Source organism: Aeromonas sp. R4-2, from assembly GCF_040908295.1.
Lineage (GTDB): Bacteria > Pseudomonadota > Gammaproteobacteria > Enterobacterales > Aeromonadaceae > Aeromonas > Aeromonas veronii.
The window spans coordinates 229227-459912 of the sequence record NZ_JBFODL010000014.1 but is presented as its reverse complement, the minus strand read 5'-3'; the positions used below and the strand labels follow the sequence as shown (position 1 = coordinate 459912).

The following is a 230686-nucleotide window of genomic DNA, read 5'->3' as shown; positions in this document are numbered from 1 at the left end:
AACATCATGCAGGAGCGGATCACCCGGGCGCGGATGGCAGGGGATCCCCCGGAAATCCAGCTCTGTCCGCGCCTTGGCAGCTTCTCCATCATGGACTTTCATCGCGCCAGCGATGCCATCGAGGAGGGTGAGGCCTGCGTCGAGCGCAACCTCGACCAGCTCAAGGATGAACTGGGCCGGCTCGGGGTGCTGGGCAATTAGTTCTCGACATGCTGCGGTTTACAAATGAAAAAAGCGCCATTCGGCGCTTTTTTCAACTTCCTTACCCGGTCACTCCTTACGGTAGAAGAGCAACCCGAGCAGAATCACCCCCACAGAGACCAGCAGATAGAGCCCCAGACTGGGATTGGTGATACCGCCATACAGAATGATGAGCGCGCCTAGGGTCGCGCAGGTCGGGATCACAAACCGCTTTATCCAGCCCAACTCGGTAAAGGTGCGCATGTACCAGACATAGAGGAACAGATAGAGGCCATAAATCAGCACGATCGGCATCTCGTCCAGGGCGATGTAACGACCGAATGTCTCGTTGATGCTACAGTACCACAGCACTGAGTAGATCACCGACAACAGCGCTGCCGCGAGGGCCGAGTTGATTGGCATGTGGTGATGCGGTTCGATACGGCTCATCCACTTGGGGGCTGGCCCCTGATTGCGGATCGCCAGCGAGTAGGGAATACGCATGGTCGCCAACACCAGACCATTGAGGGTTCCGAGGCAGGAGATAATCACGAACACGGTCAAAATAGTCGAGGCAGTCCCGCCAAACAGGCTGGTTGTCGCGAGATTTACCGCGTTATCCCCTTGCGCCACTATCTCGTCCGTCGGCAAGACGCTGGCGATCCCCAGGAAATAGGTGACGTAGACCACAAAGACTATCAGGGTGCCAATCACCAGCGCTCTGGGCAGATTCTTCTTGGAATCGCGAATTTCGCTGTTGATGGTCACGGCGGCAATCCACCCCTCATAAGCGAAGGCGGTGGCAACCACGGCCGTAGCCAGAGTACCTCCGGTGCTTCCTATCCCATCCATTGCCTGCACAAAGTTGGTCACGGTGACACCATTGAGCAAGCCTGAAATGGTGCCCACAATGGCAACCAGGATCAGCGGGATCAACTTGATCAGGGTAGAACCCACTTGCAGCTTGCCCGCCAGGACCGGGGTATAGAAGTTGATCAGATAGGTGACCGTCATATAGACAGCCGCCAGTATCCAGGTCGCACCAGAGTTGGTCGGATTATCACTGCCGAGCAAGATCATTGTGTACAGAGCGGCGACCCAGGCAAGGATGGCGGAAAGAGGGGCGTAATAGAGTACGCCTTTAAACCACCCCACCAGATAACCAAACATTTTGCCGTATGCCGCTTCGGCATAATCGACGATACCGTTGGACTTTTCGATCCGCTGGGCAAACTCGGCAAACACCAGCGCGCCGAAAATCATCGAAAATGCCCCCAGCGCCCATGCCAGCAGCGCAATGGCCAGATTACCGCCAGTCAGACGCAGTACATCATCGGCCTTGAAGAAGACACCGGAGCCAATCACCACGCCGACCACCATCGCAATGGCAGTCATCAGGCCATAGCGTTTATCCAACTCGTTACTGCTCATACCCATACTCCATACCGATTGCTCATATCATCCTGAATGTAATAGTGTTCGGGTGGCCAGATACCACCAAGGGGCCCACTTTTCGGGGCCGCTTATTCTCGTTGGCCTGCATGGATAATTCAAAGCGTGTTAGATCAAAATATCGATCAGCGACCCAAAAAAATGCCGCCCAGGGGCGGCATTTCTCTATCTGTCACAGTGACGATTACGCCTTGGCGAGATCGTCCGGACCAATCTGGCCGATTTCGGCGACTTTTTTGTCAGCCAGCAGCCAGAGAGTGAACTTGTGCAAATCCGGGTGGTGCGCCAGGGCAACCAGGAAGGCGCCCCCAACTTCACGGTAACCCAGCTCGTAGTTTTTCAGCGTGGTGGGAGGAACACCCAGCAAATCTGCAAACTTCGGACGGCTCAAACCGACCGCTTCACGGATCTGACGGATCTTCTTGCCAACAGTGACGATATTTGAATTCATAATGTTCCATACTCCGTTTGGCGGATTTACTCCGCCTTTTATTTTTCGCGACGACTCGTAGTCAAGTGTATCAGTTTTGTTCGGACTCGTTATGGTCGAGCCTCTATCTTATGAGCGCCTTTCGGCGACAACCCTTGCCTTCAAGGGGGGATGGTAATCGCTCAGCCGCCTCAGGTAAACAGTCTCGAAAAGAAACCTTTATTGTGGCCCACCAATAACTCGTATAATCCGCCGGATACCCATTAAGAGGAATAAGTATGGCGTTTCCCGGCATTATCTCTCGCCTGCACCCCGTATCCAGCACAGAAGAACTGGCACAACAGCGCCTGCAAGGTGAACAATATCGCGCCGAAGCCTTCTGGCTTCCGGCCTTGATGTCCAGCCACGCCAGCGAACTGCTGGCCGCCCTGCCGGAGAGCTGCAGCCTGTTTCTTGAACAGGCATGCCCGGACCTGGCCTTGCGCAGCCACGACGGCACCCTGCATAACAATGAGCAGCTCATCACGGTAAACGGTCAGGCAATTGCTCTGGCAACCACTCAAGGTGATGGTGGTCTGGTGCCCGAATCGGGCATGTGCGAGATGGCCGACTGGCTGGAGGCAGGACACCGCCACTTCATCTGTTCAGCTGCGGTTCAGCCTGTGGCTCGCGCCATCCTCAACATCTGGCCCCTTGACCCCTATCTGGCCCGACATTTCTTGATGACATTTACCCCCCTGCTGCAGAGCGCTACCCAGGTAGATTACCTCTCGGTCTTTGCCGCCAGAGCGAATCCGGCCAACCCGCATAGCGACTGGGTTCAGGCTTATATGAAGCTGGAGAAGAAACTGCACAGGGCCTATCTGGATCACTAATTAATCTGGATAAACAGCCATTTAAGGTCACGACACAATTTGCCACAAGGCTCATTTGTGAGCTTGATCATGTTTTAAAATCGGCATAGAGTGCGCCTCGTCATCGGAATGACATCAGTTGCCTGGCAGTGGTTTCTCACGCATTGCGTGCCATGCCAGCGCACTCGACACACCAGGAGAGTGTGCAACCCGGTTATACCGGGTCATCTGCCAGACTCGACGCCAGCCGTACGGCGGAGCCTGCAGCTTACATAAATTACAAAGTGTGAAGCACGTGAATAACGTGCGATCTCAACGAGGATTTTTTTATGATGAAAATGGCTCCTTCCATGATCGCCATCGCCATGGCTGCTCTGGGTGCTACCGCTGCTCACGCCGCTGACGACATCTACTTCGGTGCCGGTGTCGGTGCTACTCACTTCAACGGCCTGAACAAGCTGGAAAGCACCAATGTAGGCCAGGAAGACGCGGCTGCTGCCAACGCCTTCATGGGTTACAACTTCACCGAAAACTTCGGTACCGAACTGGGCTACCAGTACACCGGTCGTGGCAACACCGACGGCAACCGTTACGAGAGCCAGGGTGCCACCCTGTCCGGTATCGCCCGTATGCCGGTTGGCAACGACTTCTCCCTGTTCGCTGAAGGCGGCGCCTACTGGGGTCACACCGATGGTCTGGGTACCAGCGACACTAAAGTTTCCCCGCTGGCCGGTGCTGGTGTGACTTACAAGGTAAATGACGCGCTGGATCTGCAAGCTCGCTACCGCTACATGTGGGACGTGGCTGACCTGCACGCCAACGGTGAGCGTTACAAAGCCAACCAGAGCATCGCTACTCTGGAAGCGGTATACCACCCGTTCCGTACTTCATACGTAGCGCCGGTAGCTGCTCCGGTTGTTGAAGAAGCGCCTGCTCCTGCTCCGCAAGTGGTAGAGAAGAACTTCGCCCTGAACTCAGACGTGCTGTTTGCCTTCGGCAAAGACACCCTGAAGCCGGAAGGCGTTGCAGCCCTGAACGGTCTGTATCAGCAAATCGTTGAGTTCCAGCCGAAAGATGGCAACGCTGTTGTTGTTGGTTACACCGACCGTATCGGTTCCGACGCTTACAACCAGAAGCTGTCTGAAGCCCGTGCCCGTACCGTTGCCAACTTCCTGGTGAGCAAAGGTATGGCTGCCAGCAAAGTTGCCATCGAAGGTCGTGGCGAAGCTAACCCGGTTACCGGCACCAAGTGCAACGGCGTAACTGCTAAAGCTCAACTGATCTCCTGCCTGGCTCCGGATCGTCGCGTAGAAGTTCGCGTATCTGGCGTACAAGAAGTTCAGCAATAATCTGACCTCGTTCAGATAGTGCGAAAAAAAGGGATGCTGCTGCATCCCTTTTTGTTTGCCTAGTTCTCGCTTGCATCCCTCACTCCCGCCTCCCTACCCTTGCCTGCCCCGTCTCGAAAGCATAAAGTAGTTGCGCCTGTAAGGTATTGGATAAGCACTAAAAAGCGCTTCTTGTCCGGTCTGTTGTCCATGACGCCAATGCATCATGAGAGTCCAAAGCCTTCGCTATCCACTTTGCTGGCGATTTTTCGCAGCAATAAAAACAAGTGCATTGCCCGACATGGGCTAACACAACGAGGATAAACCGATGAAACTCAAAATGGCTCCTACCCTGATTGCACTGGCGCTCGTCGCCGCAGGCACCACAGCTCAGGCTGCCGATGACTGGTACACCGGTGTTGGTGCAGGTTGGGCTTATGCCCACGGTCTGGATGATTTTGGCAAAGACACTGACAAAGATGCCACTGCGCTGAGCCTGTTCGGCGGTTACAACTTCAACGACTACTACGCAGCTGAACTGGGCTACCTCTACGCCGGTAAAGCGGGCGTTGACGGTGCCGATTTCAAAACCCAGGGTGCCACCCTCTCCGGTATCGCCCGCCTGCCGCTCGGCGATATCTTCTCGGTGTTTGCTGAAGGCGGTGCCTACTTCAATCACGTCAACGGCAATGGCAACAGCGACAACGGCACTGCGCCGCTGGCGGGTCTGGGCCTGACTGCCAAGCTCTCCGACCTTATCGATGTGCAAGCACGCTACCGCTATCTGTGGAATCTGGGTGACGAGCAGAAAACCTGGGAGAGCGACATGAGCGTCGCGACCCTGGAGCTGGTGATGCACCCGAACCGCACCTCTTATGTTGCCCCGGTTGCCGCCCCTGCGCCTGAGCCGGTTCCCGAGCCGGTACTGGTCGACAAGAACTTCGCCCTGAGCTCTGACGTGCTGTTTGCCTTTGGCAAATCCACCCTCAAGCCAGAAGGTGTCGCAGCGCTGAACACCCTGTATCAGCAGATCGTTGATGTTCAGCCGAAAGATGGCAGCGCCGTGGTCGTCGGTTACACCGACCGTATCGGCTCTGACGCCTACAACCTGAAACTATCCGAAGCGCGTGCCCGTACCGTAGCCGACTTCCTGGTTGGCAAAGGTCTGCCGGCTGGCAAAGTTGCCATCGAAGGTCGCGGTGAAGCCAATCCGGTCACCGGTACCCAGTGCAACAGCGTCAAGGGCAAGGCTCAGCTGATCTCCTGCCTGGCACCGGATCGCCGCGTAGAAGTACGCGTCACCGGCGTGCAGCAAGTACAACAGTAATCCTGCAGTCCGACATAACAAGGAGGCCACCTGGCCTCCTTTTTCTTGCCGCTTATTTCACCCACTTTGTAACCCTCTATTGCCCCCTTCCTCTTCCCGTCTCGCGCCCTAGTTCACGGCGTGTCGCCCCCCATACCTCTTTGGTGGTTAAAAACAGCCCGTCACCTATACATAAGTGTGGGGTTTGGCCAGCAGGCAACCCCACTACACCAAACATCGACGAGGATACGCGATGAACATAAGAGTAAAACCTGTGTGGATTGCACTGGCATTGGCGAGCACAGGCGCACAAGCGGAACCGGTGCACGACTGGTATGCCGGGGTTGGCGGTGGCTGGGCCGTTGCCCATAATCTGAATGATTTCAGTCAGGATGTTGGCAAGGATGCGACTGCGCTCTCCCTGTTTGGCGGCTACAACTTCACGGAAAATCTGGGGGCCGAGATTGGCTATCTCTCCACCGGTGACTGGGATATCAGCGGCCATGACTTCAACAGCAAGGGAGCCACGCTGTCAGTCATTGGCCGCCTGCCGCTCAGCGAGATGTTTTCGATCTTTGCCGAAGGCGGTGGCTATATCTATCACGTCGAGTCGGTCAATGGCGGGGACGACAACCTGGCGCCGCTAGCGGGTCTGGGAGTGACGGCCCGGCTCCATGACTGGGTCGATCTGCAGGCACGCTACCGTTACATAGTGCGCGTTGGCGATGATCCGGATAACGGCAAAGCCAACAGCGGTACCCAGCGCTGGGTCAGCGACATCAGCACCGCCACGCTGGAGCTGGTGATCCACCCGAACCGCAGCCAACCCAAAGAAGCAGCCCCCACGCCCGCCCCGGTCGTGGTTCCCCCGCCACCGGCCGAACCGGAGGTGGTGGATCAGACCTTTAACCTCAGTTCCGATGTGTTGTTCGCCTTTGGCAAAGCGGACCTCAAACAGGAGGGGATGAGTGCGCTGGACGATCTCTACCAGCAGATCGTCGACGTGCAGCCCAAGGATGGCAGTGCGGTGGTGATGGGGTATACCGACCGCATCGGCTCGGATGCCAACAATCAGAGGTTGTCAGAAGCTCGGGCCCAAACCGTTGCCGACTTTCTGATCAGCAAAGGGCTGCCTGCCGACAAGGTGAGCATCCAGGGAAATGGTGCGAGCAATCCGGTCACCGGCAACCAGTGTGATGCCATCAAGGCGAAGGCGGCGCTCATCGACTGCCTTGGGCCGGATCGCCGGGTCGAGGTGCGCGTCACCGGCGTACAGGGCGGCAGCGAGTAGTTGATCTTGAGGCGATAACCATGTCAGACGTGCAGTAAAAAGGGATGCCGAGGCATCCCTTTTGCTTTGCGTCTTTGCGCAGAAATCAGAACGAAGTGCGGCGGTAGCGGCGATATTCCGGATGCCAGAAGTTGGCGTCGATGGCCTGATCGATCACCTCGTCCGGAGTCTGCACCGCCTTGCCCTGCAGCATGGCGGTCTTGGCCACCATCTTGGCGATGTAGCGGGAGACCTGATGGATATCCGCCAGATCCGGCAGCAGGGAGCCCTCCTCCCCTTTCACCAGCGGTGAACACTCCGCCAGCGCGCGACTGGCCGACATCAGCATGGCGTCGGTTACCCGGGTGGCGCCGGAGGCGATGACGCCAAGGCCGATCCCCGGGAAGATGAAGGAGTTGTTGCACTGGGCGATGACGTAGCGCTTGCCCTTGTGCTCCACCGGTGCGAACGGGCTGCCGGTGGCCACCAGCGCCTGACCGTCGGTCCAGCGGATAAGGTCTGCCGGCGTCGCCTCGACCCGGGAGGTGGGGTTGGAGAGCGGGAAGATGATGGGACGGGCACAGTGCTTGTGCATGGTCTTGACCACCTCTTCGGTAAACAGCCCCGGCTGGCCGGAGACCCCGATCAGGATGTCCGGGCGACCATGCTCCATCACCTCCAGCAGGGAGATGTTGTCACCCACCGGCCAGTCGGCGATGCGCTCCACCGGTTGGGAGAGACGGCGCTGGAAGTCGAGCTGGTTGGGGATCTTGTCGGTGATAAGACCAAAGCGGTCCACCATAAAGACACGGCTGCGGGCCTGGGCATCGGTCAGCCCCTCGGCCTTCATCTGTGCCACGATCTGCTCGGCGATACCGCAACCGGCGCTGCCCGCCCCGAGGAAGGCAACCCGCTTCTCGGAGAGCTTGGCTCCGGAGGCCTTGCAGGCGGCGATCAGGCTGCCCAGGGTCACAGCAGCAGTACCCTGAATGTCGTCGTTGAAGCAGCAGAGCTCGTTCTTGTAGCGGTTGAGCAGCGGCATGGCGTTGTTCTGGGCGAAGTCCTCGAACTGCAGCAGGATATCGGGCCAGCGGCGTTTGACCGCCTGAATGAAGGCATCGACAAACTCGGCGTACTCATCCCCCGAGATACGCGGATTGCGCCACCCCATATAGAAGGGGTCATTCAGCAGTTGCTGGTTGTTGGTGCCGACATCCAGCACCACCGGCAGACAGTAGGCGGGCGAGATGCCACCACAGGCGGTGTAGAGGGAGAGCTTGCCGATGGGAATGCCCATGCCGCCGATCCCCTGGTCACCCAGACCCAGGATCCGCTCGCCATCGGTCACCACGATCACCTTGACGTTCTGCTTGGTGGCGTTTTGCAGCATGTCATCGATCCTGTCCTTGTCCGGATAGGAGATAAACAGGCCACGGGCGCGGCGATAGATGTTGGAGAACTCCTCACACGCCTTACCGACAGTCGGGGTATAGATGATGGGCAGCATCTCGGTCAGGTGGTTGTGCAGCAGACGGTAGAACAGTGTCTCGTTGGTATCCTGGATGTTGCGCAGATAGATGTGCTTGTCCATGTCGTTGCCAAACGCCATGAACTGGCGATAGGCGCGCTCGGCCTGCTCTTCGATGGTCTCGATATTTTGGGGCAACAGACCTTCGAGGTTGAAGTTGCTGCGCTCTTCGCTGGTGAAGGCGCTGCCCTTGTTGAGCAAAGGGGTCTCCAGCAGGGCGGGACCGGCGTAGGGAATGTAGAGAGGACGTTTCTGGTTATTATCTTCAAACATGGATCTTGGTACCTAAACGGTTAGCTAGACGCAGGGACCCGCCGATCCTAGGGGCTTGTCTCATTAATTTCAAAGAGTTTGCACATCCGTTGCAAAAGGTTTGCGACCCAGTCGACGAAAGGCGCCGGGGGTCTGACCAGTCAGACGGCGAAAGCGGTTGGCAAAGTTGGCCCCATCGCTGTAACCGACCCGGGCCGCCAGCTCGCCAAGTGGCCAGTTGGTATAGAGCAGCAGCTGGCGCGCCTTGTTCATTCTGAGCTCGGTCACCCTCGCCATCGGCCCCATACCGAACGCTTGCTGACAGAGCCGGTGCAGATGGGGAACGGAGCAGGCCATCTGTCGGGCCAGCAGGGCGACACTCCAGGGTTCGTCCAGGCGCGCCTCCACCCGGCGAAACAGTGCCTGCAACCTGAGTTCAGGGGTGCCGCGCACCTCCCCTTGCAGGGTACGCTCCAGCAGCGCCAGCAACAGGCTGAGCAGTTGAGGTTGCAGCGAAGAGCGAACCCCCTCCCCCTGCATCAGGCTGAGCAGATGGTAGAGTTGATCGCCGCCATCCCCTTGCCAGATACGGTGACCAAGGCGATGCAGGTGCTGCCAGCGCGGCACGTCATCGAGCAAAATCCAGCTGATCTGCCAGCTTTCGCCAATCAGTTTGAGACCACCGGGGACGGCGGCCGGCAGGAAAATCAGCGATCCGGCCGGAATGGGTTGATCCCCCTCGTCGGTGAGCAGCGCGCCCCCCTCATCGTGACTCACCATCAGGATGTGAAACTCGGGGCGATTGCGGCGGATCAGGTAGTGATCCCGCACCCGGGAGAGGCCGGTCAGGAAGATCCCTGCCTCGCCGAGCAGGGGCAGCCCTTCACGTCCCAGCATCTGCTCTTCACAGGCTGGCGCTATCTCCAGACACTCGCTGGCAAATGGCATAACACCTCAACAGGATAGTTTTACACAAGAAAATCGAGAGCTACTCACAGTGAGAAGAGCCTCGCCAGCCCCTATCATACCCCTGACAAACCTTGCTTTTCTCATACCCGGTTAACAACTATGAATTATTGGCAAGCGATTTTAAAACAAACCACCGATCGCGAGTTCATGACCCGATTGTGGCGGCTGGCCCTGCCTGTCTCGCTGCAATCCATGATGTTCTCCCTGCTCGGCCTCATCGATATCATGATGGTGAGCCAGCTTGGCACCACGGCTGTGGCGGCGGTCGGCTTGGGTAACCGGGTCTTCTTCTTCAATTTGCTGGTGATAGCGGGCCTCGCGGGCGGGGTCTCGGTATTGGCAGCACAATACTTCGGGCGCGGGGAGATGGCCGGGGTACGCCGCTCCCTGGCGCTGGCCATAGTGGGCGCCCTGCTGGTCACCCTGCCCTTTGCCTTCATCTATGTGTTATCACCGGGCAGCGTACTCGGCTTTGCCAGTCAGGATCCGGCACTGCGAGCTCTGGCGGATCAATTCTTGATGATCACCGGCGCCACCATCCTCTGTACCGCTATCGTAGTGCCGCTGGAATCAGCCCTGCGCTCGGTCGGCAATGCCGCCGCGCCAACCCGCATCGGCATTATCGCCATCATCGCCAACGTCATCCTCAACTACGCCCTCATCTTCGGTCACTTCGGCTTCGAGGCGATGGGGGTCGCCGGTTCGGCCTGGGGCACCACCATTTCCCGGCTGCTGCAGACAGCCCTGCTGCTGCTCTACGTAAAGCGTTATGAGGCGCGCCTGATCCCGCGTGCACCAGACTGGCTGGCCGCCTTCAAGCGCAAGGAGGTGGTGCGCTTTACCCTGATCGCCCTGCCGCTGCTGTTCCATGACGGTCTCTGGGCCTTCGGCATGCTGATTTACGGCTTTCTCTATGCCCATCTTGGCACTGACTCGCTGGCCATCATGACCACACTCGGCACCCTGGAGAGCATCCTTATCTCCCTCTTCTTCGGACTGGCGGTGGCCTGCTCCACCCTGCTCGGCCACCGGCTCGGGGCCGAGGAGTACGAGGTCGCCTGGCAGCACTCCCAGCTGTTCCTGCTGCTCGCCCCCATCGGCGCGCTACTGGTGGGGATCATCGTCTGGCTGCTGCAAGCCAACCTGCTGCAGTGGGTCGGCAACCTGCCCCCCGAGCTGATGACGGAAGCAGGACAGGTGCTCGGCATCATGTGTCTCGGGATGCTGCTCAAGGTGTTCAACATGGTGGGGATCATCGGGGTGCTGCGCTCTGGCGGTGATGTGAACTACAGCATCTTTATCGACATCGTCGGCATGTGGTGCATCGGCATCCCGCTCGCCTGGGTGGCTGTCACGCTGCTCGGCTGGCCCCTCTCCTGGGTGGTGGCGGTGGTCTTGCTGGAGGAGCTCAGCAAGGTGTTGCTGGTGCAGCGCCGTATTCGCCAGCGCTGCTGGTTGAAGAATCTGGTGATCGGATAAACAGCCACAAATCGGGGTCATATCAATGACAGAAAAACCCTGTTTACAGTATGCTGGGCGCCTCTTCAATCAGAGGCAGGGATCCACGGTTTCCCTGTCCAGTAGTCGTTTAAGGAGACGAGCATGCAACCACAGAAAGAGCTGATCACCGAGACGGCCCTGCTTGAGATGGCCAACAAGATCATCAAAGAGCATGAAGACTTCATCCACGGTATGCGCGCCGATTCGGTGGAGCAGAAGGGGGATATTCTGGTGTTCAAGGGGGAGTATTTCCTGGCCGAAGATGGCACCCCGACCGGCAAGACCATGGCGGTCTTCAACATGTTCAAGCTGCTGGCCCAGCAGCTCTCCGGCAAGTACAAGCTGGCCTGATCTCGCCAGCACATTGCCAACAGGATGCCGCCCTCAGGCGGCATCTGTTTTTGCGCGGTTCTGCCCCTCGACCACCACGCAGTTGCGTCCCGCCATCTTGGCCTGATAGAGACACTCGTCGGCACGGTTGATCAGAATATCGATGGTGTCATCGGCACGAGCCATGGCAATCCCGATACTCACCGTCACCTCCAGCAATTCGTCCGAGGTGGGACTCTTCACCAGCCGCGCCTCGACAGCAATGCGCAGCCGCTCGGCCATTTTGCTCGCCAGCGCCGGATCGGCGCAGTTGTGCATCAGGATGGCAAACTCTTCGCCGCCATAGCGCCCCAGCACCATATCAGGCTCCAGCTGCTCCCCCAGGGTGGTAGCCACCTCCTTGAGCACCGCATCCCCCGCCAGATGGCCGTAGATATCGTTGATCCGCTTGAAGCGATCGAGATCCAGCAGCATCACCGCAAAGGGCTTCTTCTTGAGTTGCAGCCGGATTCTGGCCTGCTCCAGCTGCTTCATCAGCAAGCGGCGGTTCATCATGCCGGTCAGCTCATCGGTGGTCGATTCCCGATATAGCCGCAGCAGCATGTTGAGTTGGCCGCACTGCACCCAGCAACTGGCCATGGTAAACATGCCGAGCACCCACACCTGATTCAGGGTGGCCTGACTCCAGATGCTCTGGCCCACCAGCAGCCAGTGGCCCAGCAGCATGGTCACCAGTACCACGCCTGCCAGTTGCAAGCCGAGGGAGAGGGGGATGGGAAAGATGGCAAACAGGGTGATCAGCAGATAGGGAAAGGCCGCATAGCCCGCCTGCAACTCCTGTCCGGCGCCAAAGCTGTTCAGGCAGAAGAGGGAGAAGAGCATCATCACGGCCATCAGGTAGCCAAGGGCCAGCTTCATCCGCTCCCGCTTGAAGTGGATGAGGTACGAGAGCGGAATAAGTGGCGAGAGCGCCAAGGTGCAGAAGATCCTGGCCTGGAACAGCTGCTCGAAATGAACGGCGGGCAAGGTCAACCAATCCACCACGGCCCAGGCGGGCAATCCGAGCATCAGCAAGCAGGTCAGCAGGCGCAAACGCACCGTCATAAACCCCATGCGAGTACGAGTAAAGTCTTCGGAGTGAACCCTCGCACTCCAGAACTCTGACAACTTGAGCATCCAGAGTCTCCACGATGAATACCGAGGGCTCATTCTACACCTACAAAGTGGTAAAATTGTCATTAGCGGGGAGAATAAAAAGGAGAGGTCGGTCACACAAACCGACAGATGATAATCGCAGCGCGCAAACGTTTCAACCCATCAAAAAATAAACCTTTTTTTGCATAATTAGCGCTGGTCAGCCTCATTTCAATCACTACAATAGCGCCCAATTTTCTCCCCCTCCCCACACAATTCGAGGTACTTATGGAACAGGCTGCTGTCACACGCGCCAATCGAGAGGCACATCCACCCAGGCGAGCCCATAGCGAACTGGTCTATGGCATAGAGGATGTCCCGCCTCTGCCCCAGACGCTGTTCGCCGCCCTGCAGCATATGCTCGCCATGTTTGTCGCCATCATTACCCCGCCCCTGATTATCGCCAATGCCCTCGGCCTCCCTGCCGCCGACACCCGTTATATCGTCTCCATGTCGCTGGTCATGTCCGGCATCGCCTCCTTCATTCAAACCCGCCGCTTCGGCCCCATCGGTTCCGGCCTGCTCTCGGTGCAAGGTACCAGCTTCAACTTCCTCGGCCCCATCATCGCCTCCGGTCTCGCCCTCAAACAGGCGGCCATGCCCACCGAGGATCTGTTGGGCACATTGTTTGGCACCATGATGGTTGCCGCACTCACTATCGTGGTGATGAGCCGCTTCCTCCATCTGGTGAAACGGATCATCACCCCGCTGGTCACCGGCATCGTGGTGTTGCTGATCGGCCTGACCCTGATCAAAGTGGGCCTGATCAGCATGGGCGGCGGCTATGCAGCCCTCTCTGATGGCAGCTTCGCCAGTCACACCAACCTCTTCCTCTCCCTGCTGGTACTCGGCCTTATCGTGTTGCTGCAACGCAGTCGCAACCCCTGGTTGCGCCTCTCCGCCATCATGATCGCCATGCTGGCGGGCTATGCCGTGGCCCTGCTGTTGGGCAAAGTGAGCGCCCCCACCTTCGACGGCCCGCTGGTGATGGTGCCCATTCCGCTCCACTACGGTCTCGGCTTTGACTGGCAGTTGTTCGTGCCGCTCGCCATCATCTTCGTGGTGACGGCGCTCGAAGCGATCGGCGACATGACCGCCACCTCGGATATCTCCGGCGAGCCACTGGAAGGGCCTGTCTATATGGAGCGGATCAAAGGCGGCGTGCTGGCTGATGGTGCCAACTCCATGCTGGCGGCGGTTTTCTCCACCTTCCCCATGTCCACCTTCGCCCAGAATAACGGCGTCATTCAGCTGACCGGCGTCGCCAGCCGTCACGTCGGTCTCTTTATCGCCGCCATGCTGGCCCTGCTCGGCCTGTTCCCGGCTGTCGCCAGTCTGGTGCAGCAGATCCCCGAGCCCGTGCTGGGGGGCGCCACTATCGTGATGTTCGGCACCATCGCCGCCGCTGGCGTGCGCATCATTGCTCGCGAGGAGCTGGATCGCCGCGCCCTGATGATCCTGGCAGTGTCGCTGGCCATGGGGCTGGGAGTCGCGCAGGTGCCGGAAGTGCTGCAACACCTGCCGGAGCTGGCCAAGAGCGTGCTCTCCTACGGCGTCGCCACCGGTGGCATCACCGCCATCGTACTCAACCTGTTGCTGCCCAAGCGCGAAGCGCGCCACTCCTGAGACACAGCCTACTGATAGCAAACAGCCCCGCACTGCGGGGCTTTACCTTGCCTGTCGCCACGGGTAGTGTGCTGGGCAGCCTTTTTTGAGGATGCCGCCATGCCCTATCGCCTGCACTCCCCCCTCCCCGATACCGCTTCACCCGCACAAATACTGGCGCAAGAGCAGTGCTGGTTGCGCGACTGTGCCCATGACGGCCAGCCCCGCGCTCACCTGTGGCAGGCGCCCCAATGCCTGATTGTCACTCGCAAAGATACCCGCCTCCCCCGTTACGAAACCGCCTGCAAACAGCTGGCAGACGAAGGCTGGCCGGTGCATGTGCGCGACAGTGGCGGTACCGCCGTGCCCCACGGGGCGGGGATCCTTAACCTATCCCTGCTGCTGCCTCGCACCACCACAGACCTCGCCCACTACTACCGGCTGCTGGGGGCGCCGCTGCTGACCCTGCTGGCGGAATACGGCCTTGAGGGAAGCTATGACTTCGTGCCCGGCTCCTTTTGCGATGGTCAGTACAATCTGGTGATCGGGGGACGCAAGATCACCGGTACCGCCCAGCGCTGGCTGGCGCCGGGACAGGATCACCAGGGTGCCGTGCTGGCGCAAGCCATGCTGCTGGTGGCGGGTGATGTGGATGAGGGAACCAGAATGGCGAGCCGCTTCTACGAGCTGGCGGGCGGCGAACTGCGTTTTATGGCGAGAACCTCCACCACGCTGGCAAGCTGCATCGATTGGCGCGGTAGCGATCAGGCACTGGTGGAGAAAGTGCGAGCACGTCTGGATAGCCTGCTGAGCGAGGGGCTATCCTCCTCATCCTGACCTTATCCCTAAGGGAGAGGGAAAGTCCCCATCCAGAGATAGCGCACAAAAAGCCACGACCGGAGTCGTGGCTTGTTCTTTTCAAGGGGAGCGAGAAACGGGCCGAGGCGTTCAGGCCGTCTGCGGCTCCGGTTCAGCTTCGCTATCCAGATCGCGGCTAAAATAGGCGCGGGTCTCGGCGATCACCACATGGCGCAGGCCAATCAGGCCGATGAGGTTGGGCACCGCCATCAGGCCGTTAACGATATCGGCCAGCAGCCAAATCATGTCCAGATGGAGGAAAGCACCGCTCGCCACCAGCGCCAGATAGACCAGACGATAGGGCTTGATTGCCTTAACCCCGAACAGATACTCGGTGCAGCGCTCGCCGTAGTAGTTCCAGCCAAGGATGGTGGTAAAGGCGAAGAACAGCAGGCCAATGCTCACCAGATACTGGCCGACATGAGCATCGAGCCCCTGGGCAAAGGCCAGACTGGTCATGGCCGCGCCGCTTGCATCGCCGCTCCACACGCCGGTCACCACCAGGGTCAGGCCGGTCATGGTGCAGATGATGATGGTGTCGATGAAGGTACCTGTCATGGAGACCAGCCCCTGCTCCACGCACGAATCGGTTTTGGCCGCCGCCGCCGCGATGGGGGCCGACCCCAGCCCCGATTCGTTGGAGAAGACCCCGCGCGCCACCCCGGACTGAATGGCCAGCATGATGCTGGCGCCGACGAAGCCGCCGGTCGCCGCATGGCCGGTGAAGGCACTCTCGATAACCAGCATGACGGCATCGGGCAGGGCGCTGGCGTTGTTCACCAGCACGCCCAGACAGGCGACGATGTAGAAGATGGCCATGAAGGGCACCACCTTGCTCGACACACTGGAGATGGATTTGATCCCCCCCAGGGTCACCAGCGCCACGATCAGGGTCAGCACTACGGCGGTCGCTTCACGGGGCACCGAGAAGGAGAGGCTCATGGCGTCGGAGATGGCATTGACCTGCGGGAAGGTACCGATCCCGAAGAAAGCCACGCCGATGCCGAACAGGGCAAACAGCTTGGCCAGCGGCTTGGAACCGAGCCCCTTCTCCAGATAGTACATGGGGCCGCCAGCCATCTGGCCGTTGGCATCCTGCTCGCGATATTTGACCGCCAGCAGACACTCGGCGTACTTGGTGGCCATGCCGAACAGCGCCGCCATCCACATCCAGAACAGGGCACCGGGGCCGCCGAGCTTGATGGCGGTAGCCACTCCGACGATGTTGCCGGTACCGATGGTGGCAGAGAGTGCGGTACAAAGGGCGCCGAAGCTGGAGACATCCCCCTGCTTGCCATGCCCCTGATCGCGGCCAAAGACCAGCCGCAGAGCGAGCGGCAAGCGCACGACCTGAAGCAGACCCAGACGCAGGGTGAGATAGATACCGGTCCCGACCAGCAGGATCAGCAGGGGTGGACCCCAGATAAAACTATCGATGGCGGTTAACGCCGATTGAATTGATGACATGCATCCTCCTTAAGAAACAGAAATTAAGGAGGAGAAGGATGATCTTCCCATAGGTGTCGCGATCGGCCAGAGGCGATCGGATGCGGGCCAAGCCCAGGTACAACCATCCCATCCCCTCTGTCCTTTTGCCTGAGAGTTTCCGGCGCCAGCCTGCCCTTGCGGGTAGTCATGGTGCCTTGCTCCTTCGGCGCCCGATTTAACGGGTCTCTCCAGAGTATCGTCCAGTAGCAGTCCACACCGGTTGCCCGGTACCTGAAAGATTCACTTCTTCGGTGGATGGTTGCCCATCGCTCTCCTGCTACCTTCATCCGAACTAGTTTGGATTAGGAAGTCGGCATGTTAATCCAAAAAATGTGAGCTGTCTCGCACTTGGCCGCCCCCATTTATATTTTTTTAGTGACCGCCAGAACCGCGGCAAGAATGTTAAATATTAGTTAACTATCAACAAGTTAGGCGCTCACGGATCAAATGTGGCCCAAACGGGAAAAATGGCGGATAGAGAACAGTGATCCCTCTCGTTTCGCCAAGAAAATCTTGCCGACATATCCAATCAAAATGCTTGCACACAGAATCAATAAGCCGATAATCCGCTGCATAACCAAGCACTTTGTTATCAATTTATGCACTGTGTTCGGTTGGTCCCACCGGACCGCTCGCCTGACCCGGCCGTCGCCGGTTCAATCGCATATGGCTTGGGCATATCACGCCCCCTAAGGATGACCAAAAGAGAATGAACGAGACCCTGGTTGCAAAAGATGTGGTCGCACAAGATTACCGTCAGCTGGTTGAACAATTCGGCTCCCCCCTGCTGCTGCTCGACAAGGCAGCCGTCCGCAAACAGTATCGGGCCCTGGCCGCCGCCCTGCCCGATGTACGATTGCACTATGCACTCAAACCCCTGCCCCATGAGGCGGTGGTCTCTGTCTTGAAGGAAGAGGGGGCCTGTTTCGATCTGGCCACCAATGGCGAAGTGGATCTGGTGCGCAGTCAGGGGGTTCGCCCGGGACGTTGCATTCATACCCATCCCATCAAGCGCGACAGTGACATCCGTTATGCGCTGGAGTTCGGCTGCACCGTGTTTGTCTACGACAACCCGCTGGAGCTGGAGAAGTTCATTCCCTACAAGGACGAAGTGAAACTGCTGCTGCGGGTCAGCTTCCCGAACCCCGAGACCAAGGTCGATCTCTCCAAGAAGTTCGGCTGCACTCCGGAGCAGGCGCTGCCGCTGCTGCAACTGGCCCACGCCAAGGGGATCAAGGTGATGGGGCTGTCGTTCCACGTCGGCTCGCAAGTGCCTCATGCCCGTCGCCATGTGCAGGCCATCGACGCCTGCCGCGAGATCATGGAGCAGGCTTGGGCGCTCGGGCTCAAGCCCTGGGTGCTGGATATCGGCGGCGGTTTCCCGGTGGATTATGAGGGGGGCGAGTTCGATATCGACGGCTTCTGCGCGCCGATCCGCGAAGCGCTGGCCAAGCTGCCCGCTACCGTGCAGAAGATTGCCGAACCGGGCCGCTTTATCAGCGCGCCGGCCATGACTTCGGTATCCAGCGTGATGGGCAAGGCCCACCGTGGCGACAAGATCTGGTACTACCTGGATGACGGTCTCTACGGCAGCTACAACGGCCAGCTCTATGACCACGTTACCTATCCGGTGAGCACGCCTTATGCCTGTGGCGAGCAGCACAACTCGGTGCTCTCCGGCCCGACCTGCGACAGCGTGGATGTGATCCGCGATGGCATCATGCTGCCGGATCTGGCTATCGGCGAACTGGTGATTGGCAAGGTGATGGGCGCCTACACCTGGGCCTCCGCCTCCACCTTCAACTTCTTCCCCAAAGCCAGCATCCTCATTCTGGACAGCAGTCAGAAGGGGCAGAAGCTGGTGGCAGTAGCCTGAGCACACCGCTCGCCAACAGGTTCACTGGGCAAAAACAAGAGGGGGAAGCTTGCGCTTCCCCCTCTCTCATTTCACCAACCCCTATCAGATAAACTGACTGGTCAGCAGCCAGCCGGTGTAGGCGACGAAGCAGGTGAGCAGCACGCCCCCCTCCAGCCGGTTGATGCGGCCTTGGCCCTTGCGGCCCAGACACATCACCAGCAGCAACAGGGTCAGCCCCATCATGATGCTCCAGTCACGGGTGAGCACCTCCGGCGCCACATCGAGCGGGTGGATGCCCGCCGCAATCCCCACCACCGCCAGGGTGTTGAACAGGTTGGAGCCGAGCACGTTGCCAAGGGCCAGATCATGCTCGTTCTTGCGAATGGCGATGAGGGACGAGGCCAGCTCCGGCAGGGAGGTTCCCACCGCGACTATGGTGAGACCAATCACCAGATCGCTGATACCAAGCGCCTGAGCGATGGTTACCGCCCCCCAGACCAACAGGCGGGAAGCGCCAATCAGCAGCACCAGCCCGACTACCAGCCAGAAGATGGCGCTCTTGAGGGACATCCCCTCGCTCTCGATATCCTCGGCGGTCTCGGTATCCAGCGCATCTCCCTTGCCATTCATGCCAGCCCAGATGGACCAGCCCATCAGGGCAATGAAGACGGCCCCCAGAATGACCGCATCCATCCGGCCCAGATGACCATCGATCAGCAGGGCGCCGGAGAGCAGGGTAATACCGAGCAGGATCGGGATCTCCTTGCGCACTACCTGAGAGGCCACCGCGATAGGGCTGATCAGTGCCGTCAGACCCAGGATCAGCGCGATATTGGTGATGTTGGAGCCATAGGCATTACCAAGCGCCAACCCGGGATTGCCCTGGGACGCCGCCAGCGCCGAGACCACCATCTCCGGGGCCGAGGTACCAAAACCGATGATCACCATGCCGATCAGCAGCGGCGGCATCCCCGCATAACGGGCAGTGGCGGCGGCACCGTCGACAAACTTGTCTGCACTCCAGACCAGCAGCGCCAGTCCGGCAATCAGGGCAACAAAAGCCAGGGTCATAGGATCTTCATCTCTTGTTATCTGCAACGAAGCGCCAGCCCAAACGGGCAGGCACCATGGGAAAGTGGCGCCAGTGTAGCTGTGCCACCTCCCATTTCAAGGGGAAATCAAACCGTGATTAACATTTCACAGTGCAGCCAGCAGGCTCGCGGCATCGGAGACCTCGAACTTGCCGGACGCCTCCAAAAACAGCTGCTCTACAACACCATCGTTGGCGATCAACGCAAAGCGCTGGGCGCGGATGCCGCCAAAGGTGCCGGTATCCTTGGCCAGGCCCAGCGCCCGGGTCCAGCTGCCATCGCCATCCGCCAGCATGGTGATCGCCTCGGCATTCTGGGCCGTCTGCCAGGCTCGCATCACGAAGGCGTCGTTGACCGACAGACAGCAGATGGCATCCACCCCTTTGGCCATAAACTGATCGGCCAGCACCACATAGCCGGGCAGATGAGCATTGGAGCAGGTGGGAGTAAAGGCGCCGGGTACCGCAAACAGCACCACTTTTTTACCGGCGAACAGCGTCTGGCTATCCCGCAGCTGCTTGCCCTCGGCGGTGATAAAGGTAAATTCGCCCGCAGGCAGGGGGTGTCCTACAGCAATCATGATTTCTCGTCCTGAGTCGTGATGGGAAGTCGCCAGTTTATCCCAGAGTGACGATGCCGCCTAACAGCGGCTCTGAGCCTGACCATGGATAGCGGCAGGCATTTTCCCCTTGGGCAGACTACTCTTGAGCTGGTTTCACGGCGCCAGGAGGCCCCATGCAACACTATTACGATGGTCTGGAAATTCGTCCCCCCGCCATGCGCGAACAGCAGCAACTGGACCAGCTCAATCATCAGCTTACCCATGTCAGTCAATATTGCGCCGGTTACTCCAGCGCCTATCGCCAGTGCCGCCTCGAGGATCTGGCAGAGCTGGCCACCCTGCCACTGCTCGATAGCAAAGAGCTCTTTGCCGCCCAGCAGGCTCATCCCCCCTTTGCCGGTCTCACCGGCCGTCCGGCCAGTCAGGCGCTGCGGGTCTTCTCCTGTCCGGGTCAGCTGGCCATCCCCGAATATGCCGGGGCAGACTGGTGGGGCGCCGCCCGAGCACTGTTTGCCGCCGGCTTCAAGGCGGGGGAAGTGATGCTCAACGGCCACGACTATCATGCTGGCCCCACCGCCTTTATCTTCGATAACGGCGCCCGCCAACTGGGGGCTCCCGTGGTACCCTGCGGCCCCCACGATACCCAGCGCCAGCTGGAGGCACTGCTGCGCTATCAACCCACCGGCTACGTCGGTCCGCTGGTGACCCTGCTCGACCTGCTGGAAGCGGCCGAGGCAGCGGAGATCCCGAGCGACTCGCTGCGCCGCGCCCTATTGTGCGAAGCCACCCATCCTGAAACCGCGCCACTGCGCGCCATTCACGGTATTGCGGCCCTCAACTGTCTGGTGTGGCAGGATGTGGGAGTGGTGGCCTACGAGAGTCAGCCCGGTCAGGGCTTTATCGTCAACGAGAGCTGCATCGTCGAGATCATCGATCCCGCCAGCGGCAATCCCGTGAGTGGAGATGAAACGGGCCAGCTGGTGGTGACCCGGCTCGATCTGGAATATCCATTGCTGCGTCTGGCCACCGACTGGCAAGGGCACTGGCTCGCCAAACCGAGCGCTTGCGGGCGCACCAACCGGCGCCTCAAGCTGGTGTAGCAGACCAAGTAAATGCACAAAGGCAGACGGGCAGCCATCAGGCTGCCCGTCTTGTCTCTGGAAAAGAGAATATATGAAGTTGGTCAGCGCCTTGCCTGCCAGGTGGCGATGGCGAGCAGGGAGTCGGGGGTAAACTCGCTGGCACGCTCGGCGATCTCGGCCAGGCTCATCCAGTGCACCGCGCTCACCTCTTCGGCCTGCAACTGCAACGGCCCCTGATAACGGCAACTGAAGAGGCCGCCCCAGACCCGGTAGCCCTCCCCTTCTGCATAAAAGCTGCCAAAGCCCTGCAGTGGAACATCCATAATCCCCAGCTCTTCGGCCAGCTCGCGGCGGGCGGAGCGCTCCATCTCCTCACCGGTGGTGACCACACCACCGGCGCAAGCATCCAGCATACCGGGGCAGAAATCCTTGCTGAGGGTGCGTCGCTGCACCAGGATCCGATCCGCGTCGTCGAGCACCAGAATATAGCTGGCGCGATGGCAGAGATTCTCCCGCCGCACCTTGGCTCGCTCGGCCACGCCAATCACCCGGTTATCCTCGTCCACCACATCAACCCATTCCACGCACAGGCCCTTTTATTTGTTCCATTCAAGCCCGCAGTATATCGGTGCTGTGGTTTGCCATGGCACAACTTTTTCGATGATGCCGTCAATTTGCCGAGCTCACTGGCAAAATAAGGATTCATGCAAATCTTTATAAACCGTCATATCAGTGTCATCGACCGACACCATAGTGTGCCCTGTCCAGGCAATCAGGGAACCGTGTGATGAAGGTATTCAAGCAGTTATCCCCACGGCAGATCGCTCGCTACATCAAGAGCTTTCATCGAGGCTATTTTGCCATCGAGTCGCTGGGGACATTTGAATTCAACGCGGGCAGGATCAGCCTCCATGGCCTGACCTGCCGCCAGCGGCTAAGACTGGCTCGCCAGATCAATCTGGCTGTCAGACAACTTGGTCACCGCGACCCCTTGCCGGACATGTGAGCCAAAGGGTCTTGCCCTACTGTCTGTTGTGCATCCATGCTTTGCCCGCCGGCTACTGGCCGCGCGGGCCGTTTTCGATATCGGTAATGATGCCGTTGCGCACCGTCACAAAGCGCATGAACTCGTTCTTGCCGAAGTTGTAGGTCCAGCGTTCACCATATTTGACCTGCACCATGTTGCCAAACTGGTTCTCCTCGTTGCGGTTGAGCTCTTCACGCAACATCGGCTCACCGCACTTGAGCAGCATCTCGGCGGTGGTGTCTCCCTCGGTGATCAGGGCGTTCTTGCAGCGCATGGCATCAGCACTGGCCGGAATGCTCAGCAGCAACAGAGCAAGCCCCGCTACTTTCTTCATCTTCTTGCTCATCGGGTTCTCCTTATCCTCTCTAATGAGTCGCAGTATGCCTGTTCCCGTTTCTGAAAAAACCAGTAAAAAGCGCAAAAGTGCCGCCCTTTTCTGCTCTCCAGCCTGCTGGTCGCGACAAATGCTGTCTATCACATAGCCCAAAAACAAACGGCGACCCGAGGGTCGCCGTTTGCATCAAGCCAGCAGGATCACAGGATGTCCAGCAGCTCGACTTCAAATACCAGTGCAGAGTAAGGCGGGATGGAGCCCGCGCCACGGGCACCGTAGGCCAGATCGTGGGGGATGTAGAGCTTCCACTTGGAACCAACCGGCATCAGCTGCAGCGCTTCAACCCAGCCAGCGATCACGCCGGTCACCGGGAATTCAGCCGGCTGGCCGCGAGCAACGGAGCTGTCGAATACACCACCGTGGGTGAAGGTACCGTGGTAGTGCACACGCACGGACTGACCGGCTACCGGAACGGCACCGTTGCCTTCTACCAGCACTTCGTACTGCAGACCGGAGTCGGTCACCTTCACTTCAGCGCGCTTGGCGTTATCAGCCAGGAAGGCTTCGCCGTCAGCAGCGGCGGCCTTGGCGGCGGCTTCCTGCTCTTCTTGCATACGCGCAGTGATCACCTGGAAGGCATCATTGATATCGTCACGGCTGACCGCGAACTCCAGACCATTCAGGGCATCTGCCAGACCTTGTTGCAGGGCCGGGATATCCAGACCGGCGAAGGCTTGCTGCGCCAGCTGATCACCCATGTTGCGGCCGATGCCATAGCTGGCCTTCTGTTCGATAGAGTCGTATTGGGACATTGAGATGTTGCTCCAGATCCATGTAGTAAAGAGGCGGGATAATATCAGACTTTTGGCCGGGGTGCTGCCGGGGGCGCCCCTGATTTCCCCGTCAGTGGGAGGAACTTCACACAAGATGCGGATGAACGCCGCCCAACGGCGGCGATCTGCTTAACCGCGATCCAGCAAGGCTCTGACCGCAGCCACCTTGGCGCCATCGGTGATATTGACCCGACCATCATCCGAAGTGCCCATATTCACTCCGTGCGGCACCATGCCACCGCGCCAGCCCATGCCGGACATATGCACTTCGCTCACCCCGGTGAACTCGATGATGGTACGCACGTTGTCGGCATTGACCCCGGCCCCCGGCATCAGGCTGGCACGTCCCGCCAGCGCTTGTTGCATCTCCTGCAGGGTTTCCAGCCCCGCCAACGCGGTCGGCGCATGGCCCGAGCTCAGAATGCGCTCGCAACCGGCCGCGACTATGGTCTCCAGATCGAGACGCCAGTCGGAGGAGAGGTCGATGGCGCGATGGAAGGTGACTCCCAACGGCCCTGCTGCATCCACCAGCTGTTTGAGCCTGGCGGCAGGCACCCGTCCCTCCTCATCCAGCAAACCGACCACCACCCCTTGCAGACCGGCAGAGCGTGCCGCCGCGATATCTTGCAGCATCATCTCGAACTCGCCGTCGTTGAAGCAAAAATCCCCGGCGCGCGGGCGGATCATGGCATAAACCGGCACGGTGGCATGGCGGGCCGCCTGCTGCATAAAACCGTAGGAGGGGGTCAGGCCGCCCAGACCCAGCGCAGAGCAGAGCTCGATGCGATCCGCCCCGGATTGCTGGGCGGTGAACAGGGATTCCAGGTTGTCGATACAGATTTCAAGACGGGTCATGAGGACTCCTTTTTCGGGGAGATCAGACCCCACATCTGATCTCATAGATTGAGCAAGGCTGCGCCGCGCACACCACCGGCACCGCCGAAGCGGGCCTGGCGGATCTCGGGCAGGGCGACCCCGGGCAGCAAGTGACCGGGCAGACGCAACGGCAGCTGTTCATAGAGGGCGGGCAGGCCGCTCAGGCCGCCCCCCAACACCACCACTTCGGGATCAATCACCGAAATGGCGGTGGCAAGCCCGGCGGCCATGATCTCCAACCAGCAGTCGACCGTCTCGACCGCATGGGGTTCATGGGCCTCGAAGCGTCCCACAATCTGGTGACCCGTGGCGCGCTGACCATGGAAATGATGATAGAGACGCTCCAGACCAGTGCCGGAGGCATAGGTTTCAAAACAGACCAGACGGCCGCAGCCACAACGGGGACGGGGCAACTCGGGGTACTTCATCAGCATGGTCGCGGGCAAGGGGTAGTGACCAATCTCGCCAGCCAGCCAGTTGCGCCCCTGAATAAGCTTGCCCGCCAGATAAACAGCGCCGCCGATGCCGGTACCGATGGTGACACCGAGCGCACTGCCTGCGCCGTCGGCTGCCCCTTGATGCACTTCGGACCAGAGGAAGCAGTTGGCGTCGTTATCCACCTTGACTGGCCGCTCCAGCAGTTCGGCCAGATCTGCGCCCAGATGGCGACCATTGATGGAGGGCAGATTGGCCGCCACTATGCTGTGATCGTGGCTATTGATGACGCCGGGAAAACCGATACCGACCGAGCCCCGTGCGCCGAAGCGGGCATCCGCCTGTTCGACCCGGGAGCGGATCAACTGCTGCAGCCCCTCGTAATCGTTGCCCGGGGTGCTCATGCGCTCCTCGTGGCAGAGGTTCAATGCACCGTCATAGACCGCAAAAGCGATCTTGGTGCCACCGATATCAAAGCCGTAATACATGCCAGCACTCCCTTGTCAGCCCGTGTTTATCCAACTCTGTTCCAAGGGGACATTGTATTAATTCGCAAAAAAAATAAAGTGACCGAAGGCGAAAAATGGGAGAGTGATCAGAGCAAACGGCTCATTTGTCGCTGCAGGCAGGGCTGCCCGAGGCTTATCAGGGTGCGCTCCTCGCCATCAAAAACGAAGCCACGGCGCAGGTAGAACCCCTCGCCGATGTGGTTGCCATCAAGCAGCCACAATTTGACGCTATGGCAACCGGCGCGGCGCATCTGCATCGCCACCGCCTGCCACAGCCGTTTGCCATAACCTTGTCGCCAGTGGTCGGGATGGAGGTAAAAAGCGCGGATCAGGGCATGGCTCTGTCCCGCTTCCTGCAGTGGTTGCCAGTAGAGCAGGCCAATCACCACCTCATCGAGACAAAGCAGCATGGGCCTTGGGCCCGGCTCGGCCAGACGGCTCTGCCAAATCTGCAGATGGGCGGTGACATCGAGCTGCTCCAGCAAGTCGGCACCGAGCACCTGGCCATAGGCAGCGAGCCAGCTGGCTCGCTGCATCACCGTCATGGCGGCGGCATCGTCGCTGCGCGCCATGCGCAGGCTTATGCCTTGCATTGGGGCACCAGACCGTTGGCGCGGGCCTGCTCATAGAGCGGCAACACTTGCGCCTGTTGCGCCTGCAACTCGGCGATCCGGTTCTCGTTGCTCGGGTGAGTGGAGAGCAGTTGTGGCGGGGTGTTGCCACCGGCGGCGGCACTCATGTTTTGCCACAGGGGGATCGCCTCGGCCGGATTGAACCCGGCGCGCGCCATCAGCTCAAGCCCCAGCCGATCCGCTTCGCTCTCCTGAGTACGGCCATAGGGCAACATCACCCCCACCTCGACACCGAGGCCAAGGGCGGCCATGGTGGCGCCGCGATACTCGCTGGTGCCCATGGCAATGTCCGCAGCCGCCAGACCGATCCCCGCCAGCTGGCTGCGCGAGAGTCGTTCGTTGGAGTGCTGGGCCAGCACGTGAGTCAGCTCGTGGCCGATGACGGTCGCCAGCTGATCCTGATTCTTGGCCACCTTGAGCAGGCCGCTGTAGACCCCGATCTTGCCGCCGGGCAGGGCGAAGGCGTTGACCTGTTTGGAGTCAAACACCACCACTTCCCAGTTGGTGATGCCATAGCTTGCCGGCACCTGAGCGGTCACCGCCTTGGCAACACAGGAGACATAGGCGTTGAGTTTGGCATCCTTGCTCACCTTCTCCTGCTTCTTCATTTGCTCGAAGGAGTCGGCGCCCAGCTGGTTCATCTGCTGGGGAGAGTAGAGCAGCATCTGGCTGCGGCCGGTCGGCGACTGGGCGCAGGCGACCAGCAGGGAACTACAGAGGGCTACCAGGCCAAACTTGGTGAGGGACGCAATCATGAAGGGATCCTTTGCCATAACGTTGCCCTATTCTCGGAAATGCCGCCCTGCTGCGCAAGGGAGCCAGCCCCCGGCTGGCGGAAAAATATCCATCCTGCGCTATTAACAAAACTGACAGCCGCCAAAAACAAAACGAGCCCGCTTGGGGCTCGTTTTATCAGGGCATGCTGACTGCGGGCAGTTACATGATACCCAGCTTTTTCAGGTCAGCCTGTACCACCTTGGCCGGCACCGGCACGTAGCCATCTTTGGCAACGATGTTCTGGCCTGCTTTGGAGAGCATCATCTTGACGAACTCTTGCTCCATCGGGGAGAGCGGCTTGTTCGGATGCTTGTTCACGTAAACGTACAGGAAGCGTGACAGCGGATACTTGCCAGTGATGGCGTTATCGGAGGTCGCTTCGATGAAGGTCTTGCCATCTTTGGAGAGCGGTACTGCACGCACGCCGGAGGTGACATAACCGATACCGGAATAGCCGATGCCGTTCAGGGAGGCAGAGACAGACTGCACCACGGAGGCAGAACCCGGCTGCTCGTTCACGCCGCTCTTGAAGTCGCCGTTACACAGGGCGTGCTCCTTGAAGTAACCGTAGGTACCGGATACGGAGTTGCGACCGAACAGTTGCAGATCCTTGCTGGACCAGTTGCCGTCCAGACCCAGATCAGACCACTTGGTGGCAGCCTTGGCTTCGCCGCACTTGAGGGTGCTGGAGAAGATGGCGTCGATCTGCGGCATGGTCAGCCCCTTGATGGGGTTGTCCTTGTTGACGAACACTGCCAAGGCATCGACTGCAACGCGGATGGCAGTCGGCTTGTAGCCGTAACGCTTCTCGAATGCTTCCTCTTCACCGGCCTTCATGGCACGGCTCATCGGACCGAACTGGGCAACACCTTCGGTCAGGGCAGTCGGGGCGGTAGAAGAACCGGCGGCCTGGATCTGCACGTTGACGTTGGGGTACAAACGCTTAAATTCTTCGGCCCACAGGGTCATCATGTTGGCCAGGGTGTCCGAGCCGACAGAGGACAGGTTGCCCGAAATGCCGCTGGTCGGTGTGTAATCCGGCAGGTCTTTATCCACACCGGCAGCCAGAGCGCTGACAGAAAACAGGGTTGCTGCGGTGAATCCGATTACACCAGCCAGTTTGTTGAGTTTCATCCAATCTCTCCAAAGTTACAGAAGGTCCGTTCTTAAGACGGCGCCAGTATCTGACCTGGCAGTGACAAATTTATGGATTTAATGTGACACTTTAATGACATGGCGACAGATTTGAACAAATGAAAAGAGGGCCCGTTCAAAGGCCCTCTTTTTGCAGCTAACTCATTGCCATAAAAGACTATTTAATCACCACCATGCGGCTCGGGATAAGAAAGCTGAAGCGGCTGCCAAGGCCGACCCGGCTCTCGATATCGAGCTGGCAGTCGTGATGACTGAGGGCATGCTTGACGATGGCAAGGCCCAAGCCTGAGCCGCCGGTGTGGCGCGAGCGTGCCTTGTCGACCCGATAGAACCGCTCGGTCAGCCGCGCCAGATGCTCGGGAGCAATCCCCTCCCCTTCATCGCTCACGGCAAACAGCGCCATCGCCCCCTGCTTGCGCCACTCCACCGTAATTTTTCGCCCCGCCGGGGTGTAGTGGATGGCGTTATAGACCAGATTGGAGACGGCACTGCGCAGTTGCTCCTGATCCCCGCGCACCAGCAGATTAGGCTGCACCACAAATTCGAGCTGGTGGGCCCGTTCGCCCGAGAGCGCTCGCGCCTCCTGCTCCAGCAGCCCCAGCATGGCAGGCATGTCCACCAGATGGGAGAGATCCACGGTCGGAGCCGCCTCGATACGGGAGAGAGTGAGCAGCTGATTGACCAGATTATCCATCCGGATGGTCTGCTCCATCATCACCCGATGCGCCTTGGCCCACGTGGCGGGCGGGGGCGGCTCCTCGGTCATCTCCAGATAGCCCTTGAGCACGGTCAGCGGGGTGCGCAGTTCGTGAGAGACGTTGGAGACGAAGTGCTTGCGGGTCTTCTCGAGACTGCGCAAGCGGGTGACATCCCGTACCACCAGCATCGCCTGATCCGAGGCGTAGGGCATGATGCGAAACTCGAGAAACTTCTCCTCGTTGACCGGGGAGTGCATCTCGAGGGGCTCGTCATATGCCCCCTTGCCCAGATAGGCGTTAAAGGCCGGATTGCGAATGAGGTTGCCGATATGCTGGCCGGCATCCTCCGGCCAGCGAAAACCGAGCAGTTGCTCCGCCAGCCGGTTGCACCAGAGGATGCTGCCATCGGTGCGAAACACCACGGCGGCATCGGGCAGCGCCTCGGCCCCCTCCCGGAAGCGGCGGATCAGCCCCGCCAGCTCGCGGCGCCGGGCGCGGTGACGCTGCTGCAGCTTGTAGATACCGTTGAAGATGTACTCCCAGCTGCCATTGCCGCTGGGGGGCACCAGGCTGCGGTCGTGCCACAGCCAGTCAGAGAGCCGCTTCTGGAAGCGATAGTGCCAGCCCAGATGCAACACGGCCGCCACCAACAGGCAGAGGGCAAGATGATCAATCAACCAGCCAACCAATGCGAAGGGGGCGTAAAAAAACGCCATTCGCCACAACTGTCGCCGCCAGGCGTAAGGTTGCAACATAACTGCCTCTAGAGACGGGTTGAGAAGCGGTATCCGGCTCCACGCACCGTCTGGATCAATCTGTCGTGCCCTGTCTCTTCAATCGCCTTGCGCAGGCGACGAATATGCACATCCACGGTTCTGTCCTCGACGTACACATTGGTACCCCAGACATTATTGAGCAGCTGTTCACGGCTGTAGACCCGCTCGGGGTGAGTCATGAAGAAGTGAAGCAGCTTGAACTCGGTCGGCCCCATGTCGAGCGCCTTCTCTTCGGCACTGACCCGGTGGGAGACAGGATCGAGTTTCAGCCCCTGCACCTCGATCACCTCATCCACCGAGGTGGGCGACACGCGGCGCATCACCGCATGGAGGCGAGCGGTCAGCTCCTTGGGCGAGAACGGCTTGGTGATGTAGTCGTCGGCTCCGGCCTCCAGACCACGCACCTTGTCCTCCTCTTCACCGCGAGCGGTGAGCATCACCACCGGGATCTGGCGCGTCACCTCATCCTGCTTGAGCTGCTTGATAAACTGGATGCCACTGCCGCCCGGCATCATCCAGTCGAGCACGATGAGTTCGGGGTAGGGTTCGCGCACCTTCGCCAGTCCATCGGCGTAATCTTCCGCTTCAATCGTCTCATATCCCTTCTGCTCCAACACGAAGCAGAGCATTTCGCGGATCGGTGCTTCGTCCTCGACCACCAGAATTCGCTTAGCCATTCCCTTCTCTCTCCTCTGTGAAGATGGGTGCGCCAATTATTAGAATTTTCTGTGACACTTTTATGACTTTATGACAGGCGGGATGATAAACGTTTTCAGATTCAGTTGGCAGCAGTACGTTGCAACAAGTCCCACCGGTTGCCGCTGATATCCTCAAATACCACCACGGTGCCATATGGTTCATCGCGGGGCTGTTCACAAAAATGCACACCGTACGCCTGCATGCGCTGGTAATCCCCCCAGAAATCAGTGGTCTCGAGAAACAGAAATACCCGGCCACCGCCCTGCTGGCCGATGGCGGCCTGCTGCTGCGCATTGGCCGCTTGTGCCAGCAGCAGTGCAGAACCGGAGGCGCCTTTGGGGGCAACCCGCACCCAGCGCTTGCCCGGTTTGCCCGGTTCATCGAGCCGAGTGTCCTCCAGGAGCACAAAGCCAAGTCCCTCGGTAAAAAAGCGAATAGCCTGATCGTAATCAGCCACCAGCAGAGTCAGCGCCCCTATGTGTTGTGACATGGCAGAAAATCCTCAACGGATGAGTCAACGGGCGCAATGCCCCGGCCAGGGCGCATCATAGCGGCTGGACGGGCAGGGCTCCAGCCGTCATGTGCGTCTTGAAAACGACCGGTGAGGAGGAGTGAGCACTCAAGGCGCTTCGCGCAGCGTCCGGTAGAGGGTGGTGCGGCTGATCCCCAGCTGGCGCGCGGCCTCGCTGACGTTGCCGCCGCATGCCGCCAGCGTTTGCTGCACCTGCCGCCGGGTTTGTTCACGCAAGCTGGTCGCCTCCCCCATCGGCAAGGCGCCGGGCTCTGGGGCCACACTGGGCAGATGCAGGTGGGCGGGTTCTATCCAACCCAACCCCTCTGCCAGCACACAGGCCACTTCCAGTGCCTGCTTGAGCTGGCGCACGTTGCCGGGCAGCGGATGGGCCAGCAGCTGTTGCTCCGCATCGCGGGTCAGACGCAGGGTCGGGTCCATCTCCGCCAACAGTCGCTGGATCAGCCCCAGACGCTCAGCGGCAGGCCAACGGCGCAGCGGCATCAGCTGCTGGCGCCAGCCGCAGATCCGGTAATAGAGGTCTTCGCGAAATGCGCCACTCTGCACCATGGCCGCCAGATCCCGGTGGCTGGCACTGACCAGCCAGAAATCCACCGCCTCCGGCTTGTGACTGCCAACCGGCGTCACGCTGCGCTCCTGCAATACCCGCAGCAGTCGGGTTTGAGCCTGCAGCGGCAGTTCGCCAATTTCATCGAGCATCAGGATGCCGCCGTGGGCTGCACGCAGATAACCCTGACTGCCCTGGCTGCGGGCACCGCTGAAGGCCCCGCCCACATACCCAAACAGCTCGGCTTCCACCAGTTCTGCTGGTAACGCGCCACAGTTGACGCACACCAGTGGCTGCTCCCGCCGACTGGACGCTCGGTGCAGGGCCCGCACCAGATGCTCCTTGCCGCTGCCTGTCTCCCCCTCGATAAGCAGCGAAATGCCGCGCTCCAGCATCTTGAGCGGCACCTGCTGCGGAGGTAGCACCGAGCTTGAGTGACCCGGCAGGACGGCGCGGGAAGGTGTCGCGTCCGCTTCTGGCAACAGCCGCAAGCCACGCCCCTCGCGCAGCAGTTGCCTGCCATCGAAAGGGGGCTGGCCGAGCCAAAGTCGGCCTGCCCGGTTGGCGCCGAGCAGTTCCCCCTCCTCTCCCAGCAACAGGCGAGCGGACCAGAGGCTCTGGGGATCGAGATCCACCAGCCAGCCCGGCTGACGCGCCAGCAGTGCGTTTTCGAGGGTCATGGCCAGCAGCCGCACCGTGCCCAGCATATCGCCATCGTGATGGGCCGCATCGGTGGAGATATCGAGCACCCCGAGCAATTGCCCATTCGGCCCCAGCAACGGACAGGCGCTGCAACTGAGGAAGCTGTGCTGGGCGAAGAAGTGCTGATTGCCGAGCACCTGCACTTCGCTCTGCTCGGCCAGCGCGGTACCGATGGCGTTGGTACCCTTGCTCGCCTCCCCCCAGCGGGCGCCACTGCGCAAAAAGATACGCTCGGCATGGCGGGCGAACCCCTCATCACCACTGGCGGCCAGAATGGCCCCCTCACCGTCACACAACAACAGGCGACAGGGGCGACCCGCCAGCAACTGGGCAAACAGCGGCAGCACGAAGCGTTGGAAGCAAGCAATCAGCGCCCTGTGCTGCTCCTGACGGGCCGACAGCTCCCCTTGGGGCAGCAAGTCCAGATCGGCACTCTGCTGGCGGCTCAGCCCCTGATGCAGGCAGCGCTGCCAGGAACGCTGGATCGGACCGAGACCGGGTTGAAGTGATTCACTCATCACGCCTCCTGTTCACAAACAGCACGACTGTCTCGGCCACTGTCCAGAAACGGTACAGTTTTATCGCAATAGCCGTGGACATTGGTTAACCAAGATACGCTGCCACACCCCATTTGATAACGTTTTTGTAACCTTCTATCTGCTGGTCAGACCCTTTGGCACGCCCCTTGCGATATCAGCTGGCAACCGGTCTGTCAGCCAGTCCGGTCAGGATCACACACATAAAGGATGATGAGATGATTTATACCGCTCCCGGTCAGGCAGGTGCCCTGGTCAGCTTCAAGTCCCGTTACGACAACTTCATCGGTGGTGAGTGGGTGGCTCCTCGCGCCGGCCGCTACTTTGAAAACATCTCGCCGGTGGATGGCAAAGTATTCTGCGAGGTCGCTCGCTCCGACGCCGCCGATATCGAGCTGGCGCTTGATGCCGCCCACAAGGCGTTCACCAGCTGGAGCAAAACCAGCGTCACCGAGCGCAGCAACCTGCTGCTGCGCATCGCCGATCGCATCGAGCAGAACATCGAGCGGCTCGCCATCGCCGAAACCTGGGAGAACGGCAAGGCGGTGCGTGAAACCCTGGCGGCAGACCTGCCGCTGGTGGTGGATCACTTCCGCTACTTCGCTGGCTGCATTCGCGCTCAGGAGGGCTCGGCCGCCGAGCTGGATCAGAACACCGTCAGCTACCACTTCAAGGAGCCCATCGGCGTGGTCGGCCAGATCATCCCGTGGAACTTCCCGCTGCTGATGGCCGCCTGGAAGCTGGCTCCGGTGCTGGCGGCCGGTTGCTGCAGCGTGCTCAAACCCGCCGAGCAGACCCCGGTCACCATCATGCTGATGATGGATCTCATAAAGGACATCCTGCCTGCCGGCGTAGTCAACGTGGTCAACGGCTTCGGCGCCGAGGCAGGTCAGGCGCTGGCCACCAGCAACCGGATCCAGAAACTCGCCTTCACCGGTTCGACCGAAGTGGGCGCCCATATCCTGCGCTGCGCCGCCGACAAGCTGATCCCCTCCACCGTGGAGCTGGGGGGCAAGTCCCCCAATATCTACTTCGCCGACGTGATGCAGCACGAGAGCAGCTACATCGACAAGGCGGTAGAAGGGATGTTGATGACCTTCTTCAACCAGGGGGAAGTATGTACCTGCCCCTCCCGTGCTCTGGTGCAAGAAAGCATCTATGAAGACTTCATGGACAGGGTGCTGGCCCGTGCCCGCACCATAGTGCAGGGCAATCCCCTCGATACCGCCACTCAGGTGGGGTCGCAGGCGTCCCGCGAGCAGTTCGACAAGATCCTGGGCTACATGGAGATCGGCCGCGGCGAAGGGGCCAAGATGCTGATCGGCGGCGGCCCGGCCCAGGTGAGCGGACTGGAGGGGGGGTTCTACATCCAGCCCACCATCTTCTCCGGTCAGAACAAGATGCGGGTATTCCAGGAGGAGATCTTCGGGCCGGCACTCGGGGTCACCACCTTCAAGGACGAGGCGGATGCTCTGGCCATTGCCAACGACACCCAGTACGGGTTGGGGGCAGGCCTGTGGACCCGCGACAGCAATCTGGCCTGGCGCATGGGGCGTGGCATTCAGGCTGGCCGGGTCTGGGTCAACTGCTACCACGCCTACCCGGCACACGCCGCCTTTGGCGGTTACAAAAAGTCGGGGATCGGCCGCGAGACCCACAAGATGATGCTGGACCACTATCAGAACACCAAGAACCTGCTGGTGAGCCACGACATCAACCCGCTCGGCTTCTTCTAGCGCAAGCAGACGTCATCAGAAAGGGCGCCTGCGGGCGCCCTTCTTGTTTTGCTTCATCAGATGACATGTCCGGCGATTTGTTATCGGGCTGACTGTAGGCGATAACGCTGGGGGGAGCAGCCCAGCTCCCGGTTGAACATGGCGATAAAGGCCGAGGTGGAGCCGTAACCAAGCCGCCAGCTGATCTCCTGAATGGGCATGTCCCCCTTGAGCCAGGCCAGCGCCTTGAGCAACCGCAGCCGCGCCCGCCACTGACCGAAGCTCATCCCCAGCTCCCGCAGGCAGCGCCGCGCCAGGGTGCGCTCTGTGGTGTGCAGTTGTCCGGCCCACTGGGCCAGAGTACGGGGATCGGCAGGATCGCTGTGCAACGCCGCCAGCATGGGAGCCAGCAGCTTGTCCTGACTCATCGGCAGGTAGCTCTCCTGACAACGGGTCCGCGCCAGTCGCTCCACCAGCAACTCGGCCTGACGCTGATCCCACTCATCCGCCATATGGCTTACCCGCCGTTCGCAAAAGTCGCTCAGCAGGGCGCGGATCAGCGGGGTGAGCAGTAGCAATCTGGGCTCTGGCGGCAGCTTGGCCGCCAGCTCGTGGCTGACGTAGATGGAGGTGTAGTCGAGGGTCTGCTCGTTGTAGGAGGTGTGCTCGAGATCCGCCGGTACCCAGATAAGGTAGTCGGCAGGGGCCACCAGTCGCTGATCCCCCAGCTCTATCTCCATGATCCCCAGGCTGATCATGTTGAGCTGGCCCCAGGGGTGGGAGTGCAGCACGGTCGCGCTGTCGGCCAGCATCTGCTGGTAACTGAAATAAAGCGGATTGGGAGCGGGCAGAACGGCATCTACCGGCTGAAAGTGGTGAGTGGCCATCAGCGTCCCTTGTCAGCGAGAGGGAGTAACAGGCGTGATGCAACGCCCTGTTGGCTCGGTCTCCGGCACAGGTCAAAAGCAGCCATCAGTTGCGGGCAGACGCAGCCCGTGTGGGCCGGAATAAGGTGCATCAGAAAGAGTTGTCTTTTCTGCTGGGTCATCAGTCTGTTTTACGCTACTTGATAACATAAAGACAAGGGTAGACTTGGCCCCCTGTTAATAAGGAGCCTCTGATGCGAATCTTTTCCCCTCTTCTCTTTCCGCTGATGGCGGTGCTGATCTGGGCTACCAATACCGTGGTGTCCAAGGCGGCTGCCAGCGTGCTCGACCCCGCGGCTATCTCCTTCTATCGCTGGGTGATTGCCGCCCTGGCGCTGACCCCCTTCTGTCTACCCACCCTCTGGCGGCGACGCAGCGAGGTTCGCCCCTGGCTCGGCAAGCTGCTGGTGCTGGCGGCGCTCGGTATGGTGCTCTACCAGTGTCTGGCCTATTACGCCGCCCACAGCACCTCGGCTACCAATATGGGGGTGATCGGCTCCCTCATTCCGCTGCTTACTCTGCTGCAAGGGGCGCTCTTCTTCGGCCAGCGTCCCGGCAAACAGGCACTGCTCGGCATGAGTATCTCCCTGTTCGGAGTGCTCTGGCTGCTTGGCAAGGGCGAACCGCTTGCCCTGCTCCACAACGGCATCAACCCGGGGGATGGCATGATGCTGCTGGGCTCCGCCAGCTACGCCCTTTACGGCCTCTTGATCCGCCGCTGGCACCTGCCGTTTGGCCCCTGGCTCAACCTCTACATGCAGATCCTGCTGGCGGTACTGCTGCTGGTGCCGCTCGCTCTCAGCGCCGACTCGATGGCGGTGCCGGCCGAAGGGTGGGGACTGGTGCTCTTCGCCGGGCTTGCCTCCTCCCTGCTGGCGGCTTACTGCTGGATGCGCGGCCTCGCCTGCATGGGCGCCGAGCGCACCTCGGTCTTTATGAACCTGATGCCGCTCTGTACGGCGCTGATAGCCGTCGTCGGCCTGGGCGAGCCGATCCATGGCTACCACCTGCTGGGTGGCGGGCTTATTCTGGGAGGCGTGATGACCTCCCAGCTGAAGGGGCGTGCGCCGGTAGCCGAACGGGAAGCCGCCTGAGAACCAACATCGTCCAGAAACAACAAGGGAGCCCATGGCTCCCTTGTTGTTTCTGCAATACACGCCAGTGAGCATCTCAACCAGCCCGGCGCCAGCGGTAGCGCCGCTCCGGCCGCCCTCGCTGACCATAGTTGAGATCCACATCGACCCTGTCTTCCGACTCCAGATACTCCAGATAGCGGCGCGCCGTGGTGCGGCTGAGGGAGAGTCGCAGCGCCACCGTGTCGGTGGAGAAGACGCTCTCCGGCTCGCCCGCCAGCAGATCCAGCACCTGACGCAGGGTGATGCTGTCGATCCCCTTGGGGGTGACGCGCATCTCCTTGATCTGGGAGCGCCCTCCCTTGCCCAGCAGCTTGTCGAGATCTTCCTGCTCCAGCCGACCCCGCTCGCAGAGGCGGCTGTGCAGTTGCAGGATCTCATCCAGACTCTGCTGGATGCGAAACAGCCGCAATGGTTTGATGACGTAGTCATGAACCCCCAGATTGAGGGCCTGCTGGATGGTCTCCACATCCCGCGAGGCGGTCACCATGATGACATAGGCTTCGCGGTTGTGGCTGCGCAGGCGGCTCACCCACTCAAGGCCGGAGCCATCGGGCAGGGAGACATCCACCAGCAGCAGTTGGGGCACCACACCGGCCATCATGGCATCGGCCTGGGCCAGGGTGCCAGCCCGCCCCAGCAGGGAGAAACCGGGTGTCGCCGCCACCAGTTCTGACAAGATGGCACCGATCCGATCGTCATCTTCAATAACAAGCGTGATTATTGGGTCCATGGCTCACATTAATTGGTTTTTATTCAAGTAGATACCAAACAGGGTGGTCTGCTCGGCGGTTCGCCGCCATTCTATCACACCCTCGTGCCGACCCACGGTCTCCTTGACCAGGAACAGACCCACCCCGTGATCGCCGCTCTGGCGACTCACTCCGTAATCGAACAGGTGATCGGCCAGCTCCTCATCGACCCCCTCGCCGCTATCCTCCACCTCGATCACCAGTCGCCGCCCCACATCGCACAGAGAGAGCAGCACCCGGGGCGGCCGCTGCTGGCGATTGCGCCAGGCCGCCTGCAGGCCGTTGTCCAGCAGGTTGCCAATGAGGGTAATGAGATCGGCCGAGACCGAGGCCGGATACTCCGCCAGCGCCGAATCGGGATCTAGCTCCAGGGTCACCCCCAACTCGCGAGCCCGGCTGAACTTGCCGAGAATAAGCCCCGCCACCGGCTTGTTGTCGATCAGCCGCAGCAGCTCCTGCAGCATGGTCTGGCACGCCTCATTCTCCTGCTGGATCAGCTCCACCGCCTGATCCACATGGCCCAGCTGCAACAGGCCGGAGAGGCTGCTCAGCTTGTTGGCAAACTCGTGGCTCTGCATCCGCAGCATCTCGGCATACTGGCGCAGGTGGGTCACCTGTACTCCCAGACTGGCAGCCACCTCCGGACGGCTGAAGATCAGCAGCCGCCCCGGCGCCTTGCCCTGCACCGCCTGCCAGCGGCCGACGAAGGACTCCCCCTGAATGGTGAAGCTCACTTCCCCACCCTCCTGCTCCAGACAGGGGGCAAGGGGTGGCACCAGCTCCGCCAGCGACTGCCCCTGCAGGGCGTGGCGCCCGGTGACCGGCAGCCGCAGCTGATAGCTGGCGGTGCTGTTGATCATGTTGATATTGCCGCGGCCATCAAGGGCGATGACCCCTTCGGTGATGTGCTCAAGCACCAGATCCTGCAGGGTAAAGCGGCGCACGATCGCCTCCGGCTCCAGATCGAGCAGGGTCTTGCGCAGCAGATATTGCACCCAGAGTGCCAGCAGCAGGCCACACCCCAGCACCGCAACGATGGCGCAGATGAGCAGGGCCACCCGCTCCATATAGATGCCCTCCACCTGCTGCATCAGGTAGCCCACCACCACGGCACCCATGACGCGCCCATCCCCGCCAACCACCGGGGAGAAGCAGCGGATCGCCGGCCCCATGGTGCCCCGATCCTTGGAGCAGTAGCTGCGCCGCTCCTGCAGTGCGGGCCAGATATCCTCACCGCGGAACTTCTGCCCCACCAGCTCGGGGTTGGGGTGGCTGAGGCGGCGACCATGCTCGTCGGTCACCACCATATAGGTGGCGTCGGTGCGGTTGCAGACGGCCTCCACGTAGTCGCGCAGGGTGGGATCACTCCCATGACGCAGAGCTTCGACCACCCGGGTATCCGCCGCCATGACCCGTGCCAGATCGCTCCCCTTATCCTGCAGATTGCTCTCCAGCAGATGGCGGATAAAGAGGGCCAGCAGGCTGCCCAGAATGAGGATCAGCAGCAGGGAGAGCCCAAGAGAGAGGGTGACCAACTGGTGGCGAAGTTTCATGCACATACCTTAAAACGTCAGGACGCTGCCCAATAGTGCGGATGCCACCAGGTCTGGTCAATCAAAGGTGCCGGATCGCCGACAAAATCGGCCAATCCTTCCTCGCGGGCGCAGAGCGCCACCGCTCTGGCGACGGCGCGGGCCACCTCTCCCACCTGTTCGATGGGGGGTAGCAGCCGACCCGCCACCAGCGGATAGGCGCCGACTGCCCGCACCGCAGCCAGCAACATGCCATCGCTGATGCGGCGCGCCTTGACGGCGCAGGCCCCCAGGCCAATGCCCGGGAAGACATAGACGTTGTTGCACTGGGAGACTACCCGCCGCTCCCCGGCCACCGTCACCGGCGCAAAGGGGCTGCCGGTGGCCAGCAGAGCGCGGCCATCTGTGGCGGCCCACACCTGCTCGGGGGTGGCCTCGGCGCTGCGGGTCGGGTTGGAGAGTGGCAGGATCACCGGCTGCTCGCACACCTCCCCCATCGCCTGCAACACCTCGTCAGTAAAGAGGCAGCCCTGACCGCTCACGCCAATCAAGACCGCCGGGCGCATCTGGCGGATGGTCTCCAGCAGCGAACTGCTCCCCTCCTCCACGGCACGGGCAAATGGCTGTTGGGCACGAGTCAAATTGGGACGATCGCTGCAGACCACCCCATCCTGATCAAACAGCCAGACGCCGTCGTGACTCCCCGCCAGCTGGGCCAGCATGGCGGCGATGCCGCAACCGGCAGAGCCCGCTCCGACGATCAGCACCGGGGCATCACTGAGGGTGGTCCCCGCCTGTTGCAACCCGGCCAGCACGCAAGCGGAGGCGACCGCCGCCGTGCCCTGAATATCGTCGTTGAACATGCAGAGCTCGTCCCGATAACGGGTCAGCAGGTTGGCGGCATGCTTGCCGGCAAAGTCTTCAAACTGCAGCACCACCTGGGGCCAGCGCTTGCGAATGGCGGCCACCACCTTGTCCATGAAGTGGTAATAGCTCTCGCCGTCAATGCGCGGGGATTGCCAGCCGAGGTAGGAGTCATCCTCCAGCAGCTCGGGGTTGTTGGTGCCTACATCGACACAGAGCGGCAGGGTGCACGCCGGATTGATGCCGCCAGCAGCGGAGTAGAGCGCTAGCTTGCCGATGCAGATCCCCATGCCGCCGATACCGAGATCGCCGAGCCCCAGCACCCGCTCACCGTCGGAGATGACTATCACGTCGACCTCCTGCTCCACCGACTCGAGGATGTCGTCGAGATCGTCCCTGTCATGCCAGGAGAGATAGAGGCCGTGGCTGCGCAGATAGAGGTCGCTGTGGCGCTGGCACGCCTCCCCCACCACCGGGGTGTAGATGATCGGCAGCAGCTCCGGCAGATGGTGGCGCACCAGATCGTAGAAGAGCACCGGGTTGTCCTCCTGCAGCTGGCGCAGCAGCAGATGCTGGTCAAACGGACTCTGCATGGCGCTGACCAATCGGTAGATCCGGCGCCGCTGCTGGGAGAGGGACTCCTCCTTATGCGGCATGCGGCCGCGTACACCCTGACGCTTGCGTTCTGCATAGGGCAGGCTGGTACCCATCATGATGTCGTTCATCTTGTTTGTTCCTCAATCCGGTATCAGGCAAGCAGGGAGATAAGAGCGGTCGCCAAAATCAGCATCACAGCGCCACCGAGACGGGAGGAGATCTGGGCAAAAGGCATCAGCTTCATGCGCTGGGCCGCCGAGAGCACGGCCACATCGCCGGTCCCGCCCATGTTGGCCATGCAGAGCCCGCCGGTGATGGCCGCCTCAATGGGATAGAAGCCGATCAGCTTGCCGACCAGCGCCGCACCGAGAGCCCCGCCAATTACGGTGACCATGACCAGCACGAAGTAGCTGATGGAGAAGGCACTGATCAGCTCGGGAATACTGGTATAGGCGACGCCGATCCCCACCAGCAGGGAGGGGGTCAGGTTGCTCACCACAAACTGATACCAGTCGGCTGCCGCCTGCTCATAACGGCGCGGCAGCAGGCCACTCACCTTGATAAAGGCGACAGCCAAAATCATCAGGGCGAAGGGGTGCATGGGGATAAAGTTGCCGAGCAGGGAGCCCAGCACAAACATGCTGGAGCTGATAAAGAGCCCCATGCCCAGACTCTGCAGGGTCGGTGCCTCGGCCTGCTCCTCGGCGATATTCTGGCTATTCTCTTTGACCATCAACTTGCCGTTGCCGGTCAGGGAGGGGTAGTGGCGGCCGAGCCGTGCCAGCAGGGAGCCCACCAGAATCGCCAGGGTGTTGGCGATCACCACCGCCGGTACCATGCGCGACAATAGATCCGCACTGGACATCTGCATCGGGCCGGAGAGGATCTCCACCAACGGCACCGCACCGGCGCCCATGCCACCGCCCATGATGGGCAGGCCGATCAGCAGCACCGCATTCTTGAAGCCATACCCCATCAGGGAGCCGACCAGACCAACGCTCAGCAGCGCTAGTGCGACGCCACCAAGAATGACCGGCAGGTAGCGCATGGCGGCATTTTTCAGCAAAGCGCCGCTCATACCGAACACGGAGCCAGTCACCAGACTGGCGATAAAGAAGTTGAGAAAGCCCCCCTCCTTCATGAAGTTGGTGATGACCTGCCCCGCCTGCACCGGCAGCAGCTGATATTCGAACAGGGCGGCGCCGCCGAAAATGGCGAGGATGGTGCCGCCCCCCAGATATTCACGGATCGGCATGATCCGCTCACCCAGCTCGGTCAGCAGGGTGCCCAGCACGAACATCAGTGCCAGCGCACCGACCATGCCGAGCGGCAACGAGCCATTCCAGCCGGAAAAGAGAACGCAGGTCGCCAACCCCAGAAATATAAAGAGCGGCATACCGGCAATTTGTTGGCCGCCCATAAAGGCGGCCTTTTCTTGTGTGGTTTGTAGGGGTGAGAGGTTTTTCATTGTTATGTACTCTGCGTGTGATTGTGACCGCTACTTTATTGATCCCCCTCACTCCTGTCGGTTAGCCAGACTGCAAAGCCATATAAAAACATTAAAAACTTAAACATCATGGTGCCGCCAACGAGCGCAGCACAATAGAACACCAGACATCCGATACCCGACCAAGTCAGGAAATAGGGTGATAAAACGAGCGAGCCCAATGGCGGATATTTGGGTGATCAGCAGTAATAACGATGCGATGATCTCCCCCCTTCGGGGAAATAACAGAGCCAGATGACAAGCTCTGCGACCATTTATCGCCACAGCTCCTGTGAGTGATAATCAGCGGGCAATGTCATCGCCATAACGCAAGTGCCACGGCGTGCCACACCAGGGTTTGAGTCGGCGTGCAGGAAGCAGGCACGATGAAAAATGGTGAGGAGAAAGATGTAAAAAGGGGAGATTGAAATAGTGATGAGTCAAGCCAGCGAATACCAGAGCACTGGCTTGAACTCACAAGGTTCACACACGGTCAGGTCTATTCTGCCAACAGCAATGGAATATTGGCGGGGTCAAAATCATGACTGATATCGGTACTTCTGATAGTGCCTTCCCGATTCACGCCATGGTGTGACTCTGCACCATATTCCCCATCACTCAACAGCGTTTCAATTGCCAGATACACACATCCACTGTCATATCCATCCACAACCCGTTTCCCCCTTGCTTTATAACCCCATCAATATTAGCGGATAAAAAAAGAGCTGCTCGCCGAAGCTGAAAATTTCATGAAAATAACCACCGGATATCCTCCATTCACGGCGCAATATCCGAATCGGCAAGAGAGCCTCGAGTGGATCAGCCCCGAGAATAATATCAGGGGCTCGAATGCTGCTCGCCCTCACCAACGAAAGATCCGACCAGAAACATGATCCGCATCACACTATTTACTTAGCCTGCTAAACAAGTATGATAGTTAGCAGGCTAAGTACATTGAGGATGAGAAGATGACGGATCTGGAAAGGTTGCGCGAGCTGTCGCTCGCCGAGCAGATAGCGCGGATGCACCGGCTATGGCGTACTGCCGCCGATCTGGAGCTGGCTCCCCTTGGCCTCACCCATCCCCGCTGGACCGCGCTGTGGAAACTCTCCCGCATGGAGAACCATGTCAGCCAGAAGACCCTGGCCGAAGCCCTCGAAATAGAACTGCCATCCCTGATGCGCACCCTGGGCCAGCTGGAAGAGCAGGGGCTGATTGAGCGCCACTGCTGCAGTCAGGACAAGCGGGCCCGCATCGTCTGTGTGACCCCGGCTGGCCAGACCCTGCTCGATCAGATCGCCGACCGCATCATGAATATCCGCCGGGAGCTGCTGGGGGGCATCGACGAGCAGACCCTGCAACTGTTTGAAGCCACGGTGCAGCGGATCTCGGCCAACGCCCTCAGCAAAATTGAACAACACCACGACCGACAAGCCGGAGGCGATACAAGCCCTCCCGAGACCGACACAGAGAGAGAATAAGATGACCCCGGATCAACAATTTACCCGCTGGATCAAATGGTCCATGGCGGGCTTTGCCACCTTGTTTGCCTATTTTCTGATAGCCGACCTGCTGATGCCCCTCACCCCTCAGGCGATGGCGACCCGGGTGGTCACCAAGCTGGCCCCCCAGGTGAGCGGCAAGGTGATCGAGGTCGCCGTTCACAACAACCAGCAGGTCAAGAAGGGGGATCTGCTGTTCAGGCTGGATCCGGCCCCTTTTGAACTGGCAGTGGAGCAGGCCCGCCTTGCGCTGGCGCAGGCAGAGCAGCAGAACAGTGAACTGGATGCCGCCCTGACAGCTGCCGTTGCCGAGATCAACGCCAAAGAGACCCTGGCCAGCCAGAAGTGGCGCGAGGCTGAGCGCATCGATGCGCTCTACCAACGTCACATGGTTTCGCTGCAACAAAAAGATGAGGCTGACAGCGCCCTGCGCAGCGCCCAGGCCAACCTGCGCGCCAGTCAAGCCAAACTGGCCCAGATCAAAGCCAGTCGTGGCGTGACCGGTGAGGACAATCTGTTGCTGCGCCAGGCCCGCAACAAGCTGGCGCAAGCACAGCTGGCCCTCTCTTACAGCCAGGTTCACGCGGATCAGGATGGCACCATCACCAACCTGCAACTCAAGCCGGGCAGTATCGCCAGCGCGGGCAGCCCACTGCTGGCGCTGGTGTCGGAACAGGTAGATGTCATTGCCGATTTTCGGGAGAAGAGCCTGCGCCATGTTGGCGCGCAAACCCGCGCACTGGTGGCCTTCGATGGCGAACCGGGTCAGCTCTATCCTGCCCGGGTAAGCAGTCTGGATGCCGGAGTGAGTGCCGGTCAGTTTGATGCCAATGGTCGACTGGCGGCGCCGGTGGAGTCGGATCGCTGGGTACGGGATGCCCAACGGATGCGGCTGCACCTCGAGCTGGACCAGCTCCCCGCTCATCTGCCAGCCGGGGCGCGGGCCACGGTACAACTGCTGCCGGACAATGCCCTGACCGCCATGCTGGCACGGGGCCAGATCCACTTGCTCAGCCTGCTCCATTATGTCTACTAACCACGCCACTCACCCGTCGGTCAATACTGCCCCAGCCCACCCCGCCGGTGGTGCTGCCACTCACCTCTGGTATCGGCCCCTCACCGGCAACGAGCTGCGCCAGTGCCTGCGCATCGCCTTTGGCTGCACCACGGGCTTTCTGCTCTGCAAGCTGTTTGGCTGGAATTACGGGGTCTTCTATACGGTCACGCCGGTGCTGCTGCTGGGGATGGTGCCGGTGATGAATGGCCATGCCGCGCGCCAGCTGATCGCGGCGGCGGTGGTCTGTGGGGTGGAGGTCGGGCTGCTGGGAGGGCTGTTTGGCAGCCATCCGGCGCTGATGACTCCCATCGCCTTTCTGCTGTTTCTCTACCGTTTCGCCGCCATGTCGCGGGGCAGCCTGTTTCTGTTCGGGGCCAACGGGGTGCTGAGCCTCAGCATCATGCTGCACTTTGCCAGCTATCCGCAGACCGACCTCAACGACCTGATCCTCAACAATATCTGGGCGAGCGTGCTGTCGGTGCTAATCGCCTACCTGATGACCATGCTGATCCCGGATGTGGAGGCCAGACCCAAGCCCGCCTCGGCCCCCAAGGCGCCGCACCGGATGCGCCATGAAGCCCTGCTGGGTGCCACTGTGGCCACCCTGTCGTTTCTGGTATTTCAGGTGTTTGACCTGCGCGACTCCATGTCTGCCCAGGCCACAACCCTGCTGGTGCTGTTCCCCATGCACTGGAACGGCGCCCTCAGTTATGCCCGCAAACGGGCGATGGGTACCTTGCTGGGTGTCACCTTCGGCTTGCTCGGCCAGCTGCTGCTCTATGACTGGTCAGGGCAACTGCTGCTTGTCGCCCCGTTACTGTGGCTCGGCGCCATGCTGTTCAGCCATGCCCACGTCAAGGAGGCTGGTGGCTCCGGGGTCGGCTTTGGCGCCCTCACCACCCTCGGCATCCTGTTTGGCCAGTACCTCACCCCGGGCAACGATCTGGTGTTCAGCGCCCTCTACCGTGTGAGCAGCATACTGTTTGCCATCGTGGTCACCCTGCTGGCCTGCTACCTCGTCCACCGGTTGCTCAACCGCTTCGAGGCGACCCGCTTCGGTTATTGATTTCCTGTTGTAAGCACTGTTGTCAGCCCATGGATGAGCTCTTTTTCGCCCCGTCGCCTGCCGGGGCGTTTTTTCTCTCCCTCGTGTGCCTCCCTTGTCATCCCCCCACCACCACAGCTCAGCGCAGAAGTACGGCTATGCTTGTAAGGCTGCTGTCGATGAGGTGTACCTATGGTCGCGTTGTTAAAAAAATGGCTGGTTTGTCTGATGCTGTTGGCTACCAGCCCGCTCGGGGCCACCCCGCTTGTGATTGGTGCCGAAGATGACTGGGCCCCCTACTGCGAGCGCGACAAGGACAATAAGGATGACCAGCCCCACGGACTGGCGCCTGAGCTGGTCAAGGCGGTGTTCGCCGCCGAAGGGATCGAGATTGTCTTTCGCACCCTCCCCTTCGCCCGCTGCATGCACGATGCGAAAAGCGGCAAACTTGCGGGGTGCTTCAACGCCACCATCACCGAAGAGAACCGCTACCAGTACCATTGGCACGATACCCCCATGTTCGAGGAGGATCTTGCCATCTTCGCACTTGCCAGCGACCCGCAACGGGATCTCAAGCTCACCTCGCTGGAGGGCAAGCGGGTGGGCATCACCCTCGGCTACACCTACCCCACCGATTTTATGGAGAACCCCAGAATCACCCGCTTTCAGGCCAAATCCGATGCCCAGATCCTCGAGATGCTGGTACGTGGCCGGGTCGACTACATCCTGATGAACGGCATGCCGGGCTACCTCAAGATCCAGCAAAAACAGCTGACCGGCAAGGTGGTCAAGGTTGGCAAACTCTCCACCGATGGCTTCTGGCTTGCTTTCTCCCGCGCCCATCCACGAGGAGAGGAGATGGCCAAACTCTTCGAGGAGGGGCTGCAAAAGATCAGGAACAATGGCACCTACGAAGCGCTGGTACGAGATTTCGAGGCCAAACTCGGACTCCATTGAACAGTTTTCATCCTGTAACGGCGATATATGACCCCGCCCGTCCCAACCATGTTACTGTAGACTCTCACTTATCGGCCACTTGTGCTCTGCACCTGATGACAGGTTTGTCATGCAAAAGAGCCAACCGACTGGGCACCCCTTGCCCCCCCTCATCCTCAACCTGACGTCGCCAGACCGGCTGTATTGACCCGATGCTATAAGGCGCATCTCCCCCTGTCGCAGCCAGTCCTCACTATTGTCATATGCGTTTCACTCTCTTTTATTGCGGCAGCGGTCAGCCCGACAGGAACCAGCTTCACGCCATCCGCCTGAGGCGACCTGCCGTTTGGCGAGGCCCTGCCGCCAACACAGGACACACAGCCATGATTGCCTACCTCATTCTGGTTCATCGCTATCCCGCCCAGTTCAAGCGCCTGTTCAAGGCGATCTACCACGACAGTAATCACTACCTGATCCACGTCGACAAAAGCTCGGGTCCGGAGCTCCAGCAGGAGATCGCACGCTTCCTCAGCGACTATCCCAATGCCTCGCTGCTCGCGAGCAAGAATGCACTGTGGGGAGGATACAGTCTGGTGGATGCCGAATTGCGCGGCATAGCGGCACTGCTGAAACAGGGGGTGGAATGGGAATTCTTTATCAATCTGAGTGCCCAGGACTTTCCGCTGCGCACCCAGGGGCAGATCCACCGCTTCTTGCGCGGCCATCGCGGCAAGGATTTCCTCAAAGTCCTCGATCAGCGCAAGCTGCGCCCAGATACGCTGCACCGCATCGACCACTATGTGACCGAGACGGATCAGGAGCTGATCTGTGAACCGGTCGCCACCCGCCCCTATCTGGAGGGAGTCACCCCCTACATTGGCAATCAGTGGATGATCCTGAGCCGCGCTTTCTGTGAATTTGTCAGCCACAGCCCCGAGGTGGATCGCTTCAAAGCATTCTACCAGCACACCCTGATCGCCGATGAGGGGTTCTTCCAGACGGTGATCATGAATACCAGCTATCAGGGACGGATCGTCAACGACGACAAGCGGGCCATCGACTGGATCCCCATGGGAGACATCAAGCTGAGGCCACGGGACTATCTGGCAGAAGATGCCACGGCACTGCTGCAAAGCGAGCACCTGTTTGCCCGCAAGTTCGACGAAACCATCGACAGCCAGATCCTCGACATTCTGGAAGGGGTGCTGGCACAACCGGTGGCAAATAGCGCCCGAGCAGTGCCTGCGCTGGCATGAGGATCCGGACAACTACCGACGCAGACGCCAGACCAGCCATTGCAGATCAGCTTCAAGCTGTTAGTCTCATGCTCGGATGACATAAATGGGACTGCAATCATGAAAAAAGCTCATATGATGACCATCGGCATGCTGGCGATGGGGGGACTCGCCGGTTGCAATCAGGGCAATACCCTCTCCGTCACCGGTGGTGAACCGATCAGTTACCAGTGCGAGCAGGGCAAGAAGGTGCAGGTTCGCTATTTCGCACTCTCCGACGAGAGCCTCAGCTTTATCAAGCTGTCGCTGCCGGACGGCAAGGATTACACCCTGCCCCAGGCCGTCTCGGCCTCCGGCGCCCGCTATACGGACGAGCACGAAGCCGTCTGGTGGAACAAGGGGGATGAGGGCTTTGTCGAGCTGCGGGATCTGGATGGCGAGTGGCAGACCGCCTACAACGACTGCAAACAGCAATAAACGTGACCCCGGCCTGGCCGGGGTCTCTCTTTCTCTGGCATCAGAGTGATGGGGGATCAGTTGATCTCGATCTCGAAGCGGTTGGTCACCTCGACCGGAATGGCATCCGGGTTGCCCTCTGCCGGGCTGTAGCGGATCCGCGAGAGGGTCGCCAGCGCGCTCTGCTCCAGCTCGCCGGGGGGCTCGGCCGCCACCACTTCCGGCTTGACCGGCGTGCCGCTGGCGTCGATTTGATAGCGAACTTCCACATACCCCTTGACCGGTTTGGCCGGCAGGGCGGGCTCGTCATTACCAAGCCATGACCACTGCTTCTCCTGAACCCAGTAGCTGGACAACTGCTCGAGAGGGATAGCGATCGGAGCGCGCTCGTGCGCTACCTCCTGACGGGATGAGCACCCCAGCAACAGTGTCACTGCCAGACCTGACCATACTGCGACTTTCCACTTCATGTAACGCTCCTTGTTCTCTGCCGGTGCTTGTTGCCGGACTGCGGGCCGCTCAACGCGCGCCCTTTTGGTCAGTCACCCATCCTAACGAAAAAGTATTCGTATGAACATGAACAAAAGGGCCATCCCCGAGAGGTTGGCCCTTTTATCGTCAATGAGCTCACTAACCAGCCGAAGGTATCAGCCGCGCTTGTCGCTCACCACCAGCCAGAGCGCATGCACCATGCCCGGCAGACCGCCCATCAGGGTCAGCACTATGTTGATTAAAAAGTGCAGGCTAAAGCCCACCTGGATAAAAGCGCACACAGGAGGCAGGAAAATGGCCAGCAGGATCTTGAGCAGATTGTTCATCTCGGCTCTCCTCTTCATGAATGTCATCAGGATTGGAATGGGCTAACCATAAACATCCCTGGCTTCAACTGCAAACCAGACAGGGAATTCGCTCACCCGCATCACGCCCAGCGTTGAGGTCGTGGATCTGCTGATTGCTGCTGCCACGCCAGAGCAGGCCGGGGTCTGCCAACGCCTTTTCAAACTTGCCATCCACCAGCACATCCAGCAAGGCCACCAGCTCGCGCTGGGCCTCTGACAGCTCGCCGAGCAGATAGCCGGTCCAGCACCAGATATCCTTGCCCGGACACTCGGCGCGCACCCGTTTCACCAGCGCCAGCACGTTGGGCACGTTGGCCGGGTGGAGCGGATCGCCACCGGAGAGCGACAGACCTCGCCGTTTGATGCGGCTGTCGTTGAGGTCGCTAATGATGCGATCGCTCATCGCCTGATCGAACGGCTTGCCGCCATCGAGCCGCCAGGTGCTCTGGTTGTAGCAACCTGGGCACTGGTGCTCACAACCGGAGACAAACAGGGTGGCACGGGTGCCGGGGCCGTTGATCACATCGACCGGGTAGTATTGGTGGTAGTGCATCGCTTGTTTCCTGCCTCGTTCACGGGACAGCGGCATAACTGCCGCCCTCCAATGAAAATGGCCCCTTGAGTCAGGGGCCAGCTCTTCATCGCCTGTGCTCTTACATATGTTTGACGCGGCGCTTTACTTCTTCCTGCTTGCCCGCATTGAAGGGGCGTGCATCCGGGCTGCCGAGGTAGCCGCAGACTCGGCGGGTCACCGACACCTTGGCGGGGTCGTGGTTGCCGCAGCGCGGGCAGGTAAAGCCCTTGGAGGTGCACTCGAACTCGCCGGTAAAGCCGCAGTCGTAGCACTCGTCGATGGGAGTGTTGGTACCGTAGTAGGGCACCTTGTCATAGCTGTAATCCCAGACGTTTTCGAGCGCTTCCAGGTTGTGCTGGATGTTGGGGTACTCGCCGTAGCAGATGAAACCGCCACTGGCGATGGGCGGATAGGGCGCCTCGAAGTCCAGCTTGTCGTACGGGTTGACCTGCTTCTCCACATCAAGGTGGAAGCTGTTGGTGTAGTAACCCTTGTCGGTCACGCCGGATACCACGCCAAACTCCTTGGCGTCGATGCGGCAGAAACGGGTGCAGAGGTTCTCGCTCGGGGTGGAGTAGAGGCTGAAGCCGTAGCCAGTCTCCTCTTTCCACTCGTCAATGGCTGCCCTGAGACGGGCGATAATGGCGATGGCCTTCTGTTGCAGCTCGGCGCTGTCAAACAGGTGCACCTTGTCACCAAACAGGGCGTTGATGGTCTCGTGAACCCCGATATAACCGAGGGAAATGGAGGCACGACCGTTCTTGAAGATCTCGCTGACGTTGTCGTCCGCCTTGAGGCGCACGCCGCAAGCCCCTTCCATATAGAGGATCGGAGCAACCCGTGCTTTCACCCCGTCCAGACGGGTGATGCGGTACATCAGCGCCTTCTTGGCAACCCGCAGGGAGGCATCGAGACGATCCCAGAAGTCCGCTTCGTCACGGGATTTCAGGGCTATGCGCGGCAGGTTGAGGCTCACGACACCCAGGTTGTTGCGACCTTCGTGGATCAGCTCGCCATTCTCCTCGTAGGCACCGAGGAAGGAGCGGCAACCCATGGGGGTCTTGAAGGAGCCGGTCACTTTCACGACCTGGTCGTAGTTGAGGATGTCCGGATACATCCGCTTGGAGGCACACTCCAGCGCCAGCTGCTTGATGTCGTAGTTGGGATCGCCCTGCTTGTGGTTGAGGCCATCCTTGATGGCAAACACCAGTTTCGGGAACACAGCGGTCTTCTTGTTCTTGCCAAGACCTGCGATACGATTGCTGAGGATGGCGCGCTGGATCATCCGCGACTCCCAGCTGTCCCCCAAGCCAAAGCCAAAGGTGACAAACGGGGTCTGACCGTTGGCGGTGTGCAGGGTGTTGACCTCGTACTCCAGCGACTGGAAGGCGTCGTAGCACTCTTTCTCGGTGCGGGCCATGGCGTAGGCTTCTACGTCGGAAATGCCCCACTCTTCGGCCACTTCACGGTGCTTCTGCCAGCTGATGGTCACATAGGGAGCCAGCACTTCATCGATGCGGTTGATGGTGGTACCACCATAGATGTGGCTCGCCACCTGGGCGATGATCTGGGCGGTCACGGCCGTGGCGGTGCTGATGGATTTCGGGGTATCGATCTCAGCATTGCCCATCTTGAAGCCGTGGGTCAGCATCCCTTTCAGATCGATCAACATGCAGTTGAACATCGGGAAGAAAGGTGAGTAATCGAGATCGTGGAAGTGCAGATCACCACTCTCGTGGGCCTGAACCACATCACGGGGCAGCATGTGGCTGGTGGCATAGTGCTTGGCGACAATACCGGCCAGCAGGTCGCGCTGGGTCGGGATCACCTTGGAGTCTTTGTTGGCGTTTTCGTTGAGCAGGGCAGCGTTGGTCTGCTCGACCAGACCGCGGATCTCCTGCGCCAGACGGCCGCGCGCCTCGCGGGCCTGATCCCTGTCGTGGCGATATTCGATATAGGCACGGGCGATGGCCTTGTCGTCGGAAGCCATCAGGTGGTTTTCGACCCGGTTCTGGATCTCGTGGATATCAACTTCACCACGCCCTTCCAGCTCCTGACTCACCGCATTGGCAATGCGGGAGGCGAGTGCCGGATTGGCCTGATTGACCGCTTCCGCCGCACGGCTGACCGCCTCTGCAATCAGCTGGGCATTGAATGGTGCGCGACATCCGTCACGTTTGATCACAACCGGTTTCATGAATTTTCCCCGTTAAAAGGCCAGGCATTTGCCTCTGGCTCACCCTTGTTGGGCCCCCCTCCCGGCATCTCGTCCTGGACGCAAATAAATTCAGCCGAGGCTTGACAAGCCTGGGCTGAAGATAGGAGAGGAACAGCTTATACACAGCTTAATAACACAACATATAGGGATTAAAAACGAATGCGTCCCTATATGTGGTGTCTATTAGGCACCAAAGCGAAGCCTCATTTCTTGATCCAGAACAGGTTTTCCAGCGAGCGGGACAGTTCACGACCAACCCAAAAGAGCCCCATTCAAATCCAATCTCAAGCAGGGTGCGGGCTGGCGTCCGATCCGCCCACACGAAAAAAATCGCCCCTCGCCACACCGGTTTCGAGATGACAGCGCCAACCAAAACCACCCATACTGAACAAGAACTCTCTCCCCCTCGACAAGGGACAACCCATGCGCACCTCTCTGCTGTTGCTACTGCTATCCACCCTCTCTCTGCCGCTCTGGGCTGCCAACATTCTAGTGATCAGCAGCTACCATCCCGAATACCTGTGGGACCAAAGCTACAACAAAGGGCTGCTCGATGGCTTGCAGGGGGAGCACAAGATCACTCACTTCTATATGGATACCAAACGCCATCCACGGGAGAAGTTCGACGAAATCGCCCAGCAAGCCATCGCCTTTTATCTCAAGAGCAAGCCGGATTTAGTGGTACTGGGGGATGACAACGCCATCAACTATCTGGCCAACGAGATCGCCTCGCTGGGTACCCCAGTGGTGTTTCTTGGCATGAACGAGAATCCGCGCCTCAAGGGCTTTGTCGGCCACCCCAAGATCACCGGCGTGCTGGAACGCCCCCTGCTCAAGCGCAACATCAGCGAAATAAGCCAGATGATGGGGGGGCTCGACAAGGCACTGGTGCTGTTTGATTCCAGTAATGTGGCCCTCACCGCCATCGAGGATGAATTCAAGACCCAGACCGAGCTGCGAGTCGGCCAGACCAGGATCAACAGCCAGCTGATGGGGGATTACAGCCTCTGGCAAGAGGCGGTGCTCAACGCCAAGAAGAACGGCTATCAGGCGATCTTCCTCGGCCTCTACCACACGCTGGTCGATGACAATGGCAAGCATGTGAGCGAAAAGACGGTGCTGGAGTGGACCAGCGCCAACACGCCGGTGCCGCTCTTCTGTTTCTGGGAATTTACCGTCGGCAAGGGGATGGCCATCGGTGGGCTGGTGCTGGACGGCCACGATCAGGGGATACAGGCAGCCAGCCTCATCAACACCATACTGGCGGGCACCCTGCCCCGTACCATCTCCCCGCGCGCGGCCCTGCGCGGCGAATATGTCTTCAGCAAGAGCGAGCTGGCCCGCTGGCAGCTCACAGTGCCCGACAAATGGCGCCACAAGATCCTCTGGCGTGAGTAACCGCCGAAACAAAAAAAGAGAACCCGGCCATGCCGGGTTCTCTTTTATCGGGTGCTGCGGTTAGCAGGCTTGGTGAGGGCTATCAGCCCTGCAACGCCTGTTGCAGCTCCTCTTCGGTCCAGATGGTAATGCCGAGCTCCTGCGCCTTGGTCAGCTTGGAACCGGCCGCTTCCCCCGCGACCAGCACATCGGTCTTGGCAGATACCGAACCCGCCACCTTGGCCCCCAGCGCCTGCAGCGCCGCCTTGGCGTCGTTGCGCGACAAGGTGGTCAGCGTGCCGGTCAGCACGAAGGTCTTGCCGGCAAAGGGTTGCTCCGCGGCCTCTTTCTTCTCGATGGCCGGCCAGTGGATGCCGGCAGCCAGCAAGGCTTCCAACACCTCCACGTTGTGCGGCTGACGCAGGAAGTAGTAGACATGCTTGGCCACCACATCGCCCACGTCAGCCACTTCGAGCAGTTGCTCCACCGATGCAGCGCGCAGGGCATCCAGGGTGAGGAAGTGGTTGGCAAGGTTGAGCGCAGTCGCCTCCCCCACTTCGCGGATCCCCAGGGCAAACAGGAAGCGCGGCAGGGTGGTGCTGCGCGCCGCATCGATGGCGGCTACCAGATTGAGGGCGGATTTTTGCCCCATCCGCTCAAGACCGGCCAGCTGGATGGCATTGAGGCTGAACAGATCGGCGGGAGTCTTCACCAGCCCCTTGTCTACCAGCTGCTCGACAATCTTGTCGCCAAGGCCATCCACATCCATGGCACGACGGGCAGCGAAGTGCTTGATCGCCTCCTTGCGCTGCGCCTCGCAGAACAGGCCACCGGAGCAGCGGGCAACCGCTTCCCCTTCCAACCGCTCCACTGCTGAGCCACAGACCGGACACTCGGTCGGGAAGAGAATTTCGCGCGCATCAACAGGGCGCTCTGCCTCTACCACGGCCACGATCTGCGGGATCACATCCCCTGCCCGGCGCACGATCACGGTATCGCCGATCATCACGCCAAGCCGCTCGATCTCATCGGCATTATGCAAGGTGGCGTTGGAGACAGTCACGCCGCCGACAAACACAGGTTTAAGCTTGGCCACCGGCGTCACGGCGCCGGTGCGACCAACCTGAAACTCGACGTTCTCAAGCAGAGTCATCTCCTCCTGCGCCGGGAACTTGTGGGCAGTCGCCCAGCGCGGGGCGCGAGCCACAAAGCCCAGCTCCTCCTGCAGGGCGATGGCATCGACCTTGTAGACCACGCCGTCGATCTCATAAGGGAGCTCGCCACGGCGGGCCAGAATGTCGTCGTGGAACGCCTGACAACCGGCGGCCCCCTCTTTGAGCTTCACCTCTGGACTGAGCGGCAGCCCCCACTCCTTGAGCTGGGTGAGACGGCCAAAGTGGGAGTCGCCCAGTTGCTCGCCGCCAACACCGACACCGTAAGCGTAAAAGCTCAGGGGACGGCTGGCGGTGATGCGTGAATCGAGCTGACGCAGGCTGCCAGCAGCGGCATTGCGCGGGTTGACGAATACCTTCTCGCCCGCTGCCAGCGCCTTGGCGTTCATCGCTTCGAAACCGGCCTTGGGCATAAAGACTTCGCCACGCACTTCCAACCGCTCGGGCCAACCAGAGCCTCGCAATGCGAGCGGAATGGCCTTGATGGTACGCACGTTCTCGGTGATCTCCTCACCGGTAGCGCCATCGCCCCGGGTCGCGGCCTGCACCAGCTGACCATTTACATAGAGCAGGCTCACCGCCAGGCCATCAAGCTTGGGCTCGCAGCAGAACTCGAAACGCACTTCACGCTTGAGGCGATCGCTCATGCGTTGTTCGAACGCCTGCAGCTCTTCGCTGCTAAAGACGTTATCCAGACTGAGCATGGGGATCTCGTGGCGCACCTGACTGAACGCCGTCAGCGGCTGGCCTCCGACCCGCACGCTCGGGGAAGCCGGGGTTTTCAGCTCGGGGTGGTCAGCCTCCAGCGCAATCAGCTCGCGCATCAGACGGTCATATTCGGCGTCCGGTACGGTCGGGTTATCCAGCACATAGTACTGATGACCATATTCGGTAAGCAGTTCACACAATTGACGGTGGCGGGAGAGGGTGTCGCTCATGAAAAAGTCTCGAAGTGTGATTGAACATACGGCCGGGGTAGAAACAAAAATGCGGTACCAGGGTACCGCACTTTTTCTTCACTCGACCCGCATGGCGTATTAGTCGCGACTGGCCTCGTAGGCAGCCAGCTCGTGACGGTAACGGGCAATGGTCTCGTCGCTCAGCGGGCTGCGATCCATATCGGTCAGCATGGCATCGAGATCGCTGGCCAGCTGATCGGCAGCCTGCAGCATATCCTCGAAGGCAAACGCGGCATTGCTGCGCAGCGGCAGCTGCATGAACAAGGAGACACCCGGCGTGGTGAACTGTTCCATCCGGTACGGGTTGAAAGTACCCGGCTTGACCATGTTGATCATGGAGAAGACCACTTCACCCTTGCCGTTGGGATCTTCGTGACGGTGGAAAATATCCATCTCGCCAAACTTGAAACCCAGCGCCATCAGGGACGAGAGCAGGGTTGCACCTTGCAAGTCGTGACCCGGACGGCCCATCAGGTTGATGACATAGACATCCTGCCAGATCTTCTCGACCGGCTGGGGTGCCATGCGCGGCTCTTCAACCACAGGTGCAGGTGCCACATAGGCTGGCTCGGGAGCCACATGACGGGGCTGCGGCTGATATTCCGGCTCGGGAGCACGCACCGGTTCGGCACGAACGGTGTCAGCGGTACGGACTGTCTCTGCACGGGCACCAAAAGTCGGGGCTGTCGCATAGGCGGGCTCGACCAGCGGCTCGTCGTCCAGCGACTGCATCATGGGCTCGCGCTGAGGACGGGAACGGTAGACCGGGGTACGGCGATTGACCTGAGCAGGTTTGCGCACCGGCGCGGCGGGCGCCTCGTCGGTCTCCTCGGGAAGCGGTTCGTCGAACGCTTCCTCCTCTTCATAGACAGGAGGCGGCGGAACCGGGCGGGCAGCAGGCTTGCGCACTACGGGCGGCGGCAGATCGTCCTCGTCATCTTCATCATCAAAGGTGGGGACGGAAGGGCGACGACCGAGTTCCGGCTGGCGGCTCTCTTCACTGCGCAGCTTGGGCTCGGCACGACGGCCACCACTGACCACGCGTACCTGGCCGATGCCATCGCTGTCGAAGGCGTCGTTATCACGATCCCGCGACTTGGAGTCCATCCGTCCAATCGGTTTCTCTTTGATCGGTGCCTGACGATTCTTTTTGTTGCTCCACAACCCGTGAATGAGCAATGCCGCAATAGCAATACCGCCCAGGGCAACCAAGATGTAACGCAATTCCTGCATTAGCTGCTTCTCTTTCTAGTTTTGCTCAGCCAAAGCGACGGCTTCACCGATATCGACCGACACAATGCGAGAAACCCCGGGCTCTTGCATCGTGACGCCAACCAGCTGCTCAGCCATCTCCATGGAGACCTTATTATGACTGATGTAAACGAACTGTACTGTGCTCGACATCTCTTTGACAAGAGAACAGAAGCGACCGACGTTCACTTCATCGAGCGGTGCATCCACCTCATCCAGCAGACAAAAAGGTGCTGGGTTGAGTCTGAAGATGGCAAAAACCAGCGCAAGCGCGGTTAACGCCTTCTCCCCCCCGGAAAGCAGGGCAATGGTAGCATTCTTCTTACCCGGAGGTCTCGCCATGATGCTCACTCCGGCCTCCAAAAGATCATCGGAGGTGAGCTCAAGCCAGGCACTGCCCCCACCGAACACTTTCGGAAACAGGGATTTTAAATCTTCGTTGACCTTATCGAAAGTGTCCCGGAACCGTATTTGTGTCTCTTTATCAATTCTTTTAATGGCTTGGCTCAAGGTTTCAAGCGCTTGCTCGAGATCCTGACACTGATTTTCAAGATAGGTTGCCCGGGTTTTCGCCTCTTCATACTCCTCCAGCGCCGCCAGGTTGATGGCGCCGAGCGCCTCCACTTGCCCCTCCAGAGTCTGGATCTCCTGCCGCAGCTTGCCGCGATCAGCGGCGATCAACACCGCCTGATCGAGATCTACCAGTCGAACCCCCAGCTCTTCGAACTGCTCGTGCAGCCCTTGCCGACGGGTAAGGTTGCGTTCGCGCTCAAGGCGCAGGGTTGCCAGCTTCTCCTGCAACGTCACCAGCTGCTTGTGATCGGCACTTCTGGCCTGTTCCAGCTCACCGAGCTGGCGCTCCAGCTCCGCAAGCCGCTGATGACAGGCGAGCTGCTGCGCCTCCAGATTGCGCTGCTCGGCCAGCAGGGGCGCCAGATCCGGCACGGCCTCGCTATCCGGCCCTTTCAGCCCGGCCAGCTCCAGTCCGAGCCTCGCCAACTCCTCTTCGCCCAGGGTAATGAGTTGGCGCAGATTGCCCAACTCCAGTTGCAAACGCTGGCAGGTCGCTTGTTGCTGCTCGCGGCGCGCACGGGCCTCGTCGACCGCCCGCTCGCAGCGGGTCAGCAGCTCCTGAGCGAGCTGCAACCCTTGTGTCAGCGGCTCCCCCTGCTCCTGCAACTCGGCAAGGCGCGCCTCATCGAGTTCCAGTTGTTCACGGGCGCTGGCCAGCCGCTCTGCCTCTTCGGCCTGCTCCTGATCTAGCCGGATCAGCTCTTCGCCGAGCTGACCGAGCCGCTGCAACCGCTCCTGCCGCTGACCCTGTTGCAGGCTCCAGGCTTCGCGCAGTTGTTGCCATTTCTGCTCTTGCTCGCGCAAGGTTCGCTGCGACAACTCCTGCGCACTGGCAAGCTGGGCGCGCCGGGCATCGGCTGAGACAAGTTGCTCGCTCAGCTGTGCCAGCCCCGCGGCAACCCTCTCCTGCTCGGTATGCAACCGCTCACGCTCACCGAGCAGTGCCATGGTGCCGAGCGCCGCGCCCTGCCCCAGATCTGCCCAGTTTGGCCCCAGCCAGTCGCCAGCAGGAGTCAGTACCGACTCACCGGCCGCAAGGCTTGGCTGGCGGGCCAATGCGGCCTCCCGGCTCTCCACCAGCCAGATGGCATTGAGGAAGGCGGGAATGTGCTCGCCGCCCAGTTGCGCCGCCAGCGTACCGGCAACCGCCGGTTGCGCCGGGCCAATCCAGAGTCCCTCTTGCGCCAGATTGCACTCGTCCGCCGGCGTTGCGGTGAGCCAGCGACCCAGCACCTTGTCGAGCGCCTGTGCCCATTCGGGAGCAACCTGCAGTCGATCCGCCAGGGTCGCCCCCTCCATCTGCTCGCCGAGGATTTGATCCAGCGTCGCCAGCCGCGCCTCCAGTTCCCGCTGCAGGCTCAACTGCTGGCCATACTGCTGCTTGAGTTGTTCATGGGCGTCGACCGCCTGCGCCAGCTGCTCGGTCAGCTCGCCATTAGCCGCCCGCGTCAGCTCCAGCTCACCACTCAGGGCATCGAGGGCCGGTTGCAGGTCATCGGCCTCAGCGCCGAGGGGTCCCGCGCGTTCATCTTCCAGCTTGAGGCGGGCCAGCCGGGTCTTGGCTTGCAACTCCTGCAAACCACCCAACCGGGTACGAGTCTGGTTGAGCTGCCCCTGCAACCCGGCCAACTGTTGTTGCCACTGCTGCTGACGCAGGCGGGCCTGCTCCAGCTGCTCGCTGGCGTGCTGGCGGGCCTCCTGCTGCTCAGTGAGCAACTGCTCACACTGCTCCAGCCGGGCGCTCTCCTGCTCTGCGCGCAATACCCCTTCGGTCAGTTGATCCTGCTGGCTGGCAAGCTGCGCCTTGCGGGTAGCAATCCGCTCGCCGAGCGCCTCTGCACGGGCCTGCCAGTCGCGCCCCAGTTCACTCTGGTGCAGTTGCTGTTGCTCGAGACGGGCGATGGCCTGCCCGCCGAGAAAAATCTGTTGCTGACGGCTCGCCTGCTCGGCTTGCGCCTCTTGTCTGGCGACCGACAGGGTGACGTGGCGCCCCTCATCGGCGGTGCGCTTGGCATCGAGCGCCGCCAGCGCCTGCTCGGCCTGTGCCAGCTCTGTTTTGGCCTCGCCAAGGCGCGTCTCCAGCGCCCACAACTCGGAGCCAATCAGCTCGGCGCGAGCTGCGCGCGAACGACTCTTGAGCTGTTTGTAGCGCTCGGCGGTCTCGGCCTGGGCTTTGAGGTGCTCAAGGCGAGAGCCCAGCTCGCCGCGAATATCGCCGAGGCGCTCCAGGTTCTCCTGGGTGTGGCGAATGCGCTGCTCGGTCTCGCGGCGCCGCTCCTTGTAGCGGGAAACCCCGGCGGCCTCTTCCATAAAGAGCTTGAGATCGGCCGGACGCGACTCCACCAGTCGGCTGACGGTGCCCTGCTCGATGATGGCGTAGCTGCGGGGGCCAAGACCGGTGCCGAGGAAGAGATCGGTGACATCCTTGCGGCGGCACTTCTGGCCGTTGATCTGATAGTGGTTGGAACCGTCGCGCAGCACTTCGCGGCGCACCGAGATCTCGGTAAAGCGGCCGAACTCGCCGGGCACCCGGTTGTGGGGATTGTCGAACACCAGCTCCACCGAGGCGCGCCCGTGCGCACTGCGATTGATAGAGCCGTTGAAGATGACATCGGTCATGTTCTCGCCGCGCAGATGGCGGGCGGAGCTCTCCCCCAGCACCCAGCGCACCGCGTCGATGACGTTGGATTTGCCACAGCCATTGGGGCCCACCACGGCTGTCATGTCTGCCGACAGTTCGATGCGGGTCGGCTCGACGAACGACTTGAAGCCGGCGAGTTTGATCAGTTTCAGACGCATGGCGACCTGTATCAGTGGCTAAATAAAGAGGATGCGGGCAGGTGACTTTACCAAATCCAGACCCGGCTTTGTTTGTAATATGCTGGCATCATCCCCATTCATGCCCGATTTTTGGTCGCCACGGCACGAAATAAGGAATAGTCGGCGACTTTACCAAATCAAAGGCTTGTTTGTAATATGCTGGCAGTTCTCCCATGCATAGATGGAGCTCACATGAGCCAATCACCCCATATGGTCAAAGATTCAATCAGCGGTGCAGACTACTTTCTGCGCGGTTTTTCCCTTATTCGCCAACCGGGCATCCGCACCTTTGTGCTGATCCCCCTGCTGGTCAACTTCGTGCTGTTTGCCGGGGCCTTCTATGCCCTGCTGCTGCAACTGGACGGCCTGTTCGCCTGGCTCCATCAGCAGATCCCCGCCTGGCTCGACTGGCTGGACTATCTGCTGTGGCCCATCGCCCTCATCACCATACTGGTGGTCTTCTCCTTTATCTTCAGCTCGGTTGCCAACTGGGTAGCCGCCCCCTTCAACGGCCTGCTGGCGGAGAAGGTGGAGCAGATCCTCACCGGTCAGCCCGCCAATGACAGCGGCATGCTGGATATCGTCAAGGATGTGCCACGCACCTTCGGCCGCGAATGGACCAAGCTGAAGTATTACCTGCCCAAGGCCATTGGCTGCCTAATCCTGTTCCTGATCCCGGTGGTAGGCCAGACCCTGGCGCCTGTGCTCTGGTTCCTGTTCAGCGCCTGGATGATGGCGATCCAGTATGTGGATTATCCGTTCGACAACCACAAGATCGACTTCATCACCATGCGCGATGCCTTGAAGCAGCGCCGCGGCAAGTGCCTCAGCTTCGGCGCTCTGGTGACCCTCTTCTCCGCCATTCCGGTGGTGAACCTCTTTGTGATGCCGGTTGCCATCTGTGGCGCCACCGCCATGTGGGTCGATCACTACCGGCAGGAGCAGCTGGGGCGCTAACTCTTGAACATTGATTAGAAAAAGGCACCCGAAACGGTGCCTTTTTCGTATTTAGCATGAATTAAATTAATGCATGCATTCGATAGCTTGTCCCATATGACACGAGTTGGTAGGATTCTGGCCTTTCTCGTTCCCTGGGATATCTCATGTTACATGCACTCTTCTTGGTTGGCCTGGTGGCCGAAGGGATGACCGGCGCGCTGGCCGCGGGTCGGCGACGGATGGATCTGTTTGGTGTGGTGATCATCGCCTCGGCGACGGCCATCGGTGGTGGCACCATTCGCGATGTGCTGCTCGGCCACTATCCGCTGCTCTGGATTGAGCATCCGGAATATGTGCTGCTGGTTGCCGCAGCCGCGATGGCGGGTGTGGTCTCCGCCCCCCTGATGCGCTATCTCGGCAAGCTGTTCATGGCCCTTGATGCCCTGGGACTGGTGGTCTTCTCCATCTTCGGTGCAGCCCGAGCGCTGGATATGGGCCACGGCGCCGGTATTGCCTGCATCATGGCGGTAGTGACCGGGGTCTTTGGCGGTGTGCTGCGGGATCTGCTCTGCCAGCGCATTCCGCTGGTGTTTCGTCGCGAGCTCTATGCAGCCATTTCGCTGATCACCGCAGCCCTCTACTGTCTGGCGCTGGATCAGGGCTTGCCGACCAACTGGGCCTCGTTCGGTTCCATCGGGATCGGCTTTGTACTGCGGCTGCTGGCGGTACGCTTCAAGTGGGGTCTGCCCACCTTCAACTACCAGTACGCGACTCACTAAGTACGCCAGCTTCTGGCGAGGCGGGTTGGATTGCGAGCAACAAAAAAGCGCCCGAGTGGCGCTTTTTTCATGGACGTTCTGCGACTCAGTTAATCCCTTCCGAGCTGAAGAAGGTCGCCTTGTCGGCAATAAAACGGATCTTGATGTTCTTCCCTTCCCCGCCCCAGAGGCAGCTGGTAGTGCCCAAGGCATCATCACAACGCTCCGCCTTGCCCAGAATGGTGCTGGCCTCGGCGTAACTCATCCCCATCTTCAACTGGTCGTAATTTTCACGGTTGAGCTTGCTGCAACCGGTCAACAACAGGGCGATCAGGCCGCCAATCACTATCTTTTTCATCGCAATCTCCTCTCTGGTGGGAAGAGCTTGGCAGTTTGCCAACCCCTTTACCAGCTGCGCACCGGGCCGGTATCGAGGTGAACGAAGTTATCACGGGGATAGTAACCAACCCCACCCACCTTGAGCTGGAGCGCCGCCTTGCGCAGATGGGCCAGCTGTACGCCGGGGATCCGCACATCCACCGCCTGCCCCAGGGTGTGGTAGCTGTGCTTGGCCACGCCGCGGCTCTTGTGGCGCTTCTGACGATTGGTTGCCGGGGCGCGATAGCCGGAGATCAGCTGGATTTCACTGCGCCGACCCAGCTTGTGCTGCAACAGAAACAGCTGATCAAACAACTTCTTGTCGATGTTGAACACTTCGTTGCGCCGGTAATCGCGGAAGATGTGGTTGAGCTCGGCCAACCCGTCGCTCAGATAGTGGCCGTTCTCCCAATAGCTGGCGCGCACCCGCTCGCCGGTATTGAGATTGAAGAAACTGAGTTCACGCCCGGTGGTACTGCGGCTGGCCAGTGCAGGGAAGGAGATCAGCGAGCTGCCCAACAGGCAACCGGCTCCCAGCAACAGGCGACGTCGACTTATCTCTTGTTCCAGCATAAGGGGTTCGTCCATCGCAGATTCAAGCGAAAATAGTTGAATAAGATCACTGATTGAATGTGATACAGGCGCTTGAAACTACCCTCCGGCGGGGCGCCCTGTCAAACCTCAATCGCCCATAGAAAAGCCCGGCACAGGCCGGGCTTTTCACTCTGTGGCAGGGATCACAGCAGGCGGCTCTGGAAGCTGACCCGATCAAATCCGTAGATGTCGTTACGCAGTTGCTGGCGACCATTTTCGTCGATCCAGCTGCTCCAGTAGACGGTAAAGACCGGGATCGGCGTGGTGAGCGGCAACCATTTGGTCTGGCTCTCCTTGAGGATATTGGCCACCTTGTCCGGCTGATAGCGGGAATCTGCCAACAACAGCTCGGCCAGATCGTCGGCATGCTCCACCCGGATGCAGCCCGAACTGAAGGCGCGCGCCCCCTGTTCGAACAGCGCCTTGCGCGGGGTGGAGTGCAGATAGATGGCGTCATTGTTGGGCAGGTAGAACTTGTAGCGCCCCAGGGCATTGTGATCCCCCGGCTTTTGCCGCAGGCGATAGGGGAAACCGGCAGCCAGCGCCTGATGCCACCCCTCTTCGGTGAACTGGACCGGATTGCCCTCGCTGTCGATCACCTCGAACTGCTCGCGACTCAGATAGGCGGGATCCCGACCCAGCTTGGGCAGGATGTCTTTGCTCAGGATGGAGCGCGGCACATGCCAGGAGGGGTTGAGCACGATGGAGCGAATTTCGCTGGCCAGAATGGGGGTGGCCCGCTGCTCCTTGCCGACGATGACCCTGCTGGTAAACACCTCGTTGCCGGACTCCACCACGCTCAGACGGTAGTCGGGAATATTGACCAGCACGTAGCGGCCACCGGCGAGTTGATCCACCAGATCGCGACGCCACAGGTTACGCAGCAGCAAGCTGGCGCGCACTTGCGGGCCGGTATTGAGCCAGGAGCGGGTCTGACGACCGATAATGCCGTCCGCGGTGAGACCGTGACGACGTTGGAACTGCTTGATGGCCTGCTCGGTATCACCATCGTAAATCTGATCACCATGGCTCGGGGCGCTGTCGCCCAGCTCGTTGAGCATGGCGCGGATTTGGCCGAGCTCGGCGGAGCTCTCTCCGGCACGCAGGGTCGGCATATCGAGGGTTGGCCACTTGCTGGCCATCGGCATTGCCAGAAGTTTGTGCACTTTGGCCCGCACCGCCTCGTATTCCGCCACCTGAGGGCGCAGGGATTTCACCTGGGTGAGCAGGTCATCATCGCTGGGTTGGGTCACTACAGGGCGGTTCAAATCGAGCTTGAGGGTCTTCATCTGCTCGCGCGAGACCAGATCCATCCCCCGCCAGGCGTGCTGGAAACGACTCAGCTTGGCAAAAATGTCGTCATAGATGGCACCACGCTTGTCTGCAGGGGTGGCCTGCAGGCGCTTCCACAGCGTGAAAAAATCGGGATGCAGCTGGGCAAGCACAGCCTCTTGCAACTGCTGCTCCAGCTCGACACGGGCCTGTTCGGCCTGACTGCCCTGATACCAGTCGTGTCCGGTTTCACTGGCCGCCACCACGACTTGTGCTTCGGTCGCATGTACCGCGCCAGCGGGCAAACATCCCAGCCACACCAGATTGGCAAGGGCCAGCCAATACTTCATCCCCATGGGTACCTCAAAACGGTTTGTTCACTCTGTCAGGCCTGACAAGCAGACCCGATGCTCAGGCCGCTCATGATGCGTGAACGGCCAATACTTTGCTAGCGCCCGGGGGCATAACGCTGCCAGATAATGTCATACGCATCTGTCTCCTTGAACCGCGCCAACGCCTGATTGAATTGTTGCAAGAATTGCGGCGAAAAGCTGCGCTTGCCCAACATAAAGAAGCTCGGCGATTCAGATACCACCATGGGGTGACTGGTGAACAGACCGCTCATCCCCTCCTTGTTAAGGGCGCTGGGGGTAGCCAGCATGTCACCGAGAAAACCGTCGATCCGGCCGCGGGCCAGCTTCTCAAAATTTTGCTGGTCGCTCACCGCACTCACCTGTTTGGCATAGCGAGCGAGCAGCGACATCACTTCCTCACCATAGAAGTACTCTTTGGTAACGCCGAGGGAGTAACCACTGGCCAGCCAGTTCGCCAGATCCTGCTCGGGATAGTGGCTGCCCTTGCGGATCCACAGCAAGGTGCGCCCCGGGTTGTAGGAGTCGGAAAACCAGGCATAACGGGCGCGCTCATCGTTGATATTCGCCTCCATCGCCATGTCTATCTCACCATATTCCATTTCGTGCAGTACCCGCTTCCAGGGCAGCTCCACATAGTTGACCTTGCAGTGCATGGAAGTGAGCACAGCCGTCAGCACCTCGGCGGCATAACCGCGCACCTCTTGCGGTGAGTCGGCTTCGTAATAATGGTAGGGGGGCCAGTTATCGTAACCGACCTGAATGGGCTCGGGACACAGGGCCCTGGCCAATGCCATTGGCGCCCATAATCCAAGCAACAGACAGCAAGAGAGCCACTTCATATGTCATCCTTGACGAATAAGTGAGTCATCATAAATCGCCCCCTGCAAAATGGCGATAGAAGCCAGATGACTATCGCATCCGCTAGAAAATGACGCAGCGAAGCGCTTCTATTTGCCAATTGCCCTGCCGGAGCACTACTGGCAACCTGCGCCCCGCCAGACCTGTTTAACCGGGAAACAGCAACGTTTGGAACAGGGGTAAAAAGGGGTTAATATGTGACCAAATATTTTTTTGTGATCCACTATGCTTTTTTTGCAATTGGATTAGCATATGCGCGACATCGGCCTACCCATTCTGTCAGGCATAGAGAGTGATATGACGTACAAAAAGTTCGGTTTTTTGACTGCCATTCTGGCGTTAAGCGGTTTTTATCTTTACACCCTCTATCTGGCTGCTCACCCCAACGTGAGCCTGGCCTACAAACTCTATTATCTGGAAGGCAAAACCCGCTTCTGGGAACACAACTCCAGCATGACCTATCAGCCGGGTAACGAGCTCAATCTGACCAAGCCGAGCCGCTTCCTCTCCAGCGAAGGCTGGGCCAAGAAGCCGAGCGACGAAGGTACCCTGCTCAGCGGTCAGGGCGGTCTCTACTTTGTGCTGCCCAAGCAGGCGGCCAATCCGGATCAGCTTACCGTACAGGCTCGCATCAACAGCCCAGAAGCCGGCGCCCTGTTGAAAGTGGCGCTGGGTCACGACTTCACCACCACGGTGAAACTGGCCAAAGCGGGCATCAACGAAATCCGCCTCAGTCTGCCCGGCGACTCGCTCACGGCAGATCCCAAGCGCCCCAATTTTCTGGCGCTCTCGGCACCTACTCCCATCAATGTGCAGTCGGTACGTTTGACCGTAGCCCAGTGATCCTTGCCCCGAATACCATTTTATAAAAACAACTATCCCAAATAAGGACGTTCTTATGTCGCATCCAGATTTTCGACTCTCTCTGGTCGTTCCCGTTTACAACGAGGAAGAGAGCATCGATGCCTTCATCAACGCGATAGACAACGAACTGGCCCCGCTGAAAGACCAGCTTGAAATTGTATTCGTCAACGATGGCAGCCGTGACCGCACCCGTGAAGTGGTCGAGCAGGCCATCGCCCGCGATCCGCGCGTGACCCTGGTCAACCTGGCACGCAACTTCGGTAAAGAAGCGGCCTTGACCGCCGGTCTGCATCAGGCCAAAGGGGATGCCATCGTGCCGATGGACGTGGATCTGCAAGACCCGCCCGCCCTGATCCTGGAGTTCGTCAAACTGTGGCAGACCGGTGACTATGACACCGTCTACGGCATCCGCGTCGATCGCAGTGCCGATACCCCGATGAAGCGCCTGACTGCCGGTGGCTTCTACCGCTTCTTCAACGCCCTCTCCACCAGCACCAAGCTGCCGGAGAACGCCGGTGACTTCCGCCTGATCGACCGTCGCGTGGTCGAGGCGATCAAGCTGCTGCCGGAGCGCAACCGCTTTATGAAGGGGCTGTTTGCCTGGGCCGGTTTCCGTGCCGTTGGCGTCCCCTACGAGCGCCCGGCCCGTCACGCCGGTGAAACCAAGTTCAACTACTGGAAACTGTGGAACTTCGCCCTCGACGGTCTGCTCAGCTTCTCCAGCTGGCCGCTGCGGGTCTGGAGCTATGTGGGTGTCAGCGTCTCGCTGGTGGCCTTCCTCTATATCCTGAAAATCATCACCCAAGTGATCTTCTTCGGCATCGACGTGCCCGGTTATGCCTCCCTTATGTCCGTAGTGCTGTTCCTCGGTGGTATCCAGCTGTTGTCGCTCGGCATCATCGGCGAGTACATCGGCCGCATGTTCGTGGAAGTGAAACAGCGCCCGGTCTACCTCATTGAAGGGGTCTATGGCCAGTATGCCAGGCAGGATGCGGCCAAACCGCAGAGCGCTGACAGCAACCCGCAAGAGCAGCAGGAGCAAGCGCCTCAATGATCTCCCGCGAGGAATTCTGGCGGCTGGTACGTTTCGGTTTTGTCGGCGGGGGGGCTACCCTCGTCGACCTTGGCACCTCCATCGCCCTGTTTCATACCTGGCCCACCATCTCGGAGCACCTGGTTACCACGCTGGCTTTTGCCATCGCGTTCTGGTTCTCCTTCTTTGGTCACCGCTACATCACCTTCCAGAAGCAGGGAGCTGCCAGCAAGTTTCTGCTGGTCGCCCTCTTCTCGCTGGCGGTGCGTAACCTGATCCTGAGCGGCCTGCTGTTTGCGGGGCTCTCCGGTCTGCTGCCGGTGGTCATCGCCACCCTGACCGTTACCGTCCTCACTTACGTTCTCTCTCGCGTCTGGGTTTTTGCCTGATGAATGATATGACCAATACTGCCCCGCTAACCGGGGCTGCACTCCCCTATCGCCCGTCACTGCGCATCAGCGGCCGTGACTGGCTGATGATCATCGCCGCCTTCATGCTGAGCCGGGTGGCGCTGTATGGCATGGGTTACTTCGGTGTCCAGCTCTATGGCTCCCCCGACATCGGCCCGCTGCAGGCCTATTGTCAGTTCGACTGCGTCTGGTTCCAGCGCATTATCGAGAACGGCTACGATCTCTACCCGCGCTGGCTGAGCAAGGGCAATGCGGCAAACTGGGCCTTTATGCCGCTCTATCCGATGGTCTCCGGTGCCATCTCCAACCTGTTCAATGTCGAGAGCCTGATCGGCCTCATCATTGTTACCAATATCTCCTTCTTCGCCAGCCTGCCGCTGATGCTGCTGGTGTTGCGTCAGCTCAAGCTGGGGGACGATACCGCCCGCTTCGGCGTCTGGCTGCTCGCCTTCTCCCCCTTCTCCGCCTACTTCGTCTCCGGTTATACCGAGTCGACCTTTATGGCGCTGATGCTGGGGATGTTCCTGTTCGCCTATCGGGAGCAGTGGCTGATGGTGGCCGTGCTGGGGGTCTGTATCTCCGCCACCCGCAACCTGGGGGTGATGATGGTCTTCCCGGTGCTGATCCTGGCGCTGCAAGCCTACGGCTGGCGGGAATTTTTCCGCTTTACCGAGCGCGCCTTCAAGGTGGTGTTCACCCTCTGGATGATCCCGTTTGGCCTGTTTGCCTACATGGTCTACCTCTATCACCTGACCGGCGATGCCTTTGCCTTCAAGCACATTCAGGTGGCGTGGGGTCGCTACATGGACAGCCCGCTGGACTGGTGGCTGAGCGGTTTCGAGCTGGGCGGCCGCAAGGCTTACCTCTCCATAATGGTGATCTTCGGCTGGTGCCTGAACGGTTACCTGTTCAGCCAGAAGCGCTGGGCGGAAGCGACCCTGATGTTCATCTGCTGCACCATCCCGCTGATGACCGGCCTCAACGCCATGCCACGCTACATGTTCGGGCTCTACCCGACCCTGCTGGCCATCATTCTGCTGACCCATCGCTGGCCAGCCATCCGCCCGGCGGTGCTCTGCATCAGCGGCATGGTGGCTTCCTTCATCGCGGTGGCCTTCGTCAACTTCAAGTTCTTCACCGTCTGATGTGACGACGATGCCTGACACACCAAATGCCGGTCACCTGACCGGCATTTTTTATGGCCGCTATTTTTATCGACAGAGCGTCCCATCTCCTCTCCGTCACACTTTCCTCGGCTTGAAAACGTAACCATTTGAACTGAAGTCACAAATCGGCATTTTGCCGATCCAAGGCGCGCTTTGCTGCTCCTAGAATGGGCCCTTGTCCGAACTGCCCTGCTCAAGGAATGGCTTATGCGTCGTGCTCATCACTTATCCCCCCTCTGGCTTGCCCTGCTGGCCGCCCCTCTGTTCACCCCACAGGCGATGGCCGCCCCCGAGGTTCACCTCTATGTGGATGGTCAGCCGGTGGCGACTCCGATCGCACTGGACAAGGGCACGGTGGAGCTGACCCATCCCCTTGCCAAGGGGAGCCACCAGATCCGCATCAGCGACGCAGGCAACAGTTGCGGCACCAGCTTTGGCCCGAGCGAGAGCAAGCAGCTCCCCTTCGGCACCGCCCAGCCCATGGACAAATGCAGCAAGGATCAGAGCTTTACCCTGCGGGTGATGCTGGCCGGGGAGTATCAGTTCACCTTCAACCCGGATACCCCCAGCCTCAAGGTGCTACGGGCGACCAAGAAGAGCGAGTTCAAGCGCCAGCCACCACAAGAGCCCTGCATCAGCTGGGATGGCGGCCCGGTCACTGTGTCGCTCAAAGGGGTCTGGCCCGACGGCACCCGACTGCGGGATGCCTACTCGAAACAGGAGGCGGTGGTCAAACAGGGCAAGCTGACCCTGACCCCGAGCAAAGAGAGCGGAGGCCTGCTGCTGCTCGAGCCGGTCAAGGCAGCCAAGCCAGCACCGTTCAGCTGGGATCAGGCGAGCGTCTATTTTCTGCTGACCGATCGCTTCAACAACGGCGACCCCGCCAACGACCACAGCTTCGGCCGCCAGAAGGATGGTCAGGATGAGGTAGCCACCTGGCATGGCGGTGACTTCAAGGGGCTGACCGAGAAGCTCGACTACATCAAGAGCCTCGGCATGAACGCCATCTGGATCACCCCCATGGTGGAGCAGGTTCACGGCTTCATTGGTGGCGGCGAGCAGGGCAATTTCCCCTTCTATGCCTACCACGGCTACTGGGCGCTCGACTTCACCAAGATTGACCCCAACTACGGCGACGAGGAGAGTCTGAAAACCCTGGTGGATGAGGCCCACAAGCGCGGCATGCGGATCATCCTCGACGTGGTGATGAACCATGCTGGTTACGCCACCCTCGCCGACTTGCAGGATTTGGGGCTCACCGAGCTAACTCAGAACAGCAGCAAACTGCCGACCGTCTGGAACCAGTGGCGTCCGAGCGGTGGCCTCAACTGGCATGGTTACAACCAGTTCATCGACTATCAATCACCCGCGTGGAACAAGTGGTGGAGTGGTGACTGGGTGCGCGCCGGTCTGCCCGGCTACCCGCAGCCCGGCACCGACGATGTCACCGGCTCGGTGGCGGGGCTACCGGACTTTCTGACCGAATCGGCCAAACCGGTAGGGCTGCCGCCATTGCTGGCCGCGAAAAAGGATACCCTCGCCAAGGCGCTGCCCGACGCTACTGTGAGCGACTACCTGATCGCCTGGCACACCGACTGGGTGCGCCGCTTTGGCATCGACGGCTTCCGCGCCGACACCGTCAAGCATCTGGAGCCCGAAGTGTGGGCCAAGCTCAAGCAGGCGGGCAGTGCTGCACTCAAGGAGTGGAAGACTGCCAACCCGGGCAAGGCCCTCGACGATCTGCCCTTCTACATGGTGGGCGAGGTGTGGGATCACGGGGTAGCCAAGGATTTCTGGTATCAGAACGGCTTCGATTCCCTGATCAACTTCGACTATCAGCGTGAGTTCGCCCTGTCACAGGCCCAGTGCATGGCCAGCGCCGAGCCCACCTATGCCAGCTACGCCAGCCGTATCAATCAGGATCCCGAGTTCAACGTGCTGAGCTACATCAGCTCCCACGACACCAAGCTGTTCTTTGGAGACTATCAGGATGTGCCGCTACAGCGCCGGGTCGCCAACAGCTTTATGCTGTTGCCGGGCGGCATCCAGCTCTACTACGGCGACGAGTCCGGCCGGGGGCTTGCCAAGGATGGCGGAGTGTTCGATCAGGCGTTGCGCTCGGATATGAACTGGCAGGAGCTGGCCAGCGGAGACAAGGCCGAGCTGGTCAAGCACTGGCAGCAACTGGGCCAGTTCCGCGCCGCCCATCCGGCCATTGCGGCAGGCAGTCACCAGAAACTCTCGGATGCCCCCTACGCCTTCGTGCGGGAGAAGAGGGATGACAAGGTAGTGGTGGTCTTTGCCGGTCGGCAGCAGTAACCCCGAAGCCACCTTCACCAGCAACAGAGAGGGGAGCCACTGGCTCCCCTCTCTCGTTTATCTATCTGCCAAGGCTCACTGTGACTGGCACGCCGCCACCGGCCACTGCAACCGCGCCTTGAGCAGGGTCTCCTGCCACAGAGGCCAAGAGAGCAGCGCCTGCTGATAGGCTCCGGCCTGACCGGGCAACAGGATGCCGTAGCTGGCCAGCCGATAGGCCATCACGGCATAGAAGGCATCGACAATACCCGCCTCGCCAAAGTAGAAGGGGCCCCGCGCCTGCGACCAGACCTCCTGCAAACGGGCCAGCTCGCCCACCGCCTCAACCGGCGGCTCGCTGCGGGTGGGAGCACCGAGAAAGAAGGGGAGCAGAGAACGGATCTGCCGAAATCCCGCGTGCAACTCGGCGCAGAGGCTGCGAGCCAGTGCCCGCTCGGCCAGCAAAACCGGATAGAGCTGGCGGTCGGGACAGAGCTCGTGAACATATTCGGCGATGGCCAGCGAGTCGTGAACCCGCACGCCGTCGTGTTCGAGCCAGGGCACCAGACCGGCCGGTGCCAGCCGCTTGAGCCGCGCCAGCGACTTGGCATCCTCCAGATCGAACACCTGCTCCTGCCACGTCAGCCCGCTCATGGCGAGCACCAGTGCCGCCCGCATCGCCCAGGTGGAGCCGGTGCCCACCGCCAATACCAAGGAACCCATCTGTTGCCTCCTGCATGAGTCGCCTGCGACCGGCCGGTCTGCCCTTGATGGCAAAACATCCGATGGTCGCTTCACATTTGCACACCGGCGGGTTTGACCCTCTTGGTGAGCGATGCTAGTTTGATTTTTCAAAACAATCAGTTAGCAACAATGTGAGCCATTAACCGAAATATGGACAACCAATTTACCATCGTCATCGCAGATGACCACCCCCTGTTTCGGGGCGCCCTTTACCAAGCGGTGCACATGGCCATCAACGACGCTCAATTGCTGGAAGCGGACTCCATCGACAGCCTGACCAACCTGCTCGGCGAGCACCCCGAAGTTGACCTGTTGCTGCTCGATCTCAAGATGCCGGGGGCCAATGGCTTCGAGGGGCTGGCCCACCTGCGCGGCCAGTATCCCGACCTGCCCATCGTGGTGGTCTCCGCCTCGGAAGATGCGGCCATCATCCAGCAGGTATTGCGGCTCGGGGCGCTCGGCTTCATTCCCAAATCGGTACCGATGAAGGAGTTGGTCAATGCCCTCAATACGGTGATCGGGGGGGATAACTGGGTGCCGGAAGGCATCTCGCTACATCCTGAATCGGAAGACGGCCCCGATTTCGCCAGCAAGCTGGCCAGCCTCACCCCCCAGCAATACAAGGTGCTGATCATGCTGCGTGATGGCAGCCTCAACAAGCAGATCGCCTGGGAGCTCAACGTCTCCGAGGCCACCATCAAGGCCCATATCACCGCCATCTTCAGAAAACTGGGCGTCAAGAACCGCACTCAGGCGGTTATCGCCCTGCAACAGCTCGATATCAAGGAGAGCTGAGCCCCGAACGCGGCGACACAGGCCAGATGAGATAGCCAGCCATGCTGACTATTTGTTGCTCGACAATTAGCACGATCGTACTTTATGCTGCCACCAGCCATGAGGAGATCGTGATGAGCAAGGGGCGCCTGACCCGGGAAAACATTTTACAGACAGCCTTTGAGCAAGCGAGCCAGCAAGGGCTGGAGAGCCTGACCATCGGCTCGCTGGCCAGCGCCTGCGAGATGTCCAAAAGCGGCCTGTTTGCCCACTTTCAATCCCGAGACAATCTGCAGATAGCCGTGCTGGAGTACGCCGCCGAGGTGTTCCGGCTGCGGGTGATCCAGCCGGTACGCCAGCAGGAGCACCAGAGCCAGCACGACAAGCTGATCGCCCTGCTGCGTGCCTGGCAGGCTTGGAACCACTGCTTCGCCGGACGCTGCATGTTCCTCGACGCCTGGACCTCGGTGCAGGATGGCCATGAGCAAAAGAGCCAGGTGCAGCAAGCCGCCCGGCAACTGGTGCGCTTCTGGCTCGACTATCTGGCCCGTCAGGTGGTGCAGGGTCAGGCCGCAGGCGAGTGGCGACGCGAGATGGATCCCTGGCGCGCCGTTTATCGCCTCTATGGCCTCTATCTGGCGGATCAGGTGTTCAACGATCTCGAACTGTGTCAGGATCCGGCTCGCCACTTCTGGCCCGAAGTGGATGCTCTGCTCGCCAGCTGGCGCTGATGTTTTAGCATCCGTTCAACACGACTTTTTAAAAACCGACAAAAAAGCACGACCGTTCGCACATAAAAACCACAGGATGACCATGAGCAGCAAGATCTACTTCAACACCCGCCGCTTCAGCCCGAGCAAATGGCTGCTGGGGATCGGCACCCGGTTGCACCACAGACTCGCCCCCACCCATGCCAAGCGCACCGCCAGCAAGTTGCTGCTCACCCCCCAGCGCAACCAGCGCGGTGGCCACGAACCAGCCGGTCTGGTGAAGCAGGCCGTCCATACCAGCGAAGGGGTATTGATGAGCTATCGGCTCGGTCAGGGGCCGCTGTGGCTGCTGATGCACGGCTGGTCCGGCAGCGCCAGCCAGTTCTATCCGCTGATGAGCCATATCGCCGCGCAGGGTTTCACCGCCATTGCCTACGATCATCCGGCCCACGGCCAGAGCGCAGGCAACACTGGCCACCTGCCCCGCTTCGTACGCGCCTTCGACGAGCTGGCGACCAAGCTGGCCAGCGAAGCAGGCCCGCTGCACGGGGTCATCGCCCACAGCATGGGAGGCGCCGTCACTCTCTCCAGCCGTCAGCCGGGTATCGATACCCTGCCGCTGCTGTTGATTTCACCGGTGCTCGACTATGTGCCCCAGCTCTACGGCATGGTGGCACGCTCCGGCTACTCCATCCGGTTGTTCGATGCGGTGGTCAAGGAGATTGAGCAAGAGTACCAGCACCCCTTGAGCACGGTCGATCCGCTGGGGCGGCTCGCCAGTCGCAGCGGCGCGGCGATGATCGTGCACGACGAGGAGGACAGATTTGCACCGCACGGCGATTCCTTGCGGGCCAGTCAGGATGGTCATACCCGGCTGGTGAGCACCCGGGGACTGGGCCACGGTCGCATCCTCGCCAGCGCCCCGGTATTCGCCGCCTTCGATCAGCTGGCGCGACCGGAAAATCCTCACCGCGCCCTTTGACATGGGGCCATGAAAAAAACGGGCAAGCGCCCGTTTTTATATTTGATACAGCGCCTTATAGTTAATTTGTCAGTGGGAACATTCTTGTCAGAACACGATAAGGCGCCAGCATATGGCCAGACCCAATACAGCATTGTTGCTCACCGGTGGCGGTGCTCGCGCCGCCTATCAGGTCGGAGCCCTCAAAGCGATTGCGGAGCTCTACCCGCGCAATCTCGGCATCCCTTTTCCCATCCTGTGTGGCACCTCGGCGGGGGCCATCAATGTCACCGCGCTGGCCTGCTACGCCTCCTGCTTCCATCTGGGGGTGCGCAAGCTGGAGTGGGTATGGCGCCGCTTCGAGACTCACCACATCTTCGATTTTCATCCCGGTCGCCTGCTGTGGCGGCTGATGTACGAGGGGTCGGCGGGGCTGATCAACCCCCACACCAACCACGCCTTTCACCTCTTTGACAACGCGCCGCTGCACCGCCTGCTGGATCAGCTCATCGACTATCACCGCATCGATGACAACATCCTCTACGGCAGTCTGGAGGCGCTGGCCATCACGGCATCGGATTACGACGACGGTCTCTCCACCACCTTCTTTCAGGGGCGGGCCGACCACCATCCGTGGGAGCGGGCCAGACGGCGCGGGGTACGCACCGTGCTTACATCGGAGCACCTGCTCGCCTCCTCGGCGTTGCCCTTTGTCTTTCCGGCCACCCGGATCGGCGAGAAATTCTACGGCGACGGCTCCATCCACCAGCTGAGCCCGCTCAGCCCCGCCATCCATCTGGGGGCGGAGCGGATCCTGCTGATCACCCTGGATCCGCCAGCCCACTCGGCGCCGACCCATCATCACGGTCATCTCACCAGCTCCAATATCGCCAGCCATCTGCTCGATACGGTCTTTACCGACACCCTCAACTCCGATCTGGAGCGGCTGTGGCGCATCAACCAGACTCTGGATCTTATCCCTGAGCGGGAGCGCAACCGCCTAAAGCTGAAGCGGGTGGAGACCTGCGTGCTGAAACCGAGTCAGGATCTCGACACCATCGCACTGGCCTACCTGCGCAAACTGCCGCTAAAGTTGCGCCGGCTGTTGCGGGTGTTGGGCGTGAAGGGGGATGAGACCAGCAGTCTGGCGAGCTTTCTGATGTTCTATCCAGGTTACTGCCAACAGCTGATCAAGCTGGGCTATCAGGACACCCTGAGGGAGTGGGAGCGGGTCGTCGCCTTCCTCGATATCGAAGGGCTACCAAAAGAGCGGGAGTAAAGGACGCGGCCGATGAGTGCAAGGGGACTCAGCGCCCCTCCAGCAAACGCTGCTCCGCCTGCTCCATCGCCACCACGGTACCAAACAGGATCAGCCGATCGCCAGCCGCCAGCACCAGCTCGGGTCTGGGTTCCAGACTCTGATCCCCGCGCTGCACCTCCTTGATCCGCACCTCATCGAGCGGCAACTCGCGCACTTCACGGCCTACCGCCCACGCCTGATCGTGCAGCAACAGCGGATGGAGGCGTTCGAGCAGCTGATCCGCTTCCAGATTGCTGGCGCTCTGATCCCCCCAGTAAAAGCCGTGCAGAAAGCGATACTGGCTGCTGCGCTCGAGCTCCATCCGGCGGATCACCCGGCCAATGGGAATATCGCAGTTGAGCAGCAGGTGGGAGACCAGCATCAGGGCCCCCTCCTGGGATTCAGGGATCACCTCAAATGCCCCCGCCTGCTTGTACTGCTCCAGAAAACTGTCATCCCGGGTACGCACCAGCACCTTGAGATCCCCCGCCAGTTCGCGGATCAGTGCCAGCATCGCCTCCACCCGCTTGCGGTCATCGAAGGTGATGATCACCAGCCGTGCCCGCAGCAGACCGGCGGCCAGCAGAATATCGCGGCGGCTGGCATCGCCGAAGGCCACCTGCTCCCCCGCCAGCTTGGCCTCGCTCACCCGCTCGGGGTCGAGATCGAGGGCCAGAAAGGGGATCTCTTCGATTTTGAGGAAACGGGCACAGGTCTGCCCGGCCCGGCCAAACCCGGCGATGATGACATGCTGGTTTTTGCTCAGGCCCGACTGGGCGACTTCGGAGCGGGTCAGCAACGCCGGATCGGTCAGGCTGCGGGCCAGCGAATGGGCCTGGGTCACCAGCCAGGGGGTCATGGCGATGGAGATGATGCCGATGCCGATGAGCAGGGAGACCTGTTGCTGATCCAGCAGGCCGTGGTGCAGTGCCAGCGCCAGCAGCACGAAGCCAAACTCCCCCACCTGACTGAGCATGATGCCGGCGGCCATGCTGTCGCGCTTGCGCTCCCCCATCAGCCGCCCGGCCAGCAGTACCAGCAGGGATTTGCACAGCACCAGCAGCACCACGCAGATCAGTACCTGCCACCATGCCCGCGCCACCAGCTCCCACTCCATGGCCATGCCGATGGTGATAAAGAAGAGCCCCATCAGCACATCGCGAAAGGGCTTGATGTCTACCTCCAGCTGATGACGGTAGTGGGACTCCCCCAGCATCATCCCCGCCAGAAACGCCCCCAGCGCCATCGACAGCCCCAGCGAATGGGTCATGTAGGCAGCCAGCAGCGCCACAAGCAGGGCACTCAGTACAAACAGCTCGTCGGAGCGGGCCCGCGCCACCTCGTGAAACAGCAGCGGCAGCAACCACTTACCGACCGCCAGCAGAGTGAAGAGGGCAAACAGCCCCTTGAGGGTGGCCCAGGCGATCTCGGCGGCCAAAGCGCTCCCCTGCACTTCCGGCTGGGCGAGGATGGGGATCATCACCAGCAGGGGCACCACCGCCAGATCCTGAAACAGCAGCACGCTCACCCCCAGCTGGGCGCGGCGGGTATGGAGCTGCTTCTGCTCGCCGAGCTGCTTGATCACCACCGCCGTCGAGGAGAGTGCCAACGTTCCCGCCACCACCAGCGACTGGGCCAGACCCAGCCCCCACCACCAGCAGATGGCGAAGAAGAGCAACGAGGTGAGCAGCACCTGCAACATCCCGACCCCCAGCACCAATCGGCGCATCGCCAGCAATTTCGGCAGGGAGAACTCCAGCCCCAGCGAGAACATCAGAAAGACAATCCCGAGCTCGGCAATGGTCTGCATGATCGACTGGCCGGTGATCACCGCCAGCCCGTGGGGGCCGAGCAAGACGCCGGCAATCAGGTAGGCGAGGATGACCGGCAAGCCGAGGCGCCGGAAAGTTGCCACCAGCAGAACGGCGGCGAACAGCAGGATCAACAGGTCGGTGTACAAATTTCCCTCTCCTTTTATCGACTTAAGCTTAGTCAGCCGATCTGGCGGGCAGGAAAGATATATTGGGCATGCCAATTGCAGGGAGGAGACAGTAGTCAGGTGTTACAGGTGGAAGACCATGGAAAATACGTCGTCACTTAATGGCTTTAGCCATGGCATCGAGCAGTGGGTTCGCCAGATGGAGCGGCTCACGCCGTTGCCCAGCGTTGAGCGCAACCAGTTGCTCGAGCAGTTGTTGGGGCAGAGCGATCTCGGCGGTCTGCTGACAACTTTTGCCGATCGTGCGGCAAGAATTGTCAGGATCCACGGTCTCTACCTCGATTGTGGCCAGCCCCATGTGCTGATCCAGCACCCGCCGCTGGCCACCCTCAACCTGCACAACTATCCGTTCGAGCTGCGCGGTCAACATGGCCAGCTGCTCGGCCAGCTCCACTACGAGCTGGAACATCCGCTGAGCGGCAGCCAGCAACGGGTACTGATGCAATACCATCAGCTGCTCTGCCTGCTGCTGCCCCTCTATCTGCGGCTGGAAAAACTGGATCTGCTGGTCCGGCTCGATCACCTGACCGGCCTTGGCAACCGCTCCTACTTTGACGAGGCTATCGGTCGCGCCATCGAGCAGCACAGCCGCGAGCCCCACGGTCTGGTGCTGGTGCTGCTGGATCTCGATCGCTTCAAGCAGATCAATGATACCTGGGGCCATCCGGTGGGGGATCTGGTGCTGAGCCGCTTCGCCCAGCTGCTCAAGGGGTGTATCCGCAGCACGGATCAAGCCTTCCGGCTCGGGGGAGATGAATTTGCCCTGCTGCTGCAACCGGCCGAACCCGAGGCGTGGCGCCCGGTCTGGCTGCGACTGCAGCATATGTTGATGACCAACAAGGAGCTCAGCACCTTCTCGGTCGGATGCAGCCTTGGTGCCGCCAGCTGGCAATCCGGGGTCGATGTGCCGAGCCTCTACGAGGCGGCCGACAGTCACCTCTACGCCCGCAAGAAAGCAGGCAAGGCCAGCCCTAACGAATAATCCCGAACTCTTCTTTGCTCCGGCACATGCGCGCCATGTGACCGGAGCTTCTTTTTTTGGGGCTAATCCTCCCTCACACCGAGATCACCTCAGGCAAGATCCTGCTCGGGTAGAACCGGAACTGCACCGCCCCCCTGCCAGTGACAGACCAGCCCGGCCCCCTGTGCCATAAAACCGTCGCAGACAAAGAGCCCCACCACCGCCGCCACCTGTTCGCCATAGTAGAGGATGGGGATGCGCCCCCGCTGCCACGAAGGCACGCCATACTCCTGCAGCAGCTTCTTCATCCGCCGACTACCGCTTCGCCCCACCGGTTTGAGGGGGATCCCGGGCGCCACCTGAAAACGCACCGAGAGGGGCTCGTCCGCTCGGGGGGGACGCAGCAGATCCTCGCCGTGCTCCGCCATGCGCACCACCAGCTCGCCCAACCCGTCCGGCAGGGTCAGCGGCTCACCCACGGTCAGCGGCAATACCTGATGACAGGGTTGCAGGTCAGGGCTCACCAGATAGAGTCGCTCCTGATAACGGCGACAGCTCTGGCGCCCCCAGTTGAGCTGGGGATTGGCATCGCCGCGCGCCAACGCTACCTCCTGCCACAGCCGGGCAAGCTGCTCACGGGATGGCATCTCGCCTCCCTGACGGCGGATCCAGTAGCGCAGCAGATTGTTGCGCCGGGTAGGTGAAAGGGCGTGCAGCGGGCCGATATGGAGCGCCTCCCCCTCGCCCGCCAGCTGCCAGTCGCTCTCGGCAAGCTCCTCCAACAGCGCCTCCTCCTCGGCGCACAGGGCCATGCTGCGCGCCGCGGTCTGGGCCATGGCGGGCCAACGCGCCTTGAGCTGGGGGATAAGCGTCTGGCGCAAAAAGTTGCGGTCATAGCTCACATCCTGATTGCTCTCATCCTCCACCCAGCCAAAGGGGAGGCTCGCCGCCGCCTCGGCCAGCTCGGCGCGACTCATATCGAGCAGCGGACGCAGCAACAGGCCGCCAGCAAAGGGCTGGCTTGGCAGGATCCCCGCCAGCCCGCGCAGACCGGCGCCGCGCTTGAGGGCTAGCAGCAGAGTCTCCAGCTGATCATCCTGATGGTGGGCGGTGAGCAGCCACTCCCCCTCCCGCATCCGTGCGGTCAGCCGCTGGTAACGGGCTGTGCGGGCCTGCGCCTCCAGACTCTCGCCATTGCCACGGGCCAGTGTTACCCGCTCGACCAGCAGTTCCACCGCCAATTGCTGACACACGGCTTCACAATGAGCGACCCACTCATCGGCATGGGGACTGAGGCCGTGGTGCACGTGCAGGGCGCGAAGCGGCAGGCTGTGCTCACGGGCATACTGCGCCGCCAGCACCAGCAGCAGGGTGGAGTCGAGGCCGCCACTGAAGGCCACCAGCAGACCGGTGGAACCTTCCGGCGCTGGCATAGTCAGACAAAAGCGAGAATAAAGATGAGAAATCATAGGCTTCCCCAAAACGGACCGGCCGATCTTAGCAGAGTCGGGCTTATCAAGCTGCAACCCTGCTGCTAGAGTGAGGCTCGCCCGCCCTCTCCACCAGGCTGGCCGCAAGGCGGTCGCACAACCGGTTGGAGCAAGGAAGATGGGCAGGGAAGCAAACAATCCGAATTGGAATCAAACAAGATGAACAATAAGAAAAGCTTACTGGCCGGCCTGATTGGACTGGCACTGCTGGCTGGCTGCAGTCAGGCACCGCAAGACTCCCCCAAACACTCCGGGCTGGCGCTGGCCAATATGGACACCCAGGTCAAACCCGGCGATGACTTCTTCCGCTACGTCAATGGCAAGTGGCTCGCCACCGCCAAGATCCCCGACGATCGACCCGCCGATGGCGCCTTCTACATGCTGCGGGACAAATCCCTCGCCGATGTGCGGGTGCTGGTCGAGGGGCTGGCCAAGCAGGAGGCCGCCACCGGCACGCCGACCCAGCAGATCCGCGATCTCTACGCCAGCTATCTGGATCAGGCAGGCCGTGACGCCAAGGGGCTCACCCCGCTGGCACCGGCGCTGGCCGATATCGACCGGATCGGTGATCAGGCCGCGCTGGCCCGCGCCTTTGCCCAAAGTGGCCGCATGGGCGGCGGCGCGCCGTTCGGCATCTGGATCGACGCCGATGCCAAGTCCCCCGACCGCTATGCGGTCTACCTCTATCAGGGGGGACTGGGGCTGCCGGATCGGGACTACTACCTTAAGCAGGATCCCGAGAGTCAGGCCCTGCGCCAGAAGTACCAGCAGCATATCGCCGCCATGCTGAGCCGCCTCGGTGAGTCTGACCCGAGCGGCAAGGCCAAGCGGATTCTGGCACTCGAAACCCGGCTCGCCACCATCCAGTGGGACAACGTCGCCCTGCGGGATCGGGAGAAGAACTACAACAAGCGCCCCGCCAGCGAACTGGCACGGCTCGCCCCCCACCTCGACTGGCAGGCCTATCTGAACGCCGCGGGCATTGCTGGTCAGCCGGATCTCATCATCGGCCAGCCGACCTATCTGAGCGCGTTGGATCAGGTGATGGCCCAGACCCCCATCGCCGATTGGCAGGCCTACCTCAAGTGGCAACTGCTGACCGACTACGCCCCCTATCTCGACAGCGAGACCGACCGCGCCAACTTTGCCTTCTACGGCACCACATTGAGCGGCACGCCCAAGCAGCGCGCCAGCTGGGAGCGGGCGCTCGGGGTGCTGAACGATCATCTGGGTGAAGCGGTCGGCCAGCTCTATGTGGCCAGCTACTTCCCGCCAGCGGCCAAAGAGCGGATGGAGCAGCTGGTGGAGAACCTGCGCACCGCCTACGGCCAGAGCATCAAGGAGCTCGACTGGATGTCGCCCGAGACCAAGGCGCAGGCACTCGAGAAGCTGGCCAAGTTCCGCCCCAAGATCGGCTACCCCGACAAGTGGAAGGATTACAGCGCCATCACCATCAAACCGGATGATCTGGTCGGCAACCTGCAACGCTCGCAAGCCTTTGAATACGCAGACAGTCTGGCGCGCCTCGGCAAGCCGGTCGACCGGGACGAGTGGCACATGTCGCCGCAAACGGTGAACGCCTACTACAACCCGAGCAACAACGAGATCGTCTTCCCTGCGGCCATTTTGCAGCCCCCCTTCTTCGACATGACGGCGGATGACGCTGTCAACTACGGCGCCATCGGCGGGGTCATTGGTCACGAGATGGGCCACGGTTTTGATGATCAGGGGGCCAAATCCGACGGCGACGGCATGATGCGCGACTGGTGGACACCGCAGGATCTCAAGGAGTTTCGCTTTCGCACCAGCCGTCTGGTGGCCCAGTACAACCGCTTCGAGCCCATCAACGGCCAGTTCGTCAACGGCCAGTTTACCCTGGGGGAGAACATCGGTGATCTGGGTGGTCTCACCATCGCCCACAAGGCCTATGAGCTGTCACTGGATGGCAAGGAGGCGCCGGTGCTGGATGGCTTTACCGGCGAACAGCGCTTCTTCCTCGGCTGGGCGCAGGTGTGGAAAGGGATGTATCGTCCCGAGCTGATGCAGATGTTGTTGCGCTCCGACCCCCACTCGCCGCCCGAGTACCGGGTCAACGGGGTGGTGCCGAACATTCCCGCCTTCTACGAGGCATTCAACATCCAGCCGAGTGACAAGCTCTATCTGCCGCCCCAGAAACGGGTAAAGATCTGGTAACAGCATCACGGCGGGCTCCCCGGGTGCCCGCACTCAACAGACAGCAAGAGGTTGCAAGATGAACAGAGCATTGATGATGGCAGGGCTGCTGACCCTGCCGCTGGCGGCACAAGCACAAGCCGAAGAGGGATTTAGCAAGCAACTGACCCTCCCCTCCGGGCAGGTGATCCGGGTGGCGCAGGGGGCAGGTGAGCCCGCCTCAATCGGCAGCTATGACGTGCGGCTCTATTCGGGTCAAAACGCCCAATTTCCACTGGATGAGTTTCAGGATGGCAAGGTGATGGCCCGCAACGGCTTTATCCGGGAGCTGAAGCTGGTCGATTTGAATGGCGACAAACAGCCCGAGCTGGTGGTCATCATCGAGAGCGCCGGTAGCGGCAGCTATCAGGATGCCGATGCCTACACCGTCAGCCCGCAAGGGGAGCTGGAGATCTTCAATCAGGTCAAGGAGCTGGAGCCCAAAGAGGATGTGGTCAAGGCGCTCAAAAGCCCGCAAGACTAAGCCCGCTCCCGGATTCTGAAATATAAAAAGCCCTGATGATCAGGGCTTTGTTGTTTTTGCTGTTGGCGCAAACAGCTCAGAGGCGGGTCGCCCGAATGGAGACCTGCGGCAGCGCCATCTCGTGCTGGGCCGCCACCAGTTGCAGCTCGTAAGCCCCCGCCAGCCAGGTCTGGGCCAGTACCGCATCCACGCTGGCATTGGTAAGCTCGAACGCCGCTACCGGGGTACAACCGGCCAGCAGATTGGCCAGCATGGTGGCGCTCAGCAGATCCCCCACCCCGATGGGGTGGCGAGCAAAAGGGTAGAGCGGGCGGGAAAGGTGAAAAGTCCCCTCCTCGCACACCAGCAGCATCTCGAAGCGGTCCATGGCAAAGCCGGCCTTGCCCAGATGCTTGACCATCACCAGCTTGACCCCTTGCGCGCGCAGCTGCTGGCACGCCTCGATGGCCTCCGGCACATTGCGGATATCGCGGCCGGTGAGCTGTTCCAGCTCCAGCAGATTGGGGGCCAGCATATCGGCGCAGGCCAGTGCCCGGTTTTTCAGAAAATCGGCGACGCCGGGTGCCACTATGCACCCCTTGTCGGGGTGACCCATCACGGGGTCACAAAAATAGAGGGCGGCCGGATTGAGCGCCTTGAGCCGGGCCACCGCCGCCAGGATCTCCTCCCCCTGTTCGGCCGAGCCGAGGTAGCCGCTCAGCAGCGCGTCGCACTCGGCCAGCACGCCGATCTCCGCCAGGCCGTTTACCAGCTGACGGATATGGCCGCCGGGCATCACCATCCCCTGCCAGCCTTCGCGGTATTGGGTGTGGTTGGAGAACTGCACCGTGTTCATCGGCCACACCTCGATCCCGAGGCGACGCATGGGAAAAACGGCGGCGCTGTTGCCGGCACAGCCAAAGACTACGTGGGATTGAATGGAGAGCACTCGCTTCATGATTGGCGACTCACGCAATAAGAACAGGAATTCCGGAGGGAAAAACGGGCCTTGCGGCCCGTTGTTGTCACTTTCGACTGTTGTCACTGTCGATTAACGCAGCACCTTGACGGTGTAGCTGCCATCGGCCTGACGATAGAGGCCGTGGATGTCGGTCTCGAAGCCCGGGTAGTGGGCACCGATCTCGCACAGCATCTCGAGGAACTCGAGCACCGGCAGAGAATCCTGGGTCACCATCTCGCCCGGCAGTACCAACGGAACTCCCGGCGGGTACGGCAGGATCATGTTGGCGCTGATGCGGTCAACCATGTCACGCAACGGCACCTCTTCCAGATTGCCCGCAAGCTCTTGCTGCCATGCAGCATGCGGGGTCATCTTCATCTCCGGCAGCACATCGAACGCCTTGAACATCAGCTCCGGCAGACGGTATTTGCAGGTCAGATCGTGGATGCTCTGGGCCAGCTCCTGAATGCGCATCCCTTCGTAGAAGCTCGGATCTTCACGATAGAGGCTCGGCAGTATGTTCTTGATGGTCAGGTTCAGATCGTAACCACGTTTGAACTCGGTCAGGGCGCGCAGCAGCTGCATCGCCTTGGACTGATCGATACCGATAGAGAAGAGGAACAGCATGTTGTAAGGACCGGTCTTCTCGACCACGATGCCGCGCTCGTCCAGGAACTTGGAGACCAGAGAGGCAGGGATGCCCTTCTCCAGCAGCTGACCGTCACGACCCATACCTGGGGTCAGCAGGGTGACCTTGATCGGATCCAGGTACATGTGGTTGTCATCGATGTCCTTGAAGCCGTGCCAGTCATCTTTCGGATCCAGCTTCCAGCACTCGACGGTGTCGATGCTGTCCGGCTGCCATACGTCGAAGAACCAGCCTTCGCTCTGATCACGCAGACGCTTGATCTCTTTGCGGAAGGAGATGGCGCGATCGATGGAGTCCTTGATCAGACGCTTGCCGGTGTTGCCACGCATCATGGCAGCGGAGATCTCGGTCGATGCCACGATGCCGTACTGCGGCGAGGTAGAGGTGTGCATCATGAAGGCTTCGTTGAAGGTCTCTTCCTCCACGTCACCCTTGATGTGGATCATCGAGGCCTGGGAGAAGGCCGCCAGCAGCTTGTGGGTGGACTGGGTTTCATAGAACACCTTGCCCGGCATGGCTTCGCCGCTCATGCCGCACTTGCCTTCATAGATCGGGCTGAAGTTGGTGTAAGGCACCCAGGCACTGTCAAAGTGGATGTAAGGGGTATCCAGACTCTCCTTGATGAAGCCGGTGTTGTAGAGCAGGCCATCATAGGTGGAGTTGGTGACGACGGCGTAACGGGGAGCCTGGGCACCCGGTGTCGCGGCGACCTTGGCAGCGATGGTGTCGCGGCTGAATTCGCTCTGCGGGATACCGCCCAGAATGCCGTAGGCGTTGCGGGTCGGACGGAAGTAGATCGGCGTCACGTCGTTCATCATCATCAGGTGAGTGAGCGACTTGTGGCAGTTGCGGTCAACCAGCACAGTGCTGCCAGCCGGTGCGGAGAACATGCCGACGATCTTGTTGGCAGTGGAGGTGCCGTTAGTAACGATATAGGAGCGATCGGCGTTGAAAGTACGGGCGATGTACTCTTCGGCTTCCTTGTGCGGACCAGAGTGATCCAGCAGGGAGCCCAGCTCCGGCATGGAGATGGATACATCAGCCTTGAAGGCGTTCGGACCGTAGAAGTCATAGAAGATGCTGCCGGCCGGGCTCATCTGGAAGGCGGTACCGCCCATGTGACCCGGAGTACAGAAGGTGTATTTACCCTCTTCCACGTACTTGAACAGCGCCTTGGTGAAGGGCGGCAGGATGGCGTCCTGATACTCCTGAGTGGCCTGACCCATCTTGAGGGCGATGTCGTCGGCCATGCCGAGACGGTACTCGAAGAAGTGCACGTTCAGACGCAGGTCGGTCAGGTGAATGTCCAGGGTGGACTGGTCGTTGGCGAAGGCGAAGATCGGCAGCTTCTCGTTGCGATCGTGGATCTCCTTGCACAGGCCCAGAGAGTATTTGTCCCAGTCGAAGATGGCGCCGCAAACGCGGGGGTTCTTCTCAATCAGTTTCAGCAGGTCGGCCACATCGACCGGATAAACAACCTCGAAACCCTTGCGCTCGAGGGAGGCTTGCAGCTGGCGAATGGGTTCTTCTTTAAAGAAAACGCCCAGGTGGTTGAGGATGGCAATGATATTCATCGTAATGCTCCACACGTAAAGGGGCGCTCTCCATCAGGGATGGTGAGTGAAGAGCGCTCGGAAGATAAAAGGGGGAATTAGTTGCTGGGCTGTTCGCTCAGCAGGGCATCGTGCTGACGCAGACCCTGTTTTTTGGCGTAGAACATCAGGATGATGAGCGACACCACGAAGGTAGCGGTAAGGTTGGAACCCTTGGCACCCATCAGGGCCACCAGACAGAAGACACAGGCCACACCGGAGAAGATCATGGCGCCGATGCTGCGGGAGGTCATGCCCTCGAAGCGGATCAGGTTAATGCTGGAGTAGAAGTAGGGCAGCATGGTCAGCAGCACCGCATCGGTAGTCAGCACGTTGAAGAGATCGGCAGCGTGAGCGGACTGGGATGTGAAGGCGGTCAGGCCAACCATCAGGGCAGTCATCTTGAGGGAGCCCAGGATCAGACCCTTCTTGGCCACGCCGTTCTTGTCCACTTCACCGTAGATTTTCGGGAAGTTGCCGTCGTTGGCGGCACGCTTGCCCGCCTCGCCCACCAGCATCATCCAGGAACCGAGCGAGGTGAAGCAGGCCAGAGCGGTGAAGGCAGAAACAAACGGTGCAGACCAGCTACCGAAGATGGCGGAAGAAGCCATGGCAAACGGGGCGCCGGAAGCAGCCACTTCACCGGCCGGGAACATGCCGCTGATCACCTGGGTAGAGAGGATGTAGATAACACCCGCGATACCGGTACCCAGCATGGTAGCGAGCGGTACGGTACGCTTGGGGTTCTTCACCATGCCGGAAGAGACGGCGGCAGATTCAACACCGACGAAGGACCAGAGGCAGATCAGCACGGCGCTGATGACCGCATGCAGGTCGCTGCCGCTGGTGGTGTTCCAGTTCTGGCTGTAGACGGTAGCATCAAAATGACCCCAGCCCATCACCGCAGTACCGACCACCGGCAGCAGGATCAGCACCAGACCCAGAGTACAGAGTCGGCTCACCCAGCTACCGCCAAGCAGGTTGACGAAGGTGAAGATCCAGACGGCAGCGATGGTGGCTGCGGCGGCCGGAATTGGGCTATTGAGAATGGGGAAGAAGACCGAGAGGTAGGAGACACCGGTAATGGCGATGGCCAGGTTACCGATCCAGTTGGCGTGGTAATAAAGCACACCGGTCTGGAAACCGAACACCGGAGAGATCTCGCCAGCGTAAGCAATGGGGCCACCCTCTTGCGGGTTCTTGGTAGCCAGGCGGGCGAAGACAAAGGCGAGGCCCATGGCGCCTACCAGACAGATTGCCCAGCTAAAGACAGAGATGGAGCCGATGGTGGCCAGTGCCGAAGGCAGCAGCGCGATGCCACTCCCCATCATGTTGCCGGCCACCACACCTGTGCAGGCGATAAGGCCAATCTTCTTGCTCGTATCTAGGGACATAAGATCTCCGGTTCTATAAAAGGTCGGGTCGTCACATACACATTTGGCGGAACGCCCCGCCAAAGAATGGGCACAGACTAGGCCTCTCATCCCCGGAAAACATAAAGACCAGCTAACGGATAAAAATATGAGCCAACTTTTTTCGCCGCCTCGTCATTTTTGATAAAAACCATTTAAAAACAGTCAATTGACATCACATAACACAGCCGCCTTGATAAAACCTTGATATCCCTCCTTCCCGTTTTTCCCCTTGATAACCCCCTTATCTCGCCGTCTTGATATTTTTGGTCAGATAAACCCGGGATAAAGCAGCTCCCATTACGCCCCCCTGCCCTTGCGGCCATTTGGAAGCCCTGCGGATCATCACCCTGAGGGCCGCTCACCTCCTGCTTTCCCCTTCGCTCGGCTCATCACAATCCAGGCTCAGAGGTAAAGCGCAACGGCGATAACCGGTCAGCAATGAGAAATGGGTCGAGACAGACAGCTTATCCCGCCGCCAACCATGAGCAGATGTCACAAGCTGCACACGGCGAAAAGCCGGGCAGCATGCCGCGGGCAAGACAAAGGAAAATGGGGATAGTGGGGAGCTGCGGGGGATAAATCATGACTCACCAGAGCGACTATCCCCAATAGCAGGCAGCAGGATTGAAACAAGCAGAAACCGCACAGGCCGCCCGAAGGCAGCCTGTGGATGGGGTCGGCAACCGCGCCGACCGGGGGAAAACCAACACTGCGGTGTTAGAAGAGCTTCACCTTGCTCTGACCCAACGCATTGAACAGAGCCGGGGTGAGGCTCTCCATATTGCTGTAGAAACCGAGCTGCTGGCAGAGCAGATAGGTCTGCTCGGTCGCCTCCATCAGAAAGGCCTGACTGTAGGCATCCCCCGCCGCCTCGGGGCGACCGTCCAGCTCCGCCAGCTTGCCCAGCAGTATGTAATAGAGCACCGAGCGGCCGCGACTCGCCGCCTTCTCCAGCAGATAGTTGGCCTGCTGTTGCTGGCCGTTGAGGATCGCCTGCAGGGTCAACGCCTCCCACACCCGGGCTGGCAGGGCGCCACTGTTTTGCACCACGCTGGCGAGATGGGTGCCAATCCCCTGCAGCCGCTCGCTCTCGGATTTGCCCGCTAGGGTGGCCAGCGCCTCGCCCGCCAGATAGCGCTCCGCCAACAGCAGCGGCTGATCCGGATGGGCAATCAGTGCCTGCTCCAGCAGATCGATACCCCGTTTCAGAGCGACCGGATCCCGGCTGTTGATGTAGTACTGCGCCTCCATCATCGCCATCAGGGAGGCATCATCGGTCGGCCAGCCCATCCCCGGCTCGGCATCGGGTTGGTCGAGGGCGCGCAGCAGATCCTGGCTGCTCGCCTGCAACACGCCGTGCACACTGTGGCGACTGAGCTGGTACTGATGGCTGAACAGCACCCGGTTGGTGTTGATATTGCGATACTCCAGATCGAGATAGGTGCCGCGCGGCTGGCGGGTGACCCGCACACTCAGCTCCTTGCCGGGCATGATGCCCCCCATCAGAGTGGTGGCGCCGTACTGCACCCGCAGCGGCGTAGCCACGGCCACCTCCCCCATCAGGGCGCGGGTAATGCCATCGGCGAGGCGCACGTTCTCGTTGTTGTCATCCATGCCGGAGTGAAAGCGGAACACCAGCAGATTGGGATCCAGCATGGCGTGTACCTGGGGGCTGGTGTGCTGGTAGCTGAGCATGCTGACAATGGCAATCAGCACGATGGCAACGAAGATATCAAAACTCACCATCTTCCAGCGGCTGCGAGCATCCTTGGCATGGGTAGAGATGGCGCGGGTCAGGGGCCCGGCGGGAAAAGGGGCGACATTGGGCTGTGCATCATCATCCTGCTCAGCCGCGGGCGGGCTCAGATCGGAGAGCGTCGGGTTGTCTGAGAGAGTGGTATTGACCGCGGGCTGCTCGTCCGCCATCACCACGGAAACCACCTGCAGCGGCCTTACCGGTGCCACCAGCTTGTAGCCGCGCTTGGGCACGGTGACGATATAGTCGGTCGCATCGGTGCGACCATCTTTGAGGATCTTGCGCAGTTCGAAGATGGACTGGGTCACCACCTGATCGGTCACCTCGGCGCCATCCCACACCTCGTTGATCAGGGCATCGCGGCCAAACACGGTGCCGGCATTGTGGGCCAGAAACCGCAACAGGTTGACCAGTCTGGGTTCGAGGTAGACCTCGCGGTCGGGGCGACACAACATGTTGTCGTCAACGCTCAGGGTCCAGTCGTGGATCTCAAAAACCGATTCGCTCATGATTCACTCGCTGCAGATGGTGACAATGCACGATGAGAGAGACGCAAAACCCGGGCTGACTGAACGGAACAAGGCGCTATCACCACAGGTGACAGATAAAAAGAGAACCGAAGCAATCACATCTCTGAGAGTCAGTCTGGCCAGGCCATCCTGTTTACGTCTGAAGGGCATCCTTGCGGGCATTCCGACCACCGGGATCGGAAGGGAGCACTTTAAGCAAAACGGGAGCTGGATCCCACTTTTTTTGGCTAAAAATCGCCGTTGAGTTGATCCGACACCGCACTTTTCGGCAAATAGCGTGCCAACTAGTATTCATATGAACATCCCATATGCCGTAATCAAAAAGCCCTGAACATCAGGGCTTTCTCATTTCTTCGACCATCGGGGAGACGTTACTTCGCTACCGGAAGCACATCCTGCTGACGACTACGGCGCAGATGACGCCGCCACAACGAGAAGCCGCCGTAGCCAAGACTCAGCACCACCGCATAGAGCACCTGAGTGGCGAGCGCCACCAGCACCAGAGCGCAGAGCAGCACGCTCATCCCCGCCAGCCCCTTGCCCACCCCGCCAAGCAGACGCCAGCCCGCCGCCATGCAGAGCAGGTAGACCAGCACGAAGTTGCCGTTGGCGTAGCGGATCAGCTCATCGAGCGGCAGTCGCAACCAGATGATGAGGGTGATGCAGAGCAGGCAGATGGCAAGCACCAGACCGAGCGCCCGCAGCGGCGCGCCGCGCGCGGTGAGCACGGCCAGCGAGGGGGGCAACTTGCCTTCCCGCGCCATGCTCCAGATCAGCCGGGCAAAGCCCTGAATGTAGATATTGATGCTGGCAAAGCAGGAGAGGTAGCCGAGCACCGCCACCAGCCACTTGGCGGTGGGGCCAAACAGCAGCGCCAGCAGGGAGGGGATGGCGGTGGCGTTTTTCGCCTCATCGCCGTAGAGGCCATATTTGAGCACCACCAGCGAGTGGATCCAGTAGATAAGCCCCGCCAGCAGCACACCGCCAAGCAGGGCGATGGGGTAGTCCCGCTCCGGCCGCTTGAACTCCTCCCCCATGTGGGCAAAGGCTTCCAGCCCGACGAAACACCAGAACATCACCGCCAGCGCGGTGGCCATAGGGGGCCACTCGTCCGCGCTCGGCAGCGGTCGCGCTGCATCGCGCCAGCTCACCTCCCCCTTGAACCAGATAAGCAGGGTGAGCCCCAAAATGGCGAGCGCAATCAGCAGTTGCAGGTTGCCGGAAGATCGCGCCCCACGCAGCCCCAGCAGAAAGACCCCGAGCAGGGTGAGCAGCTGGATGGCCCAGAGGGTCCACTCCCCCATCTCGAACAGGGCATGCCAGAAGCCGGCGGCAATCATCAGGGCGGCAGGCAGCCCCACCGGCAGCACAGCCAGAAACAGGAAGGCGGAGAAGCGCTCGGCGCCGTTGCCAAAAGCGAGGCCGATCAGGTGCGGCGCGCCGCCCGCATGGGGATAGCGACGGCCGAGGCGAGCGAAGGTAAAGGCGATGGGCAGCACCAGCGCAATCAGCAGCAACCAGGCCCAGAGCGAGGCCCCCCCCGCTAGCGAGGCGGCAGTCGCCGGTACCACGAAGATCCCGGTGCCGAGCAGCGAGGTGGCGAGCAGCCCCATCCCCTGCCAGAGCCCGAGATCCTTTTTCAACCCAGACATATCCTTTTGTCCTGACTAAAAAAACATCCCGCCATGTTAGGCCTCCCCCGCCCCTTTGTTAAGCACGATGGTTAAGCGCGGTGGCGAAAATATGCAGCCTTTTATTCAGGCTCGGGCCAAGCTTGCAGGGATTCGGCCAGAAAATCCCCCAGCAGGGTGATCTTGAGCACCTGCCGCCGCGCCGCCGGATAGATGAAGTAGAGGGTCTTGGCCGGGCTCTGATAGCGACCAAGCAGCGGCAGCAGACGCCCCGCTGCGATATGGTCACGCACCTGTTCGGCTGGCTGCAAGGTGATGCCAGACCCCGACAGCGCCGCCGTCAGCAGCGCTGGCCAGTGATTGATGCGCAGGCGCGAGGCGACCCTCACCTCCTCGCTCTGACCATCCTCCCCGACAAACTGCCAGCGCTCGTGCTCGCCCCAGTTGCCGTGCAGGCACTGGTGGTGAGCGAGATCGGCCGGATGACGGGGCACGCCGTGGCGATTGAGGTAGTCGGGCGCCGCGCAGAGCCGGTAGTGCTGGTTCAGCAGCGGACGGGCGATCAGCGCCTCATCCTGCGGGCGCAGGGTGCGGATGGCGGCGTCGAACCCCTCCTCCACCAGATCGACCCAGCGCGGGGTGAGCTGCAGATCCAGATCCAGCTTGGGGTAGCGGTAAAGAAAAGCGGGCAGCAGCGGCACCAGCCGGTGGTGGCCAAAGCTGAGGGGAGCGGCGATGCGCAGCCGTCCGGCCGGCTCGGCCAGCAGGTTCTGGATGAGCGACTCGGTCAGTGCCAGCTCCTCCAGTACCCGCTGGCAGCGGGACAGAAAAAGCTGGCCCAGCTCGGTGAGGGTCTGCTGGCGGGTGGTTTTGTGAAACAGCTTGCCCCCCAGCCACTGCTCCAGCCCCAGCACATGCTTGCCCACCATCTGGGCGCTGATCCCCTCTTCGCTCGCCACCGCGCTGTAGGAGCCGAGATCCACTACCCGGGTGAAGATTCGCATGCTGGTCAATCGGTCCACAACCCCTCCTTTTTGCCCGTTTCAAGGCCGTTTGGCCCGCGACCAGGGCCCTAATTCACAACCAAAAGTTTAGTAAGAAATGGATTTTAGCCAATTTATTCAACTCTTAGTTACCAATACAGTGATGCCGTCCCTTCCCCACAGGATAAATTCCCATGAAAAGTACCTATCTGGCCGCATTACTGGTCGGTCTGCTGGCCAGCGGCGCCAGTCAGGCCGCCGAGAGCAGCTTTATCAGCAACCACGACCATGCCCCTGCCTCAGCAACTCAAGCCCGGCCCGATATCTTTCGGGTCAGCCTGCTCGGCACCGGCACCCCGGTGCCCCAGATCAGCCGGGGCGGCTACAGCACTCTGGTCGAGGCGGGCAACCAGAAGCTGGTGTTCGATTTTGGCCGCAACTCCGCTACTCGCCTGTGGCAGCTGCATATCCCCATCGGCCGGGTCAACGCCTTCTTCCTCACCCACTTTCACTCCGACCACACCAACGGGCTGGCGGATCTCTGGCTGACCGGCTGGCTGCAACCGGCCTATGGCCAGCGCCACGCGCCGATGGAACTCTACGGCCCCAAAGGCACCACAGCTCTCGCCCGTGGCTTGCAGCAGGCCTACGCCACCGACATCGCCACCCGGGTCAAGGATGAGGGAACGCCGCTGGACGGGGTGGAGATCAACAGCCACGAGGTCACTGCCGGGGTGGTCTACAACCATGACGGGGTCAAGGTGACTGCCTTTGACAACGACCACGGGGTCAACATCAAGCCGTCATTCGGCTATCGCATCGACTATCACGGCCACAGCGTGGTGCTCTCCGGCGATACCCGCTACAGCCCCGAAGTAGTGAAGCAGGCCAAAGGGGCCGATCTGCTGGTGCACTGCGTCTCCATGACCTCTGCCGAGCAGATGAAGGCCAACCCCGGCTACAAGGCGATCGCCGGTCACCTCGCCTCCCCTGAGCAAGCGGCCCGGGTAATGAACGAAGCCAAACCGGCGCTGACCGTGTTCAGCCATATCGGCCTCAACGGCAAGATCAGGGTCAAAGATCTGGCGCAGGATCTGCGCGCCCGCTACACGGGCCCCTTCGTCATCGGCAACGACCTGATGCAGATTGATCTGCCCACCACGGCCTCCGGCAAGGGCTATGCCCTCTGGCAGTCGGAGAATATCGACAATAAATAGCTGGCACGGATGCCGGTCAGCCATGGCCGGCATCCGCAATCGACACCGGGGGCTATCTTTAAGGGGTGTTTGACCACAAGGAGTTATCTCTATGAGCCTGAAATGGAAGCACCTCGCCCTGGCCACTCTTCCCTTGTTCGGCATGTCGGCCGCGCAGGCGGCGGTGTTGACCAGCCTTGAATGGCCCCCTTACACCAGCGCCAGCCTCCCTGAGCAGGGCAAGAGCAGTCAGGTGGTGACCGCAGCCTTTGCCCTGGCTGGCGACCCGCTGACCATCAAGTTCTATCCCTGGCAACGGGCCGTGGACGAGGCGACCAACAACCCCGAGGTACTGGGTTATTTCCCCGAGTATCTCGACCCCAAAAGTAGCTGCCTCTTCTCCGACCCCATAGGTAACGGCCCTCTCGGCTTTGCCCAGCGAGCCGATCAGCCGGTCACCTGGCAGAGCCTTGATGACCTCAAGGGCAAGAAAATTGGTGTCGTCACTGGCTATGTGAATACCACCGAGTTCGACGAAAAAGTGGCCAGCAAGGCACTCTCGGCCGATGCCACCAGCTCGGACAGCCAGAACCTGCTCAAGCTCGGCAACGGTCGGCTCGATCTGGCGGTCATCGACCAAAATGTGATGACCTATCTGCTGGAGAGCGATCCCCAACTCAAGGACGTTGCGGCTAACCTCGGTTTCAACGGCAAGATCCTCGAGGACAAGTCCCTCCACGTCTGCTTTACCAACTCCGCCAAGGGGAAAGAGGCGCGGGACAAATTCAACAAGGCGCTGGCCAGTAACGAGGTGAAGACGCTGATGAAGTAGCGATACCGCATCCGCTCGCCGCCCCAAGCAGCCATAAAAAAAGCCGCCTCTTGCGAGGCGGCTTCTTCATTCAACTTGGTAACCGGAGTTATCAGGCAATCAGCTTGTAGATGATACCGGACATGGCGATCAGGCCGATGATGGTCACGAAGCCGTTGCTGATGTTGCCAGCGTATTTGCGCATGGCCGGAACCTTGGTGATGGCGTACATCGGCATCAGGAACAGCAGCATTGCGATGATCGGACCGCCCAGGTCTTCAATCATGCCGAGGATGCTCGGGTTGATGGTAGCGATGGCCCAGGTGGTCAGGATCATGAACACGGCAGTGACTTTGTTCAGTTGCTTGGTGTCAACGTTCTTGCCTTTCTCGCGCAGCGCCTTGGCCATCAGGCCGTTCATGCCCTCTTGCGCCCCCAGGTAGTGACCCAGGAAGGATTTGCTGATGGCAACCATGGCGATCAGCGGAGCCACAGTACCGATAACCGGGTTATCGAAGTGGTTGGCCAGGTAGGACAGGATGGAGATGTTCTGTTCTTTGGCAGCAGCCAGGTCAGCCGGGGAGAGGCTCAGTACGCAGCTAAATACGAAGAACATAACGGTCATCACCATCATGACGTGGGCGCCCAGCAGGATGTTGCTGCACTTCTTCTCGGCACCTTCACCGTAACGACCTTTGTTGTCCACCGCGAAGGAGGAGATGATCGGGGAGTGGTTGAAGGAGAACACCATTACCGGGATAGCCAGCCACAGGGTCTTGATGAAGTCACCGTTGAAGGCGTCAGACAGGGCCGGAGCTTCAGTGATGATGGCACCGTTCCAGTGCGGGATCAGGTAGAACGCCAGACCCATCAGGGTAAGCACGAACGGGAATACCAGCACGCTCATCGCCTTGACGATAACCTGGCCGCCCAAGCGAACAACCGCCATCAGACCGAGGATCAGAGCCAGTGACAGAACGGCACGGGGAGGTGCAGACATGCCCAGCTGGTGAACAATCACGCTCTCGACGGTGTTGGTGATGGCGACTGAATACATCAGCACGATCGGATAGATGGCAAAGAAGTAGAGCAGGGTGATGAATTTGCCTGCGGTCTTGCCGAAGTGCTCTTCTACTACTTCAGTGATGTCGCCATCACGGGTAGAGCCGGACAGCACGAAGCGGGTCAGACCACGGTGAGCAAAGAAAGTCAGCGGCAGCGCCAGGATCAACATGGCAACCAGCGGCCACAGGCCACCTACACCGGCGTTGATTGGCAGGAAGAGCACACCGGCACCGATCGCGGTACCGTACAGACCCAGCATCCAGACCACATCGGCCTTGTTGACGCCGCGGGAGGTGTTGCTGGCTAAACGACCATCAGCTGCAATATTCATGTCAGACATACGTTGTTCCTGTCATCTAGGAAAATGGGATTCTTGTTTGGTCGGGCCTTGGCCCGGTTCCATCTCCCTGGAACGCCTGCTGTCCGTCCTTGATATTAACCTCTCGCCCCCCGGCAACCTGGCCATCACTCCTTGTGACAACAGGATTGCAACAAACAACAGTGCGAGATTTTGACCCTGAGGGTCGGCGCCCGCCTCACTTAACAACCGATTAACGTGCGCCACTCTTGATGGGCTGACTTTAATTAAATGCCCTTATTAATCACAGCGTTTTTTTGAATTAATCAACCAAAGTTTGATTTTGGTCGCCTTTCGGACGACCAAGATCACACTCAAAGCGCCTTATTGTGAGTTTTTTTTAACAATTCAACTTAGTTTCACTGGAATCAATGGCCTGCGAGCAGCTACATATTTGCAACAAGCCACCCGTTTAGCGCGGATTGTGTGCAGCACGGCCTTGGCGTACCCTTGTGACTCACGCCTTTTTGTTGATTGATGATGACCATTACCCGTACCGATCTCGCCGAACTGGCGGTATTTGCCGCCGTCGCCCGTCACCGTAGTTTCAGCAAGGCCGCCCTCGAACTCGGGGTCTCCGCCTCCGCCCTCAGCCACAGCCTGAAGGGGTTGGAAGCAAGGCTGGGGGTGCGGCTGCTCAACCGCAGCACCCGCGCCGTGGTACCGACCGAAGCGGGCCAGCGGCTGCTCAAGCAGCTGCTCCCCACTCTCAATACCCTGGAAGAGGCGCTTTGCGAGCTGGCCCGCAACAGCGATGAACCGGTGGGTCGACTCAAACTCTGCGCTCCGCGCGGCGCCATCGACAGCCTGCTGGCACCTGTGCTGATCGACTATCTGGCCCGTTATCCGCGGATGCAGGTGGAGGTGGTGGAGCAGGAGCTGATGCCCCGACTGATTGAAGATGGTTACGATGCCGCGCTCTTTTATGGCGATCTGCTGCCCAAGGAGATGATCGGCATCCCCCTCGGCCCGCCCCAGCGTTATCTGGTGGTGGGCTCCCCGGCCTATCTGGCGGAGCACGGTACGCCGGAACACCCGAGCGAACTGAGCCGCCACGCCTGCATCGGCTATCGCCTCACCCCGCACCACCACTATCGCTGGGCCTTTGCCGCCGACGGCACCATGCTGGAGATCGAAGTGACCGGGCCGCTCACCACCAGCACCCCGGCCCTCTATCTGGGCGCCGCCGAGGCGGGGCTGGGGCTCGCCTACTGTCTGGAAGAGGAGGTAAGCCAAAAGGTCGCGGAGGGGAAACTGCTCACCGTGCTGGAACCCTGGTGTCCCACCTTTGCCGGCTTCTACCTCTTCTATCCCAGTCGGCATCAGCTGGGCAGCGGCCTGCGCATCCTGATCGACATGCTCAAGGCTCACTATCAAAACCCCGGATTAGTGAGTAATACTCAGCAATTCATCAAGTGAAACCCTGATTATCACCAAATAAGTATTAATCTAGACTAGCTGTTCGATAATCGAACTCCCCGAGAGAACAGATATGTCTGCCTATTTAACACTGCGGCAACGGGCCATGACCCGTCGCTTCTGGGCTTACGCCCTCCCCTCCATTCTTGCCATGCTGGTCTCGGGGGCCTACTACCTCATCGACGGCATCTTCGTCGGCCACTATGTCGGCGCCGCTGGCCTCGCCGGGATCAACCTGGTCTATCCGGTCATCATGGTGCTGATCGGTCTGGCCGCCATGATCAGCATGGGGGCCGCCACCGCCATCTCCTTCCAGCAAGGGGCGAAAAACGACAAGCTGGCCCGTCAGGCGCTGGTCAACGCCCTCTGGCTGCTGGCCGGACTCGGGGGCGTTGCGCCGGTGCTGCTCTATTACACCCACACCGATATCCTGATGGGGCTGGGGATTGAACAGGGCACCGAGACCTGGAAACAGGCGAGCGACTACCTCACCTGGATTGGCGGCGGTACCCTGCTGCTGGCCAGCAATCTGGCGGTGCCCTATCTGCTGCGCAACGATGGTCGCCCGAAACTGGCCATGGTGCTGGTGAGCAGCGGCGCCGTGCTCAACATCATCCTCAACTACATCATGGTGGGTCGGCTGGGGCTGGGACTGATCGGGACTGCGCAAGCCACCCTGATGGCAGAGGGTGCGGTGAGCCTGATCGGTCTTGGCTACTTCTTTACCCCCTGGGCGCGGCTGCGCCTCAGCTGGCGGGATCTGGTGCCCAACCTCCCCGCCATGCCGCACCTGCTCTTTACCGGCCTGCCGAGCCTGATTGCCCAGTTCAACCTCGGGCTGCTCTTGATGCTGCACAACAGCCAGCTGATGGTGTACGGCAATGTGAAGGATCTGGCGGGCTTTACCGTGGCCGGTTACACCGAGGCGGTCTTTATCGTCATTCTGCAGGGGCTGGCGTTCGGCATTCAGCCGCTCATCAGCAAGGCGGCGGGGGCCAAGCGCCATCGCAACCTCAAGTACCTGATGGAGATGGGGCTCAAGTTCACCTTTATCTACGGCATGCTGGTGTGGCTCACCATCCAGTTGCTGCCGGGACAGGTCGCCATGCTCTATACCGGCGACAAGGATCCCGAACTGCTGGCCGCTGCCATCAGCAGCCTGACCCTCAACCTCGGCGCCATTCCGCTGGAGGGGATCATCATGTTCGGCATCGTGCTGCTGCAATCCATGGCGCGTACCCGTCAGGCACTGGTCATCTCCATCGCCAAAACCGTGTTGCTGCTGCCGCTCATCTTCCTGCTGCCGCAACTGTGGGGCCGTGATGGGGTGCTGATGGCCCAGCCCGCGACCGTGCTGCTGCTCACCCTGCCGCTCTGCTGGCTGCTGTGGCGCGAGTGGCTGCGCCTGAAAATGGCCTGCGCGCCAAAAGCCAAACACCGCCCACAACCGGCCCGCGCACGCGCCGCCGTCCAGCTGGCCCGTTAAGGCCACCCATCCCGCAAAACAATAAAAAACCGGCATCCATTGATGCCGGTTTTTGCTATATGAGCGGGTCTGCTTGCGCTTACACAACAAGCCAGGCCAACACCGCTGCCCACACTATGCCAATACTTCTGGCCTGAGCTGGGCCATCAGCCCCGGGTTGTCGGAGTAATCCACCGGGATCGCCACCACCGCAGGCCCCTCCACCGCCAGTGCGGCCCGCAGGGTGGCGCGCAGCTCGTCGGCAGAGCGCACCGCGAAACCGGCCGCCCCAAACGATTCGGCATAGCGTTTGAAGTCTATGGGGCCAAAAGAGACGCCGGAGGTGCGGCAATATTTCTGCTGCTCCTGCATCGCGACCATGTTGTAGCCGTTATCGACCCAGATGATGTGAACGATATTGCTCTTGAGCCGCACCGCCGTCTCCAGCTCCATGCTCGACTGCATAAAGCTGCCATCCCCCGATACCGAGATCACCTTCTCACCCGGCCGTACCAGCGCCGCACCGATGGCCCACGGCAGGGCCACCCCCATGGTCTGCTGACCATTGGAGATCAACACCTGACGAGCGCGGAAGCTGTAGAGGTAGCGGGCAATCCAGATATGGAAGCTGCCCATGTCGACGCAGAGTGTCATGTCGTCGCGCACCAGATCCTGCAGCTCGCGCACGATGCGCAAGGGGTGAACCGGATTGCCGTGCAGATCGTCGGCCCGCATTGCCAGGCGCAGCCGCTGCTGGCGTACCCCTTGCAGCAACCGATCCACCTCGGGGGGGCGTATTTTCGGATTGCCCATGATGCGGGTCAGCTGCAACAGGTTGGCCCGGATCGACCCCACCAGCTCGGCGGTCGGGCAGTAGCTGCTGTCGATATCGGCGGGCAGCACGTCGATATGGAGGATGCGCCGCTCCCTGTCGCCATTCCACAGCACGGGGTCGTACTCGATGGGGCTGTAGCCGATGCAGATCACCAGATCGGCCCCTGCCAGCAGCTGATCCCCCGGCTGGTTGTTAAAGAGCCCCACCCGCCCGGCAAAATCATCGAAGTGGCAGCTGTCCACCACCCCGGCAGCCTGATAGGTACCGGTCACCGGCAGCCGCGCCTTGTCGAGGAAGGCACGCACTGCCTCGGCATTCTCCGGCCGGCTCGCCATCAGGCCGAGCAGCACCACCGGATTCTGGGCGTTGCGCAGCAGGGTCAATGCCTGCTCCATATTCTGCTCATCGGCGCAGCCCGGCTCAGGCACTTCGCGGGGCACCAGCACATTGCCCTGTACCGGCTTGTTGATGATGTCCATCGGCAGGCTGACAAACGCCGCCCCCGGCCGTCCCAGCTCGGCGGCGCGAAAGGCGTTGGCCATCACTTCCGAAATCGCCGCCCCGCTGTTGACCTGGGCGCTGAACTTGGTGACCGGACGGCAGAGGTTGACCGTATCCATGCTCTGGTGGGTGAGTTTGAGGCCATCGGCACGGCGCACCGCACCGCCCAGCGCCACCATGGGGTCCCCCTCCGAGGTGGCCGTCGCCAGCCCGGTAATAAGGTTGGAGCAGCCGGGGCCCGAAGTGACCAGCGCCACCCCCGCCTTGCCGGTGAGGCGCCCCACGGCGGCAGCCATAAAGGCGGCGTTCGCCTCGTGGCGCACCACTATGGTCTCGATGGGGGAGTCCTCCAGCGCATCGAACACCCGGTCAATCTTGGCACCGGGAATACCGAACACCTGCTTGACCCCTTGCGCCTCCAGATGACGAACCACCAGCTCGGCACCGCACTTCCACTGTCTATTTTCCATGATATTGCTCCTTGTCTATCAGCCTTCGGCGGCCTGAATGGCGCGATCGAGATCGGCAGGGTTGAGGTCGGCCTGCCGGAAAGCGGGATCCGATGGCAGGGCCAGATTGAGGTGACGCACCACAGAAAGTCGCAGGGTGCCGTGGGCCATGGTGTAGTCGAGCAGATGGCCGCCCCCCTTGCGATCGGCGGTGATCATGTGTTCGTGAAAGCCCGCCACATTGACCCCCTGCACGAATGGCGGGCAGCGAAAGCCCACCAGGGTTCCCGCCACCGCGGCAAAGCGGAAGAGCGGTTGCTGTTCGATGGCTTCCAGCATGGGGCGATAGGGGGGCTCCTGGCGCGGCACGGTACGGACCTTGGCCGTTTCAAACTGGCCGTCGAGGCGCAGAGCGACGAAGACGTTGTCGGATCCCACCAACCGATCCACCCACTGGTGGATCTCGTCACGGCTCAGGGGATGGTCGAAGCGACGCTCCAGACAGGGGCGAAAATGGGTCATCACCGCGAAGGGGGTCTTCTGATCGGCGCGGGCGGGCCGGGCCGAGCCATCGGAGCACAACTGGTGGATCTGGCGCTCGAAGGCGATCAGCTCACCATCGAGGTGATTGAAGGTGCCGAGGCCAAAGTCGCCGTGGCGCAGCAACTCGCTCATGGTGGTCTCCCCTTCGTAGACCCCCGCCAGCAGGGCGCTCATCAGGGAACTCTGGTAGATCTCGCCACCGTCATGCTGCCTGTGCCAGCGGGAAAACTGCTGGCTCACTTCGAGGGCACAGCTGCACCCGGCACTGTCAGATGTTGCAATATGTTCCATTCGGGTTTCACCTCCACCGTGAATCCTGTTAGCGTTCGGATCCAATGGTGACTTGGTTCACATTTCAACACCAATACGCTGATCCCATGACTTTGAGACTCAATCGATATGGAACTTCGTACGCTCCGCTACTTCATGGCCGTTGTTGAAAAGCAGAATTTCACCCGCGCAGCCGAATCACTCAACATGGCCCAGCCGCCGCTGAGCCAGCAAATCCGCAAGCTGGAGGAGACCCTGGGCACCCCGCTGTTGCGCCGTTTGACCCGCAGTGTCGAACTGACCGAGGCGGGCGAGAGCCTCTATCGGGATGCGGCGCAGATCCTGGCGCTGGCCGATGCGGCAAAACTGAAGGTAAAGCGGATTGCCCGGGGCGAGCAGGGGGCGCTGCGGATCGGCTTCGCCGGTTCCACCGTGCTCCACCCTGCGGTGCTGACCCTGTTGCACGACTATCGGGAGCGCTACCCCGAGGTAGCCCTCAGCCCGCAGGAGGGCACCATGCCGGCACTGGTGGAGGCGCTGCGCAACGATCGGCTGGACGCCGCCATCTTGCGGCTGCCCTGCCGGGGTAGCGAGGGCTTTGCCCATCATCTTATCGAGCAGGAGCCGCTGCTGATCGCCCTGCCGACCAGCCACCCCAAAGCCAAGCCGGGCCCCTTGTCACTGGCCAGCCTGAAGGACGAGAGTTTTATTCTGTTTCCCCACGCCATCGGGCCCGGGCTCTATGACGGCATCGTGGGCCTCTGCCGGGAGGCGGGGTTCGAGCCGATACTGGGGCCCGAATGTCCGCAGGTGATCTCCACCGTCGGCATGGTGCAGGCGGGCTTTGGCGTGACTCTGGTGCCCAGCTCGGTGGCGGCGCTGCGCCCGCTCGGGGTCAGTTACCACCCCATTGAGGGCAACGGCATGATGACCAGCATCAGTCTGGCGACACGGCCACACCCAAGTAGTGCCGTGCTGCGGCACTTTATCGCCCAGATCCGTGCCGCCCAGATACGACAAGGCCTCCCGCAGGAGGCCCTGTTGAACAAGCTTGAACCGGCCTGATGACCAGCTTGCCTGATGCGACTGCTTATTTGACGGTACTGCTTATTTGACAGTCACCCGGGCAAACTTGCGCTTGCCGACCTGATAGACGGCGGTACCGGCACCAATCAGTGCCTTGCCATCTTCCAGCTTCTCGCCATCCACCTTGACCGCGCCCTGCTTGATCATCCGCAGCGCTTCGGAGGTGGTGGCCACCAGATCGGCCTCTTTCAGCAGGTTGGCAATGGCCAGACCTTCGCCTTCCAGAGCCAGCTCGATTTCCGGCATCTCGTCCGGGATGGCGTTCTTGGAGAAGCGCTGGGTGAAATCTTCGTGGGCCGCTTCAGCCGCCGCTTCGTCGTGATAACGGGCGATGATCTCTTTGGCCAGCCAGATCTTCACGTCGCGCGGGTTGAGAGTACCGGCAGCGATGCCTGCCTTGAACTCTTCGATTTCGGCCAGCGGACGGAAGGAGAGCAGCTCGTAGTAGTTCCACATCAGATCGTCGGTGATGGACATGATCTTGCCGAACATCTCGCCCGGAGCGTCGTGGACGCCGATGTAGTTGCCTGCGGACTTGGACATCTTCTTGACGCCATCCAGACCCACCAGCAGCGGCATCATCAGCACGCACTGGGTCGCCATGCCGGCATCTTTTTGCAGCTCGCGGCCCATCAGCAGGTTGAACTTCTGGTCGGTACCGCCCAGCTCAACGTCCGCCTTCAGCGCGACCGAGTCATAGCCTTGCAGCAGCGGATAGAGGAATTCGTGAATCGCGATGGACTGGCCGTTGCTGTAGCGCTTCTTGAAGTCGTCGCGCTCCATCATGCGGGCCACGGTCTGCTTGGCCGCCAGCTTGATCATGCCGGTCGCACCCAGCTCGCTCAGCCAGGTCGAGTTGTACTCGATGCGGGTCTTGGCCGGGTCGAGGATCTTGAACGCCTGCTCGGCATAGGTGAGGGCGTTGTGCTTGATGGCCTCTTCGGAGAGCGGCGGACGGGTGGCGTTCTTGCCGGAGGGATCACCTACCATGGCAGTGAAGTCACCGATCAGCAGGATCACTTCATGGCCCAGATCCTGGAAGGTCTTCAGCTTGTTGAGGATCACGGTATGACCCAGGTGAATGTCGGGGGCGGTCGGGTCCATGCCCAACTTGATGCGCAGCGGGCGCCCTTCCTTCAACTTGGCGACAAGTTCTTCTTCAACCAGAATTTCTTCCGCTCCGCGCTTGATCTCGGCTAGCGCCACCTCGAGCTGGGACATTTTTTGACTCTCCATCACGATTCCACAGGGCCAAACATATTACTGGAATGGCGGGCCAATTGGAAAGGCTGTAAAATCCGTCCATTCTGCCCGACTTCATCTGCTTCTCATGGTTATTTGGCACGCCTTCAACGCACTCCCCCACTGGCACCGCAAGATGGTGCTGATCTTGAGCATCATGATCATGATGCTGGCTGCCTGGCCAAGCGAACAGGCAGTAGCAACACGGGTCGATGAAAACGGCAACGAAATTGCCCTGCGGGAACCGGCCAACGACAACGCGCTAAACGACGAGCTGCCAGCCGAGGCCGCCCAGCCCGTTACCCCGCCCAAGCCGCGCTACATCACCAAGCAGGTGAAAGTACGCCGTGGCGACAACATGGGAGTCATCTTCCAGCGCATTGGCCTGAGCACCACGGACCTGCACCTGATCGATCAGCTCGAGGGCAGCGATCCCCTGCGGATGCTGCAACCTGGGCAGGAACTCACCTTCAAGCTCACCGAGAACGGCGAGCTGCACAGCCTCTATTACCCCCACAGTCTGGAGCAGGCGCTCAAGGTGAGCCGCAAGGAGGAGACCTTTGTCGCCCGCAACGTCAAAATCGCCCTCGACACCCGCGAACAGGTGAGCAAGGGCGAGATCCGCTCCAGCTTCTGGGGCGCCGCGGTGGATGCGGGGATGACCGAAGATCAGATCATGGACTTGGCTGCCATCTTCGGCTGGGACATCGACTTTGCCCAGGACTTGCAGCCGGGAGACAGCTTCCGGGTGGTCTATGAAGACAAGTTCCGCGACGACGAGCGGGTCGCCTCCGGCGATATTCTGGCGGCGGAGTTCGTCAACCAGGGCACCGCCTACCGCGCCGTGCTCAATGAAGATGGCAACTACTACACCCCGGAAGGGAAGGCGATGCGCAAGAGCTTCCTGCGTGCGCCGGTCAACTTCAAATACATCAGCTCCAACTTCAACCCGCGCCGCCTCCATCCGGTGACCGGCAAGATCCGCCCCCACAACGGCATCGACTATGTGGCGCCGGTGGGCACCCCCATCATGGCGGCGGGCTCAGGCAGCGTGGTGGCCGCCGGTTACAACCAGTTCAACGGCAACTACGTCTTTATCAAGCATGCTGGCAACTATGTGACCAAGTACCTGCACCTCTCCAAGCGCACCGTCAACAAGGGACAGCGGGTAAAGCAGGGGCAGACCATCGGCACTCTGGGTGGCACCGGTCGCGTCACCGGCCCGCACCTGCACTACGAATTCGTGGTGGGCGGCATTCACAAGAACCCGCGCACCCTCACCCTGCCGCAGGCAGAGACCCTGAGCGGACGCGAGCTGGCCAACTTCAAAAAGCTGGCGATGCCGCAACTGGCCAAGCTCGACAACCCCGAGCTGCAGCTGGCCCAGAACAAGCGGGATAGTCTCGGCAACTAAGCCATCAGGGCTGGCAGGGTGAATGCCCCGCCAGCCCCTTTTATTGAGCTCGCGCCAGGCAATCAGATTGAAATGAGTCCGCCTTCAGGCATAAGATGAGATGGAACACCGGGAGCGGCATGTGGCACGGAAGCAAGGGCTTATCTATCCTGTCTCTCTCACTCTTTTTCCGGTCCGCATTGAGGATGCAACATGGTTGAGCGTTATATCGGTCTGATGTCAAAGACCACGCCATGTGGCATGGGATGAAAGCCGTTCCCCTCTTCACCCTCTCTGCACACCGTATTTTCGAACAGCAATGTAAGGAGACACCATGGCTGAGCGCTATATCGGTCTGATGTCGGGAACCAGCATGGACGGCATTGATGCCGTGCTGGTGATGATCGCTGGGGATGAACTGCGGGTCGAAGCGGCGCTTTGTCACCCCTGGCCGCAAGAGACCGCACGTACGCTGCATGCCCTCTGCACCCCGGGCGACAACGAAATCGACCGCATGGGGGTGGCCGATAATCTGGTGGCGCGAGAGTTTGCCGCCGCCACCCACACGCTGCTGGCCAAGGCGAAGCTTGAGCCCAAAGATATTCGCGCCATCGGCAGCCACGGCCAGACCATCCGCCACCGTCCCCAGCTTGGCTTTACCCTGCAGATCGGCAATGCCGCCCTGCTAGCGGCGCTAACCGGCATCGACGTTATCGTCGATTTTCGCACCATGGATATGGCCCTCGGCGGTCAGGGGGCGCCGCTGGTGCCCGCCTTCCATCAAGCACTGTTTGCCAAGCCCGGCGCCCTGCGGGTGGTACTGAACCTCGGCGGCATCGCCAATATCTCGGTGCTGCCGGGCAATCCGGGCGGGGTATATGGTTTTGATACCGGCCCGGCCAACACCCTGCTCGATGGCTGGTATCGCCGCCATCAGCCCCACGGCGGCAGCTATGACGCCGGTGGCAAATGGGCCGCCAGTGGCAAGCCCATCCCGGCCCTGCTGGAAAAACTGCTGGCTCACCCCTACTTCGCCGCCCCTTCCCCCAAGAGCACCGGACGGGAGATGTTTACCCTCGATTGGCTCGATGGGGAGCTGGCAGGCACTTCATACGCCCCCGTGGATGTGCAGCGCACCCTGCAGGCGCTCACCTGCCACAGCATCGCCCGCCAACTGCCCGCACGGCCCGAGTCAGTCGGTGCCAGCCAGCCGAAAGCCGAGCTGTTTGTCTGCGGCGGCGGTGCCCATAACGCCCCCTTGCTGAAGGAGCTGGCCAGCCTGCTGCCTGCATGGCGCATCGCCAGCACAGCCGAGCTGGGCCTTGCCCCCGACTGGGTGGAAGGCGCAGCCTTTGCCTGGCTGGCCATGTGCTTTGTCCACCACAAGCCGGGTAACCTGCCCGCCGTCACCGGTGCCAGCCGTCCGGCTGTGCTGGGTGCGCTTTATCCCGCCTGAGTGATGACAAGGGGGCTGCAGATCAGTGTGCCCCCTTGAACAGACGCACAACCTGTTGCCGGATCGGTGCAAACAGCGGGGGCTTTGGCGGCTCCAGATTGATATGGCGCCGCCCGGCACGGGTTTCACAGCGAAGCAAATTCTGGATGTAGTGGTGGTGGGAGCGATGGATCAGCTGTGAAGCCTGATACGCCCACTGTCTGGGAACGCCCCACAGAGTGCTGGCAATCGCCCCGACGATGCAGAAGAAAGCGGGCTCCTGAATTCCCATCCGGCTGGCGTTCTCCAGCGCCTCCTTGAGCGAGTTGGAGTGGGCAATACAGGTCATGATATTGACCATGAAGGCGTCGTAATCATCCTCCCCACCTTTGCCAACGCGCGCCGTCAGGGTCGCCGCGGGCTGATAACCAAACTGATGGCCGATATTTTCCAACACCGCATTCCGCTGGCGGATCACCTTGCCATAAAACATCAGCATCACCATGCAGTCGATCGCCTTGCACAGCGCCTCGTAGTGGGGATGACTCTTCTTGGGACGCGGCGCCGTGGCGAGGGCCAGCTCTTCAGATATGGCCAAGAGGCCCACAGGTACGGCGGTGCTGACAAACGAGAGGTCGATCGACAGCTCCAGCCCCTCCTCCCCTTCCATGCGGGCCACAATCACATGTTCACCAAACAACCGACGCTGGCGCTCGATAAAGGCGCCAAAGACCAGATCACGAAACTGCTTTTGCGGATAAGGGGTATCGAGTAGGCTCTCGATGGTCATGATGGCGGCGGATACCCGGCCGCGCAGTCGATAATCGGCAGGAATGGGAAAGCTCTTTCCCAGGCGAGGAGATAACCGCTGCCCAGATGTTTGACAATACATATCGCCCAGAACGAAACCCAGCATAAATCCTCCACAGTCAGGTAATGATGATCGCGACGCGATCTCGCTTGCCAATCCTGGGCAATGGCCTGCCGGTGCTTCGATGCTCTCCGTCAGGGCTCCTTGATTACCTTATTAATCATACGATTAATAGCGAGTGAAAAAAGCGACCTGACTCGCAATCACGCCACTAATTAACAGTTTCATCAAGAAACAATAGGAAGCGGTCGATAAATCCATTTTTTTACGCATTTACCTTTAAAAACAGCATATTGAAATTTATGCCTGCGAAATCACCTGAACTGTTTCAGAGCCCTGAAAACCATCCCAATCATCACAACCAGCCACAGATAAGAGGGAGATCGGACAAACTCGCAAAAAGTGGAAAAAGCGACGACGCGGGGCAACACCACCCATCTAGGGATGCAACTGGCGTGAAGAGAAGCGGATTGCCACCACCACCCCTCATCCAGCGCCACCGCTCATCCAGCACCACCGCTCCCGCACATCGTCACGCCAACGCCATGATCCCCACTCCTGTGCAGCAGGAGCAGATCCGCCGTGCAAATTAATGGCATAGAATTTTATGGCGTTAATAACAGATCCCGGCTGCCAGCAAGGCGTCATCGAGTATGCCGGAATAATCGTTAACAGAGAGGAATGCAAAAGCCGTGAATTATATTCCAGAGGTATCTTTAATAAGGTGGACATGCATATTCACGGGAATTTTCATAGCCCCTTAAAAGAGCTGAAAACAGATATCCATGCACCATAATATGCATTATTTGCACATCGGCGCATAATATTAACCCTTTATTCACACGCCAATATCCCGAAGAGGGGGAGAGCAAACCCAGTCAGGGCAAGGCTGTCCGCCGGTTCGGCACCATTTGCACACGAATTGGCTACGATTTCGGGTGAATTGAATAGCAATATGATTAAATTTGCGCCCATTGAGCCATCTCATAGAAATGCAATCAGCGGTTTGCAACCCCTGATAGCCACTCATAGAATCGCAGCGTCTGAAATATCTACCCTGTCCTCTCCTCCCTTATTCCTCTCAGCGATTGAGTGGATCACAAATAATAACCGGGGATGCCGCCGTTGGCGCAGTGGCCATGGCGCACAACAAGATGGGGTAAACCTGTACCTGAATAAACAACAAATATTAAAAAGAGGCATATCTATGAGTGGCACCATCATCAAGTCGGCAAGAAATACCCCCCATGCACCCCAGGATCTGGGCCCCTGCACCCAAACGGTGGCGTTTTCTCATTACAACAATATCTCCGCCCAGCTGCCGGTCGATCCCGCCACCGGCAAGATGGTGAGCGGCGATGTCACCGCGCAGGCCAGACAGTGCCTGAGCAACCTCAAGGCGATCATCGAGAGCATCGGCCATGTGATGGACGATATGGTCAAAGCGACCATCTTCCTGAAAGAGATGGCCGATCTGGAGGCAGTCAACGCCGTCTATCGCGAATTCTTCCCGGGCTATCTGCCGACCCGCACCACCCTCGCCGTCGCCGCCCTGCCGCTGGGCGCACTGGTGCAGATCGATGCCATCATCTCCAACGGCGAAGGTACCTTCCCGCAAGATCCTTGCCCGCTGATTAAACTGGCCCGCAACAGTGACAAGGCGCCGCACAATCCGCTCTCCACCCATACCGTGGCCTTCTCCCACTACAACAATATCGGTGCCCAGCTGCCGGTCGAGGCCGCCTCGGGCCAACTGGTCGCCGGTGGCATCAAGGAGCAGGCGGGCCAGTGCCTGCGCAATATCAAGGCGGTGCTGGAGAGTATCGACGTGCCGTTTGACGATATTGTCAAGGTGACCGTCTATCTGACCAATCTGGCCGATCTGGAGGCCGTCAACGAGGTCTACACCACCTTCTTCCCCGACTCCGCCATCGCCCGCGCCGTCGCCTATCTGCCCGCCCGCTCTGTGGTCAGTGCCGCCGCCCTGCCCATGGGGGCACGGGTGCAAATGGATGCGGTCATCTCCCACGGTGACGGCACCCCGCCACAACTGGTGGAAGACCGTCACAATCTGGTGATCCGTGCCCGCAATACCGACAAGGCACCGCGCAGCCCCTTGCACACCCAGACCGTCGCCTTCTCCCACTACAACCATCTCTCTGCCCAACTGCCGATAGACCCCGCAACCGGCAAGCTCCTGGCTGGCTGCATCAAGGAGCAGACCGCCCAGTGCCTGAGCAATATCAAGGCGATTGTGGAGAGCATCGGCCATGTGATGGACGATATCGTCAAGGTCAATATCCAGCTCGCCAATATCGCGGATCTGGATGCGGTCAACGCCGTCTACACCAAATACTTCCCGGGTTATCTGCCTGCCCGCACCGTATTCGGGGTAATCGAGCTGCCCGCCGGCGCGCGAATCCAGATGGATGCGGTGATGTCCAATGCGGAAAGTACCCCGCCGCAGGCGTAAAGGTTGCGGAAATAAAAAAGAGACCGGCTATATGCCGGTCTCTTTTTACATGCCTGACAAAGGAATGGCCCCTCAGCCCTCGATATCGCGGTTCCTGATCGCCACTCTGACCGCCTCTGCCGTGGTGGCTACACCGAGTCGACGGCGGGCACTGCGCAGATGGTTCTCGACCGTGCGCACCGAGAGTTTCAGGGTGGTGGCGATATCGGCATGGCGCCAACCCCGGGAGACCCACTCCAGCACTTCGCGCTCGCGCCCAGTGAGGCCACGCTCGTGACCCGCTACCGGCATCTCCATCAGCCGACGAGCTGCATGAAAAGCCGCCGCCGCGATCAGCGCAAGGCCAACCCGAGCGGGAGCGCTGGCATCGATCTGATCGCCACCAAAGCTCATCGCCCCTTCCAGTCCCAACGGCCCATAGACGGGAACCTGCAAGCCATGTCGGCCCGGCCCCTCAGGCTGGCGAACGGTACGGTACTGCTCGCCAGCAGCGCCAACCGTTTTGCTCCAGAAGAAGGGCTGGTCTCGCTCCCTGATATGCATCGCCATCGGGCACTCGCGCATATAGGCATGCAGGTCGACCGCCTCGCCGCTCTCCAGCCACTCCCCCTCCAGCCAGTAGAGATGCTCGACCACCCCCTCCTCGCTGGCACTGATGGAGAAGAGCGCAAAGCGGTGATACCCCAGCGGGGTGGCAAAGGCGCGCACCAGTTGCTGGATCTCCTCCAGCCGCTGGCACCCTTCCAGCGCCACCGCGACCTGCAGCGCATTCGCTGGCGATGACGACAACCTCATCGCTTGGCAACCGCCTCCAGCAAGGTGGTGGCGGCCAGCTTGCCGAGGTTATTACCAGCCAGCGGGCTGTCACCGGTCAGCAGATTGCGATCCCGGCACACCTCTCCCGAGATGCCGTTGTTGACGATCTCAAAGCCTATCTCTTTGAGCTTCTCACCAAACTTCCAGGTAAGGTGGCCAGGCATATAGCCAATTGCCGGGGTCTGGGCATCCAGCTCGTCGGGGAAGGCGCAGATCTTGTAGCCCGCGAAGGTCTCTGGATTGGCCACCGCCAGCAGCGCAGCAGGCCCGTGACAGAGGGAGATGATGAAGCGATCGTTGGCCATCGCCCAATCCAGCAGCGCTTTCACCTCGGCACTCTCCGGCAGCCCCATCAGGGCGCCGTGCCCGCCGGGAATAAAGACGCCGATATAGTCCGAGTCGACGGTCAGCGCCTCTTTCAGCAGATCGGCCAGCTTGGCCGGTTGGCGGAACTGCGCCTGATATTTGCCATAGAGCCCCAACACATCTTCATCTTCGCCGGGCATGGCCCACCACTCGAACTTGACCGGATTGCCGGAAAGGGTGGCCACATCAAAGGCAAAGCCCGCCTTGTCGAGGTGATACATGGGCAGCAGGGTTTCGACCGGATGGTTGCCGGTGGAAAACAGGGTGCCGTTGTCGGTGGGCAGATAACGCTCATCGGCACCGATCAGCAGGATCTTCCAGCGCCCCTCCCGATAGGGAGCGGGATAGTCGGCCCCGGCAAGGTCAGATTTGCGCGAGGTGAACTGGCTCAGGGAGTAGGGCGACGGGAAGAAGGCATTCTGCTCTGCCGGATCCGGGGTCGGTTGTTTATCGTCAACAAGCATGTCTGTCATGGGTCAAGCTCCAGTAGTGGTGGACTCGGTCTCACAGTATTGACTGTCAGAGACCAAGTAAATGAGGGTTTTCCCTCAACCGCCATGACTATGGCAAGAGGTGTGACCACGCTGCGACAAAGCCTGAACAGAATCCCCGCCAGACTTAGGCCATCGCGGCAAATGCCCTGACGATGGCATCCATGACCGCCCTGACCCGCGCGGCATGCTGCACATCCTGATGGGTCACCAGCCACACATCGTAGGATTGCTGTAACTGCCGCTCGGGCCAGACCCGCACCAACCCGGCTTGCTCTGCGAGCGGAACCGCCACCTCGCCAAGCCCCAACCCCATCAACAGGGCCTGACGCAGCATCAGGCTGGTATTGACCCCCGCGGCGACCGTAGCCCCCTCGGCCGCCTCTTCGAGCATCATTGGCGAGCGAGCGCTCTGCCAGTGGGGCTCATACACCACCAGCGAATGGCCCGCAAAACCGGTGCCCGCTTCGGGAATGCCATGGCGAGCCAGATAGTCGGCGGAGGCATACAACCCGACCGGCCAGGAGGCCAGCTTGCGAATAATCAGGTCGGGATTGTCCGGCTTCACCGTCCGGATCGCGATATCCGCTTCCCGCAGGGACAGATTGAGCACCTGGGTCGAGGTATTGAGGATGACCCTGATATCGGGATAACGCTGATGCAGCTCGGTCAGGGCCGGTATCAAAAAATCCATCCCCAGGGTGTCTGTGGTCGCCACACTGACCTCCCCGACCAGGCGGTTGTCGACCCCTTGCGCCGCCCGCACGAAATCAATGGCAGCCAGCTCCATCTGCTGGGCGCTGGCCAGCACTATCTCTCCGACATTAGTCAGCACATACCCCTTGGATGTACGGAGAAACAGCGTGGCCGCCAGACGATGCTCCAGTGCGGCAATCCGTCTGCCAATGGTGGCCTGATCGACCCCGACCACACGGGCGGCGCCCCTCAGGCTCCCTTCCCGATGCAACGCCAGAAAAATTTTCGCATCATCCCAGTTCATCACGACTCCCGATTGAAATGCATTTTTGCATTACAGGTGAGGGATAATACTGCGTTTATTCATCAGCAATCTCCACTATCTTGGTGCTCATCCCATCCGGGGAACCTCATATCACCTCGTTACAAGGAGCCGCTGATGCATAACGCCTATTCCATTCCCGCCACCATGAACGCGGTAGAGATTACCCAGCCAGGTGGCCCCGATGTCTTGCGACTGACCACCCGCGCCACACCAACGCCCAAGCCCGATGAGGTTTTGATCCGGCACTATGCGACCGGCATCAATGGGCCGGATGTGATGCAGCGCAAAGGGCTCTACCCGCCTCCGGCAGGGGCATCGGATATTCCCGGGCTGGAGGTCGCCGGGGTCGTGGTCGCCAAGGGGGAGCAGGTGGAGCATCTCAAGGTTGGCGACAAGGTCGCCGCGCTGATTTCGGGTGGCGGCTATGCCGAGTACAGCGTCGCCCACCAGAGCAATGTCCTGCCCCTGCCGCCCGGATTGAGCTTTGTCGAAGCCGCGGCACTGCCGGAAACCTTTATGACAGTCTGGTCAAATATGTTTGAACGGGGCCAGTTTAAAAAAGGCGACATCATCTTGATTCATGGCGGCGCCTCCGGCATCGGCACGACCGCCACCATGCTGGCCAAGGCATTTGGCGCCGCAAAAATCATCACCACGGTCGGCTCACCCGAGCAGCAGGCCGCCAGCATCAAGCTGGGCGCGGATGTGGCCGTGCTCTACAAGAAGGAAGATTTTGTCGAGGCCGTGCATGCGGCCACCGATGGGCATGGCGCCGACATCATTCTCGATATCATTGGCGGGGAGTATGTCGCGCGCAACTATGCGGCGGCCGCCATCAATGGCCGCATAGTCCAGATCGGCATTATTGCGGGCGCCGCCCCCAATCTGGATCTGTTTCCCATGCTGCAAAAGCGGCTGACCCATATCGGCTCTACCCTGCGCTCGCGTACTCCGCAGGAAAAAGCCGATCTGATCGCCCAGCTGCAAACTCATGTCTGGCCATTTATCGAAAGGGGCAAGGTCAAACCGCAGGTTTACCAGACCTTCCCGCTGCATGAGGCCGCCGCCGCCCACCATTTGCTGGATTCAGGCCGTCATATCGGCAAGCTGGTATTAACCATGGCACCCTTGTCGTCAGATTGATAAGGCCCATGGTGGAGCAGGCCGAGGTGGATGCGGTGATGTCCAACGCCGAAAGCACCCCGCCGCAGGCGTAAGATTTGTTTTAAATAATAAAAAGAGACCGGCTGATGGCCGGTCTCTTTTTATGTAACATATGGGGCATTATTTTTATGACATCGTTTTAAAGAACGCGAACGTCCGATTACGCTTCGCTAATCGAACCTACGAGCTATTTAGATAGCTCTACTGCAATTTTTGGTTAAAAATATATGTAAAACCGCTTTTCCCATCAGTACGACAAAAATGCAAATTATCCAAAGCCACACATATTTCAAAACTGAGTAATGCAACTAGTTTTTGATTTGAAGAGGCCAATGTCATTTTAAATAATGAGTCATCAACCGCAGATAGCCCTATTAATACAGGGTATATGGCTGCCCATATATCAAGTGCCTGTGGCATTACCCTATGAATATCAATGGCAATATTCTTCATATCCATTGAACATAGATGTTCAGGGCTACAAAACATAAACTTTTCGTGAAGTACAGCCCTCAACGGCACATTACCGACCAGTGATTCATCAAGAATATTAGATAACTGCGATGCATAAAACTCGATATCTTCTCGTGCTTGCTGCAAATAATACTGGTCATTCATCTGTTTCTGTAAAGAAAGCTGACGAATCAAAACTACTAACGTAATAAATCCGAGTATTGGTGCATAGATACCTCCAATTGCCGAGCCAAATTCGGCCCATCGAGAGTGGTCTTGTGACAAATCTCCGCCAAATGTATTTACATATAAAGCAACAGGGGAAAATAAAAGTACAAAAACAACAACTATAATAACCCAACCTCTTATAACCATAGCTTAGCCTTTATTAAGACAATGAAGATCAATCATCAAGAAAAAGTACTATCAACTCTCAGGCATTGAAATATATTTTTAATTTACTATTTTCCTGTGCCAATAAAAACGCCCCCCATCTTGCGATGGAGGGCGTTTATTTTCCAGCTATTGGGTCAAGCTGGCCCAACCTTCAGGAATTACAGGGATTCAGCGGTCGCAACCACGTTTTCCACGGTAAAGCCGAATTCCTTGAACAGCAGCTCGGCCGGTGCGGACTCACCAAAGGTGGTCATACCGATGATCTTGCCGCCGAAACCGACGTACTTGTACCAGTAGTCAGCGATGCCGGCTTCGATGGCCACACGCTTGGTGACGGAGGACGGCAGGACGGACTCTTTGTACTCGGCAGACTGGGCGTCGAACACGTCGGTAGACGGCAGAGAGACCACGCGCACGGCACGGCCCTTGGCAGTCAGCTGCTCATAGGCGGCAACAGCCAGTTCCACTTCGGAACCGGTGGCGATCAGGATCAGCTCCGGAGTACCGGCGCAATCCTTCAGCACGTAGCCACCCTTGGCGGTGTCGGCCAGCTGCTGGGCAGTACGGTCCATCTGGGCCAGGTTCTGACGAGAGAAGATCAGAGAGGTCGGGCCGTCGGTACGCTCGATGGCGTGTTTCCAGGCGATGGCAGATTCAACCTGGTCACACGGACGCCAGGTGCTCATGTTCGGAGTCAGGCGCAGGGAGGCGATCTGCTCAACCGGCTGGTGAGTCGGGCCATCTTCACCCAGACCGATGGAGTCGTGGGTGTAAACGAAGATGGCGCGCTGCTTCATCAGGGCGGCCATGCGCAAGGCGTTGCGAGCGTACTCCATGAACATCAGGAAGGTAGCGCCGTAGGGGATGAAACCACCGTGCAGGGCGATACCGTTCATGATGGCAGACATGCCGAACTCGCGGACACCGTAGTGGATGTAGTTGCCGGAGGCATCGTCGTTGGTCAGAGACTTGGAGCCGGACCACATGGTCAGGTTGGAAGGCGCCAGGTCAGCAGAGCCGCCCATGAACTCCGGCAGCAGCTTGCCGAAGGCTTCCAGAGAGTTCTGGGACGCTTTACGGGTAGCAATCTTGGCCGGGTTGGCTTGCAGGGTTTCGATGATCTTGGCGGATTCGGCAGCCCAGTTGGCCGGCAGTTCGCCAGCGGTACGGCGCTTGAATTCGGCAGCCAGCGTCGGGTGAGCGGCTTCATAGGCAGCGAACTTGGCAGCCCAGTCGGCTTCCAGTGCAGCGCCCTTCTCCTGAGCGTTCCACTCGGCAGCGATATCGGCCGGGATAACGAACGGCGCGTGGTCCCACTTCAGGAAGGCACGAGCAGCGGCGATCTCGTCGTTGCCCAGCGGTGAGCCGTGGCAGTCGTGAGAACCGGATTTGTTCGGGGAGCCGTAACCGATGATGGTGCGGCAGCAGATCAGAGTCGGCTTGCCGGTCTCGGCCTTGGCGGCTTCGATGGCGGCATTGATGGCTTCCGGGCTGTGGCCGTCAACAGCCGGGATAACGTGCCAGCCGTAGGCTTCGAAGCGCTTGACGGTGTCGTCGGTGAACCAGCCTTCTACGTGACCGTCGATGGAGATGCCGTTGTCATCCCAGAACGCGATCAGTTTGCCCAGTTGCAGGGTACCGGCCAGAGAGCAAGCCTCGTGGGAGATACCTTCCATCAGGCAGCCATCGCCCATGAAGGCGTAGGTGTAGTGGTCAACGATGTCGTGGCCCGGCTGGTTGAACTGCTCAGCCATGGCTTTTTCGGCGATCGCCATACCAACGGCGTTGGTGATGCCCTGACCCAGCGGGCCAGTGGTGGTTTCCACGCCCGGTGCATAGCCGTACTCCGGGTGACCCGGGGTGCGAGAGTGCAGTTGGCGGAAGTTTTTCAGATCGTCGATGGAGAGGTCATAACCGGAGAGGTGCAGCAGGGAGTACAGCAGCATGGAGCCGTGGCCGTTGGAGAGAATGAAACGGTCGCGGTCGGCCCACTTGGGGTTGTTCGGGTTATGTCTGAGGTGGCTACGCCACAGCACTTCGGCGATATCCGCCATTCCCATGGGGGCGCCCGGGTGACCGGAGTTGGCTTTTTGAACGGCATCCATACTCAATGCACGAATGGCATTGGCAAGCTCTTTACGAGAAGGCATCTGAATCTCCTGCGATTGCTTCATTTGATGGCCAAGATTAAGGCGCGTTATTGTCCCAGCAGGGCGCGCGGCGTGCAAATATTATCTGGATGAATAAAGTGGCTTTGGGAGGACAATCGCTTTTCTTGCCCTCTATTGACCAAAGCAACCAGAGAAAAACGTTTGACTTCCATCCCTTTCGGGATAGGAGAGCACCGCTTGTGACCCATTGGACACTGCGCGACAAAATAGTGCTGGCAATCACGGGGGGCGCTAATTAAAATAGACGTCCAGATGTAGATACCTCTACACCATCCCATTCATCCGGTTATTGCCGTGGCGATAACCCAGACAAGCTGAGACTCTTATCATGGCAAAGCTGTTTACTTCCGAGTCGGTCTCCGAAGGCCATCCCGACAAGATTGCGGACCAGATCTCCGATGCGGTACTGGACGCGATCCTCAAGCAAGATACCAAGGCCCGTGTTGCCTGTGAGACCCTGGTCAAGACCGGTATGGTCATGGTGGCCGGCGAAGTAACCACCTCTGCCTGGGTTGATATCGAAGAGATCGTGCGTGATACCGTACGCGAAATCGGCTACACCCACTCCGACATGGGCTTCGACGCTGACTCCTGCGCCGTGCTGAACGCCATCGGCAAGCAGTCCCCGGACATCAACCAGGGTGTTGACCGTAGCGATCCGCTGGAGCAGGGCGCTGGCGACCAGGGCCTGATGTTCGGCTACGCCACCAACGAAACCGACGTGCTGATGCCGGCCCCCATCACCTACTCTCACCTGCTGGTGAAGCGTCAGGCTGAAGTGCGCAAGAACGGCACCCTGCCGTGGCTGCGTCCGGATGCCAAGAGCCAGCTGACCTTCGCCTACGACGACGCAGGCAAGATCATCGGTGTGGATGCCGTTGTACTGTCTACCCAGCACGCCGAATCCATTAGCCACAAGGATCTGGTTGAAGCGGTACGCGAAGAGATCATCAAGCCGGTACTGCCGGCCGAGTGGGTCAACAAGGACACCAAATACTTCATCAACCCGACCGGCCGTTTCGTTATCGGCGGCCCGATGGGTGACTGCGGTCTGACCGGTCGCAAGATCATCGTCGACACCTACGGCGGCATGGCCCGTCACGGTGGTGGCGCCTTCTCCGGTAAGGATCCGTCCAAGGTTGATCGCTCCGCTGCTTACGCAGCCCGCTACGTTGCCAAAAACATCGTTGCAGCCGGTCTGGCCGATCGCTGTGAAATCCAGATTTCCTACGCCATCGGCGTGGCCGAGCCAACCTCCATCAGCGTCGAGACCTTCGGTACTGCCAAGGTCGCCGAAGAGCTGCTGGTCAAGCTGGTGCGCGAGCACTTCGAACTGCGCCCATATGGCCTGATCGAAATGCTGGATCTTAAGCGCCCGATCTACCAGGCCACTGCCGCCTACGGTCACTTCGGTCGCGACGAGTTCCCGTGGGAGCAGACCGACAAGGCCGAACTGCTGCGTTCTGCCGCTGGCCTGTAAGGCTCGCTGTTGTGATAAAAGGGGAGCCTGGCTCCCCTTTTGCTTATCCGCCATTTGACGAGATGTTGATGTCTGCCACTCCTGCCCAGCTTGTCGCCCTGCTGCAACAACGCGTAGAAGCCTGTTTTGTGCAGGCCGAGGCGCGCCTTGGCCGCACCTTCCCCCGCCCGCAAGTCCATTGCAATATGCGGGGCCGGGCGGCGGGATCGGCGCGGCTGCAAACCTGGGAGCTGCGCTTCAATCCCGCCCTCTATCAGGCCAACCAGCAGGCGTTTCTGGATGAGGTGGTGCCCCACGAGGTGGCCCATCTGCTGGTTCACGCCCTATGGGGTGAAGGACGCGGCAAAAACCGGGTCTTGCCTCACGGCCGCCAGTGGCAATCGGTGATGCGGGAGGTGTTCGGCCTTGAGCCCAGAACCACCCACAGCTTCGATCTGGCGGTTTTGGCCCAGCGCACCGTGCCCTATCGCTGCCTCTGCCAGCAGCATCAGCTCTCTATTCGCCGTCACAACAAGGTGGTGCGTGGCGAGGCCCGCTATCACTGCCGCCGCTGCAAGCAACCGCTGGAGCGGGAACGGCCGGAGCCAGAGCAGTAAGCCAGCTTGTGTCGCGCCCCTGTGGTAGGGTGCCCGCCATCGTTCGTCAATCATCCCGTTTGCAAGGAATCCCATGCGTTTCATCTCCTCCCTCGCCCTGACCCTGCTGGCCGGTTTGCCGCTGCTCAGCGCCCCCCTGCACGCCCAGACCTTTCGTGAAGCCAAGCAGGATCTGGTGAAGCTCTATCGCAGCCAGCCTGCGGTCACCACCTTCTACTGCGGCTGCGACATCGACTATCAGGGCAAGAAAATGAGCCCGGATCTCGCCAGCTGCGGCTATGAGCCGCGCAAGCAGGCCAAACGCGCCGCCCGTATCGAGTGGGAACACGTGGTCCCCGCCTGGGAGTTCGGCCACCAGCTGCAATGCTGGCAGGATGGCGGTCGCAAGAATTGCGAAAAAGCGAGCCCCGAGTTCAACAAGATGGAGGGGGACATGCACAACCTCTTCCCCGCCATTGGCGAGGTGAACGGCGATCGGGCCAACTACCGCTTCTCCGACTGGAACGGCAAGCCGGATCAGTACGGCCAGTGCCAGATGCTGGTGGATTTCAAGGATCGTCGGGTGCAACCGCCCAAGGGGCCGGTGCGGGGCCAGATTGCCCGTGCCTACCTCTACATGAGCCAGCAGTATGGGCTGCGTCTGGCAGCGCAACAGCGTAAACTGTTTGAAGCTTGGGATCGCCAGTACCCGGCAGAGGGCTGGGAGTGTGAGCGCAACCGCCGCATCGGCAAGCTGCAGGGCAATACCAATCCCTTTATTGAAAAACAGTGCCAATAACCCCATTTGACCAGGGAGGGGATCGCCCCTCCTATCATGAAACCCTTCTTCACTGCCGCGTGAGCCTTGCTCGGCGCAGGATATAAAGGGTTTCCAAGCAAGAGACTGACAAGCAGCCATGCGCATTCCACGTATCTATGAACCGGCCACCTTGCAAGTTGGCCAGACTATCGCCCTGTCGGAAGACGGCGCCAACCATATCGGCCGGGTACTGCGCATGCAGCCGGGCCAGCAGCTCGAGCTGTTCAACGGCGATGGCAATCAATACCCCGCCACCATCACCAGCGTCGGCAAAAAGTCGGTGGAAGTGACCATCGACAGCTGCGACGTCCAATCAGTGGAGTCACCGCTGGCCATCCACCTCGGTCAGGTGATCAGCCGTGGCGACAAGATGGACTTCACCATCCAGAAATCGGTTGAGCTGGGCGTCACCTGCATCACCCCACTCTTCTCCGAGCGCTGCGGCGTCAAGCTGCCGGCAGACCGGCTGGAGAAGAAGCGCGAACAGTGGCAGAAGGTGGTGATCAGCGCCTGCGAACAGTGCGGCCGCAACGTGGTGCCAGAGGTGCGCATGCCGATGGAGCTGGACGCCTGGCTGGCGGAAGAGACCAAAGAGCTCAAGCTCAACCTGCACCCGCGCGCCGAGTACAGCATCAACACCCTGCCCGTTCCCGAGCACGGCGTGCGCCTGCTGATTGGCCCGGAAGGGGGCTTGTCGAGCGACGAGATCGCCCGTACCGTGCAGGAAGATTTCAAAGAGATGCTGCTGGGGCCGCGGGTGCTGCGCACCGAAACTGCCGCCCTGACCGCCATTACCGCGCTGCAATGCCGCTTTGGCGATCTCGCTTGATAAAATAGGCTGCATCGACGCAGCCTCAAGCGGACGATTACGCTGCGCTAATCGACCCTACAACCCTATCGAGCCATTAAAAAGGAACAGCGGATGACCATTAAACTCGGCATCGTGATGGACCCCATCTCGGCCATCAACATCAAGAAAGATTCCAGCTTTGCCATGCTCGAAGAGGCGCAAAAGCGCGGCTATGAGCTCTTCTATCTGGAGATGAAGGATCTCTACATGGAAGCCGGTCGCGCCTTTGGCACCATGCGCCCGCTCACCGTCAAATATGACTATGCCGACTGGTACACGCTGGGCGAGGTGGTGGATCAGCCCCTCTCCAACCTCGATGTGATCCTGATGCGCAAGGATCCGCCGTTCGACACCGAATTTATCTACGCCACCTACATGCTGGAGCGGGCCGAGGATGAGGGTTGCCTTATCGTCAACAAGCCGCAGAGCCTGCGCGACGCCAACGAGAAGCTCTACACCGCCTGGTTTGCCGAGCACACCCCGACCACGCTGGTGACCCGCCGCGCTGACAAGCTGCGCGCCTTCCACGCGAAGCACAAAGACGTGATCTTGAAGCCCTTGGACGGCATGGGCGGCGCCTCCATCTTCCGCATGAAGGAAGATGACGCCAACGTCGGCGTGATTATCGAGACCCTGACCGCCCACGGCAGCCAGTACTGCATGGCGCAGACCTACCTGCCCGCCATCAAGGATGGCGACAAGCGGGTGCTGGTGGTGGACGGTGAACCGGTGCCTTACTGCCTCGCCCGCATTCCGGCGCAGGGGGAGACCCGTGGCAATCTGGCTGCCGGTGGCCGTGGTGAAGCACGTCCCCTGAGCGAAGCCGACTGGGCCATCGCCCGCGCGGTGGGCCCGACGTTGAAAGAGAAAGGCCTCATCTTCGTCGGCCTCGACATCATCGGCGATCGGCTGACCGAGATTAACGTCACCAGCCCGACCTGCATTCGCGAGATTGAAGCGGCCTTCGATGTGCACATCACCGGCATGCTGATGGATGCCATCGAGCGTCGGCTGGGCAAATAATCACCAGGAAGGCTAACCGGCCTGTTCAGGGGTAACACGCCCCTGACAAGCCCTGAAACAGAGAGGGTGGCCCGGCGCCACCCTCTCTGTTTCAAGGCAATCCGGAAAGGGGCGGGATCTCGCCCAGCCCAAAAAGCGGTTTTTCCCATGGGGATCAACTGCCATAATTGACCTCAAATACCTTTGCACTATTTGGCCTCTATGCAAACACTGCAAAATCACTTCCTGCTTGCCATGCCAAGCCTGACGGATCCCTACTTCGAGCGCTCGCTGGTCTATCTGTGCGAGCACAACGAAGAGGGCGCCATGGGACTGGTCGTCAACATTCCGGTCGAGATGTCGCTGGAAACCATGCTGACCCAGCTCCAGCTCAATCCGCCCAACAACCCGGAGCTCAAGCAGCCGGTGCTGCAAGGGGGGCCGGTTCACGCCGATCGCGGCTTCGTGCTGCACAGCTTTCGCCCCGGTTTCAACTCCACCCTGCAGGTGGGGGATGAGATGATGGTGACCACCTCCAAGGATATTCTGGAAACCCTGGGTACGAGCGAAGCCCCTGCCCATTGGCTGGTGGCCCTTGGCTATGCTGGCTGGAGCGCCGGTCAGCTGGAGCAGGAGCTGGTGGACGGCGCCTGGCTGGTGATCCCCCCCAATCCGGCTCTGGTGTTCAAGACCCCCATTCACAAACGTTGGCAGCAAGCCGCCGCCAGCATAGGGGTGAACCCGGTTCACCTCTCCAGCGATATCGGCCACAGCTGATCGGCTGGCCCGCTCCGCTCTCTATTTCGAGGATTTATCAGTTATGTCATCACGCAGCATCATGGGCTTTGACTATGGCACCAAGAGCATTGGCGTCGCCATCGGTCAGGAGCTGACTGGCACAGCCCAGCCTCTGCGCGCCCTCAAGGCCAACGACGGCATCCCCAACTGGGACGAGATTGAGAAGCTGCTCAAGGAGTGGCAACCGGACCTGCTGGTGGTCGGTCTGCCGCTGAACATGGATGGTACCGATCAGGAGATCACGGTACGGGCCCGCAAATTCGGCAACCGGCTACATGGCCGTTTCGGCAAGCCGGTGGAGTTCAAGGATGAGCGACTCACCACCACAGATGCCCGCGCCCGCCTGTTTGAGCGAGGCGGCTATCGCGCGCTGGAAAAAGGCAGCGTGGACGGGGTATCGGCGCAGCTGATCGTCGAAGCCTGGATGGAAGAGCAGTACAACTAAACCATCAACAGCAAGGCAAGGGTCGCCGCCCTTGCCTTGTCTCGCACTATCCCCTCATTACGCCTGTGATTGTCCCGCCACCAGCCCTTCGGCCTCGGTCGGGTTCGCATTCATCATCCGGTTGAGCCAGGGCACCATCAGCCCCATCACCACCGCAATCAGCAGGGTCGCCATCCCGATCTTGCCAAATACGCCGGTGTAAATGGGCAAAGTTTGCAGCGGATCCGTCATCCCTTGCGGCACGGCGGTAAAAGTCGCCACATAGCCCCCCAGCAGGGACGCCATCGCCTGAGTCAGGAACCACATTCCGAGAATGAAGCCCATCAGCCGTTGTGGCACCAGCGCGGCGACCATCGCCAGTCCCAGGGCACTGATCATCAGCTCGCCCAGACTCTGGAACAGGTAGATAAGCACCATAAACCAGGGGGAGGTAAGCCCCTGCTCATCGGCAAACCACCAGCCGGATGCCGCCGCCGTCAGAAAGCCCAGCGAACAGAAGAACATCCCGAGGGTGAACTTGAGCGGCATGGTGAGATCCCGCCCCTTGCTGCCCATCCGGGTATAGATCATCGCGAGTACCGGGCTACCCACCACCACCCAGAAGGGGTTGAGCGCCTGGAAGCTGATGGGGTTGACGCTCACGCCCAGCATTTCGTGGTGCATGTTGTTGATGGCAAAGAAGTTCAGAGACGTCGGCATCTGGGCATACAGCACATAGAAGAGCACCGCCTCCAGCATCAGCACGAAGGCCACATACATCTTGTTGCGGCCCACAGTGTCGAGCCTGAACGCCTCGCGGAAGAAGAAGATCACCACGGCGATGGTCACCGTCATCAGCACCATGTTGGCGATCACCACGTGGTGCATCAGCCAGGCGCAAAAGAAGACCATGGCTACCGAGCCCAATATAACCAGCAGCAGCTTGCTGTAATTAAGTGGCAGGTGATCCGGCGCGGAGCCAATATCCTTGACCATATTGCGGCAGGCAAAGAAGGTAAGCAGCGCAATAATCAGCCCCACCCCGCACAGGTTATAGGTCACGGTATAGCCGTAGTGATCGGCAATTACCGGCGCGAGCGAGAGGGAAATAAGCGAGCCGATATTGATCGACATGTAGAAGAGGGTAAAAGCCCCATCCAGCCGCGGATCTTTCGGGGCATAACATTTGGAGAGCAGACTTGCCGGGTTGGCCTTGAACAGGCAGTTGCCGACCGCGATGGTACCGAGCGCATAGAAAATCAGGTCAGGATTGTAGATCGACAGGCCGGTCATAAAATAACCGACCACCAACACGATAGCCCCCAGCACCATGGTGCGCTTGGTCCCGAGAATATGGTCGCCAACATAACCACCAATCGAGATAAGGCCATACACCAGCGCCGAGAAAGCGCCGAAGGTGATAAACGACTGCTCCTGGGAAAAACCCAGTTGCTGTACAAAGAAAACTGCCAGGATCCCCTGCACGCCGTAATAACCGAAGCGCTCCCAGAGTTCGACGAAAAATATCATAAAGAAGGGTTTGGGTTGTTGTAACAACCCAGTCGGTGCTGTTGCTGGACGCATATCAACCTGCCTTTGCTGAGATTTATTTTTATTAATCTGGTGGTGGCTGCCGCACTATTTTTTCGTCCGTCATTGCCATTACGGGGAGTACAGTCAGCCTGCCAATCTGGCTATTTTCGGGTGCACGGGCCCCGTTCGATGAAAGGTGTTTTTCATCTAGCCGGTTTCAATTACGGGTTATCGGGGGATGGTGAGTGGCGTCTCCCAGTACAGTTACCGGCTCCGGGTTCTACCTTTGCTGCATCCCTTTACTCAAGCCGGTTTATCAACCTTGATGCTTATTCCCCTCTGCTCCGTCACTCATGGCTGGTGGCCAGATAGCCGGGGCATGATATGGCCACAGACGACCTGTGGGGTGGGGTTGGCTCACTCCGCGCTCTACTGGCTATCACACTACACAGGCGCTATCTAACCCCGCCATTCCAAGGGGTGTCATGCTATATCACTGCAAATACAGGAACTTAATGGTCGATCACACTTTAAAAGTGACCATCAGTGAAGTTTTCTAATGAAACCACATGAATTTTTTTCGTGAAAAGAGCTTCACTCGAGACGTGCAACCAAGGCCAATCTGTGCATAAAGAGAGTTGAATGGCACACAGCTTGAACCCGAACTCGGCACTTAAGTCGTGCCAAAGCCCACTCATCCGGGCGATACGACAACAAAAAGCCGGAGCAGATGGCTCCGGCTGATCAATGGGTACCGTCTCGGCCACATTAGCGTGGCGATTCGTCGTTGTAGAGCCGCCGGATCTCGTTGCGCAGCCACATCACCTTGGCATCCTGATTGTGCCGTTTATGCCACAGCAGGATGAAGGCGATCTCCAGCTGGGCGTAGAGCTTCTCGGGGAGCGGCAGCGGCATGGCGATCAGATTGCCGTGATGCCGACTGGCATAACCACCGCAGTAGGAAGGAGCCACCGCAATCAGTTCGTGGCTCGACTGGGAGGCAATATGCAGCGCCTGCTCGAAGCTGGAGACCATGATGGGTACCTCCCGCTTCAGCCCCTCGTCCTCCAGCAGACTGTCGAGGGCCCAGGTATCGTTCGCTTCCCACACCATGCTGATCTGGGGGCAGGCCAGAAAGTTCTCCAGCGACCACTTCTGCTGGAGCAAGGGGTGATCCTTGCGCAGAAAAACCACCGGGCGATCGGTGAACAGCACCTCGTGATCGATGTAGTAGGGCAACCGATTGACCTTGGCCTGAGAGCGGCCATGGGTCTCACGGGCGCAGAAGCCGAGATCCGCATCGCCATTGACGATGTCGTTGAGGGAGTGGTGATCCCACCCCAGCATCCTGACCACCGAGTTGGGGTACTTCTGGTAGATGGTCATGGGCAGATCGCTCAGGAAGCTGATGTAAAAGGGGGACTCCATCACTAGCGTGAAACGGGCTCCGTCGGGGATCGCCTCGCTATTGAGCGAGGTGATACTGTCGGTGAGCTGGAACCAGACCTTCAACTCCTCCTCCAGGGTCAGGGAGAGGTTGGTGGGCTGCAACCCCTGCCGTACCCGCACAAACAGGGGATCGTCAAACCACTCCCGCAATTTGGCCAGAGACTTGCTCACCGCCGACGGAGTGACACAGAGCTTTTTCGCCGCCCCTGCCACACTGCGCTCCTGCATCAGGTACTTGAACACCACCAGCAGGTTCAAATCGAGTTCACCCAGATTGCGCATATCCCCTCTCATCTTCCATCAGCCTTGCGAGCGCGCTTCACGAAGCGCGAGCCATGGTAACAGCCCTTTGACAGCCAGGTAACTGAGTAGAGCCAGCATCAGGGCATAGATCAGCATCTCGGACGGAGTAAAGCCGAGCCGGCCAAGCAACCAGATATAGAGGCCGGAGAGGCTGATCTGCATGATGCAGAGCACGGCGCTGGCAAACGCCACATTGTGCTGGCAACCGTCGAGCGCCTCCCCCATCGCCACCCCGAAGCCGCAGGAGAACCCGACACAGACCAGCGCAAACCCCGGCAGCAGCAGATGGATATCGCCCCCCGTCTGCCAGCTGCCGATCAGTGAGCACGCCGCCAGCAGATAGGAGAGATGAGACACCGCCAGCACTTTCTGTTTGCCCAGCCAGCGCAACAGCAGCGGCGTCAGGAAGGAGGTGGACATACTCACGCCAGCCATCACCATCATCACGATGGAGTACTGCTCGGTGGTGAAGCCAAACTCCTTCATCAGGATCAGCGGCGAGACGCTGACATAGACCAAAATGGCGGTCACGCTGGCACTGGTCAGCAGGGAGAGCAACATAAAGCGCGGGGAGCGCAGCAGGGCAAAGGGCAGCGCAGCACCACTCCCCGGTTGCCGAGCCGGACGGGTCTCCTTGAGCAGCAACAAGTTCACCAGACCGCTGATGGCAGCCACCAGCGCCATCGCCACGAAGATCCCGCGCCAGTCAAAATGGGACAGGATGAGGTAACCGAGCACCGGCGCCAGCACCGGGATCACGCAGATGACCCCGTTAATCATTGAAAGTGCCATCGCCAGCCGCTCCTGACACAGCACGTCCCGCAGCACGGTAAAGGTCATGATATAGAGCGCACCGGCCCCGACTCCCTGCCAGAAACGGCCGAAATAGAACTGGCTGATCCCCTCCGCATTGCCTGCCACCAGCGAGGCGAGGACAAAAATCAGCGCGCCACCGAGCACCACCCAGCGCCGCCCGAAGCGATCGGCAATCATCCCGCCCAGTAGCACGGTCGCCGCCATACCGAACAGATAGATAGAGAAGGCGGTGTGGATCTGCGCCTCGCTCGCCTGCAGGGCATCGGCAATCTTGGGCACGGCGACCAGATAGAGATCGATCCCGACCGGATAGAGGATGATCATCAGAAAAGTGCACAACAGGAAAACAGGCATGGATACTCCATAACAGATTGGTCTGCCGATATCTGCCAGATCACAGCGACAGGCGAACAGTGGCGGGGCCAAGGTGGTGACAAAGGTAACAACGCAGCGCGTCGCAATGGGGCAACTATATGGGCGCACACCACCCTCACCTAGTGAAGAGATAGCGATCGGTACATTCCAATCAGGAAATATTGTATTTAGCTACGTGCCTGAACGGCCATATAGAATCGAGCAGACTCAGCAATAAACCGGGTCACCTCCCGCTCATTACCGTCCCTGCGCTGCACTTTACCGCCCGTCTGTTATCCGCCTTCGCCCTTGCGGGCGTATAAGCTGTAGGGGCGACGCAATACAGGGAATGTGTATGAAGGGAATGAAGAGAGAAGAGCAGATTGCCGGGCTGCTGGCGGCACTGGAGCAAGTCATTCTGGGCAAGCCGCTGCAACTGAAAATCGCGCTGGTGACCCTGCTGGCGCGCGGTCATCTGCTGATCGAGGATCTGCCCGGTATGGGCAAGACCACCCTGGCCCACGCGCTGGCACAGGTACTGGGGCTGGCATGCAGGCGGATGCAGTTCACCGCCGATCTGCTCCCCGCCGACCTGCTGGGGCTGCAGATCTTCGACCCCCAACAGCAAACATTTCGCTTTCACCCCGGCCCCATCTTTACCCAGGTGCTGCTGGCGGACGAGATCAACCGCGCCAGCCCCAAGGTGCAGAGCGCCCTGCTGGAGGCGATGGCAGAGGGCAAGGTGAGCATTGAGGGGAATACGCATCCCCTCCCCGATCCGTTTTTCGTCATCGCCACCCAGAATCCGGCGGATCAGGCGGGCACTTATCCACTGCCGGAATCCCAGCTAGACCGCTTCGCCGTGCGACTCTCTTTGGGTTTTCCGCCGCGAGAAGCGGAGCGCCAGCTACTGCGGGGCAACCAGCCGACTGGCCCGTTGCCCGCCATGCTGAATGCCGCCGAGCTGACTGCCCTGCAAGCGGAAGGTGATGCTATCCATGTTTCCGATTCCACCCTCGACTACCTGCTGGCACTGGTGCACCAGAGCCGCTTTGATGGGGAGCTGCCGCAGCCCCTCTCCCCCCGTGCAGCCCAGACCTTGCTGGCGGTGAGCCGTGCCTGGGCGCTGGTGGCGGGGCGGCGCTTTGTCACGGTAGAAGATGTGCAGGCAGTCTTCCCCTATGTGGCCGAGCATCGGCTGCGGGGTAGCTTTGGCGTGCAACACGGCGAAGCCTGTCCCCTGAGCCAGCGATTGCTGGCCAAGGTCGATCCGGACAATCCCTGATGAGCAAATTGCTAAACCGTTGGCAGCAGTGGCGAGCCCGCTGGCAGCGACGCTGGCTCGACCGCCGCATTCCCCCGGCCCGCCAGATCACGCTGGGTACCCGCAGCCTCTTTATCCTCCCCACCCGCATGGGGCTGCTCTATCTGCTGGTGCTGCTCGCCATCTATCTGCTCGGCACCAACTACCAGAACAATCTGGTACTGCTGGTGGCCTACTGCCTCGGCAGCCTATTTATGGCAGCCATGTGGCTCACCCACCGCAACCTGCTGGGGCTGGAGCTGCTGGGTGGGCCGCTGGTGCTGGGGGAAGCGAGTAGCCAGCTGCCTATCCGTATCTTGGTGCAGAGCCCTCGCCCGGTGCAGGCGCTCCGGTTTAGCCTCAACGAAGGCACCCTCTGGCTGGCACAGGCCGACGCTGTGCCCAGCACAGTTATCCTGCCAGTATCGGGCTCGCGCCGTGGGCCACTGCACCTTGGTCGATTGCGGGTCGAGAGCCGCTACCCTCTCGGCCTGTTTCGCTGCTGGTCCCTGCTGGACTTGCAACTGGAGGGCTGGCTCGCCCCCAAACCGATGTTCGGGGCGCTAAGAGGGGAACATGCGACCGAAAGCGAGGGGCATCAGGGCCAGCCCGCTCCGGCCACTCTCGGTGACTTTGATACCCTGCGGACACATCAGGCCGGTGAACCACTGAGCCGAGTCGCCTGGAAACAACTTGCCCAGGGGCGCGGCCTGCTGACCAAACAGTTCCATGAACCGCAGCAGGATGACACTCGCCTCACATTGCCGCGGGTCGCGGGCGGGGATCTGGAGCAGCGGCTGGCGGTGCTGGCCTGGTGGTGCGGCGATTACGGCAAGCGGGGCATCCCCTTTACCCTGACACTGGCAAACCAGACGCTGGGGCCCGATAGCGGTGCCGCCTTTGTGCAGCGCTGCCTGCTGGCACTGGCCCGATTCGATGGCAAGCCACAGGAGAGCAGGTCAGATGCTGCTCAATAACCGTCGCCTGCTGCCACTCATCGCCCTGCAACAGCTGCTGCTGGTCGCAGCGCTCTGGCCCCAACTGCAGATCTGGGTAGTGGCTGTGGGCGCCGCAACCCTCGGCATCCGGGCCATGATGCTGTGGCGCGGCTGGCCGCCCCTGCCTACCCGCTGGTTGGCGCTGCTGGCCATCACCACTGTGCTGTTGCTGGGGTTGCAGTGGCGCACATTGGGCACCCTGCCCGCCCTGATCAATCTGCTCTGGCTCGGCTATAGCCTCAAGATGATCGAGGTACAGCGCGAGCGGGATATCGAGCTGGTGCTGCTGCTCGCCTTCTTTCTCATCGCGCTGGCGCTGGTACAGCGACAAAGCATCGGCTGGACGGCTGGGATGGGAGTGGCGCTCTGGCTGGCAGTGACCGCGCTGGTGGCCGCCATCGCCCCCGAACAGAAACGGCCTTGGCGCAGTGCGGGTGGTGCCCTGCTGCTGGCGCTTCCCCTGCTTATCACTCTGTTTATGCTGCTGCCAAGACTCCCGCCCCTCTGGCAGATGCCCACCACCAGCCGTGCCCTGTCGGGCCTCTCTGAAGAGCTGGCCCCCGGCGATATCAGCGAACTGGTCAACTCCTCGGAGCTGGCCTTTCGGGTCACTTTTGCCGATGGCCCACCCCCTGCCCGCGAGCGCTACTTTCCGGTGATGCGCCAAGAGGTTTTCGATGGCCAGCGCTGGTTGCTTAGCCCCGAGATCAGGGCGTGGCAAAAGACAGTACCGGTGCAAACCGGGCTCACCCTTCTGGCATCCTCTTCACAAGGCAGTACTCAACTGGCAGATAACCCGTTACCCGCCGGGAGCTACGAGGTGATCGCCGAGCCCCAGCGCCACCGCTGGGCCTTTGCTCTGAGTGAACCGCGCCTGCTGGCGGGTCCGGTGCTGCTAACCCCTCTAGACACCCTCTATCGACAGGGGAGCGGCGAGGTGGCAATCCGCTATCGCATTGGCCGCGGCGAAGCGCAGCCAGAGAACGACAGCCAAGCCGCCCAGCGCAACCTGCAACTGCCTAGCGGGGGCAACCCGAGAGCGCGAGCCTATGGCCAAGAGCTTGCGGCACGCTATCCGGATCGCAGCACGCTTGTCGCCGCCCTGCTCGAACAGTTTCGCAGCCAATCCTATTACTACACCCTGACCCCGCCACGGCTTGGCAGTGACGGGGTGGATGCATTCCTGTTCGATACCAAGCGCGGCTTTTGCGGCCACTACGCCATGGCGACCGCTTTCGTACTGCGCGCCGCCGGTATTCCGGCACGGCTGGTCACCGGTTATCTCGGCGGCGAGTGGAATCCCAGAGGCAACTATCTGGCAGTACACCAGTTCGATGCTCACGCCTGGGTAGAGTATCTCGATGAAGAGGGATCATGGCGGCGAATCGACCCCACTGCGGCAGTGGCACCGGAGCGTATTGAAGGCGGCGTGAGGGAGGCGCTGAGCGACGAGTTTACCGCTGCCGACCCCCTCGCTTTGCAGCGTTATCGCAACTGGGCCCTGCTCAATCAACTGCGCTGGTGGGGCAACAATATCGACTACCAGTGGAGTCGCTGGGTGATTGGTTACGATGCGGGCCAGCTCTGGCAACAAATCGGCCTGCGCTGGCCCGCACTGGCGGGGCACACTCCCAGGTTGATCCTCGCCAGCCTGATGCTGGTCGCCCTGCTGGTGAGCCTGCCCCTGCTGTTGCCCGCCCGCTTGCCGCCAGAGCGGCGTATCTGGCAGCCCCTGCTCAAACGGGGCAAACACAGTGGCTACCCACCCCAGCCCGCCGAGAGCATGGGGACATGGTGCGAGCGGCTGGCACGGCTGCGTCCCGACCTTGCCCACTCCCTGCTAAAGAGTGCGTGGCTCTATCGACTCTGGCGTTATGCCCCCCTCAGCGAACGGCAACAAGGGCGCTGCAGGCGCCAGTTACGACGGCGTGTCAGACAGCTCGTTCGGCGCTGGGATCAACAGCCAACGAGTGCGCCATAAAAGAAGGGGGAGCCACCGGCTCCCCCTTCAGGTTTTAATCAAGAGGTCTGACTCACCGCTTGTTACTTTTTGGTCGGATTGTCCCAGATCCCCTCTTCCAGCTGGGAACGGATCTCGGGGTATTTGTTGGCATCGAAGGTGGGCACCTTGCCCAGCCGGAGCTGGTCGTTGTAATCCTTGGCCAGCTTGATGGCAACGCTGGAGAGCAGCAGGATCGCCACCAGGTTGACGATGGCCATCAGCCCCATGGAGACATCCGCCATGGCCCACACAATCGGCAACTCACCCACGGCACCGAACATCACCATCCCCAGTACGAACACCCGGAACAGCATCAGGCCACCCTTGTGGTTGTGCTCGAGGAACACCAGATTGGTCTCGGCATAGGAGTAGTTCGCCACGATAGAGGTGAAGGCGAAGAAGAAGATGGCCGCCGCAATGAAGATGTTGCCACCGCTGCCAATCTGGGAGGAGAGCGCCCGCTGGGTCAGCTCGACACCGGTCACGCCGGAACCCGGCTCAAACTGACCTGACATCAGGATGATGGCGGCGGTACAGCTGCAGATAACGATGGTGTCCATAAAGACGCCCAGCATCTGCACATAACCCTGAGAGGCCGGGTGCGGCGGATAGGGAGTGGCAGTTGCCGCAGCGTTGGGCGCAGAGCCCATCCCCGCTTCGTTGGAGAAGAGACCGCGCTTGATACCGTTGATCATCGCCTGGGAGATGGCATAACCCAGCGCACCCGAGCCTGCCTGCTCAATCCCAAAGGCGGACTTGATGATCAGCATGAAGACATGGGGCAACTCGGTGATGTTCATCGCCACGATCACCAGCGCCAGCAGGATGTAGGCCAGTGCCATAAAGGGCACTACCAGCTCGGCAAAACGGGCAATGCCACGAATGCCACCGAAGATAATCAGGCCGGAGAGCGCCACCAGCGCCAGACCGCTGACCCAGTCAGGAATGCCAAACGCCACCTTCATCGCCAAACTGATGGAGTTGGCCTGCACCGCGTTGAACACCAGACCAAACGCCAGGATCAGGCAGAGCGAGAAGACCACCCCCATCCAGCGCATGCCAAGGCCTTTCTCCATGTAGTAGGCCGGGCCACCACGGTAGTTGCCATCCTCATCCTTGACCTTATAGAGCTGGGCCAGGGTGCTTTCGACGAAGGCGGTCGCCATACCGATAAAGGCAATCAGCCACATCCAGAAGATGGCGCCGGGGCCACCCAGATAGATGGCGACAGCCACACCGGCCAGGTTGCCGGTGCCGACACGGGCGGCAAGGCTGGTACAGAGGGCCTGGAAAGAGGAGATGCCCGCGTTGTCCGATTTACGGCTGTTTTTCAGCACGGAAAACATGTGGCCAAAGTGACGGATCTGGATAAAACCCAGGCGGAAGGTGAAAAAGATACCGACCCCGATGAGCAGGTAGATGAGCACAGCTCCCCACATCAGGTCGTTTAGCATCGCAATCAAGGTGTCCATAATTCTCTCGTTGTTATTCACATCCATGGTCAGTCTGCGCTGACCGTTTTCTGTCTGTCGTTTAATTAGCGTTTCGCTAAAGGGGCGGAATCTAGCACAGCGGGAGAGCCCGGAATAGTGATCCCGGTCACGCGAGACACAAAAAACGAACGGTAAAAGCCCATAAAGCTCCATTTAAATCGCAAACTTTCAACAAACTCAATAATTCAATCAGACAGGCCACCATTAAGCCCCATAAGAGAACCATTTTGGTATATCCCTGATGAGCTATCCGAAAACGCAAACGCTTGCATGAAATGGCTTTCAAACGGAGACATTTCGCCAAACGTTTTCGCTGTAATTAAATTTCAAGTACGTAGTGAGATAATTTATGTGATCGACGACACAAATATGGATATTGGCTAAAAAAGTTCAGCTGAAAGCAAACCGGAGCGAGGTCGGAACGAAATGTAAAAAACCTTACTAATCATATAGTTTCAAGCCATAAAACGGGATAACTCAACAGCCTGAATGTTTAACAACCAAGCGCCCCTATTGCAGGATGCACCACATCAGTATTAATTAGGCAGGCAATGACGATGGGCCGCCCCCATCGCGCTTTTCTGAGCCTGAGGCACCAAGATCCTGTAATTTTATTTCAGAACCACCGTCTCAAGCCCGCAACCCAGGGATTACTCCCTCATTAAGAGATGATATTCGCTATGGCCGATAAATTAACCCAGCTGAAAGCCCTGACCACTGTTGTTGCAGACACCGGTGATATCGAAGCCATCAAACGCTATCAGCCCATCGATGCCACCACCAACCCCTCTCTGGTTCTGAAGGCCTCCGAGATCCCCGAGTACGCTCCGCTGATCGAAGACGCCATCAAGTGGGCCAAAGCCCAGAGCCAGGACAAGGCACAGCAAATCATCGACGCGGGCGACAAGCTGGCCGTCAACATCGGTCTGGAAGTGCTGAAGATCGTTCCGGGCCGCATCTCTACCGAAGTGGATGCCCGTCTCTCCTTCGATACCGAAGCCAGCATCGCCAAGGCCCGCAAGCTGATCCGTCTTTACAACGAAGCGGGTATCAGCAACGACCGCATTCTGATCAAGCTGGCCTCCACCTGGGAAGGGATCCGTGCCGCCGAAGTGCTGGAGAAAGAGGGTATCCAGTGCAACCTGACCCTGCTATTCTCCTTCGCCCAGGCCCGTGCCTGTGCCGAAGCCGGTGCCTTCCTGATCTCCCCGTTCGTGGGTCGCATCCTCGACTGGTACAAGGCCAAAAATGGCCGTGATTACACCGCCAGCGAAGATCCGGGCGTGGTCTCCGTCACCTCCATCTACAACTACTACAAGCAGCACGACTACCCGACTGTCGTGATGGGCGCCAGCTTCCGCAACACCGGCGAGATCCTGGAACTGGCCGGTTGCGACCGCCTGACCATTGGCCCGGCCCTGCTGGAAGAGCTGAGCAAGACCGAAGGCGCCGTGGTACGCAAACTGGACTACACCGGTGAGCGCAAGGCCAAACCGACTCCGATGACCGAAACCGAATTCCGCTGGGAACTGAACCAGGATGCCATGGCTCACGAGAAGCTGGGCGAAGGCATCCGCATGTTCGCCATCGACCAGGGCAAGCTGGAAACCATGCTGGCAAGCCGTCTGTAATCAGTTCTTTTTTCTGATAAAAACCGGGCCCCTACCAAGGGGCCCGGTTTTTTTCATGGGCTTTTTTAGCGCTGTCATAGAGTCGTCACGAAAACGTTTTAATTTCAGATTCGTTATGTTATACGGGTGGTGAAAACGATAAAAACCAAGGAGGGAGCCATGGAAATGTTCAACTTCGATTATGACGAGGTGGTTGAACTCGGTTCGCGTAGCCGCGGGACAACGGGAAAAAAACGTAAATGGCGTGAAATCGAGGCGTTGAAAGACAAACATCGCCTGCAGAAGGAGCTGCAATCCATCGATATCGCCTATGAAGGTCTTACAGACGAGATTGAACTGTAATACTGCCAGACACCTGTAAAAGCGCTCCGCACAGTCGGGGCGCTTTTTTCTGCCGCAATCGGATGATCACGTGGCTTGTCATGCCATCGCCAGCAATACCAAAGGATACTGTAGGCTACTGACAGCCCTCATGAACAGCGTGGCATACCAACCCTGCCCCTCACCCGCGAAGACTGAGCTGTGCCGTTTCAGGGCGCATTGGGGCAATCACCGCAAGACAAGTCATCAGCAATAAAAAACCCCCGTCGATGACGGGGGCCTGAACACTCGGGGCTGACGGCTGCGCTTAGCAGTAGCCGTAGCCCAGCAGACGCTGGTAGCGCTGCTCCAGCAGTTGCTCGGTATCGAGCGGACGCAGGGCGTCCAGATCCTGCTTGATGCGGGCCTTGAGGTTTTTGGCCATCTTCTCCACATCGCGGTGAGCACCGCCGAGGGGCTCGTCGATCACGTGGTCGATCAGCTTGAGCTCTTTCAGACGCTGGGCAGTGATACCCATCGCTTCGGCAGCTACGGAGGCCTTGTCGGCACTCTTCCACAGGATGGAGGCACACCCTTCCGGCGAGATGACGGAGTAGGTGGAGTACTGCAGCATGTTGACGCGGTCACCCACGCCAATGGCCAGCGCACCACCGGAGCCACCCTCACCAATCACGGTGCAGACCACCGGCACGGTCAGACCGGCCATCACTTTCAGGTTGCGGGCAATCGCCTCGGACTGGCCACGCTCTTCGGCACCGACGCCAGGGTAAGCGCCCGGGGTATCGATAAAGGTGATGATCGGCATCTTGAAGCGCTCGGCCATCTCCATCAGACGCAGGGCCTTGCGGTACCCTTCCGGACGCGGCATGCCGAAGTTGCGCTTGATCTTCTCTTTGGTCTCGCGACCCTTCTGGTGACCAATCACCATCACCGGCTCGCCGTCGAGACGGGCGATGCCGCCGACGATAGCCTTGTCATCGGCATAGGCGCGATCGCCAGCCAACTCGTCGAAATCGGTGAAGATATGCTCGATATAGTCAAAGGTGTAGGGGCGCTGGGGATGACGCGCCATCTGGGATACCTGCCAGGCACCCAGATCACCGAAGATCTTCTTGGTCAGCTCTTCGTTTTTCTTCTCCAGCCGGCGGATCTCGTCTTTCAGATCCACGGCGTGATTGCCTTCACTCACATGTTTGAGTTCATCAATCTGCGCCTGCAACTCGGCAATCGGCTGTTCAAAATCCAGAAAAAGACTCATAGGGCCTTAGAACCTCTAATCAAAAACCAATTCAACCCGCTCTCGTCCAAGCAGGACTCGCAAGTCATCTATCAGTTGATCGGTGGGCGTCACCCGCCACTCGGTACCGAGCGTCAATCGCACCCGGGAGCCGGGGCGACGATAGTTTACCTGAACCGGACAGACTCCGGCACGGGCGGGCTCCAAAATCTCGCACAAACGCGGGAAAAAGCGATCATCAATCCGCTGTTCATCGAGGGAGATGCGGATTGCTCTGGCAAAACGCTCCCTCGCATCGTTGATATCCAGTAATTCTCGAGCCGACATTTTAAGGCCACCGGAGAAGTCATCAAAGCTGACCTGTCCAGAAACCACCAAAATGCGGTCTTTTTGCATCAATTCTTCATATTTTTCCAGCGCTTCACTGAACAGGGTCACATCGAGGCGACCGGAACGGTCGTCCAGGGTGAAGATCCCCATCTTGTTGCCACGCTTGGTCACCATGCTGCGGGCCGCAATCACCAGCCCCGCCGCCGTGGTTACGGTATCGCGGGAGGTGGGATGCAGATCGCACAGGCGACCCGAGGTATAACGACGCAATTCGCTGCTGTACTGGTTGATGGGGTGGCCGGTGAGATAGAGTCCGAGGGTCTCGCGCTCCCCTTCCAGCCACACCTTGTCAGGCCAGTGCGGCACGTTGGCAAACGCCTTCTTGACGTCGTCAATCTCTTCGGTGAGCACGCCGAACATGTCGACCTGCCCCACTGCCTGCGCCTTGGCGTGCTGCTCGGCGGCCCGCATCGCCTCCTCCAGGGTCGCCATCAGGGCGGCGCGGTGCGGGCCGAGCCGATCCATGGCGCCGGAGAGGATCAGCTTCTCCATCACCCGCTTGTTGAGCTTCTTGATGTCGACCCGGTTGCAGAAGTCGAACAGATCGCGGAACGGGCCGTCCTGATCCCGGGCGCTGAGGATAGCGTCGATGGGGCCTTCACCGACCCCTTTCACCGCCCCGATGCCGTAGACGATATGACCATCTTCGTTGACTGAGAAGCGATAGCGACCGGTGTTCACATCCGGCGGGATCACCGTCAGCCCCATCCGCTGGCACTCGTCTACCAGGGTCACGATCTTGTCGGTGTTGTCCATATCGGCGGTCATTACCGCTGCCATGAACTCGGCCGGGAAGTGGGTCTTGAGCCAGAGGGTCTGGTAGGAGACCAGCGCGTAGGCGGCGGAGTGGGATTTGTTAAAGCCGTAGCCCGCAAACTTCTCCACCAGATCGAAGATCTTCATCGCCAGTTCGCCGTCGACGCCATTCTTGACGGCGCCCTCCTCGAAACCGGCTCGCTGCTTGGCCATCTCCTCGGGCTTTTTCTTACCCATCGCCCGGCGAAGCATATCCGCGCCACCCAGCGTATAACCCGCCAGGGTCTGGGCGATCTGCATCACCTGCTCCTGATAGAGGATGATGCCGTAGGTCGGTTCCAGAATCGGTTTCAGGCTCTCGTGCTGCCACTTCTCGTCCGGATAGGAGATCGCTTCATTACCGTGTTTGCGGTCGATGAAGTTATCCACCATCCCTGACTGAAGCGGGCCCGGTCGGAACAGCGCCACCAGTGCGATCATATCTTCGAAGCAGTCGGGGCGCAGCCGTTTGATGAGATCCTTCATACCGCGGGATTCCAGCTGGAATACCGCTGTGGTCTCGTAGCGCTGCAGCAGGTCGAACGACTTCTTGTCATCGATGGGGATGGCGGCAATGTCCACCGGCGGCTTGCCCTCTTTGGCAAGACGCGGGTTTATCATGCCGAGCGCCCAGTCGATGATGGTGAGCGTTCGCAGACCCAGGAAGTCGAACTTCACCAGACCGGCGTACTCCACGTCGTTCTTGTCGAACTGGGTGACCGGGTGATGGCCCTCATCATCGCAATAGAGCGGCGCAAAGTCGGTGATCTTGGTGGGCGCGATCACCACGCCACCGGCGTGTTTACCTGCGTTACGCACGACCCCTTCCAAGCGGCGGGCCATGTCGATGAGGTCTTTGACCTCCTCATCCTGCTCGTAGAGCTCGGGCAGCTTGGGCTCGGCCTCGAATGCCTTGGCAAGCGTCATGCCCGGATCCGGCGGGATCAGCTTGGAGATGCGATCGACAAAGCCGTAAGCGTGACCCAGCACCCGGCCCACGTCCCGCACCACCGCCTTGGCCGCCATGCTGCCGAAGGTGATGATCTGGGAGACCGCATCCCGACCATACATGTCGGAGACGTGCTCAATCACCTCGTCGCGTCGGTCCATGCAGAAGTCGACGTCGAAGTCGGGCATGGATACCCGCTCGGGGTTCAGGAAACGTTCGAACAGCAGGTCAAATTCCAGCGGGTCGAGGTCGGTGATCTTGAGGGCGTAGGCCACCAGAGAGCCCGCCCCCGAGCCCCGGCCCGGACCAACGGGGATGCCGTTGTCCTTGGACCACTGGATAAACTCCATCACGATGAGGAAGTAACCCGGGAAGCCCATCTGGTTGATCACTTTCAACTCGATGTCGAGACGCTCGTCATACTCGGGACGGCGCTCGGCCCGCACTAGCGGATCCGGGAACAGGAACTCGAGACGCTCCTCCAGACCCTCTTTCGACTTGGCCACCAGAAAATCTTCGGTAGTCATGTCGCCGGTCGGGAAGTTGGGCAGGAAGTACTCGCCGAGACGCACCGTCACGTTGCAGCGCTTGGCGATCTCCACCGTGTTTTCCAGCGCTTCGGGGATGTCGGCAAACAGCTCCGCCATCTCCTCTTGGCTACGCAGGTACTGCTGCGGGCTGTAACGGCGCGGACGACGTTTGTCCATCAGGGTGTAACCATCGTGGATGGCAACCCGGATCTCGTGGGCGTCGAAGTCCTCGGCGTTGAGGAACACCACCTCGTTGGTGGCCACCACCGGCAGCTCGAACTCGGTGGCAATGGCCACCGCCATGTGCAGGTAGACCTCTTCGTCGGGTCGACCGGTGCGCAGCAGCTCCAGATAATAGGCGTCGGGAAAGTGGGTCTGGTAGAAGGCGAGACACTGCTCGGTCATCTGCCGGTTGCCCTTGAGCAGGAACTTGCCCACATCCCCCTCGCGGCCGCCGGAGAGGACGATCACCCCCTTGGCATGCTCGGCGAGCCAGCTCTTGTCGATGACCGGCCGCCCCTGCACGTGGCCGCGCTGGTAACCGCGGGAAATAAGCAGGGTGATGTTCTGGTAGCCGTCATTATCCATAGCCAGCAGGGTGAGACGGAACTGCTCGTCGCCGAGCTCATCGCTCTGCACCCAGAAGTCGGCCCCGACGATGGGTTTGATCCCCTTGCCGTGGGCAGCGCCATAGAAGCGCACCAGACCGCACATGTTCATCTGATCGGTCAGCGCCAGCGCCGGCATGTTGTTGGCCGCCGCCGCCCCGACGATGGGGTTGATCTTCTGCAGGCCATCGACCATGGAGAAGTCGGAGTGGACTCGCAGGTGGATAAAACGGGGGTCAGCCATCGTCATCTCCTCTCGCTGCTCAAACTAAATGGCATGGTCTACTCGATCCCCAGTGCACGGCGCACCGGTTTGAAGCTCTTGCGATATTCGGGCAACGGGCCACGCTCGGCCAGAATGGCGAGGTGCTCAGCGGTCGGATAACCCTTGTGACGGGCAAAACCATATTCGGGATGACGGCTGTCCAGCTCGGTCATCTCCGCATCGCGGGTCACCTTGGCGAGGATCGAGGCGGCGCTGATGGCGGCCACCAGGCTATCGCCCTTGACCACGGCGCGCGCTTCCATCGGCAATGCCGGGCAACGGTTGCCATCGATAAAGACCAGCTCGGGCGTCACCTTCAGTCCCGCCACGGCGCGCTGCATCGCCAGCATGGTGGCATGCAGGATGTTGAGCTCGTCGATCTCCTCCGGAGTGGCGCGACCGATGGCCCAGGCGAGCGCTTTCTCTTTGATCTCGTCAAACAGGGCGAGGCGCTTCTTCTCGGAGAGCTTCTTGGAGTCGTTGAGCCCCGCGATCGGATTGGCGGGATCGAGAATGACCGCAGCGGTGACCACGTCACCCACCAGGGGGCCACGGCCCACTTCGTCCACACCGGCAACCAGCTTGTCGTCAGGAATATCGATCATCATCTTGTAGCCTTGAATCAAAACAGGCCCCGTGGGGCCTGACAGGGGTCGACTGGCGCGGCATCACCGCTCGGAAAACGGATTAACGGGCTGCGCGGCGCAATCGACGGTCCGAAATAGCGTTATCTGCCGAGCAGATCCGCCACCGCATCAGCAGACTGCGAGTCGGCATTGCAGCGGATCAGCTGGTGCAGCTCGGTGAAGGTGTTGACCAGTGCACTGTTGTCGTGCTCGAAGTACTTGCTCACCTCTTCCACCAGATTCTCCGGGGTGCACTCGTGCTGGATGAGTTCCGGCACCAGCATGCGACCGGCGAGCAGGTTGGGCAGAGAGACAAATTCGGTCTTTACCAGTCGCTGGGCCAGCCAATAGCTGAAGGGCTTGAGCTTGTAGCCCACCACCATCGGCTTTTTCACCAGCATGGCTTCGAGCGCAGCGGTGCCAGAGGCCAGCATCACCACGTCAGCGGCGATCATCGCCTCGCGGCCCTGCCCTTCCAGCAGCACCATGTCGAGACCCGGCGCTACCTCGGCCTTGATGGCCATAAACTGCTCGCGCCGTTTCTGGTTGACCAGCGGCACGATGAAGCCGAGATCCGGATAGCGCACCGTCAGGTGTTTGCACGCCTCGAGAAACAGGGGGGACATAAAGCCCACTTCTGCGGTGCGGCTGCCCGGCAGCACTGCCAGCCAGCGGCGATTGGCATCGATACCGAGATTGCGACGCACGGCTGCCTGATCCGGCACCAACGGAATATCATCCGCCATGGTGTGACCGACAAAACGGCAAGGGGCATCGAAGCGGTCGTAGAAGGCTTTCTCGAAGGGCAGGAAGGCGAGCACCATGTCGGTGGCGGCCTTGATCTTGTGAATGCGGTTCTGGCGCCAGGCCCATACCGAGGGGCTGACATAGTGAACCGTCTTGATACCGGCGCGGCGCAGTTTCAGCTCCACTCCGATATTGAAATCCGGTGCATCCACGCCGATGAAGATATCGGGTGGATTGGCAATAAAGTGGCGCAACAGTTCGCGACGGACCTTGAGAATGCGCGGCAGACGGCCCAGCACCTCGGTGATCCCCATGACGGAGAGCTCTTCCATCTCGAACAGGGCCTTGACGCCGAGGGCCTGCATCCGCGGCCCGGCGATCCCTTCAAACTGCGCATCCGGGTAGCGGGCTTGCAGCTCGCGCACCAGACCGGCAGCCAGAATGTCGCCGGAGACTTCTCCGGCGACGATACCGATACGAACCGGATCAGGCACGGATGATCCCGCGCTCGTTATCTTTGAGGAAGTCCACATAGAGCTGGACGGCCGGTTCGGCTTGCGCCATCTCGATCAGCACCGGCAGCACCTCTTCGATGGTCTTGCCGGAGCGGAAGATCTCTTTGTAGGCACGCTTGACGGCAGAGATAGCCTCAGCGCTGAAACCGCGGCGACGCAGACCTTCGGAGTTGACCCCGAACGGCTTGGCATAGTTGCCGGCAGCCATCACGTAAGGCGGCACATCCTTGTTCAGGGCGGCGCAGCCACCGACGAAGGCGTGGGAACCGACGCGGCCGAACTGGTGAATGGCGGAGAGACCACCAAAGATCACGAAGTCACCGATCACCACGTGGCCCGCCAGGGTCGCGTTGTTGGCGAAGATGCAGTTGTCACCGATGATGCAATCGTGGGCAACGTGAACGTTGACCATGAACAGGTTGCCACTGCCCACCTTGGTCAGGGATTGATCCTGAATGGTGCCACGGTGGAAGGTGCAGTTCTCGCGAATGACGTTGTTGTCGCCAATCTCGAGGAAGGTGCGCTCACCGGCGTACTTCTTGTCCTGGCAATCCTCACCGATGGAGGTGTGCTGGAAGATCTTGTTGCCGCGACCAATCTTGGTCGGGCCCTTGATCACCACATGGGAACCTACCCAGGTGTTGTCACCGATTTCCACCTCGGCGCCGATGACAGAAAAGGGGCCGATTTCAACCCCTTTACCGATCACGGCAGACTCATGGACGATGGCAGTATCGTGAATGATGGCAGTCTGGTCGATCACGTGTGTTAAACCTCGCGTTTGGCGCACATCAGCTCGGCGGTACAGACCACTTCACCGTCGACGGTGGCGACACCGGTGAACTTGGCAATACCGCGACGCTCTTTCAGGAACTCCACGTCGAGCACCAGTTGGTCACCGGGGCCGACCGGACGCTTGAAGCGAGCGTTGTCGATTGAGGCAAAATAGTAGAGTTCGTTGGGAGACGGCTTGCCCACCATGGTAAAGGCCAGGATACCGGTGGCCTGTGCCATCGCTTCCAGGATCAGTACGCCCGGGAACACCGGCTTGGCCGGGAAGTGCCCCTGGAAGATCGGCTCGTTGAACGAGACGTTCTTGATGGCACGCAGAGTTTTGCGTTCATCGCTGATCTCGTAGTCGTCTACACGATCCACCATCAGAAACGGATAACGGTGGGGCAGCAGATCCATGATTTCCTGGATACCCAGGCTCTTCTTTTCAGTAGTCAAAACAGTACCCTATACCAATCGTGATTATTCTTGATCCAGCTTCTTCTCAAGCTTGCTTAACCGCTTGTGCATCTCTTCGATACGCATCACCCGGGCGGCGGTCTTGCGCCACTCTTTATTGGTTTGCAGAGGGATGCCGGAAGAGTAGACACCGGGCTCGGTAATGGGTCGCATCACCATGGCCATACCGGTGACGGTGGCCTGGTCGCAGATCTCCATATGCCCGTTAAAGACGGAAGCGCCGCCAATGATACAGTATTTGCCGACCTTGAGACTACCAGCCATCACGGTGGAGCCCGCCACGGCGGTGCCGTAGCCGATCTCCACGTTGTGGGCGATCTGGCACTGGTTGTCGATGATGACGTTGTCAGCGATGCGGGTATCTTCCAGCGCACCGCGATCAATGGTGGTACAGGCACCGATCTCGACCCGGTTGCCAATGGTCACACCGCCGAGCTGGGGGATCTTGATCCACTCGCCACGCTCGTTGGCATAACCGAAACCATCGGCCCCGATCACTGTGCCGGATTGAACCAGACAGTCGGAGCCCATGGTCACATTGTGATAGAGGGTGACGTTGGCCCACAGCCGGGAGCGGGCTCCCAGCCGGGTATTTTTGCCAACAAAACAGCCCGGGCCAATGCGTACATCGTCACCCAGCACGACACCGGATTCGATCACTGCATTGGCGCCGATGGCCACTCTCTCGCCCAGTTGCACGTCAGCCGCGATAACGGCACTCGGATGAATATCCGTGGCCGGCTGCGGGGTGGTGTCCAGCAGTTGGGCTACCCGGGCAAAGCCCACATAGGGGTCTTTGAGCACCAAGGCATTGGTGGGACAAAATGGCAGATCCGCTTCTGTAATGAGCACGGCGGTCGCCTTGCTCTGCTCCAGATAGTGCCGGTACTTCTTGTTGGACAGGAAGGTGATATCCCCCTCCCCGGCCTTTTCCAGTGTCGCTACCTTGCGGATTTCCAGGGTTCCGTCGCCATGGACCTGGGCCCCCAGTTGCTGGGCCAGCTGTGCGAGAGTGAATGCCATCAATTAGTTGCTCTTGCTTACCTGAGAAATAACCTGGCCGGAGATGTCCAGCTTGCTGGCGGCATACGGGGCGGCATTGCGCTCCAGCACCAGATCGTAACCATTGCTCTTGGCGATGGAATCGATGGCTGCCTGCACCTTGGTCAGGATCTTGTTGCGCTCTTCGGACTGACGGCGGCCGTTGTCCTGCTCAAAGGCTTGACGCTTCTGGTTGAACTCCATCTGCAGCTTGGCCAGCTTCTCCTGATTCTGCTTCTTCTGCTCGGCGCTCATAAAGGCTTCATCCTTGCGGAACTTTTCGACCAGCTTCTGGCCTTCCTGTTCCAGCTTCTGCAGCTCACGCATGCGCGGCTCGAATTCACCTTTCAGCTTGGCTGCAACGGCTTCACGCTGGGGCAGCTTTTGGAAGACTTCGCCCATATCAACCACGGCGATCTTGGTCTCAGCGAAGGCAGAACCCATGCCGGCAGCCATCAGTGCAAAGCTCAAACCAGCTACTTTCAACGCTTTATTCACACTTACTCCTTGTTCCCTCATGGCGAGGGCTACCTGATTTACCCGATTATGCAAGCGGCGTTAGGACCGTCTTGTTACCTGGTGAGGCACGCATACCGCGCGTCCCATCATTGAAGACCCCCACCGCATGGGTGGGGGCGAAACTCTGCTTAGAAAGTACGACCGATGTTGAAGGAGAAGAACTCGGTGCGATCCCCTTCGTATTTCTTGATCGGCTTGGCCAAGGCGAACACCAGCGGGCCCATCGGCGAGAGCCACTGCAGGGAGACACCGGCAGAGACCCGGATATTGCCCGGGCTGGAGTAGTCCTGGCTCAGATAGTTGCAATCAGAACCGGCGGCGCAAGGATATGCTCCGTTGGCAAAATCAGTGCTCCAGACGGTACCTGCATCCATAAAGACGGTGGAACGGATCTGCGGACGATAGGTCTCGGAGACGAACGGGGTCGGGAAGACCAGCTCCAGTGTTGCAACGGCCAGAGCGTTACCGCCCACCGAGGTGTCGGAACCTTCATAACTGCCGGTCTCACAAGGTTGACTGCCAGTACAAGTGCCAACCCCCGGTTTGTTGTAGGTCTTGTAAATCGCCTTGGGACCAATGGTGTTGCTCTTGAAGCCACGTACCGTATCGAAACCACCGGCATAGTAGTTCTCGAAGAACGGCAGCATGGGGTCATCGCCATAGCCGTTACCGTAGGAGACGCGCCCCTTGCCAATCATCACCCAGTTATGATCCGCATCGAGCGGGAAGTAATGGGCATCTTCAGCGGAGAGCTTGTAGTACTGCAGTTCCATGCCCGGTACAGTCACCTTGGCGTTGACACGCTGGCGGTCACCGGCGGTCGGGAACATCCCCTTGTTCAGGGTGGAGCGGGTCCAGCCAGCAGTGACATCGACGGTCACAAAGTCGAGGTTGGAACCATCCTGTGAATAGAGATTCCAGAACTGATCCATCTGCACCGACTGGCGGTTATCGTTCCACTGATCCCAGCAATAGGTATTGCCGTCAGTATCCGGATTGTCCTTTAGACATTCCTGATAGTTCTGGCTATTGAATGAGGGACGACTCAGCTTGGTGCTCTCGATACCGGTACTGAAGTCGAGACGGTTGAACTCGTTGACCGGGAAGCCGCTGGAGAGACGGAAACCGATGGTTTCGTTCTCGTAATCGACGATATCGGCATCATCGGCGCGGAACTGGTTGTAGTAGACCCGACCACCCAAGCTGACACCATCTACGGTGAAGTAGGGGTCGTTGTAGCTCAGGTCAACGTTCTTGGAGTAGTCGTTGGTGCTGGCGTTGATGGAGACCGTTTTACCGGTACCCATAAAGTTATTCTGAGAGATCCCCGCCTGCAGGCTCAGACCCGATTCGGTACCATAACCGATACCGGCGTTGATGGAGCCGGCTGGCTGCTCCTTGACCTTGAAGTCGAGGTCAACCAGATCATCGTTGCCCGGCACCCGCTTGGTGTCCACTTCGACGCTCTCGAAATAACCAAGACGGTTGAGACGGCTCTTGGACTGCTCGATGTTGTCGGAGGAGAGCCAGGTACCCTCCATCTGGCGCATCTCGCGACGCAGCACCTGATCTTCGGTGGTGGCGTTACCGCTGAAGTTGATGTTGCGCACATAGACACGGGGGCCAGGCTCAACGTTGACGATCAGCTCCACTTCTTTGGTCTTGTCATTGACCTGCGGGAAGGTGACCACTTTCGGATAGGCGTAGCCGTAACGGCCGAGGAACTTGGAGAGCACCTCTTCGGTATGAGTCACCTGACTGGCGGAGTAGGTGCTGCCGGCAGCGATCGGGATCAACCCCTTCATCTCGCCACCGCGGTCGATCAGGTCACCCTTGAGCTGGACACCGGAGACCTTGTACTGATCCCCTTCCTTGATGTTGAGGGTGACGTAGACGCCCTTCTTGTCGGGAGTCATGGAGACCTGGGTAGACTCCTGCTGGAAGCGGATATAGCCGCGGTCCATGTAGTAGGAGCGCAGGGTCTCGATATCACCGGCCAGTTTCTGCTTCTGATAGCGCTGGTCGGCGGTAAAGTTCCACCAGGGCACTTCGTCGCGCAGGGAGAGCTGGGCAATCAGCTTCTCTTCAGGGAAGACGCTGTTGCCGACGATGTTGATCTGCTGGATCTTGGCCGCTTCCCCTTCCACGAAGGTGAACTTGAGGTCGACCCGGTTGCGCGGCAACGGGGTGACGATGGCCTTGACCTTGGCGGAGTATTTACCCACGCCATAGTAGAAATCTTCCAGCCCCTTCTCGAGGGAGGTGAGCACGGTGCGATCCAGCGGATCACCCACACGAATACCTGAGGACTCCAGACTCTGGGTCAGTTGCTCCTCTTTGATATCCTTGTTGCCGGCAAACTCGATGCTGGAGATGGTCGGCCGCTCCTTGACCATCACCTGCAGCACCTGGCCGTCACGGTAAACCTTCACATCCTCGAAGTTACCCGAGGCATAGAGCTTTTTGATGGCGCTGGCCAGAGCCACGGAATCGACGGTATCACCGACCCGGATCGGCAGGTTCAACAGTGCGGCACCCAGGGTCACCCGTTGCAGACCTTCGACCTGGATATCTTGCACCACAAAAGAGGCAGGGGCCGCCTGGGCCAGGAAACTGGCACCCAGCAGGCAACTCAACACCAATGCTTTTTTAACAGCCATTTTGTTCTTATGTGTCCTTGTTGATGCTCTGGCCTCAGAGGCGAGCGAAATCGTTAAACAGCGCAATGCCCATCAATAACATCAGAATGGCGGCGCCGATCCTGAAACCCACTTCCTGTATTTTCTCTGATACCGGCTTGCCGGTGACCGCTTCGATCAGGAAATAGACCAGATGGCCACCATCGAGCACCGGCAGGGGGAACAGATTGATAATTCCCAGGTTGACGCTGATCAGCGCCAGAAAACTCAAGAAATAGACCAGACCATAGTCGGCACTGCTGCCGGCGCCCTTGGCAATGGATATGGGGCCGCTCAGGTTGTCCAGCGACACGATGCCACCGATCAACTTGCCAATCATGTCAAAGGTGAGCGTGATCAGGCTCCAGGTCTTGTCCGCGCCATGCCACAGCGCCTGCAAAGGCCCATACTGTAACAGAATTCGATATTCATCCGGTAATGGAACCAGTTGCGGCGAGAGACCGACGAATCCTACCAGCTTGCCCTGCACCTTGCGGCTATCAGGGGTCAGGGTCACGTTGAGATCACTGTTGTTGCGCTCAACCACCACTTGCAGGGGTTCGCCCGGAGCCTGCTGCACCAGCTCGACAAACTGGGCCCACGCGGTAATAGGCTGATCGCCGACCTGTTTGATACGGTCACCAACCTGCAGCCCCGCCCTTTCACTGGCACTCTTGGCCACCACGGCAGCCACGACTGGCAGCACTTTGCCACTCAGGGGGACGATCCCCAAGCTGCCGATGGGCGACTCTTTATCCGGATCGAAGGTCCAGCCGGTCAGCGACAAGGTTTTATCGGTGGCATAGCTGGTATTGGGTGCCTGCACCTTGAGAGTCACTGCATCATCACCCAGATGACTGATAAGAGCGTAGGTGACGCTCTCCCAGTCACCGGTCTGCTCATCGCCGACCCCGACAATCTCCATCCCCGGCAGCACACCCGCCTCGGCAACGATGGATGCCGGACGCACTTCACCGATCACCGGCTTGACGCTCGGCACCCCGATGATAAACATCAGCCAGAGGGCAAACAGGGCAAAGACGAAGTTGGCCATAGGACCTGCGGCGACAATCGCCATCCGCGCCCAGACACTCTTGTGGTTGAAGGCATACTGCTCGTCACCGGGCTTGAGTTCATCGACCCGGCCATCGAGCATCTTGACGTAACCACCGAGCGGGATCAGCGCCAGCACATATTCGGTGCCATCTTTACCCATCCGGCGCCAGATCGCCTTGCCAAAACCGATAGAGAAGCGCTCAACCTTGACGCCACAACGACGGGCCACCCAGAAGTGACCAAACTCGTGCACCGCGACCAGCAGGCCCAGCGCAACAACAAAGGCACCGATATTCCACAACACACCGCCCATCAGCCAAGCTCCTCAATCAAAGTGTGAGCACGGGCTCTTGCCGCACCGTCCAGGGCAAACAGATCATCGAGCGAGCCGATGGCGCTGCTCTCCAGCGCCAGCATCACTGCCTCGTTGATCCGGGCAATATCCATAAAACCGATGCGCCCGGCCAGGAAGGCGGCAACCGCCTCCTCGTTGGCTGCATTAAGCGCAGTGGTCGCCGCTTGTCCCTTCTGGCAGGCATTGATGGCCAGCGCCAGACAGGGGTAGCGATCATAATCAGGCCGGATAAAGCTGAACTCTCCGACACTGAAGAAATCCAAAGGTTCCACACTGGAGGGGATGCGATTGGGATAAGCCAGCGCATGGGCGATGGGGGTACACATATCCGGATTGCCAAGCTGAGCCAGCACGGAGCCATCCTTGTACTGCACCATGGAGTGGATCACCGACTGCGGGTGGATCACCACCTGGATCTGCTCGGGCGCAGCATTGAACAGCCAGCGCGCCTCGATGTACTCCAGCCCCTTGTTGATCATGGTGGCGGAGTCGACCGAAATCTTGGCCCCCATCGACCAGTTGGGATGGGCGATGGCCTGCGCCGGTGTCACCTTGGGCAGCTCGCCGATCTCGGTGTAACGGAACGGGCCGCCGGAACCGGTCAGCAAAATCTTGCTGATCCCCGCCGCCGCCAGATCGCAAAAACCGGGCTGGCGCTGCACGGCAGTCGGCAGACACTGGAAGATTGCGTTGTGTTCGCTGTCGATGGGCAGCAGCTCGGCGCCATGCTCGCGCACCGCCTCCATGAAGAAAGCACCGGACATCACCAGCGCCTCCTTGTTGGCCAGCAAAATTCGCTTGCCGGCACGTACCGCGGCCATGGTCGGGGCCAGTCCGGCCGCACCGACAATGGCGGCCATCACGCTATGGGCGTCCGGGTGAGCGGCAACCTCGCAGAGGGCTGCTGCACCAGACATGACCCGGGTCGCACTGCCGTGCGCTTTCAGACGGGCAGCGAGTTCACGGGCGGCATCCTCATCGACCATCACGGCAAAACGGGGGGAGAATTCGAGGCAGTCCCGCAACATGGCATCCACGTTGCGGGCGGCGGTCAACGCCAACACTTGCCAACTGCCCGGGTTATGGCGCAGCACTTTCAAGGTACTCTGACCAATGGAGCCAGAGGCCCCCAGAATAACCAGTGATTTGTGCATCAAAACTCCTGACTGAGTAGCAGATAACTGAGCAGAAACACCGGCAGGGCGGCGGTCAGGCTGTCGATCCGGTCGAGAATGCCGCCATGACCCGGCAACAGGGTGCCGGAGTCCTTGATACCGGCTTCGCGCTTGAACATGCTCTCGGTCAGATCACCGAGTACGGAGGCTAGCACCGCCAGCAGAGAGCAAAACAGCACGGTGATCATCTTGGCAGGAACAAATCCCATCGACCAGGTGACACCGATGGCCAGCAGGCTGGCGGTAAAGAGGCCGCCGCACATTCCTTCGATGGTTTTGCCCGGACTCACAGCCGGTGCCAGCTTGTGCTTACCGAACGCCTTGCCGAAAAAATACGCGCCAGAATCTGCCGCCCAGACCAGTCCCATCACGAACAACAGGATCCAGGCGCCCATCATGGGGTCATGGTAAAAGTTGTAACCACGGATGGCGACCAGCGACCAGAAGAAAGGAACCAGGGTCACCAGACCAAACAGCGACTTGAGCCAGATAGACTCTTTCCACAGCTTGGCGCTTTGGGGATAGCGCAGCACCAGCAGCAGACCCAGCAGCCACCAGCTTACCGCTGTCCAGAGCACGCCCATCACGAGGGGGTGCAGGTGGGGCGTCCAGAGTTGCTCCACCGGCAACCAAAAGAGGCTGGCACCGAGCAACAGACAAAATACGATGGGCAACCATTGCTGCGGAGCAGCAGAGACAAACCCGCTCCATTCGCGACTGGCCAACAAAAACACCAGCGCTGCCAACAGGGCAAAAAATTTCAATGGCAGAAAGAAGAGCGCCCCCAACACCAGGGGGATCAACATCAAAGCAGTAATAATTCGTTGTTTTAGCAAAAGAAACCTCTCTCTTGGGAGCGGGGTTTAGCCGGTCTGCTGCTCGGCGATCAATTCCCGTATCTGTTCACCCGTGCAACCGAAGCGACGCTCGCGGGCAACGAAAGAGGCGACCGCCTCACTGAACTCGGCCTCGTTGAAATCGGGCCACAATACCGGGGTAAAATAGAGCTCGGCATAGGCGAGCTGCCATAACACAAAGTTGCTGATGCGATGATCGCCACCGGTGCGGATCAACAGGTCCACGGGTGGCAGATCGGCCATGCAAACCTCACGGGTCAACATGGATTCATCAATGTCGTCAGCGGCCAGTTCACCGGCCGCCACTGCTTTGGCCAGCTTGCGGGCCGCCTGAGCGATATCCCACTGGCCGCCATAGTTGGCCGCAATGTTCAGGGTCAACCCCTTGTTATTGGCGGTCAAGGCCTCCGCCTTGGCGATTTTGGCCTGCAACCGCTCACTAAAGCGAGCAGTATCGCCAATCACCTTGAGCCGGATCCCGTTGTTGTGCAGTTTCTGCACCTCACGACCCAGCACTGTGATGAACAGTTCCATCAAGGCACTGACCTCCCCTTCCGGGCGGCGCCAGTTCTCACTGGAGAATGCAAACAGGGTCAATGCCTCGATCTTGGCACGCGCAGCAAAGGTAACGGCCTCGCGCACTGACTTGACGCCCGCCTTGTGCCCATAAACCCGCATCTTGCCTCGGTTCTGGGCCCAGCGACCGTTACCATCCATGATGATGGCGACGTGACGGGGTAAAGACGAGTTGGCACAATCACCCAACGCAGCCAAAAGCGACATGTAATTCTCCCACAAAGACAAAAGCGCCGTGCAGGGGCACTACACGGCGCTCGTAATATACCTTTCAGACGGTTAGATTTCCATTAGCTCCTTCTCCTTTACGGCAAGGGCCTCATCGACCAGCTTGATGTAGGAGTCGGTCAGTTTCTGGATCTCTTCCTGGGCGCGACGATCGTCGTCTTCGGAGATCTCTTTGTCCTTCAGCAGCGCTTTCAGATCAGCGTTGGCGTCACGACGGATGTTGCGCACGGCAACACGGGCGTTTTCCGCTTCGGCACGGACGATCTTGGTCAGGTCGCGACGGCGCTCTTCGGTCAGCGGCGGCAGCGGCACGCGCAGGGTCTGGCCATTGCTGGACGGGTTCAGGCCCAGATCGGAGGTCAGGATCGCCTTCTCTACCGCCTGGATCATGGAGCGGTCAAAAATGGAGATGGAGAGGGTGCGAGCATCTTCTGCCACGACGTTGGCCAACTGTTTCAGCGGAGTGGCAGCACCGTAATACTCAACCTGGATGCCGTCGAGCAGGCTCGGGTGAGCGCGGCCGGTACGGATCTTGGACATTTGAGTCTTGAGCGCTTCTACGCTCTTGCCCATACGGTCCTTGGCGTCGTTTTTAATCTCGTTGATCACAGTGGTTTTCCTTTTGGCGAACGAGCCGCTACACGGCCCGTGTCTATCTTATTTACTGAGGTGATGGATAGGATAAGAGCGCCAGGTGGCTCACTTTTATCTTATTTACCAACGTGGTGGATCAGAGTGCCTTCCGGTTCACCCATGACAACCCGGCGCAGGGCACCCGGTTTGTTCATGTTGAACACGCGGATCGGCAGATCATGGTCACGTGCCAGGGTAAAGGCAGCAAGATCCATCACCTTGAGCTCTTTTTCAAGAACTTCATCATAACTCAGTTCATGATACAGCACGGCATCCGGATTCTTGACCGGATCTTCGTTGTATACACCATCAACCTTGGTGGCTTTGAGCACCACGTCAGCTTCGATCTCGATCCCGCGCAGGCAAGCCGCAGAATCGGTAGTAAAGAAGGGGTTGCCGGTACCGGCAGAGAAGATAACGACTTTGCCAGCACGCAGCTGGCTGATTGCCTCGGCCCAGCTGTAGGAGTCACAGACCCCCTGCAGGGAGATGGCAGACATCAGACGGGCATTCACATAAGCACGATGCAGGGCATCACGCATGGCCAGACCGTTCATCACGGTTGCCAGCATACCCATGTGGTCGCCCACCACGCGGTTCATGCCCGCTTTGGCAAGACCGGCACCACGGAACAGGTTGCCGCCACCGATGACCAGACCGACCTGAACACCCAACTCAACCAGTTCTTTGATCTCTTGGGCCATCCGCTCCAGCACCGCGGGATCAATGCCGAAACCCTCGGATCCTTGCAGGGCTTCACCACTCAACTTCAGAAGAACACGTCTGTATGCAGGTTTGGGATTGGTACTCATGTCACTGATTCCTGGTCATATAAAGACCGCGACATAAGTCGCGGTCTGGGGAAACGGAAAAACCGGTTCGATTAGGCCTTTTGAGCGGCCGCGATTTGGGCTGCAACTTCAGCAGCGAAATCGGTCTCTTGCTTCTCGATGCCTTCGCCCACTTCGAAACGGGTGAAGGAAACAACGTCAGCGCCTTCTTTCTTCAGCAGTTCGGCAACGGTCATGGAAGGATCTTTCACGAACGGTTGACCAGTCAGGGAAACCTCACCGGTGAACTTCTTCATGCGGCCTTCAACCATCTTCTCGGCGATCTCTTTCGGCTTACCGGAGTTGATGGCGATGTCGATCTGGATTTCGCGCTCTTTGGCAACGACTTCAGCAGACACGTCTTCAGGCTTGACGAATTGCGGGCTGTTGGCAGCAACGTGCATGGCCAGATCTTTGGCCAGCTCGGCAGAACCACCGGTCAGCTTGGTGATAACACCAATGCGGGAACCGTGAACGTAGGTACCCAGGTTGTCACCTTCAACCAGCATCACGCGACGCAGGTTCATGTTCTCACCGATCTTGGCGATCAGGTTGGTGATGGTCAGCTCGACGGATTCGCCGTTACCGAAGTCAGCGGCTTTCAGCGCGTCAACGTCAGCAATTTTCTGGGTCGCAGCGATGTCAGCGATCTTCTGGCCCATTGCCATGAAGCTGGCATCTTTGGCGACGAAGTCGGTTTCGCTGTTCAGCTCGATCATGACGGCAACGTTGCCTTCGGTGCGAGCAAAGATAACGCCTTCAGCGGCGATACGGCCAGCTTTCTTGGCGGCTTTGGCCTGACCGGATTTGCGCATGTTCTCAATTGCCAGCTCTATATCACCAGCAGCTTCTTCCAGTGCTTTTTTGCAATCCATCATGCCAGCGGCAGTGCGCTCGCGCAGTTCTTTTACCAGGGCGGCAGTAACGTTAGCCATGTCCAGTATCCTCGGTCTTGAATTGACAAGAAACAGGGGCCACAAGGGCCCCTGCTAACCAATTACATCAGCTTGGTTAATAAGGGCTTTACAGTCCTTATCAATTACTCAGCTTCAACGAAGCCATCTTGTTCGGCTTGAACAACGATGTCCTGAGCGCGAGCTTCCAGTACGGTGTCAGCAGCAGCATTCAGGTACAGCTGTACGGCACGGATAGCGTCGTCGTTACCCGGGATGACATAGTCAACGCCGTCCGGGTTGGAGTTGGTATCAACGATGGAAACTACCGGGATACCCAGGTTATTGGCTTCTTTGATAGCGATATGCTCGTGGTCGGCATCGACAACGAACAGAACGTCAGGCAGGCCGCCCATGTTCTTGATACCACCCAGGCTCTTCTCCAGCTTTTCCATTTCGCGAGTACGCATCAGCGCCTCTTTCTTGGTCAGCTTGTCGAAGGTACCGTCTTGGCTCTGGGTTTCCAGATCTTTCAGGCGCTTGATAGACTGACGAACGGTTTTCCAGTTGGTCAGCATACCGCCCAGCCAGCGGTGGTTTACATAGAACTGGTCGCAACGCTCAGCGGCTTCTTTTACGGCTTCAGACGCGGCACGCTTGGTACCAACGAACAGTACCTTGCCTTTCTTGGCAGCTACGGAGCTGATGAAGTTCATGGCATCGTCAAACATCGGAACGGTTTTTTCCAAGTTGATGATGTGAACTTTGCTGCGGGCACCGAAGATGTAGGATTTCATTTTCGGGTTCCAGTAACGAGTCTGGTGACCGAAGTGAACGCCGGCTTGCAGCATGTCGCGCATAGAAACTTTAGCCATTTTATACCTCTGTATTGGGGTTAGGCCTCCACACATCCCATATAACCGACCCGTTAAGGCACCCCGGCATATGTGTCGATGTGTGTGTGTTGTTTAAGTAAGGGTGATGAAATCGAGACGCAAGTTCCCCATTCCGGCGCGCTTTATACCATAACTTTGTTCAGGACACCACCGGCCGACACCCTAAACAGGTGTAAATATGGATCCCGCCAGAGGATGCTGCGACGCCGATTTGACGTTGTGATGACAATCACACTGGAAGTACGCGGGGGTTGCGGATAAAATTTTGCCCTGATTGCAAACGCATCTATTTTTCATTACCTGTCCTGTCTGCCCTCGCAGGCCCAGTGGCAGGCCGCAAGAGAGATCCCATGTCCATTAAAATCAAGACACCGGAAGAGATTGAAAAGATGCGCGTTGCCGGCCAATTGGCCGCCGATGTGCTGGTCATGATTGCGCCCCATGTCAAAGCTGGCGTCACCACTGACGAACTGAACACCCTCTGCCACGACTATATTGTCGACGTACAACAGGCGGTTCCAGCTCCGCTCAACTACCACGGCTTCCCCAAATCCATCTGCACCTCGGTAAACGATGTGATCTGCCACGGTATCCCGAATCACAAGAAGCTGCGCGATGGCGACATCATCAACCTGGATATCACCGTTATCAAGGATGGTTACCACGGTGACACCTCGGCCATGTTCATCGTGGGCGAGACCACCCCGCTGCGCCGCCAGCTCTGCAAAGTTGCGCAAGAGAGCCTCTACGCCGCCATCAAGAAGGTGCGCCCGGGTGCCTGCATCACCGAGATTGGCGCCGTCATCCAGCCCATCGTCGAGAAGGCCGGTTTCTCCGTGGTGCGTGACTACTGCGGTCACGGTATCGGTGCCGAGTTCCACGAAGAGCCGCAGATCCTCCATTACCGCAACAGCGGCAAGCTGGAGCTGAAAGCGGGCATGTGCTTCACCATCGAGCCCATGGTCAACAGCAAGAAGTATCACTGCAAGGTCAATCCGAAGGATGGCTGGACCGTAACCACCAAGGATGGCGGCGACTCCGCCCAGTGGGAGCACACCCTGCTGGTGACCGAGGATGGCTGCGAGGTGCTTACCCTGCGCCCCGATGACACTATCGACCGCTTCATCAAACACAGCTAACATCGAACCCCGGCCCTGAACTTCCAAAGCGCCGGGGTTTTTACTTCTGTTTCAGCTATTTGCCTGCCACTGTGTGTGAGATGCCATGGACGCCAGCCTGCTTTCCCCCCATTTGTTACCCGATGACCAGCTCACTCGCGACAACTGCAAAGAGTACCTGAGCCGCTTTCTCGGCTGGCTGCACGCCCGTTTTGATGCCGGCGACAACATCATCGAGCTGGTCGCCACCCGCTCCGAGTACATGGATCAGTTGCTCTGCCGGTTGTGGCAGAAGTTCGGCTTTGACAAGAGCGATCTGACCCTGATCGCGGTGGGGGGCTATGGCCGCGGCGAGCTGCACCCACACTCCGATATCGACCTGCTGCTCCTCTATGACGGCGACGAGCTGGACGAGGTGTTGGGACTGCGCATCGGCGAGTTCATCACCTTGCTGTGGGATCTCAAGCTTGAGGTGGGTCAGGCGGTGCGCAACGTGGCGGAGTGCCTCGAGCAGGGGCGCGCCGATATTACGGTCGCAACCAACCTCATTGAGGCCCGCTACATCACAGGTCGCCAGGAAGGCTTCCGGCAACTGAAAGAGGCCACCGGCCCCCAGCACTTCTGGCCGAGCGAAGCCTTCTTTCGCGCCAAGCGCCAGGAGCAGGCGGAGCGTCATCAGCAGTTTCTCGGCACCGCCTACAAGCTGGAGCCCGATCTCAAGAGCAATCCGGGTGGTCTGCGGGATATTCAAACCCTCGCCTGGGTCGCCCGCCGCCACTTTGGCGCCACCACCTTGTTCGAGATGACCAGCCACGGCTTTCTCAACCGCGCCGAGTATCGTGAGCTGCTCGACTGCCAGAATTTTCTCTGGAAGGTGCGTTTCGCCCTGCACATGGCCATCAATAAGGGGGATAACCGCCTGCTGTTCGATCGCCAGCGCACCGTGGCCCAGATGTTGGGGTTCGAGGGGGAAGGCAACACTCCGGTCGAGCAGATGATGAAGCGCTTCTACCAGACTGTGCGGCGGGTCTCGGAGCTCAACGAGATGCTGCTGCAGCTGTTTGACGAGGCGATCCTCGGCAACACCGCCATGGATGTGCGCCGCCTCTCCGACGAGTTCCAGCTTCGTGGCCGCCTCATCGATGCGGTGGATGCGGAGCTGTTTAGCCGTGAACCGGCCGCTATCCTGCGCCTCTTCTATCAGATGGCCCAACACCCCGAGATTGCGGGTATCCACTCGGCAACCTTGCGCCAACTGCGCGAGGCGCGCCGCAAACTCAACTGCTGGTTGCAAGACTTACCCGACTGCCGTCGCCTCTTTATGGCGCTGCTGCGCCACCCCAACGGCATCGGCCTGCCGCTCACCCTGATGCACAAGTACGGCATTCTGGCGGCCTATCTGCCCCAGTGGAACCTGATCGTCGGCCAGATGCAGTTCGACATGTTCCACGCCTACACGGTGGATGAGCACACCCATCGGCTACTCAAGAACATTCACCAGTTTCCCAATCCGGCCAGTCGCCAGAGCCACCCGCTCTGCCACGAGGTCTTCACCCGGCTGCGCAAACCGGAGCTGCTCAGCATCGCCGCCCTGTTCCACGACATCGCCAAGGGACGGCGCGGCGATCACTCGGAACTCGGCGCCGTCGATGCGCTGGAGTTCTGCCAGCTGCACGGTCTGGATCGCTACGAGAGCAGACTGGTCGCCTGGCTGGTGCGCCACCATCTGCTGATGTCGGTCACCGCCCAGCGCCGCGATATCTACGATCCCGACGTGGTCACCGACTTTGCCCAGAAGGTGCGCGACGAGCAGCATCTCGACCTGCTCTACTGCCTTACCGTGGCCGATATCTGCGCCACCAATGACACCCTGTGGAACGACTGGAAGGGCACCCTGCTGCGGGAGCTCTACTTCGCCACCCAGAAGGCGCTGCGCCAGGGGTTGGAGAACCCGCCCGACATGCGGCTGCGCATTCGCGAAAACCAGCGTCAGGCCAAGCAACTGCTGGCGCAACGGGATGTATCGGAAGAGGCAATCAATCAGCTCTGGGCCGATTTCAAGGCCGACTACTTCCTGCGTCACAGCCCGGAGCAGATCGCCTGGCACTGCCGCCACATCATCGAGCATGGCGACAATCCGGCACCGCTGGTGATCATCGGCAAACACCCGACCCGCGGCGGCAGCGAGGTATTTATCTACTGCCGCGATACCCCGAATCTGTTTGCCACCGTCGCCTCGGCACTGGATCAGAAGAACCTCAACATCCACGACGCCCAGATCATGAACTCGCGCAGTAACTATGTGCTCGATACCTTCGTGGTGCTGGAGCCGAGCGGCGAGCCCATCAGCCCCAACCGTACCGCCACAATCAAGAAAGCGCTGGAGAAGGCGCTGCAGGAGCCTGGCAAGCTGGTGCTGCGCAACAAGCCGCTGTCGCGGCGCCACCGCCAGTTCAGCGTGCCGACCCGGGTGGTCTTCCTGCCCCGCTCTTCGCCCACTAAAGGGGAGAGCCGTCACACCCTGATGGAGCTGACCGCCCTCGATACCCCCGGCCTGCTGGCCCGGATCGGCGCCGTTTTCCAGCAGTGCGGCCTGTCGCTGCACGCCGCCAAAATCGCCACCTTCGGCGAGCGGGTCGAGGACTTTTTCAGCCTGACCAGCCTCGATGGCGAGCCATTGACCGCCGAGCAGCAAAAACAGCTGGAAGAGCGACTGGTACACCAACTCAATCCCCAACAGTCGGTACTGGATTAAGCGAAGAGTGATTCGAAAGAGGCTGGTTGTCGGGCGTTTTTTGCCATACCAAACAACTGGTTGGCGCACACCTGATGAAGAAATGGCCGCTGGCCGGAAGAATTCCGGTCAACCCCTTAAAAACAGTCGGAAAAGTGTGATACAACAAACAGAATTTTTTAAAGGAAACCTGTCATGACCGAGTTGCAACAGATCATTGAAGCGGCCTTCGAGCGCCGCGACACCATTACTCCGGGCTCCGTGGATAGCGCCACCAAGTCCGCCATCCTGCAAGCCATCGACCTGCTGGACTCCGGCAAGGCACGGGTTGCCGAGAAGATCGCCGGTGAGTGGGTTGTCCATCAGTGGTTGAAGAAAGCGGTACTGCTCTACTTCCGCATCAACGACAACGGCATCATCAAGGGCGACGATGCCCAGTACTACGACAAGGTTCCCCTCAAGTTCTCCAACTACACCGCCGAGCAGTTCAAGGAAGCGGGTGTGCGCGTGGTGCCGCCGGCAACCGCCCGCAAAGGCTCCTTTATCGCCCCCAATACCGTGCTGATGCCCTCCTACGTCAACATCGGCGCCTTCGTTGACGAAGGTACCATGGTCGATACCTGGGCCACTGTCGGCTCTTGCGCCCAGATCGGCAAAAACGTCCACCTCTCTGGCGGCGTCGGCATCGGTGGCGTACTGGAGCCACTGCAGGCCAACCCGACCATCATCGAAGACAACTGCTTTATCGGTGCCCGCTCCGAAGTGGTTGAAGGGGTGATCGTTGAGGAAGGTTCCGTCATCTCCATGGGCGTCTTTATCGGCCAGTCCACCCGCATCTATGACCGCGAAACCGGCGAAATTCACTACGGCCGCGTACCGGCTGGCTCCGTGGTCGTCTCCGGCTCCCTGCCCTCCAAATGCGGCAAGTACAGCCTCTACGCGGCGGTGATCGTCAAGAAGGTCGATGCCAAAACCCGCGCCAAAGTCGGCATCAACGCCCTGCTGCGCTCCATCGACGAGTAATCAGCATTGCTGTGACCCAAAAGGGCGCCTGATGGCGCCCTTTTGATTTTGGCGCCCCTGTCACAGGCAAGCCATGAGGCATCGGTTAAGATGGATGGGACAGGATCGTTTCAAACCGAGGAAGCCTGATGTACGAGAATCTGAAGAGCCTGGGGATCCAGGATCCCGCCTCCGTCGACAGCTACACCCTGCGCCAGGAGGCCAACCACGACATCCTCAAGATCTACTTCAAGAAGCAAAAGGGCGAGTTCTTCGCCAAGAGTGTCAAATTCAAGTATCCCCGCCAGCGCAAGACCATGCTGGTCGACTCCGGTACCCATGAGTACAAGGATGTCACCGAGATCAACGCCAACCTCAAGTATGTGGTGGACGAGCTGGACAACCTGACCCAGGGCGTCCATCAGCAGGCCGACCCGGACATCAAGCAGAAGATCCTGCGCGACCTGCGCCATCTGGAAAAAGTGGTACAGAACAAGATCAGCGAAATCGAACGGGATCTGGAGAAACTCTAATCCCCCCGACTCGACAAAAGAGCGCCCAGGTGGCGCTCTTTTTATTGGCTGGCTTTATGGGACTATGGGGTTATCTGGCAATGCCGTGCGATAAGGTGAGCGGAGCACACCACCTTGTGCTGTTGGGCCACCATTGGGCAACCCGTTACATATCGCCCCTTCGAAAACACAACCCCTGCCAAGCCCCGAGACACGCTACAAGCAACCACAAATAGCAAGAGGGAGGCTTTCGCCTCCCTCTTCAAACACGCTGATATTCAGGCAACAGAATTAGTTGCTCTTCATCCAGATGTCCATGTCGGTTTTCAGGTTGTCGGACTTGGTACCGAAGATGGCTTGAACGCCGGAACCAGCCACTACCACACCGGCAGCACCCAGTTTCTTCAGACCAGCCTGGTCAACCTTGGCAACATCTTTCACACCAACACGCAGACGGGTGATGCAGGCATCCAGAGAAGCGATGTTCTCTTTACCACCGAAGGCGGCAACCAGAGCAGCAGACATCTCGTCTTTGCCTTGGCCAACAGCCTCTTCAGTAGTCTCGTCTTCACGACCCGGGGTTTTCAGGTTCATGGCACGGATAACGAAGCTGAATACCACGTAGTAGATGGCCGCGTAAACCAGACCCAGACCTACCAGCAGCAGCATGTTGTCGGCACGCGGTGATTGCACCACGAAGTCGATGAAGCCGTTGGAGAAGGTGTGACCGTGTACGATACCCAGAGAGTTGGTCAACACATAAGCCAGACCAGCCAGTACAGCGTGGATTGCGTACAGAACCGGAGCGATGAACAGGAAGGAGAATTCAATCGGCTCGGTGATACCGGTCAGGAAAGAGGTCAGGGCTGCAGAGGCCATGATACCAACGATCTTGGCGCGGTTTTCCGGCTTGGCAGCGTGAGCAATGGCGAACGCAGCAGCAGGCAGACCGAACATTTTGAACAGGTAGCCACCAGCCAGCTGACCGAAGCCGTTACCGGCAGCGCGGGAAGCGTCATCAGCAGTCAGGAAGCAGGTCATGATACCGTGAACAGTTTCACCGGCACCGTTGACGCAGGTACCAGCCTGATAGAAGAACGGTACGTTCCAGATGTGGTGCAGACCGAACGGGATCAGGGAGCGCTCAACCACGCCGTAGATACCGAAGGCCAGTACCGGGTTCTGGTTGGCAGCCCAGTCAGAGAAGGCACCGATGGCGCCACCCACTGGCGGCCAAATCACGGACAGGATCACACCCAGACCGATGGAGAGGAAACCGGTGATGATGGGTACGGCACGTTTGCCCGCGAAGAAGCCCAGGTATTCTGGCAGCTGGATCTTGTAGAAACGGTTAAACGCCCAGGCGGCGATACCACCAGCCAGGATACCACCCAGCACGCCGGTTTCGATGGTTTCAACACCCATCACAGGTGCCATGACCTTAAGGGTTGCGACCATGATGCCGTAGCCAACGATGGCTGACAGACCAGATACACCGTCGTTATTGGTAAAGCCCAGAGCAACACCCACTGCAAACAGCAGGGCCATCTGGCCAAATACGGAACCACCGGCTTGCTCCATCAATTGGGAGACAATTTCCGGCATCCAGCTGAAGTGGGCAGCACCCACCCCCAGCAGAATACCTGCGACTGGCAAGACTGATACTGGCAGCATCAGCGCCTTACCAACCTTTTGCAGATTAGAGAAAGCATTTTTGAACATTGTGTGCGCTCCTGAATGGATTGTCGTCCCTGAACGATCTATCTGGATGAAATAAGCACTGATTCATTCAGATATCTTCGAGTCGGGCTTGTTTATTTTGACCATCAGAATATAACCCAGCGGGTCATAAATTGCTGCTTTCGAAGGCGGGGGAATATTGAATTTGGAGGGAAGATCACAACTTGTTTAGCGGCTAAAAAACGCCTCTAATATAAGTTAATAATCCGCATTATCACTTTATTACAAAGACATATAAATAGCAGTTTCACTTTGTATTTTAACAATGCAGTTTATATCAAATAGCAACTCAATGTAACTCAATGTAACGGCGTGATTTTTATTTATTACAGTCTACCGATTAAAAAGGCCTCCAACAAGGGAGGCCTCAACAAATATATCTGACCAGCAAACGGTCGTATTACTCTATTTTTGCGAGCGCTTGACCGCATCAATAAACACGCTTTTTGCTTTGGTTGAACCAGCCCGCTCGGCCTCGTTCACCAGCTTCATCGCCTTGTCGATATCCCCCGCCTTGACCGCTTTTTCGATCTGGCTCTGGTAGAAGGCTTCAGTTTCACTCAACATGGCAGGAGCAGGTTTGGCTGCGACCGCAGCTGTTGCAGTTGTGGTAACGGCTGCGGTAGTCGCTATCGCTGCAACCTGCTGACCCTGGCTCATGGCCACCTTGTCGGCATATTCGGGTTTGAATACCGCTTCAAGGCCACTCCCACGGGCCATATCTTTGACTTTGATCTGCACCAAACCCCAAGGGGAGTGCGGAATTACCGGATCCTTGATATCAGGCTCAACGGTACCATTAGCGCGAGCAAATGCTTTTGATGGATGCAGGATTGTTGTGCTGCCTGAGAGCTTATCCGCGGGCGCATAAACGATCATGTATGTTTCGCTGGCCGGGTTGCCAGGCATGCTGCGGTCAACAAAAACACGCCCTTCAATACGGTCGTTATCGAGCAAGTGAGCAGGTTGATAGCTGAATACTGACTCACCCAGGACCCGAGTCACCTTGAACTCGGCATCCAGCATAATAACCTTGGGCACCATCACGGTTTTACTCACCTGTGATGCCAGGCTGATCGCCAGATTGCCGGTGTTGGTCGGTAGGCGATAAGCCGCAAAGTAACTCATCCCCTCATCAAACTGAAAAGTGGGTTGCTTGCCATCGATCGCCAGCAAGGTCTCACCTTCAGGCAAGGGGGCATAACTGAAATCTTTAAACGCCACACAGCAGCTGGAGGCTTTGGCCAACGCTTGCTTGGCTTGATCTGCATCGCTCAAGATCGAGCCATGTTCTTGCAGAGGAACAACCATGTTTCCGGCACAACCGGTTAATAGCGCAGTGATTACGGCTGCAATAGACATCTTTACCCGTTTCATTTTTCTTATCTCCATAATCCGGTGGCCGTGATCCGGCGAAACAAAACTGCCCCCATAAGGGGGCAGTCACTAACTTAACTTAAACTTTTGCTTACCACCAAGCTTCTGCTTGCACACCAAACTGGTAGGTGTCTTTGGAGGTATTGCCTTCGAAGACTTTCTTGTCTTCGTCGTTAGCCAGATAGGAGGCGAACACACGAATTTCCGGACGGGCCCAGAAGCTGGAACCGGCAGACCAGGCTTGAGCCAGGGTCAGCTTGTAGCCAGCATCTTTGTCTTCGCTACCATTGGTAGACTTGTTGTTGTCCTTGAAGTAGCCGCCTTCAAAGATGGTCTTGTTGAAGTCATCCCACTTGTACATCGGGCGGATAACAGCGGACATGGTTTCGTACTTGTCGTTGCCATCCCACATTTCGTTGCCTACACCGTAAACCAGCTGATGACCCATCTCCCAAGAGTTGCCCATCGGAACAACGCCCCAGTTGATGATACGGAAACCATCGGCACCGTCTTTGGCTTCAGCGCCGTACCAAGAACCATCACCGTAGAAAGCCATGGTCTTGGAGTAACCTTCGGTACCGTATTGCAGCACGGTTTTGTTGAAACCACCGAGGATGCCTGCGGTCAGTTCAGCAGTCAGCATGACGCCATCTTGCGGATCTTTCTTCAGTGCTTTCTGATCATTGGTTTCATTGACCAGAGCGTAATCCACGCCCAGTTCCAGAGAGGCATCGGTCCACAGCGGGATGCCGGCATAACGCAGATCCAGAGTATTGACGTTCAGATCTTCGTTCTTCACGTAGTTTGGAGCTGCACTGGTACCGGTATTGGTGTACTCGCCGAACACGTCTTTTGCGCTACGGTCGTTACGTACCCATGCGAAAGAGACTTTACCCGGACCAGCCTGGATGCCTTCGATACCAGCACCAGCACCGGAGATGTTCCAGTAGTAGAAGTCGGAGATGTGGATGTCATGGCGTTGATAGTAACGCTTACCAGCCCACAGGGTTGCTTCAGGAGCAAAGTTCAGCAAGCCTTTGGCTTGTACGTTGAACTGACGCAGAGCGAAGTCAGAATCACCATTGCACTGCTTGGCATCGAAGTTACAAACAGTACCGGTACCTTCCCAGTCGTTTGAACCGTTGGAAGCCATGGCAAACATGGAATCAACATAGAAAGTCTTGCCATCTTTGTTGAATACTTCCTGACCCAGTTGCACTTCACCGTAGGTATCATTTTCGTTACCCAGACGGCCAACTTTATTGACGTTGTATTTAACCATGTCGCCGTCGCCGGAAACACCGACGCCGGAACGGAAGTAACCGTGGAAATCTACGGCAAAGGCGGCTTGGGAAGCCAGGGCGGCAGTAACAGCTGCTGCAATCGGGAGCCACTTCATTTTCATTGTCATATTCCTTATTTCCCGCAGTGAGGAGTGTGATCCTGAATATTCAACTTCTTATCACCATGTAATCCTGTTGGTGATAACCGAGGTTGATTATAGGGAGCGTATTTCACGACAAATATGAAGCGACTCACAAAATGGCGACAAATCGCTCGGCAAACGATAGCCACAACACCTGTCAGCAAAAAAACGGCCAACAAGGCAACAGTTAACCAATAAAACCGCAAAACAAGCAATCACACCAAACCTGAAAGCGTTACCAGCAATTAATTCGCGACTGAACCAAAGTCGTTATTTTACGATCGAATGACAAAAACATGACTGAGATCGCTTTCAAGATTGAACTTTTATTTGGAGAACGGGTCTGCGGTGCGCTTGAAACCATTACGCCGATGGAATGCCAAAAGGAGAAAATATCCCTCCGCCACTATCGACAATAAGAGTGGGAAATATGCTTGCTGAGTGAGATGACATTTGTGCAAATAACAATCCCCTGCCGGTTAAGGATCAGGGGATTGATATGGCTCTTTTTCAGAGAATATTCAGGGCTGAATATCCCACTTTTTCAGCCAGCTGAGTGCCACCTGTTCGGGTTCATCGTGCACGGTAGCATCCAGCTCCAGCGGGGGAATCACTCGCGTGGCGCCCAGCTCTTGCAGCAATCCGTCCAGCCGACGGCCCGCGCCACAAAAATGGTCATAGCTGCTGTCCCCCATGGCAATCAAGGCATACCGCAGCCCCTTGAGCCAGGGCGCCTTGTCAGCCAGCTCGCTGGCAAAGGGCTGCAGATTGGGAGGAATGTCCCCCTGCCCGGTGGTGGCACTGACCAGCAATAAAAAACGGCCGGGGTCGATGTCCGCCAGCCGTGCTTCTTCGTGCAGGGTGCAGTGATGCCCCTTGCGTTCCAGCTCATCTGCCAAGGTCTCGGCCACCAGCATGGCTGCGCCGTAGACAGTTCCTACCACGATATCGATCTGCGCCATTCTCCTCTCCCTGCTTGAGTCACTCTTTTGAACAACTCTATCAGCAAGCTGGCGTCAGATGCCACCGGTTCAAGGCTGAGGCTCAGGCGCTTAGTAGTCGCTCTCGCTGGCGGGCCAGCCCAGCTCGGCAAACAGGCGCAACACATCCTGACCAAGCGGCGCCTGGATCCGCATCGGCACCTTGAGCACCGGATGGGTAAAGCTCAGGGTGCGGGCCACCAGCAGCAGCCGTTCGCAGCCGAAGTGCTCGCGAAAGAAACGGTTGTGGCGCCCATCCCCGTGGGTGGTATCGCCCACAATAGGATGGAACAGATGATCCATATGGCGGCGCAACTGATGCTTGCGGCCGGTCTTCGGGAACAATCTGACCAGACTGTAGCGACTGGTAGGGTGCTTCTTGGAGACCACGTGGGGCAGCTCGACCTTATGCAGGCGCCGGAAGGTGGTGACGGCATCCTGCGCCGGGCGATCCGGGTTGCTCATGGCATCGGCAATCTTGTCCAGCTGCTCCTTGAGGGGATAGTCGATCACCCCCTGCTCGGGCGCCCAGCCACGCACCAATGCCAGATACTCCTTGTGCACCTGACGTTGGGTAAAGGCTTCGGTCAGTGCGCGGGCAATCACCGGATCGAGCGCAAACAGCAGCACACCGGAGGTGGGTCGGTCGAGGCGATGCACCGGATAGACATGGCGACCACCGATGAGATCCCGGGTCATCTGCATGGCAAAACGGGTCTCGCCCTTGTCGAGCCAGCTGCGGTGCACCAGCAGACCGGACGGCTTGTTGACCGCCACCAGCCACTCATCCTGATAGAGCAGGGTCAGCTTCAGGTCACTCTCTTCTCGGGTTTGCGCTGGCATCATTGTTCGATCACTTTGCCGGAAAGCAGCAGATCGAAGCGGGCGATCAGGCGCAGCAGCGCTTCTGCTTCGGCCAGATCCTCTTTGTAGACTTCGCTGGCCATGGGATAGAGGGAGACGCTGGTCGGCAACGGCGCCTGCAACATCACCAACTGCTCCATGCGCGGGATCAGCACGAACTGCAGCCACTGATCAAAGCTCAGGGTATCGACACAAAAAGGCAGGGTGCTTGCCAGGGCTTCGTCACCGGGATGGTCAGCTTGCCAGCGCTCAAGGCGCTGCAACTCGGCGGTGAGTTCCCCCAACAGGCCAGCTACCAGCAAATATTGATTCATCTCGCTCTCTTCCTCATAACCACAGATTGATCCGCTGACCCGACAGGGTCAGTCAGGATGCCGGTACATTCGATCGCGCAGCACCGGCGATTCAGCCGGCTCGTCGACATACACGGCAGCCAGCACGGCCTGCCGCCGTTAAAAAAGGGCGATACTATACACCTCCCCCCGCATGGCTGCCATGTTGATATCTACCGCAACGCGCGTCTGCTGCCACTGGCTATCCTCGGCAAGGGCCTTATAATCGGCCCGCATCACCATTAGCCGGATCTCACCATGTCTGCGACGCCTACTGCCATCAATACCTTGACCGAATTTCTGACTCAGGCTGGCACCCAGTTCCAGCTGTTTGACATGGGCCGCCAGGTGCGGCCACTGGCAAGCGACACCTTTGTCCGCATCGAACAGCAGCAGGAGCCCTACCCCTGGCCGCTGCAGCAGCACGCCTGGCTGGGTGTGCACTTCTTCCAGCCGAGCGAGTCTCGCCACTACCTCTGGTTCCTCAAGTTTGCCCTCGATGAGCGCGGCCTGCTGATGTCAAATGGCCCCAAGCTGTTCATGGATCAGGTGGTGGAGACCCTGGGCTACAAGCTCACCGGCGATCTGGACGAGGAAAAAGCCCAGCGCTTGGCCGACAATCCCTACACCTTCCGCCCGGCGGAGGCAAAAATGGCCAGTCTGCACGCCAAGCTGGCGCGCCAGCTGGAGCAGGCCCCTTCCGCCTATTACGATGCCCTCTGCCACTATCTGGCCGCCCCCAACGACACCGGTTGGCAAACGCTGGGGCTGCAGGGCTTTGCCGATCTGGCCGAGCGACTCCATGATGAGCGCAATCTGGCGCTGATCTGCAAGGCGCTGCCCAAACTGCCGCAAGAACCGCTCTACGCCCTCTGCCAGAGCCTTGAAAACGCCCCGCTGCCGCCGGCAGTACAAGGCGCCCTGCTCGAGCGGATCGGCAAGGAGCAGGAGTGCGCCGCCCCCAACCCGGAGACCCTGGCCTACCTCTGCCGCGCCATGGCCTCCTGCCCCGGCAGCACGCTGCGCACCAACAAGCTGCTGACCCTGCTGCAAACCCAGCCGAGCCCTGCGCTGCTGCTCGCCATTGCGGGCCGGCTCTGGCCCGATCTGAAAGATGCCAATCTGCTCAGCCACTATCTGGAACAGCTGGCGCTACAACCGACGCAGTTCTTCAATCAGGTTTTTGCCGAGTTGGTCACTTTACCGGCCCTGCGCAATGATATGCTGGCCAGACTGCGTGACCCCGACCGCAGCGATGCGCTGGGCAAGGCCATCGGCCGTCTGTTTGCATCGGCCTGATCCCTCGCCTCCCCCTCACGCCACGAGGCAACACGGCGGGAAATAGAAAAGGAGATCGGGGGTGCCGAGCAGGACTCCCGGTTATCGACATCACGATAAGGAAGCCCGCCTATGGGAGAGATGCTCGGAATTTTGTTGCTGATTGCGATTGCCGGCCTGTTCTGGCTGCAACGCCAACAGGCAGAAGTGGCTTGGCAATACATGCGCCGCTACTGCCAACACCATGATCTGCAACTGCTGTCACTGGCTCGCCATCGGCGGGAGCTGGCCCGCAATCCTCTGCGGCTGCTGACCCACTATCAGTTTGAATTCTCCAGCGATGGCGAGAGCCACTATCAGGGCACCCTCAAGATGCAGGGGCTGCACGTCGTGGGCGTTGATCTGCCCCCCCATCGCATCCCCTCTGCCTGATCTCCAATCTCGTCTCTGCGCCCGATGGCTGTGCCTGTCTATAATCTCAGGGATTAAACAAAGGGAGAGACGAGATGGAACCCCTTGTCCACGATCTGCCAGCCCTGTTTGCCCAGCTCGGGATGGCCAACGACGAGCTGAGCCTGCACCGCTTTGTGCACGACCATCACCTAGACAATGAAACCCTGTTGCCGGAGGCCGGTTTCTGGAACGCCGCCCAGGCCAGCTTTCTGCGCGATGCCCTGTGGAACGACTCCGACTGGTGCGAGGCGATCGACCAGCTCGATGTGATGTTACGCCAGCCCCGCTAAGCCGCCCGCCCCTTTCCTCCCCTGCTGGCTTTGGTTAAGATCCCGCCCCGATATCGATCCCCCCTTCTCACCCAGAGCATGCTTATGTCCGCCCACGAGATCATCCGAATTGCCAACGAGCTGGCCGCCAAGGACCTGACGCCCACCACCGCCATGATCAAGGCCCGCCTCACCCAGCCTGTGCCGATGGCCGAGCTGCTGAAAGTGCTGAGCCAGTGGAAGCAGCAGCCAGTTGCGACCGCCGAGAGCGAGATCCTGCCAGAGGCTGTGCCTCAGCCAGCACCGGAGCTCACCCTGCAGCAACTCGCCGAACAGCTCGCGCGCATCGAACAGAAGGTGGATCGCCTGACCGACCTGCTCATCCAGCAGGGGCAGCGCTGAGCCATGTATATCGTCGAACTCTGCTTTGAGTGCTACCGCGATACCTCCCTTGGCGAGGCCGAACGAGCCATCGTCAACTACCTCGACATGCTGCGTTATCAGGGCCAGATCCTCGGGCGGGAGTTCCCCACCAGCATGCACGACGGCTATTTCGTCAGTCGGGTAGTCTGCCCGGAGCAGGATAGCCTGCACCCCGACAACCAGAGCGAGCAGGTCAAACTGGCCGAGCAGCAGCTCAATCAGGCCGGGCTGCTCGCGCCGAAACTCCAGCTGCAGGGGGCGGATCTGCTCTCCGACAGCACCGACCCTTGCGGCCAGCAGGGCGAGCGGCCGAGCTGGATGATGCTCTACACCAGCTTTTTGCACACCTGCTCGCCGCTGCGCTGTGGCGACCACTTCGCCCCGATTCCGCTCTACCAGCTGCCCGCAGTCGCCAACGGCGATCAGAAGCAGATCATCAAGTGGCAGGAGGATTGGGAGGCGTGCGATCAGTTGCAGATGAACGGCTCCATCGCCGAACATGCGGCGCTGCACGAAATCGGCGAAGTGGGCAGCCGTCTCTACCGGCGCGGCAGCGATCTGGCCAAACGGTTGGAAGTGCTGAGCGGCATCCCCACCTACTACTACCTCTACCGGGTGGGCGGGTTGAGCGCTGCCGAAGAGAAGGCGCGCCCCTGCCCCAGCTGTGGCGGTGAGTGGGCGCTGGCAGAGCCGCTGCACGAGATCTTCGACTTCAAGTGCGACAGCTGCCGTCTGGTCTCCAACCTCTCCTGGGATTTCAAGGATTAAGCGCGTTCCCTGTACACGATGCCATAAAAAAGAGCCTTGCCGCATGGCAAGGCTCTTTTCGTTCCGATGAGTAACCTTGGCTCGAGCAGGTGCTATTGCGGCAACGTCTCCAGCCGTTCCAAAAACGCTGGCAAGGAAGACGCCAACGTCAGACGGCGACCAGAATCGAGCCACTCCAGCCACACCTGACCACACTCGTTATCCAGCGAGATGAGCGTCATCTCGTTGCGGGTGGTGGCAATAAAGATGGAGGGGGTTCGTTTTAGCTTGCGCAACATCAGCAGATGGCCGATGAGGTTCTCCTTGAGCAGATCGAGATCCTCGTCGTTCCACGGCAGGATAAGTTCAAGGCGCAGCCCCTTGAAGAGGCAGGGGATGGGGCGGCTGAACCAGTGCCCGAACAGGGCAATGGCGCTGGGATGAATTGTCAGCTCAAGGGCATCGGCCATGGCCGTAAAATCGGCGGGCTCGGAGCGATAGTGAGGACGCCAGGCCACCCGACCATCGGCGGGCTCACCAAGCTGGCAGGGGGAACGCCAGTCCGCCTCCCACTCGCACAGGGGCAGGCCTCGTCTGGCCTCGCCATCCCGTTGCCAGCGGGCAAAAAAGTGCTCCAGGGCAGACAAAACTTGATCCGACATCGAAAATCCCCACAATTGCTGGCAAAGTCCGCTATTGCACCACCAAACCCGGTAACAGACAAGGTTGCCAGCCGACCTTGCGACCCGGGAAACAGAACCTGGGATACAGAGAGGCCGACGCCCAAGCCAAACGGCTGCAACCATCCGGCCCAGCAATGGCCTGTTTCATTCCACTCATCATGAGCACATTACGTGAGCAACCCTGTGAGCAAACAAGATAGATACGCCGGGGCCAGCGCCCTGACCGGCCTGAGCCTGGGCCAGCAATCCGATTACATTAGCCAGTACACCCCCTCCCTGCTGCAGCCGGTTCCCCGCAGCCTGAACCGGGATGATCTCCAACTGGGCGATGATCTGCCCTTTAGCGGTTGCGATGTCTGGACCCTCTATGAGCTCTCCTGGCTCAACGCCAAGGGCAAGCCGATGGTAGCGGTGGGGGAAGTGAACATTCCTGCCACCAGTGCGAACCTGATCGAATCCAAATCCTTCAAGCTCTACCTCAACTCCTTCAACCAGACCCGTTGCGACTCTATCGAGGCAGTCGCCGCCATGCTGACCAAGGATCTGAGTGCCTGTGCGGGCGAGACCGTCAAGGTGACCCTGTACCCCCTCGACAAGGCGCCGCACCAGATTGCCCAGCTGCCTGGCGAGTGCATCGATGAGCAGGATATCGAGGTAGACAATTACGAGTTTGATGCGTCCTTGCTGCAAGGGGCAGCCGGTAGCGAGCTGGTCGAGGAGACCCTGCACAGCCACCTGCTCAAATCCAACTGTCTGGTCACCAGCCAACCCGACTGGGGCTCTGTGGTGATCCGCTACAAGGGGCCGAAACTCGATCGGGAGAAGCTGCTGCGCTACCTCATCTCGTTTCGCCAGCACAACGAGTTCCACGAGCAGTGCATCGAGCGGATCTTTATCGACCTCAAGCACTATTGCCAGCCTGAGCAGTTGACCGTCTATGCCCGCTATACCCGCCGCGGCGGCCTCGACATCAACCCGTTCCGCTCCGATTTCGAAGCCGTGCCCGCTAACCTGCGTCTGATCCGCCAATAAAGTCGAGTTGCGACAGAGAGGGCAGTCGCACTGCCCTCCATGACGGGCAAAAAGGTTTCAATCGATGCTTTACGCAGCTGGGATAAGGGGGCTGGATAATAAAATCCAGACGAAACCCACTTGCCGGCCACCAGCAAACCACAGTAAACGCTGGACTCGCAGGGGGGGGCTTGGATAACATGCCAACACCTCTGCGCCGTCCTTAATCCAATGAATCAACTGTTTTTTCTGGCCATGATGATGTCCTCCCTGTCAGCTCCGAATCTGGATCTGGACAAGGAGCAACTCTCAATCGATCTGCAACAAGCGCAATCGATGGTACTGACCGATCCTGCCAGATGCGTCCAGATCACCACCGCCTTCCTGACGCGCGCAGCCAATAATCCCCAGCAAATCATCAGCAATCGCCAGGAGTTCGGTTATCGCGAACCCATCCTGAGTTACAGCACGGCGGCCCAGACCATAGGCGCCCACTTGCTCAAAGGGGAGTGTCTGCTGCAACTGGGCCAATATCAGGCCACCCAGCAAGCGCTCGACAAGGCGATGGCGCTGGCAGACAAAGAGCAGCAACCGGAACTCAAGGCCCACGGCCTCTATCTCAAGATCCGCAGTCAGGCCCTCAAACCGGATAACCAGAGCACCAGCCGCGCCCTGATGGATCAACTGGACGAACAGTTGGCCGTCCCCACGCTCAAGCAGAGCCAGCTGCAGATCTATGGCCGCCTGCAACGCACCAGCTACGACATCGAGAACCAGCACTTCGATGATGCCAAGGCCCACTTGGCAGATGCGCGGATCTGGGCCGCCAAGACCCCCAATCCTCTCGCCAGTGCCTGGGTCAGCGCCATCAGCGGCGATCTTTATCGCGCGCTGCAGCAGCCACAGCTGGCGCTGGGGGAATATATCGATGCCCAGCAACAGGCCAAAAGCCTCAATGACCCGCTCTTTCTCGGCCTGCTGTCGAACCAGATAGTCAAACTCTACCAGCAGGAGCAGGAGCCCCAGAAAGCGCTGCAGTATGCCAATGAGGCGGCCAACTACTTCCACTCCATCGGCAACCCTTCCCTGCTGTGTGACTCCCTGATGGTGCTGGCGCGGCTCAATCGCGAGCAGGGCGACCTCAATATGGCGCTGGTCTACTTCTTTAATGCGCTGGATCTGCTCGATGAGGGAAGCAACCGACCGCAAGCCTCCCTGCTCAAATACGAAATCGGCAAAACCTACCTGCAAAGCGGCAACCTCTCGCTGGCCAGCAACTACCTCAATGCGGCCCGCCAGTCTCACGAACTGAGCGATGCCAAAGAGCCGCTGATCGATACCCTGCTGCTGCTCGGCGAGCTCTATCTGAAGAAGCAGGAGGCCGCCATTGCCATCCTGCAGTTGGAGAACGCCCGCGCGCTGGCCAATCAGCTCGGCGATACCCGCCGTCAGTACGAGGTATTCCGCCTGTTGTCGCTTGCCTACGAGCAGAAGGGGTATCTGCGTCAGGCTCTCGACAGCTACAAGCGCTTCCACCGTCTTGGCGAGGAGGTGCGCCAGCAGGAGCAGGCCATGGAGCAGGCGGCGATCCGTGACAACTATGTCCAGGTCGAGCGGGTGCAACATATCAAAGAGCTGGAGCAGCGACTTAACAACAGCCAGCATCAGCAGGAGCGCTATCTCTGGTCGAGTATCACCACCAGCCTGCTGCTGGCGCTTTTTATCTACCTCTTCTTCACCCTCTGGCTCAAGCTGCGTACTGCCCGCCTGCAACTGAAACGGACCAATGAGGCCCTGCTGATCGAGCCACGCTCGGGGCTGGCCAACTGGCAGCGGCTGATGAACCGCTGGCCGCGGGAGATGGCAAAGCGCCAGCTGAAATCGGATCGCTGGTACCTCAGTGAACAACCCTCCAGCGAGTTCGATGACAAGCTGCACTATCTGCTGTTCCGGGTGCCTTTCCTGGTCAACACACTGGAGCGCCACGGCTATCAGGCCAGCAGAGAAATCGAGCAGGCCTTCGGTGCCTATATGGACACCCTGACCCCGCAAGATGGCCGTATCTATGACTTGCGTGAAGGACACATGCTCTATGTGGTGCCACAACGCCACGTCACCAACCTGCATCAACTGGCGGGAGACCTGCTGACCGCCATCGCCGCCTTCCCTTGCAGCTATCCGCTGGATCGCCAGATCAGCCTCGGGATTGTCAGTCACCCCTTCCTGCCGAAAGCGGCGACCGCGCTCGATCACAATGGCCTGTTTGACCTCTGCTATCTCGCCCTGTCGGGAGCCATTCAGCTCAGTGAAAAATGCCAGCAAAACGCCTGGTTGGAGCTCGCGGCGATCGATTGCCAACAAGCGGCATTTTTTAATGGAGATGTGTGGCAATGCGGCCTGATGGCAATTGACAAGGGACTGGTAAAAGTCAATTCTTCTCATGAAAAGCAATGGGTTAATTGGCCCAGCCTTGCAAGGAAGCCGGCAGCCGATAACCACCAGGAAATAATGTAGATAACAGGCGAGGATCGAAACCAGGTTCGACCACTGTTGCTATCCAACACCAAAAACAATAATGACAACAGGGCGACCTGATAATGAATGACATCGCTGCCGTAGCAGGACAATTGGCAAGACTCAGGGAATCCCTTCAGCAGAAACAGCTGGAACTCGACGGCGTGCTGTCGTTTTCCGATGCAGAGCGTGCTCGCGGCATCCAGTTTATCAACAAGTTGATGCTCTCCTGCCGTGGCTTCGACCGCGAGCTGGACAATCGCTTCGCCAAGCTCAAGCAGAAACTGGATAACAATCCCGCATTTACCTCGCTGGACGCCGACCTGCTGGCCATTGAAAAATTGCTGCAGCAGCACAGCAATGCGCTGGAAGAGTCGATCACCCTGACCCAAACTGCCATCGATCTTGGTTCCAAACAGCTGAAAAACATCAAGGGCTTCCCGGAAGAGACCCGCAAGTCCCTCAAGGAATTTCTGGCAAGTCCCGCCGGTTACGGCATTGCCGATCACCAGAAGAAGGTGATCAAGCTGCTGGAGTTCTACCAGCAGGCGATCAAGATCCAGCTGCTGCCAAGCCAACCCCTGTTGGCACCGTCAGGTGCAACTCAACAAGAAAGCGATACTGCCAGCAACGATGGCCAGCCCGATGTCGACCCGTTTGACCTCAAGGATCACGCTCGCATCGCCGATGAGCTGCAGCGGCTTATCACCGAACTCGACTTTGCCGGCGCCATCGGCGAGAGCCTGAGCGACATTCGCCGTCAGCTGCTGATCGGGATCAACCCTGCCCTGCTGGCGGAAACCTGCCTGCAGGTGATCGAGCTCATCATCGAAGGCACCCGTGAGGAGCGTAAAGCCTCCCGCGCCTTCCTCAGCTCCCTCAACGAGAGCCTGTCCGCGGTACATGTCGGCTTTACCGAATCCCTCGATGAGGGGCGTGCGCTGCAAAACGAAACCCGCGAGACCCGCGAGGCACTGGTCAACGAGTTGCAGGCGATCGATCACTCCCTGGCCAGCCATAACTCCATCGATGCGCTCAAGCGCGCCATCTCCGGCCATATGGGCGCCATCAACCTGCTGCTGCAAGAGCGTGACAGCACGGCGGCGCGGGAGCGTCACCTGCTCACCCGCCTCTCCACCATGGAGTCCAAGCTGCGCTTGATGAAGGAGGAGACCGCCGAGTACAAGAAGCGGCTGACCATTCAAAAACACAAGCTGTTCCTCGACAGCCTGACCCAGGTACACAACCGGGCCGCCCTTGATGAACGGCTGGAGCAGGAGTACAAACGTTGGCTTCGTTACCGCACTCCGCTCTGCATGGCGATCATCGACATCGATCATTTCAAGAACATCAATGACAACTACGGTCATATGGCGGGTGACAAGGCGTTGAAAGTAGTCGCCAAAGCGCTGCAGAGTGCACTGCGTGACACCGACTTCATCGCCCGTTTTGGTGGAGAAGAGTTCGTGGTGTTGCTGCCCAACATCAACCCGGACAAGTTCCAGAAGCCGCTGGAGACCCTGCGCCAGACAATCAAGAGCATCCCGTTCCGTTTTCGCGATGCCAAGGTGGAGATCACCATCTCCATCGGCGCAACCCTGTTCAAGGATGGGGACAACCCGTCAGATGTGTTCGAGCGGGCGGACAAGGCGCTCTACCACTCCAAGCACACCGGTCGGGATCAAGTGACACTGGCCTGACAAGCGGCTAAAAAAACAGCGAACAGTCGGCGCCCTATTTCCCTCCACCCTCTGTTACCACTACTATCGATCTCAGGGGATGCAACATAGCGTCCCCTTTTCTCCCCAGGGAAAAACACAACGATAACAAGTGAGTAAAGGGGAACCTATGATTACGCACATCAATCCCGTTGGCAGCATGGATTTGCTGTCACAGCTTGAGGTGGATCGCCTCAAGCAGACTGCCTCCAGCGATATCTATCAACTGTTTCGCAACTGCTCGCTGGCAGTGCTCAATTCAGGTAGCCATACCGACAGCTCCAAGGAGATCCTGGAGCGCTTCAAATCGTTCGATATTCATGTGATCCGGCGCGAGCGCGGGGTCAAGCTGGAACTGTTCAATGCCCCCGAGCACGCCTTTGTCGATGGCGAGATCATTCGCGGCATTCAGGAGCACCTCTTCTCGGTGCTGCGCGACATTCTCTATGTCTCCAATCAGCTCGAGTCCAACCGCCAGGTCAATCTGACCAACTCCACTCATATCTCCAACGTGGTGTTCGCCATTCTGCGCAACGCCAAGGTGATCCTGCCCGGCGCCGACCCCAACCTGATCGTCTGCTGGGGTGGCCACTCCATCAACGAGATCGAATACCAGTACACCCGCGCCGTGGGCAACGAACTGGGCTTGCGTGAGCTGAACATCTGTACCGGTTGCGGTCCGGGCGCCATGGAGGGCCCGATGAAGGGGGCCGCCGTCGGCCATGCCAAACAGCGGGTGCGCAACGGGCGCTACATCGGCCTCACCGAACCCTCCATTATCGCGGCCGAACCACCCAACCCCATCGTCAACGAGCTGGTGATCCTGCCGGATATCGAGAAACGGCTGGAAGCCTTCGTACGCCTCGGCCACGGCATCATCATCTTCCCGGGTGGGGTCGGCACCGCCGAAGAGCTGCTCTATCTGCTCGGCATCATGATGCATCCGGCCAACGAGCGGCAGCCGATGCCCATCATCCTGACCGGCCCGAAAGAGAGTGCCGACTACTTCCGTGCCATCGACGACTTCATCAAGGCGACCCTCGGTGAACCGGCAACCAAGCTCTACCGGATCATTGTCGGCGATGCACCGGAAGTGGCCCGAGTGATGAAAGAGGCGATGCCGAAAATCCGCGAATACCGCAAATCGGTCGGCGATGCCTACTCTTTCAACTGGTCCCTCAAGATTGAGCCGGAGTTCCAGCTCCCCTTCGAACCGGATCACGCCAGCATGGCCAGTCTGGATCTGCACCGCAACCAGCCGCCCCAGTTGCTGGCCGCCAACCTGCGTCGTGCTTTCTCCGGCATCGTCGCCGGCAACGTCAAGGAAGGGGGCATTCGCGCCATCGAGAAGAAGGGCCCCTTCAAGCTGCACGGCGACAAGGAGCTGATGCACCTGATGGACAAACTGCTGGAGAGCTTCGTCAAGCAGCAGCGGATGAAGCTGCCGGGCAGCCAGTATGTGCCCTGCTACGAAATCGTCCGCTAGGATACAGATACATCATCGACAGAGGGGCGCAGCGGCGCCCCTCTTTATTAGCGCTATGCCTTCCCAACCGCCATCAATCCCCCATAAGGCGAGCGGTTTGTTACAATGGGGCGTCCCGACCGCCAAGAGTGCCCCATGTCAACTATCCGGCCACACCTGCTCATCATCGATGCCCTCAACCTCATTCGCCGTCTGCACGCGGTACAGGCCCAGCAGGCACTGACCCCTGCCCAGGCGCTGGTTGCAACCCGCGCCAACCTTATCAATACCTGCCGCAAGCTGCTGGCCAATAGCGAGCCGACCCATGTCATTGCCGTGTTTGATGGCGAGGTGCATAGCTGGCGCAAAGAGGTCTATCCGGCCTACAAGGAGGGGCGAACTCCCATGCCCCCCGAACTGCGTGAAGGGCTGGCGACCCTGCAGGATGCCTTCTGGGAGTGCGGGGTCGATGCCCTGCTCTCCGAGACCGATGAAGCGGATGATCTCATCGCCACCCTCGCCAGCGGCATCGCCAACCATGGCCATCAGGCGACCATCATCTCCACCGACAAGGGGTTCTGCCAACTGATCTGCCAGCAGATCCGGGTGCGCGACTACTTCAACAAGCGCTGGCTGGATGCGGCCTTCGTCCAGCAGCAATATGGGGTAGCCCCTGCTCAGCTGGTCGACTTCTGGGCCCTGACCGGTATCAGCGGTTCCAATATCAAGGGGGTTCCGGGGATTGGCCCCAAGACCGCCACCCAGCTGTTACAGCAATATGGCAATCTGGCAGCCATGCTCGAGGCCTGCCAGCAAGAGGACGCCGCCAAGCCACTGATCAAGCTGCGCCAACATCAGGATGAGGCCCTGCTGACCCAGCGGCTGGTGCGCTTGCAGCGGGATATTCCGCTGGGATTCAACCTGCGGGACATCCGCTACCCGCCCCAGCCGGACTAAAATGCCGAACAAAAATGCAGACAAGGGCGTGAACCATGACGAGACTCACCCTTGCTGTTGATAAAAGTGAGTAGAATGTAAAGGAATGTGGTTGGTTTGCTGAGTAAATGCTATAAAGCAGCCCCATCCTCCCCTATACCCTGGAAGTGGAACCCTCTCATGTCCAAAAGAAAAATTACCGTGATCCCCGGCGACGGCATCGGCCCCAGCATCATTGAATCAGCCATCCAGATCCTGACCCATGCGGGCTGTGACTTTGAGTACGAATACGCTGATGCGGGTCTGGTTGCCCTCGAGAAGCATGGCGAGCTGCTACCCCAGGCTACCCTGGATCTGATTGAGAAGAACAAGGTGAGCCTGAAAGGGCCATTGACCACACCGGTCGGCGGCGGTTTTACCTCCATCAACGTCTCCCTGCGCAAGAAGTTCAACCTCTACGCCAACGTGCGCCCGGTCATCTCCTTCAAGGGCACCAGAAGCCGTTACGACAACATCGACATCATCACGGTGCGTGAAAACACCGAAGGGATGTACTCGGGTGCAGGTCAGAAGCGCAGCGATGACAACAAGAGTGCCGAGGCGATGAGCATCATCACCCGCGAAGGGGCCGAGCGCATCGTCAAGTTTGCCTTCGAGCTGGCTCGTCAGGAAGGGCGCAAGAAGGTCACCATCATCCACAAGGCGAACATCCTCAAGTCGACCTCCGGCCTGTTCCTCGAAGTGGCACGTGAAATCGCCAGCCACTACCCGGATATCCAGAGCGAAGAGATGATCGTCGATGCCGCCTGCATGAATCTGGTGATGTACCCGGAGCGTTTCGATGTCATGGTCACCACCAACCTGTTCGGCGACATCCTCTCGGATCTTTGCGCCGGTCTGGTTGGCGGCCTTGGCATGGCGCCCGGCGCCAACATCGGCGATGGCGCGGCCATCTTCGAAGCGGTCCACGGCTCTGCCCCCGACATCGCAGGCAAGAACATTGCCAATCCGACCTCGGTGATCCTTGCCTCCATTCAGATGCTGGAGTACCTCGGCATGCAGGATAAAGCAGAGCGGATCCGCGAGGCAGTACGAGCCACCATCGAATCCGGTGATCGGGTCACTCGCGATCTGGGCGGCGCGGCTTCCACCAGCGAATTCACCCAGGCCATCATCGATCGTCTGTGAGTTAATTCATTGATTTTAAAAGGGAGCTTCGGCTCCCTTTTTTATGTTTCCGAATCCTTTGCCACTCCCTAAACAGCAACTATGTTCAATAGAGAAGAAGAACAGGGAGTGTTTTTCATGAAGGGATACGGGTGCTATCTGGTGTCGGGCCTGATGCTAGTGTGTGGTACTGCCAGTGCTTTCGAGCAGGATCAACAGACCCAAACCGCCAAACTGCCACAGCAGGAAAAACGGACTGCCACCGAGGTATGGCGCTCGAGCCTGAATACCAACGACCTGCTCAAGGCACCCAAACCCCTGTCGTTTGGTATTGAAGTCTCCACCGACAACTTTGGCAATCAAAAGATCACCTCCTACCCGCAGCTTAATCTGACCCCGGAAAAGAGCGTCAGTCTGTCGGTCGAACGCTTCAGACCCAAGGTCAAGTTCAAGGCTGGCGGAATGAACACCGCCCTCAGGCTGAGAGGAGACGGGATAAAGATGCAATTCAATCCGGTCGACAAAACCATCCCGCTGCAGATAGAGATCAAGGTGACCGACGACGAATCCTCCCTGCGCCTCGATTACCGTTTCTGATATTTTCCGGCAGCTGAATAGCAAAAGGCCGACAGGTTTCCCTGTCGGCCTTGGTATTTATCGTACGGGCAGAACTGCTACATCACGCCTTGGGCTCGAGTTTGGAGACCCAGTACTTGTTGTAAACATGCACGGTGATCTCTTCTCGATCGTGATAGAGCTGCTTGGCCTGGATCACGAACGCGTTGTCGATCTCCTTGAGCATCTCGCGCAGCACCTCGATATTGTGCACCGACTCGGCATAACGCTTCTTCATCGGCAGCTTGAGGTTGAACATCGCCTCCTGGCAGTCACCCTCACGGAACCAGTCCGCAATCATGTGAACGACCCGCGCCGGTTTATCGACCATGTCGCACACCAGCCAGTAGGTGTTCTTCTTGCTCGGACGCCACACGAAACCGTCATCCCGGATATGCTTGACCTGACCGGTATCCATCAGGGATTGGGCCATCATGCCGTTGTCGACCGCCGTCACCATCATGCCACGGCGCACCAACTGATAGGTCCAGCCACCCGGGCAGGCGCCCAGATCCACCGCCTTCATGCCTGAACAGAGACGCACATCCCACTCTTCCCGCGGCACGAACACGTAAAACGCCTCCTCCAGCTTGAGGCTGGAGCGGCTCGGTGCATCGGCCGGGAAGCGCAGGCGCGGGATCCCCATGTGGAATCCGGAGTTGTTGAACGAGTAGGAGTAACCCAGCAACACGTGATCATTGGCCATGAAGAAGGCGTGGAACACCGGACGGTTCGGCGTCTCCTTCTTGGTCAGGATCTCGTTGCTGCGCAGCGCCTGACGCAGCGGCACGGTGAACTTGCGGCAAAAGGCCGACAGCTCTTTCGCTTCGTTGGTATCCGCGGTTTCGACCCGCAGATCACCGCAAATGGTGTAGTCACTCACCGCCTCAAGGATGGGGGAGATCCTGTCCGCGACATCCAGATCCTTCAGCTCATGGGTGACCACCAGCATCTGGCGGATGAAGATGAGCTCCCGGAACGGCAGCTTGCGAGCCAGCAGGTCCGCCTGCTCCTCGTCATACAGTTCGAAGATCACATAACCGCTGTCGTCCTTGACCCGGGCGAAACCGTAGCACTGCATGTTACCGGCACGCTCGGTGATCTCTGCAGCCGCCTCTTTCTCAAAACCGGGGCGGCAATAAAGCAGCAGATTATTCATTTTTTCCTCCAAGACGACAGCCAGCCCAGATCAGGGCCGCCCATCCCAACATAAAACAGAGGCCACCGGCCGGGGTAATCAACCCCAGCCCCTTGCTGCCAAGCAGCACCATGGCGTAAATACTGCCGGAGAATCCGATGATCCCCAGCACAAAAGCGGTGCCAGCCAGGTGGATCACCCTGCTGCGCACACCACACCAGCCCAGAACCAGCAGGGCCAATGCGTGAAAAAACTGATATTGCACGGCGGTATTGAATGCCGCCAGACGCTCGGGCGTAATGCCGGTCGCCGCCAATCCATGGGCGCCATAAGCCCCCAGCATGGTGGCCGTCAACCCGAAGAGACCGGCCAGTATCAGCCAATGTCGATGGATCTGCATCCTCACTCTCCCTCTCTCATCGAGGCTGGCAATAAAGCCAACCCTCTCGTGCTATCCATGCCGGGCCACAAAATGGCTGATGGCCGCCGCTGCATGCTGCATATTATCCTGCTCACTCACGCCACTGGCTTTACGCGGTTTGAAACCATGATCACCATCGGTCAACCAATGGACCGATACGGCGGGTGAGAAGGGGAAATCGGCCAGTTCGGCGCGACTACCGAAGGTGTCGCGCTCCCCCTGCAACAGCAGGGTTGGCACTGCAATATGCTTGAGTACCTCGCCTCGCCAGCTGTCGGGCTTGGCCGGAGGGTGGAAAGGATACCCGAGAATGAGCAATCCTGCAGCATTCATCTCACCCTCGCCTTCGCTATACAGTTCCGCCACCATCCGCCCGCCCATCGACTTGCCTGCCAGAAACAGCCGTGGATGGGCAAACTCGCGGATCATGTCGCGCCAATGGGCGAGCAGCACAGGCGCCCTGTCAGGCGGGCGGCGCTTGCCATCCTGTGCTCGCTTGGTCATGTAGGGAAAGTTGAAGCGTACCACTTCGATGTCGGGGCCAGCCAGCAGGCGTGACAACTCGGCAAGAAAGACATGATCCATCCCCGCGCCTGCCCCGTGGGCCAGCAAAATGCGAACGGGGGCATCAATTGCCCCCTCGCGGATCACATCAGGCATCGGCGAGCCTTGCCCTGCGACGCGCCTCTTCCTGCTCCACCAGCTCCAGCATCCAGTCGCGGAAGGCAACGATCTTGCCCTGATCCGACTGTTGCTCCTGGCACACCAGATAGAAAGCATTTTTGCTCACCAGCACCTGCTCGAACGGGCAGATAAGGCGGCCGGCCTCAATCTCGGGTTGTGCCAGCACGCTGTGGCCAAGCGCCACCCCCTGGCCGTGGATCGCCGCCTGGATCACCATGGTGGAGTGGCTGAAGATGGGCCCCTGATTGACGTTGGGTGCATCGATGTCGAGCTGGCGGAACCAGGCCTTCCAGTCGCGGCGGGAGGTATCGTGCAGCAGGGTATGAAGAGTCAAATCTTGCGGCGTACGCAGCGGTTTGGGCCCGGTCAGCAGCAAGGGGGAACAGACCGGGATCAGGTATTCCGTATGCAGCTTGTCCGAGCGCAGACCCGGCCAGTTGCCGCGCCCGTAATAGATGGCCACATCCACATCGTCGGTGAGCGACCCTTCGTCGAGATCGACCGCCTTGATCCGCACATCGATGTCGGGATGGCGCTCGCTGAACTTCACCAGCCGCGGCACCAGCCACTGGATGGCAAAACTCGGCTGCAGGCTCACCGTCAGCGCCCCTTTGGCGCTGCGCGCCAGCAGCTTGTCGGTCGCCTCAGAAATGGAGGCAAAGATGTCCTTGATATCCAGGAAATAGCCCTGCCCCTCTTCGGTCAGCAACAAGGAGCGGTTTTTGCGGCGGAACAGCTTGATGCCAAGATACTCCTCCAGCGCCTTGATCTGGTGACTGATGGCAGCCTGAGTCACAAACAACTCTTCTGCTGCGCGGGTAAAGCTTAAGTGACGAGCCGCAGCTTCAAAGGCCTTGAGGGCATTGAGCGGGGGTAAACGACGAGACATGACACCAGCCGACGATGAGTTTTTCTAATGGGGCGCATTATAATTTGTCGGTTGCGGGTCGACCAGTGAATAAACATAATTCGCCCAGCAATCAGTCGTCATATGGCTCACATTTTCTACTACGTGTTGGTTTACATGTGTTTTTAGTGAGTCTTTCGACTGCGATTGTGGTGTTGTGTTTCTTCCTCTGCGGGAAGAGGGGCTCAAATCTCACCGGTTTGACCCAGTCTGTCATCTGAATGTGTTTGGCGCCTCCAGCTGGATGGCGCCTTTTTTCATCCCTTCTATACCTTGAACTGCCCCACCAGCTGCTGCTGTTTGTCCGCCAGCGCAGAGAGCTCGCGACCATTTTCGGCGGAGGTCGCCGCCTCGGCCCGAATGGTGTGGCTCACATCGCGAATGTTGCTGACGTTACGGTTGATCTCGTCCGCCACCCGGCTCTGCTCCTGCGCCGCCCGGGCAATCTGCTCGTTCATCTGATGGATGGTGGAGACCGACTGGATAATCTGCTCCAGCACCTGTACCGAGAGATCTACCTTGGCAAGCGTCTCGTCAGCCTGACCATGACCATCGCGGATCGCCTTGACCACGGCGCCGGTACCGGATTGCAGTTGGCTGATCAGGGTCTGGATCTCGACGATGGCATTCTGGGTGCGACCCGCCAGATTGCGCACCTCATCGGCCACCACGGCAAAGCCACGGCCCTGCTCACCGGCCCGCGCCGCTTCAATAGCTGCATTCAGCGCCAGCAAGTTGGTCTGCTCGGCAATCCCCTGGATCACGATGAGGATGTCATTGATGTTGTCGCTGTTGGCGGAGAGCCGTTCCACCACCGGCTGGGCATCGTTGATGATGGTCATCAGCTTGCGCATCGCCTCCTGGGTGTCGGCAACGACATATTTTCCCTCTTGCGCCGCAGCATCAGTGGTGTTGGCAGCCGCCACCGCCGAGCCGGCATTACCGGAGACCTGCAACGCCGTGGCGCTCAGCTCTTCAAATGCCGTCGCCACCAGATCGATCTCCTGATACTGGGCCTGCATGCCACTGCTGGTGCGCTCGGCCACTTGCGCGGCTCGCTCGGCACTGTTGCGCGTACCGGAGACGGTATCAATCACCTGACTGATGGTGGATTGCAACTTGTTGAGGAAGCCGTTGAACCACTTGGCCAGCTCGCCGATCTCGTCTTGCCGCTGGATCTCGATGCGCTGGGTCAAATCCCCCTCGCCGCTGGCGATATCCTTGAGACGGGCAACTACAGCGCGGATGGGCGCCACAATCTGGCGCGCCATCAACCAGATAAAGCTCAGGGCCACCAGCGAGATCAGCACTCCAATCGACAACTGCGAGACCACGCTGCGATTGGCCTCACTGGCCAGCTCATCTTGCAGTTGCTGGGCCGATGCCAGTACTACTGCCCGTGGCAATTCAATGTAGATGCCCCATTTACGGTCGGTGCCACGCATGGATACCGGGACAAAGGTCTGCAACAAGGTGCCATCGCTGCTCCAGCGAGTCAGCTCCTGCCCCTGACTGAGCCAGCCTTTCAGCTCGCTGGCCAGCCCCTGATACTTCTGATCCAGCCCACGCCCCATGGTCACATCGAACTCATCGGCTCCCGCCACGCGCCCCTCGTGACTGACCAGCAAGATTCTGCCCTTGCCGTCATAGAGCTCCTTGTCCATGGTACTGACCAGACTCTGCAAAGTGGCCAGCGAGATATCGACCCCGACCATCCCCAGCAAAGTCTCCTGCTCCAGTAGCGGGACCGTCACCGAGGTCATCAATATCTGTTTATCGCCCACATCGTCCAGATAGGGCTCCAGCAGGCAGAGGGAACGGGTGCGAATACTGCAGCGATACCACTCGTTTTCGATTCCACCAGCCTCGGTCGGGCTCTCATCGGCCAGTACATCCTCATTCTGCACTTCCGGCTCTATCTTGCCGTTGTCATAGGCCCAGTAACTGGAAAAACGCCCCTTGTCGTTGGAACCCAACGCCGTTGAGCCCTGATAGTTGCTGTCTTCCCCATCCAGCTGATCAGGCTCGAACACCGCATAGACACCAAGCAGATTGGTCGATGAGGCAACGGCATCGTGCAGTTGCTGATTGACGGCGCTGCGCAGCGCCTCCGAATGGACAAAGTTCTCGGCCGCATTCTTGCGCTGGAACAACACGCTCTCCGCCAGCAAACTGGCGCGGAAATAGGCTTCATCGAGATAGCTGGTCACCTTGGCCGCCTGCTCCGAGCCCATCGCCTTCATCCAGTTCTCGGCAGACTGCTGCGCCTCGTGCATGGTGGCTTGCCGCACCTGCTGTTGCATCTTGTTCGCGTTGTAAATCGAAGAGGCAACCAGAGCGGCGGCTGTCACCAACAGACAGCAACCGGCGATCAGGGTAATCCGACCCTGGACAGAAAGAGCGCTCATGCCAATATTCCTACGTCATACAGATATGGATAGATTATCGACTTTATAAACAAAAACTTAACTCTCTCACAGCAAATCCAGCGAGAGTTGATTAACTTCACCCTCTTTTGGCAAACCCACCACCAAGCCCAGCAGGCGAACCGAACGCCCTTGCGCCCGCTGTAGCCCCTCTTTGAGCAGGGGAACGAACAAGGCTGGCTGATAGCCACCCTGACTGCGATAGACGGTGGTCTGGTGGAAGTCGGCAAACTTGAGTTTAATCCCCTGCCCCATCACCTGCTCGGCAGGACACGCCAGCTGAAATCGCCGCTCCAGCTCCGGCAGCAGTTGCTGCAATACCGTCAGGCAGGCGGCTTCGTCACAAACATCGCTCGCCAAGGTGGTCTCCACCCCGATGGTTTTGCGGATCCGGTGCGCCTGCACCGGCTGTTCATCCAGCCCCCAGATCCGGGTCGTCAGCATCTCCCCCAGCTTGCCAAAACGGCAGCACAGCTCTTGTGCAGACAAGGCCCGCGCATCCTCACAGGTGTAAAGCCCCTGCGCCTCCAGCCGCTCGGCAGTCTTGCGCCCCACCCCGGGCAGTTTGCCGAGGGGCAACTGGCAGACAAATTCGGCCACTTCGTCGGGACGAATGACAAACAGACCATCAGGCTTGCGCTGCTCCGAGGCAAGCTTGGCGAGAAACTTGTTGGGAGCCACTCCGGCCGAGGCGGTCAATCCCAGTTCGGTGACGATGGCTTGCCGGATCTCTTGCGCCATCAGGGTGGCGCTACCGCCACAACAGCGACTGTGGGTCACGTCGAGGTAAGCCTCATCCAGCGACAGTGGTTCAACCTGATCGGTATAGCGGAGGAAAATGGACCTGAGCTGACGGGAGATATCCTTGTACACCGCCATTCGCCCAGGGATCAGTACCAGCGGCGGGCAGAGTTTTTTCGCCAGCGCGCTCGGCATGGCGGAACGCACCCCGAACCGGCGCGCCACATAGTTGCAGGTCGAGATGACGCCGCGCCGCTCGGAGGCCCCACCGATGGCGAGCGGCACCTCCCGCAACGCCGGATTGTCCCGCATCTCCACCGCGGCAAAAAAGCAGTCCATGTCGATATGGATGATCTTGCGCATACCACTGTATAAATAAACAGACATGGCATCATCTTACCCCAAGGATAACCGCAGCTCTATCTCTCTCGTTGCGGCTAAAATAGTAGACTCCAAGGAGACCTTTACTACCACAATGACAAGGAGCGTTCGGGATGAAATATCTTTGGCTGGGACTCTGTTTGCTGCCGTTGACCGGCATCGGCAAGAACAACCCGACGGCAGAGTGCCGCTGGCTGTACGACCGGATTGATATACTGGAACAGGCCATCAAGAAAGGGGACAAGCTCGGCACAGAGCAAGAATTGGCACGCTGGAAAACTGAGTACAACAAAAAACAGTGCTCACAGTACGACTACTGAGCCGGACAAGATGGCGTGACCGACAACGGCAGATAACAAACGGGCCCCGATCAAAACGCTCGGGGCCCGTTTTTCAAAGCATGGCCAGCTTGATTCTGCAGCAGAGTGCGCTCAAGGCAGCACCATAGGGCCAGCAACAGTGGCAGCCACCTCATCCCCACGCAGCACCCGGACCAGTTCAAGCGCAAACTCGATGGCACTGCCCGGCCCCTGACTGGTGATAAGGCGATGAGCCTCATCCCTGACGACCCGCTCACGTGACAGCTGCGATGTCGGTAGTCGGGACTGAAAGCCGGGATGACAGGTGACGATGGCATCACCCAGCAGCGCGTGATGTTGCAAGAGCACCACAGGGGCGGCGCATATGGCAGCGCGCCAGCGGCCAAGAGCGGCCTGCTCTTTGAGCAGATCGATGGCCAGCGGGGTATCGCGGATCACTTCGCTGCCGGGCAGACCACCGGGTACCACGATGGCTTCAAAGTCCCGACGGGTCAGCTCGTCGATATGACAATCGGCCACCAGCTGCACCCCGCGCGATGCCTTCACCTGCCGAGACCCTGCAGGGCAGCAAGAGGCCAGCACCACCTCGATGCTGGCACGCACCAAGGTATCGACAATAGCGACCGTCTCTATCTCTTCCGACCCGGGAGCCACCAGCACCAGTACACTCACGTTCGACTCCTTGCTGCTTGCTCTGCCATGTAAAAGATCAGACGGCCTGGCTCTTCTCTTTAATCGCCTGATAGAGACCCTGATTGACCGGTACGGCAATGCCATGCCGGGCAGCCTTGGCCAACAGGAAGCCGGTAATGGCCTCAATCTCGGTCTCGCGTCCCAGCTCCATATCCTGATGCATGGAGGAGTAATTGTCAGCGGTCAGTTCCACCACTGTCATCACCCGGCGTTGCAACTCCTCTGCCGTGGTTGCAATCCCTTCGGCACACATCACATCCGCCACTTCCACGCAGATCTGCTGCAGGGCATCGGCAAAACGGGGGCCAGCCAGCTCGCCATTTTTCAGCTTGTAGAGGGCCGTCAGGGGATTGATGGCACAGTTGATGGCCAGCTTTTGCCACTGGCGCGTCAATACCTGCTCATCCCAGCCAGCCTGCCCCAGTGCCAGCGCCAGCTCATCCGCGAGCGCGGCATGGGCCTTGGCGGCGTCGTTGATCGGGCCAAGCCAGGTTTCACCCTTGCCAGTATGACGGAAGACAAAATGGCCGCACTGCATGGCGCCATGGCTGGTGACACCGGCAATCACCGGATTGTGCGGGAACATCTCGACCACCTGCTCGGCAATGCCCATCCCGTTGTGCAGCAGCACGATCGGCACGCCAGCATCCAGATTGCCCACCAGCGGTGTCAGTGCGGCAATCACCTGACTGGCCTTGGTCATCACCAGCAGACGCTGGATCTTGCCGGGTTTGCTGACAAACCCGCGCTCGATATTGAGCAGCTGGACATGCCCCTCCAGCGAGGTGAAATCGATCCCCGGATGGAGCGTGGACTTATGATGTTCGCGCAACAAGACACGGGTTGATTGACCACTCTGGGTCAGCAGGGAGGCAAAAACGCCGCCGAGGGCGCCACAACCCAACAGTGACCACTTTGGAGCAACGGGTGGAATAACGGGCTGTCGGGAATTTTTTAATCCGCTTGGCATGGTGTGACTCTGTCAGGGTAAGGGTTGCAATCCTCTCAACCTGTTACCGGGGATAAGTGAAGATGTCGCTGGTGGACACTAACGGGTCCATCCGTCCTGTGCGCAGGGGATTCTAGCAGAGCAACCCCATCAAAATCAGCAAATTTGCCCGTTTTCTGGTAGATTTGCCCCCCGATAACGCAACATGAGGAGCTCCGGCTATGCCGTCATTCGATATTGTCTCTGAAGTCAAAATGAACGAGGTGTTGAACGCTGTCGACAACGCCAATCGTGAACTGGCCACCCGTTTCGATTTTCGTGGGGTAGAAGCCAGCTTCGAGTTGAACAAGGAAGAGGTAAAACTGGAAGCCGATGCCGATTTCCAGCTCAAGCAGATGGTCGAAATCCTGCGCGGCGCCCTGCTCAAGCGCAACATCGAAAACAGCTCCATGGAAGTGGGTGACTCGGTTCACTCCGGCAAGCGTTTCCACCTGACCGTCAAATTCAAGCAGGGGATCGAGAAAGAGATCGCCAAGAAGCTGGTCAAGCTGATCAAGGACTCCAAGATCAAGGTACAGGTCGCCATCCAGGGTGATGAAGTACGTGTCACCGGCAAGAAGCGTGACGATCTGCAAGAGACCATGGCACTGGTCCGTGGCGCCGAACTGGGTCAACCGATGCAGTTCCAGAACTTCCGCGACTGATTTATCCACTCAGCCGTGGCGCACTTGATGACTCGCGCCACGCTATCTAAATCGCGGCCATAAAAAAACCGGAGCAGATGCTCCGGTTTTTTGTACCCCAAGTTTTATTAGAACTTGTAGGTAACAGAGAAGTAGTGGCCGAAACCGGTAGACTTGAACGCGTCAGAGTTGTCGATACCGTAGATTTCGTTGAAGTACTTCAGACCGTAGCCAACGGCATAACGGTCGGAATGCCAGTAGATACCGTGGAAGGTTCCCAGACCATCAGAATGACTGGTTTCTTTCATGCCCCAGGTGTAATCCAGATAACCTTGGTAAGAGACGAAGCTGCCATTGGAGAAGGTATAGAAAGGTTTGAACCAGTTCATGGAGAACTGTTGGCCGTTCCAGCCTTCGCCTTGACCACTGAAGGTTTCGTTAGCATGACGCTTGTACAGGTTCATACCAACTTTGCCGAACCACGGCACCATAACGTCAGCACCCAGACCTACAAATGCATCATTCAGGCCTTGTACACCACCGATGTTAAACAGGGTGGCAACGTAAACTTCTTGCACCGGACCAAAAGAGAGGTCTTGGCCAGTCAATGCATCCAGAGATACACGCGGAGCAAACTTCATGAAGAGGTTTTCTTGCTTGTGCTTGTCGCTGTGCTTGGAGTCAAAAATATCGAAGTAATCGACGTAACCATACAGGTCAAAAATGCCTGAACGACCACCAAACTCCATCTCGAAATAAGTATCGTTGTAACCATCCGGACCATGGGGCTTCTGATCGATGGTGTGCATGATATTGAACTGCATCCACTTGTAGTCATTCTTGTGGATATCACCGCTGTAGTCAGCAGCGAAGGCCGGGGTAGCGGCAGCAGCCAGCAGACCGGCAGCGATCAGAGTCTTGGTAAATTTGGCCATTTTATTGGTCTCTTGTGCGTTAGTTGAGGTTTTCCGTAGCCTGCCCACAAGGAGCGAGAGGGATTCTAATCAAATAAAATTGGGGGTGAAACAACTTCTCGGGAACTTTATCCGGAAGTGTGAATCTAATCACCCCCGATTCTACGCAAACGCTTGCTATTTGTCAGCCGTTGAGAGCAACTCACTCCCTTTTCTGGCGACAAGCACAATCAACAACAACACGGGCAAGCCCAATAAACTGGTTCCGACAAAGAAGGCACTGTAGCCAATCTGCTCCACAACCCGCCCGGAAAAACCGGCCAGCAACTTGGGTAGCAGCAACATTACCGAGCTGAACAGGGCGTACTGAGTGGCCGAAAATGCCACATTGGTCAGGCTGGAGAGATAGGTCACGAAGGCCGCGGTCGCGATACCGGCACTGAGGTTGTCGAGGGAAATGATCAGGGTCAGCAGCTCCAGGTTGTGACCAACCTGATTGAGCAGGGCAAACAACAGGTTGGTGCTGGCGGTGAGCAGCGCCCCCAAGAACAGGATGCGCAGCGTGCCGAAGCGCATCACCAGCACGCCCCCCAGCGCAGCCCCCACCAGCGTCATGATGACGCCAAACACCTTGGTAATGGTCGCAACCTCGGTCTTGCTGAACTGCATATCCACATAGAAGCTGTTGGACATCACCCCCATCACCACATCAGCAACCCGGTAGCAGGCGATCAGAGCCAGGATCAGCAGCGCCGAGCTGCCATAGCGACGAAAGAAGTCGGCGAACGGACACCAGACGGCCTCATAGCCCCAGGCCCCCGCACTCGCCAGCAGCGCAGGCCACCCTTTTTCCAGGAGCTGCGCCTTGCGTTCAGCCTGTTGTTTGCCCTGCTCGGCCAGATCGATATCCGGCTCGTGGCAAAACAGCGTGGTGATAACCCCGAGTGACATCAGACCCGCCATCACCAGATAGGTAATCTGCCAGCCACGATAGTCATAGCCACTATTGCTGCCAAACCATGCTGCCAGCGCCAGCGCACCGGCGCCCGCCATGATCATTGCCAGTCGGTAACCGGTCATGTAGGAGGCAGCCATCGCCGCCTGCAGCCGCTCGGGGGCGGATTCGATGCGATAGGCATCGATAACGATATCCTGCGTGGCCGAGGCAAAGGCCACCAGCAGGGCAAACATCGCCAGCTGGGCCAGCTCGGTCTTGGGATCACAGAACGCCATGCCGACCAGCGCGGCGGCAATCAGCAGCTGGGAGAAGAACATCCAGCTACGGCGACGCCCCAGCAGCGCGGAGAGCAACGGCAGCGGCATGCGATCCACCAGCGGCGACCACAGCCATTTAAAGCCATAGGCGAGCGCCACCCAGCTCATATAGCCGATATCGGTCAGGCTGACATCGGCCTCGCGCAACCAGAATGAGAGGGTACCGAACACCAGTAGCAACGGCAGACCCGATGAAAAACCCATGGCAAAGAGAATAAACACCCGAAATTCGAGATAGACGGCGAGGGACTCTCTCCAGCTTGGTTTGCGGATCATGTTCAACTACCTGACGACTTTGGAAAAGTGCGTCATTTTGGCAGGTTGATGGCAGATAGCCAAGGCGAGCAAAGAGATAGGCAAAAGAAGCCCGGATAGAGAAAAGGCTCATCCCGAATGGGATGAGCCTTTTATTGTGGCCTGACGAGGGCGAGGTGACGAACCGCGTCCGGCGAGAGTTACTTGCCCGCTTTCTTGTCGACTTTCTTGTCTGCCGGAGTTTCTGCCAGCAAGACCACCTTCTTCAGAATGATGGGACTGGTCGGCACATCGTTGGCACGCAAAATGGGGCTGTAACCGGTCTGTACCTGAGCCAGCTTGTCCAGCACCTCCATCCCCTGCACCACCTGACCGAACACGGTATAACCCGCAGAGCCACCGGCGTTGAGGTTATTGTTGTCGACCAGATTGAAGTAGAACTGGCGAGTAGCGCTGTCAACTGCCTGAGTACGGGCCATGGCGATGGAGCCACGCTTGTTGGGCAGACCGCCGCGCGACTCGTTGACCACAGGCTCATAAGTCGGCAATTGCTGGAACTGCTGGTTGTAGCCCCCACCCTGCACCACGAAATCCTGGATCACCCGGTGGAAGATGCTGCCGTCATAGCTGCCATCAGCCACGTAGCGCAGGAAGTTCTTTACCGTCTGGGGCGCCTGCTTGGACGCCAGTTCCACCACGATATTGCCGTGGTTGGTCTCCATTCTGACTTTCGGGCCTGCGAACGCCAGCGGGGCGATCAGCATGGCCAGCAACCAGAGTTTTTTCATCATCAGACCCCTGCACCGTTCGGTTGACCTTTCAGGTAACCGCGCAGCGCGTCATCCGCCATGATCTGCTGCAGCACGCTACCCAGTTGCAGGTTCAGTGTAGACTCCAGGTCGGCCATGCTTGGCTCGCTCGGGCTCTCCTTGCTGGAGGACATGTTGAACTGCTTGGTCAGACGGTTGCCCTGAAAATCGGCGATCACCTGCAGGCTGACGCGGGATTTGGTGACATAGGTAAAGGTCTTCTCTTCCACATTGACTGCGGCGTTGGAAATCACCAGCGTCAGGTTGGTGGTGCCACTGTTGCCCACTTCCAGACCCTGGCTGCGCAGACCTTCGGCCAGCCGCTCGGCCATCAGCAGGTTGAGCGGACGCTCGCTGTTGACCAGCACGGGCGCTTTCTCTTTATGTTTGATGGAGAAGACGTAGGCAGCCTCACGCTTGTCTACCCCTTCCATGGTGATGCGATTGCCAGAGTAGTATTGCTGGTTGGCGGGGATCACCTGCGGATTGAGCAGCGCTGTCTCCGGCCAATGAGTTGCACACCCGCCCAGCATCAGGGCGGCCAGCAGCAAGAGTGACTTTTTCATCATGGTTTCCTTTGGCTTTAGCGTTTGATGGCTTTCAAAATAACGAATTTGCTGTTCGACGCAACGACTTGTGCGTTGGCAAACAAGCGCTTGAGTTTGTTGTGATAGTCCAGATGACGGTTGCCTACTATCCAGAGTTCACCCCCTTGAGGCAACACCCGGTGCGCATCGCTGAACATCTGCCAGGCGATATGATCGGTGATCGCCTGCAGCTGATGGAAAGGAGGGTTGCAGAGGATCCGATCCGCCGAGCCGACCGCCACCCCGTCGAGACAGTTATTGACCATAAAACGGGCGCGCGGCAGTGCATCGGGCAGATTGTGCTCGACGTTGAGCTGTGCCGAGGCAACTGCCATATAGGATTCATCGATAAAGGTCACCTCCACCTCGCTGTCTTTGGCGAGCAGCGACAGACCCAGCACCCCGTTGCCACAGCCCAGATCGATCACCTTGCGGGCACTGTGGATGGGCAGGTTGTCCAGCATAAAACGGGCACCGATATCGAGACTGGTGCGCGAGAAGACGTTGGCATGGTTGTGGATGAGCATGCCACTCCCCTCCAGCGGCCAGACAGTCGGGAAGGGGTTGGCCAGCGCGGGACGTTCTGCCTGCGGCTCGCAGTGAATGAGGCGCGCCTTTTTCCAGGCCAGCGAGGTACGGGTAGGCCCCAAATACTTCTCAAACAACTTGAGGGTGGAGGTATGAATATCCTTCGCCTTGCCGGCAGCGATAACGCGGGTTGCCGGTGTCACCACCGCACGCAATGCCAGCAGTTGCTGCTCCAGCAGTGCCTGATATTTGGAGACCTTGATCACCACCAGCGCAGGGGCATCGGGCAGCGGCGCCAGCGCATCCTGCAAGCGGATCCCGCCTGCATCCAGTCCGTTTTCGGCCAGATTGGCCAGGGTCGCCCGCTCACTGATGTAGGAGTCGGTGACGCAGCAAGGGGAGTGCGTATGTAAATAGGCGGCCAGCGCGCCAAAGCCATCATTCATGACGATGACGGGGCCCGCCTGCTCGAGGGGGGACTCCGCCAAGGTGTTGATCAGATATTCGTCAGCCGCATCCCAGGCTTGCAGGGTCTCCTGACTCTGGCGCGGATAGCGGTAGAGCGTGAGCTGGCAATGGGGAGTGTCGAGAAGGGTTTGCATAGGAAGAGTCCAACCTCGGCTTGATTCGTGTATACAGGCGCCAGGGGCGACGCAAAGTGGCGCTATTCTAGCGAGGAGCAGGAATTTCACCAGTTCGATGCGCATCAAGGGGGAAACTGACGGGTGATTTCCCTCTTACGGGGGCTTATTCCATCCCGCGACTGCCGATAGAATGGCCCGACATTCACCCTGGAAGCCGATCCGATGACCATCCAACAACTGATTGAAGCCAAACTGAGCGCCGCCCTCTCCCCCACCGTGCTGGAGGTGATCAACGAGAGCCACATGCACCGTGTGGAACCGGGATCTGAAAGCCACTTCAAGGTGGTGATCGTCAGCGAGCAATTTGCAGGGCAGCGGCTGCTGGCCCGTCATCGTCAGGTCAATTCGGTGCTGGCCGATGAGCTGGCCGGTGCCGTTCATGCACTGGCGCTGCATACCTACACAGAGAGCGAGTGGCAGGAAAAAGGCCACGCCCCGCGCACCCCGAGCTGCGTTGGCAAACCGTCACTCTCCTGAAAGCGGTTGTACCACAGGATTCTCCTCGATAACCTGCCAACAAAAATTAAACATATTTCCCCCATTGGCCCCGAAAAGGCTACATCCAAGGGGGTATATTTCGGCATCAAGGCTTTTTGCTGATAGTGGAGACAACGGCAAATACCCCCATCGAGGTATCGAAATAAAAAAACCTTTAAAACCACTACTTACAAGGTGTCGGGGGCTTATTCATTGCAGGTTAATTTTGTGATGGCACGGGGATTTTGCCCATTTGGCATGGCAGAAAATGCACCTTAAGTGGTAAACTCAAGCGCTTTTGAGTGAGCCTGCATGTTGAATAATTGTTGAGCCTGCCCACCTGGCGCAACCACAACATCGACTCATTCAACCACCCGTCGTGATGTATTTCTCGGCGCTAACCAACCTCTCCCGTAACGGTAGTGCAAGTAAGTATGATTACAATCAAAAGAGGACTGGACATCCCCGTGCTGGGTGCGCCAGAGCAAGTAATCTACGATGGCCCCGCCATCACCCGTGTTGCGACACTGGGCGAGGAGTTTGTGGGGATGCGACCTACTATGTTCGTCAAAGTAGGTGATCGCGTCATCAAAGGTCAGGATCTTTTTGAAGACAAGAAGAATCCGGGCGTTAAATTCACAGCTCCTGCCACCGGTGTGGTTTCAGAGATCAACCGTGGTGCCAAACGTGTTCTCCAGTCTGTGGTCATCGACCTCGACGGTTCCGATGAACAGGTGACGTTTGAGCACTTTGCCTCTGCCGAGCTGGCCAAGCTCGAGCGCAGCAAGGTGCAAGAGATCCTGGTCGCATCAGGTCAGTGGACTGCGTTGCGTACCCGTCCGTTCAGCAAAGTCCCTGCGGTAGCGTCTGCCCCGCGCGCCATCTTTGTGACTGCAATGGACACCAACCCGCTGGCAGCCGATGCCGAGCTGATTATCAAGGAACAGCCGCAGGCCTTCCTCGATGGTCTGGCCGTATTGACCCGCCTGACCGACGGCGCCGTCTACGTCTGTAAAGGCGAAGGCAGTCTGCCCCACTCTCCGCTGGCTCAGGTCAAGGAAGAGATCTTCGTTGGTCCGCACCCTGCCGGTCTGCCGGGTACCCATATCCACTTCCTGGATCCGGTCAGCAGCACCAAGGTGCAGTGGCACATCAACTATCAGGATGTGATCGCATTCGGCAAGCTGTTCACCACCGGTCAGATCTTCACTGACAAGGTGATCGCCCTTGCCGGCCCGAACGTGCTCAAGCCGCGTCTGCTGCGTACCCGTCTGGGCGCCTGCATCAGCCAGCTCACCAATAATGAGCTGCGTGCCGACGAAAACCGTATCATCTCCGGTTCTATCCTGAGTGGTGCCAAAGCCGAAGGTGTTCACGACTACCTGGGCCGCTACCACAATCAGGTTTGCGTGCTGGGTGAAGGTCGCGAGAAAGAGTTCCTGGGCTGGATCAACCCCAGCGCCAACAAGTTCTCTATCACCCGTACCACCCTCTCTCATCTGATGAAGGGCAAGCTGATCAACTTCACCACCACTACCAACGGTAGTGACCGTTCCATGGTGCCTATCGGCAACTATGAGCGGGTGATGCCACTCGACATCCTGCCAACCCTGCTGCTGCGGGACATGGTCTCCGGCGATACCGATGGTGCGCAAGCACTGGGCTGCCTGGAGCTGGATGAGGAAGATTTGGCGCTCTGTACCTTTGTCTGCCCCGGCAAGACAGAGTACGGCCCGATCTTGCGTGAGTGCCTGACCAAGATTGAACTGGAAGGTTAAGCGATGAGTTTCAAGCAACTTCTTGAAAATATGGAACACCACTTCGAACCGGGTGGAAAGTACGCCAAGTACTATGCCCTGTTCGAAGCGGCGTACACCCTGTTCTACACCCCGGGTAGCGTTACCCGCAACGCCTCCCACGTTCGTGATGCGCTCGATCTGAAGCGCATGATGATCATGGTGTGGCTGGCCGTGTTCCCGGCCATGTTCTGGGGCATGTACAACGTTGGTAACCAGGCGATTGCCGCCATTGCCCACATGGGCTCGGCTGCTGGTGCCAGCAGCTGGCAATATGCCCTGGCTACCATGCTGGGCGCCTCCCTCGATCCGGCTGTTGCCGGTATCGGCAGCAAGATGCTGATTGGCGCCACCCACTTCTTCCCAATCTATATCACCGTCTTCTTTGTCGGTGGTTTCTGGGAAGTGCTGTTCGCCATGGTGCGCAAACACGAGATCAACGAAGGCTTCTTCGTAACCTCCATCCTGTTTGCCCTGATCGTGCCGCCCGAGCTGCCCCTGTGGCAAGCTGCACTGGGTATCACCTTCGGTGTGGTGATGGCCAAAGAGGTGTTCGGTGGTACCGGCAAGAACTTCCTGAACCCGGCGCTGGCTGGTCGTGCGTTCCTGTTCTTCGCCTACCCGGGCCAGATCTCCGGTGACGCCGTATGGGTTGCCGTTGACGGCTTCTCCGGCGCGACGGCCCTGAGCCAGTGGGCCCAAGGCGGCCAGATGGCGCTGATCAACGGTGCAACCGGCCAGGCTATCAGCTGGATGGACGCTTTCCTGGGTAACCTGCCGGGTTCCATCGGTGAAGTCTCTACCCTGATGATCCTGCTGGGTGCCGCCATGATCGTCTACATGCGCATCGCCTCCTGGCGCATCATCGCCGGCGTGATGATCGGTATGATCGCCACCTCCCTGCTATTCAACGTCATCGGTTCCGATACCAACCCCATGTTCAACATGCCGTGGCACTGGCATCTGGTACTGGGTGGCTTCGCCTTCGGTATGGCCTTCATGGCGACCGACCCTGTCTCCGCAGCCTTTACCAACAAAGGCAAGTGGTGGTATGGCGCCCTGATCGGCGTAATGGTCGTGCTGGTTCGCGTGGTCAACCCTGCGTTCCCAGAAGGCATGATGCTGGCCATTCTGTTTGCGAACCTGTTTGCTCCCCTGTTTGACCACTTCGTCGCTCAGGCAAACATCAAGCGGAGGATTGCTCGTGGCGTTTAATAAAGATTCAACCCTCGGCACCGTCAGCGTGGTCACCGGCCTGTGTCTGGCCTGTTCCATCGTGGTATCTGTTGCCGCTGTGGGCCTGCGTTCTACCCAGCAGGAAAACAAGGCGCTGGACAAGCAGAGCAACATTCTCTCCGTAGCCGGTGTGGATGTGAGCGAAGTGGCCAAGCGCGACCTGGCCAAACTGTATGGCGAGAAGATCGAAGCGCGTCTGGTGGATCTGGCGACCGGTGACTTTGTTGACGGCGATGCCGACAACTTCGACACCAAGCAAGCAGCCAAAGATCCGGCCCGCAGCATCCGTCTTGCCGCCGCTGACGACAAGGCCAGCCTGCGTCAGATCTCCAAGCAGATCCCGGTATTCTTCGCCAAGGATGCCGAAGGCAAGATCGACAGCATCATCCTGCCCATCTACGGTCAGGGTCTGTGGTCGACCATGTATGCCTTCGTCGCCGTTGCCGCTGATGGCCAGACCATCAAGGGCATCACCTACTATGACCACGGTGAAACACCGGGTCTGGGTGGCGAGATCGAAAACCCGGCCTGGCAGGCGCTGTTCAAGGACAAGAAACTGTTCGACCAGAATGGCATGCCGGCGCTGCGCGTCATCAAGGGCCATGCTCCGGCGGGCTCCGAGCACGAGATCGATGGTCTCTCCGGTGCCACTCTGACCGGTAACGGCGTACAGCATACCTTCGACTTCTGGATGGGTCCCAAGGGCTTCGGTCCTTTCCTGGCCAAGGTTCGTGCAGGAGAAATCAACAATGGCTGACAAGAGCGAAATGAAGAAGTTGCTGTTGACGCCTGTGCTGGGCAACAACCCCATCGCCTTGCAGGTGCTGGGTGTCTGTTCTGCACTGGCGGTTACCAGCCAGATGAAAACTGCGTTTGTAATGACCCTCGCGGTCATGGCGGTCACCGCCTTCTCAAACCTGTTCATCTCCCTGATCCGCAACCAGATCCCGAACAGCGTCCGGATTATCGTACAGATGGCGATCATCGCCTCACTGGTTATCGTGGTTGACCAGGTGCTCAAGGCGTACGCCTATGACATCTCCAAGCAACTGTCGGTCTTCGTGGGTCTGATCATCACCAACTGTATCGTAATGGGCCGCGCTGAAGCGTACGCCATGAAGAGTGCCCCGCTGCCCTCCTTCCTGGATGGTATCGGCAACGGTCTGGGCTATGGTGCCATTCTGCTGAGTGTCGCGACCGTGCGTGAACTGCTGGGCTCCGGCACCTGGTTCGGCATCGAGCTGCTGCCGCTGGTGAACAACGGTGGCTGGTATGTGCCCAACGGCCTACTGCTGCTGCCGCCGAGTGCATTCTTCATCATTGGTCTGATCATTTGGGGCGTTCGCACCAAGGATCCCAAGCAGGTGGAGGCGAAGGATTAAGGTATGGAACACTATCTGAGTCTGTTGATTAAATCGATCTTCATCGAAAACCTGGCACTCTCCTTCTTCCTGGGGATGTGTACCTTCCTGGCGGTGTCCAAGAAGGTCAAGACCTCCATGGGTCTGGGTATTGCCGTTATTGTGGTGCAGACCATCGCGGTTCCTGCCAACAACCTGATCTACAACTACGTGCTTAAAGATGGCGCTCTGGTATCCGGTCTGGATCTGAGCTTCCTGAGCTTCATCACCTTCATCGGTGTGATTGCAGCACTGGTACAGATCCTGGAGATGGCGCTGGACAAGTACTTCCCGGCACTCTACAACGCGCTGGGTATCTTCCTGCCGCTCATCACCGTGAACTGCGCCATCTTCGGTGGCGTCTCCTTCATGGTGCAGCGTGACTACAACTTCATGGAGTCTGTGGTCTACGGTGTGGGTTCAGGGGCAGGCTGGATGCTGGCGATCGTTGCGCTGGCTGGTATCCGCGAGAAGATGAAGTATTCCGATGTTCCGGAAGGCCTGCGCGGTCTGGGCATCACCTTCATCACCGCCGGTCTGATGGCGCTGGGCTTCATGTCCTTCTCTGGTATCTCCCTGTAATCGGCTTTCCTGCAATCAGAAAGGAACGATAGATGGAAATTATTTTGGGTGTGGTCATGTTTACCGTGATCCTGCTGGCACTGGTGGCAGTCATTCTGTTCGCCAAGTCCAAGCTGGTGACCGCGGGCGACGTGACAATCAGCATCAATGGTGACCCGGCCAAGGCTGTGACCAGCCCGGCCGGTGGCAAGCTGCTCGGCGTGCTGGCTGGCAGCGGTATCTTCGTCTCCTCCGCCTGTGGCGGCGGTGGCTCCTGCGGCCAGTGCAAGGTACGGGTGAAATCCGGTGGCGGCGACATTCTGCCGACCGAACTGGATCACATCAGCAAGGGCGAAGCCCGTCATGGCGAGCGTCTGGCCTGTCAGGTTACCGTTCGCTCCGACATGGATATCGAACTGCCGGAAGAGATCTTCGGGGTGAAGAAGTGGGAATGTACTGTTATCTCCAACGATAACAAGGCCACCTTCATCAAGGAGCTCAAGCTGCAGATCCCCGATGGCGAGAGCGTGCCGTTCCGCGCCGGTGGTTATATCCAGATTGAAGCCCCGGCTCACCACGTGCACTACAAGAACTTCGATATTCCCGAGGAGTATCGCGGTGACTGGGATCGCTTCAAGATTTTTGAGCTGGAGTCCAAGGTCGATGAGCCAATCATCCGTGCCTACTCCATGGCCAACTATCCGGAAGAGTTCGGCATCATCATGCTGAACGTGCGTATCGCGACCCCGCCCCCGAGCAACTGGACTGCCCCTCCGGGACAGATGTCCTCCTACATCTTCAGCCTCAAGGCTGGCGACAAGGTGACTATCTCCGGTCCGTTCGGTGAGTTCTTCGCCAAAGATACCGATGCCGAAATGGTATTCATCGGTGGTGGTGCAGGTATGGCGCCGATGCGTTCCCATATCTTCGACCAGCTGCGTCGCCTGAAGTCCAAGCGCAAGATGAGCTTCTGGTACGGTGCCCGTTCCAAGCGCGAAATGTTCTATGTCGAAGACTTTGACATGCTCGCCGCCGAGAACGAGAACTTCACCTGGAACGTCGCCCTGTCTGATCCGCAACCGGAAGACAACTGGGACGGCTACACCGGCTTCATCCACAACGTGCTCTACGAGAACTATCTCAAGAACCACGAAGCACCGGAAGATTGCGAGTTCTACATGTGTGGACCTCCGGTGATGAACGCTGCCGTCATCAACATGCTCAAAGATTTGGGCGTTGAAGACGAAAACATCCTGTTGGATGACTTTGGTGGTTAATCCATGCACAGTGTTGTAAAGACCTGGCTAGCCTTCGGGCTAGCCTTTTTCTTGACTGGGTGCGGTCAGGAGACGGTCCAATCCAAACCGGAGATCCACATCACCGGTAGCACCATGGGCACTTACTACTCCATCAAGGTGGCGGACAGCGCCATCACCGATCCAGCCAAATTGCAGGCCGAGGTCGATGTCTTGCTGGAGCGGGTCAACGATCAGATGTCGACCTATCGCCCCGATTCCGAACTGTCGCGCTTCAACCAGAGCCGTGACAACAAACCGGTAGTGGTCTCCCGCGATACCGCACGGGTCGTCACAGAGGCCATTCACATTGGCCGTGAGAGCCAGGGGGCGCTGGACGTCACCGTTGGCCCCTTGGTCAATCTGTGGGGCTTTGGCCCGGACAAGAAGCCGACCAAGGTCCCCTCCGACGAGCTGATCACCCAGACTCGCCAGAAGACCGGTCTGGGCAACCTGCACGTCATCACCTCGGTGGATGCCGATACCCTGCAAAAAGACATTCCGGATCTTTACGTCGATCTCTCTGCCATCGCCAAGGGCTTTGGTGTGGACAAGGTAGCCGAGTATCTGGAGTCACTGGGTGCGCGTAACTATCTGGTGGAGATTGGCGGCGAGCTGCGGATCAATGGCGTCAACGGCAAGGGTCACCCCTGGCGCGTCGCCATCGAGAAGCCCACCGCAGGCACCGGCACGGTGCAAGAGGTGATCGTGCCCGGTGACAACGGGGTAGCCACCTCCGGCGATTACCGCAACTACTATGAACTGGATGGTCAGCGCTTCTCCCACACCATAGATCCGCGCAGCGGCAAACCGATCCAGCACCGTCTGGTGTCGGTCACCGTGATCCATCCCTCCTGCATGACTGCAGACGGGTTGGCCACCGTGTTTATGGTGATGGGGACCGAGAAAAGCCTGGCCTATGCCAACGAGCGCGGCCTGGCGATCTTCGTGATCACCAAGACGGACAACGGCTTTGAAGAGGCTTACTCCGATGCCTTCAAGCCCTATCTGGTCAAGAAGTAAGAGGTAGAGATGCAGATTTTTCTGATCACCTTCGGGGTATTCATGCTGGTGATAGCCGCCATGGCTATAGGTTACATCTTCCAGAAGAAGACCATCTCCGGCTCCTGTGGCGGTCTGGGTAGTGTCGGCATCGAGAAAGAGTGCGATTGCCCGGAACCCTGCGACAACCGCAAGAAGAAGATGGCCAAGGAAGAGGCCCGTCGCAAGATGCTGGAAGAGAACCGCATCATCTGATGACTCTGGTTTTTCGGTAAACAAAAGCGCGCCATCGGCGCGCTTTTTACTGGGCGTTAACGGTCAGGGCTGACGTTCGATATAGAGGATCACTTCGCCAAGATGGATACCGAACTTGCTGATCTCGGCACGATTGATCAGACGCTCTTCGTCCAGCAGGTACATCCAATCATCGAAGCTCACCCGCACCACCTCGCCATCCGGCAGCGCCAGATCGAGCTGATAACGCCAGTTGAGGGCAAACCCTTGGGTTTTACCCACCGCCTCCCCCACCACATCGGAAGCAGTACCGCGCCAATGACCATCATCGCCCTTGCTCAGATACCAGGTACGGGTCTGCTGGCGGCCATCATCAAAGTAGAACTGCTCGAACAGCTCTCCCTTGCCATCCTTCCAACGACCCACCATCTCGACCCGAAAGCGACTGGTCACTTCGCCGCTGCGGTCGGTCACCAGGCCGTGAGCCACCAATTTGCCATTGAAGAAACGGGCGAGATCCCAGTTTGGCCCCTGCCCCCGATAGTCATCGAGACTGGCACCACAGCCACCCAGCAGCAGAAAGGGGAGCAACAACAACCAGCGGTATGCACGATAGAAAGGCATCAGAGACTCCATGTTCAGGGTTGGCCACGCAGGCGGCGGGTCAGGGCGGGATCGCGGCTGTTGTCAGCCAGCCAGATGGCGAGAAAAGCGGCCGAGAATTGCGGATCGGCCAGAGTGCCGAGGGGTTTTTCCTGCCACCAGAAGTGGCCTACCCCGCCCTTGTCGACATAGAAGGTGAGCTTGTCACCTGCCTGCACATCGGGCCAGAGTGATGCGAGCTGGCCGAGCCAGCGCTGACGCTCGACTTCAGTGCCAAGACCGAGTCGCTGCCACTCGGCGGCAGTGGCGCTCAGCAGATCTTCCCGCTCGATGGCTCTGGCATAGGTGAGGATCAGGGCCTGCGGATAGTGACCGGGCTGATAGCGCCCGCTCACACTGTAGAGGGTGGCATCGTAGAGCTTGAACCAGAGCCAGTTCATCTCCCCCTGCCCGACCGGGCGCAACTGCTGCCAGGGGGCGGAAGAAGCCTGCACCGCGGTTGCAGTAAAGAGCGTAAACGCCAGCAGCAGCGGGTTAATTCCACCCCATATGCCAGTGGTTGGGGTCTTCCAGTTCATGCCAGTCCATCTCCTGTTCCTGCAGGGTGTTGATATCCTGCATCACCACCTGCACCAGCCGACCTTGCGCATCCCGCTGGCAGGCAACCACCAGATAGAAGCGATCCGTCAGCTCATGCTGGCTCTCTTTGGTCCATTTGGAAAAAAGCAACGAGTCGGTCGAAAAGGTGTTTGTCATGACTCACCCTCCAGCTTGACCATTACCCACAGGAGTACGGGTAACCACCACATCCAGATCACTGCCAGCAGCGCCGTGCTGATCCAGATGCCCCAGGGTAAGTTTACTGCCCCCATGGCGGCCCCCGCCACATAGGAGGAAGCACCGCCAAATACGCCAAACAGCGCCTGCTGCCAGCGAGGCAAGCGCAGCAGCCAGCGCATACCGTGGGCCAGCGTCAGGGCAAAACCGAGCCAGAGCAGCACCAGCCAGAGGGGAAAACCGGACGGGAAACGGAACAGGCCGAGCTGCCAGAGCAGGGTATCCAGCAGACAGCCGACGACCGCGATGGGGAGCAGCCGCCAGTCACGCAGGCGGCTGGGTGAGAAGATAAAGTGCAGCAGCAACATTGCCAGCAGCGGGCCCGGCTGCTGCCACTTCACCGCCAGCAACCAGTAGAGGTTGAACCCCAGCAGGTGAGCCCACTGCCACATGGTCAGTGACCGCTTACTGGCACATCACCCGACCAGCCAGCAGGCCCCGGCTTGGCGGCCTCCAGCTGCACCAGACTGATGGTGCGCTCCCAGAATCCCCCCTCGCAATAGGCAAAGTAGAAGTGCCACAGCCGGATGAAATCCTGGCTGTAACCGAGCTTGGGCAGCTCGGGCGCCAGCGCCAGAAAGCGATCGCACCAGTGAGCCAGGGTGCGCGCATAATGATGGCCGTGATCGTGCAACCGTACCAGCTGCATGTCGGTCTCCCGCGCCAGCAACCCCGCCATCTGGGAGACGCTCGGCAGGCAACCACCGGGGAAGATGTAGCGCTGGATGAAATCGACTCCGCGCAGATACTGGGCATGGCGCTGATCGGCGATGGTGATGGCCTGAATCAGCAGGCGGCCACCGGGCTTGAGCAGCCGTGACAACTGGCGGAAATAGTCGGGCAGGAAGGCGTGGCCTACCGCCTCGATCATCTCGATGGAGACCAGCTTGTCATACGTCCCCTCCAGCTTGCGGTAATCCTCCAGCAGCAAGGTGATGCGATCCCCCAGCCCCTCCCGCGCAATCCACTCCTTGGCATAATCATGCTGGGCCCGGGAGATGGTAGTGGTGGTCACCCGGCAGCCATAGTGGCGGGCGGCATAGACGGCGAGGCCGCCCCAGCCGGTGCCGATCTCCAACAGATGATCGTCAGGCCCCAGCGCCAGCCGCTCGCAGATGGTGCGCAGCTTGGCCTGCTGTCCCTCTTCCAGCGTGGCCTCGGCACTCGGATAGATGGCGCTCGAGTACTGCATATGGCTGTCGAGAAACCCCTGATAGAGGGTATTGCCGAGATCGTAGTGGGCGGCGATGTTGGAGCGCGAACCTGTCAGGGTATTGCGGTTGAGCCAGTGGCGCACCTTGTTGAACGGGAAACTGAGCCAGCCGAGGCGCCGCTCGAGGGAGTCGAGCAGGGTCAGATTCCGGGCCAGCAGCCGCACCAGCGCCACCGGGTCCGGGCTGGTCCAGAGCCCCTCCACCCAGGTTTCCCCGGCGGCAATGCTGCCCCCCAGCAACAGGCGACGATAGAAGGCAGGATCTTGCACCACCAGTTCGGCATGCAGATCGGTACCCGCGACGCCAAAGCTGTGGCGCTCACCGCCATCCCGCAGCAGCAGCTGGCCATGTTCTAGGCGACCCAGCAGATTGAGCAGCAGTTGTCTTGCCCCCTTGTCGATGAAAGAGGCAGAGAGGGTTGATTGAGCAAGTTCCATTAGCGGCTCTCCGGATGGGTAAATATCGGGGTTCGTTTGATAAAAAGACGCAGGGCCTGCCAGTAGATCCCGAGCAGCACCTTCATGGTCATCCATGGCCAGCGGGCCAGCAGGGCCACCAGCCCCTCGCGCGACAAGGGTTCGCGAGTGAGCGCCAGGGTGGCGTCAAACAGCTTGGCTTCACCGGATACGGGGTGACTCTCGATATGGATCAGAGTCTCCTGCGCGGGCGGTCTGATGCGCCAGTGATAACGCATCGCCAGTCCCATAAAGGGGGAGACGTGAAAATCCTTGTCATGGGGCGCCAGCGCCGCGAGATCCAGCAGGTAGTAGTGACGCTCGTTCCAGGGGGTGTTGGAGACCTCTGCCAGCAGATAGCGCGCCTCTCCCTGCCGGTAGCAGAAGTAGAAGTTGACCGGGCTGAAGTAGAACCCGAGACAGCGCACATTGCCAAGCAGCAGTACCCGCCCCTCGGGGTCGGCATCGCCACCCAGCTCGCTCACCTTCTGCCACACCGCCTGCTTGAGGCTCCCCTCGCTGCCTTTGAGATAGTCATGGCGGTGAAACGAGAGCAACCCCGCTCGCTCAACCCTGAACCAGCGTCCCTGTTCGAGCTGCGGCAGCTCGTCGAGATCCAGTCCCAGCATAAAGAGGCTGTAGGAGAAGGCGTGGGGCCGCGGCGCGAAACGGCGGTGGCGCACCGAGCCTTGCCAGATGGCGCTGGTGACACCGGCCAGTTCGTCGGCCCCCTCATGTTCGGTGACCACGGTGGCACCGTTCATAGTTCGGCTCCGAAGCGCCTCGCGACATCCAGCGCGCTGCGCACCCCATCCTCATGGAAGCCGTTGTACCAGTAGGCACCGCAGAAGTGGGTGTGCTGCTGGCCGCAGATCTCCGCGCGCCGCTGCTGGGCGGCGATGGAAGCCTGATTGAACACCGGATGGTGGTAGACGAAGCGGCGCAGCACCTTGCTCTCATCCACCTTGCCCCTGGGATTGAGGCTGACGCAAAAGGGCTCCGGCGAGTTCACCCCCTGCAGGATATTCATGTTGTAGCTCACCAGCGGCCGCGCCTCGTCGTTGCCATCGAGCTGATAGTTCCAGCTAGCCCATGCCTTGCGACGGGTGGGCAGGCAGCGCGCATCGGTATGGAGCCAGACATCGTTGGCCTGATAGGGCATGTCGCCGAGGATGGCTTGCTCCCGCTCGCCGGGATCCGCCAGCAGCGCCAACGCCTGATCGCTGTGGCAGGCGAAGATCACCTCGTCAAACCGCTCCTCGCCGTAACTGCTCTGGATCATCACGCCGTCCGTGTCCCGCCGCACGCTCTGCACCGGACAGGCGAGGCGGATCTGCGGCTGCCAACCCGCGGTAAGGGGGCCGATATATTCCCGCGAGCCACCCGGGATCACATACCACTGGGGGCGATTGGCTACATCGAGCAGGCCGTGGTTGGCAAAAAAACGCAGGAAGAAGCCAAGGGGGAAGGCGCGCATATCGGCCAGGGTCGATGACCAGATTGCCGCCCCCATCGGCAAGATGTAGTGGCGGGCGAAGTAGTCGCTAAACTCCCCCGCCAGCAGAAAGTCTCCCAGGGTCAGCTCGGGGCCAGCCCCTTGATGTTGCCCATCCGCCAGCCAGGCCCGTGCCTCCCGGTTGAACCGCAAAATCTCGGCGACAAAGCCGTAGAAGCGCGGACTCAGCAGATTGCTGCGCTGGGCAAACAGGGTGTCGAGGTTGTGGCCGTTATACTCCAGCCCCTCCGGGCTCTTCACCGAGAAGCTCATCTCGGCCGGTTGCCGCGCCATGCCGATCCGTGCCAGCAACTTCAAGAAGTTGGGGTAGGTGCGATCGTTGAAGACGATAAAACCGGTGTCGATGGCATAGCTGCGGCCAGCCTGATTCACATCGACGGTGGCGGTGTGACCGCCCAGAGTCGGCGCCGCCTCAAACAGGGTGATGTCATGGAGTTTGTGGAGCAGAAAACCGGCGGTAAGCCCCGAGATCCCTGAACCGACGATGGCGATCTTTTTCTTCATGAATGGCTTCCTTTCGATACGAGTGCGCGGCCAAGGCGCCGCCAGAGCCCCACCGGCAGCGCACCAAGCAGGCGCAGCAACCAGATGAAACGGCGGGGAAAGTGGATCTGGTGACGACCAGCGGTCAGCCCGTCCATGATGGCGCGAGAGGCCTGCTCCACCGTCACCAGACAGGGCATGGGAAAATCATTTTTGGCGGTGAGCGGCGTCTGGACAAAGCCGGGGCGGATCAGGGTCACCCCGATCCCTTTGCTGGCCAAATCGAGGCGCAAGGTATCCGCCAGATAGTCGAGGGCCGCCTTGGAGGCGCCATAGGCCTCGGCCCGAGGCAGCGGCAGCCAGCTCACCGACGAGCTAACGATGGCCAGCCGTGACCCAGCCCCGAGCAACGGCAAGAAGGCGGCCAGCGCATGGCCGGTGGCGGTCAGATTGGTGTCGATGACACGGGCAAACAGCTCGCTGTCAAACCCCTCCGCCACATCCATGTACTCGCAGTTGCCTGCGTTGAGGATCAGCAGATCGAGGGATGGCAGCGTAGCAGCCACCCCGCTCATTGCGGCCAGATCCCGGGCATCGAACTGCAGCGGCGTGACGCCGTGCAGCCCCAGCGCCTGCAGTCGTTCGCCATCGCGGCCACAACCCCACACCTGCCAGCCTGCCCGCCGGTAATCCAGCGCCAGTTGACGACCGATGCCGGAGGTCGCCCCTGTGATCAGCACCCGGCCGCTCATGCGCCAAGCCTCATCTTGATGGTGCGCACCACTGGCCCGAGCAGCGGCAACTGCTCGTAGAGCATGGCGCCCAGGTCAAAATAGTCCCTGTGCTGGCACACCTTGCCCGCCTCGTCGAATTCGAGGCGGGTGGCCCCCTCCACCGTCACCGGCTCACCACCACGCAATCTGGGGTGAGAGAAGGTCATGGTCCAGCCGAGCCAGGCCTGCGGCCCCTGCTGCTGCTGACTGGTGATGACGAAACGGCAGTAGGCGAGGCGCTGATAGAGGGCGGCAAAATAGTCGCCAAGGGCCGCCAGCCCCTCGATACGGTGGGCCGGATCGGTAAAGACCACCTGTTCGGCATAGACCTCGGGCAAGCGGTGCAACTGCTGTTTGTCCAATTGCTGATAGAGGCCAATAAAGCGGGCCAGCGGCTCGTTCATCCTATTTCTCCAGAGAGCGAAACATCTCGATGGCTCTCACCCGGGCAACGGCGTGATCCACCATGGGTGCCGGATAATCCTGTCGCCCCTTGAGCCGCAGCCAGTCGTGGGGCTGATGCACATAAGCGGCGGGAATATCGGCAAGTTCAGTTACCCAAGTACGGATAAACTCCCCTTGTGGATCAAATCGTTGCCCCTGAGTGGTGGGGTTGAAGACCCGAAAATAGGGCGCCGCATCGGCGCCGGTGCCCGCTGCCCACTGCCAGCCGCCGTTGTTGGCCGCCAGATCCCCATCGATCAGCCGACTCATGAAGTAATCCTCCCCGAGCCGCCAGTGGATATGGAGATCCTTGGTGAGAAAACTCGCCACTATCATTCGCAGCCGGTTGTGCATCCAGCCGGTGGCGTTGAGGCAGCGCATCGCCGCATCGACGATGGGATAACCGGTGCGCCCCTCGCTCCAGGCGGCGAAGGCATCCGGGTCCCAGCTCCACGGCAAGGCTGCCGTCTCGGGTTTGAAGGGGCGATTCATGGAGAGGGTCGGGATCAGCACCAGCAGGTGGCGATAGAACTCGCGCCAGACCAGCTCATTGAGCCAGACAAAGCCGGGCTGGGCATTCGACTGGGGCCGATAGCCAAGCCGCTGCTGGAGCGCCGCCACGCACTGACGGGGGCTGATGATGCCCGCCGCCAGATAGGGGGAAAGCACAGAGGTGCCCGCGATGGCAGGAAAATCCCGGGTCTCCCCATAGTCAAGCACTGCCTGCTCCAAAAAAATGTTCAAACGACGCAGAGCTTCTGCCTCCCCCACTGGCCAGCGGGGATCCGCCGTCAGCTCGCCGAGCACCTCATCAACCCACGCACGTTCGGCCAGCGGCTGCCACGGCAGTGGCTCGCCCCGTGGCGCAGGAGCGCGATGAATGACAAACCCCTCTTCATCGAGGGCCTTGAGCCAGGCTCGGCTGAAGGGAGTGAAGACCTTGAACATCTCACCCGAGCCGGTCAGCACCCGCCCCGGCGGCAATACGCAACAGCCGTTGAGCCAGTGACAGCTCACCGCCAGCTCTGCCAGCACCGCGCTGACGGCATGGTCGCGGCGCTGCTCGTCGATCTCGATAGCCTGATTGGCGTAGAGCTGGGTCACCCCCAGCTCGCGGCAGAGGTTTGCCAACGCAGCGGGCGTCTCGGCAAAAGTCTCCACTCGCAGCAGATGGAGCGGGATGCCGAGGGCCGCCAGCTCGCGGCCCAGCACATCGACCTGCGCCAACATAAAGCGCTGACGAATCGGGGCCATTTTGTGCTGCCGCCACTGGGTGGGAGAGATGATAAAGAGCACGGCGACCGGTTCATCACCGGCGCAGGCATGCCGTAGCGCCGGGTTGTCGGCAAGGCGCAGATCGTTGCGCAACCAGACCAGCTTCATGATTTTTTCCTCCCGCGTCCGCTGGCACCAGCCGCAGCAGGTGCGTCCACCATCAGCTCGGCAAGGCTCGCCTGCCAGCCGTGGGCTTTAAGCCACTCATCGTCGTAGAGGCGCCCCAACTCGCCAAACAGACGCGTACCGACGGGCCATCCGGCGGCCAGCTCCTGTTTGCCAAGACCAGCTCCCAGCAGCACCAGCCAGGGGGTAACGGCACGTCCTTCCAGCAGGCTGGCATGACGGGGCTCCACCTCCCCCAGCAGTTGCACCTCATAACCCAGACCGATCAGCTCGTAGGCGGCCCAGACCAGATCGAGGGGGCCAACCTGTCCCCAGCTCGCCAGCGTGATCGGCACGCCCTTCTCCTGCTCGATCAGGTGGCGGGCGAAGCGGGTATGGAGCCAGCCCAGCCACACCTGTTGCAGCAACTCGCCATCGGGCCGCTCGCGCCACAACCCCAGCAGCCGCTCCACCAGCGGTTGCAGTACCCGGCTGCGCACCAGCTCGAACGGGTAGCTTGCCAGCAGATCGTTGAGCTCGGCCTCCGCCTTGCGCTGGTTGAAGGCGAGCAGCGCCTGACTGAACTGCTCCAGGGTCTGCTGCCAGTGATCGCTCACCGGCGCGGAATGGGGTTCGCTCAGGAGCCCCTTCACCTGCCCGATACTCACCCCCCGCTCCAGCCAGCTCAGGATTTCGCCGATTTGGCGGATATCCTGCTCGCTGTAGAGGCGGTGGCCCTTTTCGGTGCGGGCAGGTTGCACCAGACCATAGCGGCGCTGCCAGGCACGCAGGGTCACGGCGTTGACGCCGGTGAGACGGGAGACCTCGCGAATGGGGTAGATCCCCTCATCAGCGAGAGGAGCAACTTCTTGCGATAAATCAGACATGACAACGTCCATCAAACAGAGGGGTAAGGCTCCCCGGCGCAAACCATGCGCCGGGGCAACAGAACGGATTCAGAGCCCGTAACGCAGTTTTAGCGTGTTGGGATGAAGGTCGAGATAGACCTGCTCGACCGCACAAAACAGAATTCTCAGAGCCCGTAGCGCAATTTGAGCGTATCGGGGTGCGGATTGAGATAAACCTGCTCGGCGAGATAGGGATTGGGGTACTCGCGCAGGTAGTGACGGATCAGGGTGAGCGGCACCAGCAAGGGGAATATGCCGGTGCGGTACTTGTCGATGGTATCGGCCAGCTCCTGCTTCTGGGCCGGGGTCAGCACCCGCTTGAAGTAGCCCTGCAGGTGCATCAGCACATTGGTGTGGCTGCGGCGGTTGGCTCGCAGGGTCAGCGCCGTCATCAATCCCTTGATGTAGTTGTCGGCCACCTCCTGCAAATTGGTGGACTTGCCCAGATTGCCGAGCAGCTTGCCGAGCGCCCTGTAGTGGGTGGTGGCGTGGGAGAGCACCAGATACTTGTAGCGGGAGTGGAAGCGGATCAGCGCAGAGGCGGTAATGCCGCGGGCGCAGAGTTGCTGCCAGTCATGGTAGGCGAAGACCCGCAGCACAAAGTTCTCCCGCAGGATGGGGTCGCACAGGCGGCCATCCTCTTCCACCGGCAACAAGGGGTTGGCCTCCATCAACGCCTTGGCAAAGAGGCCAATCCCCTCCTTGGCGCTCCCCTCGTTGTTGGCACCATAAATTCTCACCCGCTCCATACCGCAGCTGGGTGATTTGGCACAGAGGATGTAGCCGGAGATAAAGTCGAGCTGACGAGCCTTCTGCTCGCTGAAGGCAATCAGCTGTTCGGTGACATCGAAGCTACCGTTGCTCGCCTCGGCGCGGATCTCGCCGTTGCGCTTGACCAGCCGGATGGCGGCGCGAGGCGCCCCCAGACCGATAGCCATCTCGGGACAGACGGGGTGATAGTCAAAGTGAGCGCCAAGATCCCGTTCACAGAAGCTGGAGCGCTTGTGGCCCCCATCGAAACGTACCTCTTGTCCCAGCAGGCAGGCACTGATACCGACTTTAATCTTGTACATGATGACGCTCCTTGTATAAGCATTGATTCAGTTATAGCAGTTATACAAAAAAATGAAAGTTGTATAACTATTTGCGACTGATACGACACAAGGAGAAAAAAGGGATCACCGGAAAAAGAAAAAACCCATGGCGAACGCCATGGGTAAAAATCAAGACACTACGGACTACGGGAAGGAAAATTAGAAGCTGTACTTCACACCCAGGCTGGAGATGGAACCTTTTTGCAGATCCCAGTTGCGATAGGTGTAATCGGCTGTCAGTGCCCAGTTCTGGTTGAGCTTGTAGGCACCGCCCACCTTGAAGTCGTGCATATCATCGGTCATGTTGGCGTAGCGGTAGGCAGTGGAGAGCTCGACATTACCGATGTCATAGCGCAGACCCACTTCACCGTACATGCTGCCGCTATCTTTGCGAGCAACAGCATCCCACCCTTTGTTAGCGATATCGCTGGCAAGTTCACGCTCCAGCATGTAGCCGGTCAAACCGGTTTCACCGTAGAGGTTCAGACCCGTGCTCAGCGGGGTAAATACACCGACACCGATGCTGGAGATCGACATGCTGTCGTTGCCGTTGCTGCGAGAGGTGTATTCAGTGCTGCCGCGACCATAGAAATTGGAGCCGAAGCTCTTGGAGAGATCCAGGCTCAGACCGCCAAAATCACGGGTTCCTTTGCTGTCATTGCTGAAGGTACCGTTGAGATAGTCGGATTTGGTGTGCGCCCAGGTGGCGGAACCCTTGGCGTAGCTAAAGGCATCCTGCGCCATGACGGAAGTAGAGGCAAACCCGGCCAGAACCAGAAGAGAGACAGTTGCTTTTTTCATGATGATAACTCCATGTGATTGGGCCCGTTGCTAGCGAGCTGGTATGGAGTCATTGTGCGATCAGGTTCCCGGCTTGCCGAGCTGCAAGCTGTTGCAGAACCATGTCAGATGTAAGCAGATATTGCAGGGGGTGTCAGCGGCAACAAGTTGCCGGCCCACACGGTTTGCATGGGCCGGAACAACGCCAAATCAGCGGAAGACCACCTCGTCAATTTCAACCCGCACCAGCGGCTGACCGGTCAATCCGGCAGGACGGGGGATCTCGAGGACCAGCGACGGACGGGCTTGCCCCTTGCGCAGATAGGTTTCCGGCAGACGATTCTCGGCAACCCAGAAGCGGGCCTCCTGACGACTCAGCTGCACCCCGTCAGCACTGAACAGGGTCACCATGCCACGTACCCCGACCACATTGCGGGTGCCGGTATTGCTCACCATAAAGGTCAGCACCAGCGGGTCAGATCCCTCGATCTTGTCCAGCTTGACCACCACACCGTCACGCGCCATCTGGGCAAGCAGTTCCGGATTGGCCTTGGCCTGATCGGTCAGCACCGGAGCAGCGACGGCCACCACGGCCCCACCCTTTCCATCAGCAGCCACGCCCTGTACGGACTCGGCCGGTTTGACCACCAGATACTCCCAGGTGAAGTCGTCGTTGAGCTGAACCTGCCGGCCATCGGGCAGCGTCACCTGAGAAAGAGGGGCTGCCTGCGCCAGTACGGGGGAGAGGCACAGGGCAATCAGCAGACGGGAGAAGGGTTTCATAGGGCGAAGCTCGGTCACGGGTGAAAGGGCGACAGTATAAACAGTCCCATCGCCCCTTGCCTATGACAGCACTCACGTTCTGGCACCCGCATCGCTTGCCCGCAGGCTAGATGGCGAGATCGTGCCGCTCTTTCTGTGCCATATCCAGGGTCACCAGATCGAACTTGCTCCCCTTGAGGGCGGACAAAATATCCGATTGCATATCAAAGGCCTGCGCACGCTGATGCTCGGGCAGACGCACCCGGGCCAGGGTGGTGGAGCAGTCGCACAGGGTATGGAAAAAGACCTGTGCCTCGTCCAGCCCCATGTCAGCCAGCATCTGCTCGGCTTGATCCACCATTCGCAGATAACGCTGCTCAAGCTGCCGTGGATTGGTGAAGCGATTGCTGAGGCAACCGTTGCTCCCCTTGCCCCAACGACCGAGCTGACGCTTGTTGAAGCCGTAACGATAATCGCGGCGCATCAATCCGTTGTCGGCAAAAAACCAGATTGAGTTGGCAGGCAGAGACCCGAACTGGGCAAGATAATCAGCACGCTCCTCCACCGCTGCCGGAACCAGCAACGGCAGATGAGTCCATTCCGGACGAGTCTGCACATACTCACCAATGCGACGAACCGGGTCGATCAGCCCTTCAATATTTGGCAGGCGATCGCAAAAGACGATCTCGTCACTCTTGATGACCCAGTGATCGATGCCATAACGCTGGCAATAACGGCGGGCACGGGCCACTTCGCTGCGACTGCGGGTCGGATTATCGAGGGTAATTGCGTGGATTTTCACACCGGCAGCGCGGCACAGCTCGATGCTGTAGCAGGATTCCAACCGTCCCGAAAAAGAGACAACCAGCTCGTCAAAACTTGCCAGTCGCTCAATCAGCAGCTGTTCCCTGGCTTGAAAAGAGTGATCATATCCCTGATTCAGTACAACTACATTGGCACCCATTAAACAGCTCCGGATGATGAACAGGTGCAGTATTGTGCGGCAAACAAACTGAATAGACCCTTAAAGAGTCTGGTTAAAATTAAAACTTGATGATTATTTCCTGTGATTCTGCTGCTAAATCTTCATTTTGGGCGTCATAAATTCGTAATCTTGCTTGGTGAACCCGATGGGCTCGCAAGAAACCCTGCGCCTGATCCAGCGAGGTGAAAGTCAGGCGCCCTCCCTCGCTGTCAGTCAGGCAGAGGCACTCTCCTTCTGCCTCAACACAGAGCTGATAACCGCTGCCATCCTTGCAGGCGATGATCAGGGTCGCCTCGGGATAGTGACTGAGCCAATTGCGAAACCGGCCATGCTCCATAGTGCTCCTACAGGGGCATCACCCCTTGCCGGCGGCGGGCAAACAGCCCAGCTCACCCAGTTGCTGGCGACAACTCGCCGCGTCGGTAAAGACGATCCCCCTGATACCGAGGGCCTCGGCGGCCGCGATGTTGGCGGGACTGTCATCGATGAAGATGCACTCTGCCGGTTTCAGATCGAACGACACCAGCAGATAGCGATAGATATCCGGCTCCGGCTTCATCATCCGCACCCGCGCCGACACCACCTTGCCGCTAAAGAAGCGCCAGAAATCCTGATGCTGCTCCAGCCAGTCGATGCTGGCATGACCCATGTTGGAGAGGGCATACAAGGTGTGCCCCGCCCCGTGCAGCTCGGCTATCAGGGTTAGCATAGCGGGATCTGGCAGCAGGGAAGCGGGAACTGCCTGTAAAATGGCCAGATTCTGTGCCGTCGAGAGGCCGGTGCGCGCTTGCGCTTCCCGGGCCATGGTGTGGAGCGACATGGTGCCTCTGTCCACCTCCAGCCAATCCGGGTGGTTAAAAAGCAGCTCGGCCAACTGTTCGGCCCCTTGCGGGCCACGCACCGAACGCACTATGTCTACCGGATTCCAGCTCACCACCACCCGTCCCAGATCGAAAATAATCGCCATCGTCTTTACCTCCCCCACTGGGTGTCAGTCATCAAAACAGAGTCAATAGAACATCGCTAATACGCCATTTTCTTAACCGGATACCCTGCCCCCATCCCCGCCTGCGGGCAAGTTTTACTTGCATCAGACCGACAAATCCCTTAATGGTTATGACGTTACTTCAAGGACACACCTATGCACGCACCATTCTTCTTTGCTTTCTCGTTTATCCGGCCCGCTTGAGGGAAGGCCTGTCGTCGTGTGAACAGAAAGCAAAGACGAATCGAGCCTCCCCTAGCGGAGGCTTTTTTTTGCATTAATATCAATCGATTACTTGGATAGGGAACAATCATGGCAACGCTCGACGAGATCAGACAAGACATCACCCGGTTGGATCAGGAGCTGCTTGCCCTGCTGGCGAAACGCAAGACCCTCAGCATCGAGGTCGCCCGTGCCAAGCAAGCCAACCCGCGCCCCATTCGTGACCACCAGCGGGAGCAGGAGCTGCTGGTTGCCCTGATCCAGAAAGGACGCGTGCTTGGGTTGGATGCCCAGTACATCACTCGCATCTATCACACCATCATCGAAGACTCTGTGCTCTCCCAGCAGGCCTATCTGCAGAGCCTGCTCAACCCGGAGCAGCAGGAGCCGATGACCAGCGTCGCCTATCTGGGGCCGCGCGGTTCCTATTCAAGCCTAGCCGCCCGCAAATATCTGGCGCGCTACAAGGATCAGGTGATCGAAGTAAACTGCCAGAACTTCCGCGAAGTGCTGGATGCGGTGGAGTCGGGTCGCGCCGCTTTCGGCGTGCTGCCCATCGAAAACACCAGCTCTGGCTCTATCAACGAAGTCTATGACGTGATGCAACACACCAGCCTCTCCATCGTCGGCGAGCTCACCTACCCCATCGAGCACTGTATCCTCACCGCTGTACCGACCGAGCTGAGTCGCATCAAAACCTTCTATGCCCACCCGCAGGTGTTCCAGCAGTGCTCCCACTATCTGAGCAAGCTGGAAGGGGCGCGTCACGAGATCTGCGACTCCTCCTCCAGTGCCATGATGAAGGTGAAAGAACTGGCCAGCCCGGAGGCCGCCGCCATCGGCAGCGCCGCCGGTGGCGAACTGTATGGTCTGGATGTGCTGGCCGAGCAGCTTGCCAACCAGAAAGAGAACTACAGCCGCTTCATCGTGGTGGCGCGCAAACCAATCGACGTGGCACCGCAGATCCCGGCCAAAACCACCCTCATCATGTCCACCTCCCAGAAGCCGGGTTCGCTGGTCGAGGCGTTGCTGGTACTGCGCAGCCACGAGATCAACATGACCAAACTGGAGTCCCGTCCGGTGCAGGGCAACCCGTGGGAAGAGATGTTCTATCTCGATGTCTCCGCCAACCTGCAGACCCCGGCGATGCAGGCCGCACTGGTGGAGCTGACCAAGATCACCCGCTATATCAAGGTGCTTGGCTGCTACCCGAGCGAGGATGTGAAACCCACCGCAGTGCCGCCGGTGCTGATGGGGAGCTAACCAGCCCACAACGACAAAAGGCGAGCACCCTGCTCGCCTTTTGTTTTGATGCCGGTTTTCACGGCAAGCCCATCAACTCAGAACTGACCGGCCATCAGCTGGTTGATGTTGTAGAGGGCACGGGTATCGAGCTCCATCTCGGTGGCATAGGTGTTACCGCGCGGATAAGAGGCAACCACCCGGGCACCACGCACCACACCGGCGACCGACACATCCAGCGAGTTGGAGGTCTGGGTCAGGTCACGATAGCTGCTCTGGCCGCGCACCTGCTGACCATTGAGCTGCTCGGCCAGCTCGCGATATGCATCCATCTTGGAAGCGCGAATGGCTTGCAGCATCTTCTCCGACTGGGAGGGACCGGGCTGGATGTCGATCACCGCATAGCCCACGGCCTTGAGCACCGGAAAATCATCGGGCTTGCCACCCTGGGTGTAATCCACCACCCGGTTGTAGCTGCAACCGGTGAGCAGGAGTGCCAACAGGCAACCAAACAGGATCTTCATGACTCGCTCCTCACGGGGTCAGATTGACCAGATGACCGCCCGGCCGGGCCTGACTGTCACGCATCAGATAACCGCGATTGATCGATGCCCGACCAAACGAATTGTTGGCACCGAACAGATATTTTTGCGGGATCAGGCTCTGGGCCGTGGTCTCCACCATCTTGGTGCGCATGTCGATAACGCGGGCATTGACCAGAATTCCCTTGCTGTTGCGGCTGAAGGTGCCGACCAGAATGCGGGAGATCGGCAAACGGGAAGAGAGCTCCTTGTAGTTTCGGCTCAACACGAAGTCCCCCTGCGGTGTCACCTTGATACTGCCGGTCAGCTTGAAGTCCACCACCACCTCGCCGCGACGGTTGAGCTCGTAGATAAAGCTCTCCTCAATCTGCTGCCCCATCCAGTTGGTATCCTGCAGGGTGTCGAGATCAACGAAAGAGGCCACCGCGATAGGCTCGGTCAGGGTGGTCAGCGATTTGCGCTCCATCAGCTGATCGGTCATGCGCGCCACCAGCCAGTTGAGTTCCATCCCCTGCGCCGCCTGGCGGGGGTCACCCTGATCCCGATTGATAGGGTCGGAGCCACACCCGGTCAATGCCAGGGCAAGCGCCAACGCCGTGATGAGTTTGTTCATGGATACCTTTCCTGTATCTGCACCTGACTTATTATCGGACGCGCCGGACAAAGCTTGAGCCGGGAATGAGGCATGATTCTTGCTTTTTAATGGACATCGTCAGCGCCAACGTGCGCTGCCACTTGGAACGTGTTGTGATCCATGTCGGCCAGCAGGCGCCATTTCTTCAAAATGGCTCGGCGGCCCGCCAACTCAAGGTATCTGCTATGAAATTACCGCTGCTGTTGACCCTGCTGCTGGCCAGCCTGAGCGCCCGAGCCGAGCTTATCGAAGCGCAGGGCAGCGCCGCCATTCTGGGGGGCGATGAGGTCTATGCCCGCGAGCAGGCGACCCGCGACGCCCTGCGTCAGGCGCTGCTGGCCAGCGGCGCGGCCGTTTCCAGCGTCCAGCGTCTGGAAAATGGCAGCCTGCGCTCCGAGCAGATCCAGATCCGCTCCGGCGGCGACATTCGCCAGTATCGGCTCAAGCGGGAAGAGGTGCGCAACGGCCGCATGTATATCACGCTAGTGGCCGACATTCAGGCCGAGCGCCAGATCTGCCAGACCCAGCACTTCGCCAAGGATTTGACACTGGTGAGGCTGCGGATGCGCTACCCCGATCAGGCCAGCTACGGCGCCATGGACGACATGCCGGAAAACCTCTCGCGCCGGCTGTTCGAAACTCTCGCCAATGCGCCGCAAGGGGTCGCGGTGCGCCAGTGGCTGGATGAAAACCTGCGCATCGACCCGCTCCATCTGCAACAGGGGGATCGCAGCGCCCTCGAAGAGATAAAGGCACTCAGCCTGCGCACCGACAGCCAGTATCTGGTGCTCGGCAGCATCGACGATCTCTCCATCGAGCCGCAGGGCAACCAGCTGACCAGCTGGTATGAGGATCCGGTGCGCAACTTTCGCATGCAGCTCTACCTGTTCGACGGCATCAACGGCAGCCTGGTCAACCGCAAGGTCTACGAAGGGCGCGCCACCTGGACCTTTGGCAAGCGGGAGCAGGTGGGCAGCAGCAGCGGCCAGTTCTGGCAGTCAAGCTACGGCCAGGAGGTCAGCTACCAGTTGCAACAGGCCGCTCAGGATCTGGTGGCCCAGCTCACCTGCGCCCCGGTCACCGCCCGGGTGGTCGGTCAGAACGAGCGCGGCCCCTACATCAATCTGGGACGGCGCAACGGCGTCAAGCTCGGCGACCAGTTCCGCATCCAGCACAACGCCGACTTCATCGATCCCTACGGCAAGTCGCGCATGATGCGCAACCCGGCCGACGGCCTGTTCGAAGTGGTGCAGATATTCGACGATGGCGCCATCATCAGCAGCCAGAACAAATATTCACCGTTTAACATCCAGAATGGGGATTTGGCAGTATTGGAATAAGAATCAAAGGTTTAAAAGGGAGTTGCTTCTTGTATAATGCCCGCCACACAGCTCCCGTAGCTCAGCAGGATAGAGCGGTCCCCTCCTAAGGGACAGGCCACTGGTTCGACTCCAGTCGGGAGCGCCATACAAAACAAGGGGTTAGCATCTTCATGATGCTAACCCCTTGGTCATTTTTGGCGACAATGAATCCGACCATCCAACCGTAATGACCCTATCCTTTCTGCGTTCAGAGCATGCACGCTCTCTGATAGACTGCTTCTCTTTGGCTTATCTTTGAGGGCCAAGCCCAGCTTCATCTTGCAAAGGAGTGTTGGATGTCCGGATGTTCCTGGTGGGATAGATCCACCGGTTTTGCCTTGCTGACCATTGTGTTGTGGGCCTCGCTGGCGGCACTGACGTCACGGGTCACCAGCGTGTCACCACTGGTGCTGGTCGGGCTGGTGCTGTTTTTCTGCGGGGTCGGGGCCTTGCCGTTCTGGCGCCAGTGGCGTGCTCGCCCTATTACCTGGCTGGTGACGGTTACGGCATTGCTGCTCTACCATCTGCTGCTCTTTATGAGCTTTCGCCATGCCCCGGTGCTGGAGGCCAACCTCATCAACTACCTCTGGCCGCTCTGCATCATTCTGTTCACCCCGCTGTTGTTGCCCGGCCATCCACTCCATGCCCGTCACCTGCTGGCTGGCGCCTTTGGTCTGGCGGGTTCCATGCTGGTGATGGTCAATGGCGAGCTGCAACTGCAACAGACCTATCTGCCGGGATACCTGTTGGCGCTCGGTGCAGCTGTCGTCTGGGGGGCCTATTCGGTGCTATCACGCCGTCTGCCGCCAGCCCCTGCCGTGGTCACTGCGGCAGCCTGCCTGCCCGCAGGTTTGCTGGCGCTACTGCTTGCCCGTCTGCTGGAGGGGCCCCTGCCGCTCGCACAGATCCCCACCAGTGACTGGTGGCTGATCATCGGGCTGGCGCTGGGCCCGATGGGGGCGGCCTTTGTGACCTGGTATCTGGCACTGCGAGACGGCGATCCACGCCGGATCGGTGCCCTTGCCTACCTGACACCGCTGCTGAGTACCTTGCTGCTGGTGTTGCTCAATGGAGAAACGCTGACTTCGCGCCATCTGCTGGCCGGTGCACTTATCATGGGAGGCGCCCTGCTCGGTATGCTTGGCCAACGCAACAGCGCTCAGGTATCCCCAACCAGTTAAGCCGGCAAGATAGGACCACCTGACCATGCTGTCATAAAAACGCCATCATCCCTGTTTAGGCTCTGGCCACGCTCCCCCATGGTCTGTGCTGACAGGAATTACCCCGTGAAAATCGCCCATTACGCCACCCTCTCCTCCCTTGTTTTGTTACTGGTCGCGGGAGGACAGGCGCTGGCCCTCTACCACGGCTGGCAACAGCTTGCCCATACCAATCAGGCCCAGCATCAGCACGAGACGCTGCAGCAACTGGTGACGGTGACCCTGCAAAACAGCCTGCGTGACTACCTCAACAGCGGCGATCCACAGCAACTGACCGCTGCGGAGAAGATCCGCCAGCAAGCGCTCTCCTCGCTGGCCGCTCAGGATGATGCCGTGGCGGCCCCGCTCAGGCAGCAACTCGAACAGATGGCGCAGCGCATCGCGCACGACTATCAGGCAGCAGGCAAGCTCTCGGGCAACAGCCAGTTGCTGCTACAAAATGCCGAGAGTGAGCTGGGCAGCCAGGCCATGGCGCTGATCCGCTATGGGGAGCAAGGCGCCAGCACGGAACAATCTGCCGCAGCAGAGCAATATCGCAGCGGCGCAGCCGAGATCCTGGCGGGCCTGCCGCGCCTCGCCCATTTGCGCCAAAGCTATATGGAGCAGGGCAATGAAAAGCTGCTCGAAGGGATCCGCTTCGAGCTGGAAGCACTACAAAAACAGGCGCAAGCGCTGCAAGCCTTGCCGCTGCTCGGCCTGTATGAAGAGGCGCCCGCAGATGAGTTCACGCTGGGGGAGCCGGTACGCAAGGAGCTGGGGGATCAACCGCGCAGCGAATTACGCTCGCTGCTGGGCCGCTATCCGCAGGAGCTGGCCAACAGCCGCACGGCGCTGCAACAGCAACAGGCTGGCCGCCAGACCGTGCAGCAAGACATCATGGCCATGTTGCAAGCGACCAGACAGATGGGGGAACAACTTGCCCGCGAACGGCAAGCCGTCAATCAGGAGCTGGCCACCATCCTCGGCACGCTAGCGCTCTGTCTGGTGATAGTCGCCCTGCTGTTTGCGCTGGTGCAACGACGCTGGCTGCTCACCCCCTTGTTGCGACTGCGCGGAGCCTTTCTGCAGCTCGATCAGACGGGGCAGGCCGAGCCGTTGCCTACCGGGCGCGATCGCAACGAGCTGGCCGATATTGTTGCCAGCTACAACCGGCTGATCGGTCGCCTGCAACTGGACCAACAACAAAAAGAGGGGCAGCTGTCTGCGGTATCCCTCAGTCTGCAAGGGATGGTCAGCCAGGTTGACGAGATCCACCACAGCACCCGCACCACCGAACAGGTGGTCGACGAGAGCGGTCAGATGATGGATGAGCTTAACCAGCTGGCCGGAGAGGTCCATCAGGTCGCCGCCGACATCGCCCAGCATGCCCACCATAACGAACAGGCGATGAGCCAGAGCGAAGATCTGGTGGGCAGCATGCTACACGCCACTCATCAGACCGGACTGGCGATTGGCGAAAGCGATGAGGCGCTGCAAGCCCTCACCCACTCGGTTGCCGATGTGACGGCCATTGTCGATGTGATCGGTCATATCGCTCAGCAGACCAACTTGCTGGCCCTCAACGCCGCCATCGAAGCGGCCCGCGCAGGGGAACAGGGACGAGGCTTTGCGGTGGTCGCCGATGAGGTGCGCCACCTCTCGGCCAATACCCAGCAATCCCTCAACCAGATCACCGATATTCTGGGGCGCCTGACCCAATCCGGCGAACAACTTGGCACTGTACTGAACCGGATCACCAACGAATCAAACCGCCAGCGGGCGCAGGCGGAACAACTGCGCCAGACCACCCAAGCAGTGCGGGAGATCGCCCGCAACACCGCAGTGATCGCCCTGCAGGGCGCCGACAACGCCAAAAGTCAGGAACACAAGCTGGCCAGTTTTGCCGATCTGATCACCCGTATCCATCAGCATGCCCGTCAGGTGAGTCAGCTCTCGGTGCAGGTCTCCTCCCATATCCACCATCAGGCGCAGCAGATCCCCCGCATCCTCGGCCAGCAAGGCTGAACCCTATTCGCCCCGCCTCCCCACCAGATCACTTTCCCTCAACCAGAGGGAAAGTTTTTTTGTAGCACAAAATTATCTGTTATCGGCAGGTTAACCGACACCTCTTCCGCCGTACCGGATGAAAACCCGCACTGGCGCTGGTCGCAGCCTCAAGAAAACGCTCTCATCACCGTGATACCTGCCATGAGGCTGTTTACGACCTTGCCCATGATTATTTGCACTCGGTCATACTTTTGAAACGTTGAGGGAACTTTTCATTGATATTTCGCACCGCGAACGTACTCTTGGGGTTGTCCGATAGCCAAGAATCGGAACATAAAAAAACAACATGTGATGATCAGGACTGCCAACTACAGATGTGCCAAGACATCCGGGTTTGCAGGTAGCCAAGACAAGATTTTTTGCCCTTCGGGGTTTTGATTGCAATGCCAATACCGAGCGGTAGGCCCGATGCCAACTGCCGGAAAAAAAAGCTAAGTCCATAAAATCAGGAGCAATAAAAATGGAAAAAGTGATCTTCAAGCGCGCCGCTTTGAGTGCCGCTGTGGTAGCCGCTCTGGTCGCCCCCGGTATGGCGTTGGCAGCTCAGGACATGATGAGCCCGGAATACGGCCAGTCCTATGAAACCTTCGTTAAAGACTCCAAACTGACCGGCGGTCTGTTCTACTTCCAGCGTGATCGTCAGCGCATCGATGGTGACCCGACTGCAGCCAAGAAAGAAGGCAAATACCAGTCCAACCTGAGCCATTCCACCGTTCAAGCCGCTCTTAACTTCAACTCCGGTTATGCCTGGGACACCGTAGGTCTGGACCTGGGCGGCTTCGGTGCCTATGACCTGGCCGTTACCGAAAATCACCCGGTCAACCAGGAAAACGAATTCTCCTTCGCTGGCCGTTCTTGGGGCAACAACGCCAAAGATGGCTCCCCTGAAGGTGGTTTCAGCCTCTCCAACGCAGCGATGAAGCTGAAATTCCTGGACGGCGGCATCACTGCCAAGGGTGGTTATACCCAGCTGTATGTCCCTGGCCAAATCGGTGTTAACTGGTCTTATCAGCCGGGTACCTATCGTGGTGGTCAAGTTGAAGGTAACTTCGGTGGCCTCTACCTGACCTACGCCATCGCTGACGAGTACAAGGCCCCCTGGTACAAAGAGACTCAGGTATTCTCCCGTGCCAAAGCGTGGATGGATCCGTTCGCTGATGAAAACGTCATCGACTACATCCACGGTATCGCAGCCCGTTACACCTTCGAAAATGGCACTGCAGTGACCGGTTCTTTCGGCCAGTCCGAAGGCTACATGGATAGCTACCACTTCAAACTGGCTCACAAGTTTGACGTACTGGGCGGCCTCTCCACCAGCTACCAGTTCTACGGTTCCGAGACCGAGACCTACACCAAGGGCGCTTCCCAGATCGAGACTTATGACGGTCTGGCATGGCAACAAGCTCTGACAGCCGCCTGGGGCATGGGCCCGTACGGCTTCCGTCTGGAAGGTCTGTGGACCAAGGCTGAAGGTGCGGAAGGCAACTACCTGCCCCGTCTGACCCGTGGCTACGCCAACTCCCAGGGTGCCAACGAAATTTGGTGGGACTCCCGCTCTGACTGGAACGCCAACAACGAGAAAGCGCTGTTCTTCGGCGTGACCCGTTCTCTGGATGACCTGGTTGGTGCGCCTGGCTGGTCCGTCGGTGTATCCGGTGCTTACGGTTGGGATATCGAAACCGGTCAAGGCAAGAAAGCAGCCAACGGTGAAGATACCGAATGGGCAGCCAACTTCGATGTCACCTATACCGTGCAGGATGGCAAGCTGAAAGGCACCCTGTTCAAACTGCACTACACCGACTACAACAACGACATCAGCCAGGGCGGCGGTTGGACCGATTACCCCAACATCTTCGCCTCCGAGCACGACGTCAAGTTCCACATCATCATGCCGCTTACCTTCATGTAATCAGGCAATACGATGTCAGCAAACCGGGCCACTTGGCCCGGTTTTCTTTTTACCGGTTGGCAGGCTAACATGCGAGCCGGATAAGGATTTTATCCGCTCACCAGCCCGCACGCTTTTATCAGCAGTAACAAGGACGCCATCATGCCCCGTTTTGTTTTGATCACCGGTTGTTCCAGCGGTATTGGCCTCGCCGCCGCACAGGCGCTCGGGCAGCACGGTTTTACCGTGATCGCTTCGGCGCGCAAGGCGGAAGATGTGGCCCGTCTGCAGCAACAGGGATTGCTGGCAGTACAGCTGGATCTGGCAGACCCAGCGTCCATCGAACTGGGGGCCAGTGCGGCGCTCCATCTGGCAGGCGGGCGCCTCTATGGCCTGTTCAACAATGGCGCTTATGGCCAACCCGGGGCGCTGGAAGATCTGCCCACCGAGGCGCTCAGGGAACAATTCAATACCAACCTGTTTGGCTGGCACCATCTGATCCGACAGGTGCTGCCGCCGATGCTGGAGGCCAAAGAGGGGCGGATAGTGCAGAACAGCTCGGTGCTGGGACTGGTTGCCATGAAGTATCGCGGCGCCTATAACGCCAGCAAATTTGCGCTTGAAGGTTATAGCGACACTCTGCGCCTCGAACTGGCGGGTAGCGGGGTACATATCAGCCTGATTGAACCGGGCCCCATCGATACCCGTTTTCGTGCCAATGCCCGCAGCGCCTTCTTGCGCCACATCGACCCGGCCCAGAGCCGTCATCAATCGGCCTACCGCCAGACCCTGACGCGGCTGGAAAAAGAGGGGGCCACCAGCGGCTTTACCCTCCCAAGCGAAGCCTGCATCCCGCCGCTGCTCCATGCGCTGACCCACGCCCATCCCAAGGCGCGCTATCCGGTGACCACGCCGACCCGGCTGTTTGCCTTCTTGCGACGGGTATTGCCCACTCGCTGGCTCGATAAACTGCTGGCCAAATCGGCCTGATCCCGTGATTTGCGGTGAGCATCAAGGTGCCTAGGTTGGGTTAGCTGCGTAACGGCATCACCCGTCCCGCCAACCTGGTTTGCCCCTCTCTTCAATAGTGCTCGCCATTGCTGTAGTAGGCGCTCTTGACCAGAGGGATCACCTGCACCACCACATAGGTCTGCTCCCCCAGCACTCGTTTCAAATGGCGCGTGATAAGGCGCGCGGCGGCGTCCTGCATCTCTTGTGGCCGCTCGAACCAGTGCAACTCGACAAACGGAAAACCCGCCTCTGGCTCACCGTTGCGGATCCAACAGCTCTCCACCCGCTCCATGGTGACAAACTCCGGCTTGCCGCCGGTCAGCTCGCAAAGCTCGGCCAGCAGCGGGCAGCTCACCTGTTGCAGGGTATCGAGCGTCACGGCGCGAAAACGAAGATGGGGCATGGCAAACCTCTTGGTTATCTGAAATGAGGACTTATCATAGGGGTTATTGTCAGCAAGAGAAGTCACTCGGCGCACATTAAGGATCCCCATGAGATTTCATCGCACCCTCTTTGCCTTCCTGCTCTGCCTGCTGCTACCGCTGCACGTCTTTGCCGATCCCGCCTTCTATCGGGTGAGCAAGGGCAACCAGCAACACTGGCTGCTGGGCTCCATCCATGCAGGTAAACCAGCCCTCTATCCTCTGCCCGAGCCAGTGGAGCGTGCCTGGCTGCAGAGCCGCTCACTGGTGATGGAGGTGGACATGAACAGCATCACGCCGGATCAGTGGCAACAGACCGGCTCCCTCACCCGACTGGTGGATGGCAAACCGCTCAAGGATCATCTACCTGCCGAGCTCTATCAACGCACCCTGATGGCGGGCGCCCGCTATGGCATCGACGAGGCGACCCTCACCACCCTGCGCCCCTGGTTTGCCGCCATTACCCTGACCCAGGCCGCCATGGCCCGCTCCGACTTAAAGAGTGAACTCGGGATAGACCAGCACTTTGCCACTCGGGCCGCCAAAGAGGGCAAACCGGTAGTGGGTTTTGAAACCCTGCTGGAGCAGCTCGGTTATCTGGCCAGCGTGGGTGACAACCAGACCCTGATGCTCGCCAGCACCCTGGATGAGCTACCGATGCTGGAGAGTGGTTTCGCCGCCGTGATGAAGGCGTGGCAGCAGGGAGATGAGGCGACGCTCATCAATCTGCTCAAGGAGGAGATGGCTCCCCCCGCGCTACAAAGCTGGATGGAGCAGACCCTGCTGGCCGAGCGCAACCACAACTGGCTGAAGAAATGGTCCACCCTGCCCAACGAGAGCTTTATCGTGGTAGGCGCCCTGCACCTTTACGGCGAGCAGGGGTTGCTGGCGTTGCTGGAGCAGCAGGGGTGGCGCATTACCCCGCTCACCACACCGGGCCCTGTGCAGGCTCGGTAGCAAGGAGTCCAGTGAGAACGATCACAGATCGCGCTGGTTATTAAACAACCTGCAAGGGAGTTGATCGGGATCATCCCGGACGGGGCAAAGAGGTATTTATCATGCCTGTCATCAACCGGGTGACAGGAGCAATAAAATGGACTTTTGGCTGGACCTGATGTTTGGCAACAGCGTGGGATTGATGTCGATGCTGGTGATTATCGGCACCTTCTTGCTGATCAGCTCTTACGCGGCCTACTTCATCTACAAGGTGATGCACTCGCAACCGCCTCATTCACAGCAACCCCATTCTCAACAGCCCAAAGAGGGCAAGTAATCCTCTGACCACAGGCGGCAGTTCACACTGACCGCCTGTGCTGTTTTATGGTTCGCGACTGTGATTCCCGGGCCAGGATGCACCAGTGTCCATGCCGGGTGCCCCTTATCCCCTCCCCCTTTCCCCGTTTTCTGTGCCGGTTGCGACCGTTATAATGACCCCCACTTTTTCTTATGGGGAGCCTGCCGTGTCTCATAACGACGAACTCTCGCTATTTATGAATGAAGTGGCCGACGTGCGGCCCATTCGCAGCGACAACATCCATCCCCATGCGGCCAAATCCGCCCCGACCGAGGCGCAGCTCGCTCGCCGTCAGGCTGCCACCGCCGAGCAACTCGCCCTCGACCACCTCACCATGGAGGCCATCGAGATGCGCGATCCGCACGAAATCGTCGGTTTCAAGCGCGATGGGGTGCAGGAGGGGGTCTACAAGAAGCTGCGGCTCGGCAAATACGAGCTGCAGGCCAGCCTGGACTTGCACCAGAAAACCCTCAACGAAGCGCGCCAGACGCTGGTGCAATTCATTGCGGATTGTGAAGTCCGGGATATCCGCTGCCTGCTGATCCTGCACGGCAAGGGGGAGCGCAGCACCCCGCGCGCCCTGCTGAAAAGCTATGTCAGCGCCTGGTTGCCGCAACTGCCCGCCGTCATGGCGCTCCACAGTGCCGAGCGTCGCCACGGCGGCAGCGGTGCCCTCTATGTGCTGCTGCGCAAAAGCGAACGCAAAAAAGCGGAAAACCGCGAGCGGCACCAGAAGCGGCTCGGCTAACCCGCCTCTCGCCACTACGCCTTTGGCCCACCTGCATGATGGTGGTCAACTATACAGCGGCGGTGTTAGCATCGAACGGCCCCGAGCATGCCAGGTACGGGGCGGCATACCATCAGGGACGATAACAAGGACAATCCCATGTCATATCAAAAGCTTGAACAACATCAGCAGCAGATCCACCGCTTTAGCCACCTCGCCGCCATCTGCGGCTGGGATCAGGCGGCCATGATGCCGGAAGGGGGCAACGATGCTCGCGCCGAAGCGATGGCCGAACTCGGTCTGCTGATCCACCAGAAGCGCACCGCTCCCGAGCTGGGCGACTGGATTGCCAAGGCCGAGAGTGAGCCGCTCGATGAAGTGCAACGGGCCAACCTCGGCGAGATCAAGCGCCAGTGGCAAGATGCCAGCCTGCTGCCCGGTGAGCTGGTCGAAGCGCTGTCGCTCGCCGGTAGCAAGTGCGAGCACGCCTGGCGCAGCCAGCGCAAGAACAACGACTGGGCCAGCTTTGCTCCCAATCTCGAGGAGGTGGTGAAACTCTCCCGTGAAGTGGCACAACTGCGGGCCGATGCGCTTGGCGTGCGCCCCTACGACGCCATGCTGGCCCTCTATGAGCCCGGCATGACCAGCGCGCGCCTGGATCAGATCTTCGGCGATCTGGCCAGCTGGCTGCCGGCTCTTATCCAGACCGTGAGTGAACAGCAGAAGGGCGATGCCCTGCTGCTGCCGCAAGGCCCCTTCCCCATCCCCACCCAACAGGCACTCGGCCAGGAGGTAATGGGGCTGCTCGGCTTTGATTTCGCCCACGGCCGCCTCGATGTGAGCAGTCACCCCTTCTGTGGCGGGGTGCCGACCGACGTGCGGATCACTACCCGCTATAACGAGCAGGAGTTTGTCTCCAGCCTGATGGGCATAGTGCACGAGACCGGTCACGCCCGTTACGAGCAGGGGCTGCCGCGCCATCTGCTGGGTCAGCCGGTGGCCGAGGCCCGCTCCATGGCAATCCACGAGAGCCAGAGCCTGTTTTGTGAAATGCAACTGGGCCATCATCCGGCCTTCCTCGCGCTGCTGGCACCACGTATTCGTCACCACTTCGGCGAGCAGGCGGCGTTTGCGCCGGACAATCTGGCCAAGCTCTACAGCCGGGTCGAGCCGGGCTTTATCCGGGTCGATGCGGACGAGGTGACCTATCCGGCCCACGTTATTCTGCGCTACGAGCTGGAGCGCGATCTGGTGGAAGGGAAGATCGAGGTGGCCGACATCCCCGAGCTGTGGGATGCCAAGATGCAGCAGTGGCTGGGGCTCTCCACCAAGGGCAACTACCGCAATGGCTGCATGCAGGATATTCACTGGACCGACGGCTCGTTCGGCTACTTCCCGAGTTACACCCTGGGTGCCATGTATGCCGCCCAGTTGCGCTTTGCCCTCGAAAAAGAGCTGGGCAGCATGGGTGAGGTGATCGCGGCGGGCCGCCTGCCGGAGATCTTCGGCTGGCTCGGACGCAACATCTGGTCACAGGGGAGCCTGCACAGCACCGACGAGCTGGTGCGCCGCGCCACCGGTGAAGCGCTCAACCCGCACTGGCTGCGCCAACATCTGGAACAGCGCTACCTGAAGTAATGAGCGCAGCAAGCTAACAGCAGAGCGGGGCCCTTTTTAGTTGACCACTACAGGGCCCCGTTTTTATGGCGGTGCATGGCATAGCACGCCCCACCACAATCCTGCAAAAAGAGAGGCTTCAGAGAGGATCAGGGGAGCCCAGCAACTCGCGCAGTTGCAGGATATTGCCCTCAGGGTCGAAGGCGTTGCGCACCACAAAGCCGGGCCCCGTCCACTGCTGTGACAACAAACCGCCGCCGAGATCCGCCGCCTTCGCTTCTGCCCAGGCGAGGCTGGAGACGGTGAAGAACAGCTTGATGGCCCCCTCTTCCCGCAGTGCCGGCGGCCGCTTGATAACAACTTGCCCGACATAAGGCTCAGGAATGGCATGGATCAGCAGCTGGATATCGCTGTTTTCCAGCACCACCAGCTGCTCATTCTGACTGCAGACCACCATCTGCAGCAGGGTACGATAAAAGTGGGTAAGCAGGCCCGGATCCTTGGCATAGATCAGGGCACCGGCACGAGCGGGGCCTGGCATGGAGCACTCCTCAACAGTGAACGGCTGGCTGGACAGATCTCCACCTTCTCACAGTTGCGCGCCCCGTTCGATCCTTTTTAGCGGCTCGCCAGCCTCACTGCACAAAGTGCCACTGCCGCAGTGCCAGTGTCGGAGGCGGCCCCTTATCATCCCCCAGATCTGCCATGCCCAGCGCCTCGTCATAGTGCACACCGCCCGCGCCACTCTCGGTCAGGTGTTTTGCCCGCACCGCCCCGTACAGACCGCCACTTCCGATGATCTTCATCTCGGTGAGCGGGGCATAGAGGGCGGCATAGAGCGGGGTATTACCCGACAGCTTGACCCCATCCTTGCCGCTATACGCGGAATAGATGGAGATAGCGGGCGTACCGCCAGCGGTCAGCCCCTGCTTGACTGCCGTCACCTCGGCACCGGCCCCAAGATCGACCTTGCCACTGACGATCAGGGTCAGACTGCTGCCCTCGCTCACCGTCAACTTGTTGCTGCCAGTCATGGTGAAATCCTTGTCGATCAGCAGCACCACATCCCCCTTGATGGTGAGGCTGGCATCGGCCCTCATATTGAGGCTGTCGAGCTGATAAATGGTCTGCTCCTTGCCAAACAGCTCCCCCTTGCCGGGTAGCGGCAGCCCGGGCTTATGCTGGTTGCTGCTGGTGACCGAGCCGGTGGCGGGATCCGTGGTCAGCACCATCTGCTGGGTGGCCCCAAGCGTCAACAGGCCATTAATAGGCAATGTTGCAGGGGGGAACGATTTGGCCAGCGCGGCCACATTGAGCGGGTCACACACCTGTCCGGCCACCGGCGGTAACCTGGGATCGTTGCGATACTCGGGATCCAGATATTTCTGGTTCTCCTGATCTTTAAAAAAACCAGCGCCACCATAATTGAGCTTGCCGCTGTCGATGCTGGTGCCCCAATCCATGGAGACATTACCGTTGACCGCAACCTGACCACCGATGCGCCCCCCTTTCAGGGTCAAACTGCCGCCCCCTTTCACATTGCCGGAGACCCGGACAATCTTGTCAGAAGAGGGGGAGATAATGACGTCACTCCCGGCATTCACGTTGCCGGAGATGGGGGAAGATCCGTTCAGGGTCACGGAGCCGGTCGCCCGTACATCGCCCCAAATTGGCGAATTGCCGTCGAGCACTACATTGGCCTTGTCACTGACAGTCGCCACCTTGGCATTCTGCTTAATGTTGGTGCCGCCATATTTGCCCTTGCGCGAATCGTAGCTGTCGATAAAACCGCTACCGGAGAGGCTTAGCCCTTCGCATGCCACTACCGAATCCTGAAAGATGAGATTGCCGGGCTCGCGCTTGAGGGCAAACAGCGCATTGAGACTGGCATTGCCCTCCAGATAACGGCCATGGCTCTGCAACGCCAGCTTGCTGTCGGTGGCGGCATCCAGCTGTTCGATGCTAAAGCGGCTGCCCGCCATGGCTCCTTCCCCCTTGCCAGGCACCTTCTGCACCAGCCGCTCCCACTCTATCCGCGGTTCGGCGCCAAGTGCCTGATGCAGGGCGCGATAACTCTCGTTCATCCCCTGCTCGGCACTGAGCTGCGCATTGATCTTCTTGTGAAAATTGC

The 230686-nt window shown here is 59.5% G+C and carries 212 protein-coding genes, 1 tRNA gene, 1 riboswitch and 1 other annotated feature (2 of these 215 only partly in view); of the genes, 95 read left to right on the top strand and 118 right to left on the bottom strand.

Annotated features, from left to right (window positions below; all coding sequences use genetic code 11):
* Nucleotides 1–201 carry the 3' portion of a patatin-like phospholipase family protein gene (locus AB5Y99_RS12625; protein ID WP_071912094.1) on the top strand. Its footprint begins 672 nt before the window's first position, so only the last 201 of its 873 coding nucleotides appear in the window; the start codon falls outside the window, past its left edge; it ends in the stop codon at nt 199–201.
* 69 nt (nt 202–270) lie between these two features.
* On the opposite strand, the gene AB5Y99_RS12620 is transcribed toward AB5Y99_RS12625, so the two are convergent.
* Complete coding sequence (locus AB5Y99_RS12620) at nt 271–1611, bottom strand: APC family permease (RefSeq protein ID WP_005338365.1); 1341 nt, start codon at nt 1609–1611, stop codon at nt 271–273.
* A gap of 205 nt (nt 1612–1816) precedes the next feature.
* Nucleotides 1817–2083, bottom strand: coding sequence for a DNA-binding transcriptional regulator (locus tag AB5Y99_RS12615; protein ID WP_005338367.1), 267 nt, complete (start codon nt 2081–2083; stop codon nt 1817–1819).
* A 257-nt stretch (nt 2084–2340) separates the two neighbouring features.
* Between AB5Y99_RS12615 and AB5Y99_RS12610 the strand changes: the two genes are divergently transcribed.
* The 4 genes from AB5Y99_RS12610 to AB5Y99_RS12595 all read left to right on the top strand — a co-directional run bounded on the left by AB5Y99_RS12610 (nt 2341) and on the right by AB5Y99_RS12595 (nt 6841).
* On the top strand, nt 2341–2937 hold the full coding sequence (locus AB5Y99_RS12610) for a hypothetical protein (protein ID WP_279489017.1): 597 nt from the start codon (nt 2341–2343) through the stop codon (nt 2935–2937).
* Nucleotides 2938–3245: 308 nt separating this feature from the next.
* Nucleotides 3246–4265 (top strand): porin OmpA, encoded by a 1020-nt coding sequence (gene ompA / locus AB5Y99_RS12605; RefSeq protein ID WP_013723997.1) that lies wholly within the window; start codon nt 3246–3248, stop codon nt 4263–4265.
* Between the two features lie 307 nt (nt 4266–4572).
* On the top strand, nt 4573–5571 hold the full coding sequence (gene ompA / locus AB5Y99_RS12600; protein ID WP_323890925.1) for a porin OmpA: 999 nt from the start codon (nt 4573–4575) through the stop codon (nt 5569–5571).
* A 232-nt stretch (nt 5572–5803) separates the two neighbouring features.
* Nucleotides 5804–6841 (top strand): OmpA family protein, encoded by a 1038-nt coding sequence (locus tag AB5Y99_RS12595; RefSeq protein ID WP_323890923.1) that lies wholly within the window; start codon nt 5804–5806, stop codon nt 6839–6841.
* Between the two features lie 85 nt (nt 6842–6926).
* Here AB5Y99_RS12595 and AB5Y99_RS12590 read toward each other — a convergent pair whose 3' ends face one another.
* Both AB5Y99_RS12590 and AB5Y99_RS12585 read right to left on the bottom strand, forming a co-directional pair.
* Nucleotides 6927–8621 (bottom strand): NAD-dependent malic enzyme, encoded by a 1695-nt coding sequence (locus AB5Y99_RS12590; protein WP_005338379.1) that lies wholly within the window; start codon nt 8619–8621, stop codon nt 6927–6929.
* 69 nt (nt 8622–8690) lie between these two features.
* Nucleotides 8691–9548, bottom strand: coding sequence for an AraC family transcriptional regulator (locus AB5Y99_RS12585; RefSeq protein WP_201296160.1), 858 nt, complete (start codon nt 9546–9548; stop codon nt 8691–8693).
* 120 nt (nt 9549–9668) lie between these two features.
* Here AB5Y99_RS12585 and AB5Y99_RS12580 point away from each other — a divergent pair, with 120 nt between their 5' ends.
* Nucleotides 9669–11048, top strand: a complete 1380-nt coding sequence (locus AB5Y99_RS12580) for an MATE family efflux transporter (protein ID WP_005338381.1) — start codon at nt 9669–9671, stop codon at nt 11046–11048.
* 123 nt (nt 11049–11171) lie between these two features.
* Nucleotides 11172–11420, top strand: coding sequence for a YciN family protein (locus AB5Y99_RS12575; protein WP_005338382.1), 249 nt, complete (start codon nt 11172–11174; stop codon nt 11418–11420).
* A 33-nt stretch (nt 11421–11453) separates the two neighbouring features.
* On the opposite strand, the gene AB5Y99_RS12570 is transcribed toward AB5Y99_RS12575, so the two are convergent.
* Complete coding sequence (locus tag AB5Y99_RS12570) at nt 11454–12575, bottom strand: GGDEF domain-containing protein (protein ID WP_005338383.1); 1122 nt, start codon at nt 12573–12575, stop codon at nt 11454–11456.
* A 246-nt stretch (nt 12576–12821) separates the two neighbouring features.
* Here AB5Y99_RS12570 and AB5Y99_RS12565 point away from each other — a divergent pair, with 246 nt between their 5' ends.
* A complete protein-coding gene (locus AB5Y99_RS12565) occupies nt 12822–14219 on the top strand; it encodes a nucleobase:cation symporter-2 family protein (RefSeq protein ID WP_040066712.1) in 1398 nt (465 codons plus the stop codon).
* A 99-nt stretch (nt 14220–14318) separates the two neighbouring features.
* Nucleotides 14319–15035, top strand: coding sequence for a protein ligase (locus AB5Y99_RS12560; RefSeq protein ID WP_368209807.1), 717 nt, complete (start codon nt 14319–14321; stop codon nt 15033–15035).
* Between the two features lie 111 nt (nt 15036–15146).
* On the opposite strand, the gene AB5Y99_RS12555 is transcribed toward AB5Y99_RS12560, so the two are convergent.
* Entirely contained in the window at nt 15147–16523 is a 1377-nt protein-coding gene (locus AB5Y99_RS12555) for a sodium:alanine symporter family protein (RefSeq protein WP_021229128.1), read from the bottom strand.
* 107 nt (nt 16524–16630) lie between these two features.
* Nucleotides 16631–16746: riboswitch (glycine riboswitch) on the bottom strand.
* A gap of 507 nt (nt 16747–17253) precedes the next feature.
* Between AB5Y99_RS12555 and AB5Y99_RS12550 the strand changes: the two genes are divergently transcribed.
* A complete protein-coding gene (locus AB5Y99_RS12550; protein ID WP_005343923.1) occupies nt 17254–18420 on the top strand; it encodes a type III PLP-dependent enzyme in 1167 nt (388 codons plus the stop codon).
* 84 nt (nt 18421–18504) lie between these two features.
* Here AB5Y99_RS12550 and AB5Y99_RS12545 read toward each other — a convergent pair whose 3' ends face one another.
* Entirely contained in the window at nt 18505–19473 is a 969-nt protein-coding gene (locus AB5Y99_RS12545; RefSeq protein ID WP_247824114.1) for a calcium/sodium antiporter, read from the bottom strand.
* Between the two features lie 126 nt (nt 19474–19599).
* Nucleotides 19600–20073 carry a peroxiredoxin gene (locus tag AB5Y99_RS12540; RefSeq protein WP_247824113.1) on the bottom strand — a complete coding sequence of 158 codons (474 nt, stop codon included), beginning with the start codon at nt 20071–20073 and terminating at the stop codon, nt 19600–19602.
* A gap of 155 nt (nt 20074–20228) precedes the next feature.
* Here AB5Y99_RS12540 and AB5Y99_RS12535 point away from each other — a divergent pair, with 155 nt between their 5' ends.
* The gene (locus AB5Y99_RS12535) at nt 20229–21155 is read left to right on the top strand and encodes a phenylacetate--CoA ligase family protein (protein WP_058056707.1); all 927 of its coding nucleotides are present in this window, start codon (nt 20229–20231) and stop codon (nt 21153–21155) included.
* A gap of 83 nt (nt 21156–21238) precedes the next feature.
* Here AB5Y99_RS12535 and yfcD read toward each other — a convergent pair whose 3' ends face one another.
* Nucleotides 21239–21721, bottom strand: coding sequence for an NUDIX hydrolase YfcD (gene yfcD, locus AB5Y99_RS12530; protein WP_047435956.1), 483 nt, complete (start codon nt 21719–21721; stop codon nt 21239–21241).
* Between the two features lie 203 nt (nt 21722–21924).
* Here yfcD and AB5Y99_RS12525 point away from each other — a divergent pair, with 203 nt between their 5' ends.
* Nucleotides 21925–22143 carry a DUF1107 family protein gene (locus AB5Y99_RS12525; protein ID WP_005338403.1) on the top strand — a complete coding sequence of 73 codons (219 nt, stop codon included), beginning with the start codon at nt 21925–21927 and terminating at the stop codon, nt 22141–22143.
* A 52-nt stretch (nt 22144–22195) separates the two neighbouring features.
* On the opposite strand, the gene AB5Y99_RS12520 is transcribed toward AB5Y99_RS12525, so the two are convergent.
* From AB5Y99_RS12520 to AB5Y99_RS12470, 11 genes are all read right to left on the bottom strand, one after another.
* Nucleotides 22196–22510 (bottom strand): DUF2845 domain-containing protein, encoded by a 315-nt coding sequence (locus AB5Y99_RS12520; protein WP_005338404.1) that lies wholly within the window; start codon nt 22508–22510, stop codon nt 22196–22198.
* Nucleotides 22511–22698: 188 nt separating this feature from the next.
* Entirely contained in the window at nt 22699–23310 is a 612-nt protein-coding gene (locus tag AB5Y99_RS12515) for an FKBP-type peptidyl-prolyl cis-trans isomerase (RefSeq protein WP_005338405.1), read from the bottom strand.
* Nucleotides 23311–23460: 150 nt separating this feature from the next.
* Nucleotides 23461–24186 carry a copper homeostasis protein CutC gene (locus AB5Y99_RS12510; protein WP_201972982.1) on the bottom strand — a complete coding sequence of 242 codons (726 nt, stop codon included), beginning with the start codon at nt 24184–24186 and terminating at the stop codon, nt 23461–23463.
* Nucleotides 24187–24227: 41 nt separating this feature from the next.
* Nucleotides 24228–25130, bottom strand: coding sequence for an ROK family protein (locus AB5Y99_RS12505; RefSeq protein WP_005338407.1), 903 nt, complete (start codon nt 25128–25130; stop codon nt 24228–24230).
* Between the two features lie 107 nt (nt 25131–25237).
* Nucleotides 25238–25744, bottom strand: a complete 507-nt coding sequence (locus tag AB5Y99_RS12500; protein WP_184232577.1) for a GNAT family N-acetyltransferase — start codon at nt 25742–25744, stop codon at nt 25238–25240.
* On the bottom strand, nt 25732–26538 hold the full coding sequence (locus tag AB5Y99_RS12495; RefSeq protein ID WP_005358873.1) for a M48 family metallopeptidase: 807 nt from the start codon (nt 26536–26538) through the stop codon (nt 25732–25734). The genes AB5Y99_RS12500 and AB5Y99_RS12495 overlap by 13 nt, the downstream gene beginning before the upstream one ends.
* Nucleotides 26539–26719: 181 nt before the next feature.
* A complete protein-coding gene (locus AB5Y99_RS12490) occupies nt 26720–27694 on the bottom strand; it encodes a PstS family phosphate ABC transporter substrate-binding protein (protein ID WP_005338411.1) in 975 nt (324 codons plus the stop codon).
* Nucleotides 27695–27872: 178 nt separating this feature from the next.
* Nucleotides 27873–29168, bottom strand: a complete 1296-nt coding sequence (gene phoR / locus AB5Y99_RS12485) for a phosphate regulon sensor histidine kinase PhoR (RefSeq protein WP_323890910.1) — start codon at nt 29166–29168, stop codon at nt 27873–27875.
* Between the two features lie 8 nt (nt 29169–29176).
* A complete protein-coding gene (gene phoB, locus AB5Y99_RS12480; RefSeq protein ID WP_005338414.1) occupies nt 29177–29866 on the bottom strand; it encodes a phosphate regulon transcriptional regulator PhoB in 690 nt (229 codons plus the stop codon).
* A gap of 101 nt (nt 29867–29967) precedes the next feature.
* On the bottom strand, nt 29968–30378 hold the full coding sequence (locus AB5Y99_RS12475) for a VOC family protein (RefSeq protein ID WP_113738931.1): 411 nt from the start codon (nt 30376–30378) through the stop codon (nt 29968–29970).
* A 129-nt stretch (nt 30379–30507) separates the two neighbouring features.
* Entirely contained in the window at nt 30508–32187 is a 1680-nt protein-coding gene (locus AB5Y99_RS12470) for a sigma-54-dependent Fis family transcriptional regulator (protein ID WP_368209806.1), read from the bottom strand.
* Nucleotides 32188–32423: 236 nt separating this feature from the next.
* On the opposite strand from AB5Y99_RS12470, the gene AB5Y99_RS12465 reads away from it, so the two are divergent.
* Nucleotides 32424–33941, top strand: coding sequence for an aldehyde dehydrogenase family protein (locus tag AB5Y99_RS12465; RefSeq protein ID WP_368209804.1), 1518 nt, complete (start codon nt 32424–32426; stop codon nt 33939–33941).
* An 80-nt stretch (nt 33942–34021) separates the two neighbouring features.
* Here AB5Y99_RS12465 and AB5Y99_RS12460 read toward each other — a convergent pair whose 3' ends face one another.
* Nucleotides 34022–34807, bottom strand: coding sequence for a helix-turn-helix transcriptional regulator (locus AB5Y99_RS12460; RefSeq protein WP_335875851.1), 786 nt, complete (start codon nt 34805–34807; stop codon nt 34022–34024).
* 233 nt (nt 34808–35040) lie between these two features.
* On the opposite strand from AB5Y99_RS12460, the gene AB5Y99_RS12455 reads away from it, so the two are divergent.
* Complete coding sequence (locus tag AB5Y99_RS12455; RefSeq protein ID WP_103251514.1) at nt 35041–35940, top strand: DMT family transporter; 900 nt, start codon at nt 35041–35043, stop codon at nt 35938–35940.
* Between the two features lie 76 nt (nt 35941–36016).
* Here AB5Y99_RS12455 and AB5Y99_RS12450 read toward each other — a convergent pair whose 3' ends face one another.
* From AB5Y99_RS12450 to AB5Y99_RS12435, 4 genes are read right to left on the bottom strand one after another with little or no spacing between them, the layout of a single operon-like run.
* On the bottom strand, nt 36017–36712 hold the full coding sequence (locus AB5Y99_RS12450) for a response regulator (RefSeq protein WP_075115718.1): 696 nt from the start codon (nt 36710–36712) through the stop codon (nt 36017–36019).
* A gap of 3 nt (nt 36713–36715) precedes the next feature.
* Nucleotides 36716–38284, bottom strand: coding sequence for a sensor histidine kinase (locus tag AB5Y99_RS12445; RefSeq protein WP_335862748.1), 1569 nt, complete (start codon nt 38282–38284; stop codon nt 36716–36718).
* Nucleotides 38285–38301: 17 nt separating this feature from the next.
* Nucleotides 38302–39852 carry an NAD-dependent malic enzyme gene (locus AB5Y99_RS12440; RefSeq protein ID WP_368209803.1) on the bottom strand — a complete coding sequence of 517 codons (1551 nt, stop codon included), beginning with the start codon at nt 39850–39852 and terminating at the stop codon, nt 38302–38304.
* A 23-nt stretch (nt 39853–39875) separates the two neighbouring features.
* Nucleotides 39876–41192 (bottom strand): 2-hydroxycarboxylate transporter family protein, encoded by a 1317-nt coding sequence (locus AB5Y99_RS12435; protein ID WP_368209802.1) that lies wholly within the window; start codon nt 41190–41192, stop codon nt 39876–39878.
* Between the two features lie 986 nt (nt 41193–42178).
* Here AB5Y99_RS12435 and AB5Y99_RS12430 point away from each other — a divergent pair.
* The 6 genes from AB5Y99_RS12430 to AB5Y99_RS12405 all read left to right on the top strand — a co-directional run bounded on the left by AB5Y99_RS12430 (nt 42179) and on the right by AB5Y99_RS12405 (nt 47462).
* Nucleotides 42179–42691: a MarR family transcriptional regulator gene (locus tag AB5Y99_RS12430; RefSeq protein WP_368209800.1), complete on the top strand. Its 513-nt coding sequence runs from the start codon at nt 42179–42181 to the stop codon at nt 42689–42691.
* 1 nt (nt 42692) lies between these two features.
* Nucleotides 42693–43748, top strand: a complete 1056-nt coding sequence (locus AB5Y99_RS12425) for an HlyD family secretion protein (RefSeq protein WP_368209799.1) — start codon at nt 42693–42695, stop codon at nt 43746–43748.
* The gene (locus AB5Y99_RS12420) at nt 43738–44835 is read left to right on the top strand and encodes a DUF2955 domain-containing protein (RefSeq protein ID WP_323906182.1); all 1098 of its coding nucleotides are present in this window, start codon (nt 43738–43740) and stop codon (nt 44833–44835) included. Before AB5Y99_RS12425 ends, AB5Y99_RS12420 begins: the two co-directional genes overlap by 11 nt.
* A 207-nt stretch (nt 44836–45042) precedes the next feature.
* A complete protein-coding gene (locus AB5Y99_RS12415; RefSeq protein ID WP_368209797.1) occupies nt 45043–45771 on the top strand; it encodes a substrate-binding periplasmic protein in 729 nt (242 codons plus the stop codon).
* Between the two features lie 362 nt (nt 45772–46133).
* Entirely contained in the window at nt 46134–47006 is an 873-nt protein-coding gene (locus AB5Y99_RS12410) for a beta-1,6-N-acetylglucosaminyltransferase (protein WP_236301720.1), read from the top strand.
* Nucleotides 47007–47105: 99 nt separating this feature from the next.
* The gene (locus tag AB5Y99_RS12405) at nt 47106–47462 is read left to right on the top strand and encodes an MliC family protein (protein WP_323890890.1); all 357 of its coding nucleotides are present in this window, start codon (nt 47106–47108) and stop codon (nt 47460–47462) included.
* Nucleotides 47463–47518: 56 nt separating this feature from the next.
* On the opposite strand, the gene AB5Y99_RS12400 is transcribed toward AB5Y99_RS12405, so the two are convergent.
* The 4 genes from AB5Y99_RS12400 to nrdD form a co-directional block, all read right to left on the bottom strand.
* On the bottom strand, nt 47519–47911 hold the full coding sequence (locus AB5Y99_RS12400) for a TonB family protein (RefSeq protein ID WP_005358848.1): 393 nt from the start codon (nt 47909–47911) through the stop codon (nt 47519–47521).
* A gap of 177 nt (nt 47912–48088) precedes the next feature.
* A complete protein-coding gene (locus AB5Y99_RS12395; RefSeq protein WP_005338440.1) occupies nt 48089–48259 on the bottom strand; it encodes a YqaE/Pmp3 family membrane protein in 171 nt (56 codons plus the stop codon).
* 64 nt (nt 48260–48323) lie between these two features.
* Entirely contained in the window at nt 48324–48833 is a 510-nt protein-coding gene (gene nrdG, locus AB5Y99_RS12390) for an anaerobic ribonucleoside-triphosphate reductase-activating protein (RefSeq protein WP_368209795.1), read from the bottom strand.
* Between the two features lie 100 nt (nt 48834–48933).
* On the bottom strand, nt 48934–51051 hold the full coding sequence (nrdD, locus tag AB5Y99_RS12385; RefSeq protein ID WP_043818900.1) for an anaerobic ribonucleoside-triphosphate reductase: 2118 nt from the start codon (nt 51049–51051) through the stop codon (nt 48934–48936).
* Nucleotides 51052–51495: 444 nt separating this feature from the next.
* On the opposite strand from nrdD, the gene AB5Y99_RS12380 reads away from it, so the two are divergent.
* On the top strand, nt 51496–52470 hold the full coding sequence (locus tag AB5Y99_RS12380; RefSeq protein ID WP_005338444.1) for an ABC transporter substrate-binding protein: 975 nt from the start codon (nt 51496–51498) through the stop codon (nt 52468–52470).
* Nucleotides 52471–52552: 82 nt separating this feature from the next.
* On the opposite strand, the gene ligA is transcribed toward AB5Y99_RS12380, so the two are convergent.
* The 3 genes from ligA to AB5Y99_RS12365 form a co-directional block, all read right to left on the bottom strand.
* Complete coding sequence (ligA, locus tag AB5Y99_RS12375) at nt 52553–54559, bottom strand: NAD-dependent DNA ligase LigA (RefSeq protein WP_323890887.1); 2007 nt, start codon at nt 54557–54559, stop codon at nt 52553–52555.
* Nucleotides 54560–54658: 99 nt separating this feature from the next.
* Complete coding sequence (zipA, locus tag AB5Y99_RS12370) at nt 54659–55813, bottom strand: cell division protein ZipA (protein ID WP_323890885.1); 1155 nt, start codon at nt 55811–55813, stop codon at nt 54659–54661.
* Between the two features lie 15 nt (nt 55814–55828).
* Entirely contained in the window at nt 55829–59203 is a 3375-nt protein-coding gene (locus tag AB5Y99_RS12365; RefSeq protein WP_368209793.1) for an AAA family ATPase, read from the bottom strand.
* Between the two features lie 213 nt (nt 59204–59416).
* Between AB5Y99_RS12365 and cysZ the strand changes: the two genes are divergently transcribed.
* Nucleotides 59417–60181 carry a sulfate transporter CysZ gene (cysZ, locus tag AB5Y99_RS12360; protein WP_005338455.1) on the top strand — a complete coding sequence of 255 codons (765 nt, stop codon included), beginning with the start codon at nt 59417–59419 and terminating at the stop codon, nt 60179–60181.
* Nucleotides 60182–60327: 146 nt separating this feature from the next.
* A complete protein-coding gene (locus tag AB5Y99_RS12355; protein WP_368209792.1) occupies nt 60328–60942 on the top strand; it encodes a trimeric intracellular cation channel family protein in 615 nt (204 codons plus the stop codon).
* Between the two features lie 85 nt (nt 60943–61027).
* Here AB5Y99_RS12355 and AB5Y99_RS12350 read toward each other — a convergent pair whose 3' ends face one another.
* The 4 genes from AB5Y99_RS12350 to AB5Y99_RS12335 all read right to left on the bottom strand — a co-directional run bounded on the left by AB5Y99_RS12350 (nt 61028) and on the right by AB5Y99_RS12335 (nt 64378).
* On the bottom strand, nt 61028–61279 hold the full coding sequence (locus AB5Y99_RS12350; RefSeq protein ID WP_005338457.1) for a hypothetical protein: 252 nt from the start codon (nt 61277–61279) through the stop codon (nt 61028–61030).
* Nucleotides 61280–61326: 47 nt separating this feature from the next.
* A complete protein-coding gene (locus AB5Y99_RS12345) occupies nt 61327–61872 on the bottom strand; it encodes a DUF882 domain-containing protein (RefSeq protein ID WP_005338458.1) in 546 nt (181 codons plus the stop codon).
* Between the two features lie 164 nt (nt 61873–62036).
* Entirely contained in the window at nt 62037–63521 is a 1485-nt protein-coding gene (locus AB5Y99_RS12340) for a murein L,D-transpeptidase (RefSeq protein WP_040066667.1), read from the bottom strand.
* 92 nt (nt 63522–63613) lie between these two features.
* Nucleotides 63614–64378, bottom strand: a complete 765-nt coding sequence (locus AB5Y99_RS12335) for an ABC transporter substrate-binding protein (protein WP_204483956.1) — start codon at nt 64376–64378, stop codon at nt 63614–63616.
* A 316-nt stretch (nt 64379–64694) separates the two neighbouring features.
* Between AB5Y99_RS12335 and AB5Y99_RS12330 the strand changes: the two genes are divergently transcribed.
* From AB5Y99_RS12330 to AB5Y99_RS12310, 5 genes are all read left to right on the top strand, one after another.
* A complete protein-coding gene (locus AB5Y99_RS12330; protein WP_041202288.1) occupies nt 64695–65240 on the top strand; it encodes a hypothetical protein in 546 nt (181 codons plus the stop codon).
* Nucleotides 65241–65295: 55 nt separating this feature from the next.
* Complete coding sequence (locus AB5Y99_RS12325) at nt 65296–66315, top strand: glycosyltransferase family 2 protein (RefSeq protein WP_274160680.1); 1020 nt, start codon at nt 65296–65298, stop codon at nt 66313–66315.
* A complete protein-coding gene (locus AB5Y99_RS12320) occupies nt 66312–66683 on the top strand; it encodes a GtrA family protein (protein WP_005338463.1) in 372 nt (123 codons plus the stop codon). Before AB5Y99_RS12325 ends, AB5Y99_RS12320 begins: the two co-directional genes overlap by 4 nt.
* On the top strand, nt 66683–67849 hold the full coding sequence (locus AB5Y99_RS12315) for a hypothetical protein (protein ID WP_005338464.1): 1167 nt from the start codon (nt 66683–66685) through the stop codon (nt 67847–67849). The genes AB5Y99_RS12320 and AB5Y99_RS12315 overlap by 1 nt, the downstream gene beginning before the upstream one ends.
* Nucleotides 67850–68077: 228 nt before the next feature.
* The gene (locus AB5Y99_RS12310) at nt 68078–70189 is read left to right on the top strand and encodes an alpha-amylase (protein WP_323890879.1); all 2112 of its coding nucleotides are present in this window, start codon (nt 68078–68080) and stop codon (nt 70187–70189) included.
* A 75-nt stretch (nt 70190–70264) separates the two neighbouring features.
* Here AB5Y99_RS12310 and AB5Y99_RS12305 read toward each other — a convergent pair whose 3' ends face one another.
* Complete coding sequence (locus AB5Y99_RS12305; RefSeq protein WP_113738952.1) at nt 70265–70891, bottom strand: glutathione S-transferase; 627 nt, start codon at nt 70889–70891, stop codon at nt 70265–70267.
* A 171-nt stretch (nt 70892–71062) separates the two neighbouring features.
* On the opposite strand from AB5Y99_RS12305, the gene AB5Y99_RS12300 reads away from it, so the two are divergent.
* From AB5Y99_RS12300 to AB5Y99_RS12285, 4 genes are all read left to right on the top strand, one after another.
* Nucleotides 71063–71707 carry a response regulator transcription factor gene (locus AB5Y99_RS12300; RefSeq protein WP_113738953.1) on the top strand — a complete coding sequence of 215 codons (645 nt, stop codon included), beginning with the start codon at nt 71063–71065 and terminating at the stop codon, nt 71705–71707.
* 113 nt (nt 71708–71820) lie between these two features.
* Complete coding sequence (locus tag AB5Y99_RS12295) at nt 71821–72417, top strand: TetR/AcrR family transcriptional regulator (RefSeq protein ID WP_113738954.1); 597 nt, start codon at nt 71821–71823, stop codon at nt 72415–72417.
* Nucleotides 72418–72499: 82 nt separating this feature from the next.
* Entirely contained in the window at nt 72500–73378 is an 879-nt protein-coding gene (locus AB5Y99_RS12290; protein ID WP_113738955.1) for an alpha/beta hydrolase, read from the top strand.
* A gap of 112 nt (nt 73379–73490) precedes the next feature.
* A complete protein-coding gene (locus tag AB5Y99_RS12285) occupies nt 73491–74636 on the top strand; it encodes a patatin-like phospholipase family protein (protein ID WP_323890875.1) in 1146 nt (381 codons plus the stop codon).
* A 28-nt stretch (nt 74637–74664) separates the two neighbouring features.
* On the opposite strand, the gene AB5Y99_RS12280 is transcribed toward AB5Y99_RS12285, so the two are convergent.
* A complete protein-coding gene (locus AB5Y99_RS12280) occupies nt 74665–76617 on the bottom strand; it encodes a cation:proton antiporter (RefSeq protein ID WP_323890873.1) in 1953 nt (650 codons plus the stop codon).
* A gap of 118 nt (nt 76618–76735) precedes the next feature.
* On the opposite strand from AB5Y99_RS12280, the gene AB5Y99_RS12275 reads away from it, so the two are divergent.
* Complete coding sequence (locus tag AB5Y99_RS12275) at nt 76736–77638, top strand: GGDEF domain-containing protein (RefSeq protein ID WP_201947425.1); 903 nt, start codon at nt 76736–76738, stop codon at nt 77636–77638.
* A gap of 89 nt (nt 77639–77727) precedes the next feature.
* On the opposite strand, the gene tilS is transcribed toward AB5Y99_RS12275, so the two are convergent.
* Nucleotides 77728–79086: a tRNA lysidine(34) synthetase TilS gene (tilS, locus tag AB5Y99_RS12270; protein ID WP_323890871.1), complete on the bottom strand. Its 1359-nt coding sequence runs from the start codon at nt 79084–79086 to the stop codon at nt 77728–77730.
* Between the two features lie 180 nt (nt 79087–79266).
* Between tilS and AB5Y99_RS12265 the strand changes: the two genes are divergently transcribed.
* Nucleotides 79267–81300 carry a M13-type metalloendopeptidase gene (locus AB5Y99_RS12265; RefSeq protein WP_323890869.1) on the top strand — a complete coding sequence of 678 codons (2034 nt, stop codon included), beginning with the start codon at nt 79267–79269 and terminating at the stop codon, nt 81298–81300.
* A gap of 58 nt (nt 81301–81358) precedes the next feature.
* Nucleotides 81359–81802, top strand: coding sequence for a PliI family lysozyme inhibitor of I-type lysozyme (locus AB5Y99_RS12260; protein ID WP_005338483.1), 444 nt, complete (start codon nt 81359–81361; stop codon nt 81800–81802).
* Nucleotides 81803–81878: 76 nt separating this feature from the next.
* Here the strand turns inward: AB5Y99_RS12260 and pdxY are convergent, their stop codons facing one another.
* The 6 genes from pdxY to AB5Y99_RS12230 all read right to left on the bottom strand — a co-directional run bounded on the left by pdxY (nt 81879) and on the right by AB5Y99_RS12230 (nt 91337).
* Nucleotides 81879–82739 (bottom strand): pyridoxal kinase PdxY, encoded by an 861-nt coding sequence (gene pdxY, locus AB5Y99_RS12255; protein WP_323890866.1) that lies wholly within the window; start codon nt 82737–82739, stop codon nt 81879–81881.
* A gap of 93 nt (nt 82740–82832) precedes the next feature.
* A complete protein-coding gene (locus AB5Y99_RS12250; RefSeq protein ID WP_368209790.1) occupies nt 82833–84965 on the bottom strand; it encodes a lysine decarboxylase CadA in 2133 nt (710 codons plus the stop codon).
* A 77-nt stretch (nt 84966–85042) separates the two neighbouring features.
* Nucleotides 85043–86377 (bottom strand): cadaverine/lysine antiporter, encoded by a 1335-nt coding sequence (cadB, locus tag AB5Y99_RS12245; RefSeq protein WP_005338486.1) that lies wholly within the window; start codon nt 86375–86377, stop codon nt 85043–85045.
* Nucleotides 86378–87115: 738 nt separating this feature from the next.
* A complete protein-coding gene (gene cadC, locus AB5Y99_RS12240; RefSeq protein WP_159143232.1) occupies nt 87116–88663 on the bottom strand; it encodes a lysine decarboxylation/transport transcriptional activator CadC in 1548 nt (515 codons plus the stop codon).
* Nucleotides 88664–89055: 392 nt separating this feature from the next.
* Nucleotides 89056–90336 carry an L-methionine/branched-chain amino acid transporter gene (gene yjeH, locus AB5Y99_RS12235; RefSeq protein ID WP_323890862.1) on the bottom strand — a complete coding sequence of 427 codons (1281 nt, stop codon included), beginning with the start codon at nt 90334–90336 and terminating at the stop codon, nt 89056–89058.
* Nucleotides 90337–90437: 101 nt separating this feature from the next.
* Nucleotides 90438–91337 (bottom strand): LysR family transcriptional regulator, encoded by a 900-nt coding sequence (locus AB5Y99_RS12230; protein WP_368209788.1) that lies wholly within the window; start codon nt 91335–91337, stop codon nt 90438–90440.
* 155 nt (nt 91338–91492) lie between these two features.
* Here AB5Y99_RS12230 and AB5Y99_RS12225 point away from each other — a divergent pair, with 155 nt between their 5' ends.
* Both AB5Y99_RS12225 and AB5Y99_RS12220 read left to right on the top strand, forming a co-directional pair.
* The gene (locus AB5Y99_RS12225) at nt 91493–92515 is read left to right on the top strand and encodes an MBL fold metallo-hydrolase (RefSeq protein WP_136501484.1); all 1023 of its coding nucleotides are present in this window, start codon (nt 91493–91495) and stop codon (nt 92513–92515) included.
* A 91-nt stretch (nt 92516–92606) separates the two neighbouring features.
* The gene (locus AB5Y99_RS12220) at nt 92607–93326 is read left to right on the top strand and encodes a substrate-binding periplasmic protein (protein ID WP_368209787.1); all 720 of its coding nucleotides are present in this window, start codon (nt 92607–92609) and stop codon (nt 93324–93326) included.
* Between the two features lie 91 nt (nt 93327–93417).
* Here AB5Y99_RS12220 and AB5Y99_RS12215 read toward each other — a convergent pair whose 3' ends face one another.
* Nucleotides 93418–94710, bottom strand: a complete 1293-nt coding sequence (locus AB5Y99_RS12215) for an HAAAP family serine/threonine permease (protein WP_005338498.1) — start codon at nt 94708–94710, stop codon at nt 93418–93420.
* A 498-nt stretch (nt 94711–95208) separates the two neighbouring features.
* Here AB5Y99_RS12215 and AB5Y99_RS12210 point away from each other — a divergent pair, with 498 nt between their 5' ends.
* Nucleotides 95209–96147 (top strand): LysR family transcriptional regulator, encoded by a 939-nt coding sequence (locus AB5Y99_RS12210; RefSeq protein ID WP_042055187.1) that lies wholly within the window; start codon nt 95209–95211, stop codon nt 96145–96147.
* Nucleotides 96148–96220: 73 nt separating this feature from the next.
* Nucleotides 96221–97633 (top strand): MATE family efflux transporter, encoded by a 1413-nt coding sequence (locus AB5Y99_RS12205; protein WP_368209786.1) that lies wholly within the window; start codon nt 96221–96223, stop codon nt 97631–97633.
* Between the two features lie 114 nt (nt 97634–97747).
* Here the strand turns inward: AB5Y99_RS12205 and alsS are convergent, their stop codons facing one another.
* Both alsS and budA read right to left on the bottom strand, forming a co-directional pair.
* Entirely contained in the window at nt 97748–99418 is a 1671-nt protein-coding gene (gene alsS, locus AB5Y99_RS12200) for an acetolactate synthase AlsS (RefSeq protein WP_005338504.1), read from the bottom strand.
* A gap of 18 nt (nt 99419–99436) precedes the next feature.
* Entirely contained in the window at nt 99437–100231 is a 795-nt protein-coding gene (budA, locus tag AB5Y99_RS12195) for an acetolactate decarboxylase (protein WP_368209785.1), read from the bottom strand.
* Nucleotides 100232–100339: 108 nt separating this feature from the next.
* On the opposite strand from budA, the gene AB5Y99_RS12190 reads away from it, so the two are divergent.
* The gene (locus tag AB5Y99_RS12190; protein WP_075114966.1) at nt 100340–101275 is read left to right on the top strand and encodes a LysR family transcriptional regulator; all 936 of its coding nucleotides are present in this window, start codon (nt 100340–100342) and stop codon (nt 101273–101275) included.
* Nucleotides 101276–101317: 42 nt separating this feature from the next.
* On the opposite strand, the gene tyrS is transcribed toward AB5Y99_RS12190, so the two are convergent.
* The gene (tyrS, locus tag AB5Y99_RS12185; protein ID WP_368209783.1) at nt 101318–102517 is read right to left on the bottom strand and encodes a tyrosine--tRNA ligase; all 1200 of its coding nucleotides are present in this window, start codon (nt 102515–102517) and stop codon (nt 101318–101320) included.
* A gap of 109 nt (nt 102518–102626) precedes the next feature.
* Here tyrS and AB5Y99_RS12180 point away from each other — a divergent pair, with 109 nt between their 5' ends.
* Both AB5Y99_RS12180 and AB5Y99_RS12175 read left to right on the top strand, forming a co-directional pair.
* Entirely contained in the window at nt 102627–103952 is a 1326-nt protein-coding gene (locus tag AB5Y99_RS12180) for a peptidoglycan DD-metalloendopeptidase family protein (RefSeq protein WP_075114967.1), read from the top strand.
* A 313-nt stretch (nt 103953–104265) separates the two neighbouring features.
* Entirely contained in the window at nt 104266–105387 is a 1122-nt protein-coding gene (locus AB5Y99_RS12175) for an anhydro-N-acetylmuramic acid kinase (RefSeq protein ID WP_075114968.1), read from the top strand.
* 22 nt (nt 105388–105409) lie between these two features.
* On the opposite strand, the gene AB5Y99_RS12170 is transcribed toward AB5Y99_RS12175, so the two are convergent.
* Nucleotides 105410–106282 carry a hypothetical protein gene (locus tag AB5Y99_RS12170; RefSeq protein WP_075114969.1) on the bottom strand — a complete coding sequence of 291 codons (873 nt, stop codon included), beginning with the start codon at nt 106280–106282 and terminating at the stop codon, nt 105410–105412.
* 410 nt (nt 106283–106692) lie between these two features.
* Between AB5Y99_RS12170 and AB5Y99_RS12165 the strand changes: the two genes are divergently transcribed.
* Together AB5Y99_RS12165 and AB5Y99_RS12160 are read left to right on the top strand one after the other, a co-directional pair.
* Nucleotides 106693–106830, top strand: a complete 138-nt coding sequence (locus AB5Y99_RS12165) for a hypothetical protein (RefSeq protein WP_170872266.1) — start codon at nt 106693–106695, stop codon at nt 106828–106830.
* Between the two features lie 614 nt (nt 106831–107444).
* Nucleotides 107445–108710 (top strand): RidA family protein, encoded by a 1266-nt coding sequence (locus tag AB5Y99_RS12160; RefSeq protein WP_075114970.1) that lies wholly within the window; start codon nt 107445–107447, stop codon nt 108708–108710.
* Between the two features lie 72 nt (nt 108711–108782).
* Here AB5Y99_RS12160 and AB5Y99_RS12155 read toward each other — a convergent pair whose 3' ends face one another.
* The 3 genes from AB5Y99_RS12155 to AB5Y99_RS12145 all read right to left on the bottom strand — a co-directional run bounded on the left by AB5Y99_RS12155 (nt 108783) and on the right by AB5Y99_RS12145 (nt 111383).
* On the bottom strand, nt 108783–109505 hold the full coding sequence (locus tag AB5Y99_RS12155; RefSeq protein WP_368209781.1) for a PA1136 family autoinducer-binding transcriptional regulator: 723 nt from the start codon (nt 109503–109505) through the stop codon (nt 108783–108785).
* Nucleotides 109502–110365, bottom strand: coding sequence for a glyoxalase III HchA (hchA, locus tag AB5Y99_RS12150; protein WP_368209780.1), 864 nt, complete (start codon nt 110363–110365; stop codon nt 109502–109504). Before hchA ends, AB5Y99_RS12155 begins: the two co-directional genes overlap by 4 nt.
* Nucleotides 110366–110510: 145 nt before the next feature.
* Complete coding sequence (locus AB5Y99_RS12145) at nt 110511–111383, bottom strand: LysR family transcriptional regulator (protein ID WP_150996685.1); 873 nt, start codon at nt 111381–111383, stop codon at nt 110511–110513.
* Between the two features lie 135 nt (nt 111384–111518).
* On the opposite strand from AB5Y99_RS12145, the gene AB5Y99_RS12140 reads away from it, so the two are divergent.
* Entirely contained in the window at nt 111519–112547 is a 1029-nt protein-coding gene (locus AB5Y99_RS12140) for an NAD(P)H-quinone oxidoreductase (RefSeq protein WP_368209778.1), read from the top strand.
* Nucleotides 112548–112769: 222 nt separating this feature from the next.
* Here the strand turns inward: AB5Y99_RS12140 and AB5Y99_RS12135 are convergent, their stop codons facing one another.
* Nucleotides 112770–113396: a hypothetical protein gene (locus tag AB5Y99_RS12135; RefSeq protein ID WP_128836291.1), complete on the bottom strand. Its 627-nt coding sequence runs from the start codon at nt 113394–113396 to the stop codon at nt 112770–112772.
* 179 nt (nt 113397–113575) lie between these two features.
* Nucleotides 113576–115567, bottom strand: coding sequence for a transketolase (tkt, locus tag AB5Y99_RS12130; protein ID WP_005338517.1), 1992 nt, complete (start codon nt 115565–115567; stop codon nt 113576–113578).
* 349 nt (nt 115568–115916) lie between these two features.
* Between tkt and metK the strand changes: the two genes are divergently transcribed.
* The 7 genes from metK (at nt 115917) to ruvX (ending at nt 121558) form a co-directional block, all read left to right on the top strand.
* Entirely contained in the window at nt 115917–117068 is a 1152-nt protein-coding gene (metK, locus tag AB5Y99_RS12125) for a methionine adenosyltransferase (protein ID WP_005338519.1), read from the top strand.
* A gap of 68 nt (nt 117069–117136) precedes the next feature.
* Nucleotides 117137–117664: a SprT family zinc-dependent metalloprotease gene (locus tag AB5Y99_RS12120; protein WP_323890832.1), complete on the top strand. Its 528-nt coding sequence runs from the start codon at nt 117137–117139 to the stop codon at nt 117662–117664.
* Nucleotides 117665–117737: 73 nt separating this feature from the next.
* Complete coding sequence (locus AB5Y99_RS12115) at nt 117738–118442, top strand: endonuclease (protein ID WP_021229195.1); 705 nt, start codon at nt 117738–117740, stop codon at nt 118440–118442.
* A gap of 118 nt (nt 118443–118560) precedes the next feature.
* A complete protein-coding gene (gene rsmE, locus AB5Y99_RS12110; protein WP_075114978.1) occupies nt 118561–119292 on the top strand; it encodes a 16S rRNA (uracil(1498)-N(3))-methyltransferase in 732 nt (243 codons plus the stop codon).
* Between the two features lie 93 nt (nt 119293–119385).
* Complete coding sequence (gshB, locus tag AB5Y99_RS12105) at nt 119386–120336, top strand: glutathione synthase (RefSeq protein ID WP_040066605.1); 951 nt, start codon at nt 119386–119388, stop codon at nt 120334–120336.
* A gap of 201 nt (nt 120337–120537) precedes the next feature.
* On the top strand, nt 120538–121092 hold the full coding sequence (locus tag AB5Y99_RS12100) for a YqgE/AlgH family protein (protein ID WP_005349793.1): 555 nt from the start codon (nt 120538–120540) through the stop codon (nt 121090–121092).
* Nucleotides 121093–121135: 43 nt separating this feature from the next.
* Complete coding sequence (gene ruvX, locus AB5Y99_RS12095; protein WP_005343821.1) at nt 121136–121558, top strand: Holliday junction resolvase RuvX; 423 nt, start codon at nt 121136–121138, stop codon at nt 121556–121558.
* 57 nt (nt 121559–121615) lie between these two features.
* On the opposite strand, the gene dtpB is transcribed toward ruvX, so the two are convergent.
* From dtpB to AB5Y99_RS12080, 3 genes are all read right to left on the bottom strand, one after another.
* Nucleotides 121616–123121, bottom strand: coding sequence for a dipeptide/tripeptide permease DtpB (gene dtpB / locus AB5Y99_RS12090; RefSeq protein WP_323890828.1), 1506 nt, complete (start codon nt 123119–123121; stop codon nt 121616–121618).
* Between the two features lie 717 nt (nt 123122–123838).
* Nucleotides 123839–124801 carry an HTH-type transcriptional regulator YidZ gene (yidZ, locus tag AB5Y99_RS12085; RefSeq protein ID WP_075114980.1) on the bottom strand — a complete coding sequence of 321 codons (963 nt, stop codon included), beginning with the start codon at nt 124799–124801 and terminating at the stop codon, nt 123839–123841.
* Between the two features lie 18 nt (nt 124802–124819).
* Nucleotides 124820–125992 carry an MFS transporter gene (locus tag AB5Y99_RS12080; RefSeq protein ID WP_323890826.1) on the bottom strand — a complete coding sequence of 391 codons (1173 nt, stop codon included), beginning with the start codon at nt 125990–125992 and terminating at the stop codon, nt 124820–124822.
* A 364-nt stretch (nt 125993–126356) separates the two neighbouring features.
* Between AB5Y99_RS12080 and AB5Y99_RS12075 the strand changes: the two genes are divergently transcribed.
* From AB5Y99_RS12075 to AB5Y99_RS12065, 3 genes are read left to right on the top strand one after another with little or no spacing between them, the layout of a single operon-like run.
* The gene (locus AB5Y99_RS12075) at nt 126357–127277 is read left to right on the top strand and encodes a MoxR family ATPase (protein ID WP_323891193.1); all 921 of its coding nucleotides are present in this window, start codon (nt 126357–126359) and stop codon (nt 127275–127277) included.
* Nucleotides 127277–128272: a DUF58 domain-containing protein gene (locus AB5Y99_RS12070; RefSeq protein ID WP_323890824.1), complete on the top strand. Its 996-nt coding sequence runs from the start codon at nt 127277–127279 to the stop codon at nt 128270–128272. Before AB5Y99_RS12075 ends, AB5Y99_RS12070 begins: the two co-directional genes overlap by 1 nt.
* A complete protein-coding gene (locus AB5Y99_RS12065; protein WP_323890823.1) occupies nt 128259–130274 on the top strand; it encodes a DUF3488 and transglutaminase-like domain-containing protein in 2016 nt (671 codons plus the stop codon). The genes AB5Y99_RS12070 and AB5Y99_RS12065 overlap by 14 nt, the downstream gene beginning before the upstream one ends.
* A gap of 62 nt (nt 130275–130336) precedes the next feature.
* Here AB5Y99_RS12065 and AB5Y99_RS12060 read toward each other — a convergent pair whose 3' ends face one another.
* Nucleotides 130337–131767: a sodium:alanine symporter family protein gene (locus AB5Y99_RS12060; protein ID WP_013724018.1), complete on the bottom strand. Its 1431-nt coding sequence runs from the start codon at nt 131765–131767 to the stop codon at nt 130337–130339.
* Nucleotides 131768–132468: 701 nt separating this feature from the next.
* On the opposite strand from AB5Y99_RS12060, the gene tal reads away from it, so the two are divergent.
* Both tal and AB5Y99_RS12050 read left to right on the top strand, forming a co-directional pair.
* Nucleotides 132469–133419, top strand: coding sequence for a transaldolase (gene tal / locus AB5Y99_RS12055; protein WP_019445226.1), 951 nt, complete (start codon nt 132469–132471; stop codon nt 133417–133419).
* A gap of 159 nt (nt 133420–133578) precedes the next feature.
* Nucleotides 133579–133761, top strand: a complete 183-nt coding sequence (locus AB5Y99_RS12050) for a DUF3545 family protein (protein WP_005338547.1) — start codon at nt 133579–133581, stop codon at nt 133759–133761.
* Between the two features lie 286 nt (nt 133762–134047).
* Here the strand turns inward: AB5Y99_RS12050 and accA are convergent, their stop codons facing one another.
* The 17 genes from accA to rpsB all read right to left on the bottom strand — a co-directional run bounded on the left by accA (nt 134048) and on the right by rpsB (nt 153369).
* Entirely contained in the window at nt 134048–134998 is a 951-nt protein-coding gene (accA, locus tag AB5Y99_RS12045; protein WP_005338549.1) for an acetyl-CoA carboxylase carboxyl transferase subunit alpha, read from the bottom strand.
* Between the two features lie 15 nt (nt 134999–135013).
* Entirely contained in the window at nt 135014–138493 is a 3480-nt protein-coding gene (gene dnaE / locus AB5Y99_RS12040) for a DNA polymerase III subunit alpha (RefSeq protein ID WP_368209776.1), read from the bottom strand.
* A 38-nt stretch (nt 138494–138531) separates the two neighbouring features.
* Nucleotides 138532–139122, bottom strand: a complete 591-nt coding sequence (gene rnhB, locus AB5Y99_RS12035; protein ID WP_043818967.1) for a ribonuclease HII — start codon at nt 139120–139122, stop codon at nt 138532–138534.
* Between the two features lie 119 nt (nt 139123–139241).
* A complete protein-coding gene (lpxB, locus tag AB5Y99_RS12030) occupies nt 139242–140381 on the bottom strand; it encodes a lipid-A-disaccharide synthase (RefSeq protein ID WP_139493641.1) in 1140 nt (379 codons plus the stop codon).
* On the bottom strand, nt 140374–141165 hold the full coding sequence (gene lpxA, locus AB5Y99_RS12025; RefSeq protein WP_005338557.1) for an acyl-ACP--UDP-N-acetylglucosamine O-acyltransferase: 792 nt from the start codon (nt 141163–141165) through the stop codon (nt 140374–140376). The genes lpxB and lpxA overlap by 8 nt, the downstream gene beginning before the upstream one ends.
* Nucleotides 141166–141170: 5 nt before the next feature.
* Entirely contained in the window at nt 141171–141632 is a 462-nt protein-coding gene (gene fabZ / locus AB5Y99_RS12020) for a 3-hydroxyacyl-ACP dehydratase FabZ (protein ID WP_005338559.1), read from the bottom strand.
* A gap of 24 nt (nt 141633–141656) precedes the next feature.
* Nucleotides 141657–142676 carry a UDP-3-O-(3-hydroxymyristoyl)glucosamine N-acyltransferase gene (lpxD, locus tag AB5Y99_RS12015; RefSeq protein ID WP_041201824.1) on the bottom strand — a complete coding sequence of 340 codons (1020 nt, stop codon included), beginning with the start codon at nt 142674–142676 and terminating at the stop codon, nt 141657–141659.
* 3 nt (nt 142677–142679) lie between these two features.
* On the bottom strand, nt 142680–143192 hold the full coding sequence (locus AB5Y99_RS12010) for an OmpH family outer membrane protein (protein ID WP_005338563.1): 513 nt from the start codon (nt 143190–143192) through the stop codon (nt 142680–142682).
* 149 nt (nt 143193–143341) lie between these two features.
* A complete protein-coding gene (gene bamA, locus AB5Y99_RS12005) occupies nt 143342–145873 on the bottom strand; it encodes an outer membrane protein assembly factor BamA (RefSeq protein WP_120414972.1) in 2532 nt (843 codons plus the stop codon).
* A 34-nt stretch (nt 145874–145907) separates the two neighbouring features.
* The gene (gene rseP, locus AB5Y99_RS12000) at nt 145908–147260 is read right to left on the bottom strand and encodes a sigma E protease regulator RseP (protein WP_323890817.1); all 1353 of its coding nucleotides are present in this window, start codon (nt 147258–147260) and stop codon (nt 145908–145910) included.
* Nucleotides 147260–148456: a 1-deoxy-D-xylulose-5-phosphate reductoisomerase gene (gene ispC, locus AB5Y99_RS11995; protein ID WP_323890815.1), complete on the bottom strand. Its 1197-nt coding sequence runs from the start codon at nt 148454–148456 to the stop codon at nt 147260–147262. Before ispC ends, rseP begins: the two co-directional genes overlap by 1 nt.
* Nucleotides 148456–149313: a phosphatidate cytidylyltransferase gene (locus AB5Y99_RS11990; RefSeq protein WP_026034918.1), complete on the bottom strand. Its 858-nt coding sequence runs from the start codon at nt 149311–149313 to the stop codon at nt 148456–148458. The genes ispC and AB5Y99_RS11990 overlap by 1 nt, the downstream gene beginning before the upstream one ends.
* Before the next feature lie 27 nt (nt 149314–149340).
* On the bottom strand, nt 149341–150117 hold the full coding sequence (gene uppS / locus AB5Y99_RS11985) for a polyprenyl diphosphate synthase (RefSeq protein WP_005338574.1): 777 nt from the start codon (nt 150115–150117) through the stop codon (nt 149341–149343).
* 72 nt (nt 150118–150189) lie between these two features.
* Nucleotides 150190–150747 (bottom strand): ribosome recycling factor, encoded by a 558-nt coding sequence (frr, locus tag AB5Y99_RS11980; RefSeq protein ID WP_005338576.1) that lies wholly within the window; start codon nt 150745–150747, stop codon nt 150190–150192.
* Nucleotides 150748–150848: 101 nt separating this feature from the next.
* Nucleotides 150849–151583 carry a UMP kinase gene (gene pyrH, locus AB5Y99_RS11975; protein ID WP_005338577.1) on the bottom strand — a complete coding sequence of 245 codons (735 nt, stop codon included), beginning with the start codon at nt 151581–151583 and terminating at the stop codon, nt 150849–150851.
* A gap of 71 nt (nt 151584–151654) precedes the next feature.
* Complete coding sequence (gene tsf, locus AB5Y99_RS11970; RefSeq protein ID WP_005338578.1) at nt 151655–152536, bottom strand: translation elongation factor Ts; 882 nt, start codon at nt 152534–152536, stop codon at nt 151655–151657.
* 104 nt (nt 152537–152640) lie between these two features.
* Nucleotides 152641–153369: a 30S ribosomal protein S2 gene (rpsB, locus tag AB5Y99_RS11965; RefSeq protein WP_005303470.1), complete on the bottom strand. Its 729-nt coding sequence runs from the start codon at nt 153367–153369 to the stop codon at nt 152641–152643.
* Nucleotides 153370–153740: 371 nt separating this feature from the next.
* Between rpsB and map the strand changes: the two genes are divergently transcribed.
* The 4 genes from map to AB5Y99_RS11945 all read left to right on the top strand — a co-directional run bounded on the left by map (nt 153741) and on the right by AB5Y99_RS11945 (nt 158777).
* Entirely contained in the window at nt 153741–154529 is a 789-nt protein-coding gene (gene map / locus AB5Y99_RS11960; RefSeq protein WP_005338579.1) for a type I methionyl aminopeptidase, read from the top strand.
* Nucleotides 154530–154614: 85 nt separating this feature from the next.
* Nucleotides 154615–157263 (top strand): bifunctional uridylyltransferase/uridylyl-removing protein GlnD, encoded by a 2649-nt coding sequence (gene glnD, locus AB5Y99_RS11955; RefSeq protein WP_368209774.1) that lies wholly within the window; start codon nt 154615–154617, stop codon nt 157261–157263.
* Between the two features lie 174 nt (nt 157264–157437).
* Nucleotides 157438–158265: a 2,3,4,5-tetrahydropyridine-2,6-dicarboxylate N-succinyltransferase gene (gene dapD, locus AB5Y99_RS11950; protein ID WP_005338581.1), complete on the top strand. Its 828-nt coding sequence runs from the start codon at nt 157438–157440 to the stop codon at nt 158263–158265.
* A 128-nt stretch (nt 158266–158393) separates the two neighbouring features.
* Nucleotides 158394–158777 carry a DUF3461 family protein gene (locus AB5Y99_RS11945; RefSeq protein ID WP_005338583.1) on the top strand — a complete coding sequence of 128 codons (384 nt, stop codon included), beginning with the start codon at nt 158394–158396 and terminating at the stop codon, nt 158775–158777.
* 270 nt (nt 158778–159047) lie between these two features.
* Here the strand turns inward: AB5Y99_RS11945 and ptsG are convergent, their stop codons facing one another.
* From ptsG to AB5Y99_RS11915, 6 genes are all read right to left on the bottom strand, one after another.
* A complete protein-coding gene (gene ptsG, locus AB5Y99_RS11940) occupies nt 159048–160478 on the bottom strand; it encodes a PTS glucose transporter subunit IIBC (protein ID WP_216956132.1) in 1431 nt (476 codons plus the stop codon).
* Nucleotides 160479–160901: 423 nt separating this feature from the next.
* A complete protein-coding gene (locus AB5Y99_RS11935; RefSeq protein WP_005358661.1) occupies nt 160902–161873 on the bottom strand; it encodes a MalM family protein in 972 nt (323 codons plus the stop codon).
* A 91-nt stretch (nt 161874–161964) separates the two neighbouring features.
* Nucleotides 161965–163278: a maltoporin gene (locus tag AB5Y99_RS11930; protein ID WP_005349751.1), complete on the bottom strand. Its 1314-nt coding sequence runs from the start codon at nt 163276–163278 to the stop codon at nt 161965–161967.
* 542 nt (nt 163279–163820) lie between these two features.
* A complete protein-coding gene (locus AB5Y99_RS11925; RefSeq protein WP_128815494.1) occupies nt 163821–164261 on the bottom strand; it encodes a flavodoxin in 441 nt (146 codons plus the stop codon).
* A 90-nt stretch (nt 164262–164351) separates the two neighbouring features.
* Nucleotides 164352–165125: a tRNA pseudouridine(65) synthase TruC gene (gene truC / locus AB5Y99_RS11920; protein ID WP_201955190.1), complete on the bottom strand. Its 774-nt coding sequence runs from the start codon at nt 165123–165125 to the stop codon at nt 164352–164354.
* Complete coding sequence (locus tag AB5Y99_RS11915) at nt 165122–165457, bottom strand: YqcC family protein (protein ID WP_005338596.1); 336 nt, start codon at nt 165455–165457, stop codon at nt 165122–165124. The genes truC and AB5Y99_RS11915 overlap by 4 nt, the downstream gene beginning before the upstream one ends.
* 276 nt (nt 165458–165733) lie before the next feature.
* On the opposite strand from AB5Y99_RS11915, the gene AB5Y99_RS11910 reads away from it, so the two are divergent.
* The 5 genes from AB5Y99_RS11910 (at nt 165734) to AB5Y99_RS11890 (ending at nt 168666) form a co-directional block, all read left to right on the top strand.
* Nucleotides 165734–166774 carry a DUF3549 family protein gene (locus tag AB5Y99_RS11910; protein WP_103251461.1) on the top strand — a complete coding sequence of 347 codons (1041 nt, stop codon included), beginning with the start codon at nt 165734–165736 and terminating at the stop codon, nt 166772–166774.
* 111 nt (nt 166775–166885) lie between these two features.
* Nucleotides 166886–167185 carry a DUF3301 domain-containing protein gene (locus tag AB5Y99_RS11905; RefSeq protein ID WP_069526230.1) on the top strand — a complete coding sequence of 100 codons (300 nt, stop codon included), beginning with the start codon at nt 166886–166888 and terminating at the stop codon, nt 167183–167185.
* A 74-nt stretch (nt 167186–167259) separates the two neighbouring features.
* Nucleotides 167260–167496 carry a DUF2789 family protein gene (locus tag AB5Y99_RS11900; protein WP_005338602.1) on the top strand — a complete coding sequence of 79 codons (237 nt, stop codon included), beginning with the start codon at nt 167260–167262 and terminating at the stop codon, nt 167494–167496.
* Nucleotides 167497–167580: 84 nt separating this feature from the next.
* Nucleotides 167581–167877 carry a hypothetical protein gene (locus AB5Y99_RS11895; RefSeq protein WP_368209772.1) on the top strand — a complete coding sequence of 99 codons (297 nt, stop codon included), beginning with the start codon at nt 167581–167583 and terminating at the stop codon, nt 167875–167877.
* 3 nt (nt 167878–167880) lie between these two features.
* A complete protein-coding gene (locus AB5Y99_RS11890) occupies nt 167881–168666 on the top strand; it encodes a Zn-ribbon-containing protein (RefSeq protein WP_110303303.1) in 786 nt (261 codons plus the stop codon).
* Nucleotides 168667–168758: 92 nt separating this feature from the next.
* On the opposite strand, the gene syd is transcribed toward AB5Y99_RS11890, so the two are convergent.
* Complete coding sequence (gene syd, locus AB5Y99_RS11885) at nt 168759–169307, bottom strand: SecY-interacting protein (protein ID WP_368209770.1); 549 nt, start codon at nt 169305–169307, stop codon at nt 168759–168761.
* Between the two features lie 204 nt (nt 169308–169511).
* Here syd and queF point away from each other — a divergent pair, with 204 nt between their 5' ends.
* The 7 genes from queF to AB5Y99_RS11850 all read left to right on the top strand — a co-directional run bounded on the left by queF (nt 169512) and on the right by AB5Y99_RS11850 (nt 178736).
* Nucleotides 169512–170360, top strand: coding sequence for an NADPH-dependent 7-cyano-7-deazaguanine reductase QueF (queF, locus tag AB5Y99_RS11880; RefSeq protein WP_213386725.1), 849 nt, complete (start codon nt 169512–169514; stop codon nt 170358–170360).
* A gap of 210 nt (nt 170361–170570) precedes the next feature.
* Nucleotides 170571–172853 (top strand): hypothetical protein, encoded by a 2283-nt coding sequence (locus AB5Y99_RS11875; protein WP_199416159.1) that lies wholly within the window; start codon nt 170571–170573, stop codon nt 172851–172853.
* An 83-nt stretch (nt 172854–172936) separates the two neighbouring features.
* Nucleotides 172937–174553 (top strand): GGDEF domain-containing protein, encoded by a 1617-nt coding sequence (locus AB5Y99_RS11870; protein ID WP_323890803.1) that lies wholly within the window; start codon nt 172937–172939, stop codon nt 174551–174553.
* 148 nt (nt 174554–174701) lie between these two features.
* Entirely contained in the window at nt 174702–176057 is a 1356-nt protein-coding gene (ppnN, locus tag AB5Y99_RS11865; protein ID WP_323890801.1) for a nucleotide 5'-monophosphate nucleosidase PpnN, read from the top strand.
* A gap of 135 nt (nt 176058–176192) precedes the next feature.
* Nucleotides 176193–176993: a flap endonuclease Xni gene (gene xni, locus AB5Y99_RS11860; RefSeq protein ID WP_368209767.1), complete on the top strand. Its 801-nt coding sequence runs from the start codon at nt 176193–176195 to the stop codon at nt 176991–176993.
* A gap of 159 nt (nt 176994–177152) precedes the next feature.
* Nucleotides 177153–178160: an isocitrate dehydrogenase gene (locus tag AB5Y99_RS11855; RefSeq protein WP_219295990.1), complete on the top strand. Its 1008-nt coding sequence runs from the start codon at nt 177153–177155 to the stop codon at nt 178158–178160.
* A 117-nt stretch (nt 178161–178277) separates the two neighbouring features.
* On the top strand, nt 178278–178736 hold the full coding sequence (locus AB5Y99_RS11850) for a hypothetical protein (protein ID WP_005349721.1): 459 nt from the start codon (nt 178278–178280) through the stop codon (nt 178734–178736).
* 82 nt (nt 178737–178818) lie between these two features.
* Here AB5Y99_RS11850 and rlmM read toward each other — a convergent pair whose 3' ends face one another.
* The 6 genes from rlmM to dinB all read right to left on the bottom strand — a co-directional run bounded on the left by rlmM (nt 178819) and on the right by dinB (nt 185434).
* A complete protein-coding gene (rlmM, locus tag AB5Y99_RS11845) occupies nt 178819–179913 on the bottom strand; it encodes a 23S rRNA (cytidine(2498)-2'-O)-methyltransferase RlmM (RefSeq protein WP_005338617.1) in 1095 nt (364 codons plus the stop codon).
* Entirely contained in the window at nt 179906–180292 is a 387-nt protein-coding gene (locus AB5Y99_RS11840) for a DUF423 domain-containing protein (protein ID WP_005358623.1), read from the bottom strand. Before AB5Y99_RS11840 ends, rlmM begins: the two co-directional genes overlap by 8 nt.
* A gap of 51 nt (nt 180293–180343) precedes the next feature.
* Entirely contained in the window at nt 180344–180973 is a 630-nt protein-coding gene (locus AB5Y99_RS11835; protein WP_368209766.1) for an alpha/beta family hydrolase, read from the bottom strand.
* Complete coding sequence (locus AB5Y99_RS11830) at nt 180966–181886, bottom strand: transcriptional regulator GcvA (RefSeq protein ID WP_005338622.1); 921 nt, start codon at nt 181884–181886, stop codon at nt 180966–180968. Before AB5Y99_RS11830 ends, AB5Y99_RS11835 begins: the two co-directional genes overlap by 8 nt.
* Nucleotides 181887–182170: 284 nt before the next feature.
* Nucleotides 182171–184312, bottom strand: coding sequence for a methyl-accepting chemotaxis protein (locus AB5Y99_RS11825; RefSeq protein ID WP_368209765.1), 2142 nt, complete (start codon nt 184310–184312; stop codon nt 182171–182173).
* A 66-nt stretch (nt 184313–184378) separates the two neighbouring features.
* Entirely contained in the window at nt 184379–185434 is a 1056-nt protein-coding gene (gene dinB / locus AB5Y99_RS11820; RefSeq protein ID WP_279497757.1) for a DNA polymerase IV, read from the bottom strand.
* Nucleotides 185435–185565: 131 nt separating this feature from the next.
* Here dinB and AB5Y99_RS11815 point away from each other — a divergent pair, with 131 nt between their 5' ends.
* On the top strand, nt 185566–185772 hold the full coding sequence (locus tag AB5Y99_RS11815) for a hypothetical protein (RefSeq protein ID WP_323890793.1): 207 nt from the start codon (nt 185566–185568) through the stop codon (nt 185770–185772).
* A 111-nt stretch (nt 185773–185883) separates the two neighbouring features.
* Here AB5Y99_RS11815 and AB5Y99_RS11810 read toward each other — a convergent pair whose 3' ends face one another.
* Both AB5Y99_RS11810 and AB5Y99_RS11805 read right to left on the bottom strand, forming a co-directional pair.
* Nucleotides 185884–186444, bottom strand: coding sequence for a DJ-1 family glyoxalase III (locus AB5Y99_RS11810; RefSeq protein WP_323890791.1), 561 nt, complete (start codon nt 186442–186444; stop codon nt 185884–185886).
* A 37-nt stretch (nt 186445–186481) separates the two neighbouring features.
* Complete coding sequence (locus tag AB5Y99_RS11805; RefSeq protein WP_323890789.1) at nt 186482–187435, bottom strand: 2-dehydropantoate 2-reductase; 954 nt, start codon at nt 187433–187435, stop codon at nt 186482–186484.
* A 200-nt stretch (nt 187436–187635) separates the two neighbouring features.
* Here AB5Y99_RS11805 and AB5Y99_RS11800 point away from each other — a divergent pair, with 200 nt between their 5' ends.
* Nucleotides 187636–188118: a YajQ family cyclic di-GMP-binding protein gene (locus AB5Y99_RS11800; protein ID WP_005338634.1), complete on the top strand. Its 483-nt coding sequence runs from the start codon at nt 187636–187638 to the stop codon at nt 188116–188118.
* 107 nt (nt 188119–188225) lie between these two features.
* Here AB5Y99_RS11800 and AB5Y99_RS11795 read toward each other — a convergent pair whose 3' ends face one another.
* The 5 genes from AB5Y99_RS11795 to AB5Y99_RS11775 form a co-directional block, all read right to left on the bottom strand.
* Complete coding sequence (locus AB5Y99_RS11795; protein WP_005349699.1) at nt 188226–189032, bottom strand: outer membrane protein OmpK; 807 nt, start codon at nt 189030–189032, stop codon at nt 188226–188228.
* Between the two features lie 156 nt (nt 189033–189188).
* A complete protein-coding gene (locus AB5Y99_RS11790; RefSeq protein ID WP_323890787.1) occupies nt 189189–190568 on the bottom strand; it encodes an MFS transporter in 1380 nt (459 codons plus the stop codon).
* A 173-nt stretch (nt 190569–190741) separates the two neighbouring features.
* The gene (locus tag AB5Y99_RS11785) at nt 190742–191329 is read right to left on the bottom strand and encodes a peptidylprolyl isomerase (RefSeq protein ID WP_042053243.1); all 588 of its coding nucleotides are present in this window, start codon (nt 191327–191329) and stop codon (nt 190742–190744) included.
* Between the two features lie 2 nt (nt 191330–191331).
* A complete protein-coding gene (locus tag AB5Y99_RS11780) occupies nt 191332–191916 on the bottom strand; it encodes a YajG family lipoprotein (RefSeq protein ID WP_005349692.1) in 585 nt (194 codons plus the stop codon).
* 17 nt (nt 191917–191933) lie between these two features.
* A complete protein-coding gene (locus AB5Y99_RS11775; RefSeq protein WP_323890785.1) occupies nt 191934–193067 on the bottom strand; it encodes a methyltransferase in 1134 nt (377 codons plus the stop codon).
* A 204-nt stretch (nt 193068–193271) separates the two neighbouring features.
* Between AB5Y99_RS11775 and AB5Y99_RS11770 the strand changes: the two genes are divergently transcribed.
* The 9 genes from AB5Y99_RS11770 (at nt 193272) to nqrM (ending at nt 201131) form a co-directional block, all read left to right on the top strand.
* A complete protein-coding gene (locus AB5Y99_RS11770) occupies nt 193272–193586 on the top strand; it encodes a BolA family transcriptional regulator (RefSeq protein ID WP_181222866.1) in 315 nt (104 codons plus the stop codon).
* Between the two features lie 434 nt (nt 193587–194020).
* The gene (locus AB5Y99_RS11765) at nt 194021–195364 is read left to right on the top strand and encodes a Na(+)-translocating NADH-quinone reductase subunit A (RefSeq protein ID WP_005349684.1); all 1344 of its coding nucleotides are present in this window, start codon (nt 194021–194023) and stop codon (nt 195362–195364) included.
* 3 nt (nt 195365–195367) lie between these two features.
* Complete coding sequence (locus AB5Y99_RS11760) at nt 195368–196597, top strand: NADH:ubiquinone reductase (Na(+)-transporting) subunit B (RefSeq protein ID WP_005338642.1); 1230 nt, start codon at nt 195368–195370, stop codon at nt 196595–196597.
* Entirely contained in the window at nt 196587–197375 is a 789-nt protein-coding gene (locus AB5Y99_RS11755) for a Na(+)-translocating NADH-quinone reductase subunit C (protein WP_005358609.1), read from the top strand. Before AB5Y99_RS11760 ends, AB5Y99_RS11755 begins: the two co-directional genes overlap by 11 nt.
* Complete coding sequence (locus AB5Y99_RS11750; RefSeq protein ID WP_005338644.1) at nt 197368–198000, top strand: NADH:ubiquinone reductase (Na(+)-transporting) subunit D; 633 nt, start codon at nt 197368–197370, stop codon at nt 197998–198000. Before AB5Y99_RS11755 ends, AB5Y99_RS11750 begins: the two co-directional genes overlap by 8 nt.
* 3 nt (nt 198001–198003) lie before the next feature.
* Nucleotides 198004–198600: an NADH:ubiquinone reductase (Na(+)-transporting) subunit E gene (nqrE, locus tag AB5Y99_RS11745; protein ID WP_005338645.1), complete on the top strand. Its 597-nt coding sequence runs from the start codon at nt 198004–198006 to the stop codon at nt 198598–198600.
* Nucleotides 198601–198632: 32 nt separating this feature from the next.
* Entirely contained in the window at nt 198633–199856 is a 1224-nt protein-coding gene (gene nqrF / locus AB5Y99_RS11740; RefSeq protein WP_005338656.1) for an NADH:ubiquinone reductase (Na(+)-transporting) subunit F, read from the top strand.
* A gap of 3 nt (nt 199857–199859) precedes the next feature.
* Nucleotides 199860–200897 (top strand): FAD:protein FMN transferase ApbE, encoded by a 1038-nt coding sequence (locus AB5Y99_RS11735; protein ID WP_005358608.1) that lies wholly within the window; start codon nt 199860–199862, stop codon nt 200895–200897.
* A gap of 9 nt (nt 200898–200906) precedes the next feature.
* Nucleotides 200907–201131 carry a (Na+)-NQR maturation NqrM gene (gene nqrM, locus AB5Y99_RS11730; protein WP_005338668.1) on the top strand — a complete coding sequence of 75 codons (225 nt, stop codon included), beginning with the start codon at nt 200907–200909 and terminating at the stop codon, nt 201129–201131.
* A 63-nt stretch (nt 201132–201194) separates the two neighbouring features.
* On the opposite strand, the gene AB5Y99_RS11725 is transcribed toward nqrM, so the two are convergent.
* The 17 genes from AB5Y99_RS11725 to AB5Y99_RS11645 form a co-directional block, all read right to left on the bottom strand.
* On the bottom strand, nt 201195–201734 hold the full coding sequence (locus AB5Y99_RS11725; RefSeq protein WP_111899932.1) for a DUF3833 domain-containing protein: 540 nt from the start codon (nt 201732–201734) through the stop codon (nt 201195–201197).
* 14 nt (nt 201735–201748) lie between these two features.
* On the bottom strand, nt 201749–202291 hold the full coding sequence (locus AB5Y99_RS11720; protein ID WP_368209762.1) for a chalcone isomerase family protein: 543 nt from the start codon (nt 202289–202291) through the stop codon (nt 201749–201751).
* A complete protein-coding gene (locus tag AB5Y99_RS11715; protein WP_019445887.1) occupies nt 202248–202469 on the bottom strand; it encodes a TIGR02450 family Trp-rich protein in 222 nt (73 codons plus the stop codon). Before AB5Y99_RS11715 ends, AB5Y99_RS11720 begins: the two co-directional genes overlap by 44 nt.
* Complete coding sequence (locus AB5Y99_RS11710; RefSeq protein WP_213386711.1) at nt 202466–202942, bottom strand: DUF2878 domain-containing protein; 477 nt, start codon at nt 202940–202942, stop codon at nt 202466–202468. The genes AB5Y99_RS11715 and AB5Y99_RS11710 overlap by 4 nt, the downstream gene beginning before the upstream one ends.
* A 2-nt stretch (nt 202943–202944) precedes the next feature.
* Nucleotides 202945–204201, bottom strand: a complete 1257-nt coding sequence (locus AB5Y99_RS11705; protein WP_021230329.1) for a cyclopropane-fatty-acyl-phospholipid synthase family protein — start codon at nt 204199–204201, stop codon at nt 202945–202947.
* Nucleotides 204201–204983 (bottom strand): DUF1365 domain-containing protein, encoded by a 783-nt coding sequence (locus AB5Y99_RS11700; protein WP_368209759.1) that lies wholly within the window; start codon nt 204981–204983, stop codon nt 204201–204203. Before AB5Y99_RS11700 ends, AB5Y99_RS11705 begins: the two co-directional genes overlap by 1 nt.
* Entirely contained in the window at nt 204980–206239 is a 1260-nt protein-coding gene (locus AB5Y99_RS11695) for an NAD(P)/FAD-dependent oxidoreductase (RefSeq protein ID WP_368209758.1), read from the bottom strand. The genes AB5Y99_RS11700 and AB5Y99_RS11695 overlap by 4 nt, the downstream gene beginning before the upstream one ends.
* Nucleotides 206236–206970, bottom strand: coding sequence for an SDR family NAD(P)-dependent oxidoreductase (locus AB5Y99_RS11690; RefSeq protein ID WP_368209756.1), 735 nt, complete (start codon nt 206968–206970; stop codon nt 206236–206238). Before AB5Y99_RS11690 ends, AB5Y99_RS11695 begins: the two co-directional genes overlap by 4 nt.
* Nucleotides 206967–207395, bottom strand: coding sequence for a nuclear transport factor 2 family protein (locus AB5Y99_RS11685; protein WP_043819061.1), 429 nt, complete (start codon nt 207393–207395; stop codon nt 206967–206969). Before AB5Y99_RS11685 ends, AB5Y99_RS11690 begins: the two co-directional genes overlap by 4 nt.
* A 1-nt stretch (nt 207396) precedes the next feature.
* Nucleotides 207397–208818 (bottom strand): deoxyribodipyrimidine photo-lyase, encoded by a 1422-nt coding sequence (phrB, locus tag AB5Y99_RS11680; RefSeq protein ID WP_323890775.1) that lies wholly within the window; start codon nt 208816–208818, stop codon nt 207397–207399.
* Nucleotides 208815–209702 (bottom strand): MerR family transcriptional regulator, encoded by an 888-nt coding sequence (locus AB5Y99_RS11675; RefSeq protein WP_323890773.1) that lies wholly within the window; start codon nt 209700–209702, stop codon nt 208815–208817. Before AB5Y99_RS11675 ends, phrB begins: the two co-directional genes overlap by 4 nt.
* Before the next feature lie 146 nt (nt 209703–209848).
* Nucleotides 209849–210796 (bottom strand): DUF523 and DUF1722 domain-containing protein, encoded by a 948-nt coding sequence (locus AB5Y99_RS11670; RefSeq protein WP_323890771.1) that lies wholly within the window; start codon nt 210794–210796, stop codon nt 209849–209851.
* A gap of 180 nt (nt 210797–210976) precedes the next feature.
* On the bottom strand, nt 210977–211618 hold the full coding sequence (locus AB5Y99_RS11665; RefSeq protein WP_139433737.1) for an outer membrane beta-barrel protein: 642 nt from the start codon (nt 211616–211618) through the stop codon (nt 210977–210979).
* Nucleotides 211619–211807: 189 nt separating this feature from the next.
* The gene (locus AB5Y99_RS11660) at nt 211808–212380 is read right to left on the bottom strand and encodes a DUF3157 family protein (protein WP_244775377.1); all 573 of its coding nucleotides are present in this window, start codon (nt 212378–212380) and stop codon (nt 211808–211810) included.
* 106 nt (nt 212381–212486) lie between these two features.
* A complete protein-coding gene (locus AB5Y99_RS11655; RefSeq protein ID WP_368209754.1) occupies nt 212487–213323 on the bottom strand; it encodes a hypothetical protein in 837 nt (278 codons plus the stop codon).
* Nucleotides 213324–213402: 79 nt separating this feature from the next.
* Entirely contained in the window at nt 213403–213681 is a 279-nt protein-coding gene (locus AB5Y99_RS11650; protein WP_005338699.1) for a DUF6482 family protein, read from the bottom strand.
* A gap of 18 nt (nt 213682–213699) precedes the next feature.
* Nucleotides 213700–214311, bottom strand: a complete 612-nt coding sequence (locus tag AB5Y99_RS11645) for an HAD family phosphatase (protein ID WP_342400569.1) — start codon at nt 214309–214311, stop codon at nt 213700–213702.
* Between the two features lie 170 nt (nt 214312–214481).
* Nucleotides 214482–214603 (top strand) — a sequence feature (Phe leader region).
* Nucleotides 214604–214641: 38 nt separating this feature from the next.
* On the opposite strand from AB5Y99_RS11645, the gene pheA reads away from it, so the two are divergent.
* Nucleotides 214642–215814 carry a prephenate dehydratase gene (gene pheA / locus AB5Y99_RS11640; protein WP_005343631.1) on the top strand — a complete coding sequence of 391 codons (1173 nt, stop codon included), beginning with the start codon at nt 214642–214644 and terminating at the stop codon, nt 215812–215814.
* A 77-nt stretch (nt 215815–215891) separates the two neighbouring features.
* On the opposite strand, the gene AB5Y99_RS11635 is transcribed toward pheA, so the two are convergent.
* Complete coding sequence (locus AB5Y99_RS11635; RefSeq protein ID WP_005349622.1) at nt 215892–216317, bottom strand: LPP20 family lipoprotein; 426 nt, start codon at nt 216315–216317, stop codon at nt 215892–215894.
* A 10-nt stretch (nt 216318–216327) separates the two neighbouring features.
* Nucleotides 216328–216948: a FlgO family outer membrane protein gene (locus AB5Y99_RS11630; protein ID WP_005338718.1), complete on the bottom strand. Its 621-nt coding sequence runs from the start codon at nt 216946–216948 to the stop codon at nt 216328–216330.
* Between the two features lie 206 nt (nt 216949–217154).
* Here AB5Y99_RS11630 and AB5Y99_RS11625 point away from each other — a divergent pair, with 206 nt between their 5' ends.
* The 6 genes from AB5Y99_RS11625 (at nt 217155) to AB5Y99_RS11600 (ending at nt 224474) form a co-directional block, all read left to right on the top strand.
* Nucleotides 217155–218309: a flagellar assembly protein FlgT gene (locus AB5Y99_RS11625; RefSeq protein ID WP_368209751.1), complete on the top strand. Its 1155-nt coding sequence runs from the start codon at nt 217155–217157 to the stop codon at nt 218307–218309.
* Between the two features lie 50 nt (nt 218310–218359).
* Nucleotides 218360–218436, top strand: a tRNA-Arg gene (locus AB5Y99_RS11620).
* A 190-nt stretch (nt 218437–218626) separates the two neighbouring features.
* On the top strand, nt 218627–219511 hold the full coding sequence (locus tag AB5Y99_RS11615; protein WP_368209749.1) for a DMT family transporter: 885 nt from the start codon (nt 218627–218629) through the stop codon (nt 219509–219511).
* Between the two features lie 105 nt (nt 219512–219616).
* The gene (locus tag AB5Y99_RS11610; RefSeq protein WP_368209748.1) at nt 219617–221554 is read left to right on the top strand and encodes a methyl-accepting chemotaxis protein; all 1938 of its coding nucleotides are present in this window, start codon (nt 219617–219619) and stop codon (nt 221552–221554) included.
* 502 nt (nt 221555–222056) lie between these two features.
* Nucleotides 222057–223505 carry an OprD family outer membrane porin gene (locus AB5Y99_RS11605; protein ID WP_005338723.1) on the top strand — a complete coding sequence of 483 codons (1449 nt, stop codon included), beginning with the start codon at nt 222057–222059 and terminating at the stop codon, nt 223503–223505.
* 141 nt (nt 223506–223646) lie between these two features.
* Entirely contained in the window at nt 223647–224474 is an 828-nt protein-coding gene (locus tag AB5Y99_RS11600; protein ID WP_042054211.1) for an SDR family oxidoreductase, read from the top strand.
* A 91-nt stretch (nt 224475–224565) separates the two neighbouring features.
* Here the strand turns inward: AB5Y99_RS11600 and AB5Y99_RS11595 are convergent, their stop codons facing one another.
* On the bottom strand, nt 224566–224898 hold the full coding sequence (locus AB5Y99_RS11595) for a DUF1904 family protein (RefSeq protein WP_368209747.1): 333 nt from the start codon (nt 224896–224898) through the stop codon (nt 224566–224568).
* A gap of 88 nt (nt 224899–224986) precedes the next feature.
* Here AB5Y99_RS11595 and AB5Y99_RS11590 point away from each other — a divergent pair, with 88 nt between their 5' ends.
* The 4 genes from AB5Y99_RS11590 (at nt 224987) to AB5Y99_RS11575 (ending at nt 228576) form a co-directional block, all read left to right on the top strand.
* Nucleotides 224987–225874 (top strand): TraB/GumN family protein, encoded by an 888-nt coding sequence (locus tag AB5Y99_RS11590; protein ID WP_257700079.1) that lies wholly within the window; start codon nt 224987–224989, stop codon nt 225872–225874.
* Nucleotides 225875–226010: 136 nt separating this feature from the next.
* Nucleotides 226011–226190, top strand: a complete 180-nt coding sequence (locus AB5Y99_RS11585) for a DUF3149 domain-containing protein (RefSeq protein WP_005338733.1) — start codon at nt 226011–226013, stop codon at nt 226188–226190.
* A gap of 187 nt (nt 226191–226377) precedes the next feature.
* Complete coding sequence (gene smrA, locus AB5Y99_RS11580; protein WP_206875027.1) at nt 226378–226959, top strand: DNA endonuclease SmrA; 582 nt, start codon at nt 226378–226380, stop codon at nt 226957–226959.
* Nucleotides 226960–227097: 138 nt separating this feature from the next.
* Complete coding sequence (locus AB5Y99_RS11575; protein WP_368209746.1) at nt 227098–228576, top strand: carboxypeptidase M32; 1479 nt, start codon at nt 227098–227100, stop codon at nt 228574–228576.
* A 118-nt stretch (nt 228577–228694) separates the two neighbouring features.
* On the opposite strand, the gene AB5Y99_RS11570 is transcribed toward AB5Y99_RS11575, so the two are convergent.
* A complete protein-coding gene (locus tag AB5Y99_RS11570) occupies nt 228695–229096 on the bottom strand; it encodes a glyoxalase/bleomycin resistance/dioxygenase family protein (protein WP_368209744.1) in 402 nt (133 codons plus the stop codon).
* A gap of 94 nt (nt 229097–229190) precedes the next feature.
* Nucleotides 229191–230686: the 3' portion of a hypothetical protein gene (locus tag AB5Y99_RS11565; protein WP_368209742.1), read on the bottom strand. 124 nt of this gene lie beyond the right edge of the window; 1496 of the gene's 1620 nt are visible here — the last part of the coding sequence; its start codon lies off the right edge, out of view — the gene reads right to left on this strand; the stop codon is at nt 229191–229193.

Coding starts and splice junctions, on each gene's coding strand:
- AB5Y99_RS11695 (WP_368209758.1), bottom strand. CDS start 206,239: ATGAAGAAAAAGATCGCCATCGTCGGTTCAGGGATCTCGGGGCTTACC.
- rnhB (WP_043818967.1), bottom strand. CDS start 139,122: ATGATGATCGATATTCCTGACGACAAGCTGGTTGCCGGTGTGGACGAA.
- AB5Y99_RS11715 (WP_019445887.1), bottom strand. CDS start 202,469: ATGACAAACACCTTTTCGACCGACTCGTTGCTTTTTTCCAAATGGACC.
- hchA (WP_368209780.1), bottom strand. CDS start 110,365: ATGACAGACATGCTTGTTGACGATAAACAACCGACCCCGGATCCGGCA.
- dnaE (WP_368209776.1), bottom strand. CDS start 138,493: ATGGCTGACCCCCGTTTTATCCACCTGCGAGTCCACTCCGACTTCTCC.
- AB5Y99_RS12170 (WP_075114969.1), bottom strand. CDS start 106,282: ATGCTGGGTTTCGTTCTGGGCGATATGTATTGTCAAACATCTGGGCAG.
- AB5Y99_RS11605 (WP_005338723.1), top strand. CDS start 222,057: ATGGAAAAAGTGATCTTCAAGCGCGCCGCTTTGAGTGCCGCTGTGGTA.
- AB5Y99_RS12380 (WP_005338444.1), top strand. CDS start 51,496: ATGCGCACCTCTCTGCTGTTGCTACTGCTATCCACCCTCTCTCTGCCG.
- rlmM (WP_005338617.1), bottom strand. CDS start 179,913: ATGAATAATCTGCTGCTTTATTGCCGCCCCGGTTTTGAGAAAGAGGCG.
- AB5Y99_RS12400 (WP_005358848.1), bottom strand. CDS start 47,911: ATGAAGTGGAAAGTCGCAGTATGGTCAGGTCTGGCAGTGACACTGTTG.
- AB5Y99_RS12325 (WP_274160680.1), top strand. CDS start 65,296: ATGTCGCATCCAGATTTTCGACTCTCTCTGGTCGTTCCCGTTTACAAC.
- AB5Y99_RS12290 (WP_113738955.1), top strand. CDS start 72,500: ATGAGCAGCAAGATCTACTTCAACACCCGCCGCTTCAGCCCGAGCAAA.
- AB5Y99_RS12070 (WP_323890824.1), top strand. CDS start 127,277: ATGAGCAAATTGCTAAACCGTTGGCAGCAGTGGCGAGCCCGCTGGCAG.
- AB5Y99_RS11705 (WP_021230329.1), bottom strand. CDS start 204,201: ATGGAACTTGCTCAATCAACCCTCTCTGCCTCTTTCATCGACAAGGGG.
- AB5Y99_RS12595 (WP_323890923.1), top strand. CDS start 5,804: ATGAACATAAGAGTAAAACCTGTGTGGATTGCACTGGCATTGGCGAGC.
- accA (WP_005338549.1), bottom strand. CDS start 134,998: ATGAGTCTTTTTCTGGATTTTGAACAGCCGATTGCCGAGTTGCAGGCG.
- ptsG (WP_216956132.1), bottom strand. CDS start 160,478: ATGTTCAAAAATGCTTTCTCTAATCTGCAAAAGGTTGGTAAGGCGCTG.
- AB5Y99_RS12320 (WP_005338463.1), top strand. CDS start 66,312: ATGATCTCCCGCGAGGAATTCTGGCGGCTGGTACGTTTCGGTTTTGTC.
- tal (WP_019445226.1), top strand. CDS start 132,469: ATGGCCGATAAATTAACCCAGCTGAAAGCCCTGACCACTGTTGTTGCA.
- cadB (WP_005338486.1), bottom strand. CDS start 86,377: ATGTCCCTAGATACGAGCAAGAAGATTGGCCTTATCGCCTGCACAGGT.
- AB5Y99_RS11835 (WP_368209766.1), bottom strand. CDS start 180,973: ATGCCTGATGTGATCCGCGAGGGGGCAATTGATGCCCCCGTTCGCATT.
- ompA (WP_013723997.1), top strand. CDS start 3,246: ATGATGAAAATGGCTCCTTCCATGATCGCCATCGCCATGGCTGCTCTG.
- AB5Y99_RS11825 (WP_368209765.1), bottom strand. CDS start 184,312: ATGAGCGCTCTTTCTGTCCAGGGTCGGATTACCCTGATCGCCGGTTGC.
- ruvX (WP_005343821.1), top strand. CDS start 121,136: ATGTCATCACGCAGCATCATGGGCTTTGACTATGGCACCAAGAGCATT.
- AB5Y99_RS11600 (WP_042054211.1), top strand. CDS start 223,647: ATGCCCCGTTTTGTTTTGATCACCGGTTGTTCCAGCGGTATTGGCCTC.
- AB5Y99_RS11890 (WP_110303303.1), top strand. CDS start 167,881: ATGTATATCGTCGAACTCTGCTTTGAGTGCTACCGCGATACCTCCCTT.
- AB5Y99_RS12310 (WP_323890879.1), top strand. CDS start 68,078: ATGCGTCGTGCTCATCACTTATCCCCCCTCTGGCTTGCCCTGCTGGCC.
- AB5Y99_RS12590 (WP_005338379.1), bottom strand. CDS start 8,621: ATGTTTGAAGATAATAACCAGAAACGTCCTCTCTACATTCCCTACGCC.
- tilS (WP_323890871.1), bottom strand. CDS start 79,086: ATGATTTCTCATCTTTATTCTCGCTTTTGTCTGACTATGCCAGCGCCG.
- AB5Y99_RS12585 (WP_201296160.1), bottom strand. CDS start 9,548: ATGCCATTTGCCAGCGAGTGTCTGGAGATAGCGCCAGCCTGTGAAGAG.
- AB5Y99_RS11775 (WP_323890785.1), bottom strand. CDS start 193,067: ATGCAAACCCTTCTCGACACTCCCCATTGCCAGCTCACGCTCTACCGC.
- rsmE (WP_075114978.1), top strand. CDS start 118,561: ATGCGCATTCCACGTATCTATGAACCGGCCACCTTGCAAGTTGGCCAG.
- AB5Y99_RS11910 (WP_103251461.1), top strand. CDS start 165,734: ATGTCTGCGACGCCTACTGCCATCAATACCTTGACCGAATTTCTGACT.
- AB5Y99_RS12210 (WP_042055187.1), top strand. CDS start 95,209: ATGACCATTACCCGTACCGATCTCGCCGAACTGGCGGTATTTGCCGCC.
- AB5Y99_RS12180 (WP_075114967.1), top strand. CDS start 102,627: ATGGTTATTTGGCACGCCTTCAACGCACTCCCCCACTGGCACCGCAAG.
- AB5Y99_RS12555 (WP_021229128.1), bottom strand. CDS start 16,523: ATGTCATCAATTCAATCGGCGTTAACCGCCATCGATAGTTTTATCTGG.
- AB5Y99_RS12540 (WP_247824113.1), bottom strand. CDS start 20,073: ATGATTGCTGTAGGACACCCCCTGCCTGCGGGCGAATTTACCTTTATC.
- AB5Y99_RS11720 (WP_368209762.1), bottom strand. CDS start 202,291: ATGAACTGGAAGACCCCAACCACTGGCATATGGGGTGGAATTAACCCG.
- AB5Y99_RS12420 (WP_323906182.1), top strand. CDS start 43,738: ATGTCTACTAACCACGCCACTCACCCGTCGGTCAATACTGCCCCAGCC.
- dinB (WP_279497757.1), bottom strand. CDS start 185,434: ATGCGCAAGATCATCCATATCGACATGGACTGCTTTTTTGCCGCGGTG.
- pheA (WP_005343631.1), top strand. CDS start 214,642: ATGGCAACGCTCGACGAGATCAGACAAGACATCACCCGGTTGGATCAG.
- AB5Y99_RS12550 (WP_005343923.1), top strand. CDS start 17,254: ATGAACGAGACCCTGGTTGCAAAAGATGTGGTCGCACAAGATTACCGT.
- AB5Y99_RS11570 (WP_368209744.1), bottom strand. CDS start 229,096: ATGCCAGGCCCCGCTCGTGCCGGTGCCCTGATCTATGCCAAGGATCCG.
- AB5Y99_RS12465 (WP_368209804.1), top strand. CDS start 32,424: ATGATTTATACCGCTCCCGGTCAGGCAGGTGCCCTGGTCAGCTTCAAG.
- tsf (WP_005338578.1), bottom strand. CDS start 152,536: ATGGCTAACGTTACTGCCGCCCTGGTAAAAGAACTGCGCGAGCGCACT.
- AB5Y99_RS12430 (WP_368209800.1), top strand. CDS start 42,179: ATGACGGATCTGGAAAGGTTGCGCGAGCTGTCGCTCGCCGAGCAGATA.
- AB5Y99_RS12295 (WP_113738954.1), top strand. CDS start 71,821: ATGAGCAAGGGGCGCCTGACCCGGGAAAACATTTTACAGACAGCCTTT.
- AB5Y99_RS11595 (WP_368209747.1), bottom strand. CDS start 224,898: ATGCCCCATCTTCGTTTTCGCGCCGTGACGCTCGATACCCTGCAACAG.
- AB5Y99_RS11795 (WP_005349699.1), bottom strand. CDS start 189,032: ATGGCCAAATTTACCAAGACTCTGATCGCTGCCGGTCTGCTGGCTGCT.
- AB5Y99_RS12470 (WP_368209806.1), bottom strand. CDS start 32,187: ATGAGTGAATCACTTCAACCCGGTCTCGGTCCGATCCAGCGTTCCTGG.
- AB5Y99_RS12545 (WP_247824114.1), bottom strand. CDS start 19,473: ATGACCCTGGCTTTTGTTGCCCTGATTGCCGGACTGGCGCTGCTGGTC.
- AB5Y99_RS11780 (WP_005349692.1), bottom strand. CDS start 191,916: ATGAAAAAGTCACTCTTGCTGCTGGCCGCCCTGATGCTGGGCGGGTGT.
- AB5Y99_RS12205 (WP_368209786.1), top strand. CDS start 96,221: ATGTCTGCCTATTTAACACTGCGGCAACGGGCCATGACCCGTCGCTTC.
- AB5Y99_RS12355 (WP_368209792.1), top strand. CDS start 60,328: ATGTTACATGCACTCTTCTTGGTTGGCCTGGTGGCCGAAGGGATGACC.
- AB5Y99_RS12460 (WP_335875851.1), bottom strand. CDS start 34,807: ATGGCCACTCACCACTTTCAGCCGGTAGATGCCGTTCTGCCCGCTCCC.
- rseP (WP_323890817.1), bottom strand. CDS start 147,260: ATGGGCGGTGTGTTGTGGAATATCGGTGCCTTTGTTGTTGCGCTGGGC.
- AB5Y99_RS12475 (WP_113738931.1), bottom strand. CDS start 30,378: ATGTCACAACACATAGGGGCGCTGACTCTGCTGGTGGCTGATTACGAT.
- phrB (WP_323890775.1), bottom strand. CDS start 208,818: ATGAAGCTGGTCTGGTTGCGCAACGATCTGCGCCTTGCCGACAACCCG.
- truC (WP_201955190.1), bottom strand. CDS start 165,125: ATGATGCCAGCGCAAACCCGAGAAGAGAGTGACCTGAAGCTGACCCTG.
- AB5Y99_RS12425 (WP_368209799.1), top strand. CDS start 42,693: ATGACCCCGGATCAACAATTTACCCGCTGGATCAAATGGTCCATGGCG.
- AB5Y99_RS11665 (WP_139433737.1), bottom strand. CDS start 211,618: ATGAAAAAAGCAACTGTCTCTCTTCTGGTTCTGGCCGGGTTTGCCTCT.
- AB5Y99_RS12250 (WP_368209790.1), bottom strand. CDS start 84,965: ATGAATATCATTGCCATCCTCAACCACCTGGGCGTTTTCTTTAAAGAA.
- AB5Y99_RS11895 (WP_368209772.1), top strand. CDS start 167,581: ATGTCCGCCCACGAGATCATCCGAATTGCCAACGAGCTGGCCGCCAAG.
- AB5Y99_RS11905 (WP_069526230.1), top strand. CDS start 166,886: ATGGGAGAGATGCTCGGAATTTTGTTGCTGATTGCGATTGCCGGCCTG.
- AB5Y99_RS11615 (WP_368209749.1), top strand. CDS start 218,627: ATGTCCGGATGTTCCTGGTGGGATAGATCCACCGGTTTTGCCTTGCTG.
- dtpB (WP_323890828.1), bottom strand. CDS start 123,121: ATGCGTCCAGCAACAGCACCGACTGGGTTGTTACAACAACCCAAACCC.
- ppnN (WP_323890801.1), top strand. CDS start 174,702: ATGATTACGCACATCAATCCCGTTGGCAGCATGGATTTGCTGTCACAG.
- cadC (WP_159143232.1), bottom strand. CDS start 88,663: ATGAGCGAATCGGTTTTTGAGATCCACGACTGGACCCTGAGCGTTGAC.
- AB5Y99_RS12615 (WP_005338367.1), bottom strand. CDS start 2,083: ATGAATTCAAATATCGTCACTGTTGGCAAGAAGATCCGTCAGATCCGT.
- nrdD (WP_043818900.1), bottom strand. CDS start 51,051: ATGAAACCGGTTGTGATCAAACGTGACGGATGTCGCGCACCATTCAAT.
- AB5Y99_RS12580 (WP_005338381.1), top strand. CDS start 9,669: ATGAATTATTGGCAAGCGATTTTAAAACAAACCACCGATCGCGAGTTC.
- AB5Y99_RS12175 (WP_075114968.1), top strand. CDS start 104,266: ATGGCTGAGCGCTATATCGGTCTGATGTCGGGAACCAGCATGGACGGC.
- AB5Y99_RS12300 (WP_113738953.1), top strand. CDS start 71,063: ATGGACAACCAATTTACCATCGTCATCGCAGATGACCACCCCCTGTTT.
- phoB (WP_005338414.1), bottom strand. CDS start 29,866: ATGGCTAAGCGAATTCTGGTGGTCGAGGACGAAGCACCGATCCGCGAA.
- AB5Y99_RS11650 (WP_005338699.1), bottom strand. CDS start 213,681: ATGGAGCATGGCCGGTTTCGCAATTGGCTCAGTCACTATCCCGAGGCG.
- AB5Y99_RS11625 (WP_368209751.1), top strand. CDS start 217,155: ATGAAATTACCGCTGCTGTTGACCCTGCTGCTGGCCAGCCTGAGCGCC.
- AB5Y99_RS12410 (WP_236301720.1), top strand. CDS start 46,134: ATGATTGCCTACCTCATTCTGGTTCATCGCTATCCCGCCCAGTTCAAG.
- yidZ (WP_075114980.1), bottom strand. CDS start 124,801: ATGCGCAATCTGGGTGAACTCGATTTGAACCTGCTGGTGGTGTTCAAG.
- AB5Y99_RS12340 (WP_040066667.1), bottom strand. CDS start 63,521: ATGGGGATGAAGTATTGGCTGGCCCTTGCCAATCTGGTGTGGCTGGGA.
- AB5Y99_RS12345 (WP_005338458.1), bottom strand. CDS start 61,872: ATGCTGGAACAAGAGATAAGTCGACGTCGCCTGTTGCTGGGAGCCGGT.
- AB5Y99_RS12220 (WP_368209787.1), top strand. CDS start 92,607: ATGAGCCTGAAATGGAAGCACCTCGCCCTGGCCACTCTTCCCTTGTTC.
- ompA (WP_323890925.1), top strand. CDS start 4,573: ATGAAACTCAAAATGGCTCCTACCCTGATTGCACTGGCGCTCGTCGCC.
- AB5Y99_RS12265 (WP_323890869.1), top strand. CDS start 79,267: ATGAACAATAAGAAAAGCTTACTGGCCGGCCTGATTGGACTGGCACTG.
- zipA (WP_323890885.1), bottom strand. CDS start 55,813: ATGCAGGAATTGCGTTACATCTTGGTTGCCCTGGGCGGTATTGCTATT.
- AB5Y99_RS12515 (WP_005338405.1), bottom strand. CDS start 23,310: ATGTCCCAATACGACTCTATCGAACAGAAGGCCAGCTATGGCATCGGC.
- AB5Y99_RS12100 (WP_005349793.1), top strand. CDS start 120,538: ATGCAAACACTGCAAAATCACTTCCTGCTTGCCATGCCAAGCCTGACG.
- AB5Y99_RS11760 (WP_005338642.1), top strand. CDS start 195,368: ATGAGTTTCAAGCAACTTCTTGAAAATATGGAACACCACTTCGAACCG.
- AB5Y99_RS11735 (WP_005358608.1), top strand. CDS start 199,860: ATGCACAGTGTTGTAAAGACCTGGCTAGCCTTCGGGCTAGCCTTTTTC.
- uppS (WP_005338574.1), bottom strand. CDS start 150,117: ATGTCGCTTTTGGCTGCGTTGGGTGATTGTGCCAACTCGTCTTTACCC.
- AB5Y99_RS11645 (WP_342400569.1), bottom strand. CDS start 214,311: ATGGCGATTATTTTCGATCTGGGACGGGTGGTGGTGAGCTGGAATCCG.
- tkt (WP_005338517.1), bottom strand. CDS start 115,567: ATGCCTTCTCGTAAAGAGCTTGCCAATGCCATTCGTGCATTGAGTATG.
- AB5Y99_RS12050 (WP_005338547.1), top strand. CDS start 133,579: ATGGAAATGTTCAACTTCGATTATGACGAGGTGGTTGAACTCGGTTCG.
- budA (WP_368209785.1), bottom strand. CDS start 100,231: ATGGAACATATTGCAACATCTGACAGTGCCGGGTGCAGCTGTGCCCTC.
- AB5Y99_RS11710 (WP_213386711.1), bottom strand. CDS start 202,942: ATGTGGCAGTGGGCTCACCTGCTGGGGTTCAACCTCTACTGGTTGCTG.
- AB5Y99_RS11660 (WP_244775377.1), bottom strand. CDS start 212,380: ATGAAACCCTTCTCCCGTCTGCTGATTGCCCTGTGCCTCTCCCCCGTA.
- AB5Y99_RS12075 (WP_323891193.1), top strand. CDS start 126,357: ATGAAGAGAGAAGAGCAGATTGCCGGGCTGCTGGCGGCACTGGAGCAA.
- cysZ (WP_005338455.1), top strand. CDS start 59,417: ATGAGCCAATCACCCCATATGGTCAAAGATTCAATCAGCGGTGCAGAC.
- AB5Y99_RS11830 (WP_005338622.1), bottom strand. CDS start 181,886: ATGTCTCGTCGTTTACCCCCGCTCAATGCCCTCAAGGCCTTTGAAGCT.
- AB5Y99_RS12610 (WP_279489017.1), top strand. CDS start 2,341: ATGGCGTTTCCCGGCATTATCTCTCGCCTGCACCCCGTATCCAGCACA.
- AB5Y99_RS11675 (WP_323890773.1), bottom strand. CDS start 209,702: ATGTCTGATTTATCGCAAGAAGTTGCTCCTCTCGCTGATGAGGGGATC.
- AB5Y99_RS12570 (WP_005338383.1), bottom strand. CDS start 12,575: ATGCTCAAGTTGTCAGAGTTCTGGAGTGCGAGGGTTCACTCCGAAGAC.
- AB5Y99_RS12440 (WP_368209803.1), bottom strand. CDS start 39,852: ATGAACGACATCATGATGGGTACCAGCCTGCCCTATGCAGAACGCAAG.
- AB5Y99_RS12135 (WP_128836291.1), bottom strand. CDS start 113,396: ATGGTTATAAGAGGTTGGGTTATTATAGTTGTTGTTTTTGTACTTTTA.
- AB5Y99_RS12535 (WP_058056707.1), top strand. CDS start 20,229: ATGCAACACTATTACGATGGTCTGGAAATTCGTCCCCCCGCCATGCGC.
- AB5Y99_RS11585 (WP_005338733.1), top strand. CDS start 226,011: ATGGACTTTTGGCTGGACCTGATGTTTGGCAACAGCGTGGGATTGATG.
- yjeH (WP_323890862.1), bottom strand. CDS start 90,336: ATGTCTGGGTTGAAAAAGGATCTCGGGCTCTGGCAGGGGATGGGGCTG.
- pdxY (WP_323890866.1), bottom strand. CDS start 82,739: ATGAAGCGAGTGCTCTCCATTCAATCCCACGTAGTCTTTGGCTGTGCC.
- AB5Y99_RS12415 (WP_368209797.1), top strand. CDS start 45,043: ATGCTGTTGGCTACCAGCCCGCTCGGGGCCACCCCGCTTGTGATTGGT.
- AB5Y99_RS12510 (WP_201972982.1), bottom strand. CDS start 24,186: ATGACCCGTCTTGAAATCTGTATCGACAACCTGGAATCCCTGTTCACC.
- AB5Y99_RS12315 (WP_005338464.1), top strand. CDS start 66,683: ATGAATGATATGACCAATACTGCCCCGCTAACCGGGGCTGCACTCCCC.
- AB5Y99_RS12065 (WP_323890823.1), top strand. CDS start 128,259: ATGCTGCTCAATAACCGTCGCCTGCTGCCACTCATCGCCCTGCAACAG.
- AB5Y99_RS12190 (WP_075114966.1), top strand. CDS start 100,340: ATGGAACTTCGTACGCTCCGCTACTTCATGGCCGTTGTTGAAAAGCAG.
- AB5Y99_RS12490 (WP_005338411.1), bottom strand. CDS start 27,694: ATGAAACTCAACAAACTGGCTGGTGTAATCGGATTCACCGCAGCAACC.
- AB5Y99_RS11930 (WP_005349751.1), bottom strand. CDS start 163,278: ATGAAAATGAAGTGGCTCCCGATTGCAGCAGCTGTTACTGCCGCCCTG.
- AB5Y99_RS12395 (WP_005338440.1), bottom strand. CDS start 48,259: ATGAACAATCTGCTCAAGATCCTGCTGGCCATTTTCCTGCCTCCTGTG.
- AB5Y99_RS12575 (WP_005338382.1), top strand. CDS start 11,172: ATGCAACCACAGAAAGAGCTGATCACCGAGACGGCCCTGCTTGAGATG.
- AB5Y99_RS11870 (WP_323890803.1), top strand. CDS start 172,937: ATGAATGACATCGCTGCCGTAGCAGGACAATTGGCAAGACTCAGGGAA.
- map (WP_005338579.1), top strand. CDS start 153,741: ATGTCCATTAAAATCAAGACACCGGAAGAGATTGAAAAGATGCGCGTT.
- AB5Y99_RS12285 (WP_323890875.1), top strand. CDS start 73,491: ATGGCCAGACCCAATACAGCATTGTTGCTCACCGGTGGCGGTGCTCGC.
- AB5Y99_RS11915 (WP_005338596.1), bottom strand. CDS start 165,457: ATGAATCAATATTTGCTGGTAGCTGGCCTGTTGGGGGAACTCACCGCC.
- nqrM (WP_005338668.1), top strand. CDS start 200,907: ATGCAGATTTTTCTGATCACCTTCGGGGTATTCATGCTGGTGATAGCC.
- AB5Y99_RS11945 (WP_005338583.1), top strand. CDS start 158,394: ATGTACGAGAATCTGAAGAGCCTGGGGATCCAGGATCCCGCCTCCGTC.
- metK (WP_005338519.1), top strand. CDS start 115,917: ATGGCAAAGCTGTTTACTTCCGAGTCGGTCTCCGAAGGCCATCCCGAC.
- syd (WP_368209770.1), bottom strand. CDS start 169,307: ATGTCGGATCAAGTTTTGTCTGCCCTGGAGCACTTTTTTGCCCGCTGG.
- AB5Y99_RS11840 (WP_005358623.1), bottom strand. CDS start 180,292: ATGCAGATCCATCGACATTGGCTGATACTGGCCGGTCTCTTCGGGTTG.
- AB5Y99_RS12525 (WP_005338403.1), top strand. CDS start 21,925: ATGAAGGTATTCAAGCAGTTATCCCCACGGCAGATCGCTCGCTACATC.
- AB5Y99_RS12560 (WP_368209807.1), top strand. CDS start 14,319: ATGCCCTATCGCCTGCACTCCCCCCTCCCCGATACCGCTTCACCCGCA.
- AB5Y99_RS12365 (WP_368209793.1), bottom strand. CDS start 59,203: ATGCGTCTGAAACTGATCAAACTCGCCGGCTTCAAGTCGTTCGTCGAG.
- AB5Y99_RS11575 (WP_368209746.1), top strand. CDS start 227,098: ATGTCATATCAAAAGCTTGAACAACATCAGCAGCAGATCCACCGCTTT.
- AB5Y99_RS12500 (WP_184232577.1), bottom strand. CDS start 25,744: ATGCAAGGCATAAGCCTGCGCATGGCGCGCAGCGACGATGCCGCCGCC.
- AB5Y99_RS12455 (WP_103251514.1), top strand. CDS start 35,041: ATGCGAATCTTTTCCCCTCTTCTCTTTCCGCTGATGGCGGTGCTGATC.
- ispC (WP_323890815.1), bottom strand. CDS start 148,456: ATGCACAAATCACTGGTTATTCTGGGGGCCTCTGGCTCCATTGGTCAG.
- tyrS (WP_368209783.1), bottom strand. CDS start 102,517: ATGTCCCAGCTCGAGGTGGCGCTAGCCGAGATCAAGCGCGGAGCGGAA.
- AB5Y99_RS11935 (WP_005358661.1), bottom strand. CDS start 161,873: ATGAAACGGGTAAAGATGTCTATTGCAGCCGTAATCACTGCGCTATTA.
- AB5Y99_RS12160 (WP_075114970.1), top strand. CDS start 107,445: ATGAGTGGCACCATCATCAAGTCGGCAAGAAATACCCCCCATGCACCC.
- dapD (WP_005338581.1), top strand. CDS start 157,438: ATGACCGAGTTGCAACAGATCATTGAAGCGGCCTTCGAGCGCCGCGAC.
- AB5Y99_RS11770 (WP_181222866.1), top strand. CDS start 193,272: ATGACCATCCAACAACTGATTGAAGCCAAACTGAGCGCCGCCCTCTCC.
- AB5Y99_RS11635 (WP_005349622.1), bottom strand. CDS start 216,317: ATGAAGATCCTGTTTGGTTGCCTGTTGGCACTCCTGCTCACCGGTTGC.
- rpsB (WP_005303470.1), bottom strand. CDS start 153,369: ATGGCTAAAGTTTCTATGCGCGACATGCTGCAAGCCGGCGTTCACTTC.
- AB5Y99_RS11690 (WP_368209756.1), bottom strand. CDS start 206,970: ATGAGCGGCCGGGTGCTGATCACAGGGGCGACCTCCGGCATCGGTCGT.
- AB5Y99_RS11875 (WP_199416159.1), top strand. CDS start 170,571: ATGAATCAACTGTTTTTTCTGGCCATGATGATGTCCTCCCTGTCAGCT.
- AB5Y99_RS12495 (WP_005358873.1), bottom strand. CDS start 26,538: ATGATTGCGTCCCTCACCAAGTTTGGCCTGGTAGCCCTCTGTAGTTCC.
- AB5Y99_RS12620 (WP_005338365.1), bottom strand. CDS start 1,611: ATGAGCAGTAACGAGTTGGATAAACGCTATGGCCTGATGACTGCCATT.
- AB5Y99_RS11700 (WP_368209759.1), bottom strand. CDS start 204,983: ATGAACGGTGCCACCGTGGTCACCGAACATGAGGGGGCCGACGAACTG.
- nrdG (WP_368209795.1), bottom strand. CDS start 48,833: ATGCACTACCACCAATACTACCCGGTCGATGTGATCAACGGCCCCGGC.
- AB5Y99_RS12305 (WP_113738952.1), bottom strand. CDS start 70,891: ATGGGTTCCTTGGTATTGGCGGTGGGCACCGGCTCCACCTGGGCGATG.
- AB5Y99_RS12330 (WP_041202288.1), top strand. CDS start 64,695: ATGACGTACAAAAAGTTCGGTTTTTTGACTGCCATTCTGGCGTTAAGC.
- AB5Y99_RS11685 (WP_043819061.1), bottom strand. CDS start 207,395: ATGAACGAGCCGCTGGCCCGCTTTATTGGCCTCTATCAGCAATTGGAC.
- AB5Y99_RS11765 (WP_005349684.1), top strand. CDS start 194,021: ATGATTACAATCAAAAGAGGACTGGACATCCCCGTGCTGGGTGCGCCA.
- pyrH (WP_005338577.1), bottom strand. CDS start 151,583: ATGAGTACCAATCCCAAACCTGCATACAGACGTGTTCTTCTGAAGTTG.
- AB5Y99_RS12215 (WP_005338498.1), bottom strand. CDS start 94,710: ATGTCTGACATGAATATTGCAGCTGATGGTCGTTTAGCCAGCAACACC.
- AB5Y99_RS11655 (WP_368209754.1), bottom strand. CDS start 213,323: ATGGGTGCCAATGTAGTTGTACTGAATCAGGGATATGATCACTCTTTT.
- AB5Y99_RS11850 (WP_005349721.1), top strand. CDS start 178,278: ATGAAGGGATACGGGTGCTATCTGGTGTCGGGCCTGATGCTAGTGTGT.
- glnD (WP_368209774.1), top strand. CDS start 154,615: ATGGACGCCAGCCTGCTTTCCCCCCATTTGTTACCCGATGACCAGCTC.
- AB5Y99_RS12260 (WP_005338483.1), top strand. CDS start 81,359: ATGAACAGAGCATTGATGATGGCAGGGCTGCTGACCCTGCCGCTGGCG.
- AB5Y99_RS12405 (WP_323890890.1), top strand. CDS start 47,106: ATGAAAAAAGCTCATATGATGACCATCGGCATGCTGGCGATGGGGGGA.
- AB5Y99_RS11670 (WP_323890771.1), bottom strand. CDS start 210,796: ATGTACAAGATTAAAGTCGGTATCAGTGCCTGCCTGCTGGGACAAGAG.
- AB5Y99_RS11725 (WP_111899932.1), bottom strand. CDS start 201,734: ATGCCTTTCTATCGTGCATACCGCTGGTTGTTGTTGCTCCCCTTTCTG.
- AB5Y99_RS12435 (WP_368209802.1), bottom strand. CDS start 41,192: ATGAAAAACCTCTCACCCCTACAAACCACACAAGAAAAGGCCGCCTTT.
- AB5Y99_RS12120 (WP_323890832.1), top strand. CDS start 117,137: ATGTCTGCCACTCCTGCCCAGCTTGTCGCCCTGCTGCAACAACGCGTA.
- AB5Y99_RS11815 (WP_323890793.1), top strand. CDS start 185,566: ATGAAATATCTTTGGCTGGGACTCTGTTTGCTGCCGTTGACCGGCATC.
- AB5Y99_RS12275 (WP_201947425.1), top strand. CDS start 76,736: ATGGAAAATACGTCGTCACTTAATGGCTTTAGCCATGGCATCGAGCAG.
- xni (WP_368209767.1), top strand. CDS start 176,193: ATGTCAACTATCCGGCCACACCTGCTCATCATCGATGCCCTCAACCTC.
- AB5Y99_RS12450 (WP_075115718.1), bottom strand. CDS start 36,712: ATGGACCCAATAATCACGCTTGTTATTGAAGATGACGATCGGATCGGT.
- AB5Y99_RS12335 (WP_204483956.1), bottom strand. CDS start 64,378: ATGAAGTGGCTCTCTTGCTGTCTGTTGCTTGGATTATGGGCGCCAATG.
- AB5Y99_RS12505 (WP_005338407.1), bottom strand. CDS start 25,130: ATGTATTACGGCTTTGATATCGGTGGCACCAAGATCGCTTTTGCGGTC.
- AB5Y99_RS12445 (WP_335862748.1), bottom strand. CDS start 38,284: ATGAAACTTCGCCACCAGTTGGTCACCCTCTCTCTTGGGCTCTCCCTG.
- AB5Y99_RS11855 (WP_219295990.1), top strand. CDS start 177,153: ATGTCCAAAAGAAAAATTACCGTGATCCCCGGCGACGGCATCGGCCCC.
- AB5Y99_RS12155 (WP_368209781.1), bottom strand. CDS start 109,505: ATGAGGTTGTCGTCATCGCCAGCGAATGCGCTGCAGGTCGCGGTGGCG.
- AB5Y99_RS12520 (WP_005338404.1), bottom strand. CDS start 22,510: ATGAGCAAGAAGATGAAGAAAGTAGCGGGGCTTGCTCTGTTGCTGCTG.
- AB5Y99_RS11925 (WP_128815494.1), bottom strand. CDS start 164,261: ATGGCGCAGATCGATATCGTGGTAGGAACTGTCTACGGCGCAGCCATG.
- phoR (WP_323890910.1), bottom strand. CDS start 29,168: ATGTTGCAACCTTACGCCTGGCGGCGACAGTTGTGGCGAATGGCGTTT.
- alsS (WP_005338504.1), bottom strand. CDS start 99,418: ATGGAAAATAGACAGTGGAAGTGCGGTGCCGAGCTGGTGGTTCGTCAT.
- AB5Y99_RS11785 (WP_042053243.1), bottom strand. CDS start 191,329: ATGAAAAAACTCTGGTTGCTGGCCATGCTGATCGCCCCGCTGGCGTTC.
- AB5Y99_RS12115 (WP_021229195.1), top strand. CDS start 117,738: ATGCGTTTCATCTCCTCCCTCGCCCTGACCCTGCTGGCCGGTTTGCCG.
- AB5Y99_RS12140 (WP_368209778.1), top strand. CDS start 111,519: ATGCATAACGCCTATTCCATTCCCGCCACCATGAACGCGGTAGAGATT.
- AB5Y99_RS12225 (WP_136501484.1), top strand. CDS start 91,493: ATGAAAAGTACCTATCTGGCCGCATTACTGGTCGGTCTGCTGGCCAGC.
- AB5Y99_RS11590 (WP_257700079.1), top strand. CDS start 224,987: ATGAGATTTCATCGCACCCTCTTTGCCTTCCTGCTCTGCCTGCTGCTA.
- AB5Y99_RS11800 (WP_005338634.1), top strand. CDS start 187,636: ATGCCGTCATTCGATATTGTCTCTGAAGTCAAAATGAACGAGGTGTTG.
- bamA (WP_120414972.1), bottom strand. CDS start 145,873: ATGGCTGTTAAAAAAGCATTGGTGTTGAGTTGCCTGCTGGGTGCCAGT.
- AB5Y99_RS12350 (WP_005338457.1), bottom strand. CDS start 61,279: ATGAAAAAGATAGTGATTGGCGGCCTGATCGCCCTGTTGTTGACCGGT.
- AB5Y99_RS12565 (WP_040066712.1), top strand. CDS start 12,822: ATGGAACAGGCTGCTGTCACACGCGCCAATCGAGAGGCACATCCACCC.
- gshB (WP_040066605.1), top strand. CDS start 119,386: ATGACCATTAAACTCGGCATCGTGATGGACCCCATCTCGGCCATCAAC.
- nqrF (WP_005338656.1), top strand. CDS start 198,633: ATGGAAATTATTTTGGGTGTGGTCATGTTTACCGTGATCCTGCTGGCA.
- AB5Y99_RS12060 (WP_013724018.1), bottom strand. CDS start 131,767: ATGGACACCTTGATTGCGATGCTAAACGACCTGATGTGGGGAGCTGTG.
- ligA (WP_323890887.1), bottom strand. CDS start 54,559: ATGAGCGACACCCTCTCCCGCCACCGTCAATTGTGTGAACTGCTTACC.
- AB5Y99_RS11630 (WP_005338718.1), bottom strand. CDS start 216,948: ATGAACAAACTCATCACGGCGTTGGCGCTTGCCCTGGCATTGACCGGG.
- AB5Y99_RS11750 (WP_005338644.1), top strand. CDS start 197,368: ATGGCTGACAAGAGCGAAATGAAGAAGTTGCTGTTGACGCCTGTGCTG.
- lpxD (WP_041201824.1), bottom strand. CDS start 142,676: ATGGCATTCACTCTCGCACAGCTGGCCCAGCAACTGGGGGCCCAGGTC.
- AB5Y99_RS11900 (WP_005338602.1), top strand. CDS start 167,260: ATGGAACCCCTTGTCCACGATCTGCCAGCCCTGTTTGCCCAGCTCGGG.
- AB5Y99_RS12080 (WP_323890826.1), bottom strand. CDS start 125,992: ATGCCTGTTTTCCTGTTGTGCACTTTTCTGATGATCATCCTCTATCCG.
- AB5Y99_RS12145 (WP_150996685.1), bottom strand. CDS start 111,383: ATGAACTGGGATGATGCGAAAATTTTTCTGGCGTTGCATCGGGAAGGG.
- nqrE (WP_005338645.1), top strand. CDS start 198,004: ATGGAACACTATCTGAGTCTGTTGATTAAATCGATCTTCATCGAAAAC.
- AB5Y99_RS11805 (WP_323890789.1), bottom strand. CDS start 187,435: ATGCCAAGCGGATTAAAAAATTCCCGACAGCCCGTTATTCCACCCGTT.